Here is a 230,686-nt window from a genome sequence, read left to right as displayed (position 1 = left end):
GTCCTTGGCCACCTGAAGCGCTGCCGCGTTGTTGCGCGCTACCACCTCGCTCTGCTGGTGGGCACGTAGCGCCAGATAGCCGCCGGCCCCGATACCGCCGGCGACGAGCACCAACGCCGCGCTGATACCTACCAGCCACCCACGACCCAAACGCGACGGGCGCCGCTCGACGGCCGGCGCCGCGGTTTGGTCCTCACCCGTGGTGTCGGAGATGTCCGGACCTGCTTCGTCCTCGGATTCTGCCGAGTCCTCGTCCATTGCCTCGGCGCTGTCCTCACCGGCTTCCGATTCCGCAGTCAGCTCACCCTCCGTGTCGGGGGTGTCTGAGCCGGTGTGAGCCTCGGATTCGGCCGAGTCCTCGTCCGTTGGCTCGGGGCTCGACGAATTATCCGCGTCGATGGGGTTCAGCCGGCTGGCGCCAGCATCTCCTTCCATCCGTCGTCTCCTGTTTTGGTCGAGTTTTCGACGGAGTATCTGACTCCGTCGGGCCCTACCAGTTCACCGCTCTGAGGGCTGTAGACCGCCGTTGGCGGCCCGCCCGGAGTGTAGACACAGGGGTTGGGCTGCTGTCCGTTGCACTGCACAGTACCCGAACCGGGCCGCTGCAGCGGGTCACTGACCGGCGGCGGCGTCCCGCCCGGAGGCAGTCTATCGGCCGGTGCCGGGTTCATCCCGTTATTGACCGATGGCGCCGGGATCACCAAGCCGGGCTTGACCGGCTGATCGCAGCGCGCCGCCGGCGCCGGGCAGGTCAACAGCTGGTTGGGGTCGCCGTACCACGGATTGGTACCCGCCGGCACGTATGGTTTCGGGTCGCGGCACTCCCGCGGCGTCGCCGCTCGCTTGCCCGGGACGTCAACGCACGGAATGTTGCGTGACCCGCGCACGCTGTTGGCCGGGGTATCCATCGGAATCTTGCAGTACGTGCCTGTCGGCAACGGCTGCAGGCTGGTGTCGGCAAAAGATCGCCACTCCGAGGCAGGGATGAACCCGGTCAGACACGGCGGCGGCTGGTTGATCGCCAACGCCAGGTCCAGGGCGGCCATGTTGGGGAACGGCGCGGCCACTGTCTGCGCGATCGAAGCACCCTGCGGCAAGAACACCAACACCTGCTCGACGCCCTTGTGGTAGCGCTTGAGCAAGTCGAACACCACTTCGAGGTTCGCCAGCGTCTGCGGCAGCGAATCACGCACGTCGGTGAAGACCTCGTTCAGCTGGTCAGCGGTCGGAGCTGATTGGGACAGAATGCTCTTCACGTTCTGGTCCCGTTTCGCGGTCTGAGCGGCCAGCGTGTTGAGGTTGCGCGCCCAGCGTTCGATCGCGTCGCCCGAGGTGACTTGGCTTTGCAGGATCGGGCCGGAGTGGTCGATGATGTCGTTGACGTCGTTGATCTGGGTGCGGAAGTCACCGACGATCGCCTGCGTGGCGTCGACCAGCCGTTGCAGGGCGGGGCCCAAACCACCTACGGCTTGCGCCGTTTCGTCGAGCAGCACGGGGATCTTGTCCGCCGGCAACACCTGAAGGCCGCGGTTAGCGGTGTCCAGGGCCGGCCCGATCTCACTGGGCACCGTCCCCTTGGTGATCGTCTGTCCGGGCGAAAAGACCTTGCCCGGGTTGCCTGTCGACACCAAGTCCAGGTACTGCTCACCGACCGCCGATACCGAATGCACGTTCGCCGACGCATCGACCGGAATCTTGTAGCGGCTGTCAATGCTCATCGTCGCCTCGGCGCCGGTGGGCGTCGGCTCCACGTCGGTGACCTTGCCGATGGTGACGCCGCGATAAGTCACGTTGGCCGTCGGGTAAAGGCCACCCGATGCCGGCAGCTCCGCCTTGAGCGTGTAGCGGCCGATGCCCGCCAGCGATGGAATCCGCAGGTAGTAAACCCCCAGGACCAACAGTGAGACCACGGTCAGGACCGCGAACACGATCAACTGGCGTTTGATGAAGGGAGTCAGCATTGCCGGTCGCCCCTTTCCACCAGCGGTCCGCCGGGCGCGTCGTTCGGGTTCGGCGTGTAGCGGACGTCGGGGATCATCGTCTCGGGATCGCGACCGAAGGACTGCTCGAGCGCGCGCAAGGCTCCGGAAAAGCCGGTGCCGGTGAGCAAGGCGTTGTCCATGGCGCTGAAGGTCACGTCAATCGTGGCCGACACGTTCTGGTAGTCGCCGCGGAACAGCTTCGGCACGGTATCGATGTCGTACGGCTGAGTGAGAATCAGCTTCAGCGCGCCGATCAGATACTGCGACCCGCGGCCGAGTTCCTTGAGCGGGCATTGCAGCGCCTGCAAGTCGGTATGCAGCGGGCCACGCGCCTCCGACAGGTATTGGTCGGTGACCTGGGTGAGCTGTCCCAACGCGTCGACGGCGTTGATGAGCAGGTCACGTGTGTCGGCGAAGTGCTTGATCAGCGGCGGGATGTCGGTCAGTACCCGGTCCAGCACATCGGATCGGCGACCCACGTACACCAGCAAACGGTTGGTGGAGTCGATAGCGTGGGTGATGTCATCGCGTTGCTGGTTGAGCTGGTCGGTAAAGGTGTCCAGCTTGGTCAGGAAGGCCCGAATCTGGTCGGCCCGCCCGTGGAAGATGTTGTAGACCTCGTTCTGGAGCACCTCGAGATTCGGGATGCCGCCACCGCGCAAAATCATCGAGATGCTGGCCAATGTTTGCTCGGTGTTGGGATATGCGGAGGAGTTCTTCAACGAAATGGTGCAATCCTGCTTGCGGTGCGGCGGCGGGCACAGCGGCTGCGGCGACGGATCCGGCGGCGCCGCGAGCTCCACATGCTGAGAACCCAGCAAACTGGTCTGGCCAATCTTCGCGGTGGCGTTCCTCGGTAGCTTGACACCTTTGTCGATCCCCAGCTTGAGGGTCGCTATCCAGTTCTCCAATCTGATGTCACGTATCGAGCCGACCGTGACGTCGGCGACCATCACCTTGCTGTTGCCGTTGATCGCCAGCGTGTCGGGCACCTGCACATAGAGGACGTACGACCCGTCCCCGGTGCCCGGACCACCCGGAATCGACACATTGGAGATCCCGCGCCAGCCGCACGAACTCAGCATCAGCGCGACCATCAGCAACGCCAACGCCTGCCAGGCGCGGTGACGGACGCGTCCCACGGCTCGCCGCGGTGTCCACTGGCTCGGCTTGCTCTTCGCGCGTACCGCGCTCATCGCGCCCCTCACTGGCCTGCTCCTGCCTCAGCGGGAAGTGGAGCGCCTACCGGCGCGGGCGCCGCGCCTGGACCGGGCGTCGGGGCAACCGGTCCCGGGATCACCCCCGGGCCAGGCGGCGGCGGCTGGATCGGCACCGGTGCCTGCAAACCGATCGGCGGCAACACCGGGTACTCGTCATAGGCGTTCGGCGGTCCGGGTGGCGTCTGCAAGGTGGACTGAACGGGCGGGATGTCCGGGCCTCCCATGAGTTCGGCCAGCGACTCGGGGGTCATCAGACCCGCGGTGATCGGCCCTACCTGCTGCCCCTGCATGCCGGGGGCGACAATCCAGCCCGGCTGGGTGTTGCGGTGCGACAACGGAGTATCCGGCACCCAGATCCCCGGGACGGTGGTGTCCTTGTACCCGTTTGGCGGCTGCAACCGCGGCTCGGAGTAGGCGACCTGCTTGGGCAGCACTTCGGCGGTGCTGAAGAAGTTCACCCCGAACGGGAAGTAGTTGAACTTGATCGCATCCAGGATCGGCGCCAGGTACTGCGCACACAACTCAGCGGACTCCTGATATCCAAGTCGGCTGGCGGCCTGAATAGAGCTGCAGACGAACTGCATCGGGTTGGCAAAGGATGTGATCTCCGGGATGGCCACGACGGACCCGTGCGACGGATGGTAGATCTGGTTGACGTTCGACGCCGCCGTCGGCAGCACGTGCAAGGCGGTCTCCAAGCCGTTCAACGGCTCGGGTTGCAGCAGCGTGTTGGTCGCCTCGGCCAGGTTGTTGACATCGTGAGTCAACACCTCGCGGTTCTTGTCGAGGAACGGCCGGATCGTCGTCAGCAAGCTGTCGAACTGCTGTAACGCATTGGAAAGGGCTTGGTCGGAGCTGACCAGCCGGCCGGTGAGGTCGGCCAGGTTCTGGTTCAACGCCACGAACTGCTGGTCGTCCTGGTGCAGCGCGTTGACGAACAGCGCCAGGCTGCGGACCACCGCGAAGAAGTCGCCACGGCCTTCGTTGAGCGCGGTCAGCGCGCGCGACAGGCTGTCCAGCGTGGTGTTGAATTGCTTGCCCTTGCCTTCCAGCCCGTAGGCGAAGGATTCGAGTACCTCACCGAACGGTCCCTTGGGCTGCTGCGGGGTGGGGCCGAGCTTGTCGATGATGTTGGTGATGCTGTTGCGCAGCTCGTCCCACTCCACCGGCACCTGGGTGCGCTCGATCGGAATGACCGCGTTGTCGGCCAGCACCGGGCCGCCTTTGTAAGGCGGCTCCAGCTGGATCGAACGCGACGCCACCAGGGTCGGGTTGAGGATCACCGCCGAGGCGTTGGCCGGCACCTTGTACTGGTTCTGATAGTGGAAGGTGACCTTCATCTTGTCGCCGGCCGCTTCGATGCTGTCGATCTTGCCCACCTGCAGGCCCATGATCTGGACCTTGTCACCGGGGTACAGCGCATTTGCGGCAGGGAAATACGCAACCACGGTGTTGTTGGTCAGCTTCTGGTAGAGCCGCCAGCCGACAAACGCCGCCACCAGGGCCAAGATCACGATCAGCGTTCCGATGATCACCGTCGCCCGCGTCATCCTCGGAAGCCGCAGGTTGCGGATGTCAAAGACGGTGCTCAATTCTGGCTCCCTCCAGTCACACCGCTACCGCCGGTGCCTCCTGGGTTGATATAGGGGTCGGGCAGCTGCGGCCCCGGCCCGGGCGGCGCGGGCGGACCCGGCGGTAGCCCTGGCGCGAACGTCGACGGCGGAGGTGTCGGGCCGGCCGGCGCCAGTTGCTCGGTGCGCGCCCCCGGCGGAGCGTTCGGTGGCAGCGGCACCGGGGTACCCGGAACGTCCGGCGGCGGGTCGCCCGGACGCCCCGCGATCGGGATGCCCGGTGTCGGCGGCAGGCCGTTCGGGTTCGGTGGGGACGCCTCGACATCCAGCGGCGCCGGGAAGTTCGGCCCCCCGAACGGGCCGAGGAGTGCGCCAGCGCAGGGCAGCGGGTTCCATGGCCGCGGCAACCCCTCGTCGCCGACCGTGACATTGCCGCCGGGATTGGCCGGCGTGTACGAGCAAGGTGAACCGGGCGGGACGGCCGGCCCCGGGTGCTCGGGCGTGCCCTCCAGCACACCCGGCGCCGGCGGCGGCGCGCCGTTGGGGAAGCGGGTGCCGTTGGGATCGGGCCAGCGGAATTCCGGCAAGCCGGCACTGCGCCAGAAATTCTCCGGGTCCAGGCCACGCTTCTTGAATGCGGCGTCGATGAACGGCTGCAGAATCTGCCCCGGAACCAGGTTGTGGATGACCACTTTGAAGAAGGGCCCGGACGCGATTGACTCGTTCAGCGACGGCAGGAATCCGCCGACCATCAGGAGCCCGTTTGCCAGGTCGTCTTTGCGCTCAACCAGGATGTCGCTGACCTGACGCAGCTGCTCGAGCACATGGTTGAGATTCGGGTTGTCGTTGATCAGCCCCTGCACCTGGGCCGAGAACGACGCGATGTTGGCCAGGAGTGCGTCGATGGCGCGCCCGCGTTCGTTGAACGCGGCGATCAACGTCTTGGCGTTGACCAACAGCCGGTCCACCTGCTGGCTGCGGTCCCCCAGGATGCTGGCCACCTGGTTGGCCTGCGCCAGCAGGTGCTGGATCTCCTCGTCGCGCTTGCCGATGGTGTCGGAGAACTTGGCCACGCCCTCGAGCGTGGCGCTCAGATGCGGGTAGGTCTGGTCGATGGTCTGCGACAACACATGCAGCGACTGCTTGACCGTGTCGATGTCCCAGCCGGTGGCCGCCTTGGTGACATCGAAGAAGGCGTCATAAATCTGGTACGGAGTGGTGCTCTGGCCCAATGGCAACGTGCCCCCCGGGCGCAGCGGCTGGTTGCCGCGCGCCTCGATCTCGAGGACCTTCTTGCCGAGGATGGTGTCGGTTCGGATCGCCAGCCGGCTTTCGGTACCGATGACATTGGTGCCGACCGAGAATTTGATCTTGATGTGGTCACCGTCGATCGACAGGGCCTCGACCTTTCCGACATCCATGCCGGCGATGCGCACCTTGTCACCCTTGTTGAGACCGCCGGAGTCGGTGAACTGCCCGTAGTAGCTAGGTCGTGCGAACAACATGGGGACGCTAGTGAAGCTTTGACCGACGGCGACGACGATGATCATCACCACGATGCCCATGAGGCCGATACGAAGCCGATTGGGAGGTTCCAGCGTTCTCATTGTGGCGTGCACCTACCCGTCGGCTGGGTGAAGAGCCGGACCGTACGCACCGGTCCGCCGGGCTGCAGCCCATTGATTCTGAGGCTGATATCGCAGGAGTAGAAGTTCACGAAGTCCCCGTAGGACCCGATGGTGCGCCCGATCATGTTCAGCGCGGTCGGGACCTTGTGCAGGAAATCGTTCAACTCCTGACGCTGGTCGATGAGCGGCTGCTGGACGGCGTCGAGGTAGTTGACGGTCTTGTGCAGCAGTGCGCGGTCCTCGGCCAGCAGATCGGCCACGGTCCCGGCGGCGTTGCTGATATGCACGACGCCGTCCGCCAACTGAGTACGGTGGTCCTTCAACCCGGTGATCAGCACCTCCAGGTTGTTGACGGTCTGATCGAAGTCCTTGCGATGGCGAACCGTGGTGTCCAGCACGGTGTTCAGGTTCTTCACCACCTCGCCGATGGCTTGGTCGCGTTCGGCGATCTGTGAGGTCAGCTGCGCGGTCTGGTCGAGAATGTCGTTGATGGTGCCGCCCTGACCCTGAAACACGGTGATCAGCGCCGAGGCGATGGTGTTGACCTTGTCCGGGTCCAGCGCCCGGAACACCGGCTTGAAACCGCCGATCAGTGCGTCGAGGTCGAGCGCCGGCGAGGTACGCGATAACGGAATGAACCCACCCGGTCGCATGACCCGGTCGCTGCCCTCGCCGTCACCACGCTTGAGCTCCAGGTATCGATTGCCGATCAGGTCGAGGTAGCGGATCTGCGCCGTGGTCGATTGGTAAAGAGGTATCGAGCGGTCGACGTCGAAATCCACCCGGACCCGTTTGCCGCCGTCTACCAGCGACACGTTTTTGACCTTGCCGATCTCCACCCCCGAGGCGCGGACGAATTGTCCGGCCCGCAGCCCGCTGACGTTGCTGAACTCAGCGGAGTAGCCGTAGGTGCGGTCGAAGCGGATCTGACCGAAAACGATGACGATCATCACGCTGAACAGCACCAGCACCAGTGCGAAGGCGCCGAGTTTTATTGCAGTACCGGTGATTTTCATGGGTTGATCGTGTTGTCCCCTACTTGACGGCCCCAGACGTATTCGATCGCGTAGGGCGAACCGGTCTCCAGGTGGTTATAGGGAGCGATGCTGTTGCCGGTGTCCATCACCAACTCGGGCGCCGGCCAGAAATCGTGGGTGATCTGCTGCCAGCAGCCCGGCGCACCACCGGGGCCGCCATGTGCGTTGACCCGCGGCAGGTTTTCCGGATACATGTAGGGATTCGGTGCGCCGCCGACCACTCCGGCGGCCAGCCCGCCGATCTGTGACAGCAGCAGCGGCACCAGCGACGTCGGATTCAGCATCAATCCCAACCCGGACAGCAGCTCGCTGTGCGTGGCCAGCGAATAGCCGTTGCCGCCGAGGAAAGTGGCGGCCTTGGGCTCGATGTCGTGATAGTTGCGCAATGTGCAATACAGCTCCGGGCTGTAAGTGTCCAGCAACTGAGCACTGGGCACCAGGTCGGCGGCGCCACGCGCCAGATACGGGCCACCCCGGCCGAAAACGTCCGCGCCGGTGTTGCCGAACCCGACCGCCGCCAGCAAAGCGGCATCCAATTCGCGCTGATGCTGGTTGATGGTGCGCGCCGTCGGCACCGAATTGTCAAGGAAGTCGAACAAATCCGGCGACGCGTTGGCGTAGACGTCGCCGAGCGCCGCCAACTGCTGAATGTCGCGGCGGGCCTGCGGCATCCGCGGGTTGACGTCATCGAGAATCGCGTTGGCGTTGACGATCGATTGCCCGAAGCGATCGCCCAATCCGGTCAGCGCCTGCGCGGCCGCGCTGAGCGTCAGATTGAGCTTGACCGGGTCCACCTTCTCGGCAATCGAGGTGATGGTCTGGAACAAGGTATTGATCTCGGTCGTCACGCCGACGGCATTGATGACGCTCTTGGGGGTGAGGTGACCCTTCGAGATGACATTGCCGCGGTCGTCTCGTGGCGTCGTCAGCGACACATACTTGCCGCCGAACACCGTCGTCGCCTTGATTTGCGCGTTGACGTTTTCCGGTACCAGCGACAGGTACTTCGGATTCACGTTCAAGACGAACTTGGCGGCGGGTTTGCCGTCGCGGGTGATCTCCGAGATGCTGTCGACCCGGCCGATCTGCACGCCGTTGTAGGTGACCTTCGAGCCGGGATCCATCACCAGGCCGGCTCGGTCGGAAAACATCGTCAGCTTGACCTTCGGGGTGAAATCCCCACGAAACTGCAGGTAGACCAACACGAATATGACGAGCGCGAGCACCAGAAAGACGACGCCCGCCGTCTTGTACGGCGGATCGCTGACCTTGTTGACCTTGGCCGGCATCGTCATGGCGCTACACCGTCAGTGCGAAGTTGGGGTCGACGCCGTAGAGCGCCAACGCGGCGGACAAGACGACCACGGGAATCGAAACCAGCGAGAAACGCATCGATCGGCCGACGGCCTCGCCGACACCGACGGGGCCGCCGCCGGCGCTGTACCCGTAGTAGCAGTGACTGACCATCACCACCGCGGTGATGATGATCGCCTCCAGAAACGACCAGAAGACGTCGTCGGGCCGCAGGAACGTGCGGAAGTAGTGCTCGTAGGTGCCGGTCGACTGGCCATAAAGCACCGTCGTGGTGATCTGCGGGGACAGGAACGCCATGATCATCGCCATCGCATAAAGCGGGATGATCACCGTCAGCCCTGCCAGGATCCGGGTGGTCGCCAGGAAGCAGACCGACTTGATGCCCATCACTTCCAGGGCGTCGATCTCTTCGCTGATTCGCATTGCGCCCAGCTCGGCGGTGGCACCGGCGCCGACCGTTGCCGCCATGGCCACACCGGTGACCACCGGCGCGGCGATGCGGACGTTGATCAGCGCGGCGAAAAAGCCGGTGAACGCCTCCACACCGATGTTCCCCAGCGACGCGAAACCCTGGATGGCGACCAGCGAACTGCCGGACAACGTCACAAAACCGACGATCGCGGCGGTGCCGCCGACCACTGCCATCGCACCGGTGCCCATTCCGATCTGAGCGATCAACCGAAGGGTTTCCTTGCGGTAGCGGCTCAGCGCAAACGGGACGTTCCCGAGACTGACCAGCGTGAACCAGGCCAGTCGGCCGGTCGTGTCCAGTCCGCGGATCGCGGCCCCGCCATATCGGTTCAGATTGGCGGTGGCCCTGGGGAATCGGGCGCGCAATACCGCAGAAGTCGCCATGTCAGTGCCCCGTCCCGAACCGGACGCCGACCGTGGTCAGCACCACGTTGACCGCGAAAAGTGCGACCACGCAGAGCACGACGGTCTCGTTGACGGCGGTGCCCAAACCCTTGGAGCCACCCCGGACGGTCAGCCCGCGGTAGCAGCCGACCAGCCCGGCGATAAGTCCGAACGTCGCCGCCTTGACCATTGCGATGACCACCTCCGGCAGGCCGGTAATGGTGGTGAGCGTGGCCAGGTAAGCCCCGCCCGACACGTTTTGCAGATAAACACCAAACAGATAACCGCCCACCAGCCCGACGGTGATCACCAGGGCGTTGAGCAACGTGGCGATGAGCGTCGCGGCTATGACCCGGGGAACGACGAGCCGGTGGATGGGGTCGATGCCCAGCACTTCCATCGCGTCGATCTCCTCACGGATGGTGCGGGCACCCAGATCGGCGCAGATGGCCGTCGACCCGGCGCCGGCCACCACCAGCACCGTGACCTGCGGGCCGAGCTGGGTGACGGCTCCGATCGCCGCGCCGGCACCGGAGAGGTCGGCGGCGCCGAACTGGGCCAGCAGCACGTTGAGCGTGAAGATCAGCAGGACGGTGAACGGCACCGAGACCAAGATGGCCGGCAGCAGCGCGACCCTCATGATGAACCAGCACTGCAGGATGAACTCGCGCCATTGGAATGGCCGGCGAAACAGCGCCTTTCCGGTCAACACACACATCCGGAAGAATCCGCCGACGAGTGTGAGGGGCGTTTCCAACTGGTCCCGCAGATAGCCCATCAGGTGCGGACGCGTCGAGGTCGTCGTCACTGTCGCCTCCTCACCGTGGGACCGCTCGGGTTGCGGCGTAACGGCCGATCATGTCGCACGCCTTCCTCCTTGCCCCATCCCTAGGTGTGTGACCGTCGGCTCCCTACCTGCAGGTAGTAACGGAGACCACAGGAATGTACCTGATGGCCGTCGGCGTGTGAACCGCATCCTCACAATTAACCCTCCGTCAACAGCGGGCAGCCCGCAAAGCTCCTGTCAGTCGTCCTCTCTAGTCGTTGAATGCATTGGCACAGAACGATTTTCGAAGCTCTTGCGAGCCCCGTAGCGCAACCGCAATTCGGTTTTGAGCACCTTCCCGGCAGGGTTGCGGGGCAGGGCCTCGACGATCTCGAGCGCCTTCGGGTGCTTGTAGCGCGCGAGCCGCTCGGTCAGGTACTCAGTTAGGTCTTCGATCCGCAGGGGCGCATCCGTTACAGCCGCGATCGCAACCGGCACCTCGCCCCACTTTTCGTCGGCCCGGCCGATCACCGCAACCTCGGCGATACCAGGGTGGCCGGCCAGAACGTTTTCCACCTCGGCGCAGTAGATGTTCTCGCCGCCGGAGATGATCATGTCCTTCTTACGGTCGACCACCCAGACGTAGCCGTCGGAGTCCATCCGAACGAGATCCCCGGAATGAAACCAGCCGCCGGCGAACGCTTCCGCGGTGGCCTCCGGGTTGTTCCAATAGCAGCTCATCAATGTTGGTGCGCGGTAGACGATTTCACCCACCTCACCGACGGGGACGTCGTTCATCTGGTCGTCGACCACGCGGGCGGTGACCGTGGGGATCACCTTGCCGACCGAGCCGCGCTTACGGATCGCGTCTTCGCCGAGCAGCATGCAGGTGACCGGCGACATCTCGGTCTGGCCGAACGCGGCCAGAATCTGCGTTCCAGGAAACACCTCCGACATCTGCCGCAACAACGCGTCCGGCGCCGGTGCGGCCCCCCATGACATCACCCGCAATTTCAGGTTGCGCGGCCTTGCCTGCTGCTCGGCGCACACCGCCTGCCATTGCGCAGGCACCAGAAAGATGCCGGTGACCCGCTCCGCGGCCAGCACGTCGAGCAGTTGACCGGGATCGAACGCGCCCAGCGGGTACAGCACGGTGGGGACACCGAGCAACATCCCGGTCAGCATGTTGCCGATCCCGGCGATGTGGAACAGCGGGACACCGATGAAACCGACGTCGCTGCCGATGTTGGCGCCGCTGGTGTACAGCGCGGTTATCGCCTGCCCGGTGAGATTGGCGTGCGTGAGCACCGCGCCCTTCGGCCGGCCGGTGGTCCCCGAGGTGTACATGATCAGCGCCGGCGAATCGTTGGGGATGTCGACGGGTGCGGGCGGGTCCCCCGTTTCGTCCACCAGATCGTCGTAACCCTGCACGGCGTCGTCGGATGCGCCGCCGGCCACCACGATCGTGTCCACCAGCGGTCGGATGGCACGGACAGCGGTGGCCACCGGTGCCAGCACCCCCTCGGTGATCAGCACCCGCGGTGCGCAGTCCGCCACCAGCAAGGCGATCTCTGTCGGGGTGAGCCGGAAATTCAGCGGCACCGCGATGGCCCCGAGCATGTTGGCCGCCAACACCGACTCGATGAACTCGGTGCGGTTGAGCATCAGGATCATCACCCGGTCGCCGAAGCCGACCCCTCGACGGCTCAACGCACCGGCCAGCGCGGTGACCCGGTAGCGCAGGTCAGACCACGTCACGGTGTGACCCAGAAACCGCAGTGCCGTCGCCTCGGGCTGCATCAGGGCATGCCGCTGCAGCTGGTTGACCCAGTTTTGCCGGCGGGCCAGATAGGGCTGCTCCAGGCCGGCTGCGGCCTGGTTCAGATCACTGACCAGTTGCGCGGTCAACTGTGCGATCCCTTCACTCCTGCACCGCTTGCGTCACGCTGATATTTGATAAAACATGGTGTTATCTGGGTCACATTAACGGGCCCAGTGGCCCTAAAACAAGACCCGCAAAGCCCCGCCACGCCCCCGAAAGTCCTGGCAGGCCACATGAACGCTCCGCTGTCCGCCCGTCCGCGAAGCCGGCGGCCACTGCGCCGGGCGCAGTTGTCCGACGAGGTGGCCGGCCATCTGCGGGCGGCGATCATGTCGGGGACGCTGCGTCCGGGCACGTTCATCCGCCTCGACGAGACCGCGGCCGAACTCGGGGTCAGCATCACCCCGGTTCGTGAGGCCCTGCTGAAGTTGCGTGGTGAGGGCATGGTGCAGCTGGAGCCGCACCGCGGTCACGTGGTATTGCCGCTGACCAGGCAGGACATCGACGACATCTTCTGGCTGCAGGCCACCATTGCCAGGGAGCTTGCCGCCGCGGCGACCGCCCGGATCACCGACGTCGAGATCGACGAACTGACCCGCATCAACGACGGGCTGGCCGCCGCCGTCGGGTCCGGTGACGCCGAGACCATCGCGACACTCGAGTTCTCGTTCCATCGCGTTTTCAACCAGGCCAGCCACCGGATCAAGCTGGCCTGGTTCCTCTTGAATGCCGCCCGCTACATGCCGGCGCAGGTGTTTGCCGCCGATCCGCGCTGGGGCGCGGCCACCGTGGACAATCACCGGCGGCTGATCGCGGCGCTGCGTCGCCGGGATGCGGCCGCGGTCACCGAGCACACCGTCTGGCAATTCACCGACGCCGCACGACGACTGACCGAAACGCTGGACCGTAACGGAATCTTCGGCCAAGCCGACCGGGTTGCCCCGTACCCCTAGCCGGTGGCCAGGTTCTCGGCCCGCTGTTTGAGGTTCTCGGCGAGCTGCTCGAGGACGTTGTTGAGCAGCATCTTCACCATGGGCGCGGGCACCGGCAGGCTGGGCTCGACGTCGATGTCCACCGTCAGCAAGCTGTTGGCGCCGGTCTCCACCACGCTGAACAGCTGTTCCTGCTTGAGAAACAGGTCGCCCTGCTGCATGACCGTTTGAATCTGATTCTCGCCCGGGTAATACACGGCGTGGATATAGATGCCCTCGAAGCCCTGGATCGCGGTGTCGAGCCGCACCTGGCTGGGACGCCCGTCGTCGTAGCGGTGCAGCACCCAGGCGCCCTTGATCCCTTCGTTCCATTCCGGGTACCGCTCGATATCGGCGACGATGCCCATGATCGCTACGGCGTCCGCGCTGACCTCGACGGTCTTGCTCAAAACTGGCATTGGCGAAGCATACCCGGGTAGCCGGCGGGCGCTGACCGTGCCGGTCCCGGCCTGATTTCGGGTGTGGCCCGGCCTATTTCACGCCGGCCTTACTCCGTCCTCACGCCGGGTTCGCGCGGGCCGCACGCAAGCTGTCGCCAGCAACGAGCGGATGGCCTCCGGGATCGGAACGGGTTTGCGGGTGGTCCGGTCGACGTAGACGTGGACCCAGTGGCCCAGCGCGGTGATCGGCTGCGCCCGGTCGCTGTCGGTTTGCTGGCCGGCTTTGAACACGCCGAGTCGGTAGGTGACGCTGCTGCGGCCCAGTCGGGTGACCGCCAGGCCCACGACCAGCTGTTGCGGGAAATGCAGTTCGGAGAAGTAACGACAGCCCGATTCGGCGACGATGCCCAGCGACGACGTGGAGAGCGGGTCGAGGTTGGTACCCGTGTTGATCCAGGCGTTGATCGCGGTGTCGAAGAGCTGGTAGTAGACGGCGTTGTTGAGGTGGCCGAACATGTCGTTGTCAGCCCAGCGGGTGAGCACCGGCCACAGCACCGGGAAGTCGTCGCTGGTGAGGTTCTGCGGCGCAGGCGTTTCGGGCACCGACGGGACCGATGGAACTTTCGATGTCGAAGCCATGGTTGTATTCCAGCATGTTTCACATCCGCGGCGCGGTGCTCGAGCGGATCGGGTCGCCTCGCCCGTACGTCGAGTCGCGGCCGATCGGTGTTGCCGACCTCGATCTGGAAGCGCCCGGCGGCGATGAGGTGCTGGTCCGCATCGAGGCCGCCGGCGTATGCCACTCCGACCTGTCGGTGGTCAACGGCAACCGGGAGCGGCCGGTGCCGATGTTGCTCGGCCATGAGGCCGCGGGAATCGTCGAGCAGGTCGGTGATCGGGTCGACGACGTAGTCGTCGGCCAGCGAGTCGTGCTGGTTTTCCTACCGCGGTGCGAACACTGCGCGGCATGCGCGACCGAGGGCATGACGCCGTGTCAGCCGGCCGGCGCGGCCAACGCGGCCGGAACATTACTGGGCGGAGCTATCAAACTCAGCCGGGACGGCCACCCGGTGTACCACCACCTCGGCGTCTCGGGATTTGCCACCCACGCCGTGGTCAATCGGGCCAGCGCCATCCCGGTACCCGACGATGTGCCGCCGCGGGTGGCGGCCCTGCTCGGCTGCGCGGTGCTGACCGGCGGAGGCGCCGTTCTCAACGTGGGTAACCCGCGACCGGGACAGTCGGTCGCCGTCGTCGGACTCGGGGGTGTCGGGATGGCGGCGGTTCTCACCGCCCTCACTTATCCCGACGTCCGCGTCATCGGTGTCGATCAGATTCCGGAAAAACTTTCCACTGCAACGACACTCGGCGTCCATGACACCTATACGCCGCAGCGGGCCATCGATGCCGGGGTCAAGGCGAACGTGGTCGTCGAGGCCGTCGGTCACCCCGGCGCGCTGGAGACCGCGATCGCACTGACCGCCCCGGGCGGCCGTACCGTTACCGTCGGGCTGCCGCCCCCCGACGCGCGGATCAACATCTCGCCGTTGGGGTTTGTCGCCGAAGGCCGGTCGCTGATCGGCAGCTACCTCGGTTCGGCGGTTCCCAGCCGCGACATTCCCCGGTTCGTGTCGCTGTGGCGGTCCGGCCGGCTGCCGGTGGAATCGCTGGTGTCGTCGACGATTCGGTTGGACGACATCAACGCGGCGATGGACCATCTGGCCGACGGCACGGCGATCCGCCAGCTCATCACGTTCTGACTCTGCGGGCTCAGGCCGGCACTAGCCCCACCACTGCGTATCGCTGAACAGCGTCTCGACCGACTCGACCGAACCGCAGGGGATTCCGGCCGCCTTCAGCGCCTGACCCTTGAACGCCCGCGCGGCCGCGCTAAGCACATGCTGCACCGGGCTGATCGTGCGATTCAGCCCCCAAGGCCACTCGTCACCCCACAGCGCCACCTCGCCCGACCGGTGCTCGAGCGCCTCGAGCATTAGGTTCCGGACGCGATCGTCCGACGCCAACGCAGCGGCGCTGACGGCCAGGCTCTGACCCCATGGCCCCCATGGGCGAGGCTCGGTCAGTCCGGTCTCCAGGTCCGCGGTCCGGGCCCCGAGGATCCGCAGCGGCCGGGTACCGTCGCCGCCCGGCAGCAGTACCGTCACCTCCCAACCGGCCATCACCCGGTCGTACAACCAGCCCCCGGCGGCATGCACCACATCGACAGCACTGGTGGCCACCACCTCGAGCCGGTAACGCAGACACTCCGTGTCGGTCCGCGGCCCCCGGTGCACATCTGTCGCCAGGTAATCGCTGATGCCGAAAGTGGGAGTGATCATCGGTTCATTCCTCGTGCGTGGACCACATGCGGACGGGTGGCTTGGCGCGGCTGTCAGGGTGTCCGCCGCACCGGAATGGCCCACCGGGACCGGCCCGGTTTCGGCGAATCGGGTGACACGGTTCACCCGACAGCGTGACACTTTCGCGCAAATTTGTAAAGCTTGTGGGACCGTCAAGACCCGCGGCGGGCCGCAAGTTCGGCCAGAACTTCCGCGGTGTGCTGGCCCAGTGCGGGAGCCGTCCAGCGGGGTGCCCAGGGCGTGCCGTGGAAATCCGCCGGCGTGGCCACCATCGGCACGCTCGATTCCCCGTCCGGCACCTCGACGATGCCCCCCGCGGTGTGGAATTGCTCGTCGGCGACGACGTCCTCGAGCGTGTTGACCGGGGACCAGAAGAAATCCGGTTCGGCGGCGAAGGCTTCCGCCCATTCCGCAAGCGACTTCGTCGCGAAGATCTCGTCCAGCGCGGCGATCAGCGGCACGGCGTTGGCGGCGCGGGCGCGGGCATCGCCATACCGCGGATCGGCCAGCCACTCCGGCCGCCCGACGACGCGACACAACGCCGGCCAGTGCCGATCCGCCTGAAGCCCGACGATCCAGAACCGTCTCCCGTCGCCGGCGGTGTAGTTGTTCATGCACGGGTTACCCATCGACTCGCGTTGTCCGACCGCGATCGGCTGGCCGGTGAGCAGATACGTGTTCAGGTCGAAGCTGACCGTGTAGGCGCCCTGGCGGTATAGCGAGGTGGTCACCAGTTGACCGGTTCCGGTGCGCTCACGCGCGAGCAGCGCCGCGCAAACGGCGGCCGCCAGGGTCATGCCCGCCGAGTGATCACCCATGCCGCCGCGCTGGAACGGCGGGGTGCCGCCCGGCGGGGTGAGCAGATCGGCCACACCGGCGCGCGCCCAAAACGCCGCCACGTCGTAGGCGGCCCGGTCGGCGTCGGGCCCGGTTTCGCCATATCCGGTGATCTGCCCGTAGACCAGACGGGGGTGGTGGCCGGATACCGCCTCGAAGTCGAGCCCCAGCCGTCGCAACGCGCCGGGGCGCACATTGGTCACGAAAACGTCTGCGTCGGTGAGCAATTCGAAGGCAGTGCGGCGACCGGCAGCGGTGGTGAGGTCCAGCACGATGCTGCGCTTGGAACGGTTGTCCATTTCGAAAGGCGGGTTGACCCCGAGGTCGCATCCCAGCATCCGGCCGAACATCCGGCCCGGATCGCCGGTCGGCGGTTCGATCTTGATGACGTCGGCGCCCCAGTCGGCCAGGATGGCGGCCGTGGCCGGTCCAGCGACCCAGACCCCGAGCTCGACGACTGTGATGCCTGCTACCGGTCCCGCCATGGCTCATTCATACTCCGGCTCATTTGCCCGAGCCTCTGCGGGACCGAAGCCCGGCCAAGACCCGTCGAGGCAGCACGCGCCGGCTGCGGTTGGGACATACGAAGTCCGACGAAACGTCACCTCCGCATCACGCACCCGCGACTACCTCGAAACGAGAAGCCGGCCGGAGCACACCGTCATAGCACACTCACATTTCGGGTAACGGCAATCCGTGCCGGATATCGGCGGGCCGCGACTTACGCTTACCTGATAGCACGACGTCGCCGGGTTTCGCGGTCCGCCAGCAGCGAGCCCGCACCCCGCACTTGGCAGACGCGGCTCGCGGCGACGCAATCACCATGGCCGCGGCGCTGGTGCCCCAGTTGGGAGGAGCCTCATGAGTCTGGTGGCCGGACATGGTCCGCTCAGCCGGAACCCGGCCGGACACTTCTGTCCGCCGATACCCGCAAACGTCGTCTACATCGAACCGCATCCGCGCCGGATTCAGGCCTTCCGGAACGGGCGGCTGGTCATCGACACCGAGCGGGCGCTGCTGGTGCACCGGCGCGATCACCCGCTCAGCTACGTTTTCCCGGACGACGAGGTCGGCGACCTACCGACCGAGCCCGAATCCCAAGCGCCCGGTTATGTTCACGTGCCGTGGGACGCCGTCGACACCTGGGTGGAGGAGGGCCGCAAACTCGTCCACTATCCCCCTAACCCGTACCACCGGGTCGACTGCCGCCCGACCACCCGTCACCTCAACGTCTCCCTCGCCGGGACGGCGCTGGTGGACACCCACGACACGGTGATCGTTTTCGAGACATCGCTGGAACCGCGGCTGTACGTGGAACCTTCGCAGGTGCGCACCGATCTACTGCAGAAGTCCGACACGTCGAGCTACTGCAACTACAAGGGCGTCGCGACATATTGGTCCGCCGTCCTGGATGACATCTTCGTCGAAGACGCCGCGTGGAGTTATACCGATCCGTTTCCGGAAAGCCTGCCGATCAAGGGATTCCTCAGCTTCGACGACACCCGCATCGATGTCATCGCCGAGCTGCCGGGCCGCGTTCTCGGGGCGACAAGGGTGCTCTGATCCGCGAGGAGGGGTCAGGCGGCATCGATCACCAGAGTCCGGAACCGCTCGATGGTCTCCAGCACATGAGCGAGGCTGTCGCCGGGCAGCCCTACCTGCACCCAGGTAACGCCAAGGGCCGCAAGCTTTTCCAACCCGGACAGGTAGGCGTCGGCGTTGAAGCCGTCGCTCGCCGGGCTGCCCCCGTCGGCGTTGGTGAAAGTGATGTCGATTGCCGACCAGTCGCGGCCGGCCGCGTCGCAGTTGCGCCGCAAGTCCTCGATACCGTCGGCAAGCCGGTCCATCGAGTCGATGGCCGCGGTACCCGCGGTCTGGGCCAGCCGCGCAGGGGCGGGAAACGGGCACCAGCCGTCACCGTAGCGGGCGACGCGACGGCACGCCGCCCGGGTGTTGCCGCCGATCCAGATCGGCGGCGGACGCGGCGGTCGGGGATGCGCGGCGATGCCACTCGCGGTGAAATGCCTTCCCGCAAACGATATGTCATCGCTGGTCCACACCACGCGGATGACCTGCAGCGCCTCCTCGAACAGCTCGGCACGCTCGTCGTAGTCGACACCCAGTGCCGCGAATTCCCGTTTCAGATACCCCACCCCGACCGCCAGGGTGAACCGGCCGCCGGACAGCAGGTCCAACGTCGCGCCGGACTTGGCCACCAGGAACGGGTTTCGATACGGCAGCACCACGATGTTGGGAATCAGGCGCAGCGTCGTCGTGCGGGCGGCCGCGAAACCCATGGCGACAAACGGATCCAACGCGTCATGGCCACCTGCCTGAAGCCAGCGCTGTGACGGGGCCGGGTGGTCGGTGAAGCCGAACCCGTGAAAACCGGCGCCTTCGGCCGCCGCGGCGATCGCCGCGATACCGGCCCCGGACAACAGCTCCGGATTGTAGGGATGACTGTGCATCGGGTGGGTGACGGCGAAGCGCATAGCGCTAGAACCGGGACCGGGCGTCGATCGCCGTGTCGGTGATGCGCAGCGGCCGGATCATCGCCTCCTGGACAAAGGAGGCGATGAGTGCGCCCTCCTCGGTGTGCACGGTGCCGCGGACGTACGACATTCCGGCGCCGACCTGGGTGCTCTCGTGGGTGTAGAGCAACCAGCCCTCCCAGCGCACCGGTTCGTGGAAGGCCACCGAGATCGTCATCGGCGCGGTGGACACCGTCAGATGCGCCTGGCTGGTACCAATGCCCGGGTGCGCCCGCATGGTGGTCGAAATGCCCAGGTGGCCAGTGAAATACGCGACCAGCGCCTTGGCCAGGTCGTCACGGGCCGGGATGGGGTCGTAGCGCAACCACGCGTACAACTCGGGTGGTCCCACCTCGTCGGGACTGTTGACGTCCACCACGTCGACGAGTCGCAACTCGCGCCCGATCATCGGCATCTGCGAGACGTTGGCGTGCGCGGGCGCCGCGACGACGGGCCGCGGCAGGTGATGGCGGATTACGTCGCCGGTGGGGACGTCGGCCAGGACCGTCATGGTGATGCAGCGCCGGCCGTCCTGCTGGGCCGAGACGACGGCGGTGGCGGTGGACCGGCCCTGGTGCACCACGTCGAGGAGCAACTCGACCGGCGGACCGACCGCGACGGCGCGGGAAAACACCGCGTGCGCCGACCGCACCGCCTTACCGTGGAATCGCTTGGCCACAGCGACGATTGCCTGTGCGAGCACCTGGGTGCCCTCCACCACCTGCCGGCCGTCCGTCCCGGCGATGCCGGTTTCGGCGCTGAACCGATCGGCGCCCTGGGCCCGCACCTCGAAGAGTTCGAGCAGCCGATCGACCGACCATTGGGCCTGTTCAGAATCTGTCGTCAACTGCGTTCACCTCTTGCTCACAACGCCAACTCACGGCCCAGCGTGACACTTTGAGCTAAGTTTGTAAAGGTTATCCGATTGCGTCGCGTCCCCGGGCCACCGGCGAAACCACGTGACACTTGCCCAATGCTTTGTAAAGTTTGAGGCATGAGCCAGGCGTTTGGGGCAACAGCTGCGACCGAGACCGACAATTCGACCCGTCAGCGGATCCTGGCGGCCACCGCGGAGGTGCTCGGCCGCAGCGGCAAGACCAAGCTCAGCCTCTCGGAGGTCGCGGCCCAGGCCGGGGTCTCGCGTCCGACCCTCTACCGCTGGTTCGCTTCCAAAGAGGAGTTGCTCTCCACATTTTCGCGCTACGAGCGCCAGAACTTCGAAAGCGGACTGGCCGACGCGACGGCCGGGCTCAAAGGCGTCGAAAGGCTGGATGCCGCACTGCGTTTCATCGTCGACTACCAGTACTCCTACTCGGGGGTCCGGATGGTCGATATCGAACCGGAGCTGGTCATCGCGCAGATGTCCCGCGTCATACCCGAGATGCGTGACGGCTTGCAGCGGCTGCTTCCCGGCCCCAATGCCGCGGTGAAGGCAGCGACGGCAATCCGGGTCGCGATCTCCCACTACATCGTTCGAAGCGACGACGCCGATCAGTTCCTGGCTCAGCTGCGTCACGCCGTCGGCATCAGGGGAGCCGAATGAGGGCCAACCGCGCCGCTATTCGAACAGCACCGCCGCGTTGAGATAGCCGGTCGGGTCCAGCGCCGCCTTGAGGGTTCGCATGACGGTGATATCGGTGGACTCCCGCGACATCCCCAGGTACCGGCGCTTGCGGCTGCCGACGCCGTGCTCGGAGCTGACGTTGCCACCGCACTCGGCGATCAGTCCCATCAGCTCCGGATACAGCGCAGGTTCGCGCTCCGGCGGCAACCGCAGCACGTTGAGGTGCAGATTGCCCTCCCCGATATGGCCGAACAGCACCGGCAGCGCGTCGGCGACATGGGCGTGGACCAGACTGACCGCGTCCCGGGCGAATCCGGCGATCGCCGGCAACGGCAGTGAAACGTCGAGCTTCAACGGTGGCCCATAGCCGCCCAGCACCTCGGCCAGCGCTTCCCGGGTGCGCCACAGTCGTTGCCGCGCAGCGCTATCCACGCCGACCGCCGGTTCGCCGCAGTGCGGCATCCCGGCGAGCAGCCCGGCGAGCCGATCGGTCTGATCGTGGTCGGCTGCCAGTTCCACCAGCAGCAGCCAGTCTCCCTCGACGGGAGCGGCCAGCCCCAGCTGCTCGCGGGTCAGCGCGGCGGCGCGGCCGTCGACCAATTCCAGTGCCGCGATTCCGTCCGCGTCGCGCAACACCCGTGCGGCGTCGACCAGCGCGTCGAGGTCGGCGAACCCACAGATCGCCGTCACCCGATGCGACGGAGCCGGATGCAGCCGCAGATCCAGCTGGGTGATGACGCCCAACGTGCCTTCGGCGCCGACGAACAGCGCCGGCAGGTCGTAGCCGGTGTTGTCGCGGCACACCCGGCTGTGCCGATGCAGCACGGAGCCGTCGGGCAGCGCCACGTCCAGACCCACCACCTGCTCGCTCATGTTGCCGTAGCGCACCGTGCGCAGGCCGCCGGCGTTGGTGGCGGCCATCCCGCCGACGGTCGCGGAATCGCGCGCCGACAGGTCGACACCGAACACCAGCCCCGCCGCCGTCGCGGCGTGTTGCACCGCCGCCAGTGTGGCACCGGCACCCGCCGCGACACGGCGTTCGAGGACGTCGACATCGCCTACCGCACAGAGCCGTTCGGTGGACAGCAGCACGTCGTCGTGTTGCGGAACGGTGCCGGCCACCAGGGAGGTGCGACCGCCTTGCACGGTGACGTAGGCCCCGGCGTCCCGGCATAACCGCAGCACCTCGGCGACCTGCTCGGCGCAGCCGGGCCGCACCAGCGCACTGGCCCGGCCCCGGTAGCGGCCGGTGTGGTCGACGCTGCGCGCGGCGAGCACGTCGGCGTCGGTGGTCACGTGGCTCGAACCGACGGCAGCGGAGAGGCCACCCAGGATGCTCATGACGCGCGCGAAGCCTCATCAAGCCGACCGACGTTTCCGGCGCCGACATGAGCGACGTGAATCGCCATGGGTGTCCTCCGTCAAGCCGCGATCCGGTAGCGTTTCCCGACCGTAGTCCATCATCCGGCGGGCTGACGAACACGTGCTGGAGGCGCTGTGGCCGAACGCGAAGACGTCTCTTTCACCTCCGGCGCCGACCGGATCGGCGCGTGGCTCTACCGCCCCACCGGCGGCGGCCCGTCGCCGCTGCTGGTCATGGCGCACGGTCTGGGTGCGGTACGCACCATGCGGTTGGACGCCTACGGCGAACGATTCAGTGCGGCCGGCTACGCCTGTCTGGTGTTCGATTACCGCAACTTCGGTGACAGCGAGGGCGAGCCCCGCCAGCTGCTCGACATCGGTATGCAGCTTGCGGACTGGACGGCGGCCGTGGCCTATGCGCGCACCATCGAGGGGATCGACCGGAGCCGAATCGGCTTGTGGGGCACTTCCTTTGGCGGCGGGCACGTCATCGCCACGGCGGCCCGGGTGCCGGGTATCGCCGCCGCCGTGGCGCAGTGCCCGTTCACCGACGGCGTCGCCTCCGTCCGGGCGATCAACCCGGCGACCGTTGCGCGCCTCACCGCACTGGCGCTGCGCGACGTCGTCGGCGCCCTGGCCGGACGGTCCCCGGTGCTCGTTCCCACAGTCGGCAAGCCCGGCGAGGTTGCGGTGATGACCGCCGCGGACGCCTACGAGGGCTATCTCAGGCTGGTGCCCGAGGGTGTGGAGTTGCGCAACGAGATCGCCGCCCGGATCGCGTTGCGGGTCCTCACCTATCGTCCGGGACGGCTGGCCGCCAAGGTCCGCTGCCCCATCCTGTTCTGCGTGTGCGAGACCGACTCGGTGGCGCCCGCCGGCCCGACCCTGCGTTACGCCGCCAAAGCTCCCCGCGGTGAGGTCAAGGTGTATCCCGAGGGGCATTTCGCCATCTATGTCGACGGTGCTTTCGAGCGCGCCGTCGCCGACCAGATCGCGTTCCTCGACAGGCACCTGAAAAGCGGTTAGTCCCCAGCCTGGCCGATACGGGCAAACGCCAGACTTCCCGGCAAGACCGCTCTACCCTCTGTAATTACCCAATACCCGCGGTTGCGGCTAGTTGCGGCGGGACAGGGCGGGACCCGTTGGCGGGAAGGACGGGGAGATGTCGCATGTGTTTACTGCCCCGGAGCTATTGGCGTCTGCCGCGGCCGAGGTCGACGGCATCGCCGCGGCGGTGGGCGCCGCCAACGCGGCGGCCGCCGGGCCGACGGCCAATCTGCTGGCAGCCGCCGGTGACGAGGTTTCGGCCGCTACGGCCGCGCTGTTCAATGCCTACGCGCAGGAGTACCAGGCGGTCGTCAGGCAGGCTGCCGCATTCCATCACGAGTTCACCCGGGCACTGGCCGCCGCGGCAGGTGCCTACGCGCAAGCGGAGGCCGCCAACGCGGCTTTGCTGAACGCGGCGCTGACCGGGGCGCTGTCGAATGCGCGCACCGCGGTCACCGCACCGATCCAGTCGTTGTTGACCAGCGCGGGCGTCGGCACCGGCGGATCCAGCGCGCTGACGGCGGTTCCGGCCGCGGCTTCCCAGGTTGCGCTGATCATGGGCGGCACCGGAAACCCCGACCCCGACCCCAAATACCTCAATCGAATCAACGTCAAATACATTCAGCACCTCTTCCCCGGGGCCATTCCGAAGGCGCTCTTCACCCCCGAGCAGTTCTGGCCGGTTACCCCGCAACTGGGCAACATGACGTTCAACCAGTCCGTCGCTCAAGGCGTAGTGGACCTGAACAACGCCATCAACGCCCAAATTGCACTGGGAAACAAGGTCGTCGCGTTCGGCTATTCGCAGAGCGCCACCATCGTCAACAATCAAATCAACGCGCTCATCGGGGCGGGCTCCCCCCATGCGAGCGACATCTCGTTCGCCATGATCGGCAATCCCAATACGCCCGACGGCGGGCTGCTGTCCCGCTTCCCCGGCTTCTACATCCCGTTCCTGGATGTGCCGTTCAATGGTGCGACCCCGCCGAACAGTCCCTATGCGACCACCATTTACACCGCGCAGTACGACGGCATCGCCAACGCTCCCCGTTATCCGCTCAACATCTTGGCGGACATCAACGCCTTCATGGGCTACTTCTATGTGCACAACACATATCCGACGCTCTCGGCCAGCGAGATCGCTAATGCGGTGCCGTTGCCGACCTCTCCCGGCTACGCCGGCAACACCCAGTACTTCATGCTGCTGACTCAGGACCTGCCGCTGGTCCAGCCGATTCGCGACATTCCCTATGCCGGACCGCCGATCGCCGACCTGTTCCAGCCGCAGTTGCGGGTGCTCGTCGACCTGGGCTACGCCGACTACGGACCGAATTATGCGAACGTTCCGACCCCGGCCGGGCTGCTCTCGATTCCCAACCCGTTCGCCGTCGGCTACTACCTGGCCCTGGGAAGTCTGCAGGCGCCCTACGCCGCCGCGGTGGAAATCGGTGTGGAAGCTGGATTCTGGGGCCCGGAGTGGTTCCCCCAGGCCTATCCGTGGATTCCGTCCATCAATCCGGGCCTGCATTTCTATATCGGCCAGCCTGAGGTGACGTTGCTGTCCCTGGCGAGCGGGGGCCTGGGGTCGCTGCTGCATCTGATTCCGCCGCCGGTCTTCCCGTGAGACGACGACGCGCGGCTTGGTCGCCACGAGTTCCGGAAGTTCAGGTCCGTCGGAAACGTGGAATCGCCGGACTTCCCGGCGGGACCGCTTTAGTCTCAGCTCATACCTGATACCCCCGCGGTTTGGGCCCTTTCCGTTTTCCGGCCGGAAGGGACCCAGTTTGCAAAGGACGTGGCGATGTCGTATTTGCTCACTGCGCCAGAAATGGTGGCGACGGCCGCCACTGATCTGGACGGGATCGCGGCGGCGCTATACGCCGCGAACGCGGCCGCGGCCGGACCCACGACCGGATTGCTGGCGGCGGCCGAAGACGAAGTGTCGAGGGCTATCGCGACGCTGTTCGGCGCATTCGGTCAGGAGTACCAGGCTGTCGTCACCCATGCTGCCGAGTTTCACACCGAGTTCACCCAGGCACTGGCCGCGGCGGCGAACGCCTACGCACAAGCCGAGGCCACGACGTGCAGCGCGCTGAACACATTCGAGACGCAACTCCAGGCCCTGTTGGCCCCGCTGCTTCCCAATGCCGGCGCCGGTGCCATCAACCCGCCGTCGATAACCAGCATCGGCGCGCAGGTCGCCTTCATCATGGGCGGCACCGGTATCCCGGACCCCGATCCGATGTATGTGACAGGCGCCCAGACACTGTTCATCCAGCCCCGTTTCCCGGGTTTTCTCTCGGATGCCCTGCACACGCCCGAGCAGTTCTGGCCCACCACTCCGAATCTGGGCAACCTGACGTTCGGCCGTTCAGTGGCCGAGGGTGTGGCTACTTTGAGCAACGCGCTCACTACCCAATTCAGCACCCTGGGCAACAGCGCCGTCGTTTACGGCTACTCGCAGAGCGCGGTGATTGCCACCATCGAAATACGCCATTTGATGGCCCAGGTCACCCCGCCGAGCCCCAGCGATCTGGGCTTCGTGCTGACCGGCAACCCGAACAATCCCAACGGCGGTGTCCTCCAACGCTTCACCGGCCTGTACGTGCCGGTCCTGGATGTGCTGTTCAACGGCGCGACGCCGCCGGATTCGCCCTACCCAACTGTCATCTACACCAACCAGTACGACGGCACCGGCAACTTCCCGCAATACCCGCTCAATCTCCTGGCGGATCTCAACGCCGTGATCGGAATAGTCGACGGTACCCATTTCTACGTCGGCTTGCCGCCGGACCAGGTTGCCAACGCTGTGCACCTGCCGACTTCCCCGGGCTACACCGGCAACACCGACTACTTCCTGGGTCTCACTCAGAAGCTACCACTGACCAGCCTTATTCGTCCGATTCCCTATGTGGGGACGCCACTTGCCGAGCTGGTCCAGCCGGACCTGCGGGTGCTCGTCGATTTGGGCTACTCCGACTACGGGCCGGGTCTGAGCTATGCGGACATTCCCACCCCGGCCTCGTTCCTGTCGGTTCCCAACCCGTTCGCCGTCAGCTACTACCTGGCCAAGGGCGCGGCGCAGGGAGTCCAAGCCAGCCTGGTGAATCTCGGGTGGTTGCCGCCCTCCTACATACCGACTGGGTATCCGTACGCTCCGTCCGTGGCCCCGGGTCTGAACTTCTTTGTTGGTCAGCCGAGCGTGACCGGCCTGTCCCTGCTAACCGGGGCACTGGGCACCGCGGCCAGAGATCTGGGATGGATTCCGCCGTGGTGGGATTGATTCCGCCCATACCGGGGCTTGCGCCTTGCTAATATCACGTATTCGCTGACCGGCAGAAACCCCCGTTTTCCAGTGCAAGAACAGCTTGCTCATTCCCCCTGGAAAGCGCCAGATCGTCAGGGGAGGACGTGCAATGACGCACCTAATCGCTGCGCCCGAAATGATGGTGTCGGCGGCTACGAATGCGGTGGAGATTGGTTCGGCAATCACCGCCGCGGGCGCCACCGCCGCGGGGTCGACGACCAATGTGCTGGCGGCGGCTGCCGACGAGGTGTCGGCGGCGATCGCGAAGCTCTTCGGCACCTACGGTCAGCAGCTTCAGGCGGCACTCACCCAAGCCACCGCATTTCACGACCAGTTCGTCCAGACGCTGGCCGGCGCGGCAACCACCTATGCGCAGGCCGAGGCGGCCAATGCCGCCGCGGTGGTCAATGCTCTCGGCGGAATCAATGCGCAGGTCCAGAGTCTGCTTGCCCCGGCGGTGCCCAACGCCGCCGCCGGACCGACAGTGATGGCGGCCGCGGCACCCGCCGCCTCGACGGTGGCGCTGGTCATGGGCGGCACCTTCGACCCGGAACCCTTCCCCCTCTACGTATCGCTGATCAACAACGCCTACATCCAGCCCTTCTTCCCCGGGGCGAACCCGACGGGAGTGAGTTACCCCGCCCAGTTGTGGCCGCTCAGCATATTTCAAGGCAACCTGACGCTCAACGAGTCCGTCGCCCAGGGCATGACGGATCTGACTAATGCGATCAATTCTGAGATCGGCTCGGGAAATCCCGTCGTCAATTTCGGGTTCTCCCAAAGCGCTGTGGTTTCCACCAACGTCATCACCGAACTCATGGCGCTGCCCCCTGGCATCCGGCCCGACCCCAGCCAGCTGTCGTTCGTGCTGGCCGGCAATCCCGCGACACCCAATGGCGGCTTCTTCACCCGATTTCCAGGTATTACCATCCCCTGGTTGGACATAACATTCACCGAAGCGACCCCGCCGAATTCTCCCTACCCGACCACCATTTACGCCACCCAATACGACCCGGCCAGCGACTTCCCGCGCTACCCGCTCAATTTCTTGGCCGACCTCAACGCGCTAATGAGCACCGGACGGCACGAGTTGTATCCAATTCTCGCCGTTAACGATGCGGTGCCGTTGCCGACGTCTCCGGGGTATAACGGCAACACCCAGTACTACATGTTCATGACCAAGGATCTGCCATTACTTGACCCGCTTCGCGCCATCCCCATTGTGGGCGAGCCGCTCGCCGAGCTCATCCAGCCCAATCTGCGGGTACTTGTCGATTTGGGCTACTCCGACTGGGGAAACGGCCAGGACTACGCGAATGTCGTAACCCCGGCCAGCCTGTTTTCCATCCCCGACCCATTCGTCGTCGGGAGAGAACTGGCCGATGGCACCGTCAAGGGTATCCAAGCCTCGCTCGTGGAAATAGGAGCATTGCCACAATCCGCACTGCCGAATGAATACCCATATCTTCCGGCCTTGGACACCGACGTGAATTTCTACGTGGGCCAGCCAACCGCGACAGACATATCGTTGCTTACTCGGGCCGTCGGGCCGCTGCTGGACTTGGTTCCACCTATCCACCACATGCCGCTGCTGACTCCATTAGCACTTCCGTTGATTCCGCTAATCCTTCCGTTGCTCCAGTAGCGCAGCTGCGGTGTAAGCCGAAGGACTCCTGCTGGCGCCGGGCGCCAGCAGTCCCCACGGCGGAGGCGCGTCGCGCGCTGATCACGGCGGCTGCCGTAGCGCCCGTCGCGCTCGCAAGGACACCGGGCCCGACGGCAGAACAGATTTATGTTCGCTCATAGCTGGTAACGCCGGCCAAGCCATGCTCGGACGCGAACGACAGCAGACACGAGACGCGGTACGTCTTCATGGGAGTGAGTACCGTCGTCGCGAGGCCAGCGTCTTGCTATAATCTCCCCGCTGACCAGGCAAAACCCCATTTCCCGGCGCACCAGGAACACACTAGTTCCCGGTGAAAAGTGCGGGACTGTCAGGGGAGGACACAGGGTGACCGACCTCATCGCCGCCCCGGAGATGTTGTTCTCGGCGGCCACGAATACCGAGCAGATTGGTTCGGCAATCATCGCGGCCGCAGCGGCCGCGGCGGGATCGACGACCACTGTGTTGGCGGCGGCCCAAGACGAAGTGTCGGCAGCCATCGCGAAACTCTTCGGTACCTACGGCCAGCAGCTGCAAGCAGTTCTGCGGCGAGCCTCCGCATTTCACGACGAGTTCACCCAGACGCTGGCGACCGCGGCGAACGCCTATGCACAAGCCGAATCCGGCAACGCCAAAACGGTGGCCAACGCTCTCGGCGGACTCGGCACGTGTGTTCAAGACCTGCTGCGCCCAGTGGCCGCCAGGGCCACCACTGCACGGACATTGCTGGCCGCTCCGGCTGCCTCGGCGGACGCGCTCGTCATGGGCGGCACCTTTGACCCGGAACCCTTCCCTGTCTACGTATCGCTGATCAACAATGCGTACATTCAGCCCTTCTTCTCGGGGGCAATCGCGTCGGGGGTGAGCTACCCCGCAGAGTTGTGGCCGCTCACCATATTTCAAGGTGACCTGACGCTCGACCAGTCCGTCGCCCAAGGCGTAGCTAATCTGAACACTGCGATCACATCTCAGCTCAGTCTGGGTAACAAGGTCATCGATTTCGGCTTCTCGCAAAGCGCCGTGGTGGCCACCAATGAAATAGCTAACCTCATGGCCCTGCCCCCTGACGTGCGACCGAATCCCAGCCAACTGTCGTTCGTGCTGGCCGGCAATCCCGCAACTCCCAATGGGGGCTTCTTTACCCGATTTCCCGGCTTGCACATTCCGTTCCTGGACATAACATTCACCGAGGCCACGCCGCCGAATTCGCCCTACCCGACCTCAATTTATGCCACCCAATATGACCCGACCAGCGACTTCCCGCAATACCCACTCAACCTCCTGGCCGACCTCAACGCCTTGATGAGCACCGGCCAGCACGAGTTGTATCCAAACCTCGACATTGCCGACGCGGTTCCGTTGCCGACGTCTCCGGGCTATACCGGCAACACCCACTACTACATGTTCATGACCCAGAACCTGCCATTGCTCGACCCGCTGCGCGCCATTCCGTTCATCGGTAACCCGCTCGCCGACCTCGTCCAGCCGGATCTGCGGGTGCTGGTCGACCTTGGTTACACCGACTGGGGAAACGGCCAGGACTACGCGAATGTCCCCACCCCGGCCGGTCTGTTCGGTATCCCGAATCCCGTCGCCGTCGGCACAGACCTGGTCAGTGGCGCGGTCGAGGGAGTCCAGGCTTCGCTCGTCGATATTGGGGTGCTGCCGGCCTCCGCCGAGCCCAACGCCTATCCGTTCCTTCCGTCCTTGGACACCAACGTGAACTTCTTCGTGGGCCAGCCAACCGTGACCGGTATATCTCTGTTCACCCGCAATGTCGGGTCGATACTGAAATTGATTCCGCCCGTCGAACAGCTGTTTCCTTTTGCGTTTCCGCCATCCCCTTGAGCTATTTCTTTAGCGTGCGCACAGGCATAGGTCGCGAACCCCGCAAACCCGTGGCGCCGCCCGATGGCCGTCGGCGCCGTAAACCGCCCAGTTGTCGCTCGTGCGCCGGTATCAGGGCTACGGTCCCAGCGGAGAATTCCTGCGGATCGACTCGTCGCGAATCAACCCGCGCAGCAACGCGGTGCTGAATTCGGCCGCGATCTCCTTGGCGGTGCGGCGGCCGCTCGGCCGCAACCAGCGGTAGCTGCCCAGCGTCATCCCGATGTAGCCCAGCGCCACCACATGGGAGTCGCATTCGTAGAATTCGCCGCTGGCGATGCCGCGGTCGATGAGGCCGTGGACGTGCTCGTAGACCTGGGCTTCCTTCTCGCGAACCTCCGCCACCTGTTCGCTGGTGAACCATTCGGTGATGTAGGGCTGTTCCTGGAAGTACACCGCGGCCCGTTCCGGATTGCGCGCAATACCGCTGAGCAGCCGCACGGTGTATTGATAGAGTGCCTCGCGCGCCGTCCAGGACGGGTCGTCGTGCACGGCGGCCAGCGTGCCCTCGGCGGCTTGACGATAGATGTCGAACAGGATCAGCGCCTTACTGGCGTAGTAGTGGTACACCGTCGCCTTGTTCAGCCCGATCACGTCGGCGACGTCATCCATCCGGGTGCCGTGATAACCGCGGGCAGCAAACAGCTTCGTGGCAACGGCCAGCAACTCCTCACGGCGCGAAAGCCCATTCTCGGACGGCGTTTGTGGCATCGGTACTCGCTATCTCGCTGCCCGCGGAGCCCGGCGCCCCGAATCAAGGCTTGACCAATCAACTGGTTGGACAGTTTATGCAGGGCCGGCACCGCCTGTCGCACCGACGCGGATCCGACTAGACTTCTGGGGAACCAGTCGCGAGTCGATGGCGAGTCGAGAGGTGCAGTAATGGATCCAAGTCCTGACTACGACGTGAGCGACGAAATCGAGTTCTTCTTCAATTACCTGACCTGGGGCATCCGTGGGGTCGAGGACGGCAACGGCTATCCGCCGCCGGCCTACCCGCCCGTCTAGATATCCGGCGCCACCACCTGGTTAGCCACCAACGCAACCCGGCCAGATCCACCGAGGCTGTCAGCCCGATGTTGGCGGCGGGCCGTTTGTAACGATTGGCGATCCTTAACCGGCCGCGATCACGACATTTGGGCCCGGCCGAAGCTGGTTTGGCCAAAATGCCGGACGTCGCCGACAGGACTCTTTTAGGCTCTCTGGGCGCCCGCTGTTGGGCTGGCCGTGCTTGGCAGGGTCGGTCCCGTTTGACGGGTAATCGCCTCAGCGTCGGACAGGAGACGAGTTGCCCAGTGTGATCGCGGCCCCGGAGATGCTGGCTACGGCGGCCGCCGACGTGGAGGGGATCGGTTCGGCGATCAGCGCGGCCGGCGCCGCGGCTGCGGTCCCGACGGCCCAGGTGCTGGCGGCGGCCGGTGATGAGGTGTCCGCGGCCGCTGCGGCGCTGTTTCGCGCATACGCCCACGATTGTCAGCTAGTCCTGAGCCAGGCCACCACCTTCCACAGCGAATTCACTCAAGCGTTGGCTGCCGCTGGGGCCACCTACGCGCACGCCGAGGCCGCCAACGCCGCGGCCATGTCGGGCGCACTTGACGCGCTCGACGCGCCGGTCGAAGCGCTGCTGGGACTGGGCAACGCCGGACCAGGCGCCGCCGTGGGTACGTCGACGTCGTCGGTGATGCTGTCCGGCAACCCGGTCACGGCGTTGATCATGGGCGGCACCGGGTATCCGACCTTTCCTGCGCCCGTGTTGGCGGCCCTGGACAGCGCGTACATCCAGCCGATCTTCGGGCCCAACAACCCGGTCGCCCAGTACACGCCCGAGCAGTGGTGGCCGTTTATCGGGCACCTGTCACTCGACCAGTCCATCGCCCAGGGCGTCACGGCGCTGAACAACGGAATCAACGCGGAACTACAAAATGGGCATGACGTCGTCGTTTTTGGCTACTCGCAAAGCGCCGCGGTCGCCACCAATGAGATACGTGCGCTGATGGCACTACCAGTCGGCCAACAGCCAGATCCCAGCCGACTGGCTTTCATGATGATCGGTAATATCAATAACCCCAACGGCGGTATCCTGGAGCGTTACACCGGCCTTTATGTCCCGTTCATGGATGTGTCGTTCGACGGTGCAACGCCATCAAATTCCCCCTACCAGACGTACATCTACACCGGTCAATACGACGGCTATGCCCACAACCCGCAATACCCGCTCAATATCTTGTCCGACATCAACGCCTTTATGGGCATCAGATTTGTCCACAACGCGTATCCCGTCACGGCCGCCGATGTTGCGAATGCCGTGCCATTGCCGACATCCCCGGGCTACACCGGCAACACCCATTACTACATGTTTTTGACCCAGGACCTCCCGTTGCTGCAACCCCTTCGTGCCTTGCCCTTTGTCGGGCCCCCGCTTGCCGACCTGATCCAGCCGGATCTCCGGGTGTTGGTCGATTTGGGTTACGGCTACGGCTACGCCGATGTGCCCACCCCCGCCAGCCTGTTCGGCTTCGTCAACCCGATCACAGTGATCTCCCACCTGGCGACAGGGGCAGTGCAAGGCCCCCAAGCCGCCCTGGTAGATATCGGGGCGTTACCGCAGTCGTCGCTGCCTGACACCTACCCCTATGTCCCGTCGGCGAATCCCGGCATGGTATTCAACTTCGGCCAATCGAGTGTGACCGAGCTGTCGTTACTGAGCGGCGCCATTGGGTCTGTAGCGCGATTGATTCCGCCAGTCATTTGAGACAGCCTCGCGCCGGGTTCCACCTAACGACTTCAGCTGGCCTAGAGCGCTTTGAGTTCCTCGGTGACCTCGGACACCGATTTCTTTGCGTCCCCGAACAGCATCGTGGTGCCGTCGGCATAGAACAGCGGGTTGTCGATGCCGGCGAAACCCGAGTTCATCGACCGCTTGAGCACGATGACCGACCTGGCCTTGTCGACGTTGAGAATCGGCATGCCATAGATGGGGCTGGATGTTTCGTTGCGGGCCGCCGGATTGGTGACGTCGTTGGCGCCGATGACGATCGCAACGTCAGTGCGGGCGAACTCGTCGTTGATGTCGTCCATGTCCTTCATCGCGTCGTAGTCGACTTCGGCCTCGGCCAGCAGCACATTCATATGCCCGGGCATGCGGCCGGCCACCGGGTGGATCGCATATTTGACCGTCACACCCTTGTCCTCCAGCAATGACGCCATGTCCTTGACCGCATGCTGTGCCTGGGCCACGGCCAGCCCGTAACCGGGCACCACGATGACCTGGTTGGCGTACGCCATCTGAATCGCGGCGTCGGCCGCCGACGTGGCCTTGACGTGCTTGTCGCCGCCGCCATCGCCGCTGGGGGCCACCCCGCCGCCACCGAAACCGCCCGCGACGATGGCCGGGATCGAGCGGTTCATCGCCTTGGCCATCAGGTTGGTCAGGATGGAGCCGGATGCGCCGACGATCATGCCGGCCACGATCATTGCGGTGTTGTTCAGGGCCAGACCGGCCGCCGCGGCCGACAGCCCGGTCATGGCGTTGAGCATCGAGATGACCACCGGCATGTCGGCGCCGCCGATGGGTAGCACCACCATCAAGCCCAGCACCCCGGCCGCGGCCAGCAGACCGATCATCCACCACAGCGACACTCCGCCGCTGCCGGGATGTGCGCCCAGCCCGATCACCACAGCGGCCGCGACAGCGCCGGCCAGCAGCAGCAAGTTGACCGGCTGCTGCGCCTTGCCGAGACCGATCGGGCGGCCGGAGATGATCTCCTGCAGTTTGCCGAAGGCGATGATCGATCCCCAGAACGAGATCGATCCGATGATGGCGGCGAACAGCGACGCCACCACGATGTGCACGGTGGGCGACTCGCCGTGTCGGAACGCGGAAAAGCCGCTGGTCTGGATGAATTCCGAGAGCGCGATCAGGGCTACCGTCCCACCGCCGACGCCGTTGAAGAACGCCACCAGCTGCGGCATGGCCGTCATCTTGGTCAGCCGCGCCGGGGGCACCCCGAGCACGACGCCCACGACCAGGCCGGCGATGATCAACGGCCACTGGCTGGTGTGCCGGATCATGACCAGGGTGGCCGCCACCGCGATGGTCATGCCGACCGCGGCGATCAAGTTGCCGCGCACCGCCGTCTTGGGGCCGGTCAAGCCCATCAAACCGTAGATGAACAGCGAGAACGCGAAGATATAGAGGCCGATCACCAAGTACGTCATTTGGCTGCCGGCTCCTCAGTTTTGGCGGGTAGCGGCTTCTTGCCCTTGAACATGCCGAGCATCCGGTCGGTGACGATGAAGCCGCCGATCACGTTCAACGTGCCGAACACCACCGCGACGAACAGGATGATCTGCACCGCGATCGATGGGTGCTCGACCCGCCCGAACACCACCAGCGCACCCAGCACCACGATGCCGTGGATCGCGTTGGTTCCCGACATCAGCGGGGTGTGCAACGTATTGGGCACTTTGGAAATCACCGCGAATCCGACGAACCCGGACAGCACCAGGATCGCCAGGTTCTCCAACAGTTGGTCGTACATCGCTAGGAGGCCTTTCCGTCCTGGGTGCGGGTCACACACGATTCCGCGATGACCTCGTCGTCAAAGTCGGGGGCCAGCTGCCCGTCCTTGATCAGCAGGTCCAGCAGGGCCGTGATGTTCTTGCTGTAAAGCTCGCTGGCGTGCTCGGGCATGGTCGCCGGCAGATTCAGCGGCGAGGCGATGGTGACGCCATGCTTGACCACCGTCTTGCCCGGCTCGGTCAGTTCGCAGTTGCCGCCGGTCTCGCCGGCCAGGTCCACGACCACGCTGCCGGGCTTCATGGCTTCCACCGCGGCAGCGGTCACCAGCCGCGGCGCGGGTCGGCCCGGGACCAGCGCGGTGGTGATGACCACGTCGAAACCGCTGATCGCCGCTTCCAGGGCCTTCTGCTGCTGGGCGCGTTCCTCGTCGGTCAGCTCGCGGGCGTAGCCGCCTTCACCTGCGGCGGTGATTCCGACGTCGAGCCACTGCGCACCCACCGAGCGCACCTGGTCGGCGACTTCCGGCCGCACGTCGTAGCCGGTGGTGCGCGCCCCCAACCGCTTGGCGGTCGCCAGCGCCTGCAGACCTGCCACGCCGACACCGAGCACCAGCACGGTGGCCGGCTTCACCGTTCCCGCCGCGGTGGTCAGCATCGGGAAGAACCGGGTCGACTCCGATGCGGCAAGCAGCACCGCCTTGTAGCCGGCGACGTTGGCCTGCGACGACAGCGCATCCATGACCTGGGCCCGGGAGATGCGCGGAATGGCCTCGAGTGCGAATGCCTGCACGCCGGCTTGCTCGAGCGCACCGATGCAGTTGTCGGCGTTACGCGGGGCCAGGAAGCCGATCAGGGTTTGCCCGCTGCGCAGCCGGCCGATCTCCTCGGCGGTCGGCGGCGCGACCTTGACGACGACGTCGGCAGCCCATGCATCTCCAATGATGGCTCCGGCCTCGGTGTAGAGCTCGTCGGGTAGCAGCGCCCGCTGACCGGCACCGGACTCGACCACGACGGCGACACCACTGTTGACCAGTGAGGCCACCGCTTTGGGTACCAGCGCAACGCGCCGCTCGTCGGGCCGTGACTCGGCCACTACCCCTACCCTGACGGTGTGGGTCTGCGCATCTGTCATGGCGCGTACATCTACTTTCCTCGTACTTTCCTGCGCGATGGACATGCCGCTAGCTCGGCCGCGCGCCTGGCTACCATAACGCGTGCCGGGTTCACCACCGATTTGTGACCGTTCAGGTCGAGGCGCCGGCAACCCTCGGCACACTGGTTGATGGTTCGCCGTCCGACGCCAAGCCGGTAGCCGCCGGGCTGTTGTGGCGACACAAAGTGAGGTTGTGTGACGCGGCGGCGGGCCTCACCAGAGCGGGATGTCCCGCCCGTGCTCGGAGGCCGGTCGCGGACCGAACCAGCGCCGCTCGGATTCGGCGATTCGCAGGTCGTTGATGCTGGCCTCGCGACGCGCCATCAGCCCCGACGCGGTGAACTCCCACAGCTCGTTGCCGTAGCTGCGATACCACTGACCGGTGTGGTCGCGGGACTCGTACTGGAACCGCACCGCGATGCGGTTGTCGTGGAAGTCCCACAGGCTCTTGCGCAGCGTGTAGTCGAGCTCGCGCCGCCACTTGCGGGTCAGAAAGGCGACGATCTGGTCTCTGCCCACGATGTGCTCGTCGCGGTTTCGCCAGTGCGAGTCGACGGTGTAGGCCAGGCTGACGTGGTGAGGGTCGCGAGTATTCCAGGCGTCCTCTGCGGCCTGGACCTTCTGCGTTGCGGTGTCAGAGGTGAACGGCGGGAAGGGCGGGCGAGTCTCGTTCATGACCCCTATTGCATCGCGAGCAGTCGCAGAATCGCACTGACGTATGCGAATTCATGCGATTCCGCGTCTGCTCGCGGTGGCTTACTGCAGGCTCCCCATCGTGCCTTAGTGTGTGGGAATGGACTTCGCGATGTCGGCCAAGGCCATCGACTACCACCAGCGGTTGTCCGACTTCATGACGGAGCACGTCTTCCCGGCCGAGTCCGACTACGACCGATATCGCAATGAAGCCGGCCCGGACGACCACACCGTCCCGCCGATCATCGAGGAACTCAAAATCAAGGCCAAAGAACGCGGCCTGTGGAATCTGTTCCTGCCAGCCGAGTCGGGCTTGACCAACTTGGAGTACGCGCCGCTGGCGGAGCTGACCGGGTGGAGCCTGGAGATCGCGCCCGAGGCATTGAACTGCGCGGCGCCCGATACCGGCAACATGGAAATCCTGCACATGTTCGGCACCGACGAGCAGCGCCGGCAGTGGCTGCAACCGCTGCTGGACGGCGAGATCCGCAGCGCGTTCTCCATGACCGAGCCCGCGGTCGCCAGCAGCGACGCCCGCAACATCGAAACCACGATCGCCCGAGACGGCGATGACGGCAATAACTACGTCATCAACGGCCGGAAGTGGTGGACGTCGGGCGCCTCGGACCCGCGCTGCAAGATCTTGATCGTCATGGGGCGCACCAACCCCGACGCGGCGGCCCACCAACAGCAGTCGATGATCCTGGTGCCGATGGACACTCCCGGGGTGACAATCGTGCGTTCCACACCCGTATTCGGCTGGCAGGACCAGCACGGCCACTGCGAGGTGAGCTACGACGACGTTCGGGTGCCGGCCACCAACCTGCTCGGTGAAGAAGGCTCCGGCTTCGCGATCGCCCAGGCGCGGCTGGGACCGGGCCGAATCCACCACTGCATGCGCGCACTGGGCGGAGCCGAACGCGCGCTGGCGCTGATGGTGGACCGGGCGCGCAACCGGGTGGCGTTCGGCCGCCCGCTGGCCGAGCAGGGCGTGGTACAGCAGGCAATTGCCAAGTCCCGCAACGAAATCGACCAAGCCAGGCTGCTGTGCGAGAAGGCCGCGTGGACCATCGACCAGCACGGCAACAAGGAGGCTCGCCACCTGGTCGCGATGATCAAGGCCGTGGCACCGCAAGTCGCGTGTGACGTCATCGACCGCGCGATCCAGGTTCACGGCGCCGCCGGGGTCAGCGACGACACCCCGCTGGCCAGGCTCTACAGCTGGCATCGTGCGATGCGGATCTTCGACGGACCCGACGAAGTGCACCTGCGGTCCATCGCGCGCGCCGAGCTGGGGCGGGAGAAATCCGCGTTCGCCGCCGCGGTCACCCGACATGGCTGACCTGGAACTACCCGGAGCATGGAACTTTCGTGACGTTGCCGACAGCACCGCGCTGAGACCGGGACGGCTGTTTCGCTCCAGCGAGCTCAGTCGCCTCGACGACGCCGGCCGGGAAACACTGCGCCGGCTGGCCATCACCGATGTCGCCGACCTGCGCTCGTCACGGGAGGTCGTCCGGCGCGGTCCGGGGCGAGTGCCCGCCGGCGTCGACATCCACCTCCTGCCGTTCCCCGACCTGGCCGACGACGACGCCGGGACCGACGCCGATGCGCCGCACGAACACGCGTTTCGGCAGCTAATGACCAACAGTCCGGACGGCGAATCAATCGACCAGGCCGCCGTCCGCTATATGACCGACGAATATCGCCAATTCCCTACGCGCACCGGCGCCCAACGCGCGCTGCACCGCGTCGTCACCTTGTTGACCGGCGGGCGGGCAGTGCTCACCCATTGCTTCGCGGGCAAAGACCGTACGGGCTTCGTGGTTGCCACCGTGCTGGAAGCCGTTGGTGTCGACCGCGAGGCCATCCTCACCGACTTTCTGCGCAGCAATGACGCGGTGCCGCGGTTGCGGGAACAAATCTCGGAAATGATCCAACAGCGCTCCGAGGCCGAACTGACGCCGGAGGTGGTGACGTTCACCGAAGCGCGGCTGTCCGACGGCGTGCTCGGCGTGCGTCCGGAGTACCTGGAGGCATCGTGGCGGACCATCGATGAAACCTGGGGATCGGTCGGCGCCTACCTGCGCGACGCGGGTATTACTGCCACCGACGTCGACCGGTTGCGCAGCGCGCTCTTGGGCTGAACTCCAATCTTTGAGGTCGGCCCAAAGGCCAGACATGATCGCGGAATCGCCTTACGCTCAACGGGTACCCGACATGGCGGGTGAATCGTGCACCCCGTCACCAGGAGGATGGCCTCTTGTCATATGTTTTGACACAGCCGCCGGCCATGGTCGCGGCCGCCGCCGAGTTGGCCGGGATCGGCTCGGCGATCAATGAGGCCGCTGCGTCGGTGGCAGGTCCGACAACCACGATCGCCACGGCCGCCGCAGATGAAGTGTCCACCGCTATCGCGCAGCTATTTGGCGCGTTCGGGCAGGAATACCAAGCGATCAATGCGCAACTCGGGACGCTATACAGCCAATTCACCCAGAAGTTGACGGCGGCCGCGAACGCCTACTTCGGCGACGAGGCCATCAGCGCCGCCAGCCTGGTGAAAGGCGCCACCGCCGGGCTCTTTACGCCGACCTCTCCCACCCCGGTACCGCCGGTTTTCGGCCAGAACACCGCGATCGTCATGAGCGGCACCGGATCGCCGATACCCTCGATCCAGTACGTCACCAACATCACCAATCTATTCCTGCCGCCCGGCGTGGTCGTGAACCCGTTGAACACAATTGAGGAGCTCTATCCCATCACCGGCGTCAAATCGCTGCCCTTCCAAAACTCGGTGCAAACAGGGCTGCAGATTCTCGACGCCGCGATTTGGGAGCAGATTCACGCCGGAAATCACGTCACCGTTTTCGGCTATTCCCAAAGCGCCGTCATCTCGTCCCTGGAAATAGAGCAGCTTCTGTCTCTGGGCCCCAATAAGCCGGACCCGAGCCAGCTCAGCTTCATATTCATCGGCAACGAAATGAATCCCAACGGCGGCATCCTCTCACGGATACCCGGACTGAACATTTCGACCCTCGGCCTACCGTTCTACGGATCGACCCCGGACAATCCGTATCCGACGACGACCTACACCCTGGAATACGACGGCTTCGCCGACTTCCCGAGGTACCCACTCAATGTCCTGTCCGACATCAACGCGGTTTTCGGGATTATCACCGTGCACACCCAGTACCCGTATCTCACCTCGCAACAGGTAGCCAACGCCATACTCCTGCCGACCGAGGGCGTGACGTCCAATCAGTACTACATCATCGAAACCGCGGACCTGCCCCTGCTAGCCCCGATACGGGCAATCCCCGTCATCGGACCACCCCTGGCCGCGCTCGTACAACCCAATTTGGAAGTGATCGTCAATCTCGGCTACGGCGACCCGAGATTCGGCTACTCGACGAGCCCGGCCAACATACCCACCCCTTTCGGACTCTTCCCGGACATCCCGCCGGGCGTGGTCGTCGATGCGCTGGTCGCCGGAACCCAACAAGGCATCAACGACTTCGCTGCAGCGCTGCCGGCAGCGCTCAACCCTCCCGAATTGCCGGTGATCGGATTCCCACCGTTCATCCAGCAAATCCTGCCGCCGAGTCCAACGCCGGTGCCCGCGACGCCCGTCAATATCGCCAGCACTTTTGCCGCCGTTGTCGCGGACAGCTACTCACTGCTGCTTCCCACGGCCGATCTCGGCGTGGCTTTTGCCACGATTCTTCCGGCCTACGACCTCAGCCTGTTCCTGAACCAATTGCTGCACGGAAACTTCATCGCCGCGATCGAATTGCCGCTGGCCGCCACCGCGGGGTTGGCCGCGCTGGGCAGCATGATCGAATTCATCGCGATCGTGAGAACGATAGCGTCAATTATTCAGCAATTGCAGAGCCTGAGCTTCTAGCCGGGGTGCGGCTAGACGCTATGAAATGGCCAGGCACTAAAGCGGCGGACAGGTTTGCTTTGAGCGCCTGAGGTTGGTTGCTAAGGAGGATACGCCGATGCCGTACGTGCTCGTCGAGCCGCAGATGGTGGCGACGGCCGCGGCGGATCTCGAACACATTGGCGCGGCGGTGGGCTCGGCCAGTGCCGCGGCAGCCGGTCCGACGTCAAGCCTGGCCGCGGCCGCGTCCGACGAGGTGTCGGCGGCCATCGCGAATCTGTTCGGCGCATACGGTCGGGAGTACCAGGGCATCGTCACGGTTCTGGAGGCGTTCCGAGCCGAGTTCGCTCGATCACTGGCGGCCGCGGGTTTGGCATACGCGCAAAGCGAAGCCACCAATGCGGCAACGGTTTCGGCTGCCATCACGGCGTCGCCACTGACGGGACCGACCGTTTCCCTGATCATGGGAGGCAGCGGAAACCCAACGCCCGGAATCGATTACGTGGACGATCTGCTCAACTACATCAGTCCGCAATTCGGGGCCACCACTGCGCGGGCGCTGTTCACCCCGGAGCAGTTGTATCCGCTCACCGGCGAAAAGAGCTTGCCGCTGACCACTTCGGTGAGCCAGGGCATCGAGATCCTGCACAATGCGATCCTCAACGAGGTCGACACCCTGGGAAACAGCGTCGTTGTCGGCGGCTACTCGCAGAGCGCGATCATCGCCTCGTTGGAGATGCGCAATCTGGCGGCCATGCCGCCGGGCACCGCTCCGCCCGCCGACAAGCTCGGCTTCGTCCTGCTGGCCAACCCGATGAATCCCAACGGCGGCCTGCTGTCGCGCTTCGCCGGCCTCAGCCTGCCGAGCCTGGGTGTGGAGTTCTTCGGAGCGACGCCCGCCGACACCATCTACCCGACCTCGCTCTACACCCACGAGTACGACGGCTTCGCCGACTTCCCGCGCTATCCGCTCAACATCGTGTCGGACCTGAATGCCATCGCGGGCATCGCCTTCGTCCACACCGATACTCCGGATATCAATCCGCAGACGCTGCCCCCGGGCGATCTGATCAAGTTACCCACGGAGCCGACATACCAGGGAAGTACCTCCTACTACATCATCCGCACACACCATTTACCGCTGTTGACTCCGCTGAGATTCATTCCGGTGCTGGGTAACCCACTCGCCGATCTCGTCGAGCCGAATTTGACGACGATCGTCAATTTGGGCTACGGGGACCCCCGCTACGGCTATTCGACCGCGCCGGCGAACGTGCCCACGCCGTTCGGGCTCTTCCCTGAGGTGGACCCGGCCGTCGTCGCCGCACAATTGGTCACCGGAACGCAGCAGGGCTTCAGCGCCGCGGTCAACGATGTCCTCGGCCAAGGACCGCAGGGACCGCCGACCGTGCCCAGCCTGGGTTCGTCGCGCCTGGTGGATCTGCTGACGTCGATCGCGTCGCCGCCCGCAATAGTGGTTCCGCCGACGTCGATCGACGGCTTGATCACCGACCTGCAGGCCGCGAACACTTATCTCTCCAACACCGTTTCCGGGGGGCTCTCCCGCGCTTACGAGTCGCTGCTCCCGACGGCGGACATCCTCAACGCCGGCCTGACCGAAGTCCCGTCTTATAACGTCAACCTCTTCCTGGACGGCATCGAACAAGCGGTCAACGGCGACCCGGTCGGGCTGATCAATGCCATCGGTTATCCGATCGCCGCCGACGTGGGGTTGCTTGCGCTTGCCGGCGGGCTTGAGGGGTTGGTCCTGCTGGGCATCGTGGTCACCGATTTCTAACGCGATCCGGCGTCCAAGCCGCCGTCACGACCGTCCGCGACATTGGGTCCCAGATCGCCTGACGGCGGCGCGGTTCGGCCGTCGAGCAACCCGCGCGCGGCTGAGTTCGGCTGAGATAGCCAAACGCGCACTATGAACCAACGGACCGATCTAGGCTGACAGATGCCGGACCTCCCGATGGCCGGTGCCGCCCGGGCCATCGGTTTCGCCTCATCGGCGCTATCACAACGAAACACCCTGGGTTTGAAGGAAATTGATCGATGACCAGCATGATCGCGCAACCGCAACTGATGGCCGACGCCGCCGCGAACATCGAGGGAATTCGTTCGGCGATCGCCGCGGCCAATGCCGCCGCCGCCGGCCCAACCACCGGTCTTGCGGCGGCCGCCGCCGACGAGGTGTCGGCCGCGGCTGCGACGCTGTTCGGCGCATACGCACAGGAATACCAGGCGGTCATCAAGCAGGCCGCGGAGTTCCACGACACATTCGCCCAGGCCCTGGCCGCCGCCGCGACGGCCTACACAAAGGCCGAGGCAGCCAACGCGGCGATGGTTTCCGGGGCGCTTCGCGCGGTGACCTCGCCCATTCAGTCGTTACTCGGCGGCGCCGCGGCCCCGGCCGCCCCGGCGGGAGGCGCAATGCCGGCACCGGCGGCGCTGGCGTCGCCGTTCGACGCGCTGATCATGACCGGCAGCGGCACGCCGATCCCATCACTGGCCTACATGCAGTCCGTCGCGCCCTATATTTCGGGAACCCCCAGCCAGTTGATCCCCCTCAACACCCCTGAAGGCTTGTATCCGCTCACCCAGATCAAGGACTTGCCGCTCACCCAGTCGGTGACCACCGGTGTGCAGATCCTGGACAACGCGCTCTTCGGGCCGCAAGGGCTGATCACAGCCGGCGGCAACGTCGCGGTGTTGGGCTATTCGCAGAGCGCGATCCTCTCCTCGATGGAGATGCGCCAACTCATTCTGCAGGGAAGCCCGAACACGGCCAACCTCAGCTTCACGCTGCTGGGTAATCCGATGGCCCCCAACGGCGGCCTGCTGTCACGCTTCCCCGGGCTGTCGATGCCGGCGCTGGGTCTGGAGTTCTACGGGGCGACGCCGTCCAATTCGGGTTACCAACTCAGCCAGTACACCCTGCAATACGACGGATACGCCGACTTCCCGCGTTACCCGATCAATTTCCTGGCGGACCTCAACGCGTTCATGGGCATCCAGTTCGTGCACGGCGACTATCCATTACTGGATCCGAACAACCTTCCCCCGGGCTACAACATGGTGGAGCTGCCGGTGTCGCCGGCCAACAACGGCCTCGAGCACTACTACATGATCACCTATCCCGGGCTGCCGTTGCTGCAGCCGCTACGGGCGCTTCCGGTGATCGGCAACCCGCTGGCGGATCTGGTCGAACCGAACCTGACATATCTGGTCAACCTCGGCTACGGTGATCCCCACTTCGGCTATTCGACCGGATATGCGGATGTACCCACCCGATTCGGGCTGTTCCCGTCGATCGACCCGGTGACCTTTGCCGGCGATATGGTCGGCGCAGCCCAGCAGGGGGTGAACGCCTTCGCCGGCGATATCGGCGCCATGCTGCCGACGTCGCTGCCCGACTTCTCACTGCCGGCCGCCGCGCTGACCGGCGGCTCGCCGACGGCATGGGCGTTACCGACTCTGCCTGCGGCCACCGGTTCGCCCATCGACGGCATCATCGATGCCCTCAAGGCGGCCAACACCCATATCACCAACGCCATCAGCAGCGCGGCCGCCGACACCTACGCCATGGCGCTACCGACGGCTGACATCGTCAACACCCTGGCCACCAAGGTTCCGTCGTATAACGTCAACCTCTTCCTGGACGGGATCCGGGAGCTGGCCAACGGTGACCCGGCCGGCATAGTCAATGCATTCGGCTATCCGGTCGCTGCGGATGTGGCCCTGCTGACCCTCGCGGGCGGCTTCCAGACCATCGTCTTGCTGAACGGAGTCGAATCGGTTATCGGCGACCTCACCGGCGCGGCCTAGCCGTCGTCACGGTAACCAAAACCGCGGCGGCGCAGCTATTTTGACCACAGGCGATGTCGAGGATGTCCTCGGGTGCGGCGGCGAACTAGCCGGTGGAAAGAACAGCATCCTGACTAACCGTCCTTGTTGGCCGAAATCACCGGCGCCGCCGCAGCATGCGCGGCCGCCAACCGCGCACTCAACGCCGCCACTTGTGCGGCCGCGCCGGCCAGTCCCTCCGGAACCACCCACAACGCCACAACAGCACTCCCTTCCCAATAGTTAATGGAAATCCCGACTTTCGGTGATCGCGCAGCAAATACGGCACTCAGCGGCAAACCGATCACCACAGAGCGCCCCAATCCCAGCAAGAAGGCAGCCGATACCGATACTCAATCAGGCATTAAGCAGTGGTAATTAACGCAGTTCGATGTGGGTACCGAACACGATGGTCCGGCAACTCGACCCAACCGCCCGGACATGACCCCCGACAGACTTGCGGGCGAGACCACTCAGGCTAAGGCTCGAGAACCACCTTGCCAAGCACACCTCCGTCGGCCAGGCTCTGCAACGCGGCCTGGGCTTCGGACAGCGGATAGCGTTGCGGCGGAGGCGGTCTCAACCCCAGGGCGACCAGATAGTTCAAACCCCAGGAGAACAACGCCGCCGAACCGGGGACCTTGTTGAGATACTCGCCCCAGGCGACGCCGAGCACCCCGATGTTGCGCAACAGCAGCCGGTTGACGGTGAGCGTCGGGATGCTGCCCGCGGCAAAGCCGATGACCAGTAACTTGCCGTCGATGGCCAGCACCCGGATGGCGTCGTCGAAGCTCGGGCCGCCGATGGGATCGACGACGATATCCACACCGCGGCCGTGAGTGTGCTTGTGCACCTGGGCAACCCAGCCGTCCGTCAATCGCAGCACTACGTCGGCGCCGAGCGCGCCGACGTAGTCAACCGCCCCCTCGCGGTGCACCACGGCTATCACCTGGCGTGCGCCCATCGCCTTGGCAAGCTGGACGGCGGCCGTGCCCACCCCGCCGGCGGCACCGAGCACCAGCACCGTGTTGCCCGGCCGCATCGCGGCGCGCCGCGCCAGCGCGAAGTACATGGTGTTGTAGTTGACCAACAACGACACGGCTTCGGCGTCGTCGAGCTCGGCGGGGCTGCGCACCACGTTGGAAACCGGAACGGCCACCCGTTCGGCGTAGCAGCCGAGCACCCCGAATGCCGAGACCCGTTCTCCCACAAGGAAACCCGAGCCAGGCGGCGCATAGCGCACTATGCCCGCGGTTTCCAGCCCGGGCACGAACGGCGGCGGCAACTTCAGCTGGTACTCGCCCTTGCTCAGCAGCAGGTCGGGAAAGCACACGCCGGCAGCACGAACGTCGATGACGACCTTGTCGCCGTCATCGGGAATATCGTCGATATCGGTATAAACTATGCCGGACGGGCCGGAAAGCTCTTGTACGACACAGGCTTTCATGCAAACTACAGCTTGAAACCGGCTTTTTGCGCGCCGGACAGGTCGGTGATCTCACCCCAGTGTGCCGCCACCTCCTGCACCGAAGGCGGGGTGTCGAAGGTGGCTCCGGCGTTCTGGAACAACGCGGCCCGCTGCACCTTGCCGCCGCCGACGATGAACACCGACGCGTTGTCCGCGCACTCTTCGGTGCACAGGTAGGCCACCACCGGCGCGACGAAGTCGGGCGTGAGTTTCTCGAACACCTCGGGCGGCAGGATGTCCTGGGTCATCCGGGTGGCCGCGATCGGGGCGACCGCGTTGGCGTGAATGTTGTACTTGGCGCCCTCCAGCGCCAGCGTGTTGATCATGCCGACCAGACCGAGCTTGGCCGCGCCGTAGTTGGTCTGTCCGAAGTTGCCGAACAGCCCGCTGGTGGAGGTGGCGACGACGACCCGGCCGTAACTCTGCTCGCGGAAGTGCGGCCAGGCCGCGCGGATCACGTTGTAGCCGCCATAGAGGTGCACCTTGAGCACGGCGTCCCAGTTCTCGAACGGCATCTTGTGGAAGGTGCCGTCGCGCAGGATCCCGGCGTTGCTGACCACGCCATGCACCGCCCCAAACTCGTCGAGCGCCGTCTTGATGATGTTGGAAGCCCCCTCGGGCTCGGCAACGCTGTCATAGTTGGCCACCGCGCGGCCGCCGGCGTCCGTGATCTCGGCGACCACCTGGTCGGCCATGTTGTGGCCGGCGCCGGTGCCGTCACGGGCGCCGCCGAGGTCGTTGACGACCACGCTGGCCCCTTCCTTGGCAAGCGTCAGGGCGTATTCGCGGCCCAATCCCCCGCCGGCTCCGGTAACGACGACGACGCGATCCTGCACTCCGGGCATCAGGTTCCTCTCTGAATGTGCGTTGACATGGTCAAGGTCGGCCCGGCAGCCGACCGGGTCGTGCGGGCGTCTGCGTCAGGCTAGAACAGCTTGCGCGCCAGCTTGAAGGCGCGCTCGGTGTAGGGCGGATAGATGATCTTCGAGAAGTCGGGGCGGGTCGGCTTGGTCAGCACCGACTTGCGGTGGCTGAACTCGTCGAAGCCCCATTTGCCGTGGTAGGCGCCCATGCCGGAGGCGCCCACGCCGCCGAACGGCAGCTTGGCCGTCGATACCTGGAAGGCCAGGTGGTTGACCAGCATGCCGCCGGCCGGCACCTCCTTGATCACCCGCTCGCGGGTTTCGCGTGACTTGGTGAACAGGTATGCCGACAACGGCTTGGGCCGTGAGTTGACGAACTTGATCGCCTCGTCCAGGGACTTGACGGTGAGCACCGGCAGGATCGGACCGAAAATCTCGTTGGACATCAGCGGTCCGGCCGGATCGGGGTCGACGACGACGGTCGGCTGGATGCGCAGGCTCGACGCGTCGCACTTGCCGCCCACCGCGACCTTGGCCTTACCGTCGGCTTCGCCCTGGTTTTCAACAGCGGCGAGGTAACCGCTCAACCGGTCGAACTGGCGCTGGTTAACGATGCGCAAGCCGTCCGGGTTGTCCTGGGAGCGGAACCTGCCGATGGCGGCGCCGATCTTGGTGACGAGCTCGTCGCGAATGGTCGCGTCGGCCAGCACGTAGTCGGGGGCGACGCAGGTCTGGCCGCCGTTGAGTAGCTTGATCCAGGCGATGCGCTTGGCGGCCACGTCGATGTCCGCGTCGGCGGCGACGATCACCGGGCTCTTGCCGCCGAGTTCCAGCGTGACCGGGGTCAGATGCGGCGCCGCGCCTTCGTAGACCTTACGGCCGATCTCGGTGCCGCCGGTGAACATCACCCGATCGAGGCCCTGCGCGATCAGCGCCTGGCTTACCGAGCCGTCGCCTTCGACCACGGCGATCGCGTCGCGGTCGAGGTAGCGGGGCACCAGCTCGGCGATCAGTCGTGACGACGCCGCGGCGATCTCCGAGGGTTTGAGGATGACGGTGTTTCCGGCGGCGATCGCCCCGACCGCCGGGCCCAGCGTCAGATAGAACGGGTAATTCCAGGCGCCGATGATCAGCACGGTGCCGTAAGGCTCATACTCCACCCAGCCGCGGCCCGGTAGCTGGGGCGCCTCGAGAAGCAGGTATTTGCGACGCATCCACCTGCGCACCTTTTTGGCCGCGTACTTCGCTTCGGCAATGGTGACCGCGATGTCGGCGATATACGCCTCGACCGGGTTGCGGTCCAAATCCTCGGCGAGCGCCTTGGTGATCGCGTCCTCGTTGTCCTCCATCAGCCGTTGCAACTGCAGCAATTGGTTCCTGCGCCACTCGACACTGCGAGTGCGACCGGTGGCGAACGTCTTACGTAGCCGCGCCACGGTTTCGGCGACCGTTTCGGCGACATGGGTGGGCTTCGATGCGTTGGCTTCAGGGGCCGTGGGTTGGCCCGTGGCGAGGTCCTGAGCTTTTGGTGCAACCGATTCGGTGGTCATCGTTGTCCTTTCTTCGGAGTCCCATCCGGTTCCCGATCCGGGCCCGGTCCCGGTTTTTCAGGGCCGCCCGGGGTGCCCGCACCACGTCACGTGGTCGCACATCGGTGATATTGGCGATCCTAGTCATGCGGTTACGGCAGGAATAGGTAGGAAAGATCCTGCCGGATCAGCGCTACACCGGCGCGACGGGTGACACTGCGCTACCGCTCGGAGGTCGCTCGGCACGAAACAGCGGTATCGCGACCGCACCGGCGAGCAGCGAGAAACCCGCAAACCAGGCGAAGGCGCCGGAGAAGCCGAGCGGCAGCAGGACGGCCTGGAAGACAAGGCTGCCAATCCCCATACCAACCCACAGGACGCAGGAGTTGAGCCCGATCGCCTGCCCACGCTGCCCGGGAAGGTCGGTGACGATGACGACCAGGGCTGGTTGGGTCATGTCGTACCCGAGCGACAGCGAGACAACGGCGGCTTGGAGGAATACCAACGACGGCTCACTGGCGAACACCGCGGCACAGGCGGCGGTCAGGGTCAACCCGAGCGGGATGACGCGCGCCCGCCCGTAGCGATCGGCCAGTCGGCCGATGGCGGGGCTGAGCACCAGGCCCGGGATGCCGTAGCCGAGCAGCACCAGCCCGATCTGCTCCTCGTCAAGTTGAACGTGGTCATGCAGATAGACCCCCAGCCAGGTGTAGACCCCGGCGTGCAACACCGCGTTGACCAGCACGTAGCCGTAGGTCCGGCGACCGCGGGAGGTGCTCAGCAGCTCCGCGAATCCGGCCGCGACCTGGCGGATCGATGACGCGCGCGGGGCCGAGGCGGTGTCGGGAACCAACCACAAACCCAGCACCAACAGCACCAGTCCGCAGGCGGCGACCACACCGAACAACCCGTGCCAGCCGACCAGCGGTTCTCCCAGCGCGCCGCCGGCCGCGCCGAAGGCCATACCACCGGCCGCTCCACCGAAGACCCATCCCAGCACCCGGCCTCGGCGCCGGTACGGCACCAGGTCGCCGATCAATGCCACGCTGATCGGCACCACGCCGCCGGCGGCAACCCCGGTCACGAATCGAAGCGCGATGAATTCCCCGACATTGGTTGCCAGCGGGGTGGCTGCCGTCAGGACCACGAAGGCGCACAGCGACATGAGGATGACACGACGGCGTCCCCACCGGTCCGATACCGTGCCCCACACCAGGACCGTCCACCCGTAGGGCACCAGGAACGCGGGCACCCCGAGGCCGACCATGCCCTCGCCGCTGCCGAAGTCGCGTGCCAGCGCCGGCAGGATCGGGGCAACCATGAAGATCTGCGCGAAAAGCAGGAACGCCGTCGAGGTCAGCAGCGCCAGCGTCAGCGCGAACGAGTTTGAGTCGGCGTCCGGGGCGATCCGGCGCCCCGATACCTCGCCACGGCCAACAGGGCCCGGCGTGCCAGGCAGCAGACCGTGACCGTCGGCGCTCCGGGTCGACACGGCCACAACCCCGGCTTTGGCGGTTAGTCCGAGCCCGCCTGATGGGGTGGGTCACCCGCGGAAATGGAAGACAAGGGAAAGCGTCTGGTGGTTGCGGATACGAGGGCTACCGTGCTGACCGCGGCGTCGAGGTCCATGCGACACTTCCTTACCGGGTGACCGGGTGGGGCCTCAGACTAACCCAGCCGCCGTCGACCAGCCGTGGCTTTGAAAGCTTTGCTGCAACGGCCGCTCGGGCAGGATCCGACTGGCCCCACGCTGGTCGCAATGTCCCAGGAGTCGTCCGCGGTGCGCGGCATTACAACCGCTCCGCCGTCACGAACTCGGAGAACGCATCCTTGTCGTCGGCCATCGGGACGCCTTCGACCCAGCGGCCCACCCGGCGCATCTCGTCGCCGGCGTTGTGTGCGGTGGCGCGCCAACCGTGTTCGTTGAGCCACTCGGCGACTATGGCCCGGTCGGGGTCGTGGTAGATGAGCTCCTGCACATCGACGGTCTCCTCCAGGCCCAGCGTCTCGGCCACCTTCTTGAATCGCTCCCGCATCTGTGCGCGCCGTTCGTCGGCGTGGTTGCCGGCAGTTTCGGCGGCGATCAGGCTCCCCGGCGGGCTGAGCTCACCGATCTGGGTGAACAGCCGGTCCTGGGCGTCGGCGGGCAGGTACATCAACAGCCCCTCGGCCAGCCAGGCGGTCCGGGCCGTCGAGTCGAAACCGGCGGCGCGCAGCGCGGCAGGCCAATCCTGGCGCAGGTCGATCGGCACCTCGCGGCGAACGGCCGACGGCGTCACCCCGTTTCCCGCCAGCGTCGCGGACTTATAGGCAAGAACCTGGGGCTGATCGATCTCGTAGACCGTCGTCCCGGCGGGCCAATCCAGCCGGTAAGCGCGGGAATCCAGTCCCGAGGCCAGAATGACGACCTGACGGATCCCGTCGGCGACCGCGTCGGCGAAGTAGGTGTCGAAGAAGTTGGTCCGCACGGCCTGGTAGTTGCGCATGTGCTGGACGGTCGCCGCGGTCTCGGCGTCGAGAGCCGCCATCTTGGCAACCATCTGCTCGTCGAGCATCGCCTCCCACAGGACACCGGCGTTGGCGCTGGTGACCAGCAATTTGGCGTACGGGTCGCGGATCAGCGGGGCGGGCTGTTGGGTTTCGACGGCCCGCGCCGCGGCCACCATCACCGCGGTGGCGCCGACGCTGGTTCTGATGTCCCAGGTGTCGTCATGGGTACGCAGAGTGCTCATTCGCATGCTCCCGTTCTCTAGCGGATCTCTCGTTGGGCCGGCGAAAAGTGGTGCGAGACCATGGGATTCGTCCCAGCGGCGGGGCCGGAGGTAAACCGGGAAAGCAAACCAGGGAAACACCGGCCGGATCAGTCATACGCGGCCAATGCTACCTAATAAGTTAGGCAACCTATACACTTTGTGGCCCAGGTCACTGCCGCCGATCGGCGACTGGCGGTCAAGCCTCCGACGTCCAGAGCGTGCCGGCCATCAACTGCCGCAGCGCCGCGATGATGTCCGCCATCTCCCGGTAGCTGCCCACGAAGCCGGCATAGAAGCCGACTCCGCACAAGACGAGCAACAGCGCCTCGGCCAATGGAGCGACCTGGATACCGGCGATCAATTCGCCGCGCTCAACGGCATCATGGACCGCCCAGATCAGGAATTTTCGGGAGCTGGCGACCGGGTCGTTTTCGGATCGCCCCAAGTCCGGATGCCGCTGCGACTCGAGCACGGCGGTAGCCAAGAACGCAGCGGTGGACGGGTTTTTCTCGTCCGCCTCCATCGCCACGGTGATGAACGCGGCCAGCCGCCGCAGCAGCGTCGGCTCGCGCCGTGCCCGCTCGATACCGGCGATGACGACCAGCTCGCTGGTTTGGTCCACCACTTCCCGGTACAGCACCCGCTTGCTGGCGAAGTAATGGTTGATGGCCGGCCGGGTCAGGTCGGCGCGTACGGCGATCGCCTGGAAGGTCGCGCCGTCGTAACCACGTTCACTGAACACCTGCCGGGCGGCGCTGACGATACGCCGTCGCGTCTCGTCCGATTTTGCGGCAGGCGGACGTCCGGGGCCGCGACGTGCGGCGGTGGGCGGCATGCCTAGAGTGTGCCACCGCCACGGTGCGGCATCAGCGCGTTCTGCGGGATGCTACGAAACTTGCCAGCCTGGTAGTCCTCCAGCGCCTCGATCACTTCTGCCCGGGTGTTCATCACGAAGGGCCCGTAGTGGAATACCGGCTCGCGGATTGGTCGCCCGCCCAGCAGCAGCACGTCAAGAGCGGTTGTCCGGTGGGCATCCGGCGTCGGGCCGGCGGTCACGGTGATCCGGTCACCGGGGCCCATCACCGCCAACTGACCCCGGTGAATCGGGTGTCCGGCCACGCCGACCGAGCCGCGTCCGGACAGCACATAGACCAGCGAATTGAAATCCCGTCGCCAACCGATGTTCAGCCGGGCGCCGGGTGCGATCGTGGCGTGCGCCAGCGTGATCGGCGTGTGGGTGCTCCCGGGTCCACGGTGGCCGTCGATCTCCCCGGCGATAATGCGGACCAGGGCTCCGCCGTCGCCCGAGGCGATCAGCGTGACGTCGCCGCCCTCGATAGCCTGGTAGCGAGGCTGGGCGAACTTGTCCTTCTTCGGCAGGTTCACCCACAACTGGACGCCGTGGAAGATTCCGCCGCGCTTCACGGTGTCGACGGGCGGGGTCTCGATATGCAAGATGCCCGATCCCGCCGTCATCCACTGCGTCGCGCCGTCGGTGATCAGGCCGCCGCCTCCGTAGGAATCCTGGTGCGCGAGCTTTCCGTCGATCATGTAGGTGACGGTTTCGAAGCCCCGGTGCGGATGCCAGTCGGTGCCCCGGGGCTCGCCCGGCTGGTAGTCCACCTCACCGATCTGGTCCATATGCACAAACGGGTCCAGCGCGGCGGTGCCGATGCCGGCGAACGCCCGGACAACGGGAAACCCCTCGCCCTCGTAGCCTCGCGGGCCGGACGTGATGGAGCGGACCGGCCGCTCGGTCGCGTCGGCACCGGGGCCAGCCACCCGCGGCAGGGTCAACGTATCGGCGGTTACAGCGGGCATTCCTACCTCCTCTTCGGGAACTCCGATCAAGAACTACCCGGAATAACCGGACCAGAGTCCACTTATTCCCGGTTGTCATAGGATGACCTGATGCTTGCGAGGCTCGCGCGGTGAACGACCCGACACCGGACGCCCCGGAACCCCGAGAGGCGCCGCCCGCTGCCGCCGGCGGGCGATTCGGCGCATCGATCAGAAGTGCCGGCTATTTGCGCAAGTGGTTGTTGCTGGGCATCACGATCGGCGTCATCGCGGGCCTGGGCGCTGTGGTGTTTTATCTGGCGCTGAAGTACACCGGCGAGTTCCTGCTCGGCTATCTCGCCGACTACCACATTCCGACTCCGCTGGGCGAGGGCGGTAGCCGCGGGTCCAGCGGTTTCGCCCGCCCATGGGCCATTCCGCTGGTGACGACGGGCGGGGCGCTGCTCTCGGCCTTCATCGTGGCCAAGTTCGCACCGGAAGCCACCGGTCACGGCACCGACGAGGCCATCGAGGCGGTCCACACCGATCCGCGAGCCATCCGCGGGCGGGCGGTGCTGGTGAAGATGGTGGCCAGCGCGCTGACCATCGGGTCGGGGGGTTCCGGCGGGCGTGAGGGGCCGACGGCGCAGATCTCGGCCGGTTTCTGCTCGTTGCTGACGCGGCGGCTGGGCCTGGCCGACGAGGATGGCCGGATTGCGGTGGCGCTAGGTATCGGCGCGGGCATCGGCGCCATCTTCGCCGCCCCACTGGGCGGAGCGGTGCTGGCGGCGTCGATCAGCTACCGCGACGATTTCGACTATCGCAGCCTGCTGCCCGGCTTCATCACCTCCGGGACCGCGTATGCGGTGCTCGGCGCCTTCCTGGGATTCGACCCGCTGTTCGGCTACATCGACGCCGAATACCGCTTCGAGCGGGCATGGCCGCTGTTGTGGTTCGTCGTGATCGGGCTGATCGCCGCGGCCGTCGGCTACCTCTATGCCCGCACCTTCCACGCCTCCGTGGCGCTCACCCGCCGGCTTCCCGGCGGGCCGGTGATCAAGCCGGCCGTCGGCGGGCTGCTGGTCGGGTTGCTGGGGCTGCTGATCCCGCAAATCCTGAGCAGCGGCTACGGCTGGGCGCAGCTGGCCGCCGACCGCGGATCGCTGATGAGCATCCCGTTGTGGATCATCGTCGTGCTGCCGATCGCCAAGATCATCGCCACCTCGCTATCGATCGGCACCGGCGGTTCGGGCGGGCTGTTCGGGCCCGGCATCGTCATCGGCGCGTTCGTCGGCGCCGCGATCTGGCGGCTGGGGGAGCTCTCCGGGATACCGGGCGTGCCCGATGCCCCGGGAATCTTCGTGGTGGTCGGCATGATGGCGTGTTTCGGCAGCGTGGCGCGGGCACCGCTGGCGATCATGATCATGGTCGCGGAGATGACCGGCTCGTTCTCGGTGGTGCCCGGGGCGATCCTGGCCGTCGGGATCGCCGCATTGCTGATGTCGCGCACCAACGTCACCATCTACGAAGCGCAGCGGTTGAACCGCGAAGCCGCCCAGGCGGAACGAGCGGAACGAGCCGAACGCGCGCGCAAGGCGCCGCCCGGTTAGGACCGCCGCCGTGCGGTGCTGGCGGCGTCACGTTCGGTCGCCGAGCCGTCGTGGGTCAGTTTGCCGCCGGCGTTCTCCAGGTGCGCCCGGACGAACCACTGGAACTTCTCCAGATCCGCGGCGTGCGCGATCAGCATGTCCTGGGTGACGCGGTCGAGTTCCTCGGTCTCGTCGATGGCCTGGCGGATGTCTTCGATCACGCCGGTGTAGACCAGGTCCAGCGCGGCCAGATGTGCCTGCACGCAGTCGCGGCCAACCGAGTAGTCGTCCCAGCTGCGATCCTTGATGATCGCTCCCGGGGTGCCCTGCGGCGACGCGCCCAGGGCGGCGATTCGTTCGGCCACCTCGTCGGCGTAGCCGCGCACCGACTCGACCTGCGGGTCGATCATCTCGTGCACGCCGATGAAGTTGGGCCCCACCACGTTCCAGTGGATGTGCTTGAGCGTCAGATGTAGGTCGTTGTAGGTGCTCAGCTGCTTCTGCAGGAGTTCGGCGAGTCGCGTGCCCTGCTTGTCGGTCAATCCCGGAATGGTGAACTGTGTCATCGATCAGCCCCCTGAAGTTCGCCTACGGTCATGTCCTGGCAGGGATACCCGACGGCGGCGGCCCTCACACGGGGTCTGCGGGCGCTACAGCGAGTGGATTTGCTGCACCGGCAGTCGCGGCCCGCGGCGTGGCTCGTAGGCCAGGCCGCTGGCTTCGAGCAGCCGGACCACCCGATGCCGGTGCGGCCGCATCGGCTCCAGCAGCTCGAGCATGCCGGCGTCGTCGACCGGATAGCCCAGCAGCGTCCAGCCGATCATTTTCGGCATGTGGTAGTCGCCCACCGACACCGCGTCGGGGTCGCCGAAGGCCCGCTGCGCCGTCTCGGCCGCGGTCCACACGCCGACTCCGGGCAGCGACGTCAGGGCCGCGCGCGCCTGCGCGGCGGGCACCGCGGTCAACCGCTCCAGCGACGCCGCCCGCCGTGCGCAGCTCACGACCGTCCGGGCCCGACCCGGGTCGACGTTGGCGCGGTGGAACTCCCAGGACGGGATGTGCCGCCAGGCCTGCGCCGACGGCGGCACCCGCATGCCCTCGGGCGCCGGCCCGGGGGCCGGTGTGCCGTATTTGGTCACCAGCACACGCCACGACCGGAAGGCGTCGGCGCCGGGGACCCGCTGCTCGATGACCGCCGGAATCAACGCCTCCAGCACCTGCCCGGTGCGGCCCAGACGCAGGTGCGGCAGCCGCCGGTGCGCGGCCGCGACCGTCGGCTCACTCGGCAGGAAATCCGCGGCGTCGTCGTCGGCGCCCAGCATCGCCGGCAGCAACTCGAGGAACTGTTCGGCGCCGGGGCCCCACGCCACGCAGTGGGCCGAGTCGGCGGCCGCCCGGCTGATCCGCGCCGTAACCGGCCCGCTGGCCAGCAGGCTGGTGCGCCAGATCGTGCCGTCACCGGGGATGCGAAAGCAGGGATCGCCGCGGCCGCGGCGCAATGGCGCCAGGGTGTGGCCGAAGCCCGCCGCGCCGGGGAAGGTGACTGTGCGTGCGCTGATCACCTGAGCCTGCCACGACTCCGGCGTGCGAACCGCGAGCGGGGCCTCGATTGACCGCTATCGCCCTGCCGGGACAGGATGGCGATGTGATGACGCCGTTCGACGACCCACAGGCCGAACTGGCATGGATGTTCATGCAGAGCATGTCCGAGGGCGGAGACCTCGACGAGGGCTTCGCCTTGCTCAGCGACGACTTCAGCTACTGGAGCATCGCCACGCGTTCGGCGATCGATAAGGCGACGCTGCGCCGCGCGGTGGAGCGCCGCAAAAAGAAGTTCGAGGTCAACATCGAACTGGTGCGATGCGTCAACGAAGGCGAGACGGTTGTCATCGAGGGCGAGGTCGACGGCGTCACCGCCGACGGCACCCGCTACGACAGCCCGTTCGTTTGCATCTTCGAATGCCACGACGGCCAGATCGTGTCGCTGCGCGAATATAGCGATACCCAGTCGTTGGCAAAGGTGTTTCCCTGAGCGGGTGCTACGCCGGCTCGACGCTGATGTCGGCCTTGTCGGGATAGAACGCGACGTGCCCGGCTATCGCGGCCACCGCGGGATAGGGCTGTTCGTAGGTCCAGATCGCATCCGCCACGGTGTCGCCGGCCGAGGTGGCCACGCTGTAATAGCTGGCCTGTCCCTTGAACGGGCAGTAGCTGTGCGTGTCGGTGCGGGTCAGCCTTTCCTGGGCGACGTCAGCCAGCGGAATATAGTGCACCGCAGGCAAAGTGGCCTCCCGCAATTCCAGCGCCGCGGTCGTGTCCGCGATGAGTTCACCGTGGATGCGGACCTGTACCCGGCCGGTGGCCGGTTCGATGGTGATGGGATGCCCTGCGCTGGGTTCTGAGACTTTCGGGTGGCTCATGAGGTTTTCAACGCCGGCCGGCGATCAACATTCCCGACCGAACGCGTAGCGGTGATACTGCGACATGTTGGCCAGTGCCGGAACCCGCGACATCAGCCGGCCCAGCACCCGGTAGGCGCGCGGCAGCCGCGCGAAGGTGTCCGATTCGAACCAGCGAACCCAGGCCAGCAGCCGGGTGCCGGGCACCGCCCGCAGGATGTCGTCGGGCCCGTCGATACCCCAGCGCAGCGTCGATCCGGATCGGCGCACCACGGTGTTCATCCACTGCGACTTGATGCCCAGCCGGTTGAACGCGTCGAACTGCAACTCACCGGAGGGAAACCGGTCGACCACGCGTCGCAGTAACCCAACCCCGTCCGGTTCGCTCAGATACATGGTCAGTCCCTCGCCGATCATCAGCGCGGGCCAGTCGTTCGGAATGTCGGCGAGCCAGGCCGGATCGGTGACCGACGCGGCGACGACGTGGTGGCGGGCCGCCGTGGGGTACAGCTGGGTGAACAGCGCGGCGACCTCGGGGTGGTCGACGTCGTACCACTGCACCGCCGGGCCCGGCTGCAGCCGGAAATATCGACCGTCCAGCCCGCACCCGAGGTGCAGCACGACGGCTGCGGGATGCAGGGCCAGGAATTGCCGGACCCAGCTGTCCAAGTGCGCCGTCCGCGTCGTCACCGCCGCGCAGTTGCGTGCGGTGATGGAGGTTTGTGACCAGTCGTAGTCGATACGCTCGACGACCTCCTTGGCATAGCGATCGCCCAGGATCGGATGCGGCCGGTCGGCGTCGAGCGCCTTGGCGTACAGGGTCGCCAGCATGGTCTGCGGCGGCCCGGTGAGGTCAACGGCGACTTTGCCCATCTGTCTGGGGCTTTGAGGAGTCTGGCTATTCGGATGACGCGGTCTTGGTGTTCGGCCCGACCGCGCGCATCGCGGCCCAGAATCGGGCGGCCTGGCGAATCGATTCCTCGACCGGGCGCGGCTGCCAGCCCAACTCGCGAACCGCCTTGCCGTGATCGAGTTCTGCCTCGGCGCGCATCATCCGCACCGACTGCAGGCTCAGTTCGGCATCTTTGCCGGTGAGCCGTGCCCGCAGGCTGCCCAGCGCACCCAGCGCATAGAGCACCGGCGCCGAGATCGAGCGTCGCGGCGGCGATACGCCGGCTTCCGCCGCCGCTATCCGCACCACCTCGGTCAACGCGATCATCTTCTCCGAGACCAGGTAGCGCTCGCCGTTGCGGCCGCGCTCGGCCGCCAGGATCATCGCTGCGGCGGCATCGTCGACACCCACGGCTTCCAGGTCGATCCCGGTCATCAGGAACGGCAACTTGCCGAAAACCGCGCCGGCAATGAAGGCGCCATGGGGTGTGCGGCCCCAGTCTCCGCTGCCGTAGGTCGTCGAGACGCACAGTGCGACCGCCGGCAGCCCCGCCTGCGACACGTACCGCATCACCAGGTTTTCGGCCGCAACCCGTGATTGGACGTAGGGACTCACCCGCCGCACGTCGACGACGTCGGCCTCGGTCGCCACGTGCCCATGGCGGCGGCCCACCGTGGCATAGGTGCTGGTGAAGACGAACCTGTGCAGGCCCGCGGCGATCGGCTTTTCGACGGCCACATCCAAGACGTTGCGCAGGCCTTCGACGTTGGTGCGAAACAGCGGTGACGGATCGCGCAACCAGGCGCGGGTGTCGACCACGCAGTAGTAGACGTCGTCGCAGCCGCCCATCGCCTCGCGCAGCACCGCGGTGTCGAAGACGTCGCCGTGAAATCGGGTGACCTCCAGGTCGTCGATCGACCGGGTAGTGGCGGTGGGGCGCACCATCGCCCGCACCTGCTCGCCGGCCTCGACGAGTCGGCGGGTCACATGTGACCCCAGGAAGCCGTTGGCTCCGATAACCAGCTTGGGCTTGGGCTTGGTGCTCATTGGGGTCCCCCGTACCGTTGCATCCACTGCGCCGCGTCCTCGTCCAGGGTTCCCAGCGCTTGCGCCTTGCGGCACCACGTCAGTCCCGCCTTCAAGAAGCGCAGCGGGTTGTAGATGTCTTCCTGGCGGCACCATTGGCCGTCGCCGGCGTAGGTGATGATCGAGATGTTCGTCGCGCTGACCACGCTGCCGTCACCGGGGTCGCGCATCGGGTTGTCCAGCTCCATGATGATGCGGCCGGTGGACTCGTCGATCACCGACCACAACGACGGAAACGCCACCATGTGACTGCCGGGGAAGGTCGACATCGTTTCCTGAATCCAGGCGCGCACCTGCTCGCGGCCGTGCATTGTGCCCGCGGCATGCTCGATGTATTCGACGTCCGGCGTGTACTGGGCGACCCAGCCGTCCCAGTCGCGGGTCTGCGCCGCGCGGGCGACGGTCTGCTCGAATTCGCCGAATGCCGCGGCCAATTCGTCGCGGCTGAACACCGGGCCGGTCACGTTAGCTCCTCAGGACGGCCCGGCGGCTGCCGTCCGTGTGTTTCGGTCGATAAGGCGAGATGGGGCGAGATGAGGCGAATCGTACGACGTCCGAGGTCGGCGAACTCGACGCGCACCGCGGGTGCGGCCGTCAGCCGCGGCTGACCATCCGCAGCCGCCAGCTCAGGGCACCCGTCCACAGCGCGCCGAAGACGAGCAGTATGCCCATGGCCGAGAGCCACCAGCTCGGCGAATGCGTCCAAAGCTCGTGCGGAGTGCCCGGCAGACCGATCGCGCCCAGGTCCATGGTGGACGCCGAAGCGGCAAAGCCCCATCGCGATGGCACCAGCCAGGAGAGCTGGTTGAGGCCGACGCGGTGGGCTAGCGGGAACATGCCGCCCGCGAACACGACCGCCACCAGGCTCGCCAGCAGGAACAGCGCCGGGAGCTCCCGCCGGTGCTCGGCCAGCGCGGATAGCGTCAGGCCGGCGACGGCCGAGACGACGGCCGTCGCCGCCAACGTCAGGTACAGCTCGACGAAGGGGTGATCGGGCAACACGGTTCCCCGGGCGGGGGCGGTCTTCCCCACCGCGACGATGGCTGTCAACGCAGCGGTCTGGACGACCGCGACGAGGCCGAAAACGAGGAGCTTAGCGGCCACATACGCGGGCACCGCTAACCCGACGGAGTGCTCGCGGCGGAAGATACCCCGCTCGACAACCAGGTCGCGAATGGTCGACGCGACGCCCATCACGACCGCACCGCTGTTGAGCACCACCAGGAGCTGCCCAACTTCATACGGGTCGTCCCGGTGCGGTACCGACAGCGACAGCGCCCCGAAGACCACCGGCAAGACCGCCATCGCGACGAGGTAGCCGCGGTCGGCGGCGATCAGCCGCACCTGACGGCGGATCAGCATGGAGGTTTGGCGCCACAGGCTGGTGCGGCTGCCGCGTTCGGGCGCCTCGCCGGGAGTTTCCGGCGGCTGTTCGGGTGTGTCGCCTTGCTGGTCGGTCGGGGCGGCGTCGCCTCCGCCGTCGGCGCCTCCCGGCGGAAAGGCGTGCGACCAGCGGGCTTTGCTCACCGCCTGCTCGATGTCCGCCGGTGGCCCGGCGAAGGCGACCTCGCCGGAGGCGAGCAGCAACACCTGGTCGCACAGGTTCAGTGCGGCCAGCGAGTGGGTCGCCACCACGACGACGCGGCCGGCATCGGCGAGTCGGCGCGCCGTCGTCATCACCTGACGGTCCAACCCGCGATCCGGCTTGCCGCTCGGCTCCTCGAATACCACCAGCGACGGCCCGGTGAGCAATTCGATCGCCACCGACACGCGCTTGCGCTCGCCGGCGGAAAGGTTGCCGGCCTTGACCGCACGCTGGGCGCCGAGGTTGGCCTCGTCGATGACCCGGTTGACCGCCGCACGGCGTTCCGCGGCCGAGGTGTCCGGCGGCAACCGCAGCTCGGCGGCGTAGCCCAAAATCTGCTCGACAGCGAGCTGATGGTGCATGACGTCGTGGTGCGGCACCACCGCGATGCGTGACCGCATCGAGGGGTCGTCGGCATGCAGATTGTGGCCGTCGCAGGTCACCAGGCCGGACGTGGGCCGGGCCGCCCCGCTCAGCAGCGCGATCAAGCTTGATTTGCCGGCGCCCGGCGGGCCGATGACCGCGGTCAGCGTGCCCGGACGAGCGGTGAAGCAGACATCGGTCAGCAGCTGATGGCCGTCAACGACGAGGCCGAGCCCGTCAGCCGTCACATCGCCGCCCGCCGCAGTCGGGCGGCGCACCAACGTGGTGTCGCTACCGCTGCCTTTGTCCCGAATCTCCCAACCGAGGGTTCGCTCCGGCTCGTCGACGTCGGCCGGCCGCTCGGCGTCCTGCTGATTCGCCGGTTTCGGTCGGGCCGGCGTGTGCGGGTCGCGTAACCAGGTGCGCAGCCTGCCGATGAGCCGTCGGGCCGGGTTGTGGTCGCTTTCCGGTGACTTTGCCGGCGTCGGTGCTAATTGCCGCAGATGTTCGGTGGATTCGTCGGAGCCCGGCTCGGCGGGAGGCTCGACGGTCGCCGCGTCGCGTTCGGCCAGTTCGCCAGTCGGATTCACCATCGGGGCATCGACCGCCGGGGCTGGGTCGGCGGGCGGCGGCTCACAGGACTCCGGCTGGGGGCGCTGAAGCCGGATCGCCGGAAACCCGGGCAGCGTCGGTGCTTGAGTCGGCGGCGGATTCGGCGGGACCGGCGGCGGCTCGGGCTGCCGACCCGGCGCTGCGGACGACGGCAGAGCCGGGCCGACCCAGGCGCCCGGTACCGCCGCGCCGGGCGGGACGCCGACCTGGAAGACCAGCCGTGGCCCCCGCTGCGGATCACCGGCGGTGATGTGCTGACCACTACGGATGATCGCCGCGGACACCCGCACGCCGTCCAGATAGGTGCCGTTTCGGCTGCGGTCGATCACCGCCCAGTGGCCGCCGTCGAACCGCAGCACGAAGTGCTCGCGGGAGACCCAGGTACTGTCCGGCCCGTCGAGGCAGATGTCCGACCGGATGTCGCGACCGACAATGATGTCGCGGCCGGGGGCAAAGGTGTACATCGTCGTGCCGACCCACACGGTCAACGGCACCGCGCACGTCGTGGTTCGCATGACTGCCACCTTCCGTCGTCTTCCGTCGCCGAACATGCTGCCTTGATGCAAGGATCGCCCGTTATCTACCCGCCGACCGGCCGTCACAACCGCATCCAGCGCCATGAGGCGCTGCCGGTTCGGACCGGGCCGCCACGTTAATGACCGCGCATTTGCGGGTAGCCCAGACCGAGCAGCCACCCTGTGTCCATCAACCGACGAACAGTCAGGAGAGACTCATCGTGCTTTGCCCTAGCATGACGTCCCGGGTGTCGCGCCGCGTTGCCGACTCGGCGGCAGACGGGCGGATCTCATTGTTCCCGTGCGTGTTTGACGCCAAGGCATAGCCCGGACAAAGTCCGAAGTGCTGCGTCGCGACCCCAACCTCGGCTTGCCGACCGGCGGTATCTTCCCCGGATTGGCCCGCCTGGTGGTGCGCCGGCCGCTGATCGTCATCGGTTTCTGGGTCGCGCTGGCAGCCGCGCTGTCCCTGACGTTGCCGCCCCTGACGCAGGTGGTCCGCGAGCACACCGTGGAGATCCTGCCCGAGGACGCGCCCGTGATGGTCACCGCCAAGCAGATGGCCGAGGCGTTTCACGAACCGGGATCGCAAAACGTCGCCGTGGTGGTGCTCACCGACGAGCACGGGCTGAGCCAGGCCGACGAAGAGGTCTACCGCACACTGGTCGACCGGCTGCGCCACGACACTCGCGACGTCGTCGCGGTACAGGATTTCATCAGCGCACCTGCGCTGCGCGAAGTCGTGGAGAGCAAGGACCACAAAGCGTGGTTCATCCCGGTCAGCATCGCCGGCGAACTGGGCTCGCCGCAGTCCACCGCGGCCTACACCCGGGTGGCCGACATGGTCAAGCACACCGTGGCGGGGTCCTCGCTGACCGCGAACCTGACCGGGCTCCCGGCCACCATCGCCGACATGTCCGCGATCGGGCAGCGCGATCTGCAGGTGATCGAGACGGCGACCATCGTCATGGTGCTGTTGATCCTGCTGGTGGTCTACCGCAACCCCGTCACCATGTTGCTGCCGTTGCTGACGATCGGCTTGTCACTGGTGACGGCTCAACAAGTCGTCGCCGGCCTGGCCCGGGTCGGGTTGGGCATCTCGGATCAGACCGTGGTGTTCATGACCGCGATGATGATCGGCGCCGGCACCGATTACGCGGTGTTCCTGATCAGCCGCTACCACGAATGCCTGCGCCGCGGAATGGATTCCGACCGGGCCGTTGCCCGCGGCCTGACGTCCATCGGCAAGGTGATCGCGGCCTCCGCGGCGACCGTCGCGGTCACCTTCGTCTGCATGACGTTCACCCGCCTGGGGGTGTTCTCCACGGTCGGGCCCGCCTTGGCGGTGTCGATCGCGATCGCATTCCTGGCCGCGGTCACCCTGCTGCCGGCCGTCATGGTGCTCGCCGGGCGGCGCGGGTGGATCGCACCGAGACGAGACCTCACCAGCCGGTTGTGGCGGCGCTCGGGAGTGCACATCGTCCGGCGCCCGATCGCACACCTGACGGCCAGCCTGGTGGTGCTGATCGCGCTGGCCAGCTGCGCGTCCCTGGTGCGCTACACCTACGACGCACGCGCCGCGTTGCCGTCCGGCGTGGAAAGCAACGTCGGGTATGAAGCGATGAACCGCCACTTCTCGCCGAGTTCGACCATCCCGCAATACATTTACGTCCACTCACCGCACGATCTGCGCAATCCGCAGGCCCTGGCCGACCTCGAGCAAATGGCCCAGCGGGTCAGCCAGCTGCCCGACATCGCCATGGTCCGCGGTATCACGCGGCCCAAGGGTGCACCACTCGAGGAAGCCAAGCTCAGCTATCAGGCCGGCGAGGTCGGCGGGAAGCTGTCGGATGCGTCGAAACAGATCGCCGGCGCCAACGGCGACCTGGACGCGCTGACCACCGGCTCCCGCAAGCTCGCCGACGCCCTGGCCGCGATCACCGGCCAGGTCAACCAGGCGATCGCGGTGATCAACGGTCTGGTCGGCGAGGTGTCGCGGGTGCAGAACCAAGTCAACGCCAGCGAGACACTTCAGCAGATCCAGCAACTGGCCGCGAGCCTGCGCAGCAACGCCGGCAGCCTCGAGGAGGTGTTCAACATGGCTGGCCCGGTGCTGGCCGGGCTCAACGCCAGCCCGGTCTGCACCACCGATCCCGCCTGCGCCACTGCCCGGGACCAACTACAACTGCTCGTCAATGCCCGCAATGCCGGCGCGTTCGACCAGATCGCCGACGTCGCCCGGCAGCTGCAGGCCACCCCGGATGTGCAGAATCTGATCGGCACGCTGCAGGCCATGCGAGCGTCGCTGAACCAGGCGGTCCAGACGATTCGGTCCCTGGGCCTGGGCAACCCCGGTGGGTTGCAGCAGAAACTGGCCGAAATGCAGCAAGGCGCCAACGCGTTGGCCGACGGAAGCCAGCGGGTGGCCGACGGCGTGCAGCAACTGACCGAGCAGACCAGACAGATGGGCCGCGGCCTCTCCGACGCCGCCGCATTGCTGCTGTCGATGAAGCTCAACGCCTCGAAACCCGGCATGTCCGGCTTCTACATCCCGCCGGAAGCGATGAACGACGCCCGATTCAAAGACCTGGCATCGATCTTCGTGTCCCCGGACGGGCACGCGGTGCGCTACCTGGTCCAGTCGAAACTGGATCCGTTCAGCACCGCGGCCTTCGACCAGGACAAGGCGATCGTCGACGCCGCTCGCAGCGCCCAGCCCAATACGTCACTGGCCGATGCGTCGATCGCGATGTCCGGCACCACCCCGACGTATGCCCAGATGCGCGACTACTACAACCACGACATCCGGTTCATCATCGTGGTGACCATCGCCGTGGTGCTGTTCATCTTGATCATGCTGCTACGGGCGGTCATTGCGCCGCTGTATTTGGTTGCCTCCGTGGTTGTTTCGTATCTGTCGGCGCTGGGCGTCGGGGTGATCGCATTCCAGCTCATCGGTGGCCAGCCTCTGGGGTGGAGCGTCCCGGGGATGGCGTTCATCGTGTTGGTCGCCGTCGGCGCGGATTACAACATGCTGTTGGTGTCGCGGATCCGCGACGAGTCCCCTAACGGCATCCGCTCCGGGGTCATCCGCACCGTCGGCACGACGGGAGGCGTGATCACCTCCGCCGGGATCATCTTCGCCGCGTCGATGTTCGGCATGCTGTTCGCCAGCATCAGCACCATGGTCCAGGCAGGCTTCATCATCGGCGTCGGCTTGCTGCTGGACACCTTCCTGGTCCGCACGATCACCGTGCCCTCGCTTGCGGTGTTGGTCGGTAACGCCAACTGGTGGCCCTCCAGGCGGTTGGCAACCAGGCGACCGGTACGGGCGCCGCAGCCTGCCCGTGTCCCGGCGGAGCTGTCGCGTCCGAGCAGTGAACCCGATATCCAACCGTCCGAACGGGCCGCCGCGGCCGAACTGGAGCCGGTCCATGCCGGGCCATCCGGCAGCGGCGATCATGGAGCCGGCGGCATCGACCCCGACTGCGTGGTCTGGCTCTGGGCGATGTCGGCCAGCCGCAACTAACCTCGGATCGAGGGCCCTTGACGACCCCACCGAAGGAGAGACTGCAATGACGACAAACACGGCAATCCTGGCCGGCGGATGCTTCTGGGGCATGCAGGACCTGATCCGCCGCCAGCCCGGTGTCACCTCGACCCGCGTCGGCTACAGCGGCGGCGAGACCCCCAACGCCACCTATCGCAACCACGGCAACCACGCCGAGGCCGTCGAAATCGTCTACGATCCGGCGGTCACCGACTATCGCACCCTGCTGGAATTCTTCTTCCAGATCCACGATCCGACCACCAGGAACCGGCAGGGTAACGACGTCGGGACCAGCTACCGGTCGGCCATCTTCTACCTGGACGACGAGCAGCGGCGAATCGCGTTGGACACCATTGCCGATGTCGAGGCCTCGGGCCTGTGGCCGGGCAAAGTGGTGACCGAAGTCAGCCCGGCCGGAGCATTCTGGGAAGCCGAACCCGAGCACCAGGATTACCTGCAGCGCTACCCCTACGGATACACCTGCCACTACATCCGCCCGGGCTGGAAACTGCCGCGCCGGGCGTCAGCAAACCCATAAGCGCCAGCCGCTAGCGGGTACGCACCACGATTCGTCCGCCGTCCTTGGGAATGTAAGCGACGCCGCGGCAGCGCCACTTCTCGTCGGGCGCCGTCGTCGTCTCGATGACGAAGTGGCGCAACACCGTTCGCAGCACCACATCCATCTCCATGTTGGCGAACGCCGCGCCCACACAGCGGCGGGTGCCGCCGCCGAACGGGATCCAGGCGAACGCCGACGGCTTGCTTGCGATGTAGCGCTGCGGGTCGAAGCGCTGCGGGTCGGGGAATACGTCGGAGTTGTCGTGAATTTGGCCGATGTTGATGATGATCGAATCGCCGCGCGGGATCGACCACTCGCCCAGGCGATAAACGTCGGAATAAACGTGCCGGGCCGCGAAATCGATGACGGTCCTGGCCCGCTGGACTTCCAGGATGGTCGCCTGGCGCAGCTCGTCACCGCCCGCGTCGGCCTCCGCCACCAAGGCGGCCAGGAGCTGCGGGTGCCGGGTCAGCCGCTCGAACGCCCAGGCCAGCGTGGCCGCGGTGGTCTCGTGTCCGGCGGCCAGCAGGGTGAGCAGCTCATCACCAATGTCCTTGCGGGACATGACAGAACCGTCGTCATAGGTGCTGCGTAACATCAATGCCAGCACGTCGGTCCGATCGGCGAAGTCCGGGTCGGACCGCTCGCGGTCGATCAGCTTGTCGACGACGGCGTCGTACTGCCGCCGGTACTCGGCCAGCCGGCCCCACGGGCTGTACCGGCCATAGTTGCGTTTCGGTTTGGGCATCGCGGCCAGCCGCGAGCCCAGCGTGACCCACGGCGGAATCAGCCGGCGCAGCTCGTCGAGTTCGGCCCCGTCGGCCCCGAACACCGCACGCAGGATGGCGTTGAGGGTGATGTGCATCATCGACGGCAGGGTCGCGAACGGCTCGCCCTGCGGCCATCGAGCCGTCTCGCGCAGCGTCTCTTCCTCGATGATGGCCTCGTATTTCTTGATGCTCTTGCCGTGAAACGGTGGCGCCAACAGGCGTCGCCGCCGGCGATGGTCGTCGCCTTCGAGCGCGAACACCGAACCGGAGCCGAACAGTCGGCTCAGATTGGGCTGGATGTTGCCCAATTCGTCGGGGCTGGTGGTGAACACCTGCCTTGCCAGCTGCGGATCACCGACCACCACGACCCGCCCGTAGATGGGGATGTTCAGGGTGAAGACATTGCCGAAGCGGCGCGCCAACCGTCGCATCATGCCGCGGCGCGTGATCGCAAAGACCAGGCCTTGGGCCAGGCTTGGAATCCGCGGCGCCGGCGGCAACGTGATTTCGGGTGGTGCCGCCGCATCGGCGATTGCGTGGCTCATCGACATGGGCTCCCAACATCTGCCCCGGCTGCTCGGTCGTGAACACGGGGATGGTACCGCGGTGTACCGCAGGCTTATCCTAGGCACGGTACTCTTTGGTACCAAGGCTGACAAGGTCCGCACCGATCCGGGTAAGGAGGCGCGTTGGTGACCGCAGTGGCCGGCAATACCGCGCCGGCCGACATCGACCCCTTTCGGCTTCGCCTGTTCGACGGCCTGGCCGCAGCGATCGGTGAACGCGGCTACCGGGCGACCACCGTCGCCGACGTCGTGCGCCACGCGCGGACCTCGAAACGCACCTTCTACGACCAGTTCGCCAGCAAGGAGCAGTGCTTCCTGGAGCTGCTGCGGGCCGACGTCGAGAAGCTCGGCGAGAAGATCTCGGCCGCGGTCAACCCCGACGCCGACTGGCATCAGCAGATTCGCCAGGCGGTCGAGGCCTACGTCGGGCACATCGAATCCCGGCCGGCCATCACCTTGAGCTGGATCCGCGAGCTCCCGTCGCTGGGCGCCATCGCGCGGCCCGTCCAACGCCGCGGATTACAGCTGCTGTCCACCCTGCTGATCGACCTCAGTGCCAGCCCGGGGTTTCGGCGCGCGGGCCTACCCCCGCTGACCGTGCCGTTGTCGGTCATCCTGCTGGGCGGACTGCGCGAGCTGACCGCACTTGCCGTGGAGGACGGGCGGCCGGTCCGCGACGTCGTCGAACCAGCGGTCGATGCGTCGATAGCACTCCTGGGCCCTCGTTCCTGAGCGGGCCGACTACGCTCGTCGCACACCCGGTGATTTGTGGAAAGGACTGCGATGCGGCTATCGACCCGGAACCAGCTCAAGGGCACCATCACCGAGGTCGACCTCGGCAGCGTGATGGCGATCGTCAAGGTCAAACTCGACGGCGGCGACCAGATCGTCACCTCGTCGGTCACCAAGGACGCGGCAGTGGAACTCGGCCTGAAGGCCGGCCAGCCCGCGACGGTGTTCATCAAGTCGACCGAGGTCACGATCGGCGTCGAGTGACCGTGGCCACCATGCGCGCGGAACGCTTCTATGCCAACACTAAAAAGGTTGTGCTGGAAGACGTTCCGATACCCGAGCCCGGTGCGGGCGAGGTCTTGGTCAAGGTTGCCTTCTGTGGGATCTGCCATTCGGACCTGAGCCTGATCAACGGAACGTTCCCGACCCAGAAACCGGTGGTGACCCAGGGCCACGAGGCCTCGGGCACCATCGCGAAGCTGGGCCCCGACGTGACCGGCTGGGCAGCGGGGGACCGGGTGGTGGTCGCCGCCGGCCGGCCCTGCCAAAGCTGCCCCAACTGCCGCCGCGGCGATGTCGTCAACTGCCTGAGCATCCAGTTGATGGCTTTCGCCTACGACGGCGCGTGGGCCGAATACACCGTGGCGCAGGCCGCCGGCCTGACCCGGGTACCGGACAACGTTGCGCTGGAGCAGGCCGCGATCCTGGCCGACGCGGTGTCGACGCCGTTCGGCGCCGTCGTCCGAACTGGAAAGGTGGGGGTCGGCGAATCGGTCGGGGTCTGGGGTGTCGGCGGGGGGGGCACCCACATCGTCCAGCTCGCACGGTTGGTCGGCGCGGCACCGGTGATCGCCCTCGACATCAACCCGGCCGTTCTGGAACGCGCGCTGGAACTCGGCGCCGACTACGCGTTCGACACCCGTGACGACGGGTTGACCGACAAGCTCGCCGAGGTCACCGGCGGGCGGTTATTGGACGTGGCGTTCGACGCCGTCGGCCTGAAGGTGACGTTCGAACAGGCCCTGGGTGCGCTGACACCCGGCGGGCGGCTGGTCGGGGGGGGAATGAGCGCGGAGTCGCCGACCATCGGGCCGACCGTGATGTTCGGGGTGACCCGCAAGCAGGTGCTGGGGCACCTCGGTTACCAGAACGCCGACATCGAGACCCTGGCGAAGCTAGTTTCGCTTGGGCGCCTTGATATTTCGCGGTCGATCAGCGAGGTCGTCGCACTTGAAGACCTCCCGGCGGGCATCGAGAAACTGGAGCGGCAGCAGGGCAACCCGATCCGTATCCTGGTCAAGCCGTAAGGAACGCGCGCAGCCGGTCCAGGACCAGGTCGGGCCGCTGCTCGACGATCCAATGGCCGACGCCGTCGACCAGCTCGACCTCGAAATCGGTTGCGCGATCTTCGTATCCGCGCAGCAGGTTGGGCGTGATCACCGGGTCGCCGGTGCCGTGCAACCAGCGCACCGGCACGTCAACCCGCGTGTCGTCGTATTCACCGCGCAGCCAGCGCAGCATCTCCGTCGTCTGGAAGCTGCGGTACCACCGTGAGCCGGCTTCGGCGTGCCCGGGCTGGCGCATGCAGTCGACGTACATCCGGACGTCCTCCTCGGGCACGCGGAATCCGCCACCGACCCACGAGGTCAGCATCCGGAAGTAGCGGGCCTTGGGGTCGGCGATCAGCCGGGGCCCGATGACCGGCAGCGAGATCGGGATCTGGTACCAGAACCGCCACATGTGCCGCAGCATTCCGAGGTCGCGGCGCACCCACGGTGCCGAGGTGTTCAGCCCGAAGAAGCCGGTCACCTTGGCGGGGTGGCGCAGCATCATGATGAAGGCGGCCGGCCCGCCCCAGTCATGGGCGACCAGTTTGACCTTCTCGACACCCAGCCGGTCCAGCACCGTGGCCAGATCGTCGGCCATCTCGCTCTTGAGGTACCGGGAGCGCGGCGCCGAGCTCCAGCCCGCGCCGCGCAGGTCCGGGCACAGCACCCGGTAGCCGTCGGCGGCCAGCGGGCCGATCAGCTCGTGCCACTCCCACCAGTTCTCCGGAAAGCCGTGCACCAGCATGACCGCCGGCCCGTCGGCCGGCCCGGCGTCGGCCACGTGGATGGTGACGTCGTCGCCTACGTCGACAAACCTGTGTTCGACACCGTCCAGGGCGGGCATGGTGGTCATGTGTTGAGAAGGTAGCGCTTCCCCGACTCAGCCGGCCACCGAGCCTGTAATTTTGCAGGCCGCTACTCGAACTTCTGCTGCGGATTTACAGGCTCGGCGCTAAGTGAGAAACCGCTCGACATAGGGCGCGAAGCGGGCGCGCAAATCCTCCTCGGCAAGCCCGAACATCTCGCAGGTCGTTGCCACGTTGCCCAGTCGGCCGCGTCGGTGGCCGTCCAGGTAGCCGGTGATCGGCGTCCGTGCCGGTTCGTCGAACGGCTCGCCGGCCAGGGCGTACACCCGCTCGGCGACACCGAGCTCGTCGGCCATGAAGTCGTCGAATCGGATGTCGATCGAGCGCCGCGGACCGATGGTGTCGCGGTCGCGCACCAGCGCGGTGAGCATCCGGTCGAGCCGGTCCACCCAATATGCCGCAATCTCTGCCACCGGCACCGGCGAGCGGTGCATCCGAGCGGAATAGGTGATCATCGCCATCATCGACAGCGCCACCGGCACCGGGTCACGGTGAGTGAACACCACGATGCTGCCCGGAAAGACCCGATCCAGCACCGGCACCTGCTCGAGGTGCTGGGGCGACTTGAGCAGCCACCGCCGCCCGCCCCGCAGGAACTGCATCGCCTTGAGCTGCCTGGCCAGGTATCGGTAGTGCGGCGTTTGGTCGTGAGCCTGGTAGTAGTCGCGCCAGGCGGGCACGTGGGCCAGCGTCTCGAAGAGCATGGTCGAGAAGTCGTTGGCCAGCAGCTGAATCTCTTCGTGCACGTGATCGGTGGTCATCTCGTGCATCAGTGGGAAGTAGGGCATCACGGTGTTGATCACCGCCACCGCGACGTCCATGCGTGCCCGCCGCGGATCCGGCTCGACGCCGGCCTCGTGCGGCAGTGGAAAGGGCTCGACGCTTTCCCAGTACGGCATGGTGCGGAAGGTGGGCGCCGCCGCCAGCATGTTGTGCAAATGCGTGGTGCCGGTACGGGGCAGACCGGCGATGAACACCGGTGATTGCAGTTCGATGTCGTCGATCTCGGGATGCCTGGTGAGCAGGTCGGTGAACAGCAGCCGGTTCTTGAGCAACTGCAGCAGTTGCCCGTAGAAGTTCACCACCCCGGCCGCGTGTAGCCCGTCGATGTCACGCAGTGCGGCCAGGAAGACGTCGAGCCGTTCCCGGTAGTCGTCGTCGCCGAAATCATGCAGGCCGGTGTCGGCGCTGGCGCGCGCGTGCAACGCGTCGGCATCCAACGGGCATTGCGGGGCCATTGTGGCCATCATGTCGCGGATCTGCTGGGCCGCCGCGCTGAACCGGGGCTGAGCCAGGTCGTCGAGACCAACGACATCACTCACGCGACTTATGTTACTCTGAGTTTCGTAATGGTAGTCGATTTCGGCCGACCCCGTGATCCGCGGATCGATGCGGCGGTGCTTCGCGCGACGGTTGAACTGCTCGCCGAAACGGGCTATGCCGGGCTGCTGGTATCTGCCATCGCCGAACGGGCCGGCACCAGCAAGCCCGCGATCTATCGGCGCTGGCCCAGCAAGGCGCATCTGGTGCACGAGGCGGTGTTTCCGATCGGCGCCGCGACCGAAATTCCGGACACCGGATCGCTGGCGACGGATCTGCGAGACATGGTGCGACGCACGATGGCGGTCTTGGCGACGCCGGCCGCCCGCGCGGCGCTGCCCGGCCTGGTCGGCGAGATGGCGGCCGACCCGACCCTGCATGCCGCACTGTTGGAACGGTTTGCCGGCATCATTTCCGGCGGCCTTGCCTCTCGGCTCGAGAACGCCGCTGCCGCAGGCGAAATCCGGGCCGACGTCACCGCCGATGAACTGGTCGAGGCCATTGCCGGCAGCACCCTGCTAGGCCTGCTGACCCGCGGCGCCGAACTCGACGACGCCTGGGCGGACCGCACCACCACATTGCTCCTGAGCGGAATCCTGAAAGGAAAGCCTGAATGACGCACGAGTCGGCTACGGCATGGCGGGAATTGCTCGACACCTTGGGCGCCCTGGACCGCGGCTTCCTCGAGGGCGAGCGTGCGGTCACCGACGACCGGCACCTCGCCGACGGTTACCGGATGCTCGCCGCCACCCTGGGTGTCGCGTTCGACGCCTATCTCTTCCCCGAGCCGGGCCGGCCGCAGTTCGTCGCGGTCAACACGCCGTTTCGTCGCGACCGCCGCTGGGGCGGCGACAACACCGACGCCTATTACTTCATGTGCCCGGTCGATCCGACACGGCGCTACCGGATCGGCGGCAACAAGGGTGACAGCGCGTATTTCTCGGTGACCGCCTACAACGAGCCCTTCCCCGGCGCGTGGTCGGACCGGGTCGTCGCGATTGTCCGCGACAGTGACCTCGATATCGACGCCGACGGCAACTTCTCCTTCGAGCTGGGTCCCACACCCGATGCCGCCGTGCTGATGACCCGTGACTACCAGGCCGACCCGCTGACCGGTCGCCCGGTCACCTGGACTATCGAGGCGCTCGACGCGCCGGACCCGATACGCCACGGCGACGCCGAGACCGCCGCAAGGCTGCGGGCGGCGGCCACCTGGATGCGCACCATGTTCGCCATCGTGCCGCTGGCCGTCGGGGACAGGGCCCGTGACGCGCATCGGCTTGGACACGAGACCGCCCACGTCGCAAACCAATTCGCGGCTCCCTACCAGGTGCCCGACGCCAACTTCGGCTGGTCGGCGCGCGATGCCTGCTACTCCTACGGCAGTTTCGTGCTCGACGACGACGAAGCGCTGGTCATCACCCACCGGCCGCCGCAATGCCGGTTCTGGAATTTGGTGGTGTGGAACCAGTTCATGGCCACCTACGGTCCCGCCGAGGGCCCCGATGCCCGCTGCTCCGTCAACGGTCACAGCGCGATGGCCAATAGCGACGGCTCGGTGACGATCGTCTTGTCCCGCGGGACGACGGCCCATCCGAATTCGCTGACCACGCTGGGCTATCCGCAAGGCAACCTCGCCTTCCGGTGGTTTCTGGCCGACGAGCTGCCGACCCGGCCCGAGGTGAAACTGGTGCCGGTCGCCGACGCGCCGACCGGCGTGGGCTGAAGCTAAGCCTGGATCCGTGGATGCAGGCTAAGCTGCAGCAGATGATCCTCGGTGGTGATCCAGCTAATTTGACCGGCCAGGGTCTTGTAGACAATGTGCAACGGTTCGTGCAGTCGCTTCCCGAAAACGACCCGAGGACCGCGTGGTTGCGCGGCCAGGTTGCGGATCTGCAGGCGCATGTGAAAGACATCGACTACGCCCGTACCCATTGCAGCACCGGCGAGGTAGAACTAAACCTCCCGGACCAGCTCGATGGCCCGGCCGAGCGTCGAAAGCTTGGCATCGAGTGTGCCGCCCGCGGGATAGAGCCGCACCGTGTTCACACCGGCGTGCCGCCACACCCCAAGGCGGGCCCGGACCATGTCCTCGGTCCCGATCAGCGTGGTGGCCAGCACCATCTCGTCGGTGATCGACGCGACGGCGCGGTCGCGGTCACCGCGCTGCCAGTGCTCGCGCACCGCGGCGGCAACGTCAGCCCAGCCTTGCCGGCTGTAGGCCCGGTTGTAGTAGTTGGTGCTGGCGGACCCCATGCCGCCCAGGCTGAATGCCAGCTCCTTCTTGCGGCCGGCAACCATGCCGCGCAGCTGGTCCTGGTCCTTGGCGAATGCGACCTCGGCGCCCTGACAGATGTCGATGTCGGCCCGGGTGCGACCGGCGGCAGCCAGCCCGCTATCCAGGTGCGCGAAGTAGGCGCCGGCGGCGCCTTCCGGCACAAAACTGGTGCCCAGCCAGCCGTCGGCGATCTGTCCCGTCAACCGCAGCATCGCCGGGGACAACGCGGCCAGATAGATCGGGATGGCGTGCTCGGGCCGCGTCGACAATCGCATCGGCACCGCCTCGCCTCCGGGGCGCGGAATCTGAAACTCGTTGCCGGAGTACGAGATTTTGCCGCCAGCGAACGCTTGCCGCACGATGTCGACGGTTTCGCGCATCCGCGCCAGCGGCCGGGCGAACGACACCCCGTGCAGGCCCTCGATCACCTGCGGCCCCGAGGCGCCCAGGCCTAGCAGGAACCGCCCGCACGACAGGTTGGACAGCGTGATCGCGATCTGGGCCACCGCAACGGGCGATCGGATGCCGAGTTGCAGTACCCCCGAGCCCAGCAGCATCCGTTCGGTGCGCGCGGCAAGGTATCCCAGCGCCGACGGCCCGTCCGCACCCCAGGCCTCGGCGACCCAGCAGACGTCCAGTCCCAGCTTTTCGGCCTCGACGACGAACTCGACGGTGTCTCGGCCAGCCGTGGACAGCTCGACCGTGGTGGCGGTGCGCATTAGCGGACCCCGTGTTCGGCCAACCTCTTGATCGCGGCCAGCGTCTTGTCGATCGCGGTCTCGAACTCCCGCAACCGCACGAAGACGATCTTCTGTTCCTTGTCGGGCATCGCGTCGATGGCGCGCGACAACCCCGAGCGGCCCGGCCCCATCTGCGTCCAGTAGGTCAGCAGGGTGCCTCCGTCCCGGGGTGTCAGCCGGAACCGCCAGATGGCCGAGGGATTGTCGGATTCGCCTACTGCCCAGGCGAATTCGTGTGGCTCATCGCAGCTGACAATTTGTGAAGTGGTGCTCCATTCACCGAAGGCATCGTGCCGGTTGTGACCGACGAACCGGGCGCCGATCCGGGGCCCGGTGGCCTCGTCGACCCATTCCACCGCTTGCAACTCGTTGCTGAGGGTCGGCATCAGCTCGACATCGCAGACCAGACTCCAGACGCGCTCGGGATCGGCGTCGATCCACGTCGAGGCTTCCACGGTTGGCTTGTCTGCATAGCGCGCGCCGGTCCACTCCACGGGCCCATTGTCCTCCAGTTGGGCTGTTGTGGCCCCCGCGCTGACCACTTTGTTTCGCATCGAGCCTGCGCCCAGCGCTTCGCGCTGCGCGCAGGCTCGGCGGCGTCACCGCAGGCTCGGCGGCGTCATGCCGCTGACAGCGCGACCGCTTCCCGCGCGGTGGCCTTGCGCCGCGCCGGCCAAGACCCCAGGAAGGCGAGCTTCACGATCTTGCGCACCACGGTGGCGAACTGCTTGGGCAGCGGGCCGCTGTTGTAGGGGATGCCGTAACGCTCACAGATCTCCCGCACCTCCGGGGCGATCTCGGCGTACCGCCGGGCCGGCATGTCGGGGAACAGATGGTGCTCGATCTGATGCGACAAGTTGCCGGACAACAGATGAAACAGCTTGCCGCCGCTTAGATTTGCCGAACCGAGGACCTGGCGGAAGTACCACTGACCACGGGACTCGTTCTTGGTTTCCTCGGCGGTGAACTCCTGAGTGCCGTCGGGGAAGTGGCCGCAGAAGATGATCATGTACGACCACACGTTGCGCATCAGGTTGGCCGTGAGGTTGCCCGTGAAGACGAACGGCGCGAACGGTCCGGCCAATAGCGGGAAGGCGACATAGTCCTTGAGGGTTTGCCGGCGCGTCTTCTTCCAGATCTCCCGCAAGACGTCGCGCTTGTCGGCCAGCCGGATCTCACCGGCCCGGATGCGCTCGGACTCCAGTTCGTGCAGTGCGACGCCGTACTGGAACAGCACCATCAACAGGAATGCGTAGACCGGGTTGCCCAGGAAGTAGGGCTCCCAGGGCTGGTCGTCGCTCATCCGCAGGATGCCGTAGCCGATGTCGCGGTCCATTCCCACGATGTTGGTGTGGGTGTGGTGCAGGTAGTTGTGCGAATGCCGCCATTGGTCGGCCGGGCAGGCCGTGTCCCACTCGAAGGAACGCCCCGAGATGGCCGGGTCACGCATCCAGTCGTACTGACCATGCATGACGTTGTGGCCGATCTCCATGTTGTCCAGGATCTTCGACACCCCGAGCATGGCGGTTCCCAGCAGCCACGCCGGCGGCAGGAACAGCAACACTCGTCCGCCGACCTCTAGGGCGCGCTGCGTCTTGATGACCCGGCGGATATAGTCGGCGTCTTCTTCACCGAGATCCGCCATGACGCGCTCCTTGATGGCGTCGAGTTCGCGGCCGAACGCGTCGGCCTGTTCGGGGGTGAGGGTGATCTTGTTGAGTGTCATGTCAGAACTCCTTGAGATGTTTGGGGGTTATAGCGCGAGGTCGACGTCGCCGACGGGAACCGAGACACAGATCTGCACGTCCTCGTCGGGACCCGTGGAAACGGCCCCGGTGACCAGGTTTCGCACCGTGCCCGAGGTCTTGCGCCGGGTGCAGGTGTGGCAGATGCCCATCCGGCAGCCGCTCTCGGGTGTCAAGCCGGCCGACTCCGCCTGCTCGAGCAGCGAGCGGCCGTCGTCGACGACGTCGATACCGCTGTCGGCGAAGGACACTCGGCCGCCCGAGGGGTTCGCCGGCGCCTCGAACACCGGAGGCACGAAGCTCTCGGTGACGACGTTGTCACAGTGCTCGCGCACCGCCTCGACCAATGATGTTGGGCCGCAGACGAACACCGCATCCGGCGTCGGCATGGCCATGGCCAGGTGGTCGGCGCCGAAGCGGCCCACCAGATCACCAGCGCCGGAGCGGGTGTAGCCGTGCAGCACTCGCACACCCGGCAGTTCTTTGTGGGCGGCCAACTCCTCGCGATAGCACGCCTCCGCAGGCGTGCGCGCGTAGTGCACAAAGGCGACTTCGCCCTGATGACCCTCGGCAACCAGCGTGCGCAGCATCGCCATGACGGGGGTGATGCCACTGCCGCCGGAGACGAGCAGCACCCGGCGCGGCCGCTGCGCCGGCAACACGAAGTCGCCGCCGACCCCGGCCAGGCCGACCACCATGCCGCGGCGGGCACGCTGGTACAGGTAGGTCGAGACCAGCCCGCCGTCGTGGTGGCCGATCGTCAGCTCGAGGGTCGGGCCGCCTTCGGCGTTGGCCGGTGAATAGCAGCGGGTGTGCCGGCGACCGTCGATGTCGACGGTGAGGTTGACGTACTGGCCGGCCTTGACGGTGTTGGCGTCGGTGAAGGTGCCGTTGGGAGCGAGGGTGAGGGTGACGCTGCGCGGCGTCTCGCGCCGCACCTCGATGACCTTGGCGCGGGCCTCACCCAACGTCCACGTCGGCGCCACCAGCTCGGTGTAGCGGTCGACGCCGTGCGGACCGGTGAGCAGGTCGACCAGGTCGGAACCCAGGACTCGCTTCGCAACGGCTTGGCTGAGCGTTTGAGTGAACATATGTACACGGTGCGCCGGGATCTAGCTGTTCGTCAAGGGTTTCCGCAGGTCTGTGGTAGGGTTCACACAGTGAACGACCGTACTCCTAGCTCACGCTCACATCGGTCCGGCCAAGGCCGGGCCCGCGCCACCGTGTCGCGGGAGGAACGCAAGGAAGCCACCCGGCGCGCCATCGTCGCCGCCGCGCTCAAACTGCTGCAGGACCGCAGCTTCAGCGGCCTGAGCCTGCGCGAGGTGACCCGGGAGGCCGGGATCGTGCCGGCGGCGTTCTACCGGCACTTCGAGTCAATGGAGGCCCTGGGGCTGGTCCTGATCGACGAGTCGTTTCGCACCCTGCGTGACACGTTGCGCGGAGCGCGCGCCGGCAAGCTGGACCCGAACCGGGTGATCGAGTCGTCCGTGGAGATCTTGGTGGGCAGCGTCGCCGACAGGCGCGAACACTGGCGTTTCATCGTCCGGGAGCGCTCCACCGGACTATCGGTGCTGCGCTACGCCATCCGCACCGAGATCCGGCTGATCACCTCCGAGCTGGCCACCGACCTGGCCCGCTTCCCGGGGCTCAACGAATGGAGCACCGAGGACCTCAACATCTTGGCGACACTGTTCGTCAACGCGATGATCGTCATCGCCGAGGCGATCGAGGACGCCCAGAGCGCCGAAGCGCTGCAGGAGATTCATCGAATCGCCGTCAAGCAGCTGCGGATGATCGCGATCGGTGTCGCCGGCTGGCAGAGCAAGTCCTGATCAGGCGGGCACCGAGTCGGTCTCGCGTTCCCACACACGGTGCTTGGCAAGGACTTTGGTGAATGCCTCGACGAAGTCGTCGGACAGGTCGTCGGCCGCCGCCTTGGTCGTGACCACCCCGTTGGAGACGAAGGCGTCGGTGCTCGCGGCGGTTTTCTCGGTTATCCCGGCCTTAGGCAGCAACTTGACGCCCGCACCGAAGGCCCCCACCGCCTTGAGGTGCTTGTAGGCCTCCGTCACGAAATGCATCGCGTAGCCGTCCTCCGACAGGGTCTTGACGGCGTCGGGCCCGCACGGCACCACGACCGCGTCGTAGAGGACCGACGACATGGTGGTGATCGCCCGGTCAACCGGGAGTTCGCCGCCGGATCCGCCGGCTAGCGTGCCACCTGCCTTGGGCGCCAGCACTTCTGCGACGGCGCCGCGGTTGCGGATCGCGTCTATGAAGCGCTGGGTTCCCACCACGTCGACGCCGTCGGCGGCCAGCACGGCGATCTTGCGGGTCTCGATACTGTCGGTGACGGTGTTGAGTTGCGAAAGCGCTGGGGAGGCAGGCATTTTATCGCCCGCCCTGTCCAAGAACGGCTGTTCTTCGGGCGCGGGCAGCCCTAGTTGTCCGGCGACCCGTACCGCCAGGTCGTGGTCGACGAGGTTCAGCTGATCCACCACGCGCACACGGATGTCCGGTGTTTCCACCTTGCCTAGCTCGAAGGCGTACGCGGCGACAATGTGTTTGGCCTCGACGGCAGACATGCTCTTCCAGAACATCCGGGCCTGGCTGTAGTGATCCTGGAAGCTTTCGGCCCGCTGGCGGATCTTATTGCCGTCGACTTTCTGGGTGTAGTGGCGGAATACGTTGTGGTCAGCCAGCGCCGGACAGCCGCCACCCAGGCTGTTCTTGTAGTAGCTGGACCTGCCCTGCGGAATCGTGTGCTGGCCATAGCCGTCGCGCTGGTTGTTGCGGACGTCGGCGACCGGCCGATTGACCGGCAGTTGCGCGAAATTGGGGCCGCCCAGCCTGATCAGTTGGGTGTCGAGGTAGGAGAAGTTACGGAACTGCAGCAGTGGATCGTTGGTGAAGTCGATTCCGGGTACCACGTTGGCGGTGTGGAAGGCCACCTGCTCGGTTTCGGCGAAGAAGTTGTCCGGGTTGCGATTAAGCACCATCTTGCCCACGCGGCGCACCGGAACCTGTTCCTCGGGAATGATTTTGGTGGCGTCGAGCAAATCGAACTCGAAGTTGAACTCGTCACTTTCGGCGACCAGCTGCACTCCCAGCTCCCACTCCGGGTACTGGCCGGCCTCGATGGCTTCCCACAGGTCGCGCCGGTTGAAGTCGGGGTCCTTGCCGGCGACTTTCTGGCACTCGTCCCAGATCAGCGAGTGCACACCCAGGCGCGGCTTCCAATGGAATTTCACAAACGTGCCTTCGCCTTGGGCGTTGACCAACCGGAAGGTATGCACGCCAAAGCCTTCCATCATCCGGTAACTGCGCGGCAGCGCCCGGTCCGACATCAGCCACATGATCGTGTGCAGCGTCTCCGGCTGCAGCGACACGAAATCCCACAACGTGTCGTGCGCCGACTGCGCCTGCGGAATCTCGTTGTGCGGCTCCGGCTTGACGGCGTGCACAAAATCCGGGAACTTGATGCCGTCCTGGATGAAGAACACCGGGAAGTTGTTGCCGACCAGGTCGTAGTTGCCTTGATCGGTGTAGAACTTGGTGGCGAATCCGCGGACATCGCGCACCGTGTCCGCCGATCCGCGTGACCCGGCCACCGTGGAGAACCGCACGAAGACCGGCGTCTGCTTACCCGGTGTGGTGAGGAACTGCGCCGCGGTGTAGTCGGCAAGCCAGTCGTCATAGGGCTCGAAGTACCCGTAGGCTCCGGCGCCTCGGGCATGCACCACCCGTTCGGGGATCCGTTCATGGTCGAAGTGAGTGATCTTTTCCCGGGCGTGGAAATCCTCGAGCAGGGTGGGCCCACGTTCCCCCGCGGTGAGCGCGTCGTCGGTGTGGTCGACTCGCACGCCCTGCTGAGTGGTCAGATATCCGGTGCTCCCGGCTACCCGGCAGTCGTCAAGCTGCCGCTGCTTCGGGTTACCGTCGTTGGCTGCCATTCGTCCCTCCAGCGTTAGGAATTCCAGACTTGGGTACCCGGCCGCGGCCGTGGCAAACGACGGGTCCGCACTGCCGCGGAGCCGTCACTGGTCATCCACGACCTCGAACAACGAGCCGCCGTCCTCGGGCGTGCCGTCGATTTGGCCTCGATGGGCGCGCCCGGGGCCGTCCTCTTCCCACCCGCCGTCCAGCCGGTCCGGCTCTTCGGCGGCGAGTCGGTCGTCGAGGGATTGCCCTTCGCGCTGCTCGCGCGCCGTCATCCCGAACCGGTCGGCCTCGCTCCAGTGCTCGGGTGGGTCCACCACGATGTCGCCGTCGTCGTTGCGGAGCTCGTCGGAGTCGGTGGATTCGTTCGGGTTGAGCGTGTCGCCGGGGCCGCCTTCCTCGGGGAAGTCCGCGGGATCGCTCAGCTCGCCGGTAGCCATTGGCAACGGTTGCCCGCAGCGTCCACCCGCTAAACCGGCCCGCCGAACCTGCTCGGGCCGGGCGGGATGCTCAGCGGGGTTCGCGCCACATCGGCCAGATCGGCGGCCCGCCGTGCGGCAGCATGATCTCGCCGGTGACGGTGAATCCGAAACGTTGGTAATAAGGGATGTTTTCGGGTTTCGAGGACTCGAGATAGGCCGGGCAGAACTCGGCGTCACAGCGGTCCAGCCGCGACCGCATCAAGGCCTGACCAAAGCCGCGTCCACGCACGCCCGGGTCACTGCCGATGACGGCCAAGTACCAGTGCGGTTCTTCGGGATGCGCGCGCTTCATCGCCTCCTGGACGGCGCGTGCGGTCGCTCCACGAAAGCCGAACACCCGCAAGAATGCCGGGGTCATGGCCAGCTCCGCCCGGCGGGTCTCCCGCCATTGATTCGGCGGATCCCACAGGGCGGCGGCGCCGACGCCGGCGCCCTCGCACGCCACCTCGACGCCGCCGCGGGGCAGATGGTGGTGGCGGGTCATCGTCGCGAACACCCGATGCAGGTGCGCGAGCCGGGACTTGTCGTGGGGAAGCAACCACCTCATCACCGGGTCGTCATAGAAGGCGCGGGCCAGGGTTCGGGACAGAACGCGGATGTCGGCCTTGTGCGCTGGACGCGCCTGGGGGGTCACCAGCCCAAACTAGTGGTAGCGCCGACGGATCGGCCAATCCACCTCCTTGCGTGCCCGATCGGCCATGCCAGTTCGGACCAGCCCCGTGCGCAGCGGTGCGCCGACGACTGTCGCAGCCCGGCCGGCGTGAGGCAAGCTCGATGGTGTGACAGGTCGCGTGACGGGTAGTCGGAGCCGATGACCGGCATCTCGCGACGGACGTTCGCCCGACTGGCCGCCGGAACCGGCGTGCTGGGGACCGGCGCGATATCCGCCGGATGCGGCACCCGGGGCGAGTCGACCGGCCCCACGCCGTCGCCGGCCAGGGGCATTGGAGTCGTGTTGTCCCACGAACAATTCCGCACCGATCAGCTGGTGGCGCAAGCCCGGGCCGCCGAAAATGCCGGGTTTGGGTACGCGTGGACCAGTGACCACCTTCAGCCGTGGCAGGACAATCAGGGTCACTCGATGTTTCCCTGGCTGACCCTGGCGTTAGTGGGTCAAAGCACCACCCGTATCTCGTTCGGCAGCGGGGTGACCTGCCCTACCTACCGCTACCATCCGACCACGGTGGCCCAGGCATTCGCCTCGTTGGCAATGCTGAGTCCGGGCCGGGTGTTCTTGGGGCTCGGCACTGGTGAGCGACTCAACGAACAGGCCGCCACCAACACGTTCGGCTCCTACCGGGAGCGCCACGACCGGCTGGTCGAGGCCATCAGGCTGATCCGCCAGCTGTGGAGCGGTGAGCGAATTTCGTTTGACGGACGTTATTTTCAGACGAACGCTCTAAAACTCTACGACCTGCCCGCCACGCCACCGCCGATCTTCGTGGCCGCCAGCGGTCCCAACAGCGCGGAGCTGGCCGGCCGGCACGGGGACGGTTGGATTACCCAAGCCGGCGACCTCAAGAATCCGCGGCTGCTCGCCGCGTTCGCCGCGGGCGCACAGGCCGCCGGGCGTGACCCCGCGAATCTCGGCAAGCGTGCCGAGCTGTTCGCTGTCGTCGGTGACCACACGGCGGCCACCCGGGCCGCCGGCCTGTGGCGATTTACCGCCGGGGCCGTCGATCAGCCGAACCCGGTGGAGATCCAGCGTGCCGCCGAGTCGAACCCGATCGAAAAGGTGCTCGCCAACTGGGCCGTCGGCACCGACCCGTCGACCCATATCGGTGCGGTACAGGCGGTGATCGATGCCGGTGCCATACCGTTTCTGCACTTTCCGCAGGACGACCCCACCGTCGCCATCGAGTTCTACGGCGCAAACGTCTTGCCCAAGTTGCGCTAGCGAATCGGACGGGTGCGCACCGCCCCCGCAGGGATCCGAATGCTCTCGTGCCCGCCTATGCGCGACAATTCTGTTGCGAGCCTGGGCTTGTCGCTACTAGGCGGGCACAACCAGTAGCGCCTTCCCCGCAGACTCCTGTGGTACCCGGAGACTCCTGTGGTAGATGTGACTTCCGCCCCGGCGCGCGGTCACCGGCCCAGCCGGCTCCCCTCGGCCGATCCGAGGCCCACGCCCAAATACTGCGGCGTTGCTTAGCCAGCCTAAGCCGAAGTGCCTACCCGACAACGCAAATCGGCTCCATCGGAGCCGTTTGAACATCGCGCGGGTGGGTAGCTCAATGGGTGTCGCTACTGATACCGACGGAGGGAGGACCACCGGTGAGCATCGAAACAGGTCATGTGACCGGCACCCGCGACAAGACTTACAACCTGATCTGGTACACCGAACAGTGCCTGGACAACGCGCTCCGGCTGGAGACCTACATCGAAGACGCCGAGCGTGACGGCGACCGCGAGACGGCCGACTTGTTCCGCAAGGCGCAGGCCGACAGCCGCAAGGGTGCCGAACTGGCGAAACAGCTTCTCGCACAAAGACTCTGATTGCTTGGCGACTTTCGAACGGTCCGGGTCGCGACACGAAAACTGTGGCCGCGATCCGGGTCCGCGGCATAGCATCCTTGCCTGACCCACCACCGCCCTTACGATGGGGTAGCTCCATCAACGATGCCGGTGCGACACTGCGCCGGGGAACGGTTGGCGACGGTGTGGGATTTCGAAACAGAGCCGCAGTACCAGGCGAAACTCGACTGGGTTGAGAAATTCATGGCCGACGAGGTCGAGCCGCTGGATCTGGTCGCACTCGACCCGTATGACAAAAAGAATCCCGAGACGATGGCGGTCCTGCGGCCGTTGCAGCACCAGGTAAAGGACCAGGGGCTGTGGGCCGCACACCTGCGGCCGGAACTCGGCGGCCAAGGCTTCGGCCAGGTCAAGCTGGCACTGCTCAACGAGATCCTCGGGCGCTCGCGGTGGGCGCCGTCGGTGTTCGGCTGCCAGGCGCCGGACTCCGGCAACGCCGAGATCCTCGCGCTCTTCGGCACCGAGGAACAGCAGGCGCGCTACCTGCAGCCGCTGCTGGACGGCGAGATCACGTCGTGCTACTCGATGACCGAACCGCAGGGCGGCTCGGATCCCGGCTTGTTCGTCACCGCCGCGACCCGTGACAGCTCAGGTGACTGGATCATCAACGGCGAGAAGTGGTTTTCCACCAACGCCAAGCACGCGTCGTTCTTCATTGTCATGGCCGTCACCAACCCCGAGGCCCATACCCACGAGAAGATGTCGCTGTTTATCGTTCCTGGCGAGACACCCGGCATCGAGATCGTGCGCAATGTCGGTGTGGGCTCGGAGTCTTCCAGGCATGCCAGCCACGGCTACGTCCGCTACAACGACGTGCGGGTGCCGGCAGATCATGTGCTGGGCGGGGAAGGCCAGGCGTTCATGATCGCGCAAACCCGACTCGGCGGTGGCCGCATCCATCATGCAATGCGAACAATTGCGTTGGCGCGCCGGGCCTTCGACATGATGTGTGAGCGCGCGGTATCACGTAAAACCAGACATGGGCGATTGGCCGACTTCCAGATGACCCAAGAGAAGATCGCCGACAGCTGGATTCAGATCGAACAGTTCCGGTTGCTGGTGCTGAGAACTGCGTGGCTGATCGATAAACACCACGACTACCAGAAGGTCCGCCGCGACATCGCGGCGGTGAAAGTCGCGATGCCGCAGGTGCTGCATGATGTGGCGCAGCGCGCCATGCACCTGCATGGCGCGCTGGGGGTCTCCGACGAGATGCCGTTCGTCAAGATGTTGGTCGGCGCCGAATCACTGGGCATCGCCGATGGCGCCACCGAGCTGCACAAGATGACGGTGGCGCGGCGCACCCTGCGCGAATACGAGCCGGTGACAACACCTTTCCCGTCACAGCACATCCCGACCCGCCGGGCGGCGGCCGAGGCGCGACTGGCCGAGCGCCTCGAACATGCGATCGCCGAATTCTGACGGCGAGCGCTCAGGAGATGTAACGAACGACGCTTTCGGCCACGCATGCGGGCTTGGGCGAACCCGCTATCTCGATCGTGGTAGCCACCGTGGCCTGTACGGCGCCGTTACCGAGGTCTTCGACGCCGACCAACGAACTCTGCGCCCGTACCCTGGAGCCGACGGGCACCGGCGCGGGAAAGCGAACCTTGTTGAGTCCGTAGTTGATTGCCAGTTTGATCCCTTTGACCGTGTACATGTCATGCTGCAGCCGCGGCAGCAGTGACAGCGTCATGAAGCCGTGGGCGATGGTCGTGCCGAACGGGCCTTTGGCCGCTCGTTCCGGATCTACGTGGATCCATTGGTGATCACCAGTGGCATCGGCAAACAGATTGACGTCTTCTTGAGTGATGGTCACCCAGCCGCTCTGCCCGATGGTCTCACCCGCGGCAGCGGCCAGGTCGGCAACGGACTCGAAGGTGCGCATGAATGTCTCCTCTGGTCGGGAGTAAGCATAGATCGGGTCGGGCTGCCGCCCATTCACAGCAGGCTAGGCTAGGAACCGCGCCTTGCTGACACCACAAACAGGGTCATTTCCCATGACCTCACGAGAACGCTCCTCGGCCGCCGGTGCGCGGCAATCGTCAACTCGACGAGCCGATTCCGGGCCGACGCCCAATCGTTAGCCAACCGCGATGTCGCGCTTCGGCGGTGACAGACCCGTCACGGCGCCCTGCTGTGTTTCACTCGCCCAAGACAGGTTCGACCGCGACACGCGGCAGACGAGAGTTGGGATGGGTTACAAGCCATGAAGTTCGTTGAAAAGCTGCGTGGCGCAGCGAAAACCATGCCCCGCCGGCTGGGTATCGCGGCAGTGGGGGCCGCCCTGCTATCCGGTGTGGTCGGCGCCGTCGGCGGCTCGGTGCCCGCGGCCGCGTTCTCCAGGCCGGGCCTTCCAGTCGAGTATCTGCAGATCCCGTCGCCGTCGATGGGCCGCAACATCAAGGTCCAATTCCAAGGCGGCGGAGCGCATTCCGTCTACCTGCTGGATGGTCTTCGCGCACAGGACGACTACAGCGGTTGGGATATCAACACCCCCGCGTTCGAGGAGTTCTACCAATCCGGCCTGTCGGTGGTCATGCCCGTCGGCGGCCAGTCCAGTTTCTACAGCGACTGGTACCAGCCTTCGCAGGGCAACGGTCAGAGTTACACCTACAAGTGGGAGAGCTTCCTCACCAGGGAAATGCCCGCCTGGCTGCAGGCCAACAAGGGCGTTTCACCGGTTGGCAATGCGGCGGTGGGCCTTTCGATGTCGGGCGGTTCGGCGCTGATCATGGCCGCGTACTACCCGCAACAATTCCCGTACGCGGCGTCGTTGTCGGGGTTCCTCAACCCGTCCGAGGGCTGGTGGCCGACGCTGATCGGGCTGGCCATGAACGACTCCGGCGGTTACAACGCCAACAGCATGTGGGGCCCGTCCACCGACCCGGCGTGGAAGCGTAATGACCCGATGATTCAAATTCCGCGACTGGTAGCCAACAACACTCGAGTCTGGGTGTACTGCGGCAACGGCACCCCCAGCGACCTCGGTGGCGACAACATGCCGGCCAAGTTCCTTGAGGGCCTGACGCTGCGCACCAACCAAACCTTCAGGGACACCTACCTGGCCTCGGGCGGTCGCAACGGCGTGTTCAACTTCCCGACGAACGGAACGCATTCATGGCCCTACTGGAATCAGCAACTGGTCGCCATGAAGCCGGACATGCTGCAGGTGCTCAACGGCCCCGCCGCCCCTGCCACGTGAGACCCGGCTAATACCCGAGCCAGCATCGGCAGCAGCGCACACGGCCAGCGCTGCTGCCGATGTTCGTTACGCTCACCCGCCGATCCGGGTGATCCGGCTGATCCGGGTCAGGATTCCTTCACCAACGTCCGCCGGTCGGAGTGGAAATACGTGTAGCCCGTGGTGACCGCGCAGACTATCGTCGCCACCGCCAGCATCTGGGATCCGCCGACCACCAAGCTGATAACGCCTCCGGCCGCAGCACCGAGGCTGAAGCTGGCGTACAGCAAGAAGTAGCCGAGCCAGTCCTCCACCTTCCCGCCGGCCAGGTGACGTTCGATGCCCTGACCCATCTTGACCAGGGTGCCCGTCACGTAACTCAACGGCACCGACACCTCGCCATCCTTGACGAACGATGTGTTCAACGCGCCAATCCCAAACACCACGAACAGAATCGGGACGAAATCAAGCAGGGTCTGTTCCCATCCACCCAGGAGAATGTCAAGCGCGGTGGCCGCCACCAGACTGAAAGTGGTCAGCACGGTGGGGCCGTACGGATGATCGACCCAGAAATGGCGGCGGCATATCGAGGCAACCACCACACCGGCGACAAAGCACACGATCAACAACGACGCTGTTATCGTCAGCCACACATCGTCGCGGAAGACTCCCAGCACAGCTCGCTGCGCATTGCCGGTCATGAAAGTCACGAAGTAGCCGGCGGAGTGGGTGAACGCCGTGGCCCCCAGCACCCCGGCCAGCCCGGCCAGCACCCAGGACAACCTCGCTTCGCTGTCGTAAGTCTCTTTCCGCACACGAGCATGCTTCCAGAGACTCGCGGGGTCCGCAGATATCAGCCGGTCACCCCAGCTCGCAGACCACGCCGGGCAACCGCGGAAAAGCCTGCTCAGGCGGTCAGCCGGGCGATCGAACGCAACGGAATCGGCAGCCATCCGGGCCGATGCCGCGCCTCGTAGCCCACTTCGTAGACCGCCTTGTCCAGTTCGTAGGCGGCCAACAGCTGCGCCGAATCCCGGGGGTCGGTCCCCGATGCCGCCGCATAGCCCTCGCAGAACGCGGTCCGATTGCGCTCGACCCATTCCCGGGCGCGGGCCGCCAACTGCTTGTCGGTGGCCTGGTCCACCAACGGCCCATAGGCGGCGTACTCGAAGGAGCGCAACACACCGGCCACATCACGCAGCGCCGAATCAGGTGCTCGCCGCTCATCCAGCGGCTGACCCGGCTCGCCTTCGAAATCGATCAACAGCCAGCTCTCCGGGGTCCGCAACACCTGTCCTAGGTGCAGGTCGCCGTGGATCCGCTGAACGGTGACGGTCTCGCCGGCCAGCTTCTGGAATCGCTCTTCGATCGTCGCCGCGTACGCCTCCAGCTCCCCAACCGCCGCCACGGTCGACGACAGCCGCGCCAACACGGTGTCCACCGGGAACGGCGCCTGGGCCGTTCCCAGGCACTCGGCCAGGGTGGCGTGCACCGACGCCACCGCCTCGCCGAGCCGGTAAGACTCGCCGGCGAAGTCTCCGCCGACTTCGTGGGCATACAGGTCGCCTTCGGCGAACAGATCACGGACGCTGGCGGTGGCCATCGCCCAGCCCTCGGCGGCGTTGGAGGCGAATTCGGTCACCATGCCCAGCGGACACGCCTGCTCATTTGCCGCCGAACTGCCGGCGTCCGGCCCGGCCATCTCGTATGTTCCCAGCAACCGTGCTGCGTGCGGGTTACCGGCACGGCCGAGCACCCGGTTCAATTCGATATCGGGGTTGATGCCGCTGGAGACGCGCCGAAACACCTTGAAGATCGCACGCCGATCGAAGATGACGCTCGTGTTGCTCTGCTCGGCATCGGAGACGTGCGGCGCCGCGTTCAACGGCAATTCGATGTCTGGTTCTTTGGCGAATGTCACTTCCACCCCGGATGCAACGCGGATGGCTGACGAGTCGATCAACGACAGCAGAAACGGCGGCGCATCGGTGTCGTAGAGGGCGTCGAAGCCCGTCCGGTCTTCCGCGGCACCGATCGTTGCCACGGTGCTGTACTCGGACACCGGCGCCGCGTCCCATCCGACGATCACCTGGTAGCGCTCCGCCGAACCGTCGGCGTAGTCGGCGTCGACGAGCACCAGGTCGAGATCGTTCTTCAGGGGGACGACCACGCTGACCTCTGCGCGGGACAGTTGGCGGTTGCGTCCGGCGTACCACCGTTGCTGTGGCAGCCACTCAGACCAGGGCAGCTTGGCTGGCAGGCTCATGCGCGCCGCTCCTCTTCGCTTCGCTTCGCATCGTCACCGGCGCGGATCATGCGTTCTCCTCGGTTCTGGACAACTGGAACCAGTAGAAGCCGTGGCCCGGCAGGGTCAGCAGGTAGGGCAGGTGGCCGATACGGGGAAACTCCACATGCCCGGTGAGCTCGATCGGTGTGTAGTTGTTCCATTGCTGCAGGTTCAGTTCGATGGGCTGCGGGAACCGCGAGAGGTTGTTCACGCACAGCACCACATCACCGTCTCTGCCGTCACCGCCGCCTCTGCCGTCCCGGCCCGGTGTTTCCCGGACGAAAGCCAGGACCGACGGGTTGGACCCGCCCAGTTCCTGGAAGGATCCGACGGCGAACGCCTGGTGGCGCCGCCGCACCGCAAGCATGGTCCGGGTCCAGTTCAGCAGTGATGTCGAGGTGTCGCGCTGCGCCTCGACGTTGACCGCCTGGTAGCCGTAGACCGGATCCTGGCTCGGCGGCAGGTAGAGCCGGCCGGGGTTGGCTGTGGAGAATCCGGCATTACGGTCCGGTGTCCACTGCATCGGGGTCCGCACGCCGTCGCGGTCCCCCAACCAGATCACGTCGCCCATGCCGATTTCGTCGCCGTAGTAGAGCACCGGTGAGCCCGGCAACGAGAGCAGCAGCGCGTTGAACAATTGGATCTGGTTGCGGTCGTTGTCCAGCAGCGGCGCCAGCCGGCGGCGGATGCCGACATTCGCCTTCATCCGCGGATCCTTGGCGTACTCGGCGTACATATAATCGCGCTCTTCGTCGGTGACCATTTCCAGCGTCAACTCGTCATGGTTGCGCAGGAAGATCCCCCATTGCGCCATATCGGGTATCGGCGGCGTCTGCGCCAGGATCTCTGAAATCGGGAACCGCGACTCGCGGCGGACGGCCATGAAGATACGCGGCATCAGCGGGAAGTGAAAGGCCATGTGGCATTCGTCGCCGCCGGTGGTGGCGTCGCCGAAGTATTCGACGACATCGGCCGGCCACTGGTTGGCCTCGGCCAGCAGCACCCGGCCGGGAAATTCGTCGTCGACCACCTTGCGGACCCGCTTGAGGAAGGCGTGCGTCTCGGGCAGGTTCTCGCAGTTGGTGCCCTCGCGCTCGAAAAGGTAGGGGACCGCGTCCAGCCGGAACCCGTCGATGCCCAGGCCCAGCCAGAAGCGCATGACGTCGATCATCGCCTCTTGAACGGCCGGATTGTCGTAATTGAGGTCCGGCTGGTGGGAGAAGAAGCGGTGCCAGTAGAACTGGCGGCGGACCGGGTCGAACGTCCAGTTCGACTCTTCGGTGTCGACGAAGATGATCCGGGCGTCGGTGTACTTCTGGCTGGTGTCGCTCCACACGTAGTAGTCGCCGTAGGGCCCGTCGGTGTCGCGGCGGGATTCCTGGAACCACGGGTGGGATTCCGAGGTGTGGTTCATCACCAGGTCGGTGATGACCCGGATTCCGCGGCGGTGGGCGGCATCGACGAGGGCGACGAAGTCGTCGACGGTCCCGAACTCGGGTAGCACCTTGTAGAAGTCGCGGATGTCGTAGCCGCCGTCACGCAACGGTGAGTCATAGAACGGGGGCAGCCAGATGCAGTCGATGCCGAGCCATTGCAGGTAGTCCAGCCGGTCCAGGAGTCCACGCAGATCACCCGAGCCGTCAGCGCTGGAATCGTAGAACGCCCGGACCAGTACCTCGTAGAAGACGGCGTGCTTGAACCAGGTCGGGTCGGCGGGAAGCGCGGCGGCATTGCCGAAATCCTTGGCATCGGGGTGCTCGACCACACCTCCTTCGACATGGCTGCCCTCGGCGGGATGGTGCGCAGCATCGTGCCGGGAGGCTTCTCTCGCGTCGTTCATCAACTCCACGATGCCACGGGTACCCGAGGTGGAACTTCGGGAACCATGCGGGCAAACACTGCCGGCGCCAACCGAATTCGCCGGCCGGCAGTGATCATCCCCGCATAGCTCAGGCCGGCGGCCCTTCCGCCAGCGTCACGTTCTCGGTGCGCGCGACCCCTGATTTGGACAGCCAGCTGATCGAGACGACGTCGCCGGGATGATGCCCGTTGAGCACATCCGACAAGGCGGTAGCCGAACTGATCGCGATGCCGTCGACCGCGGTAACCACGTCGCCGTTGGAAATCCCGATCGACGCGGCGGGCGCGGTCCCCACCACTCGCTGCACCCTGGCGCCGTTGCCGTTGTTGTCGACGACGCCGAGGCCGAGGAACGCGGTCGGTCCGACGTGCACCGTGGGCGACCCGCCTCCGGAGCGGATCTGGTTGGCGATCGCCATCGCCTGGCCGATCGGAATGGCAAAGCCCTGCCCGCCCTGAGACAGCTGGAAGTTGTCGGACGCGGCCGTGTTGATGCCGACAACCTGCCCCTGGTTGTTGACGATCGGCCCGCCCGAATCGCCGGGCCGGATCGCGGCGTCGACCTGGATCAGCCCGTTCAGCGTTTCTTCGGCGCCGGTGAGCGCGTCCGAGGCCTGGACGGTCTGGTTGAGGGCGACCACCCGTCCGGGCACCGCGCGCGGCGTTCCGCCCTGCCCGCCGGTGTTGCCCAGCGCGACGATGGGCTCACCGATCGACACCCCGCCGCCGATCGCGGCGGTGGGCAAACCGCCCGCACCCCGCAGCTGCAGCACCGCGATGTCCTGGGTGCGGTCATAGCCAACCACGTCGACGCCGTAGGTTTGGCCGTTGCCGACGTCGAACGCGCTGATGTCGGTGGCGCCCGAAATCACGTGGTTGTTGGTCAGCACGACACCGTTGGGATCGATGACGATGCCGGTGCCGGCTCCTACCGCGTTGTTGTAGCCCAGCTTGGTGTTGATGTTGACGATCTGCGGCCCCACCTGGCCGACCAACGCCGACGGGTCGAGCGGCAGCGACGGGTAGTCAGCGAACCGGTCCAGCGCGAATGTGGACGGCGCCGCCGATGCCGGCGCCGGCGGTGTGGCCAGACCCAATCCGAGCACGGCCAATATGGCGACCAGCCATGGCCACCTCACCGGATGGTGGCGAACGTTGCTCATCCCGTAACCTCCTGCGTCGGGGGAGAAGCTGAATTGTCCCAGCCTTAAGGTCCGGGCAGCACAACTTTGTCTACATCTACCGTAGTCCAAATACCCACCTCGGCAGGCCGCAAGACTTCGAGCGGCCAAAATTGTCGATATCGCCTATACCTGTTCTAGGCCTGCTTAATGCCATAACTCAGATGGTGACTGATATCACCGACCATGTCGATGAGAGTCAGGTCGCGGTAGGAAAAGCGCCAGCTGCCCTCGACGCATTCGAAGCGGTCGTGATAGCGGCCCGTAACAATGGCCTGCAGCGGAAAGTCCTCGGTCTGCTGCAGCACCGTGTAGTAACTGCGGCATTGCGCGGTTCTGGCGTGCCCGTCGATCTCGATGATCGGATTGGTGACCACATGCTTGGTTCGGGGTGTTCCGTCGGGATACAAGACGATCAGCGACTTCCAGATCCTCAGCAGCCCTGCCGCATCGATGGTGTCGTGGCCGGCAGCGTCGATCCGGATGCGAGCGTGCTCGAACAGCGCGGCCGCCTCGTCCAATTCGCCGGCGTCGACGCACTCCGCATAGCGGTAGAGGAGATTGGCGATCTGCGTCTGCGCCGGCATGGGGTAACGGTAGCCCGCACACCGGGATTTCCGTGGCAGCCGGCCCGAGCCGAGCGGCAGCCCGGCCTTTAGGCTGAGCCGGTGGGCGAATTCGACCCGAAGGCCGCCTTCTCGCAATCCCCGGTGGCGCGGTTGGCCACGATCACGCCCGCGGGCACGCCACACCTGGTGCCGGTGGTTTTCGCGGTGGACCGGGACCGCATCTTCACCGCCGTCGACGCGAAGCCGAAAACTACCCGGCGGCTGCAGCGCCTCACCAATATCAATAGCAATCCGCACGTCAGCCTGCTCGTCGATCATTACGACGACGACTGGACGCAGTTGTGGTGGGCCCGGGCCGACGGAGTCGCCGCGATCTATCACGACGGTGCGGCCATGCACACCGGATACCGGCTGCTGCGCACGAAATACCCTCAGTACCAGTCGATTCCGTTGGACGGGCCGGTGGTCACCGTGTCAGTACGGCGTTGGTCCGGCTGGCACAGCTGACCCGGCTGCCCGTCGGCCACACCCGTCACACTGGTACCAGGGCAGCATAGCCTGGCTTGGAGAAGCACTAGCGCATTTCCCGCGGAGGTGGCAGTCGGCGGGCACCGGACCGGCCGACCCCCGAGCCGACGCCACAGCACCTCCGTCGCACCGCATCGGCCGGGCCTTGTGCTGGGCGGCGGTTGGGGGAAAAGTTGCTACTGCGTCCTGTGGGCTGGAGCACACCGCTTACGGGAGTGGGCGGGCTTGGATTCCTGACACCCGGAAGAACTGGAGGAAAATCATGGCCGACAGAGCGAGTGCCTCCCAGGGGGCGGGAGCCGCACCCACCGCGGACGGCCCGGACGCGGTTCGCAACGTGGTGCTGGTGGGCCCATCAGGCGGCGGCAAGACCACCCTCGTCGAGGCCTTACTGGTCGCGGCCGGAGTGCTGTCCCGGCCCGGATCGGTCACCGACGGCACCACGGTCTGCGACTACGACGACGCGGAGATCCGCCAGCAGCGCTCGGTCGGGCTCGCGGTGGCCTCGCTGTCACACGACGGCATCAAGGTGAACCTCGTCGACACCCCTGGATATGCCGATTTCGTGGGTGAGCTGCGCGCCGGGTTGCGAGCCGCGGACTGCGCGCTGTTCGTGATCGCGGCCAACGAGGGCGTCGACGAGCCCACCAAGTCGCTCTGGCAGGAATGCAGCCAGGTCGGCATGCCACGCGCAGTGGTGATCACCAAGCTGGACCACGCCCGGGCGAACTATCCCGAGGCACTGGCCGCCGCCCAGGACGCGTTCGGCGACAAAGTCTTACCGCTGTACCTTCCCGCCGGACCCGCCGGTGACGGCCTGATCGGATTGCTGTCACAAATCCACTACGAGTACGCCGGCGGCAAGCGCGCCGCGCGCCCCCCGGACCCATCGGACGCCGATCGGATCGAGGAGGCCCGCGGCAGTCTGATCGAAGGGATCATCGAGGAGTCCGAGGACGAGTCGTTGATGGAGCGCTACCTCGGCGGCGAGGATATCGACGAATCCATCCTGATCCAGGACCTGGAGAAGGCCGTTGCCCGCGGCTCGTTCTTCCCGGTGATCCCGGTGTGCAGCGGCACCGGCGTCGGCACCCTGGAACTGCTGGAGGTCGCCACCCGCGGCTTCCCGTCTCCGATGGAGCACCCGCTACCGGAGGTGTTCACCCCGCAGGGCGCCGCACACGCCGAGTTGGCCTGCGACGTGAGCGCGCCCTTGCTCGCCGAGGTGGTGAAGACGACGTCCGACCCCTATGTCGGCCGGGTCAGCCTGGTGCGGGTGTTCTCCGGAACCATCAAGCCCGACGCCACGGTTCATGTGTCCGGCCATTTCTCGTCGTTTTTCGGCGACCAGAACGGGTCGGCGAACACCCATCCCGACCACGACGAAGACGAACGCATCGGTCCGCTGTCTTTCCCGCTGGGCAAGCAGCAACGCCCCGCGACCGCCGTGGTCGCCGGCGACATCTGCGCCATCGGCAGGCTGAGCCGCGCGGAAACCGGCGACACCCTGTCGGACAAGTCCGAGCCCTTGGTGCTGAAACCCTGGACGATGCCGGAACCCTTGTTGCCCATCGCGATTCAGGCGCACGCCAAGACCGACGAGGACAAGTTGTCGGTCGGCTTGGGCCGTCTTGCCGCCGAAGACCCGACATTGCGGATCGAGCAGAACCAGGAGACCCACCAGATCGTGCTGTGGTGCATGGGTGAGGCCCATGCCGGCGTGGTGCTCGACGGGCTGGCCAATCGGTACGGCGTCACCGTGGACACCGTGGAGCTGCGGGTACCGCTGCGGGAAACGTTCGCCGGCAAGGCCAAAGGCCACGGCCGTCACGTCAAGCAATCCGGTGGCCACGGCCAGTACGGGGTGTGCGACATCGAGGTGGAGCCGTTGCCGGAGGGCTCCGGGTTCGAGTTCGTCGACAAGGTGGTCGGCGGCGCGGTGCCACGCCAATTCATTCCGAGCGTGGAGAAGGGTGTCCGCGCGCAGATGGAAAAGGGGGTGCTCGCCGGTTACCCGGTGGTGGACTTGCGGGTCACCCTGCTCGACGGTAAGGCCCACAGCGTCGACTCCTCCGATTTCGCCTTCCAGATGGCCGGTGGACTGGCATTGCGAGATGCGGCCGCGGCGACCAAGGTGATCCTGCTCGAGCCGATCGACGAGATCTCGGTGCTGGTGCCCGACGATTTCGTGGGCGCGGTGATGGGCGATCTGTCCGGGCGCCGCGGCCGCGTGCTGGGTACCGAGACCGCCGCCAACGAACGCACGGTGGTCAAAGCCGAAGTGCCTCAGGTCGAGTTGACCCGGTATGCCATTGACTTGCGCTCACTCGCCCATGGCGCCGCATCGTTCACCCGCACGTTCGCCCGATACGAACCGATGCCGGAATCCGCTGCGGCCCGGGTGAAGTCAACCGCGTAGCCGGCCTCATGTCGACGGTTGACGGACTACCGGCCCACATATTGCTCAACCATCTGGTCGTCGTGCTGGGTCCGTTGGCGGCGATCCTGGCGATCATGTGCGCGCTATGGCCGGCCGCCCGCCAACGACTGGTCTGGCTGACGCTGGCCCTGGCCGTCATTACGCTCGTCGTGACCCCGTTGACCGCGGACTCGGGCGAGTGGTTGGCCGGCAAGATCGGCCAGTCGCCGGCGATCGACAGCCACGCGAACCTCGGCCAAACCCTGTCCTACTTCGCGGTTGCACTGGCGGCGACGATGGTCGCGCTGGCGGTCGTCCACCTTCGCCGGGCCCGCGGACGCGCGGTGAAACCCGTAGTGCAGCTGGTGGTCATGCTGTTGGTGGTGGCCGCCGCTGCCGCCACGCTGGTCCAGACGTATCGCGTCGGCGACTCCGGCGCGCGAGCGGCGTGGGGTTCGGTCACGTCGTCGCGGTGACTCCGGGTTACGCCGGCGGACCGAACCGTTGGGCCACGGCGCGACGGTCGAGCGAACCTTTCGCGGTGTGCGGCAGCTCGCTCGCCAGCTCGAAGGTTGCCGGAATCTCGAAGGCCGCCAAGCGTTCCCGGCAGAACTCGGTGAGTTCTTCGGGAGTCGGCGCGGGCTGGCGAGGCACGATCACCGCCGCGACGGCCTCACCGTAGAGCGGGTGGGGAACGCCGAAGACGGCCGGTTCCAACACGTTCGGATGGGTGGCCAGCACGTGCTCGACGCGCTCCGGCGATATTTTCTCGCCGCCGCGGTTGATCAGCTCTTTGATCCGGCCACGGATGCTCAGGTCGCCGTCGGCCGACAATGTCCCCAAATCGCCGGTGCGCAGCCAACCGTCGGTGAAGTTGGCTTCGGTGATCTTCGGGTCGCCGAGGTAGCCACGCACCACGGTGGGGCCGCGCAGCCAGACCTCGCCGACCTCGCCGGGGCCGACGGGCGCTCCGCCGGACCCGACGATCCGGATCTCGGGCCCGGTCGAGTTGCCCACCAGACCGGTTGACACTGCCGGGTTTTCCTCGTCGTCGGGGCTGGTGGTGGCCACCTGGTGGGTGGCCTCGGTCATCCCGAACGCGCACACCACCGGCGCGCTGAACTCAGCGTGCAGCGCCTGCGCCGTCTCCGGGGTGAGCGGGGCGCTGCAGCTGCGGATGAAGCGCAGGGCGGCTTTGGTGCCGGACGGTTCAGTTTTGGCACGCTCCAACAGGATCTGGTGAATGGTCGGCACCGCCGTGTACCAGGTGGCGTGCACCGCGTCGATGTCGTCCCAGAAACTGTGCGCCGAGAACTTCCCGCGCGCCGGCAGCAACACCGCGCCCCCGGACGCCAGCGTCGACAGCAACGCGGCCATCAAGCCGTGACCGTGGTACAGCGGCATCACCGCGACCGTCGCGTCCTGCGGACCCAGCCGATACCCGGCGATGATCGCCCGGATCGAACTGGCGATGTTTCCGTGGGTCCACGGGACCATCTTCGGCAGGCCCGTCGTCCCGCCGGTGAACATGATCATGGCGTCGTCGGGCCGCAGCCCCTCGGGTGCGGCCGTGACCGGCTTCGGTTCCCCGGCAGCCTCCAAACGGACCGATAGGGCCCCGTCATCGCGGCCCACGCTCACCGCCACCGGCCACCACCGGATCGCCGAATCTTCCCCGCTGTCGGGACCGTTGCCGTCCACCAGCACCACACGTGCTCCAGCAGCCTCGGCGCGGGCGCGCTGGTCGCCGACGGGTAACGCCGGGTCCAACGGAACCACGACAAGATCGGCTCGAGACGCGGCCAGCAGCGCGACGACGAATTCGGCGTTGCTGCCGGAACGCAGCGCCACCCGGTCGCCCGGCAAGAGACCGGCCCTGGTCAACTGCCCGGCCAGGTCGTCGGCCAGCCGGATCACGTCACGGTAGCTGATCGCGACGCGGTCGGCGGTCACGACAAGTGCGACGGCCTCCGGCCGCCGGGTTGCCGCCACCATCACCAGATCGGCAATCCGCGGACTCGACGATTCGGTGGGACCATCGGCCGCGAACTGTTGCGCCACCGTCTTGGCGATCGATGACATCGCACGCTCCTCTCGGGTGTTGCCGGTGCCGGATCGGCTCTTGTATGGCCACCCTGCCGGTGACAATGCTTCTTGTCCAATACCGATCCGCTACCGCTCGATAGCCGGAACCTATCGAATGCACCCGGTCGGTGGCCAGGGTCAATAGACAACGTAAATCACTGAATAGCGCCCCGGTCTTGGACACAGCCCCGGCACTGGAACAAAGTGATGACCGAGCCATTCGCGGCCCGGAGCACTCCGGTCCCCCTCAGACACGAGGAGTCGCCACCATGACCATGCAAGCGGCATCTCCCGGCGCAGCGCCGGATGGACCGGCCAGTGTTCGCCTGACCGATGGCTTTCACCTCATGGTGGAGGCCCTCAAGGCCAACGACGTCGACACCATCTACGGGATCGTCGGCATCCCCATCACCGACCTCGCCCGCACCGCCCAGGCCGCTGGGATCCGTTACATCGGCTTCCGTCATGAGGGCTCGGCCGGCAATGCGGCCGCGGCCGCCGGTTTCCTCACGGCGCGTCCCGGCATCTGCCTGACGACGTCGGGCCCCGGCTTTCTCAACGGCCTGCCCGCGCTGGCCAACGCCACCGCAAACTGCTTCCCGATGATCCAGATCTCGGGTTCGAGCCGGCGGTCCATCGTGGACCTGCAGCGCGGCGACTACCAGGAGATCGACCAGCTCAACGCCGCCCGGCCATTCGTCAAGGCGGCCTACCGGATCAACCGGGTGGAGGACATCGGGCTCGGGGTCGCGCGCGCTGTTCGCACCGCGATTTCGGGCCGGCCGGGCGGTGTCTACCTCGACATCCCCGGCGAGGTGCTCGGTCAGGCACTGGAGGTCTCCGTTGCCGCCGACAGCATCTGGCGGCTGGTCGACCCGGCACCGCGACAACTTCCCGCGGCCGAGGCGGTCGACCGCGCCCTGCAGCTACTCGCCGCGGCCCGGCGGCCGCTGATCGTGCTCGGCAAGGGCGCGGCATATGCCCGGGCCGACAACGTGATTCGCGAGTTCGTCGAGACCACCGGAATTCCGTTCCTGCCCATGTCGATGGCCAAGGGGCTACTGCCCGACTCGCATCCGCAGTCCGCTGGCGCGGCCCGCTCGCTGGCCATCGCACGGGCCGATACCGTCGTGCTGGTCGGTGCCCGGCTGAATTGGCTTCTGGGCCATGGCGAGTCGCCGCAGTGGGCGGCCGACGCCAAGTTCATCCAGGTCGATATCGCGGCGTCGGAGTTCGACAGCAACCGGCCGGTGGCGGCACCGCTGACCGGTGACATCGGCTCGGTGATGTCGGCGCTGCTGGACGGCCTGGCCGGACGTCCCATCGCGGCGCCGGCGGAATGGACCGGCGAGCTGTCGGATCGCAAGGCGCGCAACGACGCCAAGATGCGCGAGCGGCTGGCCGAAGACCCGCACCCGATGCGGTTCTACAACGCGCTCGGCGCCATTCGCGCCGTGCTGCAACGCAATCCCGATGTGTATGTGGTCAACGAAGGCGCCAACGCGCTGGATCTGGCCCGCAACGTCATCGACATGCAGTTGCCGCGACACCGGCTCGACACCGGTACCTGGGGGGTGATGGGCATCGGCCTGGGCTACGCGATCGCTGCCGCGGTGGAGACCGGCCGCCCGGTCGTCGCGATCGAAGGGGACAGCGCATTCGGCTTTTCGGGCATGGAAGTCGAGACCATCTGCCGGTATCGACTTCCGGTGACCGTGGTCATCCTCAACAACGGCGGCGTCTACCGCGGTGACGAAACGGCGGTGGCCGGCAGCGATCCGGCGCCTACCGTGCTGAACGCTCGCGCGCGTCACGAGCTGATCGCAGAGGCTTTCAGCGGCAAGGGATATCACGTCACCACCCCATCGGAGCTGACCGCGGCACTGGCCGACGCGCTGGCGTCGGGGGGACCGTCGATCATCGACTGCGAGCTCAGCCCGGCCGCCGGTGTGGAGAGCGGACACCTGGCGAGCCTGAACCCCACCAGCGCGGCCACCGCCCCGCCGGCGCCGGTCAGCGCCGGCGGCTGATTCCCGACATCCGCGCGTCGAAGAACTCGCCCAGGTCCAACTCCTGCGCAGCTGCGACGAGCGCGCGGGCGACGGGTGATCCCGGGCCGGCGGAGTTGGTGGCCAAACCGATCTGGGCTTTGCGAATGGGATCGACCAACGGGACCGGACGAATCTCGCCGCCGGTCGGCGTGGTCCATAGCCAGGTGTGCGGAACGATGGACGCCCAGTTGCCGGTGGCCACCTGAGCGATAAGCGAAGCGACAGAGTCCGTCTCGACCTGGGGGCTGACCGTGATGGCATGCTCGGCGAAGGCGGCGTTGATGATCTGGCGATCCCGCATGTCCGGCGAGAGCAGCGCCAGCGGCAGTTGCGCGGCGTCCGGCCAGCGCAGCGTCGACGCGCCCGCGGGCACCATGTCGGGCGGCACCAGCAGCACATAGCGCTCCTCGTAGAGCGGCACCACATCGATGTCGCGGCTGTCTGCTGTTGTCGGATGCACAATGATCGCGTCGAGTTCGAAGTCACGTAGCCGGCGGTACAGCTCGGTTGCGGCCAGCCGGGAGCAGATTTGGGCCTTGACCAACGGGTGCGCCGAGCAGAAACCGGACAGCACCAGCGACGCCGTCGTCGACGCGGACGGGACCGTGCCCAACCGCAGCGTCCCGGTGATACCGGAGCGCACCGCGTCCACCTCGGCCTTGAACGCGTCGTGCTCGGCCAGAATCCGCTTGGCCCACACCACCAACCGCTCCCCCTCGGGAGTCAGGCCCTCGAAGCTATGGCCGCGGTTGATCAGGGTGACGTTGAGTTCACGTTCGAGCTTGGCGATCGCCGACGACAGCGCGGGTTGTGAGACGTAGCACTTCTCGGCCGCCCGGGCGAAGTGACGCTCCTGGGCGACCGCCACGAAATACTCCAGCTGACGAAAGAGCACTTACACCTCCTCGGCGGTGGAGCACGATTTCGCTGAGGCTAACGTGTCGTCGGCCAGTCAGCCAATCTCAGCGGGCTGGGGGCCGGCTACAGCGCAGGTGCCGGCTGCGCCGCAGACTCAGGCAAGGCTGGCGACGGACCGCTACCATGACGACCGGAGCAAAGCCGGACCGGCGGTCCGAGATGTTTGCTGCAGCACGTAGCGGGTACACAGCCCTAGAATGCGGTTGTGTTGATTGCACCGTCCCGAAGGGTGACCGTCATGCGCCACGCAGTTCGTTATCTGTTCGTTATGGTCGCAATCACGACGATGGCCCTGACCGGGTCGGGCGCTCTGGCGAGCGCCGCGGTACCCCTGCCGCAGCCCGTTCCCGGAGTCGCCGCAGTGTTGCCGGCCAACGGTGCAGTGGTGGGCGTGGCACACCCGGTGGTGGTGACCTTCAACGCCCCGGTCCTCGATCGCCGCGCGGCCGAACGGACCATTCGTGTCACCTCCCCCAGTAACATGACCGGACATTTCGAGTGGGTCGACAGCTTCGTCGTGCAGTGGATTCCCGATCACTACTGGCCGACCCATAGCCACATTTCGGTGGGTGTGCAGGAGCTGACCGACGGCTTCGAAACCGGAGACGAGCTGCTCGGGGTGGCCAGCATCTCCGCGCACACGTTCACCGTCAGCCGAAACGGAGAGGTGCTGCGCACCATGCCGGCGTCGATGGGCAAGCCCAGCCGTCCGACTCCGATCGGCAACTTCAGTGCGCTGTCGAAAGAGCGCACTGTGGTGATGGATTCACGCACCATCGGTATTCCGCTGAACTCTTCCGACGGGTATCTGATCACCGCGTCCTACGCGGTTCGGGTCACCTGGAGCGGCGTATACGTGCACTCGGCGCCGTGGTCGGTCAACTCACAGGGATACGCCAACGTCAGCCATGGCTGCATCAACCTCAGCCCGGACAATGCCGCCTGGTACTTCAACACCGTCAACGTCGGTGACCCGATCGAAGTGGTCGCCTAAGCCTAAGACGCATAGCTTGGCGTCTGTTTTCGCCACGTTGAGTCCTGCCCGTGTTGGTCAAAACTCTTGTATGGCCGGTGTTCGGGGGATGTCGCGTGCTCACCGGATCGACTGTCATGCCGCCGCATCGAGTGAGCGCTGCCGGCTTTGAGAGTGGATGTAGAGGGGGGAGCATCCGCGATCGCCCTCCCTGGCGGCACCCTCGGCGCCAGCAACACACACTGGAAACGGACATCGGAGCGAACATGGCGGGGTCGCCGAAACACCTTTTCAGCCTCAACCCAGACCACGCCGAGCGCAACCACGCGACCAACCGCACCAGCACCCGATTTCCCTCTCCCCACACCGCGGCGCGTGTGCTGGTACCGCATCAGCCCAGGCCGGCCTCGACGACCTTGACAATGACCAGCACGACCGCCACCACCAGGTAGCCGCGCAGGGTAAACAGACCCGCACGACGGGCCGGTGACATGGTCGGGCGGGTGATGGTGGCCAGATCGGGGGTACGCCAGTTCGCCCGGTCCTGCCGGCGAACAGCACGCCGCTCGGCGCGGGTCAGCAGTGAGGTGTCGTCGAGTTCGTCGACGTCTTGCGGATCCAGGCCGCCACCGAATGCCTGCGAAATCGTCTCCGCTTTGCGGCGAGCGCCCCTGCGCCGGCTGGCGATCAGCACGGCGGCGCCGCCGACGATGCCGGTCGCCGCTCCGGCCCCGAGGCCGGCCACCAGGGTGGTGGTGGATAGGTGCGGGAAGAACGTCGCCGCGGTCAACGCGAGCGACAGCAACACCAGACACCACACCGTCGACCAGGCAACGATGTTCTGCCGCAACGTGTTTGTCCATGGCCCCAGAACCGCGCGGTCATTGCACAGCAGGACCAGGAACACGGTCGCCGAGGGCAACAGGATGCCGGCGAGCGCCTGCACGCCCTGGGTCACCAGGCCCAGGACCTGATCGGGACTAAAAGCAATTGCGGCCGACACCGCAAGGAGGACGGCGTAGCCGCCGTAGAACAGTGGCGCTTCACTGACTTTCCAGTGCAGTGAGTGCCGCTTGCCCATCGAGTCACCGACGGCATACGTGGTGGCCAGGCCGATCGCGTTCGCTCCGATCAACGACGCGTCGAGCAGGATGATCGCGAACAGCATGCCCACCGTGCCGCTGAAGTGGTTGGCCAGGCCCGTCGCCACCGCTCCCGCGTCGGTGAAGTGCCCGGCATCCGCGGAGCCGGACAATCCGAACGCGGTCACCGCCATCAGCGCTGTCGCGCCGACCATCACGACGACGATGCCGAGCACCAAATCGGCTCGCGCATAAGAAATCCACTGTGTGGTGATGCGCTTGTCGACCACGTTGGACTGCTGGAAGAACAACTGCCATGGTGCGACGGTGGTGCCGACGATCGCGACAATCAGCAACAGCACGGTGGCGTCGAGTCCGCCTGGGAACTGCGGCCGCAATCCCTCGACGGTCCCGGTGAGGGTCGGGTGCACCAGCAGCGCCATCGGAATGATCACCACGTTCACCGCGATTAGCAGGAACATCATCGCTTCCCAGCGGCGGAACGACCCGCCGGCCACGACGGCGAACAACAGCACCGCGGCGGCCGGAACAGCAATGACCTTGGGACAACCCAGGAAGCCGAGTGCCATTGATACGCCGATGAATTCGGTGACGATCGTCAGCGCGTTGAGAATCAGCAGATCACCGACGCTGAATGCCCCCCAGAATTTGCCGAAGCGTTCGAATATCAACCGCGCGTGCCCAACCCGCGCGACGGCACCGAGCCGCAGCACCATCTCCTGGTTTACATACAGCACCGGGATCAGCAACGTCAGCGTCCACAACAGTTTCATCCCGTAGTCTTGCCCGGCCTGTGCGTAGGTCGCGACACCGCCGGCGTCGTTGTCGCCAACCATCACGATCAGGCCCGGACCACTGATGATCATCAACGTCCGCAGGCGCGCCCAGCGTCCGCGGGTTGCGCCATCGCCGTCGCGAGGTATCCGCCCGAAGGCACCGACGATGTCACCACTGTGTGCCGTGTCCGCCACCGCGGTGTCGGCTACGACGGGAGTCGGCGGGGTTTGGGCGGGCGAGCGACCGGGCGGGCCACCGTGGCGCCGGGTGGTGATCGAAGTCATCGGATTACTCGCTATCTGAGTGAGGTTGGCATGGCGGGCGGGCCGATTCGGCGGGCGGGCGCCCGATCGACGCCTGCCCGCTGAATCGGTTAGTGACACGTTGTGTCGCTTAGCGCGGGTCGGTGATCACCGCAATGGGCATCCGCGCCAGATATGCGTCGGCTCGCTGCTGTGGGGTCATGGTGAAGGACGCGCTCAGCTTGCCCGACAGCCTGCGGCCGGTACGCAGCACCGACCGGCGGCCTTTGGCTGTGCGGGTAAACTGTTGTGAGGCAATAAAGTTCGTGGTGGTGGCGGTCATTGTTTTCTCCTGCCGGCAGCCCGATCGACTGGCGTCATCGCCGGCGCTGCGAGCGCCCGGTCAAGCGCCGCGTGAAAACGCCTACGCGGAAACGGAAGTCCGGGAAAGCTCAGGCGGCAGGAATGCCGGAGCCGGATCGGGACAAGACGGATTTCGGATACGGACTATCGCCCGGACTACTCATCTCGCCCTCACCTCCTCACGGCCAGGACACACGCGGGTGTAATCACGGTCACCTGTACGAGGCAAGAACGCCCGGCGCCAATCGCTGGGCGCACCCCTCTCGTCGGAGCTTTGGCACTGCACAGCGTATCCGGACTACGCCCGGAAGCCACTTGGGCTCAACCCTTAGGCCGGGAAGAGCTGTCCTGACCCGGGGCGTCTTTCGACGTTCGGGGTCAGTGGCCTGTATCCATGCAGACGCCTCACCTACCGAGGTGCTTGCGGGTTAATGCTTACACCGGTATCGGCGGCTCGTCAAACGGGATGTCGCCGAGGCCGTGGCCGTCGATCACCTCGTGTTGACAGTCCCGGCGGGGTTCTTGATTGACGCGGGTGTGACGTGTCGGCCGGGTCAGGGGGCGTCGTGGCGGTGTCATTAAGGAGCCAGTGCGTCAACGGAGGGCCGGTTGGCTCCCGTGACGGGTACTAGTGTGCGTTTACAAGCTTTGGTCGGGCCAGTCCTGGGTCGGACAAGGTGCGTCCGTGTGGCGTGGTGCGGCTTCGCTTAACTGTCACTCGACGCAATGGAAGGAGGCGGCAGGCCTGGTGAGTTATGAGCTGACGATGAAGTTGGAAGCTATGGCGTCGGCTGCGCATGTCCTGGCAAACCAGGCCGATGAGCTACAAGAGGAATTGGACAGCATCACCTGCGACTGGCGCGAGCTGTCGTCCAGGTGGACCGGTGTTGCGGCCTCGGCTTTCGAACCACCTTGGGAAGAATGGCATGCCGGTGCTGTGAAGTCGGCGGAAATTTTGTCCGAACACTCGCGGCTACTGATGCAGTCGCTGGACCTGATGCTTGACCATGAAAGCACCGCGGTGAAGGCTTTCGAGGCCCTGCATCGGAAGGGGCCGGCGGTTTGAGTCGGCGCTACACGGTCGATTTGGATGCTCCCTCGGCCTTTGCCGATCGGCTGGCAAAGTTCACTGCGCGTGCTGAACAGATCGCTACCGCCGTGGATCAATGTGTGGCCGAGCTGCATGGCAGCTGGCTTGGCCAGGGCGCGGACGCCGAACTGGAATACCACCAAAGGTGGACGGCTGCCGACAAGCAGATGCGTGAAGGTCTCGATGACCTACGAAGAAACGCTGAAGTGGCCCACCGCAATTACACCGGGGTGGCGCAGCTCAACACCACGATGTGGCCATGACTCAAGACGTCGATCCTGCGATCGTCGCCGAGGCCGGGCGTGTCTACGGCAAGGTCTACGACGCCGCCGCAGCTGCGGTGCATCACCTATCGGGGGTGCTAAAGGGGTCTGCCGGCATGGGCGGCACCGACAATGCCGGCCACTCCTGGAGTCTGAAATACGACGCGCTAGTTGGCGGACGTGCTGGTGGAGCCGGACTCATGGAAGCGGCCACCGCCACGATCATGGGGTGCAGCCCAATGTTCGGATCTATTGGCCACAACGGCGGTGAACCACCAAAACGCCGATCAGCAGTCAGCGATGAATAACGCTGGTGCACCAGCGTTTCCGCCCACCGCTAAGCCGATGTTCTTGGTGCCGGCGATCCCTTCGGCGGTGGGCGGACACGATGATGTTCCCGGGTGGTGGCACACCATTCAGGCATACGTGCAGGGTGAAATGTGGCCAAATGGCCACCAGGACAAGCTGCGTGCGGCCGCTGACGCCTGGCATACGGCCGCACGTGAACTGCGCTCGGCGGCCGATATTGCCAACGACGGTGTTATCGAGTCAGTGCGGGCGCAAAAGTCACCCGAGTTCCCGGTAGCGGCCACCCCAACTGCACCATGGCGCGCGATTCGCTCAAAGCCGTCGCCGAGGGGTTTGATGCCGCGGGCAAGGCGTGTTCGGACTACGCGCAAGCAATCGATGACGCGCACTCGAAGATCCTGCACGAGATGGCGGTGCTCGGGGCGACTGTCGCAGTTACCGAGGTCGTTGCGGCGGTCTTGATTCCGTTTACCGCGACCATAAGCGAGGGTGTCGAAGGTCGTCGATGTCGCACGTTTGACGGCCACCGGAGCACGGATCGCGACGATCATTCGAGAGTTTCGGGTAGCGGCCGAAGCCTCTAGCCTGCCGACCGTTAGCGCCCTCGGCACCGCCGCGCGGGCTGTGGGTGAACTCTCCCCACTGCTGGCCGCCCGCGCGCAGCTCTTCTTGGCCGAGGGAACGGTCCCCGGACTGTTGGGCACCGAGGGACTGGATCCGCTATCGCGCCCCTACATCAGGTCGGAACGCGACAAGCTGTCGAGGCAGCAGCCAGGAAGACACCTGACGGCAAGTATTACGTCAGTGCCACCGATGAGAACGTGTTAATCCCGGTTTCCAAACAGTACGAGGATGCGATCTTGAACCTACCGAAGAGCGCGGACGGCAAGTATTACCTCGGCGCCGACGGCGCCCGTTATCCGGTCGATCCCACCTACCACCTTGGCCACGTCGGCGGTCAGGAGTGGTGGCGCATTCGCGACACGGCGATCCAGCAGCACTGGACACGCCAGCAGCTCATCGAATATTGCAACCGTCCCGAGCTTTATCAACTCGAAGACGCACCAGGAAACCTCAGCCACGCATTCGAACTACCAAGAGAGGCAGGATGAACACAAACGATCGTGACCGGGCGGGCCGAACGCCGCTACACTACGCCGTCATTGACGCGCCGGTGGGCCTGGACCATACGACGGCACTCAAGGATCCCGCGTTGAAAACCGAAAACCACCGCAAGATAGTGGAATTCATCCTGGCCAACTTTCGCAGGCTGTTAGACGCCGGCGCCGACGTCAACGCCATCGACGAGCAGGGTTGCACACCGCTGCATTTTGCAGCTAAAGGAGAAAGCGACGAAGTAGTGCGGCTCCTGCTGGATGCCGGCGCCGACGTTAACGCCAGGAGCAATAGGGGTGAAACGCCTCTACTCAACGCCGTGACGAACACAACGCCGGCAAAGCTTCCCATAGTTCGGTTACTTCGCGAACATGGCGCCGATCCGACGGTGATCGCACACGATGGCTTCAGCGCCCTCAAATATGTTCAGCGGTACGGGAAACCCGAACTACGCGAAATATTCACCGATCTGCTCTAAGCCAATCCGCGGCCGGCCCCCATTTACAGATTGCCGGCCCGACGACATGGAACCTCCGCCCCAGCTGCCGCGCACCTGACTACCGCAGCGACTCCTCGAGCCAGGGCAACAGCCACTTGACGCCTTCCGGGGTGAGGTGGACGCCGTCGCTGCGCACCTGGATGCCGTCGACCTTGGCGGTGTAAACGCCGTCGGGACACAGCTTCTTGTTCAGGTCGATGATCCCGACGTTCGGGTGGTCACGAACCGTGTTGCGCAACATGGTGTTCCATTGGTTGACCCGGTCGGGCTGGTCCTCCGGGTACAGGCGGCCGTCGGGTTTCTCACCGCCCCGGCTGTAGGGGACGGTGGCCACCATCACCCGGACTCCGCTGGAGCCGACAATATTGAGAGCCCGCCGCAGCTCGAAATTGAGGTATTCGTCGAAGGTCGGGTCACCGATGTGGGTCCACTTTCCTTCGTTGACCCGGTCTACGGTCTCCCACCGGCCGATGATCAGCAGCGCGACATCGGGTTGGTCCTGACTGATCTGGGTGGACCACCTGCTCGGCCAGCCGTCGCATTCCGGTCTTTGCTCCAGGGTCTGGCCGATGTACCGATACGGCGTACCGCGCACCAGGCTGCACCCGATGACCGTGTGGTCGAGGAATCGGAATCCGGGTGCGGGCGGCAGGTAATGCATCATGGTCCAGCCGATCGAATCACCGAACACCGAAACGGTGAACGGCCGGTTGGGATCTCGCGGGCCGGGATTCGGACCCGAATGGCCCGCGCCCGGCGGCGACGGGGATACCGCCGCGACCGCCGAAACCCCCGGGGGCAGACCAACTTCGCGCAGACCGGGTCCGGTAGCGACGGGCACGACCAGCATCGTCGCCGCAGCCGCGGTCGCCACAGTCGCCGCGGCCAGCGGCAGCAGCGGTACACCTGAGGGGCGCCAGCGGCGGATGGGTTGTTCGATCAACCACCATGATGCGGCGGCCACGGCCACGGTGGCGGCGCAGCGCACGCCGAACAGTTGGAATCCGGTCCATCCGGTGCGTTCACCGTTGAGCGTCAAGAAGATCGGCCAGTGCCACAGATAGACGCCGTACGAAATGGCGCCCAGCCAGACCAACGGCCGCCAGGCCAGCACCCTCGCCACCGCTCCGCGCTGCTCGAGCGCCACCGGGGCGACCACGAAGACGGCGGCCACGGCCACGACGAGCAGCAGACCGTGCCGGAATTCCGCGACGCTGCCGGTCGCGAAGTGTGTCAGCGCCGCCAACCCGGCCACGCCGACGATCGGCAGCAGGCGGGCCATTCGCCGCCCCCACCGGCTGCGGACCAGACACCAGCCGCGGTTCAGCGCGGCCCAATCCCGAACCAGCAGAGCCGATGCCGCGGCGCCGATTAACAACGCCTGGGCGCGCGTGTCGGTGCCGAAATAGATCCGGTCACGCGTTGCCGCGGAGACGCAGACGATGGCCGCCGCCGCCGAGCCCAGAGCGCCCAGGGTCGCGATCACGAAGGCGGCGAACCGGACGTGGCCCACCGTGGTCTTGGCGAAGTAGCGTTTGGCCCGGGCCGCCAACAGCAAGGTCACCGCGATCAGCAGCAGCGGCCAGGCGATGTAGAATTGCTCCTCCACCCCGAGTGACCAGGTGTGCTGCAGCGGTGATGGCGGGGCGCCCTGAGTGAAGTAGTCGGTCTTCTGCGCCACGAACCGCCAGTTGGCCATCCACAGGAACGCGGCGATCGCGTCGCTGCGCAGACCGGTTAGCGCTTGGTAAGGAAGGAATTCGCGTGCCGCGGTGACGGTGAGCACCATCAACACCAGAGCCGGCAGCAGCCGCCGAGCACGGCGAATCCAGAACCCGGTCAAGCTGATGCGCCCGGTGTGCCGCAGCTCGTCGAGCAGCAGCGAGGTGATCAGGAATCCGCTGAGGACGAAGAAGATGTCGACACCGATGAACCCGCCGCCCATGCCGGGAATGCCGCCGTGCCCGGCGAGGACCAAGGCAACCGCGATCGCGCGCAGCCCGTCCAGCGCGGGGATGCCGCGGTGTCGCTCGGGTCGATCCGGGACGGTTCGCCGTCCGGCACGGCCCACCGGGGCCACCCAACGGCGTCGTGGTGCCGAACGTGCCGGTACGGAATGTTTTCCGTCCGGCTCAGTGCTCGCTGTTAGCGCGCCCTGACCGTATTGCCGCCCGGCGCCGTCGTTGCTGCCGATACGTCGCTGCCCCTCCTCGTGATCCCAGCCAGCTTAGCTAGGGCGGCGCCGAGATCCTTCGAAGACACGCGCGGACGGGCTCATTCGACGATGTCGGCCTCCACGCCCAGGCCCAGTTCGTCGAGCACCTCGGCGTTATGTGCGCCCAATTCGGGGGCCGGGCCGGCGACCCGGCCGGGCGTTCGGGAAAACCAGGTCGGCACACCGGGAAAGCGCACCGGGCCATGGACAGTGTCCACCGTCTCGAAGAAGCCCACGGCGTTGAGGTGCGGGTCGTCGAATAATGCCGCGGGACTGGACAACGGCGACGCCGGTATCTCCAGCTTTCGGAACAACTCGAGCCATTCCGCGGTGGAGCGCTGGGCAATCGTCTCGGCCAGTAGCGCATACACCGTGTCGATCTCGCGCGCCCGTCCCTCCAGCGTGGCGTAACAGCCGTTGGCCCAGTCCGGTCGCACCGCGTCGACGAAGGCCGCCCAGTGCTTGTCGTTGTAGATCAGCGCGGCGATGTAGCCGTCACTGGTTCGATATGGCCGGCGATTGGGAGCCACCGTGCGGGGATAGACCGCCGGACCCAACGGCGGATCGAACATGGCGCCGTTGGCGTGCTCCACCAGCATGAAAGCGGCCATCGTTTCGAACATGCCGACCTCCACTTCTTGCCCTTCGCCGGTGCGTTCCCGGTGGAACAGGGCCATCATCGTGGCGTAGAGCGCGGTCAGACCGGCGACCTTGTCGGCCATAATCGTTCCGACATAATTGGCCTCACCTGTCAGCTGCTCCTGGACGAACGGCAAACCGCAGGCCGCCTGGATGGTGTCGTCGTAGGCCGGCAGATCCCGGTTGGGTCCGCGCCGCCCGTATCCGTAGCAGTTCGTGTAGACGATGCCGGGATTGATGGCGGCCACCTCGGGATAGCCGAAGCCGAGCCGGTTGATGGCTTTGGACCGCATCGAGTGGATGAAGACGTCGGCTTGTTCGACGAGCGCGCGCAGTGCCGACTTGCCACACTCGGAACGCAAGTCCACGGTGATGGCGCGCTTGCCCCGGTTGACGTTGACGAAGACCCCGCTCATGCCGCGGGCTGGCCCGACCGAAACGTAGCGGGTGTCATCACCGTCCGGCGGTTCCACCTTGATCACGTCGGCGCCCATGTCGGCCATGATCTGGGTGCAGTAGGGCCCCATCACCATTGCGGTCAGATCGACGACCCGCACCCCGAGCAGTGGGCCCGCGCTGTTGCTAGGCATCTGGCAGACCTGTGCCGCGCGTGGCGATTTCGAAGCTGTACCGGAGGTGTTCGCCGTGACCGTCGGGCACCACCGGAAACACCAGCGGGTCGGCGAGGTCGCGGATGTCATCGAGGCATTCGGTCACGTCCTCGATCGACCACGACCGCCGGTGCACGCCACGGGATTCGGCGATCACCGCTCTGGCGATCCGGCCGGCGACGGCGATCAGCATCTCGCCGGTGACCGGGCACGATTCGTGAGTCAGCAGCCCGACGGCGGGCGCCACCAGGTCCGCGCCCATCGGCGGGTACACCGACATATCCAGTCCATCAGCCATTCTCGTGACGGCCGCGGGAACGATCACGTTGCAGAGCACTCCTTCCGGGGCGCCTTCGAGAGCCACCGCATTGCACAAGCCGACCAGGCCCGCTTTGGCGGCAGCATAGTTGGCCACGCCGTGATTGCCGTACAGACCGCCGATCGACGACGTCAGCACGATGCGACCGTAGCGCGCCGCGCACATCAGCGGAAACGCCGGCCGCACCACATGGAACGCCCCGCGCAAGTGCACGTCGATGACGGAATCGAAGTCCCGGTAGCTCATCTCCTTCAGCGAGGCTCGTCGCACCGTGCCGGCGTTGTGGATCAGGACGTCGATCCGCCCGTAGCGGTCCAGCGCCGTCTGGACGATCGCCTGGCCACCCGCGGCGGTGGCCACCGAGTCGACGGATGCGACGGCGTCGCCACCGGCCGCCCGGATTTCAGCCACCACCTGGTGCGCCGGGCCGGGGTCCATTCCATCGCCGCTCAGACTGGAACCGGTGTCGTTGACGACGACATTGGCGCCCCGGGAAGCCAGCAGCAGGGCATAGGCGCGGCCCAGGCCGCGGCCGCCCCCCGTGATCACGGCCACCCGGTCGTCGAATCTGAGCTGACTCATCAGGACTCCAGGGCGAGGCCGTCCAGGCCGCCTCGGTCGCGCCAGGCCGCCAACAGGTCGCTGAACGCGTAAAAGCCCGGCCCATATGGCTCGCCCAGATGCGATCGGATACCTTCGGTGCCGCCACCTTCGTTGTTGTAGTAGCCCGGCGTGCATTCCAGGTCGAACGCGCTGTTGTCGATCGCCGTCTCGCTTATGGTCCGGCACCAATCATCTTGCGCCTCTTGGGTCGGCTCGACCGTCGTCGCACCACGCGCCAGGGCCTGCGAGATGATGTAGGCGATGTGCTCGCCCTGCAGCTCGTAGTTGGCGGCGATATTCGCCGAAATGCCGACCTGGGTGAACCCGGTGAAGAACTGGTTGGGGAAGCCACGGCTGATGAACCCGTGGAAGGTCCGGTAGCCGTTGCGCCAGTGGTCGAACAGTGACAGCCCGTCGCGGCCTTCGATCGCCTCGATCGAATATCGGCGGCTGATCTCGGTGGTGATCTCGAAGCCGCTGGCGTAGATGATGCAGTCGACCTCGTACTCAATTTCGTTGGCCACCAGCCCATTCTCGGTGGCCCGCTGTACGCCTTTGGTCGCCGACACGTCGACCAGTGTCACATTGGGTCGGTTGAAGGTCTGCAGGTATTCGTCGTTGGTGCAGGGTCGCTTGCACAGGAACCGGTAGTAGGGCTTGAGCGCCTCGGCGGTTTCGGGCTCTTCGACGATGGTGGAGACCCGGTGCCGCAGCCGCTCCATGACTTTGTAGTCCTCTTCCTCCCGGATTGCCATGAACCGCTCCGGGGTCATCGCCGCAGGGTCCGGTAGCGCGAGCACCCGTGCGGCGGTGTTGCGGCCGAGCTCGGTCCAGAAGTCGCAGACGTAGTCGGGTTGGCCGAGGGCCATGCCCTCGAATGTCCAGGCGTGGAAGTTGCGCTGCCGTTCCTTCTGCCAGCCGGGCTGAAGCGACTTCACCCACTCCGGATCGGTGGCCGTGTTGTTGCGCGGGCCCACCGACGACGGTGTGCGCTGAAAGACATAGAGCTGCTTGGCATACCGGCCCAGGTAGGGGATGATCTGGACGGCGGTTGCCCCGGTGCCCACCACCGCGACCCGCTTGTCGCTGAGCTTGACCAGGCCGCCGTTGCTGTCTCCCCCGGTGTAGTCATAATCCCACCGCGAACTATGAAAGCTATGCCCCTTGAAATCCTTGATGCCGGGAATCCCTGGGAGCTTGGGCCGGTGGAACGGTCCGGAGGCCATCACCACGAAACGGGCCCGCAGGTCGTCGTCACGGTTGGTGCCGACCCGCCAGCGCTTGATCGACTTGTCCCACCGCAAGGCCCGCACCTGGGTAGAGAAGATCGCCGAATCGTAGAGCCCGTAGTGCTTTCCGATGCGCCGGCAATGCTCGTAGATCTCGGTGCCGTCGGCGAACTTCTTGCTCGGCATGTAGTTGAGTTCTTCGAGCAGCGGTATGTAGCAGTAGGATTCGTTGTCGCACTGCAGCCCGGGGTAGCGGTTCCAATACCAGACACCGCCGAAGTCGCCGCCCAACTCGATGATCCGGACGTCGTCGACACCGGCCTTCTTCAGATACGCACCGCACAGCAGCCCGCCGAAGCCCCCGCCCAGCACGACCACGTCGATGTCCGCCGAGATCGGATCGCGAACCAGCGGCGGCGAATGCGGGTCGGTTTCGTAATACCCCGCGAAGTCGTCGACGAGTTCGATGTACTGCTGGGAACCCTCCGGCCGCAACCGTTTTTCGCGCTCGCGTCGGTACTTTTCTCGCAGCGCCGGGAGGTCGATATCCTGCGGCGTCTGTGTCGGCGGGCAGTCAGGGGCCGTCATGCCAGGGCGTTTTCGGGCAGCGCCGCCGGATGCAGCGGCGCCTCCATCTCATGCGCCGCGGGCAGCACCTCCGCGGCGAACAGCCGGGTGCTCGCCATCGCCTCCTCGTAGGGCATGGTGCCGAACTGCGGGACGATGGTCAGCTCGGAGAACGAACACGCCTGCTGCGCGGCGCGCAGCCGCGTGAAGATTTCCTCCGGTGTCCCGATCAGCAGGTTGGAGGCGTGATAGCCCGGCGTCTTGGGAGCGCTCTTGGGGTCACCTGTCACCGACGAGGCCAGAACGGCGGTGGCGCTGGCCTCGCGGGCCGCATAGGCTTCGTAGCCTTTGACACCCTTGAAGTTCGACGCATCGGCGAATCCGTAGTGCACCGTGACATCCCGGTTCGCCGTCCAGATCCACTCCTCGGACTTGGCGGCGTCTTCGGGTTTGGCGGTGCAGTACATGAACATGACGTTTTTGGGCTGGCAGGGCGGCAGGCCCTCTTCTTTGCGGAAGATGTTGACCTGCTGGACCTCCCGGCCGGCGTCCTCGATCGGTTTGTTGCCCACGAACAGCGGCACCATGCCGCGGCGGGCGAGGATCTCCAGCGACTCGGCCGTCGACGACGAACTGTAGATCCGGGAGAACAGATCACGGGTTTGCGGCTCGGGGCGCAGCGACATCTCCGGGACCGTGAAGATCTCGCCTTCGTAGCCGAACCGTTCGCATGACAACGCCAACTGCAGGATGTCGAGGGTTTCGTTGAAACGCTGGCGGCTTTCTTCCCGCGGGACGCCGACGGCGGCGAACTCCCCTTTCGACACCCCGCGCCCGATCCCGATCGTGGTGTAGCGCCCGTTGGACAGGATGTCGAGATAGGCGATCTGGTGTGCCAGCCGGACCGGATGCCACCAGGGCGCGACGACCACGAAGGTGCCCAGTCCGACGCGCTCGGTGCGTCCGGCGAAGTAGCTGAGCGCCTGAATCGGGTTGGGTGTCATGCCGTACGGCGTCCCACAGTGCTCCGGAAGCCAGATACCGTCGAACCCCAGCGGTTCGGCCAGATCACCGAGCGCGAGCGTGGCCTGGACGCATCGCCAGTCCGGGGTGGCGGGTGGCTGGCTGAAATCTCCGGCCAGCACGCGGTCCCAATCGTGGGCGTTGTGCGCGCCCAGCCCGATATTGACCTTCATCGCGTCATCTCCGTTGTCAATTGGCGTGGCGCACCGGTGCCCATATACATGGCCAGATTGCGGTGCAGGTTGGCGGTGCTGCGTTCCATGTAGGGGTTGGGCTTGGGGCCGGGGAAGCCCAGCGATTTCATGCCCTGCTGAACCGCGGCCATGTTGGAGAAGTCCTGCGGCAGCACACTGCGCCAGCCCGGGTCGTCGGGCGGCGCATACACCCATTCGGTTTGCGGCTCTTCGCCTTTCGGGAACAGCTCGTAGCAGGAGGCTTCGAAGATGCACTGGTCGGGTTGGTAGCCGTGCGGTCGGGCGCTGTAGCACAGCGCGGTGGTAAGGCCCTGCCCGATCTGGAAATTCGGAAAGATCTGCCAGGCCGTGCCGCTGTCGGCCAGGTGTTCGGGATCGATGGCCGGCCAGATCACGCCGCGGGCGGCGTCGTCACGGCGCGCCGCGGTCAGCCAATGCTCGAGCACCTGACCGGCGGGGGTGTCCTCGGGCAGCTCGTCGACCAGCCGAAGTGCCGCGTCCACCAACGTCTTGGTGGGGGTCGCGTTGGTCTCCTCCAGCGTGTAACGCTGCATTTCGGCCGTGGACATCCGCGCGTCGGCGCCGGTGCCGAGCCGGATCTTGGATTTGGTTTCTTCCAGGCCTTCCGGCGCGTCGTAGCCGATGTTGCTGTGTTTTCCGTGCGCCCTGGCCCAGCCGCGGAAGTTGCCGAACCGGTTGAACTGCGGATGGGTGGTCGCGACGTGGTAGGTCTCGTTAAAGGCTTCCATCGCGACCTTCCAATTGCACCGGAAATGCAGCCACTTTCGCCACTTGCAGCGCATGTCCTGCAGGTTGAACGGGTCGAGCATGGTGGCGGCGGGCTCGAGATAGTCGCGTAACGGCTCGGCGGCGGGATCCATGTTGATCCAGATCCAACCGCCCCAGGTGTCGACGCGCACGGGCGCCAGATGGGTGTTCTCTCGAGTCAGTGCGCCCTGCCAGTCCTGTTGTTCGGGAATGTGGATGCAGTTGCCGTCCCGGTCGTAGGTCCAGCCGTGAACCCCGCAGACGAACGACTTCTTCTGGCCGCATGCGCTTTTGGCGCCCGCCGGGATATCCACCAACCGGCGGCCGCGGTGCATGCAGACGTTGTGGTGCGCTTTGAGGGTGCCGGATGCGGTGCGCACCACCACGATCGAATCGTCGAGAATGTCGTAGGTCAGGTAGCTGCCCACCTTCGGCAGGTCTTCGACGCGCCCGACCTGCTGCCATACCCTGCGCCACAGCTTGTCCCGTTCGGCGCGGACGTAGTCTTCGGAAATGTAGGCTTCGACGCCGATAGTGACCGGCGCGCTCAGCTCGGCATCGGTTTCGGCCAGATCCGTCGAATTTGTCATCCAGCTCAATCCTCCCAGCGCTTGATCGCCGCGCGAAACGAATCGTCCTTGAGAAACAGCGAGGTGTTGTCGGCGCCCAGATGCCCCCACTTGAGGCTCAGGCCACCATCGACCAGCAGGGTTTGTCCGGTGATATAGCTCGAAAGATCGGACAGCAGAAACAGAATGACGCCGGCCACCTCATCCGGCCGTCCGCGCCGTCCCATCGCGATCGCACGGCGGTCGCGGTCGGGGTCCTCGTCGGTGTAGGTGCGCGAAGCCGGTGTCTCGGTGACCCCGGGTGCCACCGCGTTGACCCGGACGGTGGTTCCGGTTGCGCCGCAAGCGAGTTCGAGAGCCATCGTGCGAGTCGCCGCCACAATCGCGGCTTTGGCGGTGCCATAGGCGATATGGAACGGCGCGGTATTCATTCCGCTGATCGAGGACAGCGAAACGATTGAGCCCGGCCGCTTTTGGCGGTGCAATTCGGCGGCCACCGCCTGGGTCATGAAGAACATCGTCTCCAGATTCCTAGTGAATAGCTCGCGCCAGTCGCTGCGGGTGATCCGCGTTGACGGCGTCCAGGTCGACGGGTCGGCGCCGCCGGCGACATTGACCAGCCCGTGCAGATCGCCGTCGGCGAGCCGTACCGCCGCCATGGTGGTGTCGACGCCGTCGTCGGTGGAGATATCGGCCGCCACCTTCAGCACGGGCAGTCCCGCGGCGATCAACGGGTCCAGGTGCTGGTCGAGATTGTCCTGCCCGCGGCTCACCGCGACCACCGTCGCCCCCGCCTGGGCAACCAGGCGCGTCACGGTGGTGCCGATACCGCCGCCCGCCGCACCGGCGACCACCACGACCCGTCCGGCCAAACTCAACAGATCGTCAGTCATCTAATTGTCTGGACAAGATAACGGCGTGCATCCACGAAAGAACATGATTCTCGTAGGCGGCGCGGCGCGTCAAGGCGGTCTCGAAACGCAGTCGCCATATTGTCTGGACCACTGTTCGATTGCTATGGTCCGAACAGTGATAGCCGGAACCGGACCGAGACACCACACGGCCCACTCGCAAGGCCGCTACCAGGCCGCGCGGCCGCCACATGTCGCCGACGGCTGGAGTCTGACCCGGCTCACCGCGCCCAGCCGGCTGTTCGGCGCCAACGGTCTGCGCACCGGTCCGGACGGCCGGGTGTACATCGCGCAGGTGACCGGCAGCCAGATCAGCGCGCTCGACCTGGCGACCCGCCGACTCGACACCATCAGCCCCAAGGGAGGCGAGATCGTCGCACCCGACGACATCGCCTTCCACCCGGACGGCAACCTATACGTGACCGAGGTGATGGACGGGCGGGTCAGCCTGCGGGACAAGGCCGGCCGCACCCGGGTGCTTCGGGACGACGTGCCGTCCGCGAACGGGATCACCTTTCATCGGGGCCGGTTGTTCGCCGGCGAATGCCGCGAAGCCGGACGCCTGCTCGAACTCGACCTCGACGGTGGTGAGCCGCGGGTCCTGCTGGAAAACGTGCCGTTACCCAACGCCATGGAGGTCGGGCCGGACGGGTTGTTGTACTTCCCGGTCATGGGCGCCAACGAGATCTGGCGCATCGATCCCGACGGCGGCGTCCCGGAATGCGTGGCCGGTGACCTCGGCGTTCCCGACGCGGTGAAATTCGATTCCGACGGCTGCCTCGTCTCCACCCAGGCGCGCACCGGGCAGGTGCTGCGAATCGATCCCCGCAGCGGCGACCGCGCGGTGTTGGCGACGCTGAATCCCGGTCTGGACAACCTGACTTTCGCCGGTGAGCGGCTGTTCGTCTCGAATTTCACCGGCGAGATCACCGAAATCCTTCCCGACGGAACCACCCACGCAACGCTGGAAGGTGGGTTGAACTGGCCGCTGGATCTGTCGGTCGGCGCCGGCGGCAATCTCTACATCGCCGACGGAACCCACTTCTACTGCTTGTCCGAGAACGGCGCACTACGAGCCTCCGGAATGCTGTTCACCGCAGGATATCCCGGCTTCCTGCGAGGTGTGACGGCCGTGGGCCCACAGGAATTCGTGGTCACCACGTCCAACGGCGAGGTGGCCCGGTACCGGCCGGATGACGGTGAAAGCGATGTTCTGGCAACTGGTTTCGACCAACTCTATGGCGTGGCGGTGGCTCCGTCCGGCGCCGTGGTGGCGGCCGAGCTGGGAACCGGACGGGTGCTGTCGATCGGCCGCGACCGGGTCGACGTGCTGGCCTCGGGTCTGAGCGAGCCGATTGGGGTGACGATCGCCGCCGACGGAACCTGCCTGGTTTCCGAGGCCGGAGCCGGTCGGGTGCGTGGTATCGGTGGCACCGGCATAGTCCTGGACGGGCTGCAGCGTCCCCAGGGCATCCTGGCGCTCGACCGGCACATCTATGTCGTCGACGCCGGTGCGCAGGAAGTCGTCCGATTCGACCTCGACGGCGGCGCCCGGCACACCATCGCGTCGGATCTGCCGGTCGGTGCTCCACCGGGGGTCATACCCAAGCCGCTGCGCGGGATGCCGCCGTTCTCCGGACCACAGGGTCCGTTCGCCGGCATCGCCGCCGGGCCCGACGGCGCCCTGTATGTGTCCGCGGACGCCGACGGCAGCGTACTGGCCTTGCGCCGGGAATCCTGAAGGACGCCAACGTTGTCCGAACCCAAGGTCATCGACCACCGCTATCTGCAGGTGGCGCGCACGTTACGCAAAGAGATCGTCGACGGTGTGTATCCGGTGGGGTCGCAGTTACCGACCGAACACGAGTTGTGCGAGCGGTTCGCGGTGAGCCGCTACACCGTTCGCGAGGCACTGCGACGCCTGCGCGACGACAACCTGGTGGCGTCGCGGCCACGCACCGGAACGCTTGTCATGCCGCGGCCGTCGGCCGATTCTTATGTGCAGCACGTCATGTCGATCAACGACCTGCTCGCGTTCGCCACCGGTACTCGGTTCGCGATCGAATCCATCGCCATGGTCACCGTCGACGACGAGTTGGCGGACCGCACCGGGCTGGCCGGCGGTGAGCAGTGGCTGGCCGTCCGCGGCTTCCGGCTTACTGAAGGTGCCGAGGCCGCCGGTATTGCGCTGTGCCGCACCGAGTACTACATCAACCGGGCGTTCGCCGCGGTCGGCAGGCTGCTGCAGCGCCACCACGGTCCCATTTTCCCGCTGATCGAAGATCTTTTCGGGCTCAGTATCGTCGAGGTTCATCAAGAGATCGCGGCGGTCCTCATTTCACCGGCGCTGGCAGACGGCCTCGACGTCGAACCGAGTACGCCCGCCCTGCAAGTGCGGCGCACCTACACCGCGTCCGACGGGCGGGTCGCCCAGGTCACACTCAACACCCACCCCGCGTCGCGGTTTCGTCACTCGATGACGATGCGGCGGATGCGCGGCTGACCGTGGCCGCACACCGGAAGCTGATCGACGGCCGATGGATCCGTTGGGACGACGAACGCGCCGCCGAGGCGTACGCACGCGGTTGGTGGGTGGGAGAAACGCTGGCCGATGCGCTGCGCCGGGCCGCGCGGAACACTCCGCACCGGGTGGCGCTGGTCGACGGCGATCAGCGGCTGGATTGCGAAACCCTGCACCACCAGGCGACTACGCTGGCACACGCGCTCAACGCGCGGTTGCCTCCGCACAGTGTCGTGTCGTTCATGCTGCCCAACTGGCACGAGGCCGCGGTGATCTACCTGGCCGCAACGCTGGCGGGGATGGTGGCCAACCCGATCCTGCCGTCCTTGCGCGATCGTGAGCTGCGTTTCATCCTCGATGACTCCGACAGCCGAATGGTCTTTGTTCCTTGGCTTTTCGGCAACCAGGACTACCCGTCGATGGTGCGCCGGGTGATCGCCGAGCTGGCGTCGCCGCCCTCTGTCGTCGTGCTGCGCGGGGATTGCGATACCACTCAGATTGCCTTCCAGTCGCTGTTCACCGATCCGACGCCGGAAACTCGGCTGCCCGAACTGGATTCTGATGCCGTCCGGATGATCCTGTACACGTCTGGAACCACCGGACGCGCGAAAGGCGTACTGCACACTCATAACTCGATTCATGCGTTGATCCGTCAAATCGGTGAACACTGGCTGATCGAGCCGGGCGACGCGTTCCTGGTTGCGTCACCGATCGCCCACATCGGCGGCTCCATCTATGCGTTCGAAGGCCCGCTGCTGCTGGGTACGACCGCGGTACTGATGGACCGGTGGAACGCCGAGGATGCGCTGCGGCTCATGCGGGCCGAGCGCTGCAGCCATATGGCCGGCGCCACTCCATTTTTGGAGCAACTGCTCGCCGCCGCGCAACGAGCCGATGTCAGGCTGCCCGACCTGAAGCTGTTCGTGTGCGGCGGCGCATCCGTATCGCCGTCGCTGATTCGCAGCGCCGCAGAGTATTTCGACCCTGCCGTCGTCACCCGGGTGTACGGCTCGACAGAGGTGCCGGTCAGCACCGTAGGCTCACCGGATGACTCCGACCACGCCGCCGAGACCGACGGCCGGGTCGGCCTCGCCGACGTCAAGCTGGTGTCCGGCGAGATCCTGGTACGCGGCCCGCAGATGCTGGCCGGCTACCAGCACCCCGACGACGAGGACGGATCCTTCGACGCCGACGGCTATTTCCGAACCGGAGACCTCGGGCGCTGGGCCGACGACGACTACCTGGTGATCACCGGGCGCGCCAAGGACGTCATCATCCGCAACGGTGAAAACATCTCACCGAAGGAAGTCGAGGACATCCTGGTCAACCATCCAGGCATCGCCGAGATCGCGATGGTCGGACTGCCCGACGAGCGCACCGGGGAACGGGCCTGTGCCGTCGTCGTACCCACCCACCCGCCGGGCCCGGACGTCGCCGGATTGCGCAGCTTCCTCGAGGCCGCCGGCGTGGCGCGGTTCAAAGTCCCCGAACAGGTGGTGATCTGGGATGTCCTGCCGAAGAACGACGCGGGCAAGGTCCTCAAGCACCAGATCAAGGCGGCACTGATGAAAAGCGAGCAGTGAGATGCAGGTGGCTATCGTCACGGGGGCAACCGGCGGGATCGGGTTCGGTTGCGCGACAAGGCTTGCCGAGATGGGCATGGCGGTCATGGTTACGGGACGCAATGCCGACAAGCTGGCCGCGCTGGCACGTGCCATTGGCGATCCGGACCGGGTGACCACCCACGCCGTCGACCTGACCGATGACGACGCCCCCAGGCAGATCACCGACGTCGCGGTCACCCGTTGGGGTCATATCGATTTCCTGGTCAACGCCGCCGGGGTGGGCAGCCCGAAGCCGCTGCACGAGACGGACGACGAGGCGCTGGACTACTTCCTGAACTTGATGTTGCGGGCGCCTTTTCGCCTCACCCGCGAAGTGTTGCCGCACATGCCCGCCGGCTCCGGGATCGTCAACATCACCTCGACGTTCGCCGTCGTCGGCGGAATGCGCGGCGGGGCCTATTCGGCGGCCAAGGGTGGCCTCACCGCGCTGACCACCCACATCGCCTGCCAATACGGGGCGCAGGGAATACGGTGCAACGCAGTGGCTCCCGGGGTCATTCAGACACCCATGACCGAGGATCGGCTGCGGGACGAGCGGTTTCGACGGATCAACGTCGAGATGACGCCGCATACCCGGCTGGGGAGCGTCGACGACGTCGCCAGCACCGTGGCGTTCCTGTGCTCCCCCGGCGGGTCCTTCATCAACGGTCAGACGATCGTCGTCGACGGCGGCTGGAGCTCCACGAAGTATCTCTCCGAATCGGCGCTGACCGCGCAGTGGAAGTCCGAATAGAACCATCCGGCGTTGCGCCGTCGGCGATGGCAACCGCCAGATCGATCAGCGCCAGACCTCCGAAATGCGGACTAGCAGTTAGCTCGTGGCTGACTTAGGGCAGTTGTACTCTCGTGCGGCTATCCGCCGAGATCAGCTGGTCGTAACGCGCCGTGCTCTGACATCGGGAAGGTGTCGCTGTGCCAGTTCGTAGTCGGCGTCGTCATGAAGGACCACCAGTCCGCTCGCTGCGGCGGTGCCGCAGATGAGCAAATCGACCACTGACAAAGCACGTACCGCTCCTGCGCCCGCCAGTCGGTACTGCGCCGAATCTATCCACCGCCACACGGATTTCGGCACCGGCACGTCAGGAAAAATGTCACCAAACGTCCGGTTCATCTGATCGAGCTCGTCGGTGTTGCGTGCTGATCGACGGAACTCGGCTCGTTGTGGTTCACACGACCCAACGGCCCCGCTCAGTAGCGGCGCGGTCCACGCCGTGGCGAGGTCGGGCTGTCGCAGCAGCCGCCAGACCGCGGAGGAATCCGCGAGGAAGCCGATCAAGCCCCGGCCGCCTTCTCATCAGCTCGAGCGTTCAGCCAACCCTCATAATCCCAGCTCTGTGCCTGCTCGCGGGACCTGGCCAGCGCATCGATCCGCCGAAAGCGAGCGACGTAGTCGCGCATGGCGAGGTTTACGGCCTCTTTCTTGGTGTGTACGCCCGCAATCCGCATCACCTCGGCCAGCGCGTCGTCGTCGAGGTCGATCTGAGTCACCGACATGACAGACCTCCTATGTTTGATATGTACATGGTATAGATACATTGCCAACGTTGACGTGAACTAACGCAACGTTGTCGACGTAGGCAGCGCGTTGCGTAGGTGACAACCGTTTCCCAAGGAGCGCGCAGCCTCTCAATTCAGCGCGAACCTGCCAACGGGTACTCGCCTATCCCGCCGAGCGGCATTCGAAGTGGCGGCGGATGCCGGACAGCATCGCCCGATGTGCCTTGACCGCCTCGCGGATGGTGAACGCCGCCAGCGGCCGGGGCGCGGTTATCCGAATTCGCTCGGTGAGCCGGGTGCCCGCGTCAATCGCCTCGAAACTCACCGCCGCGCGTACGTGGACCCCCGGCGACTGGTCGGCCTCAGTCCTGACATCGCCGTCGTCGGGAACGTGCAGCCGCGCCCGGTAGCTGATCTGAATAGCGAATGGCCCCAACGTGATTCGATCCACAATTCGATAGCTCTGCAGATAACCCTGCGCGGTTTCGTGGCGGCCTGTCGGCTGAACGGACACGATCAGTGGGTGCGCGCGCTTGATGTTGTCCAGGTTCACGTAGAAATCGCGGACCCGATCCGGCGGCGCCGGTACCGATTCGGACAACGTCCGCTCGGCGCACGCCACCCACCAGCTCATGCCGAAAACGCCGCGAGCAGACTAGCGGTGCGCCACCAGGTCAGCCCGGCCAACACAATCAGAACAACGATCGTCGCAGCGACTTGGACCCTGTTCCGGCGTTCCCGCGGCGGGTAGACGTAGGCCGCCGCGACCAGCCCACCGGTGACCAGTCCGCCCACGTGTCCCTGCCAGCTGATCAGTTGTGAGCTGACCGCCGGAACGACGAAGGTGAAGGCCAAATTGATCGCAATGATCGCGACGACCCAGCGCACGTCGAGGGCCAGCCGTTTTCCTACCACGAAGGTGGCACCGAACAGGCCGAAGATTGCTCCCGATGCGCCCGCGGTCGCCGTGCTCAGCGGCGACAGCAGGTAGACCAGCACCGACCCGCCCAGCCCGCTCAGGGCGTACAGCGCGCCGAAACGTGTTCGTCCCAGCCATATTTCGAGCGGTGGGCCTACGACATACAGCGCCCACATGTTCAGCAGCAGATGCGTCGCGCCGTAATGCAGGAACGCCGAGGTCGCCAGGCGGTACAGCTGGCCTTCGGCCACCGCGGGTGACCACAGGGCCAGCTGCTTTTCCAACGTCCCCGACGACATCTGCACGACGAAAGCCAGCACGTTGATCACGATCAGCGTGTAGGTGACCACCGGCGTGGCCGACCGCTGCCGACCGCCGAAGTGGGTCCGCGGCTGTCGAACGGTCCGGGCACCCGCTTCGACGCACTGCACACATTGGTGTCCGACGGCGGCGTCGCGCATGCAGTCCGCGCAGATGTGCCGCTCGCAACGGTTGCAGCGCACATACGCCGGGCGGCCCGGATGCCGGTAACAGGTCGGCGCTTCGGCCGGCGACTCCGGTCCGCTGGGGCTACTCATCGCACCATTCTTGCCCGGGTCGCCGCCGCGGGGGTGGCGGGTTGGGCGAACGCACATTTCTCGGCTTTCTAGCCCCAGCGCGTTGCCTTACTGTTTTTTCGTGGAGCCAACGGCATGACCGAGACCGGCGCAGGAGTCGTCGAGCGTTACCTGGCCTGCCTGGCCGCTCATGATTGGGATGGCCTGGCCGCCACCATCGCCGACGACGGCCTGACGCGGGAGGGCCCGTTTTGCGACGTCATCGAGGGCAAACAGCACTATGTCACCTATCTGCGCAAGGTGCTCACCAATCTCAAAGGCCACCGGCTGCGGGTGCAGCGGGTCTCGAGGGTGCATGCGCGGCTGTCCTACGTCGAGTTGACCGAGGCCTTCAAGATCGACGGCGCTCCGGCCGAATGGCCCGAATGCATCCTTTTCGAGCAGAACGACGACGGGCTGATCTCCCGCGTCAGCGTGTTCTTCAAGCAACGCCGCACTGACGCCGACTAGCTTGCCCCTGCGGCACCGTCGGAGCCGTAGACGGTGCCGCCCTTGCCGCCGGCGCCTCCCGGCCCGCCGAAAATGCCGCCCCCGCCGTCGCCGCCGTCGCCGATCCACCGGGCGTTGCCGCCGTTGCCGCCGGCGGCGGGCTGTCCGATGCTCGTGCCGGCATTGCCACCGGCGCCGCCCCAGCCGATGAACCCCGCGGTGCCCCCATCACCACCGCCGCCACCGCTGATGCCGCCGAGGCCCATCCCCCCGGCGCCGCCGGCTCCGCCCTGGCCGACCAAACCGATCGCGTTGCCACCGTTACCGCCTTTGCCGCCCGGGTCGCCCATTCCGCCCGCGCCGCCGTTGCCGCCGTTGCCGATGACGATGCCGCCGTTACCGCCGACACCACCGGCCGACGAGGTGCCGGCAGTCCCGTACTGCCCGTCGCCGCCGGTGCCGCCGTTACCGAAGAATCCGGCGTCGCCACCGTTGCCGGCAGGCCCCGCGTTGGAGCCGAGGCCGGCGTCCCCGCCGGCGCCGCCATCGCCGAGCATCCCACCGCCCCTGCCGCCGGTGCCGCCGGCACCGCCGTCTCCGTTGACGCCCGCAACGCCGCCAGCTCCGCCGGCGCCGCCGGTACCTATCAGGCCGCCGTTGCCACCGTTGCCGCCGCCACCGCCGTTGTCGTTGCTGCCGAAGCCGCCAGCCCCGCCAACACCGCCGTCACCCACCAGCCCGCCTATTCCACCGGCACCGCCACGGCCTCCGTTGTCGGCGCCGATACCGCCGTCACCGCCGGCCCCGCCGTCCCCTAACAGGCCCGCCTGGCCCCCGTCGCCGCCATTCCCCCCGTTGCCGCTGTTAGCTCCTGGCCCGCTGACCCCGCCCGCCCCGCCGGGCCCACCGTTGCCGAACAACCCGACGGCATTGCCGCCGTCACCACCTGACCCGCCATTGGCGCCCACGGCGATCGCACCCACGCCGCCCGGCCCCCCGGCGCCTCCGTTGCCGAATAGCCATCCGCCGCTGCCGCCTGCCCCGCCCGCCTTTCCGACCACCGAGGCGACCGTGCCCGGACCGCCGGCCCCTCCCGCCCCGCCGTTGCCGATCAGTCCGGCCGACCCGCCATTGCCGCCAAGCTGACCCGGCCCGCCGGAGCCGCCGTTGCCGCCGTTGCCGTAAAGCAGGCCACCCGGCCCGCCGTCCTGCCCGGTGTTGGGTAGACCGTTGGTGCCATTGCCGATCAGCGGGCGGCCCAGCATGGCCTGAGCGGGCGCATTGACCGCGTTGAGCACGTTCTGCTCCAGGGTCTGCAAAGCCTGGAGCGGCGACGCGTTGGCTGCTTCGGCGCCCGCGTAGGACGTCGCACCCGCGCCGAGCGCCCGCACGAATTGGTCGTGGAAATCGACCGCCTGGGCACTCACCGCCTGATACGCCTGCGCGTGCGAATCGAACAGCGCGGCGATGACTGCCGACACCTCGTCGGCCCCGGCGGCCAACACACCCGTGGTCGGGATGGCGGCGGCGGCGTTGGCCGAGCTGATCGCCGCGCGGATGCCCGCGAGATCCGTCGCGGCCGCCGCAACCATTTCCGGTGACGCGATCACAAATGCCATCGCTACCTCTCCCGTCGGAGCGCCACCGAGAAAGTCGGCGAGAATTCAGCGTAACGGGGACTCGACAGCCCCCGGGTAGGAATGTTCCGGTCCCATCGTTATGAATCTGCACCGGACTACCAAACTGGACGCCTTGTCCCGCCATGAGCTGGAACGCAACAGCTCAAGCTCGACTGCCCACCGGCACCCGAAGTCGCGCCAACACTGCGGGTGTTCCCTGGTGCACTGAATTGGCTTACTGTGTGTTGCGTGGAGTCACACGGAACCCCTGAATTGGTGGCCGTCGAAAATTTGCACTCTGGTGACCCGATCACCGATATCAACGGTGGGGGTCAAAGGTACATAGTTCTCGAATCCAAGGCCGTCGGTGATGGCTGCGTGGTTCTTGAACTCGAGTCCAGGGTCGACCATCGACTGCAGGTCATCGAAAAGTCATTCCCCACCGGCTATCACGTTGGCCGGGCGAACCACCGCATTCTGTAGCGGCGAATTTCGTCGCTCGAATATCCGACCCGCGTGGTCCTTTCGGCGGCGACCGGTCGACTCAGCTATTCCGCGACCGGCGACCTCGCCATGGTCCCGACGGCCGCCAACGGACAACCCGCGGCTGCTGAGTACCACCGCGCTGACGATAACCTGATGCGGGCTCATTCCGTGCATATCCTGACCCTGGGTGCCACCGGGATCGCCGCGATGACCGTGTTTCTCGATCCGAGCCTGTTTAGCTCGTTCGGTTTGCCGTCAACTCGGTAGCCGGGTCCACCCGCACGCCGTGTGGACAGGTCGTTGACACGCCGCGAGTATTAGGGCGCGGTAGGCCCGGGCAAGGCACGGTAGGCCGCGGTAAGCACTGAGAGGTGGCGGAATGAAGGTTCCGGGTGTGGCCGACGTCGTCGGCGGGATCACCGGAGGGGCAGCACAGGCCTTGCGGGCCGGGGTGAGTGGTGTGGCCAGCGCTGCGGGCACGGTGGAGATGCTGGCCAGCCCGGTGCTGGAGCTGATCGTTCCGGTGGTGGAGGCCGCGGCTCACTCGACCGGACATGCGCTCGGGATGACGAGTTCGGCTACCGAACGGGCCGGGCGCCTCGCGCCGCCGATGCGTTGGCACAGCGGGCGGCGGGTTCACCTGGACCTCGATCCATTGCTGCCGTTTCCCCGATGGCATGAGCATGCGGCGGTGCTCGAGGAGCCGGTTCGCCGGATTCCGGGAGTCGCCGAGGCCCATGTGGAGGGCGCGTTGGGCCGTCTGGTGCTCGAAATCGCGGCCGATGCCGACAGCGACGCCGTCGTGGACGAGGTGCGCGACACGGTGTGTGCCGTCGCCGCCGACCTGACCTCCACGGTGTCGGCACCGCGGACCGCGCCCTTCGCCGACCCGGGCAACCCGCTGGCCATTCTGGTGCCGTTGACCGCGGCGGCGATGGACGTGGTAGCCCTCGGGGCGTCGGTCACCGGCTGGTTCACCCGGCTGCCCGTCGCGCCGCGAAGTGCGCGCGCGGCGGCCGCGCTGCTGAACAACCAACCGCGGGTGGTGGCGGTGCTGGAGTCGCGGCTGGGCAGGGTCGGCACCGACCTTGCGCTGAGCGCCTCGACAGCCGTGGCGTCCGGATTGAGCCAATCGGTCGGCACCCCGCTGCTCAACCTGGCCCAGCGGGGCCTGCAGCTGTCCGAGGCGGCAGCGCATCGGCAACGATGGCGTGTCCGCGAGCCCGAGCTCGCCTCACCCGGCCGGCCCCAGGCGCCGGTGGTCCCGGTCATCTCGTCGGCGGGTCCCGAGTCGCACGTGCCCCGGCACAACTGGGCGGCCACGGCCGCGGGCGACGCCTCGCACATCGTCGTCGACGGGGCCATCGATGCCGCCATCGACACCGCCAAGGGCTCGATGGCCGGGCCGGTCGAAACCTACGTGGACCAAGCCGCCAACGGCTCGGCGGTGGCAGCGGTGGGCGCGCTGCTGGCCGGCGGCGGACCCGCCGAGGCCGGCGAGGCCATCCTGGCGGGAGTGCCGAAGGCGGCCCACCTGGGTCGGCAGGCGTTCGCCGCGATCCTGGGTCGCGGCCTGGCCAACTCCGGGCAATTGATCCTCGACCCGGGAGCACTGCGGCGGCTCGATCGGGTGAAAGTGGTTGTCATCGACGGCGCCGCGCTGCGCGGTGATCACCGAGCCGTCTTGCGGGCGCGCGGCGACGAGCCGGGCTGGGATGACGACCGCGTCTACGAGGTTGCCGACGCGCTGCTGCACGGCGAGGAGGCACCCGAACCCGACCCCGACGAATTGCCCGCGACCGGCGCGCGGTTGAAATGGGTTCGGGCACAAGGGCCGTCGGCGGCTCCGGCGCAGGGTCTGGAACGTGCCGACCTGATTGTCGACGGCGAGACCGTAGGCAGCGTGGACGTCGGATGGGAGGTCGACCCGTACGCGATCGCGTTGCTGCAGACCGCCCACCGGACCGGAGCACGGGTGATTTTGCGCCACGTCGCCGGCACCGAGGATCTGGCCGCCAGCGTCGGCGCGACGCATCCGCCCGGCACGCCGCTGCTGAGGTTGGTGCGCGAACTGCGGGCGGATCGCGGCCCGGTGCTGCTGATCACCGCGTTGCACCGCGATTTCGCCTCCACCGATACGTTGGCCGCGCTGGCCATCGCCGACGTCGGGGTGGCCCTCGATGATCCCCGCGCGGCGACGCCGTGGACGGCGGACATCATCACCGGCACCGATCTCGCCGCCGCGGTGCGAATTCTGTCGGCGCTGCCGGTGGCGCGGTCGGCCAGCGAATCCGCGGTGCGCCTCGCTCAGGGCGGCACCACCCTGGCCGGCCTGCTGCTGGTCACCGGTGATCCGCGGCGCACCACCAATCCGCTCTCGTTGCGACGCTGGTTCAACCCCGTCAATGCCGCTGCCGCAACCGCTTTGGTGTCGGGAGCGTTCTCGGCCGGCAAGGTGCTGCGGCTGCCCGATCCCACCCCGCAACCGTTGACGGCCTGGCACGCCCTGGACCCCGAGATCGTCTATTCGCGCCTGGCCGGGGGGTCCCGGCCGTTGGCGGACGAGCCTGGCACCCCGGAATGGCGGCGCCGCCTGGACGACCTCTCCTACACCCCGGTTCTGGCGCCGCTGCGCAAACCGGCGAGGAACCTGGTGAAGCTGGCGGCCGCCACCCGGCACGAGCTCGCCGATCCGCTGACTCCGATCCTGGCTGTCGGGGCGGCGGCCTCGGCGATCGTCGGCAGCAACGTCGATGCGCTGCTGGTCGCGGGCGTGATGACGATCAACGCGATCACCGGTGGAGCGCAACGGCTGCGGGCCGAGGCCGCGGCGGCCGAGTTGTTCGCCGAGCAGGCCCAGTTGGTGCGCCGCGTGGTGGTCCCGGCGGTCGCGACCACCCGGCGCCGGCTGGAGGCGGCCCGTACCGCGACCCGGACGGTCACCGTGTCGGCGAAATCGCTACGCACCGGCGATGTCATCGACCTGGCCGCACCAGAGGTGGTACCGGCGGACGCCCGGGTGTTGGTGGCCGAGGACCTCGAGGTCGACGAATCCCTGCTCACCGGTGAGTCGTTGCCGGTCGGTAAGCAGGTGGACCCCGTCGCCGTCAACGACGACGACCGGGCCAGCATGCTGTTCGAGGGCAGCACCATCGTGGCCGGGCACGCCCGGGCCATCGTGGTGGCCACCGGCGTCGGTACCGCGGCGCACCGGGCCATCACCGCGGTCGCCGACGTCGAGACCTCGGCCGGGGTGCAGGCCCGGCTACGGGAACTGACCAGCAAGGTCCTGCCGCTGACGCTCGCCGGCGGTGCCGCGGTGACCGGCCTGGCGCTACTGCGGCGAGCGTCGCTGCGTCAGGCGGTCGCCGACGGCGTCGCGATCGCGGTCGCCGCCGTGCCCGAGGGCCTGCCGTTGGTCGCCACCCTGTCTCAGCTGGCCGCCGCGCAGCGGCTGACCGCGCGCGGCGCGCTGGTGCGCGCCCCCCGCACCATCGAAGCGCTGGGCCGCGTCGACACCGTCTGCTTCGACAAGACCGGCACGCTGACCGAGAACCGGCTACGGGTGGTGTGCGCCATTCCGGGTTCGGCCACGCCGGAACAGTCGTTCCCCGACGCCGCCGACCCGCGCTCGGCGGCGGTGCTGCGGGCCGCCGCGCGCGCGTCCACCCAGCCCCACGACGGACAAGGACACGCCCACGCCACCGACGAGGCGATCCTGGTTGCGGCGAATTCCCTTGACAGCCAAGGTGATTCGGAGTGGACTTTGGTGGCCGAGGTGCCCTTTGAATCCAGTCGCGGCTTCGCGGCGGCCATCGGCAGGACAGCTGACGACGCCCAGCCGGTGCTCATGCTCAAGGGCGCCCCGGAGACGATTTTGCCGCGCTGCCGTTTCGCCGACCCTTCAAAGGAGCAGGCCGACCTCCAACATGCCGAGTCGCTGGTGCACAGTCTCGCCGAGCAGGGCTTGCGGGTGCTCGCGGTCGCCCGGCGCCCCTGGGAGCACGACACCGCCGACGATGACGACACCGACGCCGACGCCGTCGACGCCGCCGCCCACGATCTGGAACTGCTGGGCTATGTCGGCCTGGCCGACACCGCGCGCCCCTCGGCGCGGCCGTTGATCGAGGCGCTGCTGGACGCCGAGCGCCACGTGGTGCTGATCACCGGCGACCATCCGGTCACCGCGCGGGCGATCGCCCGCCAGCTGGGCCTGCCGGCAGACGTGCGAGTGGTGACCGGAGCCGAACTGGCCAACCTCGACGAGGACGGCTGCGCCAAAATCGCCGCCGACGTACCGGTATTCGCCCGGGTCAGCCCGGAGCAAAAGGTCCAGATCGTCGCCGCTCTGCAGCGTTGCGGCCGGGTGACCGCGATGGTGGGCGACGGCGCCAATGATGCCGCCGCCATCCGGATGGCCGATGTGGGTATCGGGGTGAGCGGTCGCGGTTCGTCGGCCGCCCGCGGTGCGGCCGACATCGTCTTGACCGACGACGATCTGAGCGCGCTGCTCGACGCGCTGGTCGAGGGCCGCAGCATGTGGGCGGGGGTGCGCGACGCGGTCACCATCCTGGTCGGCGGCAACGTGGGCGAGGTGCTGTTCACCATTATCGGGACTGCGTTCGGGGCCGGCCGCGCGCCGGTGGGGACCCGCCAACTGCTGCTGGTCAACCTGCTCACCGACATGTTCCCGGCCCTTGCCGTGGCCGTCACGTCGCAATACGCCGCACCCGACGAGGCCGAATACGAGTCCGAGGAAGAGGCCGAAGAGGCCCGTCGCGCCCACCGGCGGGCGGTGCTGACCGGCCCGACGCCCTCCCTCGACGCGCCGCTGATGCGCCAGATCGTCACCCGCGGCGCGGTCACGGCAGCCGGTGCGACGGCGGCCTGGGCCATCGGCCGCTGGACACCGGGAACCGAACGCCGCACCTCGACAATGGGATTGACCGCGCTGGTGACCACCCAGTTGGCGCAGACCCTACTGACCCGGCGGCACAGCCCCCTGGTCGTGGCGACCGCGCTCGGCAGCGCGGCCGTCTTGGTGGGCATCATCCAAACCCCGGTTGTCAGCCACTTTTTCGGATGCACACCGCTGGGCCCAGTCGCCTGGACGGGCGTGTTCGGCGCCACCGCCGGAGCCACCGTGGTCTCGGTGATCGCGCCGAAGTGGTTGGCTAACACCATCGGCGTCGCGCAGGACGACGATCAGGAGTGAGATTCGGGGCCGGCGATGCTCATCAGCTCCTTGCGCAGCACCTTGCCGGTCGTATTGCGCGGGATGCGGCTGACGACGTGAATGTCTCTGGGCTGCTCGAATCGAGAAACCCTGCCCTTCACGTACTCCCGGATCTCTTCCGGGTCGATGTCGCGGTCCGCCCGGGGGACGATGAACGCGGCCAACCGATGACCGAACCGTTCGTCGGGAACACCGATGACCGCGTTCTCGGCGATGTCGGGATGTTGGGCGAGAGCGTTTTCCAGGGCACGCGGATAGACATTCTCGCCACCCGAGAGGATCATGTCGTCTTCTCGCCCAACGATGTACAGCCGGCCGGACTCGTCGAGGTAGCCCATGTCGCCGGTACTGGCCATGCCGTCGATGACGACTTTGCCGCCCCCGCCGGTATAGCCGTCGGATTTCAGTTCACCGCCGACGAAGATGCGTCCGGTGACCCGGGGCCCGACCGGGCGACCGCTTCGATCGAAGATGCGGACCGGGCAACCCGCCACGGGCCTGCCCACCGTTTCCGGAGCGGCCCGCAACTCGGCTGGTGTGGCCAAGGATCCGATGCCGACCTCGGTGGAGCCGTACAGGTTGTAGAGGATGTCACCGTAGGTCTCCATGAACCGTTGCGCCAGCCCCGGATCGAGCCGGTCCCCGCTGGAGATCACCACCCGCAGGCACGGAACCGGGTTTCGCGCCCGTACCCGCTGGGGCAGATCCAGAATGCGGGAAAGCATGACCGGGACCGCGCTCAGCGCGTCGGCCCGATGTAGCGATGCCTGGGCAAGAGCGGCTTCGGCATCGAAGCGTCGCCGGGTCAGCACCGTGCCGCCGAGGCCGATGGTCAGTGCGAGCATGCCGAAGCCCAACCCGTGAAACATCGGCGTGGCCAAGGCCATCCGCGAGCCGACCCGCAGCCGGGTGCGCTCCAGAACTGTCACGCCGACGCCCACGCCCGAACTCACCTTGGGGGTGCGTGGCACCCCCTTGGGCACGCCCGTCGTACCCGAAGTCAACAGGATGATCCGACCCGACGCGACAACCTCGGGCCGCGCACCACCGCGCATGGTGGTGACCGTCTGCGGATCGATTACCGTTGCCGGCTTGCCGGTTTCGGCGACTTGGTCGATGAATTCCTTGTCGCACAGCATTATTCGGATTTGGTGGGAATTCAGCGCGGCCGCCAACGCAGTGCTGCGGAATTCGGTGTTCACCAACACCACGTCGGCGCCCACCAGGCTCGCCGCGAACACCGACGTGACGAAATTGCGGCCGTTGCGGCACATCACGCCCATCGCCTGCCCGGCCCCGGCGCCGGTATCCGAGAGCTCGTGGGCAATCGATTCGGTCATCGACTGCAGCTCGCGGTAACTCAGCGCGCCGTCGTCGTCGATGATCGCGGTCCGGTCCGGCCATCGCGCCGCGGCAACCGCAAGCAGGGTGTACAGATTCATGCCGCCGCGATACAGCTCGCGGGCCAGGCGCAACAGCGCGACCGGGGCAGGCGGACTGAGCAGTCCGGAGAACAGCACCGCCCGAGCCGCCGTGCCGACCACGCTGCTGACCATCGTCACCTTTCCGTCCGGGCCGAGCCGGCGAAGAACCGACGATGCCACAATCCTGCGGCGCGTTCGGCCGGTCCGGCCAGCAACACCGAGGCAAGTTCGGCGGGCCAGAGCCAGGGTGGCTCGTTGGTTCGGGGCCGCTCGATGATCGCCTTGGCGATGGCGTCGGCGGCCTCATCGGGATACAGGCCGGGAAGTCGCCCGAGGATGGGTGTGGGCTCGATCATCCGGGTGCGCACCAGCGCAAAGTAGACCGTAGTCACATCCACACCGTCGACATGCAACTCCGGTGAAACGCTGCGCAGCCAGCGATCGAAGGCTCCCTTGGAGGCCTGGTAGGCCCCCCATTGCGGGCCGGGCACCACGCGTACTCCGACGCTGGAGACGTTGACGATGTGCCCGCGGCCCGCCTCACGCATCGCCGGCAGCAGTCCCAGCAACAGCCAGATCGGCCCCAGGTAATTGATGTCGATGGTGCGCTGGAAGTCGTGCGGCCGGTCGTACTGGTCGTGCAGCGACCGACGCAGCGACTTGCCCGCGTTGCTCACCACGATGTCCAGCGGACCGTGGTTCTCGTTGATGTGCTTGGTCAGTACGCTGACGGCGGCCTCGTCGGTGAGATCGGCCGGATAGGCGATCGCCGCGCCGCCGCCGGCGTTGATGGCCGCGGCGACGTCGTCGAGCCGGTCGGCCGATCGGGCCACGATCAGCACGGTCGCTCCCGCCGCGGCCAGTTTGCGGGCGGTCGCTTCGCCGATACCGTAGGACGCGCCGGTCACCAACACCGTCTTGCCGGAGACGGCGCCGCGCAGTTTGTCGGGATCCGATAGGCGCGCCGGGTTGGCCAGTCTGGTGCCGGCCTGTTCGAAGGCCTGTTCAAAGACCTTCGTAACCGCCTGCGTTGCCCGACTCATCCGACCAGATCTCCCAGTTGCGTTTTCACTATCTTGCCTATCTTGGCAATCTTGGCTCACGACCGCCATCGCGGTGCAACGGGCTCCCGTCTGCGGGGTTCTACCCTGTCGCGCGGCGGTTGTGCAGCGTGCGCGGGTCGACGCCGCAACGGGCCCACGCATCGGCTGCCCAAGGCGCGTAGACCCACCTCAGCGGTAGCCGGTTGATCAGCGGATTCACCGCCCGGACCAGCGCCGCGAACCGCTGGTATCGCTTCTCCTTCCTGGCATCCCAGTCCAGGTCGCAGACGTCGCGCATTTGCGGCGGCAACGTTCCCACGATGACCACCCGGGTGTAGGCGTTCAGTGGCGCAGACAAGACCTTCCAGATCGGGCCGGGAACCTTGCGTGGACCGGGTATCCCTTTGCGCAGGTAACCGGTGCCGTACCGGACCGTCTGGTGCGGGACGAACCGCTCGAGCATGCCCTCCCAGTAGGCGCAGAACTCGTCGTAGGTCTGGGGCTGGCCGCGATCGCTGACGCCGTAAAGGCGATACCAGGTCTTGCTTTCCTCGAAGATCTGCTCCTTCTCGGCGCGGGTCAGCCGCCGGATGAACATGTCCGCCGTGTACAGGATCTGGTCGACGAAGGTGGCATGGGCCCAGTAGAACAACTCCGGGTTAAGCGCGTGATACCTCGAGCCGTCGCTGATGGTGCCTTTGATCGACTTGTGGAAGTCACGCACCGTGCCGCCCCAGGCGGCGGGATCCTCGGAGTACACCGTTTTCATCAGTGGCGGCGCCGTCCGCCGGGCCCTGCCCACGGTGTCGCTGAAGATCACCGAATGATCGAAGACCCCCTGAGCGAGCTGCTCGATGCAGTTTTCGGTGCCCGCGACGCGCTGGAAGCCGAAGATTTGGGTGCGGTAGTCGCCGTAGAACTTCCAGATCAGCGAATCCGGGCCCAGCCGCGGCGACGCGGTGTGGTCAGCGGGTTGCTCGACGAGCACCGGCACCGCTTCCCGCACACCGGTGTCGAATCTCGCGCCGGCGGTCAATTCAGCCGTCATCGGTCCTCCGCGCCGCAACCTGACGAAGCAGTGACACAATTCTGTTTCTTTGTATCAAAGTAGCGGGCTAGATGGACGTCGGCAACGCGGTATCGAAATTGCCGCGACGGTCGTTGATCTGGGCGTGCCACAGCCGCCACGGCAATCTCGAAGGCAGGGCCGAACTATCATGCAGTCCAGGATGGGCGCCGAAACGAGCACCGACACGGCCGAGTCGATCACCGACCTGGACCGAACCATCCTGGACACCGCCCGCACGGTGTTCGAAACCTACGGCCTGCGCCGGGCCAACATCGAAGACGTCGCGGCGCGCGCCGGAGTGAGCCGCAGCACCATCTATCGACGCTTCCCCACCAAGGACGAACTCTTCGAACGCGTCGTGCGCCGCGAAGCCGAACGGTTCTTCACCACGCTCGACAACGCCACCGACGGCCTCGATCCACAGCAGGCGGTGATCGAGGCGTTCACCCTCGGGGTGCGACTGATCAAAGACTCGCCGCTGTATGCGCGCATCGCCGAGAGCGAACCCGAGCTGTTCGGCAGGTTCTCCCGATCGCATGTGTTCCCGATCGGCCAATTCGCCGACGGGATCGCCCGCACGCTGCGGCGCTGCGGTGCCGGCATGCCCGACTCCGACCTCGCTAACATCGCCGACATCCTGCTGCGGGTCGCGGTCGGCATCATCATGTTCCCCACCGACCGCCTCGACACCTCCGACGACGCGGCCGTCCGCGACTACGCCGCCCGCTATCTCGTCCCGATCGTCAGCGGGTAGCCGTGTCCGAGGTGTCCCCCACTCCCAGGACCCGCTACGCCAAGTGCGGCGAACTGGACATCGCCTACCAGGTGCTCGGCGATGGTCCGATCGACCTGCTCGTCGTGCCGGGGCCGACCATTCCGGTCGACACGATCGACGCCGAGCCGTCGATGTACCGCTTTCACCGGCGGCTGGCCTCGTTCAGCCGGCTGATCCGATTCGACCATCGAGGGGTCGGCCTGTCGTCTCGCGTTCCGTCGGCGGAGCTGCTCGGCCCCAAGTTCTGGGCCGAGGACGCGGTCGCGGTCATGGATGCCGTGGGATGCGAGCGAGCCACGGTCTTCGGGTCCGGCTTCACCGCGACGACGGCGCTGCTTTTCGCCGCCCGCTATCCCGAACGGGTGCAGAGCCTGGTGATCGTCGACGGCTCAGCACGCACGATGCGGGCGCCCGACTATGAGATCGGAATCGACTCGAAGACAGCCGACCCATTCCTCACCGTCGCGGTGGAGCCGGATGCCGTCGAGCAGGGCTTTGACGTGCTGCGCATCCTGGCTCCCAGCGTGGCCCGGGACATCGCTTTCCGCTCATGGTGGGATCTGGCGGGCAACCGGGCGGCATCGCCGAGCGCGGCTCGGGCCTTCAACAACGCCGTGCGCGACTCCGACGCGCGCGACTGCCTGCCACACATCACCGCGCCCACGCTGATCCTGCATCGTGCGCGTTCGAGATACGTGCCGGTCGAACACGGCCGTTACCTTGCTGCGCACATCGCCGGATCACGCTTCGTCGAGCTACCCGGCTCCGATTCGCTGTACTGGGTCGGCGACACCGCGGCGCTGCTCGACGAGGTCGAGGAGTTCATCACCGGGGTGCGCGGCTCGCTCACCGAGCGGGTGCTCACCACGATCATGTTCACCGACATCGTCGGCTCGACCCAACGTGCGGCCACCCTCGGTGACGATCGATGGCGCGACCTGCTCGACAACCACGACACTCTGGTCCGTCACGAAATCCAGCGCTTCGGCGGGCAAGAGGTGAACACCGCGGGCGACGGTTTCGTCGCGACGTTCAACAGCCCCAGCGCGGCGATCGCCTGCGCCGCCGACGTCGTTGGCGCGGTCCGGGTACTCGGCATCGAGGTCAGAGTCGGCATCCACGCCGGTGAAGTCGAGGTACGCGGCGCCCGGAAAGGCCACCACGGCGACGTCGCCGGCATGGCCGTGCACATCGGCGCGCGGGTCATGGCGCTCGCCGAACCCGGTGAAGTGCTGGTGTCCTCGACGGTGCGCGACATCGTCACCGGCTCCAAGCACAGCTTCGCCGAGCGCGGTGACCACGATCTCAAAGGTGTGCCGGGCCGGTGGCGGCTGTACGCACTGGTCAACGAGCCTTCCCGATAGCGGGAACCGATTGCCGCCGGTGTCCGACTTGTAGGCTGACAAGGGCACAAACACCAACCCAAGCCAATCCAAGCCAATCCGAGGAGGGCCGTGGCGGCTCCAGTTGTGGGGGACTCCGACCTCGGCTCCGCCCGGCCGTCGCCGACATATATCCAGCTCGATATCGCCGGAATGTCCTGCGCCGCCTGCGCGAGCCGGGTCGAAACGAAGCTGAACAAGGTTCCCGGGGTGCGGGCATCGGTCAACTTCGCCACCCGCGTCGCCACGATCGATGCCGTCGGCCACGCGGTCGACGAGCTGTGCCAGGTGGTCGAGAGCGCCGGATACCACGCGGTCCCGCATGCGGAGTCGGCCACCGACGAGCGCGATCCCGACGCCGAGCATGCCCGCAAACTGTTGTGGCGGCTGCTGGTGGCGGCGGTGCTCTTCGTGCCGCTGGCCGATCTGTCGACCATGTGCGCGCTCGTGCCCAGCGCCAGGTTCCCCGGCTGGGGGTTTGTGCTGACCGCGCTGGCCGCCCCCATCGTGACGTGGGCCGCCTGGCCCTTCCACTCGGTGGCGCTGCGAAACGCGCGGCACCGGACCGCGTCGATGGAAACGCTCATCTCGGTGGGCATCACGGCGGCCACCGCCTGGTCGCTGTCGACGGTGTTCGTCGACAAGCATCCGCGGGAAAGCAGCGGAATCTGGCAGGCGATCCTCAACAGCGACTCCATCTATCTCGAGGTCGCCGCCGGAGTCACGGTCTTCGTCCTGGCCGGCCGGTACTTCGAAGCCCGCGCCAAATCCAAGGCCGGCAGCGCGTTGCGCGCGCTGGCCGCGCTGGGCGCCAAGGATGTGACGGTGCTGCTGCCCGACGGAGCCGAACTGGTGATCCCGGCCGGCGAACTCAAAAGGCAACAGCGCTTCGTGACCCGTCCCGGCGAAACCATCGCCGCCGACGGGGTCGTCCTCGACGGCGCCGCGGCAATCGACATGAGCGCGATGACCGGCGAGGCCAAGCCGGTCCGGTCGGCTCCGGACTCCCCGGTCCTGGGCGGCACCGTCGTGCTGGACGGCCGCCTGGTCATCGAGGCCACCGCCGTGGGCGCGGACACCCAGTTCGCCGCGATGGTTCGCCTCGTCGAGGAAGCACAGGCGCAGAAGGCCGGCGCGCAACGCCTGGCCGACCGGATCTCCGCGGTGTTCGTGCCGGTGGTCTTTGCCATCGCGATCGTGGCCGGTGGGTGCTGGCTGCTCAGCGGGGCCGGCGCGGACCGGGCATTCTCGGTGACGCTCGGGGTGCTGGTAATCGCCTGCCCGTGCGCGCTGGGGCTGGCCACCCCGACGGCGATGATGGTGGCCTCCGGGCGGGGTGCGCAGCTGGGAATCTTCATCAAGGGTTACCGGGCGCTGGAAACCATCCATGGCATCGACACGGTGGTGTTCGACAAGACCGGCACCTTGACCGTCGGCCAGTTGCGGGTAAGCACGGTGACGACGGCCGCCGGGCGCGATTCCGCGGAGGTCCTGGCGCTGGCCGCCGCCGTGGAAGCGGCCTCCGAGCATGCCGTGGCAACCGCCATCGTCGCGGCGTCGCCGGCCCCGGCTCCGGTCGCCGATTTCGCCTCGGTGGCCGGATGCGGCGTGTCGGGACGTGTCGGCGGCCACCACGTCGAAGTCGGCAAGCCCTCCTGGATCACCCGCGACACACCGTCCGACGCCGCGTTGGACGACGCCCGCCGCGAAGGCGAGTCACGCGGCGAGACAGTCGTTTTCGTGTCCGTGGACGGCGTGGCCTGCGCCGCCGTCACGATTGCCGACGCGGTCAAGGAGTCGGCGGCAGACGCGGTCCGGGCGCTACGCAGCCGTGGGCTGCAGACCATGCTGCTCACCGGCGACAATCCGGCCGTGGCCGATGCGGTCGCTTCCCGGGTCGGTATCGACACCGCCATCGCCGATGTGCTGCCCGAAGGCAAAGTCAGCGTGATCCAGCGCCTGCGCGACCAGGGACATACCGTCGCCATGGTCGGCGACGGTATCAACGACGGTCCTGCCCTGGCAGGTGCCGACCTGGGGCTGGCGATCGGACGTGGCACCGACGTCGCGATCGGTGCGGCCGACATCATCCTGGTTCGCGACGACCTGCACATCGTCCCGCAGGCACTGGATCTGGCGCGCGCCACCTTGCGGACCATCCGGATGAACATGATCTGGGCGTTCGGTTACAACGTCGCCGCCATCCCGATCGCGGCCGCCGGCCTGCTCAACCCACTGATCGCCGGCGCCGCGATGGCGTTCTCGTCGTTCTTCGTGGTGTCAAACAGCCTGCGGTTACGTAACTTTGGGAGTCAATGATGGCCGAACAAACCTTCTCCGTCGACGGACTGCGCTGTGCGGGGTGCGTCGACACCGTCACCCACGCGCTGACGGCCCTGGAGCCCGTCAGCTCCGTCGCCGTCGATCTGGACGCCGACGGCCCGTCGACAGTGCGGATTTCGGCCGATGTGGAACTCACCCGCGAACAGGTCCAGGCGGCACTGTCGGGGAGTGGCGACTTTTCCGTCGTCGGCCAGGGGTAGCGCCCATGCTGATCTAGTCACCGCGCTGCGCGGAGTCCCGGACCAGGCGACCACATCATTCACATGGAACCCCAGCCGGTGCGCATTTTGCTCGCCTCACTCGGAATTCATGGGGACCACGAATGCTGCGGTGAGCGATGTCCTGTGGCGCAGCCTTGGATATCTGGCTCTGTTTTCGGCATACCTTGGCTCTGTTTTCGGCACGCCGATACCGCACCTTCGCTCAAACCTCTTGTGATGGGAGGCGTTCGGGGGAAGTCGCGCGCGCTCACCGTTATCGGCTGGTATGCCGCCGTATCGAGTGTGCGGTGACGGCTTTGACTGTGTATGTAAGGCGGGAACATCCACGATCGGCCCGCCCTGACGGCACAGTCGGCGCCATCAGCGCGCACTCGGCGCCATCACCGCGCACTCGGCGCCCCCAGCCGCCGACCCAGCAGCACCAGCACGCGATTTCCTTCTCCTCATGCCGGGGCGCAGTCCCACGACCGCCATTAGCGACAAGCCAAGGGGCGCAACGAATTTGTCGCGGGCAGGCGGGCAGAACGAGACATCCCGAACCCGTGAGACTGATGTGGCTGATGGGAAAGCCGCAGTTGTGTCCTATCACGAGGGCACTAGATCCGCGCCGTCCTAGGCCCAGAACAGCTTTGGGCCAGTAACCATCAAGTAGCGCCGGCCACCGCAACCGCGCTCATCCAGGAAGATGTGCGGGTTCCGCGCTGATCTCCAAAGCATCAGCGGCGGAACGAATTTTGGGTAATCGAGCGGGATCGGCCAGCAACGCGACCAAGGTGAACTCCACGATCTCAACGGGATCGACCGCGAGATCCGGGAACGTCACTGCGTCGAACATCGCCTCGATCAGCCTGGCTACCGAAACCGGATTCAGTTCGCGCACATCGCCTTCGTCCTGTCCCGCCCGAATGAGATCCACGATCACCGGCTCGATCTTCGAAACCAGCGCCTGTTCGGCCGCGAAAGCGTCGTCATGCTGCAGTTCCGGGGTGATGATGATGGCGGCCAGTACGTTGGGCGAGCGATTCACATACTCGTAGGTCTCCAGGAGCCAGCGGTGCAGCTTGACCACCGCCGGGGCGCGCACCGCCGCGAGCTCGTCGGCCACCGCCAGGGGACGCTCCAGAGCGAGCCGCACCAATGCCGCGAGAATGTCTTTCTTCGAGGAGAAGTGCTTGTAGAGGGCCGGCTGCTCGACGCCGACGGCGGCGGCGATCTCCCGGGTCGAGGTGGCGGAGTAGCCCCGCAGCGAGATGAGCTCGGCGGCCGCGCGCAAGATGCGGTCCGCCGTTGGGCTGCGTCGTGCGGCTTCCCCGGACATGCACCTAAGGTAAGCCATCAGCCACCAGCGCAGCTGTGCGGTTCCGGTACGACACGAGCAGCATCGCGGCCCGGCCTCTCAGGCTTCTGCCGCGAGCCGTTGCGCCGGATGCGACCGTGACCGCGGCGCGGTCGCGGGATGTTGGTTACGCGGCGCAACACCGGCACACTGACCGCGGTGGGCCTTGGCAGGCCTGTCGGTCCTGACCGGGTGAAATACCCCTACGTGGTAGGAGCTGCTGGCATATTCCTTGGCGCCCACCAGTTGCGACAGCGGCGTGCGGACCGGTTCGCCGTCGGCCACCCGGGCTGCGACGGCATTCAGATCGAAGCGTGGATTCCATCCCAGTTCCTGGCGGGCCCGGGTGTTGACGTCCACGCGGTCCAGCCGGTCGGGAAACCGCCAGCCACGTTCGGCCCACACCGCCGCGGCATCCGGCACCCGACGCGCCAGCACCGCGGCTGCGTCAGTTCGCAACTCGGCCATGTCCTCCTGAGCGAACGGTGTGGTGGCGGAGATGATGTACCGGGCGAATCCCAGGCTCGGTGCGAGCTGCGCCGCCCTCAGATGCGCGTCGACCGCGTCCTCGAGGGCGACGCGCCGGCATGCATACTCGTTGGCCTTGATGTTGTCGTCGCTGCGACCGTCGTAATCGTCGGGCATATCGTCGAACTCGGCGAAGAACCGCGCCACCCGCAGCACCACACAGGCCAGGCCGTCGTTACGATGCGCCAGCTGGCACAGGTCCTCGGCGGCGGCCTTGGTCACCCCGTAGATGTTTTTCGGTATCGGCACCACCGATTCGTTGATCCAGGCCGCGGGCTCGCCCGGCGGCGGCACCAGCGCGTCCCCGAAAACCGTTGTCGAGGACGTCATCACAAAGGAGCGGACGTTCGCCGCGACCGCGGCGTCGAGCAGATGATGAGTGCCGCTGATATTCGTCTCCACAAATTCATGACTCGGCACGAAGGCCAGCTGCGGCTTGTGCAGGGTAGCCGTGTGAAATACCACCTCTACGCCGGCCATCACCTCGCGCAACAAAGCCGGGTCAGTCACCGATCCGACAACATCGGTCCACTTCGACGGCCGGCTGTCCAGACCGATGACGTCGGCTCCCCGCTGCCGCAGGGTTCGCACCAGTGCCTCGCCCAGGTGGCCGGAGCTGCCGGTCACCAGGGTCCGCATGTTGAGTTCCGGCGTCCGGGTCCACGAGCTCGCCGCGATTGCGGCTTGGCGTTGTTGGTTATCAGTGGATAACATGGGTTTATGGTATCGGCTGATAACCGGATGTCAAGACCTTTTGACGTGGCTTCACGCGGTAGCGGCCGACCCCATAACGCCGATTTTTCGCCGGCGCCCACCCCTTGACCGCCCGGGATATCAGATGATAACTTTTGTTATCAGTCGATAGCCGATGTCAACTGCACCGCCCTCACTGGCAGCGCCGGGCAGTTAGCCCGGCACTCCAAGGAGGGTCCAAAAGCGAATGTCTATGTCCATGGTGAAGCCCAAACCGCCCACCCGGCCGGTAGCGGGCCCCAAATGATCTCGGTGCCAGCGATGTTGATGCGGGGCGGCACCTCCAAAGGGGTCTACCTGCTCAAGTCGGATCTCGATCGCGTCAGTGCAGACCGGAATGTGCTGCTGCCTGCCGTCATGGGCTCACCAGATCACCGGCAGATCGACGGACTTGGCGGCGGCAGCTCAACAACCAGCAAGGTCGCGATAGTCGGGCCGGCGACCCGTCAAGGCAGTGACATCGACTATCTGTTCGCACAGGTGGATGTCGAATCCATGCGGGTGGATTGGACACCGACGTGCGGGAACATCCTCGCCGGGGTGGGACCGTTCGCGATCGAGCGCGGACTTGTCGCACCGGTTGACGGTCACACCTCGATCCGGGTCCATCTGGTTAACACCGGTGCTACCGTGGCGGTTTCGGTGCCCACCCCGGGCGGGCAGGTCGAGTATGCCGGCGAATTCGAAATCAGCGGTGTGCCCGGACGCGCCGCGGCGATCGACATGGTGTTCAGCGAGTTCTGCGGCGGGAGCACCGGGGCATTGTTCCCGACGGGAAATCCCGTCGACGATGTCGACGGAGTCGCGGTCACCGCGATTGACGCCGGGGTGTGCGCCATCATCGCCCACGCGGAAGCGTTCGGGATCGCGGGCGACGAATCGCCGCAGCAGCTTACCGGCGATCGCGAATTGCTGTGCGATATCGAATTGGTCCGGCTGCGTGCTGCGGTCGCGATGGGCCTCGGCGACGCCACCGGACGCGTTCTGCCGAAGGTCATGCTGATCTCCAAGTCGCACCGTGGTGATCTCCGGTCGCGCTACTTCGTGCCGAGCAGCTGCCATCCAACCCACGCGGTTTCCGGGGCGCTATGTCTGGCGACGGCAGCAACCTTCGCCGACACGGTTGTCGGAAGACTTCTCCCGCAACGCTTCACCGCCGGGCCGTTGGTGATCGAACATCCGGTCGGCGCAATGGACGTGGAGGTCGTCGACGGCGGCGGGGCCGACAGGATTTCCGCGGTGCTGCGCAGCACAGCGCGAAAGCTGTTCGACGGCTATGTGTTTGCCGACCTGGGCAAAATGGTCGCCTGAACGATGGATATCCGACAAAAGCTGCGAACCGGCGGTTACTGGTCGTGCTGTCTGCTACTCACGATCACACTTGGGCTGCTGCTCTCGGCATTTCACATGCCGATCGGATGGCTGATCGCCGCGCTGGCCAGTGCCGGATGCATGGCGGTGTTGGCGGGCGGGGAGTTCGTGCCGCACAAGCTTCTGCTTCGGCCGGCGCAGGGATGCATCGGCATGGCGGTCGCCGTGCCGCTGAGCGGCCTGGCCAGTACCACGATCGCCGGATACCTCGGAATCTCTGCGGTGTGCTCCGCAGCGACGCTGATCTTATGCCTGGTCTGCGGCCTTGCCTTGACCCGCGCCGCGAAAACGCTGTCGCCGGCAACCGCGTTGCTGTCGACATTGGCGGGCGGGGCCAGCGGAATATGCACCATGGCACCGGAATTGCGCGTCGATCATCGTTACGTGGCGCTGTCGCAATACCTTCGGGTGGTCGCGGTCGCGCTGACGGTTCCGCTGGTCCTGCAATGTGTCGGCGCTCCAGCGGGCCGGTCGCATCCAGCCGGGAGTCACGCCACGCTGGTCTCCAGTGTGGCCGCGATCGTGGTCATCGTCGCAGCCGGTTACGCCGGATTGAAGTGGAAATGGCCGGCGCCGTTTCTGATCGCTCCCATGCTGGTCGCACTGGTGACTCAACTCCCCGGCCCCGGGCAATTCGTGCTGGCCCTGCCGCCCACGCTCAATGCCGTCGCATACGTCGTGATCGGGTGGCAGGCCGGAGGCGCCCTCACCCTCGGCGCACTCCGTCAATGCCTGCGACTACTGCCTTTGACATGCGCCTTCATCGGAGTCGCCATCGCTGGGTGCTTGGCGTTGACGTTCGTGGTGTCGGCCTGGACCGGTGTGTCCTTTACCCAGGCATATCTGGCGACCACACCGGGCGGAATCTATGTGGCGCTGGCAGCCAGCGACTCGGCGGCCGAGCCGCTGGTGGCGACCATGCAGGTGGTGCGTCTGCTGGTGATGAACATCGCCGCCATCATCGGCAGTAAACTGCTTACCACCCAAAAGGATTCGCGCCCCGACGAACCGCGAGAAGAGCCGCGGCTGCCGGCCGGCGTGCTCGTCGGGGTCGGTCGGACATGGCGACTGGTCCGCGCCGGCCGGTCGACGAGCCCTGCTTTCGACGACCGGCAACGACGGTTGGTTTCCGCCTGCGCCACCGCGTCATCGTCGGAAGCAGCGCCGGCCCCCGGCACGGCATGGAGCTCGGCCCGGGTGCTGTGATGATGGGAATTGTTGCTCAGTTCCGCAGCTTCAATCATCCCAGCCGCGTGCTGATGGTCAACCAGTTCGCGATCAATGTGGGCTTCTACATGCTGATGCCGTACTTGGCCGGCTATCTGGCGGGCCCGCTCGGGCTGGCGGCGTGGGCGGTGGGCCTGGTGCTGGGTGTGCGCAACTTCGCCCCCAGCAGGGCATGTTTTTCGTGGGAGGGACGCTGGCCGACCGGTTCGGCTACAAGCCGCTGATCGTGGCCGGATGTCTGGTGCGTACCGGCGGATTCGTGCTGCTGATGCTCGCACAGTCCTTGCCTATTGTGATAATCGCCTCGGCGGCAATGGGTTTCGCTGGTGCGCTGTTTAATCCGGCAGCGCGCGCCTACCTGGCGGCCGACGCCGAGGACCGCAGGATCGAGGCGTTTGCGATGTTCAACGTCTTCTACCAATCGGGGATTCTGCTCGGCCCGCTGGTTGGACTGGCTTTGGTGGCAATGGACTTCCGGGTATCGGTGATGGCCGCTGCGGTCGTTTTCGCGGCCCTCAGTGTCGCGCAGCTGTTGGCGTTACCCCCGGACAAAGCCGGCCGGGCCGCGGGCAGGGCACGGTATGCGGAGAGGAGCTCGGTCATCGAGGACTGGCGCGCCGTGTTGGGCAACCGATCGGTATTGTGGTTCGCCGCAGCCATGATCGGCGCATATGTGCTGGAATTCCAGATCAACCTCGCCCTTCCGCTGCATGCGTCGCGGCTGGCGCCGCACTCCCAAACCTCCTTGGTGGCAGTGCTATTCCTGATTTCCAGTTTTGTCACGGTGGCCGGCCAGCGCCACCTCACCCGCTGGTTCGGGGCGCGGTGGGAACCCGGGCGGAGCCTGCCCATCGGAGTCATGGCGCTGACGGGATCTTTCGTGCCCCTTGCGGTCGTTCCCAACGAGCAACGGTTCGGTACTGCCGCCGCGGTGCTGGCGCTGTTGCTGTCGGCGAGTCTGCTCGCGCTTGCCGCGGCGGTGGTGTTCCCCTTCGAACTGGACAGGGTGGTCTCGTTATCCGGAGACCGGCTGGTGGCCACCCACTACGGCTTTTACAAGACCGTTGTCGGAATCGGTCTGCTCATCGGCAACCTGGTGATCGGGGTGCTGCTGAGCGCGGCACACCGCTTTAACGTCGACGAATTTGCCTGGGGGGCATTGATTCTCGTGGGGTTAGTTGCGGTGGCGGGCCTGTCTCGGCATGGCAGGCACACCGCACCAGCGAGCGGGCCGGGGCGGGCCGTGGGAGTCGCGGCCGGGTGATCGCCCGCGGCCTTCGTGTCAGCGCTTTGGGCGAGTATCCAGACCGCTCCAGGCGATCTTGACACCAAGTTATCAGCTGATAACCTCAGGTGGAGGTTATCGGCTGATAACTCTCCACCGCCTTCTGTGCTGACTCAAGGAGCAACCTCCATGTCCTCGATGAATCTTGACGCCGAAAAGCCCTGTACTGATTGGCCATTGGCTATGCGGGTGCGGCTGAATGGAATCCGACCGGTGACGGCGCCACGGCGCCTTGTCGAAGCTGTTGGCGGTTAGCCATGCTGGATTTCGCAGCATTGCCGCCGGAGATCAATTCGGGTCGGATGTACGCCGGCGGCGGCTCGGGGTCGTTGCGGGCCGCGGCCGCGGCGTGGGAGGTGCTGGCCGCCGACTTGTACGCGACGGCGGTCGAGTACCTGTCGGTGGTGTCGGGACTGACCGAGGGACCGTGGCGGGGGTCCGTATCGGCGTCCATGGCTGCGGCGGCGGCGCCGTATGTGTCCTGGCTTGCCACCAGCGCGTCCCAGGCACAGCACGCGGCGAGCCAGGCCAGGGCGGCCGCGCACGCCTATGAAATGGCGTTTCAGATGACCGTTCCGCCGGCGGAGGTGGCGGCCAACAGGACGGTGTTGTCCTCGCTCGTCGCGACCAATGCGCTGGGTCAAAACACCACGGCGATCGCGACCACCGAGGCGCAGTACGCCGAAATGTGGGCTCAGGACGCTGCCGCGATGTACGCGTATGCGGCCGCCTCCGCGGCCGCATCCCGGGTGGCGCCCTTCGCCGACCCGCCGCCGACCACCAACGAAGCGGGATTGACCGCCCAGGCCGCTGCGGTGGCCAGGGCCGCCGAGTCGGACGCGCAGCTGACCATGCTGTCGCAACTGCTGTCCCGGGTGCCCCAGGCCCTGCAGGAACTCGCATCACCGATGTTGTCCATGGACCCACCGGATTGGCTGGACTTCATATTTGTCACCGCTGCGCCGCTGATCCTGAGCTCGGTCAGTTCATGTTTGGGGCTGACCCAGTCGCTGGCGTCGCTCTCGCTGGTGGCGGGGTCGGCGGCGCAGGTCGCCACCGGCGACGCGGCGTCGTTGGGTTCGGCGCTGGCGGGTGGGATTGGTTCGGTGGCCGGTATGTCGTCGGCCGGTGCGGCGATGCCGGCGAGTTTGGGCGGAGCGGGATCGATCGGCGGGTTGTCGGTGCCGGCAAGCTGGGCCGCGCTTCCCGCGGCCGGCTCTGCCGCCGCGGCGCTCCCGACCAGCTGGGGCGTGGTGCCCGAAAGCGCGCCAGGCGCGCCGGGGATGCCCGGTGTTCCGATTGCCGGGACATCCGGGCAGAGCATAGGCGGTGCGGTACCGCGATACGGCTTTCGTCCCATGGTCGTGCCACGTCCGCCGGCGGCCGGATAGCGCACTTCACGCGGACGAGCGCCCAGGCGGGCAGGCGCTGTTGCCGTTTGGGTGATCGGCGGGGTACGCGTGGATCAGCGCCGTGGTGAGTTTGGGGACGGCGTGGACGAGATCGTGTTCGGCGTCGTGGGCAATGCGGTGTGCCGCAGCCAGGCTCAGGGTTGGCTCGATGTCGAGTTCGGCGTCGACGTGCAAGCGGTGGCCGATCCAGCGCATCCGTAGGCTGCGAACTGCTCGAACCCCGGGCAGTGCGGCCAGGGCGGTTTCGGCAGTGTCGATGAGGGCCGGGTCCACGCCGTCCAGCAGGCGGTGGAAAACGTCGCGCACCGCGGTGCGCAGCACAGCCAGAATGACCACGGTGATCACCAGACCGATGATCGGGTCGGCCAGCGGGAAGCCCAGGGCGGCAGCGCCGGCGGCAAAAAGCACGGCCAGGGAAGTGAATCCGTCGGTACGGGCGTGCAGGCCGTCGGCAACCAAGGCGGCTGAGCCGATGCGTCGGCCGACGCCGATCCGGTACAGCGCGACCCATTCGTTGCCGACGAATCCCATTAGACCGGCCAGGGCAAGCCAGCCGACGTTTTCGACGGGCCGGGGGTGGATGAGCCGCACGACGGCCTCGTAGCCGGCGATGACCGCCGACATCGTGATCATCGCTACCACGAATAGGCCAGCCAGATCCTCGACACGGCCGAAGCCGTAGGTGTAGCGGCGGGTGGCAGCCTTGGTGCTCAACGCGAATGCGATCCATAGGGGCACCGCGGTGAGCGCGTCGGAGAAGTTGTGGACGGTGTCGGCTGCCAGGGCAATCGACCCGGAGATGAGCACGACGGCAACCTGGGCGAGCGCGGTGATTCCCAGCACCAACAGGCTGATCTTGACCGCACGGATCCCGGCCGCACTGGCTTCCAGCGCATTGTCGATGCTGTCGGCGGCGTCGTGAGAGTGCGGGGCGAAGATCTCTCTGACCACGGCTCGCCACCCTTTGCGATGGTCGTGGCCGTGGTGGTTGTCCGAGTGATTGTGACCATAAGTGGCCGCGCCGCTGAAGGTTTCGGTGTGATGGTCGCTCATTTCCGACGTGCCTTTCGCTGCGGAAGGTCGGCGGTGATGCCCCGACCGGCGCGGGCCGGCCCGCCCGCTCGGCGAACTGGTTGACCAACGACTCGTCGTCGCCCACACTCCGGAACCTCACGCGACACGCGTGAAGCCCACATACCTGCGTTCATGCGCAGATACTAAACCATGGCACCAGGTGGTGCCATCGCTTATCTCGTCATGCCAGCGTTCAGACTGCCGCCCAGACCCGCCGAGCCCGCAGCCCAGCGGCGATGGTGAACCGGCCGCGCAGCCTTGAAAACGTGAACCGATTGTTCTCGGCGTCATAAAAGAACCGCAGTGTTCGGACCGGGAAATATCCGAGCATGAGAACGGTAATCGTGATACGCGCCGAGCGGCTCTTGACACCGTGCGCCTTTGTGGTCCTGGTATAGCGCGTGGCATATCGGAAAAAGTCGAGCGGTGAGCATTCCACCCGGCGGCCAGACGCGCCCGCCACCATCGTGGATTCGTACGCGATCTCGAAATTGTTCTTGAAAAGCGTCAGCGCAAGATCGATGTCTTCGTGCAGTCGGTCTTCCAGGTCCAGCCGCGTGAGATGACGCACCGCCTGCCACGCCGAGGTCCGGATTGCCATGTTGGCGCCCAAGAGGAACCGTTGATCGGTTGCCGTGCGATGCAGCTTGCGGCGGACCAGGTGGTCGATCCTGAATATCAGCCAACGCAGTGGAATGTCGTAGTAATGGACCGGGCCGGTGGCCGCATCGACGGCGGAGTCTTGAAAACACCGGCGAATCGTCTCGACCCAGTCTCTGTCGACGATGGAATCGGCGTCAATCCGGCCGATGATCTGACTGCGCGCATGGTCGAACCCACAGTTTCGCGTCGGCGCGATACCTAGATGCTCAGTTTGGTTGACCAGCTGTATATCGATATGGGGGTTCGCTTCTTGATACCGGCGCACGATCGATACGGTGTTGTCACTCGACTTGTTGTTGACAACGATTATCTCGTCCGGTGCCGATGTTTGGTCCAGGCATGCCTCAAGACATTTGCCGATAAAGCGTTCTTCATTATGCGCGGGGACAACGATTGCCACGGACGGCCGCTCAGACATCGCCATGACCTCGCTAGATCGCAATGTCGCGCCGAGCCGGTCTGATGCCAAAAGCAGCAGCGGTACAACAAACCTCGGCTAATGAATTGGCGTTCGACATACGCCTGTCCCGCGGGTCGTCAAAAAGGACTTTGAGCCCACATCGGTTATCGGCCGATAGCAACACCAGTCGATGATATCAGTTGATAACTGGCCGCCAAAGGCCGGTTTGCCAACCGGCCCGCAACCTCGCCTGGATGGCAGCCTCTGGCCACCCGCGAGCACCGAGCGAGGGCCACGGTCGCCAATATCCGATCAACAACCCTTGACGCACCAGGTATCGCCCGATAACCTCGGTATCAGTCGATAACCGATGGCCGGCGCCGGCGTCGGAACATCAACCACGACACGTCGCAGCGGTTATCGGCATGCTCCGTCACGCCAACGCAGCCGGCGACGGAGCTCCCGCGGGCTTTCAGACCACTTGATTGGCAACAACTTTGATCACCCGTGCGATTGTTCGGGCTTCGCGGAACTGAGGAGGAAGCGGATGTTCGTTGCGGCGCAACCGGCAATGCCGCCGACGTCGACGAAGCGTTCACGCGGTGGGCCCGGCGCGGCGCGATATCGGGTGGTCAGTGCTTTGGCCGCCTTCGGGACCGGCTCCGGTTCGTACGCCGCCGCTGCGGCCGCCGGCGCGATGACAGCCCGCTAAATCAGCCGAGCTGGGACGAGGGCACACACATGATGGATTTCGGAGCACTACCACCGGAGATCAACTCCGCCAGAATGTACGTCGGTCCGGGTGCCGGCTCGCTGCTGGCCGCGGCGGCGGCGTGGGAGTGTCTGGCGGCTGATCTGTACTCGCTGGCCGCGTCATACGAGTCGGTGATCTCGGGGCTGACGGTGGGTTCCTGGCTGGGTCCGGCGTCGGTGTTGATGGCGGCCGCGGCGGCGCCGTATGTCGCGTGGATGAGCGCTACCGCGACCCAGGCCGAGCAGGCCGGCATCCAAGCCATGGCGGCGGTGACCGCGTTCAATGCCGTGTTTTCGATGACGGTGCCGCCACCGGTTGTCGCGGAGAACCGGGCCATGCTCATGACACTGGTCGCCACCGATATCTTCGGGCAGAACGCCGCGGCGATCGCGGCGACCGAAGCGCAGTACGCGGAAATGTGGGCCCGCGACGCCGCCGCGATGTATGGCTATGCGGCTGCCTCGGCGGCCGCATCGACGTTGACGCCGTTCGAGGAGGCCCCGGAAACCACCCGCACCGATGGGCTGGCCCGGCAGCTCGCACTGGTCGGGCAGGTCGAAGCCGCCGCCATCAGGCAGCTGATGTCCGTGGTGCCGCGGGCGCTACGAATGCTCAGCGAGCCGGCACCGTGGAACTGGCTGGTGGAACTGTGGAGGGAGATCTCGCCGCACCTGGGCACCTTCAGAGACATCGTGTCAATTGGGCAGAACTGCGTTTCGGTGACCAACAACACGCTTGCCATGACCCAGATGGGCGCCGCGATGTCCAGGGTGGTGCCCGCCGCGATCAGCGAGGCTGCCGGCGCCGCGGCCAAGGCGATTGCGGGCGGGACGACAGCGGTGGGGTCGGCTTCCGGCGGGCTGGCCGGTTCGGGGTTGGCGGCCGGGTTGGGCCGGGCCGCTTCGGTGGGCTCGTTATCGGTACCGCAAAGCTGGGCCGCGACCAATCATGCGATCAACCCGGCTGTGCGGGCGCTGCCCGCCACCAGCCTGGGCAGCGCTGCGCAAGGCGCGCCGGGACACATGCTGGGCGGGCTACCGCTCGGGCCGACACCCTCCGGCGGTGGCAGCGGTGTCAACAGCGCGTTGCGGATCCCGCCGCGCGCCTATGTCATGCCCCGAATCCCAGCGGCGGGCTAGCACTGCGGGTTCGGGGTGCCGATTTCTGCCCACCCGTTACCGACACATTCGTTGCGCCCCTTGGCTCGTCGCTGATAGGCGGGCATATTGTCAACCGGCTAAGCCTGGGTCCGCGTGATTGCTTGGACCAGGACTCTGGGTAGCGCGGTGGCTAGATGCGAAGTCGCACCATCGACATCTTTCATACCGATGTCAGGCCGAGCAGGTAACCGGTTTGCCCGCCAACCAGCCACACGCTTAGGCGCACAACAGATCCGTCACTGAAAGCGGTTGTGGGACTGCGGCCCCGATATGGGGAACTGATCACGCCGAGTGTGCGCTCACGGCGCCGACAGTGCCGTCAAGGCGGTCGATCATAGATTTTCCCGCCCTACGCACACAGCCAAAGCCGTCATTGCACACCCGATACAGCGGCATGACGCCAAATTCGGTGAGGACGCGATATCCCCCGAACGCCCGCCATCACAAGCGATTTGAGCGAAGGAGCGGTATCGGCGTGCCAATCACACAGCCAACGTGGGCATGGGCATCATCGAAGGCTGGGCGCGAATCATCGCTGACCAGCCGCATGAGACGGGCAAACCCAACACCGCAAACCCGCGGATACCGGGGTGGCCGATGCGACGAGTCCGAAATGAATCCGACTGCTGCTCAGCAGCTCCGGCCCCAGGATCCGGCCCGCATCATCGACGCATCCGGGAAAGTTCGCGAAGCATCGCGTTGTAGGCATCCAGGTCGTCGTCGGCGTAGTTGCTGTCCGCATGCCGGTCCTCACGGGTGGCGACACGCCGGTCCTGGCGCGCCCACTGCGCCACTAGCGCCACGATCACGATGACAATGGGCAGTTCGGTTGCACCCCAGGCAATTCCGCCGCCAAGATGCTGATCGGCGACAATACTCGGCAGCCAGGGAAGCGCAACCGACTGGTAAAATCCGCTGCCAATCGCCGATGACATGGTCATCAACGCGATGCCGAAGAAGGCGTGAAATGGCATGACCGCGAACAGCAACCCGATCCGACCCGGATAGGGAAGCCGGCGTGGTCCCGGGTCGATACCGATGATCGCCCAGTAAAAGAGGTACCCGACGATCAGGAAGTGGACGGCCATGAACTCGTGGCCCCAGTGATAGCGCACCAAAATGTCGAACAGCGGTGTGAAATAAACGATGTACGGCGAGGCCACAAAGAGGATGAACGCGGTGATCGGATGCGACAAGAACGCTGTCACCCGCGAATGCAGCAGCCAGGTCAGCCACTCGCGGGGGCCGGGCGGCTGTCCGTCACCGGCTGCGGGCAATACCCGCAGCGCCAAGGTGACCGGGCCGCCCAACACCAGCAGCACCGGGACGAACATGTTCAGCGTCATGTGCTCGGCCATGTGGACGCTGAACATCGCCGACCCGTAGGCGCGCATGCCCGAGCTGCTGGTGAAAACCAGGACGATACAACCGATCAGCCATGCCATCAATCTGCCGACGGGCCAGGCATTGCCGTTCATCCGCAGGCGCACGTAACCGACCACATAGCCGACGGCGAGCACCACGCCAAGTGTCCCGACCAGGCTGTCGAACCGCCACTCGGTGAGCAACGTGGCGACGTTCGGCGGCTCCGGCAGTTCGTACCCGAGAAAGACGTCCCACGCCGAGAACTGGTGGGTGACATACCGCGGCGCGGTCTGAACCGCCATCGCGGCCACCGCAGCCATCACGGCCATCATGGCCACGGCGCCGGCGATACGGGCACCGCCGGAATCCCCGGGCCGGACGAATAAGCGCCAACAGTCCGATAACCACACCAGCGCTACCACCAGGCCCGCCGCCAGACCGAGGCGAGCAAAGTCCGAATCCAACGACCATCCCGGGATCAGCAGATACAGCAGCACCGCTCCGTAGGACAGGGTCAACGCTCCGCAGGCCACCTGCATCACCCGCACAGCCCGACCCGGCGGCGCGGTGGCCACCGCAGTGGCCGTCTTCAGCCCGGTCAGCGCGGCAAGGGCCAACGTGAAGACAATCGCGGCGCTGGTGGTGTAGTCATGGTCCGGCCCCTGCCCCGCGTTACCGGTGACCGCCGTCGCAACCGCGGCGATCACGGTGGGGATGAGCAACACGAAATGGCCGACCCATCGAGTGGTGAGCCGCAGCGTGACGGTGACCACCAACGCGCCGATCGCCGCCACGATCCATGCCCGTGCGACCTCAGAGGCGCCGACGGCGTCGAGCAGCGCTCCACCGCCCAACAGCTGCGACGGCGCCACACCGGCATCGTGGGCGGCCTGAATGACCACCATCACCACCGCAAGCCCCAGCCAGGCAACGGATAAACGCTCTGCCACAAGGTGAATCCGGAATGCCGCCGCATCGATCAAGCCGTCGTGCTCCGGGCGCGACCCGATGACGACGTACAACAAGGCACCCAGGCACACTGCGGTCGCCAACGACGCCAGAAAGTATCCGAGCGGCTCCGCGACGCAAAGCAACGCACCCGGATAGGGGTTACCCGCCGTGGCATAGCGGCGCGCTCCCGACGCCAGCCCGTAGCCAGCCAACACCCCCGAGATTCCGATCAGACCAAGAAGCAGCCCGGCCAATGCCCACGAGATCGACCGCGGGGCCGGCGCCGCCGACGGCGAACGGTCAGCGGTCGCGTCGGTCTGCACCCCACGAGCTTACGACCCGATGTCGCACCGGGCGCCCGTTGCCCAGCCTTGGATTCGCCGGCCTCACCGACCGATGGCGGACCGCATATTCTTCGGAGGCTGTCGATACCGAGCCTGAAAGGACGTCATGACCTCCCCGCACCCCGGCGATCGAGCTCCACATGGTCGATGAACTGCTGCTTCGTTGGCTGGTGACCGGACTTTTCATGCTGGGCGGCGCCAGCTACGTCGTCGCCGCGATCGGCCCGCGGCGACGGTGGGTCTACCTCGTCAGCAATGGGCTGCATCTGGTGATGGCGATTGCGATGGTGGTGATGATTTGGCCCTGGGGTCTCCATGCGCCGACGACCGGACCCGCGGCCTTTTTTCTGCTGGCGGCCGGGTGGTTTATCGCGCTGACCGCCGTCTCGGCCAAGACGATCGCACAGTGGACGGCCGGCGGCTACCACGCATTGATGATGCTCGCTATGACATGGATGTACGTCGTGATGAACGGTCATCTGCTGCCCGGCAACCCGGTCACCCCCCACCAGGCATCGACGGCCAACTCGATGCCTGGCATGCAGATGTCTGCGATGCCCATGCCGGCGGACAGCATCCAGCCGGGATGGGTGGCCTCCGTCAACTGGTTGTGGTTCTTGGTCTTCACGGTCGCGGCGATCGTGTGGGCCGCCATCTCCATGGCCGGATGGCGGCGCGGTGGGACCGGCTGCACGCGCGACGTCCTGGCGCAGACCGGCCGGATATCGATGGCTCTGGCGATGGCTATCGTTTTCGCCGTCCTGCTCTTTGGTGGTTGACCGGACTACACCGGCACTCGTGGCGCATCCGACAACTCCCATGGAACTTCTTGCGGCTCGCCGGCGACTACCTGCTTTGTGGATTGGGTTACCAGGTTCGCGTGTGAGCAAGGGCTTGTAGCTGGGTGATCGTCGCCGTCAAGAATCTCGTCGCTGAACGTGCCCGGTTGGTGTTCTCGGTGTTGGGAGTGGGGATCGCGGTCCTGTTGGTATTGGTGATCTCGGGCATCTTCGTGGGCACCACTAATCGGGTCACGACCTACATCGACCACTCCAGGGGAGCCGTGTGGGTGGTACAACCCGGGGTATCGCAGATGTTCAAAGCGGTGTCGTGGTTACCCGGCGACGGCAGAAACCGCCTGCTGACCGTCCCCGGGGTGCAATCGGCGGATCCGCTGCTGGGATCACCGTCCGATTTTGTGCACAACGGCACCCACACCGCCTACTTCGTGCTGGGCTATGACATCCGGACCGGCGCGGGTGGCCCGTGGTCGCTGGCGCAGGGCCGCAACGTCGCGCGCTCCGGTGAGGTGGTGCTGGACCGGGTGCTGGCTACCAAGAACGGAATCCGCCTTGGCGACAAGGTTCGAATCGTCGACGAGAATTTCACCGTCGTCGGGCTGTCCAACCAGACCGCCGCGGTGACGAACTACTACGCGTTCATCTCGCTGCCGGACGCGGCGCGGCTGCTGCGGGCCGGAAATCGGGTGTCCTACTTCCTGGTTCGGCCCCGGGACGGTTACACCGCGGAGCAGGTCGCCGCCGCGATCCACCGGGACGTGGCGGGCATGGATGCGTTGCCCGCCGCGGCCTTTGCCGAAAAGAGCCGCGACATTGTCGTTTCCATGATCGGACGGCCGTTGAAGACGATGATCGCGATCGCGGTGTTGGTGGGTGTCGCGCTGGTGGGTTTGACCGTGCTGGCGGTGACCAATGAGCAGCTGCGCGATTTCGGGGTGCTGCGCGCCCTGGGGGTGCGCCCAATCCAGTTGTGCCGCACAGTTCTTGCCCAGGCGGCGGTGATCGCCGGGCTGGGCTATCTGGCCGGCGCCGCCGTCGCCTACGGCGCGCAGTTCCTGATCGCCGACCGCCTGGGCGACGTCACCGTCGAGATCACCCCCACCATGCTGGCCGCGATGGCCGCCGCCACCGCCGTCATGGCCCTCCTCGGATCACTGATCCCGGTGCGCCGTGTCGTGCGGATCGATCCCGTCACCGCCTTTAGACGCTGACCCGAAGTGAGGATGCCCATGCGCTGCCCGGTGTGCCATCACAACGCCTCGGCCCCCCGATGTGCTCAGTGCCGCAGGCCGATTCCGGAAGACACGTCGGGTCCGGTGCTGCGACTGAGTGATATCACCGTTGACTACGGCGACGGCGCGACGGCGGTGCACGCTCTGCAGGGCGTCGACCTATCCGTCCAACGTGGCGAAGTGGTCCTGGTGGTCGGGCCCTCCGGGGGCGGCAAGACCACCGCGCTGCTGGTGATGGGCCTGCTGCTGACCCCCGACGGCGGCTCGGTGCACATCTGTGGCCACGACGCCGGCCGGTTGTCCGAGCGCCGGCGTGCCGAGCTGCGGCTGGCCCGGCTGGGCTATCTGTTTCAGGACTACAACCTGTTGCAGTCACTGACCAGCGTCGAAAACATCGCGCTACCACTGCGTTACGCGGGTGTACGCAAAACCGTGGCGATCGCGCGGGCCCAGCAACTGCTCGACGAGCTGGATCTGGGGCATCGCGCGCAGCACCGCCCCGCGGCATTGTCCGGAGGCGAGAAACAGCGGGTGGCCGCGGCTCGTGCGCTGGCCATGGGCCCGGACGTGATTCTGGCCGACGAACCCACCGCCAACCTCGACTCGGCTACCGGAAAGAAGGTCAGCGCGCAACTGGCCGGCGCGGCCAAAGCCCAGGACTCCGCGGTGGTCATCGTGACCCACGACGCCCGCCTCGAAGACATCGCCGATCGAGTCCTGCACCTCGAAGACGGTCGACTACTGGCCGCCGCGACCTAGGAGCCGAACTCACAGCCCCCCAATGTTTCCCGAGACACCCGAAGCGAAAGGCAGCGGCCGCGCCGCTGATGGCAACACTCGACCGGATTGGAGCGACTTCATGACACTGACGATCGGCAGCACCGCCCCGGATTTCGAAGCGACGACTACCGAGGGACCGATCAAGTTCCACGAGTGGATCGGCGATAGCTGGGCAGTGCTGTTCTCCCATCCCCGCGACTTCACCCCGGTATGCACCACCGAACTCGGCTATCTGGCCACCATCAAGCCGGAATTCGACCGTCGCAATGTGAAGATCATCGGGCTGTCCACCGACCCGCTCGACAGCCACGCCGCATGGTCGAAAGACATCGCATGCACCAGTGGTACGGCGCCCAATTACCCGCTGATCGCCGACACCGACTACGCCGTATCCAAGGCATACGGGATGTTGCCCGCCAACATCGCGGGCGACCCCAGCGAACACCCGCCCGCCGAACTTGCCACCCTACGAAACATATTCGTCATCGACCCGAACAAGACGATCATGCTGGTGATGATCTACCCCATGACGACCGGCCGAAACTTCGACGAGGTGCTGCGGGCGATCGACTCACTTCGGCTGTTGAACAACGGGTTGGCTACCCCGGCCCAGTGGCGGCAGGGCGACGACGTGATCATCGCTCCCTGGATCTCCGACGAGCAGGCTCGCCACACCTATCCCGACGGCTGGCAGGGCCCGCTTCCTTACCTGCGTTACGTTCCAAGCCCCCAAGGGCTTTAGGTCTGGCTGGGGGGCTGAAGGAGAAGGTCGTGGATTTAGTCACCATGCTGGGCATGCCTGGTGATGCGTTGCGCGCACCGGCCGCCGAGACGCGCACGTCGCTCACCGACGTGCTGCGCAAGGCATTTGAATATCACTTTCAGCGCAACGGCTTCTATCGCGCGCAGTGCGACGCCGCGGGGGTGACGCCGGCCGACATCCGCGACTACGACGACCTACACCGGATCCCGCTGCTGCCGGTCGGCATGTTCAAACAAACCGGTGCCCACGTTCTGCTGACGTCGGGCCTACAAGACATCGAGATGGAGATCCGGTCTACGGGCACCGGCGGAGTGCCGTCGGTCGCTCGCCGGGATACGTTGACCGTGACCCGGGCATCGGTGGGGCTTTTGGGCTGTTATCGCGACTTCTTCGGCATTTCCCATGGCGCGGGACTGTTCCTCTGCCCGTCGACGGCCGAGGTGCCCGAAATGGGCATGGTCAAGGTGTTCAATCTGCTCACCGGGCTGCTGGACGATCACAGCTACCTCGTCCGCGACTACTCGTTTCGCCCCGATGAGGCGTTGGCCCGGCTGCGCCACTGGGACGGCAAGATGACCAGGCACATCGTCGGCCCCCCGTTCATCGTCGCCCGCTTCATGAGATACCTGGAATTGGAGGCGATTTCACTGACCCTGGACCCCGAATCGCTGATCATCATGCTCGGCGGCTGGAAGCAATACACCGGACGCTCGATCAGCCGTGCGGAGTTCAACGACAAGGCCGAACGGTTGCTGGGTATCGACCGGACCCGGATCCGCGACATGTACGGAATGATCGAATCCAACATGCTGGCCATCGAGTGCGAGCACCAACGCAAACACGTCCCACCGTGGTGCTATCTGTCCATCCGCGACATCACCGACCCCACAACCGAACTCGGGACCGGAAAGACCGGTGGTATCGCGATCCTGGACGCACTCAACACGGCCTATCCCGGCTTTCTGCTATCCGACGACGTCGGCGAGGTCGACGAAGGCACCTGCCCCTGCGGCCGAACCGGCCAAACCGTGCAATTCCGCCGCCGCCGGCATGGGGCCGAATTGGGTTGCTGCGCCGTCAGTATCGAGAAGTACCTGGATTCCCGCGAGGTGGTCGCCGAATGCGAACTCGCCCAGACAAGCCGGGGGGGATAAACGATGCCGCGATACAGCCCCACGGTGGTCGATCACTTCACCAACCCCCGCAACTGCGGGCGGCTCGCGAACCCTGACGTCTGCGCCTTCGTCGGCAACCCAGTGTGCGGCGACCAGATTTTGCTCACCGTACGCGTCGAGGCGGACGCTGTCAGTGAGGTTGCGTTCGAGGCGTATGGCTGTTCTGCTTCGCTTGCTGTCGGATCCATCCTGACCGAGCGCCTCGGCGGCATGACGATCTCTGACATTGCCGCCCTGGACGCCGCACGAATTCTGCAATGGTCGGGCGGGCTCGGACCTGACCAACAACACGTCGCAGTGCTGGGTGCCGACGTGGCCCACCGGCTCGCCGACAACTACCGCAAGGGAATTCACGACGATGGCACCTGTTTCGCCGGTTGACGGCCGGGCGGTCGTGTCCGCATTGCCGATCCACCCGGGTACCGATGGGGTTGACGGCCTCTACTTGGACTATGCGGCCACGGCGCCATTACATCCGGCTGCGGCCCGGGCTGTCCACGCCGGCCAACAGCTGCTGGGCAATCCGTCGAGCGGCCACGCGGCGGGGCGCGCGGCCGCCGACGCGCTGCGCGACGCGCGCCACTCGATTGCCCGGCTCCTGGGGGCGACTCCCCACGAGGTGGTGCTGACTTCCGGTGGTAGCGAAGCGAATGCGCTCGCATTATGGGGAACGTTCGCCGCCCACGGGTTCACCGGTCACCTGGTGACCACCTCGATCGAACACTCGTCCGTCCTCGAAAACGCCCGCACACTCGAAGAATTGGGCGTCGCGGTGACGATCGTCGATCCCGGGCCCGGTGGTCATGTCGAGGCGGCGGCGGTCGCGGCCGCGATGCGCCCCGACACGGCGCTGGTATCGGTGATGCACGCCAACAACGAAACCGGCGCCATCCAGCCGGTGCGCGAGATCGCGGCGCTGGCCGCCCACGCCGGTGCGGCTTTTCACATGGATGCCGTGCACACCGCCGGCAAGCTCAGCCTCGACGCGGTAGACGCGTCGCTGATCTCGGTGTCGGCGCACAAGTTCGGTGGCCCGCGCGGGGTGGGTGCACTGGCCGTCCGCAACGGGCACCGACTGGTGCCGATGGTGCGCGGCGGGCCGCAGGAGAACCGGTTGCGCGCCGGGACCGAGAATGTCGCCGGGGCCATGGGAATGGCTGCCGCCGTTGAGGTCTGCCTGCGGCGCAGGTCGTTGGGCCACCGGTTGGGCATGCGCGAGCGTCGTGAGCAATTGATCCTGGGCCTGGCCGACGCCGGGGGTGTGCATGTCAACAGCACCGAACCGGTGCTGGAGGAGACGATCAGTGTGCGATTCGACGGCGTCCGCGCCGACACCCTGGCCGATGCGCTGGATATGCAGGGCATCTACGTTTCGACCGGGTCGGCCTGCCACGCCGGACACGACGCCGTGTCGTACGTGCTGACCGCGATGGGATTGACCGAACCGACCGCACGATCCACCGTACGGTTCTCCCTGGGTCCCGAGGTGACGCCCGACGACATCGACCGTGTGGTGTCGGTCACGACGCACGCGGTCCAGCGGTTGCGCGGCATCGCCGGTAAGACAGGAGATCGTCAGTGATCATCGCCGTCAAAAACCTCGTCGTCGAGCGTGCCCGGTTGGTGTTTTCGGTGTTGGGCGTGGGGATCGCGGTGCTGTTGGTGTTGGTGATCTCGGGCATCTTCGTAGGCACCACCAATCAGGTCACCACCTACATCGACCATTCCAAGGGCGCCGTGTGGGTGGTACAGCCCGGCGTCGAACAATTGTTCCGCGCCGTGTCGTGGTTGCCCGCCGAGGACAGAAATCGCCTGCTGACGGTTCCCGGCGTCCAGTCGGCCGATCCGATCCTGGGCCAACCGTCCGACTTCGTCCACAACGGCACGCAGACTGCGTACTTCGTGGTCGGTTACGACACCCTGACCGGTGTGGGCGGCCCGTGGTCGCTGGCGCAGGGCCGCAACGTCGCCCGCTCCGGCGAGGTGGTGCTGGACCGGGTGCTGGCCACCAAGAACGGAATCAAACTCGGCGACAAAGTCCAGATTGTCGACGAAGATTTCACGGTTGTGGGGCTGTCCAACCAGACCGCCGCACTGGGCAACTTCTACGCGTTCATCTCGCTACCCGATGCAGCGCGGCTGCTGCGGGCCGGAAATCGGGTGTCCTACTTCCTGGTCCAACCACGGGACGGCTACACCGCTACCCAGCTCGCCGCCGCGATCCACCGCGACCTGCCCGACATGGACGCTCTGGCCGCTGCCACGTTCACCGACAACAGCCGAGCCATCATCATTTCGATGATCGGGCGACCGTTGAAGACGATGATCGCGATCGCGGTGTTGGTGGGTGTCGCGCTGGTGGGTTTGACCGTGCTGGCGGTGACCAATGAGCAGCTGCGCGATTTCGGGGTGCTGCGCGCCCTGGGGGTGCGCCCAATCCAGTTGTGCCGCACAGTTCTTGCCCAGGCAGCGGTGATCGCCGGGCTGGGCTATCTGGCCGGCGCCGCCGTCGCCTACGGCGCGCAATTCTTGATCGCCGACCGTTTGGGCGACGTCACCGTCGAGATCACCCCCACCTTGCTGGCCGTGATGGCCGCCGCCACCGCCGTCATGGCCGTTCTCGGATCGCTGATCCCGGTGCGCCGTGTCGTGCGGATCGATCCCGTCACCGCCTTTAGACGCTGACCCGAAGTGAGGATCATGACCGAAAACCGTTCCGCGCTGATACTTCCCGAGGCCGGCGAAGTCATCGCCGCATTCCGCCACGCCCTCGAGAAGGTGCTGGCGCCCGAGGATCTCGCGCAGGTCGACCTCGACCGGGTCGACTCCGGAACACCGCTGCTCAGCCTGCCCATCGACTCGGCGGTACTGATGTCGTTGATGACCGAGCTCGAGGACAGGTTCGCGGTGTTCATCGACGAAGAGGCGGCGTTTGCGTTCCACACCGTTGCCGATGTCGCGGACTATGTGCGGCGACGGCTGACCGACAAGGCCGGCCGGCTGGCCGGCGCGTGAGCGTTTTCTCGCCCGATGTGCTCGCGCACGTGCGGGCCAACGCACCCGCAATGTCCAGTGGCGCAATCGATTACACTCGCCTGCTGCAGCAGGGCCTACAGCAGATCGATTTCTACGGCACCCGCGAACATCTCGCGACGCTCCCCGGGGACGCCCTGGTGCACCGGGTGCTCGTCCACGCCGGCGCACTCGCCGCCAGCGGGCTGAGCCGGGGCGACCGGATCGTGATGGTGTCGGCCAATACCGAGCAGTACCTGGCGACGCTGCTGGCGGCCCTGCTGATCGGCGCGCTGCCGTGCGCCGTCGCACCGCCACCCACACCGTCGCACGACGAGTCGGCGGGCGTTCAACACCTGCGTGCCGCGATCCGCGTCGTCGATCCCAAGCTGGTGGTAGCTCAATCCCGGGTTACAGCGGCGATACCGGATGCGCCCGTACTCGCTTATGAAGAACTCCACCACGCCCAACCACTTTCCTGGCCGACCGGCCGGCCACCCGAGCCGAGCGACCTCCATCATGTCCAGCTCACGTCGGGTTCGACGTCCGCCCCCAAGGCGGTGCTGCTGACGCACGGCAATGTCGCGCACAATGTCGGCGCCATCGGTTATGCGACGGCCATTGCGCGGGGCCACGACCGGGCTTTCAGCTGGTTGCCGATGTATCACGATATGGGCTTCATCCAGGTGCTCGGCGGGCTGCTCTACGGCTTACCGGTGGGCATCATGACACCCCTGGCATTCCTCCGCGACCCGCTGTCGTGGGTGCGGCACATGACGCACCATCGTTCGACCCATACCGCGGGTCCGCCATTCGCATACCGCGCCACTGCCGACGCTTTCCAACGTGCCAGCGGGACAACCGAAATCGATCTGTCCCCGCTGGCGTACGCGTACGTCGGCGCCGAGCCGATCGCCCACTCCACGGTGCGCTACTTCACCGACACCTTCGCTCGACTCGGATTGCGGCGCGACGCCCTGGTTCCGTGCTACGGCATGGCCGAGTCGGTGCTGGCCACGACTTTGGCGCTGCGACCCGCGGCCACGGCCGCAACGAATTTCGGGCGCGTCCGGGTGTGGGAATCGCGACCACGCCAGGTTGTTTCGTGCGGTAAGCCGGTGGACGGCCTGCGGATTCGTATCGTGGACGCCGACGGTGTGGAGCTGCCGGCGGGCATCGAGGGCCAGATCCAGGTGAGCGGTCCGTCGATCATGCTCGGCTATCGCAATGACGACGGCTCGGTCACCTGCCCGCCCGACGGCTGGCACGACACCGGAGATCGCGGATTCGTCTCCGAGGACGAACTTTTCGTGGTAGGTCGCAGCAAAGAGATGTTGATCGTCCGTGGCCGGAACTTCCCGCCCTACGACGTTGAGCGGACAATCGACGCCATGCCCGACATTGGCGCCGGGCATGCGATCGTCTTCTCGGTCCCAGATGCACGACGTGGCAGAGAATCCGTCATCGCCGTAATAGGCACGAATGCCACGGAAACCGAGCATCATCGAATCCGCGCCGACGTCGCGATGGCGGTACGAACCGCATTCGGGTTCTCCCTCGACGACATCGTGCTGGTTCCCACCTCAGAGATTCCCCGCACCACGAGCGGGAAACTGCAGCGGCTCCAGGCCCGTCAGCGATACCTGGGCCGCCACCTACACGTCGCGGCAACCTGACGGGCGCGCAAGCTCAACTGCGATTCAGCGCAGGGTGGTTGCGCGCCAGGAACGGCAGCATCCACTCGGGCGGCGCGATCCGGAAAAGACCGGCGGCGACGCGGTTCACCAGACCCGGGACGACGACGGCCCGGCCGGCGGCCAAACCCTCGATTCCGGCCTGAGCCACCTGGGCGGCGGGTTTCCACATGATGCGCGGCAAACTGTTTTCGGCTTCCTCCTTGGTGAATCCCGCGGCATCACCGAAGCCGGTGTCGACCGGTCCGGGACACAGTGCGGTCACCCCGACCCCGGTACCACGCAGCTCGCCGCGCAGGCTGTGGGTATAAGACAGCACGAACGCCTTCGCCGCGCCATATGCGGCTTGTCCGGGCAACGGACCGAATGCGGCCACCGACGCCACGTTGAGCACCGCTCCCCGACGACGTTCGACCATGCCCGGCAGGAACCTGCTGCACAGGTCGACGACCGCGGCCACATCGACTTCCACCAGGTTGAGTTCTTGGGCCGGAACGGATTTGGCCACGACGCCGAGCGTCGAGAGACCGGCGTTGTTGACCAGGATGTCCGGTACTAGGCCGAGCGCGACGACCCGATCCAGCAGGCTCGCCCGGTCGCTTCGCTCCGACAGATCGGCGGGCAACGGATGCGCATCCGGTCCCAACCGACCGGCGAGCGCTTCCAAACGATCGGCGCTGCGCGCCACCAGGACGACCTGGTAGCCACGCTGGGCGAGAATCCGCGCAAGTTCCTCGCCGATGCCCGAGGACGCCCCGGTGACGATGGCGGCGCGGTCATTTCCTGGTGGAGGAAGAGGCATACGGCGACCTTACCCGCCAACCCGTTGGGTTCTTGCCGCGTTGCCCGATCCACGCCCGATCCGGGACTGCCACACAGCGACCACGAGGCCTGAATGGGCCTGCTTGACCCACCGTCAGAAGACGGGGATCTGCCCTCGGGCCGCGGCAATCACTCTCGTGGACCTCGGGCTCATGCCGCCGTGTGTGCGATGACGGCTTTGAGTGTGCGTGTAGGGCGGGGACATCCCGCGGCGGCCCGCCCTGATGCCGCACTCGGCGCCATCACCGCACGCTCGGCGCCATCACCGCAGTCTCGGCGCCGTCAACACACGCTCGGTGCCGTCGGCACCGACGCAGGCAGACACCCAGATCGACGTGATCATCGTCGGCGGGCCGGCGCGCCCGAATGACGGATAGCGAATGCGACGGGATGGCCGAAACCTCCTAAGCGTCAACCCTGACCGCACCAGCCCCGATTCTCATCTCACCACACCGAGGCGCAGCCCCCTAATGCTTCCAGCGACAAACGAAGTCCTGCAACGGACTTGCCGTTAAAAGATGCCATAACCCCCCCCCCCCCCGGAGACCGGTGGGACTGATGTGACCGTTGCAGCTACATCCTGCAGGGCGGTGTGCTGGATCAGCATCATCCAAGGACAATTAGATCGTGGATTGGCGGGTGAGCACCGGGAGCAATCGCAGCAGGATCCGGGCCGAGCCGTCGGCGGTCTCGTGGACGAACCGGTTGAAATCCAGGCCGGAATCGCTGCCGGCAAGGTCGGAGAGCGCACGGATGACCAGCCACGGGATACCGAAGGATTCGCAGACCTGAGCCAACGCGCCACCCTCCATTTCGATTGCGTGGCCGCCGAATTCGTGGTGCAGCCGGCTGCGGGTGCGCTCACAGTGCAGGTATTGATCACCGGTCAGAACGGTGCCGAAGGTGATTCGCGGCGGCCGGCCGTGGCCACCCGCTCCGATCGACAGAGACGGCAGGGTGAACCCGTCCAGACGGGCCCGCACGCGCTCGATCAGCCCGGGGTCGGCCCGATAGCCAAGCTGCTCGGTCGGTTTGATGAACGGTATGTGTCCGGGCTGGTAGGGCTGCAGCTGCTCGTCCTCCACCAGGCCGAAATCGTGCTGGACCACCCTTTCGGCGATGACGACGTCGCCGATCTGCAGCTGCGCATCCAGCCCGCCGGCGACACCGGTGAAAACGATCGTGCGGCAACGGAATCGGTCGGCGAGCAACGTCGCGACCAGACTTGTGTTGACTTTGCCCATGCCGGCTGCGGCCAAGACCACCGGGTGGTCGTCGAGCGCGCCCACGTCGAAGCTGGCCTGGGCGATCTGGTGGCGTTCGGGCCCCGACATCAAACCCAGCAGGTAGGACAACTCCTGCGGGATCGCGCAGATAATCCCGATCGTCACGGCGAGCCGCTCGACCGCAACCCGGTCACCGATCACCCGAGGTCATCATGCGGGAACCGCGACGGAACCGCACGAGGTACCCGGGCAGTCGGCGCACCGGCACCGGCTTGGGCCAGTCGTCGGCCCGGAAGTATGCGTCGGAGCCGCCATCGACGAACACCACACTGCCGCAAAGGAAGTCGGCGGAGTCCGACAGCAGGAAGCAAATCCAGTCGGCCATGTGCGCGACGTCGCCGAATCCACCGATGGGAATAGGGAACGACCGAACGGCTTTGGCTTGCGTCGGGTCCGACAGCTGCTCCTGCAGTAACGGTGTCATGATGGCCCCGGGCGCAAGGGCATTCAGCCGTATACCCGAACCGGCCCAGTCCGGCAGCACGGCATGGCGCCGAACCCAGCGACTCACCGCGATTTTCGACGCCGCGTACATGATCGAAGGCGCCCCTCTGCCGAACAACCTCACTGACCGCAGCGCCCCGTCGGCGTCATTCTCCAGCAGTGCTCGCACGGTTCGCCGGGGAACCGCTGGAACCGTCGTCGTTGAGTTGCTTCCGATCACGACCACCTTCGCACGGTCGACGGCGGCCAATGCGGGCCGCCACGCGTGCAACAACTCGACCACGCCCAGGTAGTTGACCTGCGCGATCCGCCGCAGCCGGTCCCGCCCCGGGCCTGGCCCCAAGCCCGCAGCCAGCACGGCACCGTCGAGCCTGCCGCCCGATGTCACCCAGACTCCGTCGGCGGCCTGCGCGCGTCCCTGTGGTGTCGACAAGTCGGCGACGACGTCGGCGTCTTTGAGGTCGACGCCGATCACCGTGTGGCCGTGATCCCGGAGCCGCGCCGCGGCCGCGCGGCCCATCCCGGATGCCGCTCCGGTGATTGCGTAGGTGCCCATTGCGATCTCCGATCCTGCTCGGGCGGCGCCGTCAGGCCGTCATGGCTGCGCGTTCCAGGTCGAGCAACTGCTCGCCGTGCCGTTCTTCCTCATATGCCTGGCGGCCGCCGCGCAGCCCGAACAACCGCTTCGAGATCAACAGGTACAGCACCGCAGCCATATTGATGGTGAAGGTCACCAACCGGGTCATGGTGATGCCCTTGGTCAGGTCATGGATCTCCAACGGCAGGAACAGCGAAGTGGCCACCACCGCAAAATATTCGCCCCAGCGCTTCAGCAGCCATAGGCCCACGCCCTCGACCACCTGCAAGACCGCGTAGGCGGCCAGCATGAACGTGATCAGCGCCAGCGTGGATGGTTTTGCGGCCAGCGCCTTCTCCAGTTCATGTATCGCCGACATTTGATCGACCTTGAACCCGGCCGCGCGAAAGACCGGCAGATCACGATCGAGGGTGGCTTGAATGGCTCCGCGTGCCCCGCGAAACTCCCACACCGCCCACGCGGCCAGACCGAGCACCATGGCCCGGAACAGCCGTTCGACCGCGAGCACCCGGATGATGATGGCCTGACGTAACGCCTTGCCCCGCATGATCAGTGGTGCATCTTCGGGATGTCCTCGTCCATGCGGCTCACCGAGGGTGAAGTCGCCGCAGCGAAGACAGCGCCATACGTCACCGAGCTTGGTCGTGGCGCTCAGCCGGTCCGCCAGTGCCTCGTCGTCGGGTGCATAGGTGGCGTGCCCGCTGACCGCACACGCAATGAGCTCCCACCGGTTCACGCCACGATTTTCACGCTTGGCCACGAGCCGATCATTCAGTGCGGGTGGCGAGCCGCGCAAGACGGCACGCACACCTGCGCCAGTTCCGGTCAGAACCGCGACGAGCTGCGCGGACGCTGGGCGTCCGGACTCACCGCGCCGAGGAGTCCGGCCAGTTCGCCGACACCGATCTCGTCGAGACGCCCGACGGCAGCGATGATGTCGGCGCGCAACCCCTGGTGGCAAAACGGTTCGGTGAGCCAGTGGAATTTGTCCACGACCCGGTCCCATGACAGCGGCCGTGTCGGTGACCCCTCGTAATCGGTTTGCCTACAGGTCAATTCGCGCCCATCCCGGGTTGTCACCTGCACACGGACCGCGGTTCGTCGCGGATACTCAGCAGTCAGTTCAGCTGCGGGCCTGACGTCGACGCGGGCCACCAATTCCTGAACGTCGGCGCACCGAACGCGCTCGGTCTCGAGCTGTCGAGGACCCACTGCCCCGTCGAGCATGGCCACCGCACTCAGGTACTTGAGGTTGTAGTCAGCCTGTTCTTTGGTCCATGGATGATCCTTGTCTCCGTAGGTCCCCCCGCCGGCAATGTCATAGGCACCCTGAAAGACCTCGAGTGTGATTGCGGCGACCTCCGCGCCGTACAGGTTGTGCTGATCGCGCAGCGCCAATACCGCGTCGATGACGGCCTGGCCGTGGATGAGCGAACAGTACTGCTTGAGGTAGGTCTGTTCGACGGAATTCAAGCCGCGATCCTCGGTCCGGAAATCGATTGGCTGGCCGAAAAGTTGTGCCAAGCCGTTAGGTCCTTCGAACAATGACTTGGGCCCGGTGATCCCGCGAGCCGCCAGCATGGTCGCATATACCGCACGCATGCCGGTGATGGCGGGCGAGATGCCTTTCCAGTTCGACACCGGCTCGGCGTGAACAGCGGCCAGCGAGACGTTGTCGGCCGACGATGCGGCGATTGCGTCCGCCGTCCCACCAACGTCCAGCCCGAGCAGCTTGGCCGAGCCGGCCGCGACTGATATCGCCAGTTGCAGCGCGTGGTTGAGGCCGCGCGCCATGACGGGAACCTGGGCACTGAACCGGCATTGGACCTCATACGCGACAGCCAAGGCCAGCAGGAAGTCGGCACCGCTCGCATTGACGTGCTCAGCGACGGCGAGGATCGCGCCGAGGTTGTCGGCGGGGTGGCATAGTCCCCCAACCGTCAGGTAGGTGTCCAGCAGATCTAGGTATCGCACCAGCACCGCATTGAAGAACGCGGCCTGGTCGACTGGGGCTCGTCCACCACCGACGAGTGTCGCTGTCGGACGGCCACTGAAGGCTTCGGTGTGAGCGCGGATCGCGGGGATGATTTCGCCGTCCAGCGCACCCACCGCGCAAGCGATGCTGTCGAGTACGTTGCGCTTGAGCATCAACCGTGAACTGCCGGTCAGGTCGGCCAATTCAGCGTCGACGACGAATCCGGCGAGTTGGTCCACAACGTAGTTGTCTGCCATCGGCTTTCCTTGCGCGGGGACTCGGCGCTGGCGAAGTGGGCGCAACCCGGCCTCACCTCGGGTCGGGGGCGGGGCCAGCTTCAGGCCAGCTTCACGTGGAAAAGCTTGGCATAGAAGTCCGGCACCGAGTTGTGTGCCCTGCGATGTGCGCGACCAGTCCGGCAAGGTGTATAGCAGTATCGCATTGGGTGGCCGCGGCCCAAGCGCGGCCTTCTCGTACAGATGGGCGCTGGTGGGCGTTGTTCGCTGTGGGTGAACATGTGAAATCGGTTGGTGGGCGGGCACTTTCTGACGGGGTTTTGTCGGAGGCCGCCGATAGGTTGAGTGCTATGGAGTGGCAGGCGATCACGGCGGCGTTCGACGGGTTGGATGCGGCGCTGGATGTGGTGGCGGGGCTGAACTTCGATGCGCTGAGCACCGCGCGGTGGTTGGCGCTGCTGCAGCGCTGCGAGCAGGTGCGCCGACGCATCCCGGTGCCCGAGCATCAGCTGATCAACCACCTGGCCCGCCAACCTAGCATCGCAGGGCCGGGCGGCAAGCTCACGCATGCGATCGCCGAGTGGACGTTGACCAGCCGGGCCGCGGCCAGCCGGCGCATTAATGTGGCCGCCGATCTGGGGCCGCGGCGCGGATTGACCGGTGAGCCGATCGCCCCGGCGCTGGCCGCCACCGCCGGCACTCAACGCGACGCCAAACTCGGTGTCGAACACATCGCGGTGATCCGCCGGTTCTGCCGGCAACCGCGAGCGCCAGCCGACCCGGCGGGTATGCGCCAATCCACATCGCCATATCCAGACGCCGACTTATCCAGACGTAGGGCGCAACCTGGTGCTAAACAGGGTTCGTGCATCGTTTTGCTCGGCATCCACTTCGCGCTCAGCGCGCATTCTTCGATGTCGGACAGCGAGCGGTAGCGGCGGACGACATCGGCGTGGGGAAGCCGTCGTGACCTACGGAATGGTGCTCGGCAGGTTCTTGCCGCCCCATGCCGGCCACGTTTATCTCTGCGAGTTCGCGCACCGATGGGTGGAGGATCTGACGATCGTCATCTCGGTACGGGCCCGAGATCCGATATCGGACAGCCGACGCTTGGCGTGGATGCGTGAGCTGTTCCCCTTCGATCGCGTGATTCGTCTTTCCATGGAGAACATGCAGCATCAGTCGGAGCAGCCGCCGTCCTGGGCAATGTGGAAGGAGGGGCTGGAGGAAGTCCTTCCGGCGCGTCCCGACTTCGTCTTTGCGTCCGAGCCCTACGGCGCGGACTTCGCCCGAATTCTCGGAGCACGTTTCGTGTCAGTCGATCAGGCGCGCGCAGTCGTCCCGGTCAGTGGCACGCGCATCCGCGCGGACCCGTTTGCGCACTGGCAGCACATCCCACGCTGCGTGCGGCCCGACTTCGTGAAACGGGTCAGCATCCTCAGCGCCGATCCCCGCGAGGCGAGCGCCCTCGCCAGGGCGCTCGCGGAAAAGCTCGGGACGAAATGGGTTCCCGAATGGTCGAGCGCGCCAAGGGATTTGAACGAAGACTCGGCAGCGGGATCGGATTGGACCGACCTCGTTCGCGGACAGATCGCTTCGGAGGAAGCCTTGGCGCGCGACGCCGACCGAGTGCTGATCTGTGCCACCGATCCGCTGGCGACCACCGTGTGGGCCGAGTTGGCGTTGCGAAACTGCCCCCGGAACGTCCGCGAATTGGCCGGTCGCCCTTATGATCTCACCCTCCTCATGACGCCCGATTCGTGCCCGGAGACGGCCGGCGTGGCGTATCCGCTCGAGGCGGGCGTCGACTTCGTCGACCGCTGCGAGCGTGCGCTGCGCGCGGCGGGACGACCATTCCTCGTCATCAACGGCGGCTGGGAAGAGCGAACTGCCACGGCCCTACGTGCCGTCGAGAAACTGACACCTTCCCACCGCGCGTGGGAATTACGGTGATACGGCGCCCGGGCGGGCGGCAGCCCGGTCTGTCCTCGCACCCCGCGAGCCGAGCCCAACGCAGCAATGCGGACAAGCTCGACGCCAGGCTGTGGTGGATAGCAGGAGTGTGCGTCCTGGGCTCATTCATGAACTTCTTGGACACCACCGTTGTCACCGTCGCACAACGCACGTTCGTCAGCACCTTCGGCTCGACCCAAGCCGTCGCTTCCTGGACGATCACCGGTTACACGCTCGCGTTGGCCGCCGTGATCCCGCTAACTGGTTGGGCAGCCGACCGATTCGGCACAAAACGAATCTTCATCGGTTCGGTTGTCGCCTTCACACTGGGCTCACTGCTGTGCGCGGTAGCGCCAAACATCACCTTGCTGATCGTCTCTCGAGTGCTGCAGGGCTTCGGCGGTGGCATCCTCACGACGCTGACCCTCACGATCGTGAACCGCGAGGCGGGTCCCAACCGGGTAGGCCGCGTGATGGCCGTGTTGGGAATCCCGATTGTGCTCGCGCCGGCATTTGGGCCTGTCCTGGGTGGTTGGCTTATCGACAGCTACAGCTGGCAGTGGATCTTCTGGATCAACCTACCGGTCGGTGTGGCCGCAATCGGCCTCGCCGCAATCGTGCTGCCCAACGACGACCCTGCTCCGTCGCAGACCCTCGACGTCATCGGGATGCTGCTGCTGTCACCGGGCCTGCCGGTGCTGCTGTACGGCATGTCCGGAATCCCAAGCCGCGGCACGGTGACCGACAGGCACGTGTGGATACCCCTGGCCGCCGGTACGGCGTTGATCGTCGGGTTCGTGTTTCATGCCCTCTACCGGTCGGAGAAGCCCCTGATCGATCTGCGCCTATTGACCAACCGAGCGTTCACGCTCACCAACGTCGCCATGTTCTTCTACATCGTCTCCACGTTCGGCGCCGGGGTACTGTTTCCCAGCTACTTCCAGCAGCTGCTGAACCAGACACCGTTGCAAGCCGGGATGAGCGTGGTCCCCCGAGGAATCGGTGCCGCGGTGAGTATGCCGTTGGCGGGAACGTTGATGGACCGACGCGGCGCTCGCGGGGTGCTTCTCATCGGGATCACGCTGAACGTCGCGGGCATGGGTGTCTTCGCTTACGGCGTTGCCCACCAACGCGAGTCCATGCCGCTGCTTCTAGCCGGTCTGACAATGTTGGGGCTCGGCATGGGCTCCACCCGGATGCCGCTGGTCGCGGTGACAATGCAGACGCTGGCCCCAGATCAGATGGCCAGGGGTTCCACGATGGTCAAGGTCAATCAGCAAGTGGCAGCCGCAGTGGGGACCGCGCTCCTATCGGTGATCCTGACCAGCCAGCTCCACCAACCGGTGATGTCGCAACAGCCTTCCCCGCGCGAACTTTCGCAGGCCTACAGCTCAGCACTGGTGGTGGCGGTAGTACTGGTGGGATTGACTTTCATACCGCTGGCATTCCTGTACCAGAAGCCGAAAGCCATGGAGCCGAGGCACCCTGAACGACGCGAGCCCGGTTGCGCCGCGCAGCACCGCGGGCAGTCAGCTACCGGTATTCACTGAGTACTCACCCTGAGGCGACTGGTACAACTCGCCCGATCTGCCGACGCACCCTCGAGATCACGGCGCGTCGAAATTGTGCAGGGTCTGATTCGTCCCCTCGCTCACCGTGACATAGCCGTCCCCGTCCGGGTGGAAGGCGATCGCCTCACCCTGGGATTCGTTCGGAACCGCCGGGCCCATAACCGGCTGCCGGCTGAACGGTGACCAGGCGCTGCTGTTCGGGTCCCGATTCCACAGCAGCACATCGCGATAGGTGCGGACGGCCAATTCCGAACCGTCGGGTGAAAAGTCGGCGCTGGTGACCAGTTTCGAGTTGGTGTGCGACAAGTCCAAAGTTGCGACTTGTTGCAGTGTCGTATCACCGGAACTTCCCCACGCAGTTGCCGGCGCCGAATACACACGTGAAACGTTGGCACTGCTCTTCTCGATGACCATCAGGTTGCCCGAACGCGGATCGACGGCCAGTGACTCGGAGTTGACCTTTTCGCCATTGGGATAGACAAGTCGAAGTTGGTCGACCCCCGTCAACGTGGTGTTGGTGGGATTGGTCGCCGTGCCGGTCACCGTCGGCTCGGGGACGCGGTAGATGACGACGTCGCTGCGCGACAATCCGTTGTCGCCGATGTCGCCGGCATAGATATAGGACTTGCCGTCGGCCGCGGTGGCGACCTCGATGTCTTCCCAGTCGACAGCTTTCGCACCACCAAGTGTGTAGCTGCCCAAGGTTTGGCCGGTCTTTGTGTCAACGGCGAAGATTCGCGCCGAGTCTCCCGAATCATTGTGCACCCAAACGACATTCGTATTCTTGATGCCGGCGTCGACGCCCGATATCTCCGCGAGGGCACTGTCGGTGATGGTTCCCCCGTTCGACGAGACGAGGTCGCCGGAACGGGCCGCGTCGACCACGTTCTGTCCGGGATCAACCGGCCTCCCGGGATCCGACGGGCCGCCCGGATTGCCGGGCGTATTGACCTGGGTACCGGGTAGCCCGGTGGAACCGGCATGGCCGGCAAGTCGTCCGCCGGCGCCGCCGGCTCCGCCCGGACCCGGGTCGACACCCGAACCGCCCATGCCGCCGTTGCCGCCGTCGCCGATCAGCTGCGCGGGGCCACCGACACCACCGGCGCCGGCCGTGCCGCCCGGCACACCGGCCCCGCCGGTGCCGCCGGCGCCGCCATTGCCGATCAAACCGGCGCTACCGCCGTTGCCTCCGGCCTCACCGGGCCCGCCCGATCCGCCGTCGCCGCCATTGCCGTACAGCAACCCGCCAGGCCCGCCGTCGTGCCCGGTGCCGGGCGCCCCGTTGGCGCCGTCACCGATCAGTGGACGGCCCAACAGGTTCTGCGCGGACGAGTTGATCAAGTTGAACGCCGCCTGCGCCAGCGGATTGGCATTGGCCGATTCGGCGGCCGCATACGATGCCGCAGTCGAGGTCAACGACTCGACGAACTGCTGATGGAATGCGCTGACCTGCGCGCTCAGCGCCTGATATTCCCGGGCATACCCGGCGAACAGCGACGCCACCGCAGCCGAGACCTCATCCGCTGCGGCTGCCGGTATTGCGGTGGTTGGCAGCGCTACCGCCGTGCTCGCGGAATTCAGCGCCGCGCCCATGGTTGCCAATTCGGTTGCCGCGGACGACAACAGCTGTGGAACCGCCACCACGTACGACATCGCCGTTCCTCCACCAAGCTATATAATCAATCGCTTGATAGTATCGCTATCCAGTCGTTTGCGGTGTCGCTATCAACCAGATAATCAATCGGTTGATAGTATGTCGCCCCGCCGTTCCCGGGGAGCCATGATGGATGCGAGGGATCCATGAGAAGCCGCGCCGCCATTCTCTACGAGTACGGCCGCCCGTGGACGGTCGAAGAGTTCGACCTGGATCCGCCCCATTCCGGCGAAGTCCTAGTGCGTCTCGCGGCCACCGGGTTGTGCCACTCCGACGAGCACATCCGCCAGGGCAGGCTGGCTCCCCCGGCAGAAACGCTGCGTTCCCTGGGACTTCCGGCGATGTCGCCGACCATCGGCGGACACGAAGGCTCGGGCGTCGTGGTCGAAGTCGGCGAGGGAGTCCGGCGCTTCGCGCCCGGCGACCATGTGGTGACGTCGTTCGTCGCCGTGTGCGGTCAGTGCCGATGGTGTGCCTGCGGCATGGAATACCTGTGTGACACCGGAGCCGGGACGCTCGCACCCGGCATGCCGACCGACGGCACATTTCGGCACCACACCATCGACGGGCGAAACCTCGGACACATCTCCAAGATCGGGGCGTTTGCCCAACACACCGTTGTGTCGGCTGATTCTCTGGTCAAGATCGATCCCGGCTTTCCGTTGGTGCCCGCCGCGCTGCTGGCATGCGCGGTTCCGACCGGATACGGTTCGGCGGCCCGTCGCGCCGGGGTGCGCGGTGGGGACACCGTGGTGGTGATCGGCGCCGGCGGAATCGGCACCGCGGCCATCCAGGGCGCGCGGATCAGCGGCGCCGCCCGCATCGTTGCCGTCGATCCCGTCGAATTCAAGCGCACTTCCGCGCCGACATTCGGGGCCACCCACGCGGTGGCGACCGCGCCCGAAGCACTGGAGTTGGTGCGCGAACTAACCCGCGGCGTGATGGCCGACGCCGTCGTCGTCTCCCCCGCGATGATAGAAGCGGCCGACGTCGACGCGGCGCTGAAGCTCACCCGAAAGGGCGGCACCTGCGTGCTCACCGGCCTGCCAGCACCGAAGACATCCTCGGTCGACGTCGCGTTGCAGGAATTTATCTTGATGAATAAGACGTTGTGCGGCACGGTATTCGGCTCGTGCAATCCCAAGAGCGACATTCCCCTGCTGGCCACGTTGTACGAGTCCGGGCGACTGCTCCTCGATGAAATGATCACCAAGCGCTACGCGCTAGCCGAAATCAACGACGCCTACGCCGATCTCGCCGCCGGTGAGCTGATCCGCGGAGTCATCGACTTCGACCTGGGCTGAGTCGGGCTCGGTCCCGCGTTGCCCAACGGGCAGGGGGTGGTTCAATCAAGAGTGCCCGCCTGTCGGCTCGAGTCGGGCGACGGCCGTCATCTATCGACTCACATGCTCACCGGGTCGGATGCTGCCGTGCTGTCGTATCGAGCGTGCTGGCGAATCGAGCGTGCGGTGACGGCTTTCAGCGTGCACGCAGGGCGGGGATTTTGCGGCGCTCGGGCCGCCACGCGACACGCTCGGCGCCCACAGCTCACACTCGCCGCCATGGCGGCACACTCGACGCCAGCGAGACGGCATCTCCGGCAATCACGATGACGGGCCACGTCTGTCCAGGCCACGTCGGTACGAAGCGGCTACGAGCGGTCGAACAGCGCGCCTCTGACCAATACCTTGGCCGAGCTCAGCGCCGCCTGGTACTCCTTAGGCGGCAGGGTGGCGGCCAACTCGGTCAACCCGTAGATGAGGGCATAGATCGCCTCCACCGTGGCCCGCGCATCGGGATCGGCGAGTTCGCCGCGCTGATGGGCGTCTGCGACGATGCCCTCGATGATCTCGCGGAACGTCGTGAATCCGCGATCACCCACTTCGGCGGCCGTGGGCCAATCGGACCTCACGATGTTTCCCGCCCGGATCGCCCACTCGAAGGCGGCCAAATCCGGGTATTCACGCATCAATTGGCCGCATTCGTCGAGCACTGCTTCGATCCGCTCGATGACGTCGCCCGGGCCTTGCGCCGCCTTTCGCAGCCGCGGCATAGCGGCCTCGGCCCTGGCCGCGATCGTCGCCTTGATCAGGTCCGACTTGTTCGGAAAGTAGTTGTACAAGCTGGCACTGGTCATATCGGCCGCTCGGGCGATCTCGCGGATGGTCGTCTGGGAGTAGCCGACCTCGGCCACGCACCGCATCGTCGCGACGATGATGCGCTGGCGGGTCTCCTCGCCGCTGGCGCCGACGGGGCGGCCAAGATGTGCCCGGGTCATGGTCGGCGTCTTCCTCATTGGCAGGTTTGCCCGCCGTGGCGGGCGGCGTGGTTCGACACGGTCGAATATATTCGACTGATCAATTAGTTCCGGCGTCCGCGCTGGCGGACGCCGGGTGACCGACAGACCAACGGAGGACGCCGCGCTGCATGACCGTTAGCTCTTCTGCGTCGCGGTCTCAATTGGGCCGTCCGGTGGGCGCACACGGTGAGCAGACTCGGCAACGGATCATCGCCGCGACCATGCGCTGCGTGGCCGAGGTCGGCTACTCCCAGACGACCATCCGCGAGATCGCCCGAGCGGCCGACATGACCAGCGGCAGCTTGTATCACTATTTCCCCAGCAAGTCCGAGCTGCTCAACGCGACCGGCGAGGAGATCGAGCAGATCGTGTTACCTAGGCTGCGCGCGGCCGCAGCCCAGTCCGACGACGCCGTCGACCGACTCGATGCGGTGCTGGATGAGTCGACACGGCTGATTCACGACTACCCACACCTGGCGGCGTTCCTGCGGGCCGTCCGCATCGAAAGCAATGCCCGGTCGTCGCGCGAAGGTCCGAAGTATCCGGGATCCAAGGCGCTGCGCGATGTCGTCACCGATATCGTCGCGGACGCGCACCGGCACGGTGTGCTGTCCCCGGACACGGGCCCGACCGGAGCCGTGGAAGCCATCTGCGCGTTGACGCGCGGCCTGTCCGAGCAGGCAGCCACCTTGGCGCCGGAGGCATACAAGGCCACGCTGGGGTCGGCAAAGAGACTGATCCGGGGCACGTTGTTCGCGGCGGCCGGCCGCCCGGTCGGCGGGCAGTGATGAGTCTGCTCACCGCACTACGGCTGAACATGACCAATATCGCCGATCCCGCGGGCCGGCACACCGGTCGCTATCAGGCCGCGCTGGAGATGGCCGAGTTCGCCGATACCCACGGCTTCACCGCGGTCAGCGGCGAGGAACATCATCTGTCCAGGACCGGTTGGCTTCCGTCGCCGCTGATCCTGGCCGCTGCGGTCGCCGGGCGCACCCGCAGCGTGCGGATCAGCATCAATGCCCTCATCGTCCCGCTCTACGATCCGATTCGGCTCGCCGAGGATATCGCCGTGCTGGACAACCTGGCCCGAGGTCGCTTCAGCTTTGTGGCCGGAATGGGTTACCGGCCTGAGGAATACCACGCCGCCGGCAAGGACTGGTCACGGCGCGGCGCATTGATGGATCGCTGTCTGTCGGTGATGCTCCAGGCGTGGAGCGACGAGCCCTTCGAATATCAGGGCGCACTCATCAACGTCACGCCAAAGCCGCATACCCGCCCCCATCCGATCGTCTTCGTCGGCGGTATGACGGGTGCGGCGGCCAGGAGAGCCGCGCGCTTCGGGCTGCCGTTCTCGCCGCCGATGGCGATGCCCGAACTTGCGGCGGTGTATCAGCGGGAGCTGCGCAACCAGGGCAAACAGGGCTTTGTCTATCACCCCGAAAACGGCAGTACCGTCACCCTGCTGCACCCCGACCCGGACGAGGCGTGGTCCCGTTATGGCAGTTACATCATGTGTGAGACCGCCGAATACAGCGCCTGGAAGCGGTCGGGCGTGCCCCGGCCCAATGAGCAGCCGGCCGGCTCGGTCGAGGAGCTGCGCGGCCTGAACAACGTCGAGATTCTTACTCCTGACCAGTTGATCGGCCAGATTCGCAGCGGCCGAAAGGAAGTCGTGATGAACCCACTCGTCGGCGGACTTCCGCTCGATGCCGGCTGGGCCAGCCTGCAGCTGCTGACTGATGAGGTCTTGCCCCAGGTCTGACGGGGCGCGATGGCGTGCTCCAGATAACAGAATGCCGACCCTGCCGCGTTCAACACGACATATCGATGCTGGTAATGGTACGGTTCGCTGCTGTGGTGGCTCCGTTCTTGCTTATCGGCTTCCCCATCGGCATCCCCGATGTGGGCATGCCCGGTTCGCCACCTGCCCGGTTGCGCGGGCGTTCGATTGCGACCGTCACATGTCAGAGCTGAATCGTCGCCACTTCCTGGGGTCGCTCGCCGCCGCAACGGTCGTCGGCGTGGGCGCGGCCCGGTGCATGGTCGCGCCGCAGCCGCGCACCTTCGCGCAGACCCCGGTGGCCGCCACGCCGACTTCCGGCCCGACCGTCGCGGGTTTGTTGCCACCGCCACCGCCGAGTGCGCGCATCCGGTTGCCCGGCGGCGGCGTATTGAGCCAGCTTCCCGGTGACGGCGACTTGCTTGCGCTGACGGTCGACGACGGCGTCAATACCGAGGTGGTGCGCGCCTACACGCAGTTCGCCAAGGACACCGGCGTGCGGTTGACGTTCTTCGTCAACGGAACATACGACTCCTGGACCGACAACATGGCGCTGCTGCGGCCGCTCGTCGAATCCGGGCAGATCCAGCTCGGTAATCACACCTGGTCGCACCCGGATCTGACGACGCTGCCGAAAAGCGAGATCGCTCAACAGCTCACCCGTAACGACGAATTCCTGAAGAAGACGTACGGCATTGGCGCGAAACCGTATTGGCGCCCGCCGTATGCAAAGCACAATGCCGCTGTTGACGCGGTGGCGGCCGAGCTGGGCTATACGGTCCCGGTGCTGTGGTCGGGCTCGCTGTCGGATTCGACGTTGATCACCGAGGAATACATCGTCAAAATGGCCGATCAGTATTTCATCCCACAGGCCATCGTTATCGGCCACCTCAACCATCTACCGGTGACCCACGTCTATCCGCAGCTCGTCGAGATCATCCGCGCCCGCGATCTTCGTACCGTCACCTTCAACGACGTATTCCTAAGAACCCCGTAGTCGTCCCGCGCGTAATGCGTTGCCACCGAAAGTGTTTCAGCTAGCCGGGTAACCGGCCGCGCCGACACCCGGCACATCCCAGGTGGCCGGCAGCATCGGAGCCCGAGCGCCGAACCCGTCATCGACCGCGTGCGAGGCATAGTGAGTCAACCCTGCGGGCGACGAAGAAGCGACCGTGCCGTGAGTCCCGGCAAATCCCGACGTTCCGGTGCCGGGGACTACCACCGAGACCGATGCACCAGACGCGCCCGGTGCCAATCCGGCCAGCGCGCCGAGTTGGGGTATCGCCGCGGCCGGTGTGGCAACCGCCCCGACCGCCGGGAAGGCGCCCAGGCCCGCCGCGGAACCGATAGCCGGGAGCATGCCGGCCGACAGGCCGAACGGAAGCGCAATCGACCCGCCGGTTGCGCCGGCGATGACCGTGCCCAACATCGGCCACGTCTGAAAAGCCTGGTAGGCCAACGAGTAAAGCATCGGGGCCCATTTCAGGAAGACGGCGAACGGATCGACGAGCAAGTCATTGATCTTGTTCACCACCGGGTGCACCATCAACATGACCGCCTCGTGAAAACCCCAGGTGTCGGCAGAGGTGCACACCTGGCACAGTTCCCACACCCGCGTCAGGTCCATGATTACTGCCTCGAGCAGGTGCCAAGGGACCCCCAGCGCCGCGGACGCGGCAGCTTCGGCGCCCGAAACGACATCGGGTTTGACCACCGCCGGGGCGGGGGTGGAGGACGGTACCGAGGCCAACGCCGTACCAGCGACTGCCTCATAGACGCACATCGTGGTCGCGGCTTGGATCCACATGCGCACATAGTCGGCTTCGTTGAGCGCAATCGGGATCGTGTTGATGCCAAAGAAGTTCGTCGCCACCAGCACCGCGTGCATGGCGTGGTTGCCGGCCAACTCGGTCGGTGTCGGCATCGCATCCAGGGCGCTGGCGTAGGCCGCCGCCGCCACCTCGTGCTGAGCAGCCCGCCGCGCACTGTCCGCGCTCGTCTCGGCCAACCAGGCAAGGTAGGGCAGATGAGCGTCCGCGGCCCGCTGGCCGCTGCGGCCCTGCCACGCGCCGGCTTCGACCATCTCCAACACCGCAGCGAGTTCCTCTGCAACCGACGCATATTCGTCGCTCAACGCTGTCCACGCCGCGGCGGCCTCGTGCAGCGGACCGGGACCGGCCCCGCCGCTGAGCAACGCCGAATGCACCTCTGGCGGCGTCGCCATCCAGACCTGCGCAGCACAAACCACTCCCGATGTCACCGCGCAGACTCTCCGATCCCGTGTCGACGGCAGGCACCCGGTCAACGACCGGAGCAACCGATTACCTCCGCGGGACTTTAAATCCGACCGAACATAACTGTTGCGGAATCCCGGGTTACGAAAGTGTGTCTACACGCCGTGAGTAGTCTGTGAGTCAGTTGTCCGGTAGCTGAGTTGCAGGTGATCACGCGGTCTTGCGTCGTTGCCTCAGGCGGGCCACCCAGGCACGGATGTCATTGCTGTGTTCGCCGAGGCGCGGCGCCCTGGTTCGGTAGGTCACCGGTGTGGCGGATAACGTGATCGGGCTGGCCACCTGGCGACCGAGTGCGTCGCCGTCCTCGGTAGTGCGGATCGGGTGCAGGCCCAGCCGCTCGGCCAGGGCAACGGCTTCGGCGATGTTGTTGACGGCGCCGGCGGGAATTCCCCGTGCCGAGAGCGTTTTCGTCCAATGCTCGGCCGATTCGGTTGCCAACGCGCGTTCCAGGTGCGCGCGCAACAGTGCGCGGTTGCGCACCCGCGATTCGTTGGTGGCCAATCGCGGGTCTCGGGCCAGGCCGGAGATACCCAGCGCTTCGCAGAGCCGGCCGAATTGCCTGTCGTTGCCGACGGCGAGCACGATCGTCCGGTCGCCGGTCGGGTAGCTGTCGTAGGGCGCGATGCTGGCGTGTCCGTTGCCCATTGCCCGCGGAATCTGTTCGGCCAGAACAAAACCCGCCGACTGGTTGGCCAGCGCAGCCAACAGTGCCGACATCAGATTGATCTCGACGTGTTGGCCACACCCGGACCGGTCCCGCTCGCGCAACGCCGCCAGGATGCCGACCGTCGCAAACAGGCCCGCCAGGACGTCCACCAGAGCGGCGCCGACCTTGGTCGGGCTGTCGGCGTCGGCCCCGGTGATGCTCATCAACCCGCCGAGCGCCTGGACCAGCAGGTCGTAGCCGGCCAGTTCGCGTCCCCCCGCGGTCCCGAACGCCGAGATGCTGCAGTACACCAGAGCCGGGTTCGCCGCCCGAACCTCGGGCTCGTCCAGGCCGAAGCGCGCCATGGTGCCCGGGCGAAAGTTCTCCACCAGCACGTCGGCGCGTTCGGCTAAGGCCCTGGCTACCCGCAGGTCCTCGGCCTCGCGCAGGTCGAGCACGATGCTGCGTTTGTTGCGGTTGACGCTCAAGTAGTAGGCGCTTTGGTCCGCGACGAACGGCGGACCCCAGGCCCTGGTGTCGTCGCCGCCGGGTGGTTCGATCTTGACGATCTCGGCACCCAGGTCGCCGAGGGTCATCGTGCAGAACGGTCCGGCCAGCACCCGGGAGAAGTCGGCCACCAGCAGTGATGAAAGCGGCTGTGTTGCAGTGCCATTCATCATGTTCCGACCGGCCCGAACACCGCCGTCACCGTGCCGTTACGGCGCGGAACCGGAGTGACACCGAACCAGATCCGCAGGGCTTGCGGAGCGACCTCGGCGGCGCGATTCTCGAGTTGGTCGAGGGTCAGGCTGCTGATCGGATGGGTGGCGACCGCAGGCTCCAGGCCCGCCATGCCGCGCGATTCACGCTGCAACTGGGCCTCGCGCTCGAACTCGGTTGTCACGATGACCACTGTCGGCACCCCCGCCTGTTCCAGCCGCACGGCATCGTTGACGCACGCCGAGCAGCATGAGCCGCAGTCGCCGATCGCGGTGAGCGCGATGTCGTTTTCCGCCGCGATCCGCCGGATCAATTCAGGGTCGGCATCCGAGGAGAAATGGCGTTTGTCGTAGTAGGTGACCGAGGCGAACGTCAGCCCGGCGCTTGTCAATTCGCGCACGGTGGCCCGCAAGAGTTTGGCGGCGTTCCATTTGGTGTTGCTCAGCACTCCCAGGCGCAGCCCGACGACCCGGTTGGGTCGAGGGGCCATGGGGATGGCTGACACCTCGATCATGCCGCAGGGGTCATAGGCAAAGTCAGTCATCGGGGTTCTCCTTCGTCGAGTTCGTCGAGGTCGTCGGGAGTTTCACAGGCGGCACGAGCCGTCGGAGCACTCGAGGTCGCGTCCGCTTGCGGTGGAGCCAACGACGTCGTCCTCGACGGCGCGCAGCACCGGGGTGGTCGCGGTGCTCCAGCCGGGCAGGAAGGCCGAAAACCGGCCCGCGGATCCGCCCGCGACCAACAGGTGAATGTCGTCGGGGGTGAACACGATCGGCACCCGCCGGCCCGACTCGCGCGGATACCACTTCGGCAGGTTGCGGTTGTAGGTGCGCGCGCCCGAGGTTGCGTAGCGGTTGCCGTAACTCACGTCGTCCCAGTCGTTGGTGCCGTTGAGCCACAGGTAGCGACGGACGTCGTCGCGGGTCCAGCCGAACGAGGCGATGGTGTGCGCGTGCTCCACTCCGATGACCACGGTGCAGGAGCCGCCGAGCACCGCGTTGTTGTGTGCGATGGTGCTCATCGCCGAGGCGATGGAGTCCAGAATCCCTTGCGGGTCATCGGAGATGTGATTGGTGACGCTGTGCGGGGCTTCGGCCCCGATCACCAGAACGGTGCTGTCATTCGGGGCATAACCGTGCTCGACGTGATAGGGAGCCCACGGGCTGGCCGCTTCGTTTTCGGCGATGCAGAACGTGTACTTGCCGGGGTGGCCGAGGGTGCTCTTGTCCAGCTCACCGGGAATGCCGCCGCCGACCGTGAGCATGACCAGGCGGATCGCGCGGCCGATGGTGGCGTTGGCGCGGTTACCCGAACCGAATACGTTTCCGCCGGAGTTCATTCCGATTCGGCGGGCGATCGGTCCGTTGACCACGATTAGCGGCGAGACGACGTGCGTGGTGGCCTGAATGCCGTTGAGGTTGAACCGTGCATCGGTCAGCGCCAGCACGGCGGCGCGGACGACGGGGGCGTACTCGGGTTTGCATCCGGCCATCACCATGTTGACGGCCAGCAGTTCCCGGGTCAGGCTGCCCCATCGCGGCGGGATGCGCGCCACCAGTTCCTCGGGCGGCCCGCCCAATACGTCCAGCACCGCGGTGACGCGCTCGGGTGTCGGCGGAACCACCGGCAGCCCGTCGCTCCAGGGCTGGTTGAAGTAGTACTCGACGAGATCGCGTTCGTCGGTGAGCACGGCGGTCATGCGGTTGCCTTCCTGGTCTGGGCCTGGTCTGGGGCGCTTTCGAGACCACGCTAAGACCGCCGCATCTTCATCGTCCAAGACATGTTGAGACAGGCAATATATCCTCAACATATGGCAGACCCGGAGTTGCGCTTGCTGCGTTACTTCGCGACGGTCGCCGAGGAACGACACTTCGGCCGGGCCGCCGAGCGACTTCACATCGCCCAGCCGCCACTGAGTCAGCAGATCCAAAAGCTGGAACGCCAACTGGGAGTGGCGCTCATCGATCGCTCCCGCCGCCCGATCGAGCTCACCGACGCCGGCCACGCCCTGCTCGCGGAAGCCACGCTGGCGCTCACCCACGCCGAGCGCGCCTTTGCCGCGGCGCGCCGGGCCGGCACCGGCCAGCTCGGCCACCTTCATGTCGGCGCGCTGCAGGCAGCGGTGGACGGCGTGTTGGCGTACGTGATGCGCGCACATCGCCGCCGCTATCCCGACGTCAAACTCGAAGTCGCCGAACTCGACACCGCTGAGCAGACGGCGCGGCTGCTGGCACACCGTATCGACGTCGGCTTTGTGCGCGGACCGGTTGACGAGCCGTCGTTGACCATCCAGACCCTGCTCGACGACCCGCTGGCCGCGGTCGTCTGCGAGGACCACCCACTCGCCGGACACCGGCGTCTTGCCCCGTCACTGCTGGCGGACCAGCCGATGATCCTGTGGACCAGAGGTGCGGCGGCCACCACCTACGCCGACGTCATCGAGCTGTTCCGGATGCACCACATCGAGCCGCCGATCGCCGACGAAGTCGCGCGGATTCAGACGATCCTCGCACTGGTGGCATCCGGTGCCGGAAGCGCCTTATTGCCAACGTCTTTCATCAACCTCAGCCGTAAGGGGGTGCGGTTCATCCCGCTGCACGGCCCGCTGCCGTATCGCCCGCTGGCCCTGGCATGGCGTACCGCCAACCAATCACCCAGTGTGCGTTGCTTTCTCGACGTCGCCGTGGCGGAGACGCCGCGATACCTCGAAGACCTCGGCTGGCACTATCCACAACTCGCCACCGAATCGGCGCAAACCTAGTCCTGCAGCAGCCCGTCGATGAGCCGTCGCAGCACCTGCCCGATCTCGTGGCGGGCGCGTTGTTGATCCTCGGCGGTGGCGATCGCCATGGCCGCCTCGTCGAGGGCACCGATCATCACCGTTGCCAGCGGTCGCACCGGTAGCGCAGCCAACTGGCCGGCCCGGATGGCCTCGGTGAGCAACTGTTCGGTCATCCCCAGGCTGTACCGCTGGGCGACGTCACGGAAGGCGCTCCACCCCAGCACGGCGGGGGCATCCAGCAAGATCAGCTGTCGCACCTCGGGGGCGCCGGACACGTCGAGCCAGGCCTCGACCGCGGCGCGGATCCCATCGGCGGGCGTGCTCGCTCCCCACGCCGCGACCAGGGGGGCCATCCGGGCCCTCACATCCTGTTCGACCGCCTCCACTACGTCGCGGAATAGCGCTGCCTTGTCGGCGAATTGGTGATACATCGCACCGCGGGTGACTCCCGCCTGGGTGGCGATCTCCGGCGTTCCCACCTCCGCGTAACCCCGCGCGCCCCACAGCGTGCGGGCGGCCGAGATCAGCGCCTCGCGGGTGGCCGCGGAACGCTCTTCCTGAGTCCGCCTCTTGATTTCCATACAACCTGTCGGTAACTTACGAACAGACAGCCCGTTTGTAAGTATGTCGGTGTGAGGAGTCAACCATGTCGACGATCGACATTAGTGCCGGGACCATCCATTACGAAGCAACCGGACCCGCCAACGGCCGGCCCGTCGTGTTCGTGCACGGCTACATGATGGGCGGGCAGCTATGGCGGCAAGTCGCCGAACGGCTTGCCGGTCGGGGTCTGCGCTGCTTGGCGCCGACCTGGCCGCTCGGGGCGCATCCGGAACCACTGCGCGCCGGCGCGGACCGATCCATCAGCGGTGTCGCCGGGATCGTCGCCGAATTCCTTGCCGCCCTCGACCTAGAGGATGTGGTGCTGGTTGGCAACGACACCGGCGGGGGGGTCACCCAACTCGCCGCGGTGCACCATCGCGAGCGAGTCGGCGCTCTGGTGCTCACCAGTTGCGATGCGTTCGAACACTTTCCGCCACCCATCCTCAAGCCGGTGATCCTCGCGGCCAAGTCCAAGCCGCTGTTCCGGGCCGCTATCCAGACCATGCGGGCACCGGCGGCACGCCGGCGCGCCTACGACGACCTGGCGTACGCCGACATCGACGAACTGACCCGGGCCTGGGTGCGGCCGGCGTTATCCAATCCGCGGGTTGCCGAAGACCTGCGCCACTTCTCGCTGTCGCTGCGCACAGAGGTCACCACCGGCGTCGCCGCCCGGTTGCCCGAGTTCGACAAGCCGGCGCTGATCGCCTGGTCGGCCGACGATACATTCTTTGCCCGCGAGGACGGTGAACGCCTGGCCGCGACCATTCCGAACGCCCGCTTCGAGTTGATCGAGGGGGCGCGGACATTCTCGATGGTGGACCGGCCAGATCGGCTCGCCGATCTGCTGTCCACGGTGGCCGTACGCACCTAGCGCGCACCCGGGCCCACTCGTCACCGCCCACCGAACGATCCGGACGAGCTTCGCCGAAAAAGTTGGCGCGGCAGCCCCGATACAGCACTAAGGCGGCATAGAATTCCGCCTTGTGACGACCCCGTCGAACCCCTGGGGCGACGAACGACGGAGACTCTCGCATCAGCTTCCGATGCGCGATCACTTTTTCGGCCGTCACCAGGCACGTCGGCTCAGCCGCCGCTTCGCCCGGGTGGGCGTCGAAATTCCACCGGGACGGCTACGGGAAATGCTGGCCGGCATGCCGGTCTCAGACGACGAAATGACAAGTGTCAGTTTCGCATTGATCGCCATCCGGTTAAACCACGAAAACCGAGTCGCCAAGATGCGACGCCTGCAGCGCTGTTGCCGGCGGGCGTTGATCTCGGTCGGCTTGGCCATCGTCGCGTTGAACTTCCTGCTCTGCATCGGCTACCTCTTCCTGACGTTGACCCAGCACGCGTCGTCGTGGTGAATCACCGCCGCAGCCGTCGCCCGTCGAGCCACCCTGCGTTGCGGCAAGCGAGGCGATAGCCGGGCTCCCGGTAGCCGTACCCAGCCGGAACGGGTAGAACTACGCAGGCCTGGCGGTGCGTCGATCCGCGATGCTGCCCGACATGACAACGCTCATCCGCTTTCCCAGCCCCACCGAACTGGCCGCCCGCACCCCGGCCGACCGCGACCGCGCCATCGACGTCATCCGCATCACGGCCCTGCTTGGAGTCGTCGTCGGCCACACGGTGATGGCGATCAGTGTCATCCGCGGCGGCGTGCTCATCTGGGACAACCTGCTGACCACCTCGGCGGTGTTCCAGGCGCTGACGTGGATCTTCCAGATCATGCCGCTGTTCTTCTTCGCGGGCGCGGCGGCCTGCCTGACGTCGTGGCGACCCGACACCAATTGGGGCGACTGGCTGCTGAAGCGCTGCAGCAGGCTGTTCCGCCCGGTGTTCTACTACCTCGGGTTCTGGGCGATCACCCTGGTATTGCTGTATCCGATACTGCCCCAGCATGTTTACCAGCCCGTCGCCGGGATCAGCATTCAACTGCTGTGGTTCCTCGGCGCCTATGTGCTGGTGCTGGCGGCGATGCCGCTGCTGTCTCGGATCACCACGACCGCGCGCCTGGCCGCCGGTGTGACCGCGGTCTATGCGGTCATCGCGGTCATCGACGCGGTCCGGCTGCACTGGCCCGCCGCCGCGGCGCTCGGCTATCTCAACCTCGCGGTCTGGCTCATTCCCGGCATGTTCGGCGTTGCCTACCGACGCCGCTTGCTTTCCGGGCGCGTCGCGCTGGGCACCGCCGCGGCACTGTTCGCCGTCGACATCGCGCTGCTTCGGTGGGGACCGTACGAGCTGAGCCTGGTCGGCATCGAAGGGCAGCGGCTGCCCAACATGAGCCCCCCGTCGCTGCTGCTGGCCGGTCACGCAATCACATTGAGCGCGTTGGCCATTGCGGCAGCACCCGAAATCGCCCGCTGGGCCCGCCGGCCGCGGGTGTGGTGGTTGACCGCAATCGGCAATACCGGCGCCATGACGCTGTACCTGTGGCACATGCCGGTACTGCTGGGGGTACAGCTGCTCTTCGACATCGCCGGCCACCCCCGCTACCCTGGACAGCCCGGTTTCCTCGCGATCAGCGTGCAGCAGCTGTTGCTCATGGCCGGCGCGATGGCGGTGCTCTTCGTCGTGCTGCGGCCGCTGGAGAACAATCCGCTGCCCGGCTGGGATGGCGCACCCGCCAGCACGTCGCGCCGGCAGGGCACGGTAGTGGGCATGCTGCTCTGCGTGGCCGGGGCAGCGATTTTGGCCGCGGTGAAGTGGGGCCTCAAGGACGACGGGCTTGCCTGCGTGGCCGTCATGCTCGGCGCACTCGTGGCTGCTCGGACCGTGGCCGCAGGACGGTGGGCCGGTCTTGCCGACGACAGTCGTCGCCGAAACATTCCCCAGCTGGTCACGGTTCAGAAGGATTGAGCGCTCGGCCGCGACGCCGCGTCGGGCCCCTCGGCGTCCGACGCGGCGAGCAGCATCTGCAAGCTCTGCCGAAGCTCGGCCAGGCGGCGCTGCCCCAGGATCTGTGTCCAGCGCTCTTCCACATCGATTGCGTTGGAGCGCATAACACCAAGCGCCTGACGACCGCGGGGCGTCAGCTGGACCAGGCGGGCCCGCGAGTCCGCCGGGTCAGGTGCCCGGCTGACATAGTCGTGGCGTTCCAGTGCCGCAACGGCCTGGGCCACCGCCTGCCGGCTAACGGCAAGGTACTCAGCCAGAGCCGAGGCATGCAGGCTCCCGGCGGCCAAGGGCACCAGCAGCACTGCCTGCGCCGGGCGCAACCCGTCGAGGCCGGCTGCGGCGAATGCCGCTCTCAACCTCGGCGCACCGGTTGCGGCCAGTAGTTGCACCAGGGCCGGCACCGTCGGCTCCCACCGGGCATCCAGAAGACGTCGCATAACCGAACAGTGTCGCACTCACTCCCATATTGACAAGCAGCTTGTCATTCTGCGGGCTTGGTGCCACCATTGGACTCATGGCCTCCGGACAGGTGTGGATGCGCGTGACAGCGCTGCTGGGCGTGCTGGTGACGTCGGTGGGCGGGTGCTTGGGCTTAGTAGGCCCCGGGCACGCGACCGGAGCCCCCGAGCCGAGGACGATTCCCACCGGCCAGTCCAGCCAGAGCATCCCATGGGGCAGCGAAAACCGGACTTTCAATCTGTACCGGCCGCCGGAACTTCCCGATGCGGTGCCGCTGGTGGTGATGCTGCACGGCGGCTACGGCAACGGCGCACAGGCGGAACGGGCCTATCACTGGGATGCCGAAGCCGACCGCGGACATTTCCTGGTCGCCTATCCCGATGGCCTCAACCGCGCCTGGAATGCCGGGTCGTGCTGCGGCCTGCCGCAACAGGCCGACGTCGACGACGTCGGTTTCATCACCGCCATGGTCGCCGCCATCGGGCGGCAGATACCTCTCGACACCACCCGTGTCTATGCCACCGGCATGTCAAACGGAGCCATGCTGGCGCTTCGGTTGGGTTGTCAGACGGACATTTTCGCCGCTGTTGCGCCGGTGGCAGGCACGCTGTTGACCGATTGCGCACGCGCACAACCGACGTCGGTTCTGCAAATCCACGGCACCGCCGACGAAAGTGTTCCCTACGCCGGCGGACCTGGTAAAGCTTTGACAGCCAACGGAACTCCTCGCGTCGACGGCCCGTCAGTGCCAGCGGTGAACGCCATCTGGCGCGGCATCGACGGCTGCGGACCGTCGTCCTCGACCACTGCCGGCGCCGTGACAACCGCAACCGCCGATTGCCCGGGCGGACGCACCGTCGAATTGATCTCGGTGGCCGGGGCCGGGCATCAATGGCCCGGGGGTACCAAGAGCCCGCTTCTCGAACGACTCGGCCTCCCCGAACCGTCGACAGCGCTCGACGCGACTGACTCCATCTGGCAGTTCTTCAGCGGCCACCACCGCTAGGGCGCAATTGGTGTCGGTGACGGCGGGCGACCAGGGTGCCGGGTCAATGGGGGTTCGCGGGTACCGTCCAACAGGGAGCTGGGGTGCAGGCCGGCGGATTGGCCACCGTACGAGATGTCGCCTTCGGCAACGGCGCACCGGTGCCGATGTTGCCTCCACTTGGCATGCGCAACCAGTCGAGACAGTTGGGGTGTAGCGGGTTGGTCTTCGGCTTTTCGGGTCGGTTGATCAATACCTAAGGTCCGCCTTCTCAGCTGGATTTTTGTTAGGCCAGACCGCCATTGGGTCGATGAGTCGATCGCGCAGCACCACGGCGCGAAAGAGCACTGCGCACACGTGGGCGGTGAACGTCAGGAACAAGAGGAAGTACCGCGTAGATCTCGATATTGTGCGGTGCGATGCGGGGCAGCTGAAACGGCCCCAGCGAGATGAGCGTGAGTCCGGCCGCCGACAGCATGGCCCACCCGGTCAGCGGCTGGATAAGCTGCACGGCGTACAGCGAGTATTCGGACCATGACGCGATACGGCGTTCGACACGCCCGATGGAGGGCCGGAACGGCGGCAGTGCAGGATTTACTCGCCGGCCAGCTCGCGGTGCTCGATCAGGTCGCGCAGTCCCCCCGTACCGAGGCGCTCCCGGAAGGCCAGCGCCGTATAGCCCACGGCCGTCGCGTCGGTGCGGGCTCGCACGGTCGCCGAACGTGGCAGGTGAAACAGCACACCCATTTCGCCGAAGTAGTCGCCAGGTCCGGCGACTTTCACCAATTCCTCGCCGCCGTCGGCCAATTCGTGCACGATCTCGAACTCGCCCTGGGACACCACGTAGATCTGGTCACCCATCGTGCTTTGCTCGAACAGCACCTCACCGGCCTTCAGTTGCACCGTTTCGGGCGGCCGGTTGGTGTCGGTGAAGTCCGGCGTCAGTTCGACGACGCGATCGGCCATCGGCAGCATCCGGCTGTCATGGGTCGCGACCATCACGACGCGATCCCCGTCTGCGAGTTCACGGATCAGCCGCAGCACCTCCTCCACCTGGATGAAGTCGAGGTGCGCGGTCGGTTCGTCGGCCAGGATCAACGGCGGATCCAGCGCGATCGCACGGGCAACCGCGACCCGCTGCTGCTGTCCGCCACTGAGATCGCCGGGGCGATGCTTCATTCGTTCGGCGAGATTGACCCGCGTCAGCAATTCCTCGGCACGTTTCCGCGAAGCGGCGCGCGACATCCCGGCCGCGCGCATCGGAACCATCACGTTTTCCAGGGCGGTGAGGCTCGGCACCAGATTGAAGGCCTGGAAGACGATGCCCACCTTGTCACGCCGGTACTTCGCCAGCGCGGTGCCCTCCAGCGTGGTGATGTCGACGTCTTCGAACTTGATCGCACCGGACTTCGGTCGCAGGATACCGCCGAGGCAGGACAGCAATGTCGTCTTCCCGCAGCCACTGGGCCCGAGCAGGATCACCAGCGAACCGGCCTCCACGTCGAGGTTCAACCCGTTGATCGGCCGCAGCGCGTAGCCGCCGCTGTAGTACTCGACGACGAGGTTCTGAATGCTGAGATCGCCCACCGCTCAAGGACCTCCGAACGCGAGCGCTGGATCGACGGTCGCGACGCGCTTCAAACCGGCGAGGCTGGCCAACAGGCCGATGACGATCGCCACCACCGGCAGCGCCAGGTAGGCCCAAGCGGGCACGGCGACGATCATCGGAAACAGCGGCGCCAGGAGTTTCGACAGGATGACGCCCACCACCGCGGCCAGCAGCGAGACGACCAGTGCCTGCAGTGCCAGCCCCGCCATGATCGAACGTGTCGGCGTGCCTATGGCTTTGAACACCGCGAAATCGCGCATGCGCTCCAGCGCCGAGAGGTACACCACCGATCCGACGATCAGCGCTGCCACGATCCATAGCAAGACCGCCACGATGGAGATCGAATTCACCGCGACGCGCAGCGGGCGTACCAGGTCGTGGACCGCACCCGCGCGGTCGTATGTCTGATAGCCGTCCGGGAGCCCCCGGGGTGAGCCGTCGACCCCGATGGAGGTGACCATCGGCTGCCCGTTATAGGCCAGCTGCTGTAACCCGTCGGTGGTCAGGAAGATGTTGGGGATCTTGGCCAATGCTGTCGAGTTGGGCACGATGCCAACGATCCGTAAGGTATGCGCACCGACCTGCAGGGTGTCGCCGAGGTGGCGGCCCAGTGTGCTCGAAACCGCCACCTCGTCCGGCTTGGCCGGGGCGCGGCCCTCGGAGACCTGCGGCATGCCGGGCCCATGCTCGGGCGCGCCGAAGGCGGTGACGTTTCGCGTCGAGGTGCCCTCTTTCATGATCGTCCCGACACAGCCCAGCGGTGCGGCGGCCGTGACGCCGGGCTCGGCGGCCACGCGCGCCAGGTCAACATCGGGAAACGGCGTCGAACCCAGGAACGGCCCGGCCGCGCCGGTCTTGACCACGAATTGGTCCACGCCCATCGAGTCGACGGTGTGCTGGGCCTCGACCCGGAAGCCGTTCGCAAGTCCGGTGAGAACCAGCGTCATCCCGAAGATCAGCCCGGTACTGACGACCGCGATGACAAGGCGCCGCTTTCTCCACTGCATGTCACGCAGGGCCGCGAAGAGCATTCCCAGAACCTACCAACGTCCCCGCCGTCCCGGTCCAGGTTTGTCCGGGCCGGCCGCGCACCGGGCCGGCAACGGCGCCGAACGCCACAGGTAACATGGGCGTTCGGTTGCCAGTGGCATCCATGGGCGCCATCGTCATGACGTCGCGCCGCGGCTTGGCTGCGCAGGATCGACGATCGACAGGGTTGAGACAACAGCCCCAGGCTTAGTAGTGGTTGTCTGGGAACTAGCGGTGTCCCACCAGCAACGGATGTGAGATACGAGCATGACCGAACAATCTGGCGATCCGGTAACTCCGACGGCTTTCGGCATCGAGAAATCCCAGACAGATCAGGCGGTCGTGCTGGCCGTTTCGGGAGAAGTGGACATGCTTGCCGCGCCGCGGCTCGCCGAGGCGATACAGACCGCGCTGGCCGCCGGCCCCCCGGCAGTCATCGTCGACCTGTCGAAAGTGGACTTCCTGGCCTCCGCCGGGATGACCGTCCTGGTCACCGCCAACTCTCAGGTGGCGCCACCGACCCGTTTCGCGGTGGTGGCGGACGGCCCGGCCACCAGCCGCCCGATCAAACTCATGGGCATCGATTCGGTGTTCCCCCTCTACCGGACACTCGATAGCGCACTGAGCAGTTTTGCCGGCGAGTGAGGCTTTCGCGGCACCAAGTGTTACCCGGGCCAGGCGTACCGCCTGAGTGAACCGACCGCTTTCGTCCGGCGATCGGTTTTCATTGACTCAACCGATTGCGACGCCTACCGTCGACATATACGCTACGCACCGTCGCGTAATGATGGTTGGGAACCGGGTTCGCCGCCCTGTTCGCGTCGCAGCCGGGCGACCAGGAAGAGACCCAGAGGGACGCATGTTCGATCTGAAGATCGTCGGCGGCGCCGTCGTCGACGGCACCGGCGCGCAGCGGTATCCCGCGGATATCGGAATCAAAGACGGCGCGATCGTCGACGTTGTCCGCCGCGGTTCCAACGACCCCGCGATGGATGGCTTACAGATGGCCGTTGCCTCCGAAACCATCGATGCGACAGGCCAATTGGTGGCCCCCGGCTTCGTCGACATCCACACCCACTACGACGGACAGATGAGCTGGGACGGCTTGCTCGAGCCGTCGAGCGGGCACGGGGTCACCACGGTGGTCACCGGCAACTGCGGGGTGGGATTCGCTCCGGTCCGCCCCGGCCGCGAGGACTGGCTGATCAGGCTGATGGAAGGTGTCGAAGACATTCCCGGCACCGCCCTGACCGAGGGCATTACCTGGGGCTGGGAGAGTTACCCGCAGTACCTCGACGCGATCGGCGCCCGCACGTTCGCGATCGACGTGGGCAGCCAGATCCCGCACGGGGCGGTGCGCGCGTACACCATGGGTAAGCGCGGAGCCCACAACGAGCCGGCAACCGCTGACGACATCGCGGCGATGAGCCGGCTGGTCACCGAGGCGGTCGAAGCCGGCGCGCTCGGCTTTTCGACATCACGCACGCTGGCGCACCGCGCGATGGACGGCGAGCCGGTGCCCGGCACCTTCGCCGCCGAGGACGAGTTGTTCGGTCTCGGCCGCGCCATGGCAGCAGGCGGCCGGGCCGTCTTCGAGCTCGCCCCGCAAGGGGCGGCGGGCGAGGACATCGTCGGGCCCAAGAAGGAATTGGAATGGATGCGGCGGCTGAGCGCCGAAATCGACCGGCCGGTGTCGTTCGCGCTCATCCAGGTCGACGCAGACCCGAACCTGTGGCGCGAGCAGCTGGACCTGTCCGCGGCCGCGCATGAGTCGGGCAGCCGGCTGTATCCGCAGATCGCGGCGCGCCCATTCGGCATGATGATCGGGTTCCGCGGACACCATGCTTTCGGCCATCGGCCCACCTACCGCCGGCTGATGGCCGAATGCGGCCGCGACGAACTGGCACACCGTCTCGCCGACCCGGCGGTGAAGGCCGCGATTCTCGCCGAAGCGGATCTGCCCATCGACCCGACGGTCCTTTTCGACGGCATGTCCGCCTTCGTTCAGCACGCACTGGGACGTCTGTACGCACTCGGCGATCCGCCCGACTATGAGCCCACACCCGACCGTACGGTCGCCGCGATCGCGGAGGCGCGCGGCGAGGACCCGCTGGCGACCCTCTACGACCTCATGCTCGAGGCGGACGCGACCGCCATGCTGATGTTGCCGTTGTTCAACTACGCCGACGGCAATTGCGATGCCATCCGGGAGATGATGTTGCATCCCGCCGGGGTGCTGGGGCTTTCCGACGGCGGTGCCCACTGCGGGATGATCTGTGACGCTTCATATCCCACGTTTCTGCTGACACACTGGGCCCGCGACCGTCGCCGCGGCGAGCAATTGCCGCTGGAATACGTGATTCGCAAGCAGTCCCGCGACACCGCGTATCTGTTCGGCCTCACCGACCGCGGCACCATCGAGCCCGGGAAGAAGGCCGACCTCAATGTCATCGACATGAACGCGCTGACACTGCATCCCGCGGCGATGGCCTACGACCTGCCAGCCGGTGGCCACCGAATCTTGCAGGCCGCAAGCGGATACACCGCCACGATCGTCAGCGGTACGGTCACCCGTCGCAACGGTGTAGACACCGGGGCCCGGCCCGGTCGTCTGGTGCGCGGCGCGCGCTGACACGCTGGCGAGCCTGGTCGTCGGGGCGGCAGAGCCGTGGGTACGGCCGACGGCGGCTCACTGGCAATTCGTCGCGAAAAGAGGTGTTCCGGTCGAGCGATGCGCGACATCATTGGTATCAGTCACATGGGTCACGCCAGCACCGTCTACGACAGGTGATCTCGCACATGGCATCTCGCACTACCCGCGGGCGACTTCCAACAACGTCGCGACGATCAGATCCTTCGAATCGGTCAGTTGGTCGCCGAGCGTCGCCGCAACACCTTGCATGTCCCGTAGTCACCTAGCTTCGGGTGTGAGCGAGCTGAGCGGCCCGGGTAGCCCTCCGGGTGGCCTCGATTTAGACTCGCCCGCGTGGGATCGGATGAATTGCAGGTCGTCCTTGGTCAGCTAGGGGTTACGGCCAGTCAATCGCAGGGCCTCGGTGCCCAACTCGCCGCTGGAACAACGCCGCCGTCACCGGGCCAGCCATTCCAAGCAACGACGGCGGCGGTGCGTGGTATCAACGCAGCAATTGGCGGTGCTGCGGCGGAATTCGGCACCCGAACTCAGGCTACGGGTGCCGCGGTGACTGCCGCGGCGGCAGGTTACGCCCATCAAGAGACGACGGCGGCCGCCGAGATGGCCGCGGTGACGCAGGTGACGGTGGTTTAGATGCCGGCCACCCTGTCGCAAATCCGGGCATGGAGCATCGAGCATCTAATCGATGCAGCCGGCTACTGGACCAAGACCGCGGATCAGTGGGAAGACACGTTCCTGCAGATGCGAAACCAGTCCTATGCCATCGCCTGGCATGGCGCTGGTGGTGACGGGCTGCGGCAACGAACCAGCGCCGACCTGCCGATTGTCAGCGCCAAAGCCGAGCTGTTGCGTCAGGCAGCCGGGATTGCGCGCGATGGCGCCAGCGAGATCGGTGCAGCCCAGCGAAGAGTCCTGTATGCCGTTGAGGACGCCCAGAATGCGGGATTCACTGTCGGCGAGGACTTATCGGTCACTGGCGCACACACGAGCAGGACGGCCGCAGAGCAGGCCGCCCGACAGGCTCAGGCGCAAGCTTTCGCCGGAGACATCCGCTTGCGCGCAGAACAGCTCGACGGGGCAGAGGCCAAGGTTGCAGGCCAACTTACCGCCACCACCGCGGGTCTCAGCGGCGTCAGCTTTGCGGAAAACCCGATCTCCACCCCTGTCCCGCAAGCTCCCGCCACCCAGCGCAATGGAATCCGGTTGGTCGACTTCAAACAAGACGGCGGCACTAGCCCCCCGCCCCCATTCGCGCCGTGGGACACCCCTGACGGAACACCGACCCCCCCTCAGCCCGCGTTCTTTCCCCAGTACGAGCAGGCCATCACGGCACCGCCAGCGCCTGCGCAGCCGGGTCCGCCGATGCCCGCAACCCCACCGCCGCCGCCCCTCCCCGCCACCGGTCCGGGCGGCGCCGCGGCCGCCAAACCTCGATGCAGCCCATATGACGCAACCAAAGCCCTCCTCGAGCCCGCAGGCGGCATGATTGCGATCTTGACCGCAGTTCCTGAAGGTGGAACCGGCGTGGGGATCCCCGCCGCGGTCGGTCAAATCGCTCTCGGTACGGCGGCGGTCGCGGACGGCTTGGATGCCGCCGGCAAATGCCTGGATTAAGGCCGCCGACAGCACTGGACGATGGCCGGCATGCTTAACTCAGACCCGCCCACGACAGGCAGCCCTGCCAGGGGAGAATCGCATGCAGCACTGCGTCACCGCGACGTTCCCTGGCTGTTGTGGGTCCGGGCGGGAGGGCTGCACGTGTGAAGATGAACCCTCTGTACGGCCCAGCGTTCTACACAGTGATGACTGTGCTGTTCCTGGCCCTGTTCGTACTGAATGTATTGAGCCACGGCACGGCGCTGGGCCTGATCAGTAGCGGGGGCCTCGCCGTGTTGATGGGCTGCACCGCCTACCGGGTGTGGTCCGCCAAGCGCCTCATGAACCGGCAATAGCGACGGTCGGCGGGTTCGCAGTGTTCGTCGGCGAGAATCCCCGGGACTCCCGAAGCTCACCCTCCGAAATACCAATTGGCACCCTTGAGTCACGGCGTACATTACGGATTCCTTCGATGGTCGTCAGCGGAGGATTGCTCGGTAAACCTGGCGAGGTTGGTTTTGAAGTCGCAGAAGGGCGCACGGCGCTCCTCACGGGATGGCGTAATCGTCGCAGTATCTGCCTATAGCAATGTTCGCAAGTGCCCACCTGCGTCCGACTGTCACACCATGACAGGGGGTTGACAACGATTGACCTCACAGTCTCTTGTAGGCCAATACCGCGCTGCGCGACGCGCCGATCCTCTCGGCCGCCAGCGACACCATTGATCGGCTTATTGCGCTCAGCGAAAACAACCCGCTCAGTCTGCCGCCATCCGCCACGACGCCCGCACGGGCGACACCGTGGCCGCGGAGATCTCGTCGAGCACCCCCAGATTCGACCCGCTCAACCCAACGGGACAAAATTAGAACCTGTTACAGTTCACCCCACAACGCGCAACCCGAGTGGGAGTACTGGCATGGCTGGTGACAAGTCGGCGCGCATCTGCGAATCCGCCGATGTCGTGGTGATCGGGTTCGGCGCCGCAGGTGAGTGCGCAGCCATCGCCGCCCGCGAGCGCGGCGCCGACGTCATCGCATTGGACCGTGCCAATGGTGGTGGTGCCACGGCGATATCGGGCGGGATCATCTACGCCGGCGGCGGCACCACGGTTCAACGGCAGGCCGGGGTCAACGACACCCCCGAGCAAATGCTGGCCTACCTTCGCCTCGAAGTCGGCGACGCCGTCAGCCCGGAAACCCTGGAATCATTCGTGCGCTCGAGCCCCGACATGATCGACTGGCTGAGCAGCTACGGGGTGCCGTTCAGCCCCGCATTGTGCCCGTACAAGACCTCGTTTCCGAACAACCGCTACTACCTGTACCACTCGGGCAGTGAAAACGCCGGTGCGTTCCGCAGCCACACCCCGCCCGTCCAGCGCGGGCACCGCGTCAAGGGCAGCGGCACCTCGGGCCGCAAACTGTATGCCCCGTTAGCCAAAGCCGCTGTGGCCCTTGGTGTTCGGTTCTGGCCCCATACCACGGTGACGAACCTGATCCAGGATTCGTCCGGTCGGGTGACCGGGGTGGAAGCACTGACGATGCACAATGCGCCACCGCGGATCCGGCGGCTTTATGCGGCGATGGCCGAGCTGTCAGCCAAACCGGGCATCTACTACCCGCCGCTGCGCCGCCTGCTGGAAGGGCGGCTGCGCAGGCTGGAGCGGCGCTACGCCCAGCCGCTGCGGATCGACGCAGGCCGCGCGGTGATCATCTGCGCCGGCGGCTTCATCGCCAACACCGACTGGGTGCGACGGTTCGCTCCGCAATATCTCGGTGGTCTGCAGCTGGGCACCAGCGGCGACGACGGCAGCGGCATCGCCCTGGCGCAGCGCGCCGGAGCGGTCACCGACCGGATGGACAATGTCTCGGCTTGGCGTTTCATCACCCCCCCGAGCGCGTTCATCGGCGCGATCATCGTCGACAAGCGAGGGGATCGCTTCATCGACGAAAGTCGCTATGGAGCGGCGGTCGGACAAGCCATGATTCGACAGCACCAGGGTGCCGGCTGGCTTCTCGCCGACGCCGCGTTGATGCGGGAAGCCCGCCGCCAAATGATCAAGCAGCCGTTGTGGTTTCAGCGCGCCCAGGTCGCGGCGCTGATGCTGGCCGACGCGGCCACCGCGCCGTCGCTGCGTGAGGTCGCGAAGGCAGCCGGTGTCGATCCCGACGGACTGGTGGCGACCGTCGAGGCGCACAACAACGCCATCGACACCGGCGCAGCAGATCCGGTCGGAAAGCCCGCGGAATTTGTGCGCCGGATCAGCCAACCGCCGTTCACCCTGCTCAATATTTCGGTGCGGCCAAGCCTGCTCAACCCCACACCGATGCTCACCCTGGGGGGTATCCGAATCGATGAACGCAGCGGAGCGGTCGTCGACCAATCGGGTAAGCCCATCCCCGGGTTGTTCAGTGCAGGACGCACCGCAGCCGGAATCTGTTCCAATTCCTACGTCAGCGGGCTGTCGCTGGCCGACTGCATATTCTCCGGCCGCCGCGCCGGAACGCACGCCGTCATGGCGTCGGCCGAGGAGATCCCGCATTGAGCCACCCCCGAGGAGCCTGGTCCGCCGCGTGCGGTTGCTGATAGCCGACGCAGTGAACACTTCCCGGATGATTTTCGGCACAATGGAGCCGCGATACTGGTTAGGCGCCGATCCAACGCTGAGCCCTCGAAATCCGATCAATAGCGACGCCGGGAGAAACACAGATGAGCGACGAGCAGCCGACCATCATCTACACCCTGACCGACGAGGCGCCGCTGCTGGCGACCTACGCCTTTCTGCCAATACTTCGCACCTTCGCCGAGCCGGCGGGTATCAAGATCAAGAGCAGTGACATCTCCCTGGCGAGCCGGATTCTCGCCGAGTTCCCCGACTACCTGACCGAGGAGCAGCGGGTCCCGGACGACCTGGGCGAGCTGGGACGGCTGACGCAACTACCGGAGACCAACATCATCAAGCTGCCGAACATCAGCGCTTCAGTACCGCAGTTGGTGTCGGCGATCAAGGAACTGCAGGGCAAGGGCTACAAGCTTCCGGACTACCCGGCAGATCCCAAGACCGACGAGGAAAAGGACATCCGCAACCGCTATGCCAAATGCCTGGGCAGCGCGGTGAATCCGGTGCTGCGGGAGGGCAACTCCGACCGTCGCGCACCCAAGGCGGTCAAGGAATATGCCCGCAAGCACCCGCACAGCATGGGCGAGTGGTCGATGGCCTCGCGCACCCATGTCGCGACCATGAAGCACGGCGACTTCTACCACGGCGAGAAGTCGATGACCCTGGACCGGGCGCGTGACGTGAAGATGGAGCTGGTGACCAAGCAGGGCGAGACGCTGGTGCTCAAGCCCAAGGTGTCGTTGGGCGCAGGCGACATCATCGACAGCATGTTCATGAGCAAGAAGGCCTTGGTCGAGTTCTACGAGGAGCAGATGGAGGACGCGCGTAAGACCGGCGTGATGTTCTCCTTGCACGTCAAGGCGACGATGATGAAAATTTCGCACCCCATCGTCTTCGGCCACGCGGTGCGGACCTTCTACAAGGACGCCTTCGCCAAGCACCAGGAGTTGTTCGATGAGCTGGGAGTCAACGTCAACAACGGATTGGTCGACCTTTACAACAAGATCGAGTCACTGCCGGCGTCGCTGCACGACGAGATCATCCGGGACCTGCACGCCTGCCACGAACACCGCCCCGAGCTGGCCATGGTGGATTCGGCCAAAGGTATCTCGAACTTCCATTCGCCCAGCGACGTGATCGTCGACGCGTCGATGCCCGCGATGATCCGCGCCGGCGGCAAGATGTGGGGCGCCGACGGGCGGCCCAAGGACACCAAGGCCGTGATGCCGGAGTCCACCTTCTCCCGCATCTACCAGGAACTGATCAACTTCTGTAAGACCAACGGCGCCTTCGATCCGCGAACCATGGGCACCGTGCCCAACGTCGGGCTGATGGCGCAAAAGGCCGAGGAATACGGCTCGCACGACAAGACTTTCGAGATTCCCGCGGACGGCGTCGCCAACATCGTGGACCTCGACACCGGCGAAGTGTTGCTGACCCAAAATGTGGAAACCGGCGACATCTGGCGCATGTGCACCGTCACCGACGCGGCGATCCGCGACTGGGTCAAGCTGGCGGTCACCCGGGCCCGCAACTCCGGAATGCCGGTGTTGTTCTGGCTGGACCCGTACCGCCCGCACGAGAACGAGCTGATCAAGAAGGTCAAGCTCTATCTGCAGGACCACTACACCAACGGACTCGACATCCAGATCATGTCGCAGGTGCGCGCCATGCGGTACACGCTGGAGCGGCTGATCCGCGGGCTGGACACCATCGCCGCTACCGGCAACATCCTGCGCGACTACCTCACCGACCTGTTCCCGATCCTGGAGCTGGGCACCAGCGCCAAGATGTTGTCCATCGTTCCGCTGATGGCCGGCGGCGGCATGTACGAGACGGGGGCCGGCGGTTCGGCGCCCAAGCACGTCCACCAACTCGTGGAGGAGAATCACCTGCGCTGGGATTCGCTCGGCGAGTTCCTGGCAATCGGCGCCAGCCTGGACGACATGGGCGCCAAGACGGGCAACAAGAAGGCCAAGATCCTGGGCAAGACGCTGGATGCCGCGATCGGCAAGCTGCTGGACAACAACAAGAGCCCGTCGCGCAAGACCGGTGAGCTGGACAACCGGGGAAGTCAGTTCTACCTCGCCATGTATTGGGCGCAAGAACTTGCCGCGCAGAACGAGGACCAGCAGCTACGGGAACACTTCGCACCCCTGGCCGATGCGTTGGCCAAGAACGAGGAAACCATCATCGCCGAACTCGCTGCGGTTCAGGGCGAAGAGGCGGACATCGGCGGCTACTACGCGCCGGACCGGGAGAAGACCACGGCGGTGATGCGACCGAGCAAGACCTTCAACGACGCGTTGGCGGCCGCGCACGGCTGACATACGCCCGTTCACCTCGTTGGCCGCGCAGCCACGCAGGCTCGGCTGGCCGGGCGTCATCGGCGAAACAGGTGCAGCAAGATTGTCAGCACCACGCTGCCGACAATCGAGATCACCAGCATCGAGACCACCGGGATGTAGATGCGCACGTTTCCGCGCTCGATTCTGATGTCGCCAGGAAGCCGTCCGACCCACCAGAGGCCGCCGACCCACGTCAAGACACCCAACACCGCGATGATGATTCCGGCCACCACGATGAACGGACCTACGTTGCGGCCCATTGGACCTCCCACCCGATAAGTCGGTCGGCACCGATCATAACCGTCCTCCTCATTGACTAGGCACCCACTCACGTTGCGCGGCATGGGACCAAAGGCCCTAGGACCTCTGCGCCAGCAGACCTACCATGGGCAGATCTGAAGGGCCTACTGCGCGAGGATATTTCGTTCGCCGGTAATCGCTCCTCCACCGAGAAAGAAGGTTGGTCATGGCGGTCCTTGATACCGTGCGAGTGTTCAACAAGCACGTGCTGAATCCGGCCATGATGCTGGTGGCCGGCCGAAAGTACTGGTACGCCAGCGTTATTGAACACACCGGTCGATACACTGGCAAGAAGTACGCCACCCCCGTGGTGGCCGAACGGGTAGATCAGGGTCTCGTCATTCCGTTGCCCTACGGCACAGACACCGACTGGCTGCGAAATGTCTTGGCTGCGGGGCACGCCACTGTTCACGTGCACGGAGAAACGTATGAGGCAATTGATCCGCAGATCCTTGATGCCGCGGCTGTAGCCGGGCAGCTGGCCCCTGGCCGGAAACGTACTTTCGATCGGTTCAACGTCAGGAGCTATCTGAAGTTGGCGGCCGGGGCCACGCCGCCCGCGCCGAACTGATTCGGGTCCGCGAGATCTGCGCCAACATCGCCGGCCATCCCGAAGGGCCCGGTGACGAGCGCTGAGTCGATAAGGCGCTTCACCGACCGGTATGGCAACCAGGTTCTGGTACAAGTCGTCCAGAACCACACGACGCGTGTCCGGGCGCCGGTGAAGGCCGTTATCCCCAATCGGCCGACCAAAGTCGCTTCACCCGAGCCACTCGCGCTAATGTCGAGGGCACCAGCCATGATGGCCTGGTGGGCATCGAGATCCGTGTTCTCGACGGCGAAGACGACCTCGTCGCGGCTGCTGGAATTTTCCGCGCCGCCATGGTCGGGTTGCCACCCCCGCCGGACCTGCCGCCAGGCGAGCTCACCACGCTGTTCGAGCCAGGCCGTACGGTGGGCGCTTTCGTTGGACGACAGCTGGTCGGCACTGCTGATGCCGTGACCTGCGGACTGACACTTCCCGGCGGAGCGGTGGTGCCGCACGCCGCCGTGACGCACATCGGGGTGCTGCCGTCGTACACCCGTCGAGGTATCGCCACCGAGCTGGTCCGTCATCAGCTAGACGACATCGCCGCCCGGGGAGAGGTGGTCGCGACACTGCGCGCCTCCGAGGCGACGATCTATGAGCGGTTTGGCTACGGCGTGGCGAGTTCATCGCAGAGCGTGGAGGTGGATACGCGACGGGCCGCGCTACGTCCAGGCGTCGGAGCCGGCGGGCCGGTTCGGCTGCTCGACACCGCGCAAGCATGGGACGTGCTGCCCCGAATCTACGCCGGAAACCGGTCTCCCCGGCCGGGAACCGTTGAGCGCGCACCGGTTTGGTGGCGGGGTCTGCGGTTGCGCGCCAAAGCATACTCTGGGCCTTGGTATGTCGCGGTGCACGGTGAGCCCGGGGCGGAATCCGGTTTCGTCCGCTACCGCCCCCTCGATACTGAGACCTGGTTCGTCAGCGAACAACGCACCATCGCGGTCGAGGACTTCTTCGCCCCATCAACGGATGCCTATTTGGGCCTGCTGCGATTTCTGCTGGGGCTGGATCTCATTGACCGCGTGGTGTTCTGGATGCTCCCGGTTGACGATCCGTTGCCGTGGTTGCTTGTCGACCGGCGGGCCGCGAAGGTCACCCGGATATACGACGAGACATGGCTGCGCGTCGTCGACGCGCACCAGGTGCTTTCCGCACGCCGATATGCGGGCGACGGCTCCGTCACCGTTGCCGTCAACGACCCTGCCTTGCCGAGTAATTCGGTCAGCTTCACAATCACCGGCGACGGCGCCGAACCCACTCAGCAGCGTCCGCAGCTACACATCGGCGTCCACGGGCTTGCCGCCGTTTTGCTCGGGGGCGCCACCTGGCGCAGCCTCGCGGTGGCCGGGCTGGTACGCGCCGACGATGCAGCCGCACTCGCCACGGCGGATCGGCTGTTCGCGGTGCCGGAGACACCGCATGCCGGATTCTTTTTCTGAGGCGCTGAGGTTCTGCGGTTCCGAAGGGGACATCGTTGTCGTCGCGTCTGGCATCGTGCGCCCTAGCACGCTTGCCACACCGCAGGTGAGTGAGTACTCTCTCACTATGCCCGCCTCGGGACGCGACCGTTTGCTGTCGGCAGCACTGAAGCTTTTTGCCGCCAAGGGGTACGCGGCCACGTCAGTTGCCGATATCCAGCGGGCGTCCGGGCTGGCGCCCGGATCGGGCGCGCTCTACAAGCACTTCGGCTCCAAGCGTGAACTGCTCGAGGCCGCGGTAGCGCACCGTATCGACAGCATCGTGGCCGCGCGGAAGCAGTACGACGCGGGGCAACCAGACACCGTCGAGCAGGCGGTGCGGACCGCAGGGCGGCTGATCTGGAACAACCTGAAACACAGCGAAGACCTACTCAAAGTCATGCTGCGCGAGCCCGATGCGCTCGGTGATCTCGACGAAAAGACCTGGCAAGTCATCACTGACAATGCCTATCAGCGGTTCGCCGACGAACTGGCCGCGTCCAACCGTTCCGGTCGCACCCGGATCCCCGACCCGGAAGCGGCCGCCGCCGTCGCAATCGCGTCCCTGTCCCACGCCGCCACGCTGCAAGCATTGACCGGCCGAACCCCCGGAAACATCGATGACGAGCGATATTTCGAGGCGTGGGTCAACCAGACGGTAAGCGTCCTCGCGCAGTACGCCGCGACCCGTTGAGCACCAAACTATTTCAGGAGTAGAGCCATGACATTCTCACTGCAACTGAGCGACGACGTGATACAGGTGCGCGACTGGGTGCACGAGTTCGCGACCGAAGTGATCCGCCCGGCCGCCTCCGAGTGGGACGAACGGGAAGAGACTCCGTGGCCGGTCATCCAGGAGGCGGCCAAGGTCGGCCTGTACTCCCCCGACTTCTTCGGGCAGCAGGCAGCGGAGCCGACGGGACTGGGCATGCTGACCGCCTTCGAGGAGATGTTCTGGGGCGACGCCGGCATCGCGCTGTCGATCATGGGCACCGGCCTGGCCGCGGCGGCCTTGGCCGGCAACGGAACTCCGGAGCAACTGGGTCGCTGGCTGCCCGAGATGTTCGGCACCGCCGACGATCCCAAGCTGGGCGCGTTCTGCTCTTCGGAACCCGACGCGGGTTCTGACGTCGGCGCCATCCGCACCCGCGCACGCTATGACGAGGCGGCCGGTGAGTGGGTGCTCAACGGCACCAAGACCTGGGCCACCAACGGCGGCATCGCCAACGTGCACATCGTGGTGGCGTCGGTCTATCCGGAGCTCGGCACCCGCGGCCAGGCCACGTTCATCATCCCGCCGAACACCAAAGGCTTTGCCCAGGGACAGAAGTTCAAGAAGCACGGCATCCGCGCTTCGCACACCGCCGAGGTGATGCTCGACGACGTGCGACTGCCCGCAGACTTGATTCTCGGCGGCCGGGAAAAATTCGAGGCGCGGATCGCCCGGGCGAAATCCGGCGCCTCGGTGGGCGGTCAGGCGGCGATGAAGACCTTCGAACGCACCCGGCCCACGGTGGGAGCGATGGCGGTGGGCGTGGCCCGCGCCGCCTACGAATATGCTCTCGAATACGCCTGCCAGCGTGAGCAATTCGGTCGAAAGATCGGCGAATTCCAAGCTGTGGCATTCAAGTTGGCGGACATGAAGAGCCGGATCGACGCGGCCCGGCTGCTGGTGTGGCGGGCCGGCTGGATGGCGCGTAACAACCAGAGCTTCGATTCGGCGGAGGGCTCGATGGCCAAGCTGGTAGCCAGTGAGACGGCCGTGTACGTCACCGATGAGGCCATCCAGATCCTGGGCGGCAACGGGTATACCCGTGACTACCCGGTGGAGCGGATGCACCGTGACGCCAAAATTTTCACTATCTTCGAAGGGACCAGCGAGATTCAGCGCCTGGTGATCTCGCGCGCGCTGACCGGGTTGCCCATCCGATGACCGCCGCACGGTAGGTATCCGTGATGAAGGTCGTGGTGGCATGCTATGGCAGCCGCGGCGATATCGAGCCCTGCACAGCCGTCGCTCGCGAACTGCTGCGGCGCGGTCACGACGTCTGTATGGCGGTGCCGCCCAACATGGTCAGCTTTGTCGAATCAGCAGGACTCGTTGGCGTGGCCTACGGGCCGGACTCGCGCGAACAGATGAACCCCGCCATGGATCTCGTCCGCGACTTGGTGGCCCAGACCCGCAATCCGATCGGCCTGCTGTCTCACGTGATCGAGCATGTCACCCGGGTCAACGCGGACAAGAGTGCGGTTCTGACGTCACTGGCGGCCGGGGCCGATCTGCTGTTGGCCAGCTTCAACGAACAACGTCTGGCCGCCAATGTCGCTGAATACCACGGTATTCCAGCGGCAGCGCTGCACCTCTTCCCAGCACGTCTGTGGGCCTCCGGCGGGATGTCGCCGCTGATCATCGCGGCGGTCGATGAAGCCCAACGGCAGGCATTGGGGTTACCCGAGGCCGACGAACCACCGTCGATGCTGGAAATCCAGGCCTACGACGAACTCTGCCTGCCCGGACCGGCAGCCGATTGGCTAGCACCGCATGGGCGGCAGCCCTTCGTCGGCGCGCTGACGCTGCAGCTACCGACGAGCGCCGACGACGAGGTCTTGTCCTGGATGGCCGCGGGGACGCCACCCATCTATTTCGGCTTCGGCAGCACACCGATCGACAGCCCGGTCGACACGGTTGCCATGATCAGTGCTGCTTGTGCCGAATTAGGTGAGCGGGCACTTATTTGCGGCGGCGTCAACGACTTCCGCGGCATCGCCCATGCCGGCCACCTGAAGATCGTAGACGCGGTGAATCATACGGCCGTCTATCCGGGCTGCCGCGCGGTCGTTCACCATGGCGGTGCCGGCACCACGGCCGCGGGGATGCGGGCCGGAATCCCCACGTTGATCCTGTGGTTCTGGCTCGACCAGCCGGTCTGGGCAGCCGGGGTCGATCAGCTGGGAGTCGGCGCGGGACGGGCGTTTTCGACCACCACCCAAGACACTCTGGTCGCAGATCTGCGTTCGGTCCTCACTCCGCGACGCGTCGCTCGGGCGCGGGAGGTCGCCGCGCAACTGATCGCACCGGCGAAAAGCGTTGCCCTGGCCGCTGATCTGCTCGAAGATGCCGCCCGGCTGGGACGCGTCGGGTGATCACTGGTGCGTTCGACTCGCCGATCTTGCGGACCGGCTGCCTGTCCAGGCCGTGACGTGCCCGCGCTGACGGGAAGCGGTAGCGTCACGGCCGTGGAAACAGATCGCGTCGATGAGACGGCTGCGCCAGGGCCGTTAGGGTTTTCGGCACCGGTTTCCGATTCGGCACCTCGCTGGGGTCTGGGCGCCTTCTTGCTGGTGGGGCTGGTCTACTTGCTGTCCTCGGCCGCATTCGTCGTCGTCCTCGCCGGTAGGGGCCCGTTGTCTGCGGGAATGCTTGCACTGGCGGTGGGAGCCCCCACCGTGATCGCGGCCGGGCTGGCCGTGCTCATCACGACGCTGCGCGGCAATGGTCCCCGCACCGACCTGAAGCTGCACTGGTCGTGGCACGGTGTGAGGCTGGGATTGCTGTTCGGTTTCGGCGGGCTGTTCGTCACGGTGCCCGCCTCGGTGCTCTACGCCAAGGTCACCGGTCCGGGCGCGAAATCCGCTGTCGCCAGCGTCTTCAGTGGCGTCCAGGCTTCCTGGCCATGGGCGGTGGCCGTGTTTGCGCTTGTGGTGTTCGTCGGGCCGCTGGGCGAGGAGGTCATCTTTCGGGGGCTGCTCTGGGGAGCGGTGGATCGGCGCTGGGGGCGGTGGGCTGCGCTGGTGATAACCACCGTGGTGTTCGCGCTGGCTCATCTCGAGTTCACCCGAGCTCCGCTATTGGTGGTGGTGGCGATCCCGATCGCACTGGCGCGGTTGTATTCCGGTGGCCTGTTGGCCAGCATCGTCGCGCACCAGGTGACCAACCTGTTGCCGGGCATCATCTTGATGCTTGGTGTGGCTGGGGTCATTCCGATGCAGTGAGGCAAACCCCGGGCTCGCAATCCTCAGGGCGACCACGGATTTCAGGCGATCGCCGGCGTGCCTCCTACTTCCAGGCGAATACCGGTTGCTCGAACTCGTCGACCGGATCGGGGCGGCCTTCCAGGCCAAGCCACCGCAGTTGCAGCAGCACCGCACCCGTGGGCGCGTGGATCAGGTGGTTGCCCAACGGGATTTGCACGACCGGCCGCGGGCTCTCCGGGATCGTGATGAATCGCGGCGAGTCGTCGCGCTGCAGTTGGTGAAGCCCCACCCGGTACACCGCCATCACCTCGTCGGGCGCGGGGCGGGGCTGCAGCCGCCCGCCACCCCAGATCACCACCGGGGTGATGACGTATCCGGACCGCGTCGGGTAGTCGTCGAGCAGGCCGAGCACCGTCGAGTCGGACAATCGGATGCCGACCTCTTCGTCGAGTTCCCGCAGTGCGGCATCGACCGCGCTTTCCCCCCGATCCACCCGGCCTCCGGGCAGCGCCCACTGCGCGGCATGCGAAGTGAGGCGAGATGCTCTGCGGCACAAGAGAAAAGCGGCGCCGCCAGACGCGTCTACCATCCGGGCGTCAAGGCCGTACTCGGGCGGTGGCCAGCCGGCGATCCGCTCGTCCGCCGGCACCGGATCCACCCCGTCCTCACCGACCTCGGAGTCGACCAGCAGCACCGCGACGGCAGCGTGGCGCTTGGTCGGGTCGGTCACCGCGCGGCGGTCGTGGCCGGCCAGGTGTACCCGGATCTGCTCCCGTAACGCGTCGTCGTAGCTGATCGTCACGGCTCGACGATAGGACGAGGACGCCGGATGTCACCAGCTTCTGCCTGCGGCGGGCGACGAAATTCTTAGCGGGCCGTAGTCTCGGACTGTGTCAGTCCGGGAGCTGATTGTGCTCGGCACCTCGAGTCAGGTGCCTACCCGGCACCGCAATCACAACGGCTATCTGCTGCGCTGGGACGAGGAGCGGCTGCTGTTCGACCCCGGCGAGGGGACTCAACGGCAAATGCTGCTCGCCGGTGTGCCCCTCACCGCCGTGACGCGGCTATGTCTTACGCACTTTCACGGCGACCACTGCCTGGGCGTGCCCGGCGTGGTGCAACGGCTCTCGCTCGACGACGCACAACACCGGGTGCACGCCTACTTCCCGGCCTCGGGGCGACAGTTCTTCGCGCGGCTGCACCACGCCTGCATTTTCCACGACCGCGCCAACGTGCATGCAGAGCCGGTTGCCGCAGACGGCCCGGTGGCGACGGGAGCGTTCGGAGTCTTGGAAGCACGAAAGCTCGATCATTCCGTCGACGCGATCGGCTACCGACTGATCGAGCCCGACGGTCGACGGTTCGTGCCCGAACTGCTGGCGCGCTTTGGCATCGCCGGGCCCGCGGTGGGCGAGTTGCACCGGGCCGGGTCGGTCCACATCGACGGGCGCACCGTCGATTTGTCAGAAGTCAGTGAGGCACGCCGTGGCCAGCGATTCGCCTTCGTGATGGATACCCGGTTGTGCGACGCGGTCTACGCTCTGGCTGAGGGCGTGGACCTATTGGTGATCGAGGCGACCTTCCTGAGCGAGGACTCGGACTTGGCCGCACATTACGGGCATCTGACCGCGCGGCAGGCGGCGCGGGTGGCAGCAGAGTGCGGGGTACGGCGGCTGGTGCTGACGCACTTCTCCCAGCGCTACCCCGACGCCCGGTGTTACCGCGACGAGGCGGCTGAGGTTTTCGATGGCGACCTGGTCATCGCGGAGGACCTGGCTCGGATACCGGTCCCCCAGCGGCGGTAGGTGCGGCGGGATCGGGAACACGCGCTGCTGCTTAACGCGGTGGTAGGGCTGCGGTTGTGTGCTAGCGAAGAACCCGGAGCCTGCCTCTCCCCGTCGATCGCTGCGGTCACGCTACGGTCGGCTTCAGCCACCTCGCCAGTCCAACGTCACGCGTGTGCAGGGGTCGAAGGTCCCGAGCGGCACCGCAGCGGGAAGGTAACTGCGAAGATGGGCGCATGGTAATTCCCTGGGACTCGGCGGTCACCGCCGACACTGACACCATCGTCGGTTCGCTGGCCAGTAGCGACAGTGTGGCCGTCGCGGGCTCCATCGCGACCGCCGGGAGCGCCGCCGTCGCCGGGTCGGGGGCAACCGCGGGCAGTGTCGCAGTGGCGGGGTCGGTCGCCACCGCGGGTGGTGTCGCGGTCGCCGGGTCGGCGGCTATCGCGGGCAGTGTCGCGGTGATTGCCAGCGCGCTGAGTGTGCTGTGCATAGCCGTCCGGGAATGCGTGGCATGCTTGGCATGCGTCGCCTGCGCCCGGTGCGTGGCCTGTGTCGGATGTGTGCGTTGTACCGACTGTGTCGGCTGCGTCGGCTGCGTGAACTGCTCCGGCCTGCGCAACGCCAAGGGCGCCAGGAACATTCACGTGCAGGCCGGTGGTAGCAACCGAGGCTAGCTCTAGCGGTAGCGCGGCGGCCAATGCCATGGCGGTTGGTCGAGCAGACGCTGGCCGGCAATGCGGGTCTCGCCGAGTTCTTTGGTCAGACGGACGGTGTGCACGTCCGCGGCCTGTTGCAGGGTCGCGACAAGCGGCTCGGAGTGGGTGACGACGACAATTTGGCTGTGCTCGGACGCGGTGGCGATCAACGATGCCAAGGCGGGCAACAACTCGGGGTGCAAGCTGGTCTCGGGTTCGTTGAGCACCAGCAGCTGAGGTGGACGTGGCGTCAGCAGGGCTGCGGCCCAAAGCAGATATCGCAGTGTGCCGTCGGACAACTCGGCAGCGCCCAGTGGCCGCAGCATCCCGGGCTGGTGCAGCACGAGTTCGAAGCGGCCCTCGGCATTGCGGATATCGACACTGCTGCCCGGAAACGCGCGTTCGACGGCATCACTGAGCGCCTCATCGTCGCCGATCTCTCGAATCGTTTGCAAGGCTGCGGCCAAATCCGCACCGTCGTTACCCAATACCGGTGTGCGCGTGCCGATTCGGGGTTGCCGCGCGGGCGCGTCGGTGTCGGTGCGCAGCTGGTCGTAAAACCGCCAGTTGCGCATCCGCTCCCGCAGCTGCATCAACTCCGGCGCCCGCACCGGGTCAGCCAGCTCACTGAGCATCGAGTCGAAAGGCCGCAGCACGTCGGCGATCACATGCCAGCCACCGTCACCGTCTCGCACCCGTGCGGTCGGGCCACCGCGCTGAGCAATCACCGTGGCGGGGCGCCACACCGGACCGACCCACAGCGCCTCGACTTTGACCTCCGGATCGAGCCCGAACTCCGTGCGCGTGGCAGTGGGCAGTCCGAGGTCCAGTGCATAGCCGAATTCGTCACCGGCAAAGCCCAGCTTCAGGCTGACCGACTCCGTTCGCACCGTGCCCTGAACCCGATGACGCCCTTGGCGCACCGACTTACCGATCACCGCCGGCCCGGCCCATATCGTTGAGCGCAACCCGCCTTCGCGGGCCAGCGCAGCCACCGCGCCGTTGCGGGCCGAGTCCGCCAGCAGGCGCAACGCTCGATACAGGTTGGACTTGCCGGTGCCGTTGGCACCGGTTACGACGTTGAGCTGGCGTAACGGAACGACCAGCTGGCGCAGCGAGCGGTAATTCTCCACCGCGACCGTACCCAGCACCTGGCCACGCTAATCCAATGTCCACGCCGTCCCACGGATAGGTCCCCGAAACGCTTGTTGCGACCCTCGGCCAACCGCCGCTTGCTGAACGGCCGCCTTCTTCGACGTTTCCCGGTCGACGCTGACTCGGCCGTATCGTCGCGCCTGACCACCCACGGGTACAGTGACCGCGCGCTACCCGGGTGGTCCTATTGGCCCGCGTTTTGGGCGAGATCGATGGCGTACTGGCTCACGAAGTGACCCGCCGAAGGGCCCCCGTTGCATGATCCGTCGGATTCGCCGGGACGTTTGACCCACAGATAGGCGTCGGCGTGCGCGCCCGCAGTCGCCGTGGTGGGCGGGGTGCCGAGAGCACGCCCGCCGGGGTTGCACCAGCTCAGTGCGGAGTCGGGCGCAGGTCCGGCGCCGTTGCGCGAGGTGTCGATCACGTAGTGTGCACCGTTCGTCATCCCCGAAATCGCCTCGCCGTAACCGATTTCCTCGTCGGTGCTGAAAAAGTTCGAGACGTTGAGACTGAACCCTCGAGCATGGCCGACACCGGCCTGGTTGAGCCTGGCGGCGATTTCCTCGGCACTCAACCACCGCGAATGTCCGCCGTCGACATATACGGCCGCGGCCGGATCGCGGGTCAGGGTGTCCACCGCGTAGCGGATCAGATCGAAGCGTTCCTGGCGCTGGTCAGCCGACAGGCAGTCGGCCATGTCGAGTGCATCGGGTTCGACGATGATCGCCGCCGGCGAGCCGCCCAGGCCGGACGAAATGCTGTCGATCCACTGGCGGTAGTCCGCCCCCGACGCGAACCCGCCGGACGCGTAACTACCGCAGTCGCGATGCGGAATTCCGTAGAGCGCGAAAATCGGCACGCTGCCGGCAGCCTGTGCCGCGCCGGTGTATCCGGCGACCCTCGCGCCTACCGAACCGGCTGGAAATGCCTGGTCAAGCCAGTACGCCTGCGGGGTATTGGCGACGGCGGTCAGCTGCGGACTCGGCGGATTGGCGTTGCGCGCGGCGGCCATGGCCGCCGACGCCGGGTCCACGTAGAAAGGCTGTCCAGCCAGCGGGTTTCCCGCATCGACCAGACGCACCTCAGGGGCGGCACCGACATGCACGGCACCGGCAGAAACCAGGCCGGCAACGGCCGCAACCGCCACAAAAGGGGTGATCCACCGAGCGACAGCACCTGCAGCTATTGACATCACGCCAGTAAAATAGTGCCGCGACGTAAGAAACGCCAATCCTCGACGACGGCTGCGGGCGCCCATCTATCTCGTAACGGGTCACCCGAGCTTTTCTCACCCGTCGCCGCGTCTTCCGCGACTGGCACGTCGCCGGCGGAGGGGGATCTGGCTTTCTCGCGATTCGAAATTCGAGACGACCGGCATTCACGGTCTTAGTTCGACGAATCCGGCTGCGCTGAAATCATCGTCGAATGCATATGCATTACGGATGCCTTTCCTGCGCATCAGTGCGAAACTCGTCGCGTCCACGAACGAGTACTCTCGCTCGTCATGCCGGGCCAGCCAGTCCCAAGCCTGTTCCTCGAGATCGGCGGTGATGTGCTCGACGCGAACGACCGCGCTGAAGCGGATCGCGGCGGCGCCGACGGCGGCCCGATGACCTCTGCGGCGGTTCAGCAGTGTCCAGGTCTCGCCCAAGACGTGGTTAGAGGTCAGAACAACTGGTGGCTTGCTGGCACACAGATTCTTCGCGATCTCGTGCCGGGCATCTTTGGCGTTGCCCAGCGCCGCCCAAAAGGATGTGTCAGCGAAGATCATTCGCGCTTTCCGTACAGCACATCGTCAACGGATGCAGACAAGTCGGCTCCCCCGTCGAACGATCCGATGAAGGCATCGACCGGATCTGGACCAGGTTGTCGGAGGCGTTCGGCCACGTACTCTCGGATAAGCGCCGCTTTCGACTTCCGCGTACGTCGTGCCTCGACTCCTAGCGCTCGGTCCATCTCCTCCTCGATGTAGATCTGGAGTCGCTTCATGCTCCGAACATACGTCAGTTCGCGAGATGCTGTATACAGCAGGATTTCGCTGCCGGCACCGTTCCGGGCAGCACCGCAGCCGCCAACCCGGATGGAGCGCAGATTGGGGGGACCGTTGATCCGGGGCAGCGCGGTTCCGACCCCGTTCCCCGGACACCAGACGGACCTTGTCCGGCGACAGCGTTGCGCATAGTCTCGCGGGCGCATGACGTCCGTGCCACCATTACCCACTACCCGGCAGGTTCGCGTCCATTCGCCGGGGAGCATATCGCTCGATCGCGTGGACTTGGCGCCCTGCGGTCCGCGGGACGCTCTCGTGGAGGTCCACGCCTGCGGCATCTGTGGTAGCGACCTCACCTACATCCGCCTCGGCGGACTCGCCGGACCGGGCGGGGCGCCGATGCCACTCGGGCATGAGTTTGCCGGGGTGGTGCGGCAGGTCGGGGCCGAGGTCGCCGGGCTGGCACCGGGCCAGCGGGTTGTGGTCCATCCCGGCAACGATGTATTGGGCCGGATCGGCGGGGCAGCGCCGTCGGCGGCCTGGCCGATGTGGTGCTGGTCCGGGAGGCCGCGGCCGGAGGACGGCTCATCGGGATTCCCGACGGCATGGCGATGGATGTCGCGGCCCTGACGGAACCGGTCGCGGTGGGAATGCACGCCGCCGAGCAGGCCGATGTCTCTCCCGCTGACACTGCCGCGGTGTTCGGTTGCGGCCCAATCGGTTGGCTGCGATCACCACCCTGGCGGACCGTGGACTGAGCGGGATCGTCGGGGTGGATCCGTCGGCCAAGCGACGGCGGCTCGCCGAGCTCCTCGGCGCGTCGGCGGCAATTGATCCGAACCAGACGAAGGTGTGGCGCGAACGGGGACGCCTGCACGGAACCCGATCGCTGCCCTACGGACGCGCACCGGCCACCGACGCCTTCATCGAGGCGTCCGGGTCGGACCCGGTGCTCACCGACATCATCGACCGGGCCGGGCCCGGTGCGCGGATCAGCGTGGTGGCGTTGCACTATCAGGCGGTACCGGTCAACTTCCTCAGTGTGCTGATGAAGGAGTTGACCATCCGCGGCTCCATGGAATATCCGACTCGGTTCGAGGATGCGGTCGACCTGCTGGCCCGGCGGGACCTCTCGGCACTGATCACCCACCGCTTCCCACTCGACCGGGCCGAGGCGGCATTCGAGCTGCTCACCCAGAGCCGCGAGTGCGGGAAAGTCATGGTTACCGGTTCCTGAGGCTCGACGCCGGCGGGACGCGCCCCGCCGACGTCAGCCGAGGGTCAACCGCAGGAACTCCCGCCGGCGCGCCAGCACGCTGGGTAGCCACGGGCCGACGTCGGCGGCCTCGAACCACTCGGTGCGGTCCAGCAGCATCCGCAGCACGGTCGCCGCCTCGAGCCGCGCCAGCGGCGCCCCCAGGCAGAAGTGGATGCCTTTGCCGAAGCTCATGTGCCCCTTGCTAATCGGACGGTCCAGCCGGAATTTGTCCGGCGCCTCGAAATGGGCGGGATCGCGGTTCGCCGCGCCCCACAGCAGCAGCACCCGGGAGTTCCTCGGCAGCGCGGCACCCGCGAGTTCGGTGTCGCCCAGGACATGGCGGTAGTGCGCGCGGAACGGCGGCTCCAGCCGCAGGGTCTCCTCGATGAAGACACCGAGCAGATCCGGCTGGTCGCGGAGCCGCCGCTGCAGCGCCGCATCGGTGGACAGAATGGCCACCGCGGTGCCCAGCAGCGATGCCGTCGACTCCCCGCCAGCGCTGAACAGCGAGACCAGGATCAGCTGTGCGGTGAAGGCGTCGAGTTCGCCGGCCGCGCACGCCTTCGCCAGCACAGCCATCAGGTCATCACGCGGGCTGGTCGCGGCCAGCCGCAGACGTGTCGTAATGTAGGCGCTCAACTCGCCAATCGCGGCCATCGACGCGGCCAGCTCGTCGACCGACATCAGCCCGTCGAGCAGCTGGGTGCTGGCATAACCCCACCGCGCCAGCTGGTCGGCATCGGCCTCGGGGACACCGATCAGGTCGGCGACAACGCTCATCGGCAACCGGTTGGCGACGGCGTCCATCCACTCGATGGTGCCGTCGTAAGCTGCTGTGGCCCAGAGCGTTTCGAATACCCGAGTGATCAGCGGCTGCAACGCCTGCACCCGTTTGGCGGTGAACTGGCCGACCATCAACTTGCGGTGCGAGGCGTGCACGGGGTCGTCGGCGGTGACCAGGATGTGGGTCCGGCCGCCCACGCCGTCCATCGGGAACGGGACGACCCCACCCGCAGGGGTGAATGTCATGGTCGCGGTCAGATTCGACGAGAAGACCTCGGGCCGGCTGACCACATCGGTGATCGCCGCCCAGCTGCTGACCACATAGAACTCGGAATCGCCGACGCGATGAACGCCGCCGTCACTCCGCAGCCGGGCATACAGCGGGTAAGGGTCCTGGATGGCCGCGTCGCCGAAGAACTCGGCCGGGTCGATGGTGGCAGTCATTGTCAGTATCGGGACTCTACCCGTCTGCTGCTCTGCTCGTTCGTCAAGCGTGCCGCCTTCCATGAAGCTCAGAAATCCCGCCAAAGCCACGCGAAGCGCGTCTGGCCCAGGGTGCCCGGGGCTAACTCCGCAAATGCCGCTGCCGCGTCTGAGCGGGGTGGCGGGCCGGCCGCCATACTTTAGCGGTGGTGAGTCCGTGAGCCGCTCGGCTCACTGATCGATGGCATCCTGGTCCATATTGCGCTTCGAGCGCGCCGTCGGCCGCGTCGACCGCCGCCGCGGAATGCGATCTGTGATGCCACTCAGCGAGTTGACCATCCTGTTGAGGGTATCGACTGCCGACTCGAGGGTGTCGGCGGTGGGCGTCAACCTCTCCACGGCGGGCTGTAGCCGACTCAGGATTTCAGCGGCTTCGGTGAATTGTTCGAGCGGTCCATTCTTAGCCAGCAGCTTGTCGATGACGCCGTCCTCGGCGAACATCCGCTCGATAATGCCGTCCTCGGCGAACATCCGCTCTAACGGTCCCTCCTCGGCGAGCAGCCGATCAGCGAGCCCACCGGGCGCCAGGATCCGCTCTAGCGCGGTTCCTTCAACGGACACCCGATCGAGTAAACCGCCGGGCGCGGTCAACAGGTCGACAACCCCACCCGGGCGCATCAGCTTGTCCGCCGGCCCGCCGCGGACCAGAGCGCGCCCCATCGCCCGGTCGTTTTCGGTTAATTCGGCAACTCGGTTGGCACCAACGAGCGCCCCGCGCAACGGAAATAGGTCGGTAATCGGATCCACGGTCTTCGGGCCTTCCTCCCCCAAGGACTGCTTCACAGCCCCGAGCGCCATGGCCGCAACGGCGAGTCCGGCGTCGGCCACCGCGACACCGGCCCGGACAGGGGCCATCGCTGCACCGACAATGGCTTTGCTGATGTTCACGCGGCAAGTGTATGGCTCGGCGTCGTCTCCGGTGGGCGACAGCGCCAATGGGATGGCAGACAATCCAGGCGATGAGCTACGTCGCCAGACAGGGTTTCGAATCGGGGCCACCGTCGCCCGCGCGCAGCAGCGCCAACCCCAGGTCCGTCGGCTGCAACCGTGCCCTGGACGCCGGTTGCCCAAGAACAAGCGCGCGAGTTTGTGTGCGTTCACCCCAAGGGAATGAAATCCCTTGTCTCAGAAGGTTTCGTCGCAGACTGCACGGCGGGTGACGATCGGCTTGACTCCGAGTTTGCAGATTAACTGGTCGATCTGCTGCTGACGTTCGGCGGTTGGTTGGCTGTGCGGGTTGCAGAAGTAGGCCGGGAGTCGGGTCTCGACGCACCGTTGGGCATGATGGGCCATCGCGCCACTCTGGTTTCAGGTCCACGGCCGGCACAGCGGTTCGGCAGCGTGAAGGGCCGAGGCGATGGCGTTGCGGACGGTTTCGGCGCCGTGCCCGGCCCAAGCGGCCCGTTCTTGACTCGGAGTCGTGAGCGTTTGGGCATTCGTGGCGGGATCAGCAGCGCTGGTGAAACGCGGGTTAGCTTGCCGGCTAAGGATTTTCGGCGCGCCGTCTCAGCGCAAACACCCTGAGCTCGCGGTCGGTGCGCGATTGATACCTGCGGTAGATCGACAGCGCAAGGAAGAGCGCCAGGGCGTGCTCGCGTTGGTCGCCGGTCAGCAGGGTCGCGGTTATTGGTATCACCGATCCGGCGATCGTCACTGTTGCCTCTGGGTGCGCGAGGAGATTTGACGACCATGCCGGGTGGTGGGGTTGCCCGAAATTGCTGCCCAGGACGAACAACCGATCGTTGTCACGAATGTAGGTCAAGGCGTTGTCACGGCGTCGTCCGGATTTGCGTCCGGTCGTGGTGAGCACCAGTACTCGCATCGCGGCGGACCCAACGATTGTGGCGCGGCCCCCGGAGTTGCGTAGCAGCCAGTCATCGATGGGTGCGATGACCCGTTGGACCAAGCGCGACCCGAGTGTGGTCCCGGCGAATCCGTAATACGGCTTGAGCAACAGCGGCATGTCGTTTCGGGTCCACCGCGCTTCGGGTAAAACATCCCGGACCATAGCCGTCACCTTTCTGTCAGATCGGTTCGAAGCAGGATTGCAGCTTCAACGCTCGCCACGGGCGGCGTCCACCGACAGTGCGCAAGCCTTTGCGAGCGGCGGTCAGTGGTCCGATCCGTTGGTAGAGCAGCAGCGCCAACGTCGAGGCTGGCGCCCGCAAGACCGCATCGGGGCGATCGCCGGGACGGCGCACGCGGAATTCGGCGGTACCAGCGTGGACGTGAATCACGTAGGGCCGCGCCTCAGGAACGTCGATCGCAGCGCAGATGTCGGTGTGCGGCGATAGCCCGGCGCGCAAATAGGCGGAACCGGAACCGAATTGCATCAGCCCGCGCAACACCAGCAGCATGTCGCGTTCGGGGAGTTCCCATGGGGCCGTGACGGCGCGGGCGACGTCGCCTCCATGCACCAGCAGCTCACCGAGCCAGTTCGTCTGCGAACTGATGCCATCGCCGAGCAAACCACAATGAAACGGCAGCACCGGCCCTTGGTTCGCTACAGCATCGAAGTAGCTGTCCATCTCCGGCTCGAGCCGCGGCGACCGCCGACCCGCAGTTGGGGTTGGGCGCCTTGATCGAAATCGGTGGATACATGACGGGACTTACCGCGCAGCGCAAGGCGAATCCCGGCGACGACCTGGTGTCCAGGTTGATCGCCGCGGAAGTTGACGGCGAGCGCCTCAGCGAGGCCGAGGCGACCTTCTTCTTCGGCATCTTGATGTTCGCCGGCAACGACACCACCCGAAACACCGCGTCCGGGGGCATGCGGGCCCTGATCGAAAACGAAAGCGAGCGCTTAAAGCTCGTCGACAACCCGGACGCCATCCCGAACGCCGTGGAGGAGATGTTGTGCTGGGTCACACCGATCGTCTACTTCACTCGAACGACACAGTGCGACACCGAAGTGGGTGGGCACCGTCTGCGGGAGGGCGAACGGGTCGCGATGTGGTATCCGGCCGGGTCTCGTGACCCGGAGGCAATCGACAACCCCGACCGCTTCGACGTGTCTCGGCACAAACCTCCCCATCAGGCTTTCGGCGGCGGCGCGCACTTCTGCCTGGGTAACGCACTGGCGCGGCTCGAACTGCGGGTGCTGTTCGAAGAGCTGATGCGACGGGTGCCCGACATGCAATTCGCCGGCCCGATTACCCGCTTGACGTCAAACTTCTCCAACGAGCTGACATCGATGCCGGTCACCTTCACGCCGGGTAAGCGCGAAGGCGGCGCGTGACAAGAAGTTGCTGCGACGTGTGAATGGGGTCGAGGATGCTCACCGAGCCATGTTGGCGAACCGTGACAGGTGCAGCTGGTGTGCGACGGTCACCGTCTTGGTCGGACCGTTACGGTGCTTGGCGAGAATGAAATCCGCTTCTCCCCCGCGAGGATCGTCACGGTCGAAGGCGTCCGGCCGGTGCAGCAGAATGACGACGTCAGCATCTTGTTCGAGGCTTCCCGACTCGCGCAGATCAGACAACATCGGCTTCTTGTCGGTGCGCTGCTCGGGGCCGCGGTTGAGCTGGCTGATCGCGACCACCGGAACCTCGAGTTCCTTGGCGAGCAGCTTGAGCTGCCGCGAGAATTCCGACACCTCGACCTGCCGCGACTCGTGCTTCTTGCCCGAGGTCATCAGCTGCATGTAGTCGACGACGACCAGACGCAAGCTGGCCTTCTGCCGCAGCCGGCGCGCCTTGGCGCGGATCTCCATCATCGTCATGTTCGGCGAGTCGTCGATATACAGTGGCGCCTCGCTGATTTCGCTCATCCGCCGGGCCAGGCGCGTCCAATCATCGTCGGTCATGCGGCCCGAACGCATGTCGGAGAGCTTGATTTTGGCCTCCGCCGATAACAGCCGCATCACGATCTCGGACTTGCTCATCTCCAATGAGAAGATGATGCTGGCCTGGCGGTGTTTGATCGAGCACGAACGCAGGAAATCCAACCCGAGGGTGGAGTTGTGGGTCGGCACCATCCCGCGGCCGGCCAAATAAAGGTGCGCGGCGTTGTCCACCTCAACGCAGCGCACCGCGACACTGGGCACCCGGCGTACCGAGACGACCCGCAAAACCGGTGCCAGCGTGGCGGTGGGCCGGTATCCGGCGCACCGCACCATGGAGCCGGCCGGCGCGATCGTGTCCAGCCCACCCCGCAATTGAGCTGAGGTTCGGATCCCTTGGCCGGTCGGCCACTGATGTTCGGCATCAGCGACAATCGTTGTGCCGTCGGAGAACTCGATCTGATAGCATGGGCGTCCCAACATGACGTCGGTCGCGCCGACCACCCGCGTCGGCAAGCCGTCGGCATCGAGCAATTCCTCGCCGACGGCGACGTCGCCCATCGTGGTCCAACCGGCCGGTGTGGGCAGCGGCGTGTCCAGCGCCAGCGCCTTGCCCACTCCCGGGCGCGCCGCGACAATGATCATCTGCCCCGGGTGCAGGCCGTTGGTCACCTCGTCCAGTTCGCTAAAGCCCGTCAGCACACCGCGCGAGACACCGCCATTGGACGCGATGGCGTCGATCTCGTCCATCGTCGGCTGCAGCAGATCCTCAAGCGGCACAAAGTCTTCCGACAGCCGCCTGTTGGCGACGTCGTAGATTTCCGCTTGGGCGCGGTCGACCACCTCGGCCACATCGGCGCCCTCGGCACCGGCATAGCCGTACTGCACCACCCGGGTGCCCGCCTCGACCAACCGGCGCAGTACCGCCTTTTCCGCGACGATGCTGGCGTAATAGCCCGCATTGGCGGCGGTCGGCACCGTCGAGATGAGGGTATGCAGATACGGCGCGCCGCCGATGCGGCGCAGTAGCCCGCGACGGTCCAGTTCGGCAGCGACGGTCACCGCGTCGGCCGGCTCGCCGCGCCCATACAGGTCGAGGATGGCGTCGTAGACGTTCTGGTGGGCAGGACGATAGAAATCACCGGGCCGTAGCCGTTCCAGCACATCGGCGATGGCGTCCTTGCTCAACAGCATCCCGCCCAGCACGGACTGTTCGGCGGCAAGGTCCTGCGGGGGTTGGCGGCCGAAGTCCTCACTGGGAGGCGGGGCATCCATTCCGGGGTGTGCAAGATCGTCGACGACCGCCATGGGCCCTCACCTCCTCCGACATGAGCATCCGAACACACATTCGACCGCCGATAATCAGAGCGTAAATCAAGGCTCCGACAACAATCCCCGCTCCCACCTCAAATGGCCGACCATCAAGTGGCCGCTACGTCACGCCGATACCGTCGCCGCCGCAGCTCAATTGACCGCCCGCGAGCACCCACATCCCAATGCGCCGGGACGACGGTAAACGTTGCTGGCCGGTCCTCCAAGGGGCCGTTGTTCATGAAGCTGTGCATGGTGTGTGCATATCCGTTGACCCCAGTGTTGAACGGGGTGTGCAAAACCTGTGGATCAATGCGGGTTGTTCCGACATCACTGCAGATAACCGCCATACAACGGCACACGTATTGTGTGGACAACAATCTCCTCGGCGTGTCGGTCCAGGTTACCGCCTCGGGCGTGTTGGTTTTCGCCGAGATTTTCAGCGAGTTAAGCCTTGGTAACGGCGACCGCGCCAAGGCACCATCGGAAAAGTTCGCCAGCGGCAACCTTTTCGGTGCCGTGCAGGGCGGGCCGGCGGCCGGTTACGAGCAACCGACAACCCAGTCGGGGCATCGATGGGCTACGCCGGGGTGGACAGCTCCGGCGGGCTTGGACGGCCCCGGTGTGCACCGGGGCCGCCAGCGACCCATGTGAAGAATGTGATTGCCGGCCCAGGACTCCTGGCGCCGAGGGCCGCTAGGATTCCGCGACGACGTCGACTGAGATCTCGACGTCGACTTCCGGGTGCAGGTGCACCAAAACCGGATGCGTGCCCACCGCCTTGATGTGGGCCTTGGGTAGCCGGACGATCCGCTTGTCGAGGTTCGGGCCGCCCGCCTTCTTGATGGCCGAGACGACGTCGCCCGCGGTCACCGAACCGAACAGCTTGCCGGAATCGCCCGCCGTTTTGACGGGCAGTGCGACCGGGCCCAGCGCTTCGATGGCCGCCTTGATTTCGTCGGCATGCTCGCGGTCACGCACCGCTTTGGATTCGCGGGCACGGCGAATGTCGTCGGCCTGGCGTTGGGCACCGCGTGAGGCCATGATCGCCAGGCCGCGGGGCAGCAGGAAATTGCGGCCGTAACCGTCCTTGACCTCGACTGTGTCGCCGACGGAACCGAGGTGGTCAACGTCAGCCGTCAGAATCAGCTTCATCGTTTGCGTACTTTCGTTGGGCCTGCGGCGCTTACGGTCGGCTACCGCGCCGACGAGGTAAAGGGCAGCAGCGCGACTTCACGGGCATTCTTCACCGCGGTTGCGATGTCTCGTTGGTGCTGAACACAGTTGCCGGTGACCCGGCGCGCCCGGATCTTGCCGCGCTCGCTGATATAGGTGCGCAGCAGCGCGGTGTCCTTGTAGTCGATCTTCTGACCCTTCTTCGCGCAGAAGACGCATTTGCGCGCCTTGACCGGCTTTTCCGGAGCCGGGCGTCGCTTGCTGGACTTGGCCATGAGTGTCTTTCTTTCCGTTGCTCAGTGATGGGACGTGTTGTCGATCAGAAGGGCGGCTCGTCATCGCCGCCGAATGAGCCCGAGGCAGGGGCGCTGCCCCACGGGTCGTCACCGGAACCGGGTGCGCCGCCGGCCGGCGGGGTCGCCGGCCGGGAACCGCCACCGCCGCCAAAGCCGCCGCCACCGCCGCTTCGGCTGGCCTTGTTGACTTTGGCGGTGGCGTACCGAAGTGACGGACCGATCTCGTCTACCTCGACCTCGACGACGGTGCGCTTCTCGCCTTCACGGGTTTCGAACGAACGTTGCTTGAGCCGGCCGGTGACGATGACCCGCGCACCCCTGGTCAGGCTTTCCGCTACGTTTTCGGCGGCCTCCCGCCAAATGTTGCAGCGCAGGAAAAGCGCCTCGCCGTCCTTCCATTCACCGGTCTGCCGATCGTAGATCCGGGGCGTTGACGCGACAGTGAAATTCGCGACGGCGGCACCCGACGGCGTGAACCGTAGCTCGGGATCAGCGGTCAGGTTTCCGACGACGGTGATGGTGGTGTCACCAGCCACAATAGTTCTCCTTGTTCCGCCCGATCCTCGCCTGGCGGGTAGTCATGAGCGTCTTTGACTCGAGCCTATGCAACGGGGCTGACAGCGACGGGCTGGTGCTTGATTGCCCGGCTCCTCCGCCCCCGCTACGCGGCCGCATCGTCGCCGGGCTAGTGCTTGATTGCCCGGCTCCTCCGCCCCCGCTACGCGGCCGCATCGTCGCCGGGCTAGTGCTTGTCGGCGCGCATCACCTTGGTGCGCAGTACCGACTCGTTGAGGCTCAGCTGGCGGTCCAGTTCGGATACCGTCGCCGGGGCAGCCTTCAGGTCGACGACGACGTAGATGCCCTCGGAGTGCTTGGCGATCTCGTAGGCCAACCGCCGCCGCCCCCAGATGTCGACCTTTTCGACTTTTCCGCCGTCCTTCCGGACGACGTTCAGGAACGTCTCCAGGGACGGGGCGACGGTGCGTTCGTCGAGAGTGGGATCGAGGATGATCATGATTTCGTATGGACGCATAGGGACCTCATCACCTCCTCTGGTCGTAGCGGCCACGGTCGGTCCGTGGCAGGAGGGTCGCCTGCGTCGGCAACCGTCCCAGGCTACCGGATAGCGCGCCGACCAGAAAATCGCCGAACAATGCCGCGGTCTGCGCCCAGATTGCACTGGTGGTCGTGGTCTGGTGCCGGACCACAGCCCTCACGGCAATCTCGCGGCCAGAAAGCCGGTCACTTCCGGCTGCGCAGGAATTCAGCGGCCCGGCTCCTCGTTGCCTCGTCGGCAGTGGCCAGCGATCCCGAGGCGAACGGCGGCCGCGGGTCGTATTCGATGAGCAGCTGGGCGGCCTGGGCGGCTTCCCGGTCAACGAGCAACTCGACCAACCGCAAAGCCATGTCGATGCCGCTGGAGACCCCGGCGGCGGTGATGATGCGCTGCGGCAGGTGTTCGACGACGCGGTCGGGCACATACCGCGCGCCCAGCTCGTTGAGCTGTGCTGCGGCGCGCCAATGCGTCGTGGCGGTCAGCCCGTCAAGCAGCCCGGCGGCGGCGAGCAACAACGCTCCGGTGCACACCGAGGTGGTGAATCTGGTGTGCGGATGGACCGATTGCAGCCAACCGCGAATGATCTCGTCGTCCAGCAGCACCCGGGTTCCGATGCCACCGGGAAACACCACGACATCGGGTGTGCCGACCTCGTCGAAGGTGGCATCGCAGACCAGGCCGAGCATGCCGTTTTCGGTGCGCAGCTCGCCGCGCCGGTGCCCGACGAAAACCACTTCGATCGACGGAATACGCTGCAGGACTTCATAGGGACCGACCGCGTCCAACGCGGTGAACCTCGGGAAAAGCGGGATCGCGACCTGCATCAGGGCTCCCGCGCCGCAATAGCGGCAGGCGCTGTCAGCTCCGGCCGCGATGCGACTGGGCGCAGCCAGTTCGGCAGCCAGCCGGGTGCGGCGTCGGGGGCACGGTCGTAAACACCGCCCGCGGGATCGTCGACTCGCCCACTCCAGCGCACCAGATCCTCCTCAGGCCGGTAGATTTGCCGAATTATCAATGCACACAGCACGATAACAGCAATATCTCGCAACAACACCGTGGTGGTGAACCACTGCTGGGGCAGTGAGCGGTTCGGGTTGCCGTAGAGGTAATACATTCGCGGAACCCACACCAGCGCGTCAATTGTCATCCACGCCAGCAGAATCCGGCGGTGCGGCAGGGCAAGCACGGCCAGCGGTACCAACCACAGCGAAAACTGCGGGCTCCACACCTTGTTGGTCAGCAGGAAGAACACCACCACCAGAAACATCAGCTGCGCCACCCGCGGCCGCTGCGGCGCAGTGAACGCGATGTAAGCGACTGCGGCACAAAACAATACAAACAGCACCGTCACGACCGTGTTCAGCACCATCGGCGGTTCCCAGAAGCCGCGTATGGGATCGAAGCCGCGCCAGCCGGTGTAGGACTTCACCACGTTGTACAGCGAATCCATGTCGTCGCCGCGCCGGGTGTTGAGCCGGAAGAACTCCGACCAGCCCCGCGGATAGAGCACCATGATGGGCAGATTGACCGCCAGCCAGGTCACCGCCGCGGCCAGCGCCGTGCGGCCCACGGCGCCCAGCCGCCCGGTCCGAATACCCAGCACCACCAGCGGGCCCAGGAACAACAGCGGATACAACTTGGCCGCAGCACCCAAACCGATCAGCAGTCCGGCCAGCCACGGTCTGCGGCGCGCCCAGGCCAGCAGCCCACCCATTGCGAAAGCCGTTGCCAGTGCGTCGAAGTTGGTGAATATCTGGAAGATCAGCAGCGGCGATGCCGCCACCAGTGCCGCATCCCAGATCCGGCGGCCGGCCAGGCCCGAGGTTGCCCACACGGTAGCCAACCAGGCGATCGCCAGCCCGAACGCCGCGGCGTTGAAAAACATCACCACTTCGGCGATCACCGGGAGCGGCGTGACGTTGCTCAACGCGGTGTAGGTCTTGGCAATCGCCATCGACACGTACTGGTATATCCCGGTCAACACCGGATATTCCATGTAGCGCACCGCCAACCGCCCGTTGTATTGGATCTGCGGTGCGCCGGTGCTGTCCGTTTCGACCCAGCTGGATTTGTACGGGAACTTGCCCTGGCTCAACAGCTCTGCGCCGTAGAGCGGCACGGTGTCGGAGTAGCACAATTCGTAATAGGCGCGCTGGTTGTCCCAGTTGGCCACCCTCTTGTCGCCCGGCCCGGTCCCGGTGGTTTGCAGGCAGGCGGCCTTCGTCGACCAGCCGAGCGCCAGAAACACCAGCGCGATCACAAACATCACCCGCAACGGCGTCATGAACCGGGCACGTCCGATCAAGGCGTGCCGGCCCACCGGCCCACCGATGACGTCGGCCAAAGCAGAACCCAAAACGTCGGTGCGGCTGGGACAATCGCGGGTATCTGCACTACGTAGGTCGCGGGCCAACGGCGCGGGCGAGGTGAGTGAGCCGGTTGCTAGATGGGTCCGGATATCCGTCACGGTGGCGGTGTGGGATTGTCAGTCGGCGGTGGTGCGGACGGCGGCCCGGGCGCGAGCGTCACGGTGGTGGGCGGACCGACGGGAATGGTGATCCCCGGCGCCACTTCGACGGTGGGTTGAATGACGGTCTCCGAGGGCGGCGCCGCAGACGGCGGAGGCGGCGGCGGCGCCGGCACACCGGCGTAGCCGCCAATCTCCGTGGGCTTGGGGAACGTCTCGTTCTGGGAGCCCTTCAGGGCCCCGTCCATGGTCGCCTTCCAGATATCCGATGGCAGACCCGAGCCGTAAACCGCTGCGCCCGAGGCGGTCTCCAGCGGCTCGTCGCCCTTGACCGTCCCGACCCACACGGCGGTGGACAGCGACGGCGTGTAGCCGACCATCCAGGCGTCCTTGTTGGCGGTGGTATCACCCAATTGCACCGTGCCGGTCTTGGCGGCCGAGGGCCTGCCGCCGGCCAGGTTGTGGCCGCGTGAATAGCCCGCGATCGGCATCATGGCCGCGGTGACGTTGTCGGCCACGGCCTTGGGGATGCGCTGCTCACCGGAGTCGTCCTGGGTGGCGGCGTCGAAAAGGACCTGACCTTCCGCATTGACGACCTTCTGGACGAAGTGCGGCCGGTGATAGATGCCCGACGCGGCCAGCGTGGCGTACGCCGTCGCCATATCGATCACCCGGGTTTGATACTGGCCCAACACAATCCCGTTGTTCGGCGGCCCGCCCTTGCCATCCTCGGACAGCGTGTGCGGCACGCCCGGGAAACTCTCGGCCACACCGGCTTGGTGCGCGGCGTCGGCCACGGCCTGGGGGCCGCCCTTCAGTTTGAGCATCAGCCGGTAATAGGAGGTGTTCAGCGACATCTTGAGCGCCTCGGCGATGTTGCACGTCCCGCAACCCTCGCCGTCGACATTGGTGATCTTGATGCCGTCGACCGTGAGCGGTGAACTGTCGACCTGATAGCCCAACCCGATCCCCTGCTCGAGGGCCGCCACCAACGCGAAGACCTTGAACGAGGATCCGGTCTGCAATCCGGCTTGGGCGAAGTCGTAGCCGTTGGCGTTGTCGCCGCCGTAGTAGGCGCGCACCCCGCCGTTGTGCGGGTCGATGGACACCACCGCCGCGCGCATATCGGGATCCTGCCCGTCGAGGTATTTGGCCACCGCCTTTTCGGCGGACCGTTGGGCTTGCGGATCGATGGTGGTGGTGACCTGCAACCCCTGGGTGTTCAGGGTCTGCTCATCGATGTTGAACAGCTCCAATAATTCCTTGGTCACCTGTCGTTCGATCAGCCCGTTGGGGCCGGTGGTCTGGTTTTCCGCGCGGGCCTGCTCCGGCGGGACGGTCTTGGGAAACTGCTGTTCGGCGCGGTCCTGGGCGGACAGCGCCTTGGTCTCGACCATGCCGTCGAGCACCCAGTTCCACCGCGCGACTGCGCCTTCCGGGTCGACTGCCGGGTCCAGCGTGGACGGTCGCCTGATCAGCGCCGCCAGCAACGCCCCCTCGGATACGGTGAGCTGCTCGACCGGCTTGTCGAAATAAGCCTTCGAAGCCGCCGAGATCCCGTAAGCACCCCGCCCGAAGTAGATGATGTTCAAATACGCCTGCAGCACGTCGTCTTTGGACCACTCCCCGGACATCTTGGTCGCGATCACCAACTCCTTGGACTTGCGCATCAGGCCGCTCCACCCGTGCTGCGCCGAACCGACCAACGCGTTCTTGACGTACTGCTGGGTGATCGTGGAACCACCCTGCAAGTCGCCGCCGAACAGGTTGTTCTTCACCGCCCGGGCAAAACCGCTGAACGAGAAGCCGGGGTTGGAGTAAAAACCGCGGTCCTCAGCCGCGATGACCGCCTGACGTACGTGCACCGGGACCTGGCTGAGGTTGACGTCGACGCGATTGCCTTCCGGCGGAACGATTTTGGCAATTTCGGAGCCGTCGCTGGCCAGAATCGTGGAGACCTGGTTCGTGCGGATGTCCCCCGGCCTCGGCACGTCGACAATGAAGTAGGCCATGGTGAAGGTGACGATCGGCAGCAAGATCATCGCCGCCGCCGCCAGGCCAACCGATCGCCGCACCCACTTCCAGTTGATCCGCTGGATCCACTCGGGCCTCGGCCTAGCCGTCCGAGCGCCCCTCGGGCCGCCCGGGCCGGGTGGCCCCGGTGGACCTGCTGCGCCGCTCAGCCGCTCGTGTCGAGGGCGCGGCTCGGGACTGTTCAACGCAGCCTTGACCTGCTCCAGCGGGTCGCGATGCAGGGGTGTCGTCGGCGGATTGTCCAGGGCAGCCCTGACTTCCTCGATCGGGTCCGCGTGCCGAGACGATCGGTCATCGGTCACCGGCGGGATGATCGTGGTCATTCGATCGTCGGGCGGAACCTGGCGGCGCGGCCCCGCCGACGGACGCGCCCCTTCTGCGCCACCTGGGTTCCCGCGAGATTGGTCCACACCCTCAGTCGCCGGCCCGCCTGCAGCGTCACTCGACGACTGGTGGTGGCGCCCTTCGCTATTCACTGGCCGTGCGGGCGCCATCGCGCGCCGTCCGCGTTCGACCAGCCCCCCTCGGGGCCCTTGGAGGTCGCGCCGGACGTGCCGGACGTGCCGCGCCCAGGACATAGGACTTGACGAGGTGATTCCAACTGCAAGTCCGGCACACCTCCACAACGTGCACCGCAAACTCCGTGAACCGGGTGGCGAGCATGACCAGCTCTTCGGCGGTCCGCGCTGAGCCCGAGATCGCGCCCAGATGCTCGCCGAACACCCAAGACACGATTGTCAGCTGCTCCTTGCGGCAGATCGGGCAGACCACCCGGCTTGGTTTCCCGTGAAACTTCGCGGCGCGCAACAGATAGGGATTTGCGTCGCAGACCTCGGAGACGCCGGTGCGTCCCGAGTACACCTCGGCCAGCAGTGAACGCCGGCGAAGCGCATAGTCCACCACCTGTCGCTGCAGTTGCACGCTGACCAGAGTACGTCGCTTTCGCGTCGTGACGATGCAGCCCGGCACGGCCTGGGCACATCCCGGGCAGCAGCGGCGGCACCTCGACCTGCGCCACCGAAGCTGCATCGCGCGCCCAGGGTCGGGACTTCTACGATCATCCCCGTGGCGAAATGGCTGGGCGCACCACTTGCTCGTGGAGGATCGACGACGACCCGGGCCAAGGACAGCGACCGGCAAGACGCCTGCCAGATTCTTGACGCCGCCCTCAACGACGGCCAGCTTTCGATGGAAGAGCACCGCGATCGGGTGAGCACCGCCACCAAGGCCGTGACGCTGGGCGACCTCCAAAACCTGATCGCCGATCTGCAGTCCGAGAGTGCCCCCGCTGAGGTTCCCGCGCTCAAGTCGCGGGCACGACGCAACGGGTGGGGTCTGCTGGCGGCCGCATTCGGGGTGTCGGTGCTGTTGGGTGTCGGCATCGGCTGGGGTTTGTACGGCAATACCAGCTCACCGCTGGATTTCACGACGGATCCGGGAGCCAAGCCCGACGGCGTCGCGGCCGTGGTGCTGACGCCGCCGAAGCAGCTGCACTCCCTAGGCGGGCTCACCGGTCTGCTGGAGCAGACGCGCAAGAGGTTCGGCGACACCATGGGGTACCGCTTGGTGATCTACCCGACGTACGCCGTGCTCGACCGCAAGGACCCCGCCGACGACCGCAGGGTGCTGAGTTACACCTACCGCGGCGGCTGGGGCGATCCGACCAGCTCCGCCAAGAGCGGCACCGACGGGTCCCTGGTCGACCTGGGCAAGTTCGATGTGAAGGCGACGGTGGGGATTATGCGGGGCGCCGCGGAGACGCTGGGCATGAAGCAATCCGACGTCACCAACATGTACCTGGTCATCGATCCGGCCGAAGACCCCACCACGCCCGGGGCGCTGTCGTTGTCGGTGTATGTTTCCAGCGACTACGGCGGCGGCTATATCGCCTTTGCTGGTGACGGCACCGTCAAACAGGTGAGTTACCCGTCGTAGCGGAGCCGGGGGCAGGCCGCTCACACGTGACGAACAACTCACCAACGCCGCGTGGTGTTGTGGCAAATATATCGAAACGATACGATGACGCGAGGCGTCGAAACGCTAAGTAGTTCACGCAACAGCGGCCATACAGCAGCCATACAAAGGGGGTGACTCGATGCTGGAACTTGCCATCCTGGGCCTCCTGATCGAGTCGCCCATGCACGGCTACGAGTTGCGTAAACGGCTGACCGGGTTGCTCGGCGCATTCCGGGCATTCTCCTACGGCTCGCTGTATCCGGCCCTGCGGCGGATGCAGGCCGAGGGGCTGATCGCGGAGAATGCCGCTCCCGCGGGCACGCCGGTGCGCCGCGCACGCCGGGTCTACCAGCTGACCGATGAGGGCCGGCGACGCTTTGCCGAACTGGTCGCCGACACCGGCCCGCACAACTACACCGACGACGGCTTCGGGGTGCACCTCGCGTTCTT

At 66.1% G+C, this 230,686-nt stretch carries 206 protein-coding genes, 8 pseudogenes and 1 riboswitch (2 of these 215 only partly in view); of the genes and pseudogenes, 101 read left to right on the top strand and 113 right to left on the bottom strand.

What is annotated here, in order from left to right; all coding sequences use genetic code 11:
* The 10 genes from B4U45_RS15540 to fadD5 all read right to left on the bottom strand — a co-directional run.
* On the bottom strand, positions 1–435 hold the 5' portion of the coding sequence (locus B4U45_RS15540) for an Mce protein (protein WP_075545133.1). 342 nt of this gene lie to the left of the window's left edge; the window shows 435 of its 777 coding nt (coding positions 1–435); the start codon lies at positions 433–435; its stop codon lies off the left edge, out of view.
* Positions 405–1,961: a virulence factor Mce family protein gene (locus B4U45_RS15535; RefSeq protein WP_075545132.1), complete on the bottom strand. Its 1,557-nt coding sequence runs from the start codon at positions 1,959–1,961 to the stop codon at positions 405–407. The genes B4U45_RS15540 and B4U45_RS15535 overlap by 31 nt, the downstream gene beginning before the upstream one ends.
* Complete coding sequence (locus tag B4U45_RS15530; protein ID WP_241780114.1) at positions 1,955–3,079, bottom strand: virulence factor Mce family protein; 1,125 nt, start codon at positions 3,077–3,079, stop codon at positions 1,955–1,957. The genes B4U45_RS15535 and B4U45_RS15530 overlap by 7 nt, the downstream gene beginning before the upstream one ends.
* Before the next feature lie 107 nt (positions 3,080–3,186).
* A complete protein-coding gene (locus tag B4U45_RS15525) occupies positions 3,187–4,794 on the bottom strand; it encodes a virulence factor Mce family protein (protein ID WP_075545130.1) in 1,608 nt (535 codons plus the stop codon).
* A complete protein-coding gene (locus tag B4U45_RS15520) occupies positions 4,791–6,380 on the bottom strand; it encodes a virulence factor Mce family protein (RefSeq protein ID WP_075545129.1) in 1,590 nt (529 codons plus the stop codon). Before B4U45_RS15520 ends, B4U45_RS15525 begins: the two co-directional genes overlap by 4 nt.
* Positions 6,377–7,417, bottom strand: a complete 1,041-nt coding sequence (locus tag B4U45_RS15515) for a virulence factor Mce family protein (RefSeq protein ID WP_075545128.1) — start codon at positions 7,415–7,417, stop codon at positions 6,377–6,379. Before B4U45_RS15515 ends, B4U45_RS15520 begins: the two co-directional genes overlap by 4 nt.
* The gene (locus B4U45_RS15510) at positions 7,414–8,733 is read right to left on the bottom strand and encodes an MCE family protein (protein ID WP_075545127.1); all 1,320 of its coding nucleotides are present in this window, start codon (positions 8,731–8,733) and stop codon (positions 7,414–7,416) included. Before B4U45_RS15510 ends, B4U45_RS15515 begins: the two co-directional genes overlap by 4 nt.
* A 4-nt stretch (positions 8,734–8,737) precedes the next feature.
* On the bottom strand, positions 8,738–9,607 hold the full coding sequence (locus B4U45_RS15505; RefSeq protein WP_075545126.1) for an MlaE family ABC transporter permease: 870 nt from the start codon (positions 9,605–9,607) through the stop codon (positions 8,738–8,740).
* Between the two features lies 1 nt (position 9,608).
* Positions 9,609–10,385, bottom strand: coding sequence for an MlaE family ABC transporter permease (locus B4U45_RS15500; RefSeq protein ID WP_036395893.1), 777 nt, complete (start codon positions 10,383–10,385; stop codon positions 9,609–9,611).
* Between the two features lie 246 nt (positions 10,386–10,631).
* On the bottom strand, positions 10,632–12,281 hold the full coding sequence (gene fadD5, locus B4U45_RS15495) for a fatty-acid--CoA ligase FadD5 (RefSeq protein WP_075545125.1): 1,650 nt from the start codon (positions 12,279–12,281) through the stop codon (positions 10,632–10,634).
* Between the two features lie 147 nt (positions 12,282–12,428).
* Here fadD5 and B4U45_RS15490 point away from each other — a divergent pair, with 147 nt between their 5' ends.
* Positions 12,429–13,148 carry a GntR family transcriptional regulator gene (locus B4U45_RS15490; RefSeq protein WP_075545124.1) on the top strand — a complete coding sequence of 240 codons (720 nt, stop codon included), beginning with the start codon at positions 12,429–12,431 and terminating at the stop codon, positions 13,146–13,148.
* Here the strand turns inward: B4U45_RS15490 and B4U45_RS15485 are convergent.
* Both B4U45_RS15485 and B4U45_RS15480 read right to left on the bottom strand, forming a co-directional pair.
* Positions 13,145–13,585, bottom strand: coding sequence for an SRPBCC family protein (locus B4U45_RS15485; protein ID WP_036399218.1), 441 nt, complete (start codon positions 13,583–13,585; stop codon positions 13,145–13,147). The two genes, B4U45_RS15490 and B4U45_RS15485, sit on opposite strands and share 4 nt — an antisense overlap.
* Positions 13,586–13,663: 78 nt before the next feature.
* A complete protein-coding gene (locus B4U45_RS15480; RefSeq protein ID WP_075545123.1) occupies positions 13,664–14,206 on the bottom strand; it encodes an acyl-CoA thioesterase in 543 nt (180 codons plus the stop codon).
* A 14-nt stretch (positions 14,207–14,220) separates the two neighbouring features.
* Here B4U45_RS15480 and B4U45_RS15475 point away from each other — a divergent pair, with 14 nt between their 5' ends.
* Entirely contained in the window at positions 14,221–15,327 is a 1,107-nt protein-coding gene (locus tag B4U45_RS15475) for an alcohol dehydrogenase catalytic domain-containing protein (RefSeq protein WP_075545180.1), read from the top strand.
* A gap of 21 nt (positions 15,328–15,348) precedes the next feature.
* Here B4U45_RS15475 and B4U45_RS15470 read toward each other — a convergent pair whose 3' ends face one another.
* Positions 15,349–15,906 carry a hypothetical protein gene (locus B4U45_RS15470; protein WP_075545179.1) on the bottom strand — a complete coding sequence of 186 codons (558 nt, stop codon included), beginning with the start codon at positions 15,904–15,906 and terminating at the stop codon, positions 15,349–15,351.
* Positions 15,907–16,079: 173 nt separating this feature from the next.
* Complete coding sequence (locus tag B4U45_RS15465; protein ID WP_099223761.1) at positions 16,080–17,249, bottom strand: CaiB/BaiF CoA transferase family protein; 1,170 nt, start codon at positions 17,247–17,249, stop codon at positions 16,080–16,082.
* Between the two features lie 376 nt (positions 17,250–17,625).
* Here B4U45_RS15465 and B4U45_RS15460 point away from each other — a divergent pair, with 376 nt between their 5' ends.
* Entirely contained in the window at positions 17,626–18,327 is a 702-nt protein-coding gene (locus B4U45_RS15460) for a DUF427 domain-containing protein (protein ID WP_075545121.1), read from the top strand.
* Positions 18,328–18,341: 14 nt separating this feature from the next.
* Here the strand turns inward: B4U45_RS15460 and B4U45_RS15455 are convergent, their stop codons facing one another.
* Together B4U45_RS15455 and B4U45_RS15450 are read right to left on the bottom strand one after the other, a co-directional pair.
* Positions 18,342–19,256 (bottom strand): LLM class F420-dependent oxidoreductase, encoded by a 915-nt coding sequence (locus B4U45_RS15455; RefSeq protein WP_075545120.1) that lies wholly within the window; start codon positions 19,254–19,256, stop codon positions 18,342–18,344.
* Positions 19,257–19,260: 4 nt separating this feature from the next.
* On the bottom strand, positions 19,261–20,142 hold the full coding sequence (locus B4U45_RS15450) for an acyl-CoA thioesterase (RefSeq protein WP_219859433.1): 882 nt from the start codon (positions 20,140–20,142) through the stop codon (positions 19,261–19,263).
* Positions 20,143–20,289: 147 nt separating this feature from the next.
* Between B4U45_RS15450 and B4U45_RS15445 the strand changes: the two genes are divergently transcribed.
* Positions 20,290–20,838 (top strand): TetR/AcrR family transcriptional regulator, encoded by a 549-nt coding sequence (locus B4U45_RS15445; protein WP_075545118.1) that lies wholly within the window; start codon positions 20,290–20,292, stop codon positions 20,836–20,838.
* 15 nt (positions 20,839–20,853) lie between these two features.
* Here B4U45_RS15445 and B4U45_RS15440 read toward each other — a convergent pair whose 3' ends face one another.
* Complete coding sequence (locus tag B4U45_RS15440; protein WP_371686707.1) at positions 20,854–22,200, bottom strand: FAD-binding oxidoreductase; 1,347 nt, start codon at positions 22,198–22,200, stop codon at positions 20,854–20,856.
* Positions 22,201–22,356: 156 nt separating this feature from the next.
* On the opposite strand from B4U45_RS15440, the gene B4U45_RS15435 reads away from it, so the two are divergent.
* The 5 genes from B4U45_RS15435 to B4U45_RS15415 all read left to right on the top strand — a co-directional run bounded on the left by B4U45_RS15435 (position 22,357) and on the right by B4U45_RS15415 (position 30,086).
* On the top strand, positions 22,357–23,247 hold the full coding sequence (locus B4U45_RS15435) for an alpha/beta hydrolase (protein ID WP_075545117.1): 891 nt from the start codon (positions 22,357–22,359) through the stop codon (positions 23,245–23,247).
* 136 nt (positions 23,248–23,383) lie between these two features.
* A complete protein-coding gene (locus tag B4U45_RS15430) occupies positions 23,384–24,892 on the top strand; it encodes a PE family protein (protein ID WP_075545116.1) in 1,509 nt (502 codons plus the stop codon).
* Between the two features lie 177 nt (positions 24,893–25,069).
* Complete coding sequence (locus B4U45_RS15425) at positions 25,070–26,551, top strand: PE family protein (RefSeq protein ID WP_075545115.1); 1,482 nt, start codon at positions 25,070–25,072, stop codon at positions 26,549–26,551.
* A gap of 133 nt (positions 26,552–26,684) precedes the next feature.
* Positions 26,685–28,220, top strand: coding sequence for a PE family protein (locus B4U45_RS15420; protein WP_083154444.1), 1,536 nt, complete (start codon positions 26,685–26,687; stop codon positions 28,218–28,220).
* A 366-nt stretch (positions 28,221–28,586) separates the two neighbouring features.
* Entirely contained in the window at positions 28,587–30,086 is a 1,500-nt protein-coding gene (locus B4U45_RS15415) for a PE family protein (protein ID WP_099223767.1), read from the top strand.
* A 117-nt stretch (positions 30,087–30,203) separates the two neighbouring features.
* On the opposite strand, the gene B4U45_RS15410 is transcribed toward B4U45_RS15415, so the two are convergent.
* Positions 30,204–30,836, bottom strand: coding sequence for a TetR/AcrR family transcriptional regulator (locus B4U45_RS15410; protein ID WP_075545112.1), 633 nt, complete (start codon positions 30,834–30,836; stop codon positions 30,204–30,206).
* Between the two features lie 171 nt (positions 30,837–31,007).
* Between B4U45_RS15410 and B4U45_RS15405 the strand changes: the two genes are divergently transcribed.
* Entirely contained in the window at positions 31,008–31,133 is a 126-nt protein-coding gene (locus tag B4U45_RS15405) for a hypothetical protein (RefSeq protein ID WP_023369539.1), read from the top strand.
* A gap of 280 nt (positions 31,134–31,413) precedes the next feature.
* Complete coding sequence (locus B4U45_RS15400; protein ID WP_089025122.1) at positions 31,414–32,877, top strand: PE family protein; 1,464 nt, start codon at positions 31,414–31,416, stop codon at positions 32,875–32,877.
* Positions 32,878–32,918: 41 nt separating this feature from the next.
* Here B4U45_RS15400 and B4U45_RS15395 read toward each other — a convergent pair whose 3' ends face one another.
* The 4 genes from B4U45_RS15395 to B4U45_RS15380 all read right to left on the bottom strand — a co-directional run bounded on the left by B4U45_RS15395 (position 32,919) and on the right by B4U45_RS15380 (position 36,474).
* Positions 32,919–34,343 (bottom strand): NAD(P)(+) transhydrogenase (Re/Si-specific) subunit beta, encoded by a 1,425-nt coding sequence (locus B4U45_RS15395; RefSeq protein WP_075545111.1) that lies wholly within the window; start codon positions 34,341–34,343, stop codon positions 32,919–32,921.
* Positions 34,340–34,666 (bottom strand): NAD(P) transhydrogenase subunit alpha part 2, encoded by a 327-nt coding sequence (locus B4U45_RS15390; RefSeq protein WP_075545110.1) that lies wholly within the window; start codon positions 34,664–34,666, stop codon positions 34,340–34,342. The genes B4U45_RS15395 and B4U45_RS15390 overlap by 4 nt, the downstream gene beginning before the upstream one ends.
* 2 nt (positions 34,667–34,668) lie before the next feature.
* Complete coding sequence (locus B4U45_RS15385; protein ID WP_075545109.1) at positions 34,669–35,778, bottom strand: Re/Si-specific NAD(P)(+) transhydrogenase subunit alpha; 1,110 nt, start codon at positions 35,776–35,778, stop codon at positions 34,669–34,671.
* Positions 35,779–36,012: 234 nt separating this feature from the next.
* Positions 36,013–36,474 (bottom strand): nuclear transport factor 2 family protein, encoded by a 462-nt coding sequence (locus B4U45_RS15380; RefSeq protein WP_075545108.1) that lies wholly within the window; start codon positions 36,472–36,474, stop codon positions 36,013–36,015.
* A gap of 130 nt (positions 36,475–36,604) precedes the next feature.
* On the opposite strand from B4U45_RS15380, the gene B4U45_RS15375 reads away from it, so the two are divergent.
* The 5 genes from B4U45_RS15375 to B4U45_RS15355 all read left to right on the top strand — a co-directional run bounded on the left by B4U45_RS15375 (position 36,605) and on the right by B4U45_RS15355 (position 44,206).
* Positions 36,605–37,834: an acyl-CoA dehydrogenase family protein gene (locus B4U45_RS15375; RefSeq protein WP_089025124.1), complete on the top strand. Its 1,230-nt coding sequence runs from the start codon at positions 36,605–36,607 to the stop codon at positions 37,832–37,834.
* Entirely contained in the window at positions 37,827–38,639 is an 813-nt protein-coding gene (locus tag B4U45_RS15370) for a tyrosine-protein phosphatase (RefSeq protein ID WP_075545106.1), read from the top strand. Before B4U45_RS15375 ends, B4U45_RS15370 begins: the two co-directional genes overlap by 8 nt.
* A gap of 116 nt (positions 38,640–38,755) precedes the next feature.
* Complete coding sequence (locus B4U45_RS15365; RefSeq protein WP_075545176.1) at positions 38,756–40,396, top strand: PE family protein; 1,641 nt, start codon at positions 38,756–38,758, stop codon at positions 40,394–40,396.
* Positions 40,397–40,493: 97 nt separating this feature from the next.
* Positions 40,494–42,173 (top strand): PE family protein, encoded by a 1,680-nt coding sequence (locus tag B4U45_RS15360; RefSeq protein WP_219859431.1) that lies wholly within the window; start codon positions 40,494–40,496, stop codon positions 42,171–42,173.
* Between the two features lie 260 nt (positions 42,174–42,433).
* Positions 42,434–44,206: a PE-PPE domain-containing protein gene (locus tag B4U45_RS15355; RefSeq protein WP_075545104.1), complete on the top strand. Its 1,773-nt coding sequence runs from the start codon at positions 42,434–42,436 to the stop codon at positions 44,204–44,206.
* Positions 44,207–44,334: 128 nt separating this feature from the next.
* Here the strand turns inward: B4U45_RS15355 and B4U45_RS15350 are convergent.
* The 8 genes and pseudogenes from B4U45_RS15350 to B4U45_RS15315 form a co-directional block, all read right to left on the bottom strand.
* Positions 44,335–44,445 (bottom strand): annotated as a pseudogene (locus B4U45_RS15350) (PE domain-containing protein); the annotation flags it as partial.
* Between the two features lie 257 nt (positions 44,446–44,702).
* Entirely contained in the window at positions 44,703–45,671 is a 969-nt protein-coding gene (locus B4U45_RS15345; RefSeq protein WP_099223777.1) for an NADPH:quinone oxidoreductase family protein, read from the bottom strand.
* Between the two features lie 5 nt (positions 45,672–45,676).
* Entirely contained in the window at positions 45,677–46,537 is an 861-nt protein-coding gene (locus B4U45_RS15340; protein WP_099223779.1) for an SDR family NAD(P)-dependent oxidoreductase, read from the bottom strand.
* An 80-nt stretch (positions 46,538–46,617) separates the two neighbouring features.
* A complete protein-coding gene (locus tag B4U45_RS15335) occupies positions 46,618–48,105 on the bottom strand; it encodes an aldehyde dehydrogenase family protein (protein ID WP_075545101.1) in 1,488 nt (495 codons plus the stop codon).
* 172 nt (positions 48,106–48,277) lie between these two features.
* On the bottom strand, positions 48,278–49,576 hold the full coding sequence (locus tag B4U45_RS15330; RefSeq protein WP_240316550.1) for an MFS transporter: 1,299 nt from the start codon (positions 49,574–49,576) through the stop codon (positions 48,278–48,280).
* Positions 49,577–49,874: 298 nt separating this feature from the next.
* The gene (locus B4U45_RS15325) at positions 49,875–50,807 is read right to left on the bottom strand and encodes a class I SAM-dependent methyltransferase (protein ID WP_099225658.1); all 933 of its coding nucleotides are present in this window, start codon (positions 50,805–50,807) and stop codon (positions 49,875–49,877) included.
* 226 nt (positions 50,808–51,033) lie between these two features.
* Positions 51,034–51,672, bottom strand: coding sequence for a TetR/AcrR family transcriptional regulator (locus B4U45_RS15320; RefSeq protein ID WP_099223780.1), 639 nt, complete (start codon positions 51,670–51,672; stop codon positions 51,034–51,036).
* A 2-nt stretch (positions 51,673–51,674) separates the two neighbouring features.
* Positions 51,675–52,658 (bottom strand): pirin family protein, encoded by a 984-nt coding sequence (locus B4U45_RS15315; protein ID WP_075545098.1) that lies wholly within the window; start codon positions 52,656–52,658, stop codon positions 51,675–51,677.
* A 110-nt stretch (positions 52,659–52,768) separates the two neighbouring features.
* On the opposite strand from B4U45_RS15315, the gene B4U45_RS15310 reads away from it, so the two are divergent.
* A complete protein-coding gene (locus B4U45_RS15310; protein ID WP_075545097.1) occupies positions 52,769–54,226 on the top strand; it encodes a chloride channel protein in 1,458 nt (485 codons plus the stop codon).
* On the opposite strand, the gene dps is transcribed toward B4U45_RS15310, so the two are convergent.
* Together dps and B4U45_RS15300 are read right to left on the bottom strand one after the other, a co-directional pair.
* The gene (dps, locus tag B4U45_RS15305) at positions 54,223–54,771 is read right to left on the bottom strand and encodes a DNA starvation/stationary phase protection protein Dps (RefSeq protein ID WP_075545096.1); all 549 of its coding nucleotides are present in this window, start codon (positions 54,769–54,771) and stop codon (positions 54,223–54,225) included. The genes B4U45_RS15310 and dps overlap by 4 nt on opposite strands.
* Before the next feature lie 84 nt (positions 54,772–54,855).
* Entirely contained in the window at positions 54,856–55,767 is a 912-nt protein-coding gene (locus B4U45_RS15300; RefSeq protein WP_083155316.1) for a DNA-3-methyladenine glycosylase family protein, read from the bottom strand.
* An 86-nt stretch (positions 55,768–55,853) separates the two neighbouring features.
* On the opposite strand from B4U45_RS15300, the gene B4U45_RS15295 reads away from it, so the two are divergent.
* Positions 55,854–56,237 (top strand): nuclear transport factor 2 family protein, encoded by a 384-nt coding sequence (locus tag B4U45_RS15295; RefSeq protein ID WP_075545094.1) that lies wholly within the window; start codon positions 55,854–55,856, stop codon positions 56,235–56,237.
* Positions 56,238–56,244: 7 nt separating this feature from the next.
* Here the strand turns inward: B4U45_RS15295 and B4U45_RS15290 are convergent, their stop codons facing one another.
* From B4U45_RS15290 to B4U45_RS15270, 5 genes are all read right to left on the bottom strand, one after another.
* On the bottom strand, positions 56,245–56,625 hold the full coding sequence (locus B4U45_RS15290) for a DUF427 domain-containing protein (RefSeq protein WP_075545093.1): 381 nt from the start codon (positions 56,623–56,625) through the stop codon (positions 56,245–56,247).
* Between the two features lie 24 nt (positions 56,626–56,649).
* Positions 56,650–57,477, bottom strand: a complete 828-nt coding sequence (locus B4U45_RS15285) for a class I SAM-dependent methyltransferase (RefSeq protein WP_075545092.1) — start codon at positions 57,475–57,477, stop codon at positions 56,650–56,652.
* A 25-nt stretch (positions 57,478–57,502) separates the two neighbouring features.
* The gene (locus B4U45_RS15280) at positions 57,503–58,543 is read right to left on the bottom strand and encodes an NAD-dependent epimerase/dehydratase family protein (protein WP_219859430.1); all 1,041 of its coding nucleotides are present in this window, start codon (positions 58,541–58,543) and stop codon (positions 57,503–57,505) included.
* Positions 58,540–59,046: a nuclear transport factor 2 family protein gene (locus B4U45_RS15275; protein WP_075545090.1), complete on the bottom strand. Its 507-nt coding sequence runs from the start codon at positions 59,044–59,046 to the stop codon at positions 58,540–58,542. The genes B4U45_RS15280 and B4U45_RS15275 overlap by 4 nt, the downstream gene beginning before the upstream one ends.
* Positions 59,047–59,176: 130 nt before the next feature.
* Complete coding sequence (locus B4U45_RS15270) at positions 59,177–61,657, bottom strand: ATP-binding cassette domain-containing protein (protein ID WP_075545174.1); 2,481 nt, start codon at positions 61,655–61,657, stop codon at positions 59,177–59,179.
* 343 nt (positions 61,658–62,000) lie between these two features.
* On the opposite strand from B4U45_RS15270, the gene B4U45_RS15265 reads away from it, so the two are divergent.
* Positions 62,001–65,186 carry an MMPL/RND family transporter gene (locus B4U45_RS15265; RefSeq protein WP_075545089.1) on the top strand — a complete coding sequence of 1,062 codons (3,186 nt, stop codon included), beginning with the start codon at positions 62,001–62,003 and terminating at the stop codon, positions 65,184–65,186.
* Between the two features lie 46 nt (positions 65,187–65,232).
* Positions 65,233–65,745 carry a peptide-methionine (S)-S-oxide reductase MsrA gene (gene msrA, locus B4U45_RS15260; RefSeq protein ID WP_075545088.1) on the top strand — a complete coding sequence of 171 codons (513 nt, stop codon included), beginning with the start codon at positions 65,233–65,235 and terminating at the stop codon, positions 65,743–65,745.
* A gap of 10 nt (positions 65,746–65,755) precedes the next feature.
* Here the strand turns inward: msrA and B4U45_RS15255 are convergent, their stop codons facing one another.
* Positions 65,756–67,081 (bottom strand): cytochrome P450, encoded by a 1,326-nt coding sequence (locus B4U45_RS15255; protein ID WP_075545173.1) that lies wholly within the window; start codon positions 67,079–67,081, stop codon positions 65,756–65,758.
* A gap of 147 nt (positions 67,082–67,228) precedes the next feature.
* Here B4U45_RS15255 and B4U45_RS15250 point away from each other — a divergent pair, with 147 nt between their 5' ends.
* From B4U45_RS15250 to B4U45_RS15240, 3 genes are read left to right on the top strand one after another with little or no spacing between them, the layout of a single operon-like run.
* Positions 67,229–67,834 (top strand): TetR/AcrR family transcriptional regulator, encoded by a 606-nt coding sequence (locus B4U45_RS15250; RefSeq protein WP_075545087.1) that lies wholly within the window; start codon positions 67,229–67,231, stop codon positions 67,832–67,834.
* 51 nt (positions 67,835–67,885) lie between these two features.
* Positions 67,886–68,098, top strand: coding sequence for a TOBE domain-containing protein (locus B4U45_RS15245; RefSeq protein ID WP_075512558.1), 213 nt, complete (start codon positions 67,886–67,888; stop codon positions 68,096–68,098).
* Positions 68,099–68,109: 11 nt separating this feature from the next.
* A complete protein-coding gene (locus tag B4U45_RS15240; RefSeq protein ID WP_219859429.1) occupies positions 68,110–69,141 on the top strand; it encodes a zinc-binding dehydrogenase in 1,032 nt (343 codons plus the stop codon).
* Here B4U45_RS15240 and B4U45_RS15235 read toward each other — a convergent pair.
* Positions 69,131–70,015, bottom strand: coding sequence for an alpha/beta fold hydrolase (locus tag B4U45_RS15235; RefSeq protein ID WP_075547947.1), 885 nt, complete (start codon positions 70,013–70,015; stop codon positions 69,131–69,133). The two genes, B4U45_RS15240 and B4U45_RS15235, sit on opposite strands and share 11 nt — an antisense overlap.
* Positions 70,016–70,114: 99 nt before the next feature.
* Positions 70,115–71,278: a sulfotransferase family protein gene (locus B4U45_RS15230; protein ID WP_089025210.1), complete on the bottom strand. Its 1,164-nt coding sequence runs from the start codon at positions 71,276–71,278 to the stop codon at positions 70,115–70,117.
* Between the two features lie 99 nt (positions 71,279–71,377).
* Here B4U45_RS15230 and B4U45_RS15225 point away from each other — a divergent pair, with 99 nt between their 5' ends.
* The 3 genes and pseudogenes from B4U45_RS15225 to B4U45_RS15215 form a co-directional block, all read left to right on the top strand.
* Positions 71,378–71,965, top strand: coding sequence for a TetR/AcrR family transcriptional regulator (locus tag B4U45_RS15225; protein ID WP_075547949.1), 588 nt, complete (start codon positions 71,378–71,380; stop codon positions 71,963–71,965).
* Positions 71,962–73,074: a DUF1214 domain-containing protein gene (locus tag B4U45_RS15220; protein WP_075547950.1), complete on the top strand. Its 1,113-nt coding sequence runs from the start codon at positions 71,962–71,964 to the stop codon at positions 73,072–73,074. Before B4U45_RS15225 ends, B4U45_RS15220 begins: the two co-directional genes overlap by 4 nt.
* Before the next feature lie 32 nt (positions 73,075–73,106).
* Positions 73,107–73,298: pseudogene (locus B4U45_RS15215) on the top strand (hypothetical protein); the annotation flags it as partial.
* A 6-nt stretch (positions 73,299–73,304) separates the two neighbouring features.
* Here the strand turns inward: B4U45_RS15215 and B4U45_RS15210 are convergent.
* The 4 genes from B4U45_RS15210 to B4U45_RS15195 all read right to left on the bottom strand — a co-directional run bounded on the left by B4U45_RS15210 (position 73,305) and on the right by B4U45_RS15195 (position 77,202).
* The gene (locus B4U45_RS15210) at positions 73,305–74,345 is read right to left on the bottom strand and encodes an LLM class flavin-dependent oxidoreductase (protein ID WP_075547951.1); all 1,041 of its coding nucleotides are present in this window, start codon (positions 74,343–74,345) and stop codon (positions 73,305–73,307) included.
* Complete coding sequence (locus tag B4U45_RS15205) at positions 74,345–74,860, bottom strand: SRPBCC family protein (protein WP_075547993.1); 516 nt, start codon at positions 74,858–74,860, stop codon at positions 74,345–74,347. The genes B4U45_RS15210 and B4U45_RS15205 overlap by 1 nt, the downstream gene beginning before the upstream one ends.
* 125 nt (positions 74,861–74,985) lie before the next feature.
* Positions 74,986–76,092 (bottom strand): fatty acid desaturase family protein, encoded by a 1,107-nt coding sequence (locus B4U45_RS15200; protein ID WP_075547952.1) that lies wholly within the window; start codon positions 76,090–76,092, stop codon positions 74,986–74,988.
* Between the two features lie 27 nt (positions 76,093–76,119).
* A complete protein-coding gene (locus B4U45_RS15195; RefSeq protein WP_075547953.1) occupies positions 76,120–77,202 on the bottom strand; it encodes a ferredoxin reductase in 1,083 nt (360 codons plus the stop codon).
* 69 nt (positions 77,203–77,271) lie between these two features.
* Between B4U45_RS15195 and B4U45_RS15190 the strand changes: the two genes are divergently transcribed.
* Positions 77,272–77,946 carry a TetR family transcriptional regulator gene (locus tag B4U45_RS15190; RefSeq protein WP_075547954.1) on the top strand — a complete coding sequence of 225 codons (675 nt, stop codon included), beginning with the start codon at positions 77,272–77,274 and terminating at the stop codon, positions 77,944–77,946.
* Here the strand turns inward: B4U45_RS15190 and B4U45_RS15185 are convergent, their stop codons facing one another.
* The 3 genes from B4U45_RS15185 to B4U45_RS15175 form a co-directional block, all read right to left on the bottom strand.
* Positions 77,947–80,067: a catalase gene (locus B4U45_RS15185; RefSeq protein ID WP_075547955.1), complete on the bottom strand. Its 2,121-nt coding sequence runs from the start codon at positions 80,065–80,067 to the stop codon at positions 77,947–77,949.
* Positions 80,068–80,151: 84 nt separating this feature from the next.
* On the bottom strand, positions 80,152–80,493 hold the full coding sequence (locus B4U45_RS15180; protein WP_075547956.1) for a hypothetical protein: 342 nt from the start codon (positions 80,491–80,493) through the stop codon (positions 80,152–80,154).
* A 70-nt stretch (positions 80,494–80,563) separates the two neighbouring features.
* The gene (locus B4U45_RS15175; protein WP_075547957.1) at positions 80,564–81,169 is read right to left on the bottom strand and encodes a GNAT family N-acetyltransferase; all 606 of its coding nucleotides are present in this window, start codon (positions 81,167–81,169) and stop codon (positions 80,564–80,566) included.
* Between the two features lie 177 nt (positions 81,170–81,346).
* Here B4U45_RS15175 and B4U45_RS15170 point away from each other — a divergent pair, with 177 nt between their 5' ends.
* The 3 genes from B4U45_RS15170 (at position 81,347) to B4U45_RS15160 (ending at position 84,492) form a co-directional block, all read left to right on the top strand.
* Complete coding sequence (locus tag B4U45_RS15170; RefSeq protein ID WP_075547958.1) at positions 81,347–82,432, top strand: F420-dependent hydroxymycolic acid dehydrogenase; 1,086 nt, start codon at positions 81,347–81,349, stop codon at positions 82,430–82,432.
* Between the two features lie 377 nt (positions 82,433–82,809).
* Positions 82,810–83,031: a hypothetical protein gene (locus B4U45_RS15165; RefSeq protein WP_075547959.1), complete on the top strand. Its 222-nt coding sequence runs from the start codon at positions 82,810–82,812 to the stop codon at positions 83,029–83,031.
* Between the two features lie 162 nt (positions 83,032–83,193).
* A complete protein-coding gene (locus B4U45_RS15160) occupies positions 83,194–84,492 on the top strand; it encodes an acyl-CoA dehydrogenase family protein (RefSeq protein WP_183154949.1) in 1,299 nt (432 codons plus the stop codon).
* Positions 84,493–84,502: 10 nt separating this feature from the next.
* Here the strand turns inward: B4U45_RS15160 and B4U45_RS15155 are convergent, their stop codons facing one another.
* Positions 84,503–84,958 carry a MaoC family dehydratase gene (locus tag B4U45_RS15155; RefSeq protein ID WP_075547961.1) on the bottom strand — a complete coding sequence of 152 codons (456 nt, stop codon included), beginning with the start codon at positions 84,956–84,958 and terminating at the stop codon, positions 84,503–84,505.
* A gap of 321 nt (positions 84,959–85,279) precedes the next feature.
* Here B4U45_RS15155 and ag85C point away from each other — a divergent pair, with 321 nt between their 5' ends.
* Positions 85,280–86,275, top strand: a complete 996-nt coding sequence (gene ag85C, locus B4U45_RS15150) for a diacylglycerol acyltransferase/mycolyltransferase Ag85C (RefSeq protein ID WP_075547962.1) — start codon at positions 85,280–85,282, stop codon at positions 86,273–86,275.
* Positions 86,276–86,382: 107 nt separating this feature from the next.
* Here ag85C and B4U45_RS15145 read toward each other — a convergent pair whose 3' ends face one another.
* The 5 genes from B4U45_RS15145 to B4U45_RS15125 form a co-directional block, all read right to left on the bottom strand.
* On the bottom strand, positions 86,383–87,069 hold the full coding sequence (locus B4U45_RS15145) for a YoaK family protein (protein ID WP_075547963.1): 687 nt from the start codon (positions 87,067–87,069) through the stop codon (positions 86,383–86,385).
* 92 nt (positions 87,070–87,161) lie between these two features.
* Positions 87,162–88,520, bottom strand: a complete 1,359-nt coding sequence (locus B4U45_RS15140; RefSeq protein ID WP_083155045.1) for a maltokinase N-terminal cap-like domain-containing protein — start codon at positions 88,518–88,520, stop codon at positions 87,162–87,164.
* Positions 88,521–88,566: 46 nt separating this feature from the next.
* Complete coding sequence (gene treS, locus B4U45_RS15135; RefSeq protein ID WP_075547994.1) at positions 88,567–90,381, bottom strand: maltose alpha-D-glucosyltransferase; 1,815 nt, start codon at positions 90,379–90,381, stop codon at positions 88,567–88,569.
* A gap of 109 nt (positions 90,382–90,490) precedes the next feature.
* A complete protein-coding gene (locus B4U45_RS15130) occupies positions 90,491–91,564 on the bottom strand; it encodes a S1C family serine protease (protein WP_075547965.1) in 1,074 nt (357 codons plus the stop codon).
* Between the two features lie 155 nt (positions 91,565–91,719).
* Positions 91,720–92,169 carry a nuclear transport factor 2 family protein gene (locus tag B4U45_RS15125; RefSeq protein ID WP_075547966.1) on the bottom strand — a complete coding sequence of 150 codons (450 nt, stop codon included), beginning with the start codon at positions 92,167–92,169 and terminating at the stop codon, positions 91,720–91,722.
* An 81-nt stretch (positions 92,170–92,250) separates the two neighbouring features.
* Here B4U45_RS15125 and B4U45_RS15120 point away from each other — a divergent pair, with 81 nt between their 5' ends.
* The 3 genes from B4U45_RS15120 to B4U45_RS15110 all read left to right on the top strand — a co-directional run bounded on the left by B4U45_RS15120 (position 92,251) and on the right by B4U45_RS15110 (position 95,574).
* Positions 92,251–92,658, top strand: a complete 408-nt coding sequence (locus tag B4U45_RS15120) for a TIGR03668 family PPOX class F420-dependent oxidoreductase (protein WP_075547967.1) — start codon at positions 92,251–92,253, stop codon at positions 92,656–92,658.
* Between the two features lie 283 nt (positions 92,659–92,941).
* Positions 92,942–95,098 carry an elongation factor G-like protein EF-G2 gene (locus tag B4U45_RS15115; RefSeq protein WP_075547968.1) on the top strand — a complete coding sequence of 719 codons (2,157 nt, stop codon included), beginning with the start codon at positions 92,942–92,944 and terminating at the stop codon, positions 95,096–95,098.
* 8 nt (positions 95,099–95,106) lie between these two features.
* Positions 95,107–95,574 (top strand): DUF2231 domain-containing protein, encoded by a 468-nt coding sequence (locus B4U45_RS15110; protein ID WP_075547969.1) that lies wholly within the window; start codon positions 95,107–95,109, stop codon positions 95,572–95,574.
* Between the two features lie 7 nt (positions 95,575–95,581).
* Here B4U45_RS15110 and B4U45_RS15105 read toward each other — a convergent pair whose 3' ends face one another.
* Positions 95,582–97,180, bottom strand: a complete 1,599-nt coding sequence (locus B4U45_RS15105) for a FadD7 family fatty acid--CoA ligase (RefSeq protein WP_075547970.1) — start codon at positions 97,178–97,180, stop codon at positions 95,582–95,584.
* 272 nt (positions 97,181–97,452) lie between these two features.
* Here B4U45_RS15105 and oxc point away from each other — a divergent pair, with 272 nt between their 5' ends.
* Positions 97,453–99,213 (top strand): oxalyl-CoA decarboxylase, encoded by a 1,761-nt coding sequence (gene oxc / locus B4U45_RS15100; RefSeq protein ID WP_075547971.1) that lies wholly within the window; start codon positions 97,453–97,455, stop codon positions 99,211–99,213.
* Here oxc and B4U45_RS15095 read toward each other — a convergent pair.
* Positions 99,197–100,129 (bottom strand): LysR family transcriptional regulator, encoded by a 933-nt coding sequence (locus B4U45_RS15095; protein WP_075547972.1) that lies wholly within the window; start codon positions 100,127–100,129, stop codon positions 99,197–99,199. The genes oxc and B4U45_RS15095 overlap by 17 nt on opposite strands.
* A gap of 261 nt (positions 100,130–100,390) precedes the next feature.
* Between B4U45_RS15095 and B4U45_RS15090 the strand changes: the two genes are divergently transcribed.
* Entirely contained in the window at positions 100,391–101,146 is a 756-nt protein-coding gene (locus tag B4U45_RS15090; RefSeq protein WP_075547973.1) for a L,D-transpeptidase, read from the top strand.
* A 370-nt stretch (positions 101,147–101,516) separates the two neighbouring features.
* Here B4U45_RS15090 and B4U45_RS15085 read toward each other — a convergent pair whose 3' ends face one another.
* On the bottom strand, positions 101,517–103,289 hold the full coding sequence (locus tag B4U45_RS15085; protein WP_075547974.1) for an NRAMP family divalent metal transporter: 1,773 nt from the start codon (positions 103,287–103,289) through the stop codon (positions 101,517–101,519).
* Between the two features lie 109 nt (positions 103,290–103,398).
* Entirely contained in the window at positions 103,399–103,590 is a 192-nt protein-coding gene (locus tag B4U45_RS15080) for a hypothetical protein (RefSeq protein ID WP_075547975.1), read from the bottom strand.
* Between the two features lie 271 nt (positions 103,591–103,861).
* Positions 103,862–104,034: riboswitch (M-box (ykoK) riboswitch) on the bottom strand.
* A gap of 261 nt (positions 104,035–104,295) precedes the next feature.
* Here B4U45_RS15080 and B4U45_RS15075 point away from each other — a divergent pair.
* The 5 genes from B4U45_RS15075 to B4U45_RS15055 all read left to right on the top strand — a co-directional run bounded on the left by B4U45_RS15075 (position 104,296) and on the right by B4U45_RS15055 (position 106,866).
* Complete coding sequence (locus tag B4U45_RS15075) at positions 104,296–104,676, top strand: WXG100 family type VII secretion target (protein WP_241780283.1); 381 nt, start codon at positions 104,296–104,298, stop codon at positions 104,674–104,676.
* Complete coding sequence (locus B4U45_RS15070; RefSeq protein ID WP_075547977.1) at positions 104,673–104,963, top strand: WXG100 family type VII secretion target; 291 nt, start codon at positions 104,673–104,675, stop codon at positions 104,961–104,963. The genes B4U45_RS15075 and B4U45_RS15070 overlap by 4 nt, the downstream gene beginning before the upstream one ends.
* Complete coding sequence (locus tag B4U45_RS15065; RefSeq protein WP_131808321.1) at positions 104,960–105,271, top strand: hypothetical protein; 312 nt, start codon at positions 104,960–104,962, stop codon at positions 105,269–105,271. Before B4U45_RS15070 ends, B4U45_RS15065 begins: the two co-directional genes overlap by 4 nt.
* 822 nt (positions 105,272–106,093) lie before the next feature.
* Positions 106,094–106,384, top strand: coding sequence for a GH-E family nuclease (locus tag B4U45_RS15060; protein WP_219859428.1), 291 nt, complete (start codon positions 106,094–106,096; stop codon positions 106,382–106,384).
* Positions 106,381–106,866 carry an ankyrin repeat domain-containing protein gene (locus B4U45_RS15055; RefSeq protein ID WP_075547978.1) on the top strand — a complete coding sequence of 162 codons (486 nt, stop codon included), beginning with the start codon at positions 106,381–106,383 and terminating at the stop codon, positions 106,864–106,866. The genes B4U45_RS15060 and B4U45_RS15055 overlap by 4 nt, the downstream gene beginning before the upstream one ends.
* A 79-nt stretch (positions 106,867–106,945) precedes the next feature.
* Here the strand turns inward: B4U45_RS15055 and B4U45_RS15050 are convergent, their stop codons facing one another.
* From B4U45_RS15050 to B4U45_RS15020, 7 genes are all read right to left on the bottom strand, one after another.
* Positions 106,946–108,967: an acyltransferase family protein gene (locus B4U45_RS15050; RefSeq protein WP_371686691.1), complete on the bottom strand. Its 2,022-nt coding sequence runs from the start codon at positions 108,965–108,967 to the stop codon at positions 106,946–106,948.
* A gap of 194 nt (positions 108,968–109,161) precedes the next feature.
* A complete protein-coding gene (locus tag B4U45_RS15045) occupies positions 109,162–110,331 on the bottom strand; it encodes a CaiB/BaiF CoA transferase family protein (RefSeq protein ID WP_075547979.1) in 1,170 nt (389 codons plus the stop codon).
* Positions 110,324–111,253, bottom strand: a complete 930-nt coding sequence (locus B4U45_RS15040) for an SDR family NAD(P)-dependent oxidoreductase (RefSeq protein ID WP_075547980.1) — start codon at positions 111,251–111,253, stop codon at positions 110,324–110,326. Before B4U45_RS15040 ends, B4U45_RS15045 begins: the two co-directional genes overlap by 8 nt.
* Entirely contained in the window at positions 111,253–113,091 is a 1,839-nt protein-coding gene (locus B4U45_RS15035; RefSeq protein ID WP_075547981.1) for a flavin-containing monooxygenase, read from the bottom strand. Before B4U45_RS15035 ends, B4U45_RS15040 begins: the two co-directional genes overlap by 1 nt.
* The gene (locus B4U45_RS15030) at positions 113,088–114,266 is read right to left on the bottom strand and encodes an LLM class flavin-dependent oxidoreductase (protein ID WP_075547982.1); all 1,179 of its coding nucleotides are present in this window, start codon (positions 114,264–114,266) and stop codon (positions 113,088–113,090) included. Before B4U45_RS15030 ends, B4U45_RS15035 begins: the two co-directional genes overlap by 4 nt.
* A complete protein-coding gene (locus tag B4U45_RS15025) occupies positions 114,263–115,645 on the bottom strand; it encodes an aromatic ring-hydroxylating oxygenase subunit alpha (protein ID WP_219859427.1) in 1,383 nt (460 codons plus the stop codon). Before B4U45_RS15025 ends, B4U45_RS15030 begins: the two co-directional genes overlap by 4 nt.
* 5 nt (positions 115,646–115,650) lie before the next feature.
* Entirely contained in the window at positions 115,651–116,517 is an 867-nt protein-coding gene (locus B4U45_RS15020) for an SDR family NAD(P)-dependent oxidoreductase (RefSeq protein ID WP_075547984.1), read from the bottom strand.
* Positions 116,518–116,641: 124 nt separating this feature from the next.
* Here B4U45_RS15020 and B4U45_RS15015 point away from each other — a divergent pair, with 124 nt between their 5' ends.
* Genes B4U45_RS15015 through B4U45_RS15000 form a run of 4 tightly spaced genes read left to right on the top strand, consistent with a single transcriptional unit; the run spans position 116,642 to position 121,414 of the window.
* Positions 116,642–118,276: an SMP-30/gluconolactonase/LRE family protein gene (locus B4U45_RS15015; RefSeq protein WP_075547985.1), complete on the top strand. Its 1,635-nt coding sequence runs from the start codon at positions 116,642–116,644 to the stop codon at positions 118,274–118,276.
* A gap of 12 nt (positions 118,277–118,288) precedes the next feature.
* Entirely contained in the window at positions 118,289–119,038 is a 750-nt protein-coding gene (locus B4U45_RS15010) for a GntR family transcriptional regulator (protein ID WP_075547986.1), read from the top strand.
* A gap of 38 nt (positions 119,039–119,076) precedes the next feature.
* Positions 119,077–120,639 carry an AMP-binding protein gene (locus tag B4U45_RS15005; RefSeq protein WP_075547996.1) on the top strand — a complete coding sequence of 521 codons (1,563 nt, stop codon included), beginning with the start codon at positions 119,077–119,079 and terminating at the stop codon, positions 120,637–120,639.
* A gap of 1 nt (position 120,640) precedes the next feature.
* Entirely contained in the window at positions 120,641–121,414 is a 774-nt protein-coding gene (locus B4U45_RS15000) for an SDR family NAD(P)-dependent oxidoreductase (protein WP_075547987.1), read from the top strand.
* Positions 121,415–121,546: 132 nt separating this feature from the next.
* Here B4U45_RS15000 and B4U45_RS14995 read toward each other — a convergent pair.
* The 4 genes and pseudogenes from B4U45_RS14995 to B4U45_RS14980 form a co-directional block, all read right to left on the bottom strand.
* Positions 121,547–121,925 (bottom strand): annotated as a pseudogene (locus B4U45_RS14995) (PIN domain-containing protein).
* A 97-nt stretch (positions 121,926–122,022) separates the two neighbouring features.
* Positions 122,023–122,175, bottom strand: a pseudogene (locus B4U45_RS14990) (type II toxin-antitoxin system VapB family antitoxin); the annotation flags it as partial.
* Between the two features lie 166 nt (positions 122,176–122,341).
* Positions 122,342–122,812 (bottom strand): SRPBCC family protein, encoded by a 471-nt coding sequence (locus tag B4U45_RS14985; RefSeq protein WP_075547989.1) that lies wholly within the window; start codon positions 122,810–122,812, stop codon positions 122,342–122,344.
* Positions 122,809–123,675: a rhomboid family intramembrane serine protease gene (locus B4U45_RS14980; RefSeq protein ID WP_122526356.1), complete on the bottom strand. Its 867-nt coding sequence runs from the start codon at positions 123,673–123,675 to the stop codon at positions 122,809–122,811. Before B4U45_RS14980 ends, B4U45_RS14985 begins: the two co-directional genes overlap by 4 nt.
* 114 nt (positions 123,676–123,789) lie before the next feature.
* On the opposite strand from B4U45_RS14980, the gene B4U45_RS14975 reads away from it, so the two are divergent.
* Positions 123,790–124,164 carry a nuclear transport factor 2 family protein gene (locus tag B4U45_RS14975; protein ID WP_075547991.1) on the top strand — a complete coding sequence of 125 codons (375 nt, stop codon included), beginning with the start codon at positions 123,790–123,792 and terminating at the stop codon, positions 124,162–124,164.
* Here B4U45_RS14975 and B4U45_RS14970 read toward each other — a convergent pair.
* The gene (locus B4U45_RS14970) at positions 124,161–125,762 is read right to left on the bottom strand and encodes a PE family protein (RefSeq protein ID WP_219859424.1); all 1,602 of its coding nucleotides are present in this window, start codon (positions 125,760–125,762) and stop codon (positions 124,161–124,163) included. The two genes, B4U45_RS14975 and B4U45_RS14970, sit on opposite strands and share 4 nt — an antisense overlap.
* 249 nt (positions 125,763–126,011) lie before the next feature.
* Between B4U45_RS14970 and B4U45_RS14965 the strand changes: the two genes are divergently transcribed.
* Together B4U45_RS14965 and B4U45_RS14960 are read left to right on the top strand one after the other, a co-directional pair.
* On the top strand, positions 126,012–126,245 hold the full coding sequence (locus tag B4U45_RS14965) for a hypothetical protein (protein ID WP_063470774.1): 234 nt from the start codon (positions 126,012–126,014) through the stop codon (positions 126,243–126,245).
* Between the two features lie 607 nt (positions 126,246–126,852).
* Positions 126,853–131,463 (top strand): annotated as a pseudogene (locus B4U45_RS14960) (HAD-IC family P-type ATPase); the annotation flags it as partial.
* On the opposite strand, the gene B4U45_RS14955 reads toward B4U45_RS14960, so the two are convergent.
* The 3 genes from B4U45_RS14955 to B4U45_RS14945 all read right to left on the bottom strand — a co-directional run bounded on the left by B4U45_RS14955 (position 131,454) and on the right by B4U45_RS14945 (position 134,999).
* Positions 131,454–133,040 carry an AMP-binding protein gene (locus B4U45_RS14955; RefSeq protein ID WP_075548645.1) on the bottom strand — a complete coding sequence of 529 codons (1,587 nt, stop codon included), beginning with the start codon at positions 133,038–133,040 and terminating at the stop codon, positions 131,454–131,456. The pseudogene B4U45_RS14960 and the gene B4U45_RS14955 sit on opposite strands and share 10 nt — an antisense overlap.
* Positions 133,041–133,042: 2 nt before the next feature.
* Positions 133,043–133,951, bottom strand: a complete 909-nt coding sequence (locus B4U45_RS14950) for an SDR family NAD(P)-dependent oxidoreductase (protein WP_075548644.1) — start codon at positions 133,949–133,951, stop codon at positions 133,043–133,045.
* Between the two features lie 100 nt (positions 133,952–134,051).
* Complete coding sequence (locus B4U45_RS14945) at positions 134,052–134,999, bottom strand: oxygenase MpaB family protein (protein WP_075548643.1); 948 nt, start codon at positions 134,997–134,999, stop codon at positions 134,052–134,054.
* A 169-nt stretch (positions 135,000–135,168) separates the two neighbouring features.
* Here B4U45_RS14945 and B4U45_RS14940 point away from each other — a divergent pair, with 169 nt between their 5' ends.
* The 4 genes from B4U45_RS14940 to B4U45_RS14925 all read left to right on the top strand — a co-directional run bounded on the left by B4U45_RS14940 (position 135,169) and on the right by B4U45_RS14925 (position 139,720).
* Positions 135,169–135,774 (top strand): TetR/AcrR family transcriptional regulator, encoded by a 606-nt coding sequence (locus B4U45_RS14940; RefSeq protein WP_075548642.1) that lies wholly within the window; start codon positions 135,169–135,171, stop codon positions 135,772–135,774.
* A gap of 2 nt (positions 135,775–135,776) precedes the next feature.
* Positions 135,777–137,159 carry an adenylate/guanylate cyclase domain-containing protein gene (locus tag B4U45_RS14935; RefSeq protein WP_075548641.1) on the top strand — a complete coding sequence of 461 codons (1,383 nt, stop codon included), beginning with the start codon at positions 135,777–135,779 and terminating at the stop codon, positions 137,157–137,159.
* 90 nt (positions 137,160–137,249) lie between these two features.
* Positions 137,250–139,496 carry a heavy metal translocating P-type ATPase gene (locus B4U45_RS14930; RefSeq protein WP_075548640.1) on the top strand — a complete coding sequence of 749 codons (2,247 nt, stop codon included), beginning with the start codon at positions 137,250–137,252 and terminating at the stop codon, positions 139,494–139,496.
* Positions 139,496–139,720 (top strand): heavy-metal-associated domain-containing protein, encoded by a 225-nt coding sequence (locus tag B4U45_RS14925; protein ID WP_075548639.1) that lies wholly within the window; start codon positions 139,496–139,498, stop codon positions 139,718–139,720. The genes B4U45_RS14930 and B4U45_RS14925 overlap by 1 nt, the downstream gene beginning before the upstream one ends.
* A gap of 694 nt (positions 139,721–140,414) precedes the next feature.
* Here B4U45_RS14925 and B4U45_RS14920 read toward each other — a convergent pair.
* Both B4U45_RS14920 and B4U45_RS14915 read right to left on the bottom strand, forming a co-directional pair.
* Positions 140,415–141,059 (bottom strand): TetR/AcrR family transcriptional regulator, encoded by a 645-nt coding sequence (locus B4U45_RS14920; RefSeq protein WP_075548638.1) that lies wholly within the window; start codon positions 141,057–141,059, stop codon positions 140,415–140,417.
* A gap of 78 nt (positions 141,060–141,137) precedes the next feature.
* Positions 141,138–142,244 (bottom strand): NAD-dependent epimerase/dehydratase family protein, encoded by a 1,107-nt coding sequence (locus B4U45_RS14915; protein ID WP_219859571.1) that lies wholly within the window; start codon positions 142,242–142,244, stop codon positions 141,138–141,140.
* 357 nt (positions 142,245–142,601) lie between these two features.
* Here B4U45_RS14915 and B4U45_RS14910 point away from each other — a divergent pair, with 357 nt between their 5' ends.
* The 4 genes and pseudogenes from B4U45_RS14910 to B4U45_RS14895 all read left to right on the top strand — a co-directional run bounded on the left by B4U45_RS14910 (position 142,602) and on the right by B4U45_RS14895 (position 147,632).
* A complete protein-coding gene (locus B4U45_RS14910; protein WP_075548637.1) occupies positions 142,602–143,669 on the top strand; it encodes a PrpF domain-containing protein in 1,068 nt (355 codons plus the stop codon).
* Between the two features lie 3 nt (positions 143,670–143,672).
* Entirely contained in the window at positions 143,673–144,935 is a 1,263-nt protein-coding gene (locus B4U45_RS14905; RefSeq protein ID WP_075548636.1) for an AbrB family transcriptional regulator, read from the top strand.
* A 2-nt stretch (positions 144,936–144,937) separates the two neighbouring features.
* A pseudogene (locus B4U45_RS14900) lies at positions 144,938–146,220 on the top strand (MFS transporter).
* 278 nt (positions 146,221–146,498) lie between these two features.
* A complete protein-coding gene (locus B4U45_RS14895; protein WP_075548635.1) occupies positions 146,499–147,632 on the top strand; it encodes a PPE family protein in 1,134 nt (377 codons plus the stop codon).
* A gap of 6 nt (positions 147,633–147,638) precedes the next feature.
* On the opposite strand, the gene B4U45_RS14890 is transcribed toward B4U45_RS14895, so the two are convergent.
* Positions 147,639–148,706 carry a cation diffusion facilitator family transporter gene (locus B4U45_RS14890; protein ID WP_082275561.1) on the bottom strand — a complete coding sequence of 356 codons (1,068 nt, stop codon included), beginning with the start codon at positions 148,704–148,706 and terminating at the stop codon, positions 147,639–147,641.
* A 214-nt stretch (positions 148,707–148,920) separates the two neighbouring features.
* Positions 148,921–149,814, bottom strand: coding sequence for a glycosyltransferase family 2 protein (locus B4U45_RS14885; protein WP_082275560.1), 894 nt, complete (start codon positions 149,812–149,814; stop codon positions 148,921–148,923).
* A 717-nt stretch (positions 149,815–150,531) separates the two neighbouring features.
* Between B4U45_RS14885 and B4U45_RS14880 the strand changes: the two genes are divergently transcribed.
* Entirely contained in the window at positions 150,532–151,683 is a 1,152-nt protein-coding gene (locus B4U45_RS14880) for a PPE family protein (RefSeq protein WP_083154731.1), read from the top strand.
* Positions 151,684–152,366: 683 nt separating this feature from the next.
* Here B4U45_RS14880 and B4U45_RS14875 read toward each other — a convergent pair.
* Entirely contained in the window at positions 152,367–154,343 is a 1,977-nt protein-coding gene (locus tag B4U45_RS14875) for a cytochrome c oxidase assembly protein (RefSeq protein ID WP_075548634.1), read from the bottom strand.
* Between the two features lie 161 nt (positions 154,344–154,504).
* Between B4U45_RS14875 and B4U45_RS14870 the strand changes: the two genes are divergently transcribed.
* From B4U45_RS14870 to B4U45_RS14825, 10 genes are all read left to right on the top strand, one after another.
* Positions 154,505–155,143 carry a DUF5134 domain-containing protein gene (locus B4U45_RS14870; protein WP_083154726.1) on the top strand — a complete coding sequence of 213 codons (639 nt, stop codon included), beginning with the start codon at positions 154,505–154,507 and terminating at the stop codon, positions 155,141–155,143.
* 125 nt (positions 155,144–155,268) lie between these two features.
* Complete coding sequence (locus tag B4U45_RS14865) at positions 155,269–156,375, top strand: ABC transporter permease (RefSeq protein WP_075548633.1); 1,107 nt, start codon at positions 155,269–155,271, stop codon at positions 156,373–156,375.
* Positions 156,376–156,456: 81 nt separating this feature from the next.
* A complete protein-coding gene (locus B4U45_RS14860; protein ID WP_075548652.1) occupies positions 156,457–157,155 on the top strand; it encodes an ABC transporter ATP-binding protein in 699 nt (232 codons plus the stop codon).
* Positions 157,156–157,255: 100 nt separating this feature from the next.
* Positions 157,256–157,918, top strand: coding sequence for a peroxiredoxin (locus B4U45_RS14855; protein WP_075548651.1), 663 nt, complete (start codon positions 157,256–157,258; stop codon positions 157,916–157,918).
* A gap of 29 nt (positions 157,919–157,947) precedes the next feature.
* Complete coding sequence (locus B4U45_RS14850; protein WP_075548632.1) at positions 157,948–159,093, top strand: LuxE/PaaK family acyltransferase; 1,146 nt, start codon at positions 157,948–157,950, stop codon at positions 159,091–159,093.
* A gap of 3 nt (positions 159,094–159,096) precedes the next feature.
* Entirely contained in the window at positions 159,097–159,495 is a 399-nt protein-coding gene (locus B4U45_RS14845; RefSeq protein ID WP_075548631.1) for an iron-sulfur cluster assembly scaffold protein, read from the top strand.
* A gap of 64 nt (positions 159,496–159,559) precedes the next feature.
* Positions 159,560–160,696 (top strand): cysteine desulfurase family protein, encoded by a 1,137-nt coding sequence (locus tag B4U45_RS14840; protein WP_244174393.1) that lies wholly within the window; start codon positions 159,560–159,562, stop codon positions 160,694–160,696.
* Entirely contained in the window at positions 160,693–161,799 is a 1,107-nt protein-coding gene (locus B4U45_RS14835; protein ID WP_075548630.1) for an ABC transporter permease, read from the top strand. Before B4U45_RS14840 ends, B4U45_RS14835 begins: the two co-directional genes overlap by 4 nt.
* A 15-nt stretch (positions 161,800–161,814) precedes the next feature.
* Positions 161,815–162,129, top strand: coding sequence for an acyl carrier protein (locus B4U45_RS14830; RefSeq protein WP_075548649.1), 315 nt, complete (start codon positions 161,815–161,817; stop codon positions 162,127–162,129).
* 29 nt (positions 162,130–162,158) lie between these two features.
* Entirely contained in the window at positions 162,159–163,802 is a 1,644-nt protein-coding gene (locus tag B4U45_RS14825; RefSeq protein ID WP_167381694.1) for an AMP-binding protein, read from the top strand.
* A gap of 13 nt (positions 163,803–163,815) precedes the next feature.
* Here the strand turns inward: B4U45_RS14825 and B4U45_RS14820 are convergent, their stop codons facing one another.
* The 5 genes from B4U45_RS14820 to B4U45_RS14800 all read right to left on the bottom strand — a co-directional run bounded on the left by B4U45_RS14820 (position 163,816) and on the right by B4U45_RS14800 (position 169,184).
* The gene (locus tag B4U45_RS14820) at positions 163,816–164,622 is read right to left on the bottom strand and encodes an SDR family NAD(P)-dependent oxidoreductase (RefSeq protein ID WP_075548629.1); all 807 of its coding nucleotides are present in this window, start codon (positions 164,620–164,622) and stop codon (positions 163,816–163,818) included.
* A 640-nt stretch (positions 164,623–165,262) separates the two neighbouring features.
* Positions 165,263–166,033, bottom strand: coding sequence for a 5'-methylthioadenosine/adenosylhomocysteine nucleosidase (locus tag B4U45_RS14815; protein WP_075546008.1), 771 nt, complete (start codon positions 166,031–166,033; stop codon positions 165,263–165,265).
* 25 nt (positions 166,034–166,058) lie between these two features.
* Positions 166,059–166,928 carry an SDR family oxidoreductase gene (locus B4U45_RS14810; protein WP_075545995.1) on the bottom strand — a complete coding sequence of 290 codons (870 nt, stop codon included), beginning with the start codon at positions 166,926–166,928 and terminating at the stop codon, positions 166,059–166,061.
* Positions 166,929–166,959: 31 nt separating this feature from the next.
* Positions 166,960–167,730 carry a DUF2127 domain-containing protein gene (locus B4U45_RS14805; RefSeq protein WP_075546007.1) on the bottom strand — a complete coding sequence of 257 codons (771 nt, stop codon included), beginning with the start codon at positions 167,728–167,730 and terminating at the stop codon, positions 166,960–166,962.
* Between the two features lie 65 nt (positions 167,731–167,795).
* Entirely contained in the window at positions 167,796–169,184 is a 1,389-nt protein-coding gene (locus B4U45_RS14800) for an MmgE/PrpD family protein (RefSeq protein WP_082275292.1), read from the bottom strand.
* A 347-nt stretch (positions 169,185–169,531) separates the two neighbouring features.
* Here B4U45_RS14800 and B4U45_RS14795 point away from each other — a divergent pair, with 347 nt between their 5' ends.
* The 3 genes from B4U45_RS14795 to B4U45_RS14785 are packed head-to-tail and all read left to right on the top strand — an operon-like array spanning position 169,532 to position 172,684.
* Complete coding sequence (locus B4U45_RS14795; protein WP_075545993.1) at positions 169,532–170,116, top strand: DUF222 domain-containing protein; 585 nt, start codon at positions 169,532–169,534, stop codon at positions 170,114–170,116.
* Positions 170,117–170,147: 31 nt separating this feature from the next.
* Positions 170,148–171,134, top strand: a complete 987-nt coding sequence (locus tag B4U45_RS14790) for an AAA family ATPase (RefSeq protein ID WP_075545992.1) — start codon at positions 170,148–170,150, stop codon at positions 171,132–171,134.
* The gene (locus tag B4U45_RS14785) at positions 171,134–172,684 is read left to right on the top strand and encodes a DHA2 family efflux MFS transporter permease subunit (RefSeq protein ID WP_183154947.1); all 1,551 of its coding nucleotides are present in this window, start codon (positions 171,134–171,136) and stop codon (positions 172,682–172,684) included. Before B4U45_RS14790 ends, B4U45_RS14785 begins: the two co-directional genes overlap by 1 nt.
* A gap of 57 nt (positions 172,685–172,741) precedes the next feature.
* On the opposite strand, the gene B4U45_RS14780 is transcribed toward B4U45_RS14785, so the two are convergent.
* Positions 172,742–174,358: a PE family protein gene (locus tag B4U45_RS14780; RefSeq protein WP_075545991.1), complete on the bottom strand. Its 1,617-nt coding sequence runs from the start codon at positions 174,356–174,358 to the stop codon at positions 172,742–172,744.
* 147 nt (positions 174,359–174,505) lie between these two features.
* Here B4U45_RS14780 and B4U45_RS14775 point away from each other — a divergent pair, with 147 nt between their 5' ends.
* Positions 174,506–175,663 carry a Zn-dependent alcohol dehydrogenase gene (locus B4U45_RS14775; RefSeq protein WP_075545990.1) on the top strand — a complete coding sequence of 386 codons (1,158 nt, stop codon included), beginning with the start codon at positions 174,506–174,508 and terminating at the stop codon, positions 175,661–175,663.
* Positions 175,664–176,010: 347 nt separating this feature from the next.
* Here B4U45_RS14775 and B4U45_RS14770 read toward each other — a convergent pair whose 3' ends face one another.
* Positions 176,011–176,637: a TetR/AcrR family transcriptional regulator gene (locus B4U45_RS14770; RefSeq protein ID WP_075546006.1), complete on the bottom strand. Its 627-nt coding sequence runs from the start codon at positions 176,635–176,637 to the stop codon at positions 176,011–176,013.
* A gap of 149 nt (positions 176,638–176,786) precedes the next feature.
* Between B4U45_RS14770 and B4U45_RS14765 the strand changes: the two genes are divergently transcribed.
* From B4U45_RS14765 to B4U45_RS14755, 3 genes are all read left to right on the top strand, one after another.
* The gene (locus B4U45_RS14765) at positions 176,787–177,446 is read left to right on the top strand and encodes a TetR/AcrR family transcriptional regulator (protein ID WP_075545989.1); all 660 of its coding nucleotides are present in this window, start codon (positions 176,787–176,789) and stop codon (positions 177,444–177,446) included.
* Positions 177,446–178,423, top strand: coding sequence for an LLM class flavin-dependent oxidoreductase (locus tag B4U45_RS14760; protein ID WP_075545988.1), 978 nt, complete (start codon positions 177,446–177,448; stop codon positions 178,421–178,423). Before B4U45_RS14765 ends, B4U45_RS14760 begins: the two co-directional genes overlap by 1 nt.
* Before the next feature lie 208 nt (positions 178,424–178,631).
* Entirely contained in the window at positions 178,632–179,438 is an 807-nt protein-coding gene (locus B4U45_RS14755) for a polysaccharide deacetylase family protein (protein ID WP_075546005.1), read from the top strand.
* A gap of 36 nt (positions 179,439–179,474) precedes the next feature.
* Here the strand turns inward: B4U45_RS14755 and B4U45_RS14750 are convergent, their stop codons facing one another.
* The 4 genes from B4U45_RS14750 to B4U45_RS14735 all read right to left on the bottom strand — a co-directional run bounded on the left by B4U45_RS14750 (position 179,475) and on the right by B4U45_RS14735 (position 183,800).
* Positions 179,475–180,665, bottom strand: coding sequence for a PPE family protein (locus B4U45_RS14750; protein WP_083155217.1), 1,191 nt, complete (start codon positions 180,663–180,665; stop codon positions 179,475–179,477).
* 220 nt (positions 180,666–180,885) lie between these two features.
* The gene (locus tag B4U45_RS14745; protein WP_075546003.1) at positions 180,886–182,058 is read right to left on the bottom strand and encodes a CaiB/BaiF CoA transferase family protein; all 1,173 of its coding nucleotides are present in this window, start codon (positions 182,056–182,058) and stop codon (positions 180,886–180,888) included.
* Positions 182,058–182,645 carry a UGSC family (seleno)protein gene (locus B4U45_RS14740; RefSeq protein WP_075545987.1) on the bottom strand — a complete coding sequence of 196 codons (588 nt, stop codon included), beginning with the start codon at positions 182,643–182,645 and terminating at the stop codon, positions 182,058–182,060. The genes B4U45_RS14745 and B4U45_RS14740 overlap by 1 nt, the downstream gene beginning before the upstream one ends.
* A 42-nt stretch (positions 182,646–182,687) precedes the next feature.
* Positions 182,688–183,800 (bottom strand): hypothetical protein, encoded by a 1,113-nt coding sequence (locus B4U45_RS14735; protein WP_075545986.1) that lies wholly within the window; start codon positions 183,798–183,800, stop codon positions 182,688–182,690.
* Positions 183,801–183,911: 111 nt separating this feature from the next.
* Between B4U45_RS14735 and B4U45_RS14730 the strand changes: the two genes are divergently transcribed.
* Complete coding sequence (locus tag B4U45_RS14730; RefSeq protein ID WP_075545985.1) at positions 183,912–184,862, top strand: LysR family transcriptional regulator; 951 nt, start codon at positions 183,912–183,914, stop codon at positions 184,860–184,862.
* Here the strand turns inward: B4U45_RS14730 and B4U45_RS14725 are convergent.
* A complete protein-coding gene (locus B4U45_RS14725) occupies positions 184,859–185,464 on the bottom strand; it encodes a TetR/AcrR family transcriptional regulator (RefSeq protein WP_219859423.1) in 606 nt (201 codons plus the stop codon). The two genes, B4U45_RS14730 and B4U45_RS14725, sit on opposite strands and share 4 nt — an antisense overlap.
* Positions 185,465–185,529: 65 nt before the next feature.
* Here B4U45_RS14725 and B4U45_RS14720 point away from each other — a divergent pair, with 65 nt between their 5' ends.
* The 3 genes from B4U45_RS14720 to B4U45_RS14710 all read left to right on the top strand — a co-directional run bounded on the left by B4U45_RS14720 (position 185,530) and on the right by B4U45_RS14710 (position 188,351).
* Complete coding sequence (locus B4U45_RS14720) at positions 185,530–186,360, top strand: alpha/beta fold hydrolase (RefSeq protein ID WP_219859422.1); 831 nt, start codon at positions 185,530–185,532, stop codon at positions 186,358–186,360.
* Positions 186,361–186,472: 112 nt separating this feature from the next.
* A complete protein-coding gene (locus B4U45_RS14715) occupies positions 186,473–186,853 on the top strand; it encodes a hypothetical protein (RefSeq protein WP_075545982.1) in 381 nt (126 codons plus the stop codon).
* 142 nt (positions 186,854–186,995) lie between these two features.
* Positions 186,996–188,351: an acyltransferase family protein gene (locus tag B4U45_RS14710; RefSeq protein WP_075546002.1), complete on the top strand. Its 1,356-nt coding sequence runs from the start codon at positions 186,996–186,998 to the stop codon at positions 188,349–188,351.
* Here the strand turns inward: B4U45_RS14710 and B4U45_RS14705 are convergent.
* Complete coding sequence (locus B4U45_RS14705; RefSeq protein ID WP_075545981.1) at positions 188,339–188,827, bottom strand: MarR family winged helix-turn-helix transcriptional regulator; 489 nt, start codon at positions 188,825–188,827, stop codon at positions 188,339–188,341. The genes B4U45_RS14710 and B4U45_RS14705 overlap by 13 nt on opposite strands.
* A gap of 77 nt (positions 188,828–188,904) precedes the next feature.
* Here B4U45_RS14705 and B4U45_RS14700 point away from each other — a divergent pair, with 77 nt between their 5' ends.
* Entirely contained in the window at positions 188,905–189,855 is a 951-nt protein-coding gene (locus B4U45_RS14700) for an extracellular catalytic domain type 1 short-chain-length polyhydroxyalkanoate depolymerase (RefSeq protein WP_075545980.1), read from the top strand.
* A 35-nt stretch (positions 189,856–189,890) separates the two neighbouring features.
* On the top strand, positions 189,891–190,094 hold the full coding sequence (locus tag B4U45_RS30425; RefSeq protein WP_219858729.1) for a PPW family C-terminal domain-containing PPE protein: 204 nt from the start codon (positions 189,891–189,893) through the stop codon (positions 190,092–190,094).
* Here B4U45_RS30425 and B4U45_RS30095 read toward each other — a convergent pair.
* The 3 genes and pseudogenes from B4U45_RS30095 to B4U45_RS14685 form a co-directional block, all read right to left on the bottom strand.
* Positions 190,084–190,447 (bottom strand): annotated as a pseudogene (locus tag B4U45_RS30095) (cytochrome b); the annotation flags it as partial. The gene B4U45_RS30425 and the pseudogene B4U45_RS30095 overlap by 11 nt on opposite strands.
* The gene (locus B4U45_RS14690) at positions 190,429–191,421 is read right to left on the bottom strand and encodes an ABC transporter ATP-binding protein (RefSeq protein ID WP_075545978.1); all 993 of its coding nucleotides are present in this window, start codon (positions 191,419–191,421) and stop codon (positions 190,429–190,431) included. The gene B4U45_RS14690 and the pseudogene B4U45_RS30095, both read right to left, overlap by 19 nt.
* 3 nt (positions 191,422–191,424) lie before the next feature.
* Positions 191,425–192,474 (bottom strand): ABC transporter permease, encoded by a 1,050-nt coding sequence (locus tag B4U45_RS14685; protein ID WP_075545977.1) that lies wholly within the window; start codon positions 192,472–192,474, stop codon positions 191,425–191,427.
* A gap of 265 nt (positions 192,475–192,739) precedes the next feature.
* Here B4U45_RS14685 and B4U45_RS14680 point away from each other — a divergent pair, with 265 nt between their 5' ends.
* From B4U45_RS14680 to B4U45_RS14650, 7 genes are all read left to right on the top strand, one after another.
* On the top strand, positions 192,740–193,117 hold the full coding sequence (locus B4U45_RS14680; protein WP_075545976.1) for an STAS domain-containing protein: 378 nt from the start codon (positions 192,740–192,742) through the stop codon (positions 193,115–193,117).
* 214 nt (positions 193,118–193,331) lie between these two features.
* A complete protein-coding gene (locus B4U45_RS14675) occupies positions 193,332–195,104 on the top strand; it encodes an N-acyl-D-amino-acid deacylase family protein (RefSeq protein ID WP_075545975.1) in 1,773 nt (590 codons plus the stop codon).
* 354 nt (positions 195,105–195,458) lie between these two features.
* Complete coding sequence (locus B4U45_RS14670) at positions 195,459–195,758, top strand: hypothetical protein (RefSeq protein WP_075545974.1); 300 nt, start codon at positions 195,459–195,461, stop codon at positions 195,756–195,758.
* Positions 195,759–196,739 (top strand): hypothetical protein, encoded by a 981-nt coding sequence (locus B4U45_RS14665; protein ID WP_075545973.1) that lies wholly within the window; start codon positions 195,759–195,761, stop codon positions 196,737–196,739.
* Positions 196,740–196,885: 146 nt separating this feature from the next.
* A complete protein-coding gene (locus tag B4U45_RS14660; protein ID WP_075545972.1) occupies positions 196,886–197,077 on the top strand; it encodes a hypothetical protein in 192 nt (63 codons plus the stop codon).
* A gap of 560 nt (positions 197,078–197,637) precedes the next feature.
* Positions 197,638–199,263 (top strand): FAD-binding protein, encoded by a 1,626-nt coding sequence (locus B4U45_RS14655; RefSeq protein ID WP_075545971.1) that lies wholly within the window; start codon positions 197,638–197,640, stop codon positions 199,261–199,263.
* Between the two features lie 164 nt (positions 199,264–199,427).
* Positions 199,428–201,665, top strand: coding sequence for an NADP-dependent isocitrate dehydrogenase (locus B4U45_RS14650; protein ID WP_075545970.1), 2,238 nt, complete (start codon positions 199,428–199,430; stop codon positions 201,663–201,665).
* Positions 201,666–201,721: 56 nt separating this feature from the next.
* Here the strand turns inward: B4U45_RS14650 and B4U45_RS14645 are convergent, their stop codons facing one another.
* Entirely contained in the window at positions 201,722–201,946 is a 225-nt protein-coding gene (locus B4U45_RS14645; protein WP_075545969.1) for a DUF2905 domain-containing protein, read from the bottom strand.
* Between the two features lie 206 nt (positions 201,947–202,152).
* Here B4U45_RS14645 and B4U45_RS14640 point away from each other — a divergent pair, with 206 nt between their 5' ends.
* From B4U45_RS14640 to B4U45_RS14615, 6 genes are all read left to right on the top strand, one after another.
* Entirely contained in the window at positions 202,153–202,557 is a 405-nt protein-coding gene (locus B4U45_RS14640) for a nitroreductase family deazaflavin-dependent oxidoreductase (protein WP_075545968.1), read from the top strand.
* A 239-nt stretch (positions 202,558–202,796) separates the two neighbouring features.
* The gene (locus tag B4U45_RS14635) at positions 202,797–204,014 is read left to right on the top strand and encodes a GNAT family N-acetyltransferase (RefSeq protein WP_075545966.1); all 1,218 of its coding nucleotides are present in this window, start codon (positions 202,797–202,799) and stop codon (positions 204,012–204,014) included.
* A 106-nt stretch (positions 204,015–204,120) separates the two neighbouring features.
* Positions 204,121–204,726, top strand: coding sequence for a TetR/AcrR family transcriptional regulator (locus tag B4U45_RS14630; RefSeq protein ID WP_075545965.1), 606 nt, complete (start codon positions 204,121–204,123; stop codon positions 204,724–204,726).
* Positions 204,727–204,753: 27 nt separating this feature from the next.
* Complete coding sequence (locus B4U45_RS14625; protein ID WP_075545964.1) at positions 204,754–205,965, top strand: acyl-CoA dehydrogenase family protein; 1,212 nt, start codon at positions 204,754–204,756, stop codon at positions 205,963–205,965.
* Between the two features lie 23 nt (positions 205,966–205,988).
* The gene (locus B4U45_RS14620) at positions 205,989–207,176 is read left to right on the top strand and encodes a glycosyltransferase (protein ID WP_075545963.1); all 1,188 of its coding nucleotides are present in this window, start codon (positions 205,989–205,991) and stop codon (positions 207,174–207,176) included.
* 180 nt (positions 207,177–207,356) lie between these two features.
* Positions 207,357–208,025 carry a CPBP family intramembrane glutamic endopeptidase gene (locus B4U45_RS14615; protein ID WP_244174297.1) on the top strand — a complete coding sequence of 223 codons (669 nt, stop codon included), beginning with the start codon at positions 207,357–207,359 and terminating at the stop codon, positions 208,023–208,025.
* 64 nt (positions 208,026–208,089) lie between these two features.
* Here B4U45_RS14615 and B4U45_RS14610 read toward each other — a convergent pair whose 3' ends face one another.
* Positions 208,090–208,809 carry an NUDIX hydrolase gene (locus tag B4U45_RS14610; protein ID WP_075545961.1) on the bottom strand — a complete coding sequence of 240 codons (720 nt, stop codon included), beginning with the start codon at positions 208,807–208,809 and terminating at the stop codon, positions 208,090–208,092.
* A gap of 88 nt (positions 208,810–208,897) precedes the next feature.
* On the opposite strand from B4U45_RS14610, the gene B4U45_RS14605 reads away from it, so the two are divergent.
* Positions 208,898–209,812, top strand: coding sequence for a ribonuclease Z (locus B4U45_RS14605; RefSeq protein ID WP_075545960.1), 915 nt, complete (start codon positions 208,898–208,900; stop codon positions 209,810–209,812).
* 215 nt (positions 209,813–210,027) lie between these two features.
* Complete coding sequence (locus B4U45_RS14600; RefSeq protein ID WP_219859421.1) at positions 210,028–210,468, top strand: hypothetical protein; 441 nt, start codon at positions 210,028–210,030, stop codon at positions 210,466–210,468.
* Positions 210,469–210,470: 2 nt separating this feature from the next.
* Here B4U45_RS14600 and B4U45_RS14595 read toward each other — a convergent pair whose 3' ends face one another.
* The 4 genes from B4U45_RS14595 to B4U45_RS14580 all read right to left on the bottom strand — a co-directional run bounded on the left by B4U45_RS14595 (position 210,471) and on the right by B4U45_RS14580 (position 213,633).
* Positions 210,471–211,640 carry an AAA family ATPase gene (locus tag B4U45_RS14595; RefSeq protein WP_075545958.1) on the bottom strand — a complete coding sequence of 390 codons (1,170 nt, stop codon included), beginning with the start codon at positions 211,638–211,640 and terminating at the stop codon, positions 210,471–210,473.
* Between the two features lie 188 nt (positions 211,641–211,828).
* Positions 211,829–212,902: a glycoside hydrolase family 6 protein gene (locus tag B4U45_RS14590; RefSeq protein ID WP_089025005.1), complete on the bottom strand. Its 1,074-nt coding sequence runs from the start codon at positions 212,900–212,902 to the stop codon at positions 211,829–211,831.
* 120 nt (positions 212,903–213,022) lie between these two features.
* Positions 213,023–213,415: a PIN domain-containing protein gene (locus tag B4U45_RS14585; protein WP_075545956.1), complete on the bottom strand. Its 393-nt coding sequence runs from the start codon at positions 213,413–213,415 to the stop codon at positions 213,023–213,025.
* Positions 213,412–213,633: a ribbon-helix-helix domain-containing protein gene (locus B4U45_RS14580; RefSeq protein ID WP_075545955.1), complete on the bottom strand. Its 222-nt coding sequence runs from the start codon at positions 213,631–213,633 to the stop codon at positions 213,412–213,414. The genes B4U45_RS14585 and B4U45_RS14580 overlap by 4 nt, the downstream gene beginning before the upstream one ends.
* A gap of 205 nt (positions 213,634–213,838) precedes the next feature.
* Here B4U45_RS14580 and B4U45_RS14575 point away from each other — a divergent pair, with 205 nt between their 5' ends.
* The gene (locus tag B4U45_RS14575) at positions 213,839–214,264 is read left to right on the top strand and encodes an alcohol dehydrogenase catalytic domain-containing protein (RefSeq protein ID WP_082275287.1); all 426 of its coding nucleotides are present in this window, start codon (positions 213,839–213,841) and stop codon (positions 214,262–214,264) included.
* Positions 214,265–214,340: 76 nt separating this feature from the next.
* Positions 214,341–214,871 (top strand): zinc-dependent alcohol dehydrogenase, encoded by a 531-nt coding sequence (locus B4U45_RS14570; protein ID WP_082275286.1) that lies wholly within the window; start codon positions 214,341–214,343, stop codon positions 214,869–214,871.
* A 33-nt stretch (positions 214,872–214,904) separates the two neighbouring features.
* Here the strand turns inward: B4U45_RS14570 and B4U45_RS14565 are convergent, their stop codons facing one another.
* The 5 genes from B4U45_RS14565 to B4U45_RS14545 all read right to left on the bottom strand — a co-directional run bounded on the left by B4U45_RS14565 (position 214,905) and on the right by B4U45_RS14545 (position 218,686).
* A complete protein-coding gene (locus tag B4U45_RS14565; RefSeq protein WP_075545954.1) occupies positions 214,905–216,119 on the bottom strand; it encodes a cytochrome P450 in 1,215 nt (404 codons plus the stop codon).
* A 210-nt stretch (positions 216,120–216,329) separates the two neighbouring features.
* Positions 216,330–217,046, bottom strand: coding sequence for a hypothetical protein (locus tag B4U45_RS14560; RefSeq protein ID WP_075546001.1), 717 nt, complete (start codon positions 217,044–217,046; stop codon positions 216,330–216,332).
* A gap of 237 nt (positions 217,047–217,283) precedes the next feature.
* Positions 217,284–217,451, bottom strand: coding sequence for a hypothetical protein (locus tag B4U45_RS14555; RefSeq protein WP_158006316.1), 168 nt, complete (start codon positions 217,449–217,451; stop codon positions 217,284–217,286).
* Between the two features lie 190 nt (positions 217,452–217,641).
* A complete protein-coding gene (locus tag B4U45_RS14550; protein WP_075545953.1) occupies positions 217,642–218,166 on the bottom strand; it encodes a nitroreductase family deazaflavin-dependent oxidoreductase in 525 nt (174 codons plus the stop codon).
* A 16-nt stretch (positions 218,167–218,182) separates the two neighbouring features.
* On the bottom strand, positions 218,183–218,686 hold the full coding sequence (locus tag B4U45_RS14545) for a hypothetical protein (RefSeq protein WP_183154948.1): 504 nt from the start codon (positions 218,684–218,686) through the stop codon (positions 218,183–218,185).
* 71 nt (positions 218,687–218,757) lie between these two features.
* On the opposite strand from B4U45_RS14545, the gene B4U45_RS14540 reads away from it, so the two are divergent.
* Positions 218,758–219,396, top strand: a complete 639-nt coding sequence (locus B4U45_RS14540; protein ID WP_241780188.1) for a cytochrome P450 — start codon at positions 218,758–218,760, stop codon at positions 219,394–219,396.
* 39 nt (positions 219,397–219,435) lie between these two features.
* Here B4U45_RS14540 and dnaB read toward each other — a convergent pair whose 3' ends face one another.
* Positions 219,436–221,247: a replicative DNA helicase gene (gene dnaB / locus B4U45_RS14535; RefSeq protein ID WP_075545951.1), complete on the bottom strand. Its 1,812-nt coding sequence runs from the start codon at positions 221,245–221,247 to the stop codon at positions 219,436–219,438.
* 372 nt (positions 221,248–221,619) lie between these two features.
* Here dnaB and B4U45_RS14530 point away from each other — a divergent pair, with 372 nt between their 5' ends.
* Positions 221,620–221,904, top strand: coding sequence for a hypothetical protein (locus B4U45_RS14530; RefSeq protein ID WP_075545950.1), 285 nt, complete (start codon positions 221,620–221,622; stop codon positions 221,902–221,904).
* A gap of 42 nt (positions 221,905–221,946) precedes the next feature.
* Here the strand turns inward: B4U45_RS14530 and rplI are convergent, their stop codons facing one another.
* From rplI to B4U45_RS14490, 8 genes and pseudogenes are all read right to left on the bottom strand, one after another.
* Entirely contained in the window at positions 221,947–222,405 is a 459-nt protein-coding gene (rplI, locus tag B4U45_RS14525) for a 50S ribosomal protein L9 (RefSeq protein WP_075545949.1), read from the bottom strand.
* Between the two features lie 41 nt (positions 222,406–222,446).
* Positions 222,447–222,701 (bottom strand): 30S ribosomal protein S18, encoded by a 255-nt coding sequence (rpsR, locus tag B4U45_RS14520; protein WP_075545948.1) that lies wholly within the window; start codon positions 222,699–222,701, stop codon positions 222,447–222,449.
* 44 nt (positions 222,702–222,745) lie between these two features.
* Entirely contained in the window at positions 222,746–223,258 is a 513-nt protein-coding gene (locus B4U45_RS14515; RefSeq protein ID WP_075545947.1) for a single-stranded DNA-binding protein, read from the bottom strand.
* Between the two features lie 206 nt (positions 223,259–223,464).
* Entirely contained in the window at positions 223,465–223,755 is a 291-nt protein-coding gene (gene rpsF, locus B4U45_RS14510; protein WP_023369150.1) for a 30S ribosomal protein S6, read from the bottom strand.
* A gap of 209 nt (positions 223,756–223,964) precedes the next feature.
* Positions 223,965–224,603: a DJ-1/PfpI family protein gene (locus tag B4U45_RS14505; RefSeq protein WP_075545946.1), complete on the bottom strand. Its 639-nt coding sequence runs from the start codon at positions 224,601–224,603 to the stop codon at positions 223,965–223,967.
* Positions 224,542–226,237, bottom strand: a pseudogene (locus tag B4U45_RS14500) (glycosyltransferase family 87 protein). Before B4U45_RS14500 ends, B4U45_RS14505 begins: the two are co-directional and overlap by 62 nt.
* A gap of 5 nt (positions 226,238–226,242) precedes the next feature.
* Positions 226,243–228,756 (bottom strand): transglycosylase domain-containing protein, encoded by a 2,514-nt coding sequence (locus B4U45_RS14495; RefSeq protein ID WP_075545945.1) that lies wholly within the window; start codon positions 228,754–228,756, stop codon positions 226,243–226,245.
* Complete coding sequence (locus B4U45_RS14490; protein WP_075545944.1) at positions 228,749–229,201, bottom strand: DUF5318 family protein; 453 nt, start codon at positions 229,199–229,201, stop codon at positions 228,749–228,751. The genes B4U45_RS14495 and B4U45_RS14490 overlap by 8 nt, the downstream gene beginning before the upstream one ends.
* A 144-nt stretch (positions 229,202–229,345) precedes the next feature.
* Here B4U45_RS14490 and B4U45_RS14485 point away from each other — a divergent pair, with 144 nt between their 5' ends.
* On the top strand, positions 229,346–230,215 hold the full coding sequence (locus B4U45_RS14485; RefSeq protein WP_075545943.1) for a DUF1707 SHOCT-like domain-containing protein: 870 nt from the start codon (positions 229,346–229,348) through the stop codon (positions 230,213–230,215).
* Between the two features lie 160 nt (positions 230,216–230,375).
* Positions 230,376–230,686, top strand: partial view of a PadR family transcriptional regulator gene (locus B4U45_RS14480; RefSeq protein WP_075545942.1) — the 5' portion only. The gene runs 232 nt beyond the window's last position; only the first 311 of its 543 coding nucleotides appear in the window; its start codon is at positions 230,376–230,378; the stop codon falls past the right edge of the window.

Origin of the sequence: Mycobacterium persicum (genome assembly GCF_002086915.1) — a bacterium.
Classification (GTDB): domain Bacteria; phylum Actinomycetota; class Actinomycetes; order Mycobacteriales; family Mycobacteriaceae; genus Mycobacterium; species Mycobacterium persicum.
The sequence above is the reverse complement of the archived record's forward strand: the minus strand, read 5'-3'. Positions and strand labels throughout refer to the sequence as shown.

Excerpts from the sequence above, each read along its gene's own strand:
- B4U45_RS15535 (WP_075545132.1), bottom strand. The coding sequence starts at position 1,961 with ATGCTGACTCCCTTCATCAAACGCCAGTTGATCGTGTTCGCGGTCCTG.
- B4U45_RS15530 (WP_241780114.1), bottom strand. The coding sequence starts at position 3,079 with ATGGTCGCGCTGATGCTGAGTTCGTGCGGCTGGCGCGGGATCTCCAAT.
- B4U45_RS15520 (WP_075545129.1), bottom strand. The coding sequence starts at position 6,380 with ATGAGAACGCTGGAACCTCCCAATCGGCTTCGTATCGGCCTCATGGGC.
- B4U45_RS15515 (WP_075545128.1), bottom strand. The coding sequence starts at position 7,417 with ATGAAAATCACCGGTACTGCAATAAAACTCGGCGCCTTCGCACTGGTG.
- B4U45_RS15510 (WP_075545127.1), bottom strand. The coding sequence starts at position 8,733 with ATGACGATGCCGGCCAAGGTCAACAAGGTCAGCGATCCGCCGTACAAG.
- B4U45_RS15505 (WP_075545126.1), bottom strand. The coding sequence starts at position 9,607 with ATGGCGACTTCTGCGGTATTGCGCGCCCGATTCCCCAGGGCCACCGCC.
- B4U45_RS15500 (WP_036395893.1), bottom strand. The coding sequence starts at position 10,385 with ATGGGCTATCTGCGGGACCAGTTGGAAACGCCCCTCACACTCGTCGGC.
- B4U45_RS15490 (WP_075545124.1), top strand. The coding sequence starts at position 12,429 with ATGAACGCTCCGCTGTCCGCCCGTCCGCGAAGCCGGCGGCCACTGCGC.
- B4U45_RS15485 (WP_036399218.1), bottom strand. The coding sequence starts at position 13,585 with ATGCCAGTTTTGAGCAAGACCGTCGAGGTCAGCGCGGACGCCGTAGCG.
- B4U45_RS15480 (WP_075545123.1), bottom strand. The coding sequence starts at position 14,206 with ATGGCTTCGACATCGAAAGTTCCATCGGTCCCGTCGGTGCCCGAAACG.
- B4U45_RS15475 (WP_075545180.1), top strand. The coding sequence starts at position 14,221 with ATGTTTCACATCCGCGGCGCGGTGCTCGAGCGGATCGGGTCGCCTCGC.
- B4U45_RS15470 (WP_075545179.1), bottom strand. The coding sequence starts at position 15,906 with ATGATCACTCCCACTTTCGGCATCAGCGATTACCTGGCGACAGATGTG.
- B4U45_RS15465 (WP_099223761.1), bottom strand. The coding sequence starts at position 17,249 with ATGGCGGGACCGGTAGCAGGCATCACAGTCGTCGAGCTCGGGGTCTGG.
- B4U45_RS15460 (WP_075545121.1), top strand. The coding sequence starts at position 17,626 with ATGAGTCTGGTGGCCGGACATGGTCCGCTCAGCCGGAACCCGGCCGGA.
- B4U45_RS15455 (WP_075545120.1), bottom strand. The coding sequence starts at position 19,256 with ATGCGCTTCGCCGTCACCCACCCGATGCACAGTCATCCCTACAATCCG.
- B4U45_RS15445 (WP_075545118.1), top strand. The coding sequence starts at position 20,290 with ATGAGCCAGGCGTTTGGGGCAACAGCTGCGACCGAGACCGACAATTCG.
- B4U45_RS15440 (WP_371686707.1), bottom strand. The coding sequence starts at position 22,200 with ATGAGCATCCTGGGTGGCCTCTCCGCTGCCGTCGGTTCGAGCCACGTG.
- B4U45_RS15430 (WP_075545116.1), top strand. The coding sequence starts at position 23,384 with ATGTCGCATGTGTTTACTGCCCCGGAGCTATTGGCGTCTGCCGCGGCC.
- B4U45_RS15425 (WP_075545115.1), top strand. The coding sequence starts at position 25,070 with ATGTCGTATTTGCTCACTGCGCCAGAAATGGTGGCGACGGCCGCCACT.
- B4U45_RS15420 (WP_083154444.1), top strand. The coding sequence starts at position 26,685 with ATGACGCACCTAATCGCTGCGCCCGAAATGATGGTGTCGGCGGCTACG.
- B4U45_RS15410 (WP_075545112.1), bottom strand. The coding sequence starts at position 30,836 with ATGCCACAAACGCCGTCCGAGAATGGGCTTTCGCGCCGTGAGGAGTTG.
- B4U45_RS15405 (WP_023369539.1), top strand. The coding sequence starts at position 31,008 with ATGGATCCAAGTCCTGACTACGACGTGAGCGACGAAATCGAGTTCTTC.
- B4U45_RS15395 (WP_075545111.1), bottom strand. The coding sequence starts at position 34,343 with ATGACGTACTTGGTGATCGGCCTCTATATCTTCGCGTTCTCGCTGTTC.
- B4U45_RS15390 (WP_075545110.1), bottom strand. The coding sequence starts at position 34,666 with ATGTACGACCAACTGTTGGAGAACCTGGCGATCCTGGTGCTGTCCGGG.
- B4U45_RS15385 (WP_075545109.1), bottom strand. The coding sequence starts at position 35,778 with ATGACAGATGCGCAGACCCACACCGTCAGGGTAGGGGTAGTGGCCGAG.
- B4U45_RS15380 (WP_075545108.1), bottom strand. The coding sequence starts at position 36,474 with ATGAACGAGACTCGCCCGCCCTTCCCGCCGTTCACCTCTGACACCGCA.
- B4U45_RS15375 (WP_089025124.1), top strand. The coding sequence starts at position 36,605 with ATGTCGGCCAAGGCCATCGACTACCACCAGCGGTTGTCCGACTTCATG.
- B4U45_RS15370 (WP_075545106.1), top strand. The coding sequence starts at position 37,827 with ATGGCTGACCTGGAACTACCCGGAGCATGGAACTTTCGTGACGTTGCC.
- B4U45_RS15360 (WP_219859431.1), top strand. The coding sequence starts at position 40,494 with ATGCCGTACGTGCTCGTCGAGCCGCAGATGGTGGCGACGGCCGCGGCG.
- B4U45_RS15355 (WP_075545104.1), top strand. The coding sequence starts at position 42,434 with ATGACCAGCATGATCGCGCAACCGCAACTGATGGCCGACGCCGCCGCG.
- B4U45_RS15345 (WP_099223777.1), bottom strand. The coding sequence starts at position 45,671 with ATGAAAGCCTGTGTCGTACAAGAGCTTTCCGGCCCGTCCGGCATAGTT.
- B4U45_RS15340 (WP_099223779.1), bottom strand. The coding sequence starts at position 46,537 with ATGCCCGGAGTGCAGGATCGCGTCGTCGTCGTTACCGGAGCCGGCGGG.
- B4U45_RS15335 (WP_075545101.1), bottom strand. The coding sequence starts at position 48,105 with ATGACCACCGAATCGGTTGCACCAAAAGCTCAGGACCTCGCCACGGGC.
- B4U45_RS15320 (WP_099223780.1), bottom strand. The coding sequence starts at position 51,672 with ATGCCGCCCACCGCCGCACGTCGCGGCCCCGGACGTCCGCCTGCCGCA.
- B4U45_RS15315 (WP_075545098.1), bottom strand. The coding sequence starts at position 52,658 with ATGCCCGCTGTAACCGCCGATACGTTGACCCTGCCGCGGGTGGCTGGC.
- dps (WP_075545096.1), bottom strand. The coding sequence starts at position 54,771 with ATGACACAGTTCACCATTCCGGGATTGACCGACAAGCAGGGCACGCGA.
- B4U45_RS15295 (WP_075545094.1), top strand. The coding sequence starts at position 55,854 with ATGACGCCGTTCGACGACCCACAGGCCGAACTGGCATGGATGTTCATG.
- B4U45_RS15290 (WP_075545093.1), bottom strand. The coding sequence starts at position 56,625 with ATGAGCCACCCGAAAGTCTCAGAACCCAGCGCAGGGCATCCCATCACC.
- B4U45_RS15285 (WP_075545092.1), bottom strand. The coding sequence starts at position 57,477 with ATGGGCAAAGTCGCCGTTGACCTCACCGGGCCGCCGCAGACCATGCTG.
- B4U45_RS15280 (WP_219859430.1), bottom strand. The coding sequence starts at position 58,543 with ATGAGCACCAAGCCCAAGCCCAAGCTGGTTATCGGAGCCAACGGCTTC.
- B4U45_RS15270 (WP_075545174.1), bottom strand. The coding sequence starts at position 61,657 with ATGCGAACCACGACGTGCGCGGTGCCGTTGACCGTGTGGGTCGGCACG.
- msrA (WP_075545088.1), top strand. The coding sequence starts at position 65,233 with ATGACGACAAACACGGCAATCCTGGCCGGCGGATGCTTCTGGGGCATG.
- B4U45_RS15255 (WP_075545173.1), bottom strand. The coding sequence starts at position 67,081 with ATGAGCCACGCAATCGCCGATGCGGCGGCACCACCCGAAATCACGTTG.
- B4U45_RS15245 (WP_075512558.1), top strand. The coding sequence starts at position 67,886 with ATGCGGCTATCGACCCGGAACCAGCTCAAGGGCACCATCACCGAGGTC.
- B4U45_RS15240 (WP_219859429.1), top strand. The coding sequence starts at position 68,110 with ATGCGCGCGGAACGCTTCTATGCCAACACTAAAAAGGTTGTGCTGGAA.
- B4U45_RS15235 (WP_075547947.1), bottom strand. The coding sequence starts at position 70,015 with ATGACCACCATGCCCGCCCTGGACGGTGTCGAACACAGGTTTGTCGAC.
- B4U45_RS15230 (WP_089025210.1), bottom strand. The coding sequence starts at position 71,278 with ATGATGGCCACAATGGCCCCGCAATGCCCGTTGGATGCCGACGCGTTG.
- B4U45_RS15225 (WP_075547949.1), top strand. The coding sequence starts at position 71,378 with ATGGTAGTCGATTTCGGCCGACCCCGTGATCCGCGGATCGATGCGGCG.
- B4U45_RS15220 (WP_075547950.1), top strand. The coding sequence starts at position 71,962 with ATGACGCACGAGTCGGCTACGGCATGGCGGGAATTGCTCGACACCTTG.
- B4U45_RS15210 (WP_075547951.1), bottom strand. The coding sequence starts at position 74,345 with ATGCGCACCGCCACCACGGTCGAGCTGTCCACGGCTGGCCGAGACACC.
- B4U45_RS15200 (WP_075547952.1), bottom strand. The coding sequence starts at position 76,092 with ATGACACTCAACAAGATCACCCTCACCCCCGAACAGGCCGACGCGTTC.
- B4U45_RS15195 (WP_075547953.1), bottom strand. The coding sequence starts at position 77,202 with ATGTTCACTCAAACGCTCAGCCAAGCCGTTGCGAAGCGAGTCCTGGGT.
- B4U45_RS15185 (WP_075547955.1), bottom strand. The coding sequence starts at position 80,067 with ATGGCAGCCAACGACGGTAACCCGAAGCAGCGGCAGCTTGACGACTGC.
- B4U45_RS15180 (WP_075547956.1), bottom strand. The coding sequence starts at position 80,493 with ATGGCTACCGGCGAGCTGAGCGATCCCGCGGACTTCCCCGAGGAAGGC.
- B4U45_RS15170 (WP_075547958.1), top strand. The coding sequence starts at position 81,347 with ATGACCGGCATCTCGCGACGGACGTTCGCCCGACTGGCCGCCGGAACC.
- B4U45_RS15155 (WP_075547961.1), bottom strand. The coding sequence starts at position 84,958 with ATGCGCACCTTCGAGTCCGTTGCCGACCTGGCCGCTGCCGCGGGTGAG.
- ag85C (WP_075547962.1), top strand. The coding sequence starts at position 85,280 with ATGAAGTTCGTTGAAAAGCTGCGTGGCGCAGCGAAAACCATGCCCCGC.
- B4U45_RS15140 (WP_083155045.1), bottom strand. The coding sequence starts at position 88,520 with ATGAGCCTGCCAGCCAAGCTGCCCTGGTCTGAGTGGCTGCCACAGCAA.
- treS (WP_075547994.1), bottom strand. The coding sequence starts at position 90,381 with ATGAACGACGCGAGAGAAGCCTCCCGGCACGATGCTGCGCACCATCCC.
- B4U45_RS15130 (WP_075547965.1), bottom strand. The coding sequence starts at position 91,564 with ATGAGCAACGTTCGCCACCATCCGGTGAGGTGGCCATGGCTGGTCGCC.
- B4U45_RS15125 (WP_075547966.1), bottom strand. The coding sequence starts at position 92,169 with ATGCCGGCGCAGACGCAGATCGCCAATCTCCTCTACCGCTATGCGGAG.
- B4U45_RS15115 (WP_075547968.1), top strand. The coding sequence starts at position 92,942 with ATGGCCGACAGAGCGAGTGCCTCCCAGGGGGCGGGAGCCGCACCCACC.
- B4U45_RS15110 (WP_075547969.1), top strand. The coding sequence starts at position 95,107 with ATGTCGACGGTTGACGGACTACCGGCCCACATATTGCTCAACCATCTG.
- B4U45_RS15105 (WP_075547970.1), bottom strand. The coding sequence starts at position 97,180 with ATGTCATCGATCGCCAAGACGGTGGCGCAACAGTTCGCGGCCGATGGT.
- oxc (WP_075547971.1), top strand. The coding sequence starts at position 97,453 with ATGACCATGCAAGCGGCATCTCCCGGCGCAGCGCCGGATGGACCGGCC.
- B4U45_RS15090 (WP_075547973.1), top strand. The coding sequence starts at position 100,391 with ATGCGCCACGCAGTTCGTTATCTGTTCGTTATGGTCGCAATCACGACG.
- B4U45_RS15085 (WP_075547974.1), bottom strand. The coding sequence starts at position 103,289 with ATGACTTCGATCACCACCCGGCGCCACGGTGGCCCGCCCGGTCGCTCG.
- B4U45_RS15080 (WP_075547975.1), bottom strand. The coding sequence starts at position 103,590 with ATGACCGCCACCACCACGAACTTTATTGCCTCACAACAGTTTACCCGC.
- B4U45_RS15065 (WP_131808321.1), top strand. The coding sequence starts at position 104,960 with ATGACTCAAGACGTCGATCCTGCGATCGTCGCCGAGGCCGGGCGTGTC.
- B4U45_RS15055 (WP_075547978.1), top strand. The coding sequence starts at position 106,381 with ATGAACACAAACGATCGTGACCGGGCGGGCCGAACGCCGCTACACTAC.
- B4U45_RS15045 (WP_075547979.1), bottom strand. The coding sequence starts at position 110,331 with ATGCCTAGCAACAGCGCGGGCCCACTGCTCGGGGTGCGGGTCGTCGAT.
- B4U45_RS15040 (WP_075547980.1), bottom strand. The coding sequence starts at position 111,253 with ATGAGTCAGCTCAGATTCGACGACCGGGTGGCCGTGATCACGGGGGGC.
- B4U45_RS15035 (WP_075547981.1), bottom strand. The coding sequence starts at position 113,091 with ATGACGGCCCCTGACTGCCCGCCGACACAGACGCCGCAGGATATCGAC.
- B4U45_RS15030 (WP_075547982.1), bottom strand. The coding sequence starts at position 114,266 with ATGAAGGTCAATATCGGGCTGGGCGCGCACAACGCCCACGATTGGGAC.
- B4U45_RS15025 (WP_219859427.1), bottom strand. The coding sequence starts at position 115,645 with ATGACAAATTCGACGGATCTGGCCGAAACCGATGCCGAGCTGAGCGCG.
- B4U45_RS15020 (WP_075547984.1), bottom strand. The coding sequence starts at position 116,517 with ATGACTGACGATCTGTTGAGTTTGGCCGGACGGGTCGTGGTGGTCGCC.
- B4U45_RS15015 (WP_075547985.1), top strand. The coding sequence starts at position 116,642 with ATGGTCCGAACAGTGATAGCCGGAACCGGACCGAGACACCACACGGCC.
- B4U45_RS15000 (WP_075547987.1), top strand. The coding sequence starts at position 120,641 with ATGCAGGTGGCTATCGTCACGGGGGCAACCGGCGGGATCGGGTTCGGT.
- B4U45_RS14985 (WP_075547989.1), bottom strand. The coding sequence starts at position 122,812 with ATGAGCTGGTGGGTGGCGTGCGCCGAGCGGACGTTGTCCGAATCGGTA.
- B4U45_RS14980 (WP_122526356.1), bottom strand. The coding sequence starts at position 123,675 with ATGAGTAGCCCCAGCGGACCGGAGTCGCCGGCCGAAGCGCCGACCTGT.
- B4U45_RS14975 (WP_075547991.1), top strand. The coding sequence starts at position 123,790 with ATGACCGAGACCGGCGCAGGAGTCGTCGAGCGTTACCTGGCCTGCCTG.
- B4U45_RS14970 (WP_219859424.1), bottom strand. The coding sequence starts at position 125,762 with ATGGCATTTGTGATCGCGTCACCGGAAATGGTTGCGGCGGCCGCGACG.
- B4U45_RS14955 (WP_075548645.1), bottom strand. The coding sequence starts at position 133,040 with ATGGTCAGCAGCGTGGTCGGCACGGCGGCTCGGGCGGTGCTGTTCTCC.
- B4U45_RS14950 (WP_075548644.1), bottom strand. The coding sequence starts at position 133,951 with ATGAGTCGGGCAACGCAGGCGGTTACGAAGGTCTTTGAACAGGCCTTC.
- B4U45_RS14945 (WP_075548643.1), bottom strand. The coding sequence starts at position 134,999 with ATGACGGCTGAATTGACCGCCGGCGCGAGATTCGACACCGGTGTGCGG.
- B4U45_RS14940 (WP_075548642.1), top strand. The coding sequence starts at position 135,169 with ATGCAGTCCAGGATGGGCGCCGAAACGAGCACCGACACGGCCGAGTCG.
- B4U45_RS14925 (WP_075548639.1), top strand. The coding sequence starts at position 139,496 with ATGGCCGAACAAACCTTCTCCGTCGACGGACTGCGCTGTGCGGGGTGC.
- B4U45_RS14920 (WP_075548638.1), bottom strand. The coding sequence starts at position 141,059 with ATGTCCGGGGAAGCCGCACGACGCAGCCCAACGGCGGACCGCATCTTG.
- B4U45_RS14915 (WP_219859571.1), bottom strand. The coding sequence starts at position 142,244 with ATGCGGACCCTGGTGACCGGCAGCTCCGGCCACCTGGGCGAGGCACTG.
- B4U45_RS14910 (WP_075548637.1), top strand. The coding sequence starts at position 142,602 with ATGATCTCGGTGCCAGCGATGTTGATGCGGGGCGGCACCTCCAAAGGG.
- B4U45_RS14905 (WP_075548636.1), top strand. The coding sequence starts at position 143,673 with ATGGATATCCGACAAAAGCTGCGAACCGGCGGTTACTGGTCGTGCTGT.
- B4U45_RS14895 (WP_075548635.1), top strand. The coding sequence starts at position 146,499 with ATGCTGGATTTCGCAGCATTGCCGCCGGAGATCAATTCGGGTCGGATG.
- B4U45_RS14890 (WP_082275561.1), bottom strand. The coding sequence starts at position 148,706 with ATGAGCGACCATCACACCGAAACCTTCAGCGGCGCGGCCACTTATGGT.
- B4U45_RS14885 (WP_082275560.1), bottom strand. The coding sequence starts at position 149,814 with ATGGCGATGTCTGAGCGGCCGTCCGTGGCAATCGTTGTCCCCGCGCAT.
- B4U45_RS14880 (WP_083154731.1), top strand. The coding sequence starts at position 150,532 with ATGATGGATTTCGGAGCACTACCACCGGAGATCAACTCCGCCAGAATG.
- B4U45_RS14870 (WP_083154726.1), top strand. The coding sequence starts at position 154,505 with ATGGTCGATGAACTGCTGCTTCGTTGGCTGGTGACCGGACTTTTCATG.
- B4U45_RS14855 (WP_075548651.1), top strand. The coding sequence starts at position 157,256 with ATGACACTGACGATCGGCAGCACCGCCCCGGATTTCGAAGCGACGACT.
- B4U45_RS14845 (WP_075548631.1), top strand. The coding sequence starts at position 159,097 with ATGCCGCGATACAGCCCCACGGTGGTCGATCACTTCACCAACCCCCGC.
- B4U45_RS14830 (WP_075548649.1), top strand. The coding sequence starts at position 161,815 with ATGACCGAAAACCGTTCCGCGCTGATACTTCCCGAGGCCGGCGAAGTC.
- B4U45_RS14820 (WP_075548629.1), bottom strand. The coding sequence starts at position 164,622 with ATGCCTCTTCCTCCACCAGGAAATGACCGCGCCGCCATCGTCACCGGG.
- B4U45_RS14810 (WP_075545995.1), bottom strand. The coding sequence starts at position 166,928 with ATGGGCACCTACGCAATCACCGGAGCGGCATCCGGGATGGGCCGCGCG.
- B4U45_RS14795 (WP_075545993.1), top strand. The coding sequence starts at position 169,532 with ATGGAGTGGCAGGCGATCACGGCGGCGTTCGACGGGTTGGATGCGGCG.
- B4U45_RS14780 (WP_075545991.1), bottom strand. The coding sequence starts at position 174,358 with ATGTCGTACGTGGTGGCGGTTCCACAGCTGTTGTCGTCCGCGGCAACC.
- B4U45_RS14775 (WP_075545990.1), top strand. The coding sequence starts at position 174,506 with ATGAGAAGCCGCGCCGCCATTCTCTACGAGTACGGCCGCCCGTGGACG.
- B4U45_RS14770 (WP_075546006.1), bottom strand. The coding sequence starts at position 176,637 with ATGACCCGGGCACATCTTGGCCGCCCCGTCGGCGCCAGCGGCGAGGAG.
- B4U45_RS14765 (WP_075545989.1), top strand. The coding sequence starts at position 176,787 with ATGACCGTTAGCTCTTCTGCGTCGCGGTCTCAATTGGGCCGTCCGGTG.
- B4U45_RS14760 (WP_075545988.1), top strand. The coding sequence starts at position 177,446 with ATGAGTCTGCTCACCGCACTACGGCTGAACATGACCAATATCGCCGAT.
- B4U45_RS14750 (WP_083155217.1), bottom strand. The coding sequence starts at position 180,665 with ATGGCGACGCCGCCAGAGGTGCATTCGGCGTTGCTCAGCGGCGGGGCC.
- B4U45_RS14745 (WP_075546003.1), bottom strand. The coding sequence starts at position 182,058 with ATGAATGGCACTGCAACACAGCCGCTTTCATCACTGCTGGTGGCCGAC.
- B4U45_RS14740 (WP_075545987.1), bottom strand. The coding sequence starts at position 182,645 with ATGACTGACTTTGCCTATGACCCCTGCGGCATGATCGAGGTGTCAGCC.
- B4U45_RS14735 (WP_075545986.1), bottom strand. The coding sequence starts at position 183,800 with ATGACCGCCGTGCTCACCGACGAACGCGATCTCGTCGAGTACTACTTC.
- B4U45_RS14730 (WP_075545985.1), top strand. The coding sequence starts at position 183,912 with ATGGCAGACCCGGAGTTGCGCTTGCTGCGTTACTTCGCGACGGTCGCC.
- B4U45_RS14725 (WP_219859423.1), bottom strand. The coding sequence starts at position 185,464 with ATGGAAATCAAGAGGCGGACTCAGGAAGAGCGTTCCGCGGCCACCCGC.
- B4U45_RS14720 (WP_219859422.1), top strand. The coding sequence starts at position 185,530 with ATGTCGACGATCGACATTAGTGCCGGGACCATCCATTACGAAGCAACC.
- B4U45_RS14710 (WP_075546002.1), top strand. The coding sequence starts at position 186,996 with ATGACAACGCTCATCCGCTTTCCCAGCCCCACCGAACTGGCCGCCCGC.
- B4U45_RS14705 (WP_075545981.1), bottom strand. The coding sequence starts at position 188,827 with ATGCGACGTCTTCTGGATGCCCGGTGGGAGCCGACGGTGCCGGCCCTG.
- B4U45_RS14700 (WP_075545980.1), top strand. The coding sequence starts at position 188,905 with ATGGCCTCCGGACAGGTGTGGATGCGCGTGACAGCGCTGCTGGGCGTG.
- B4U45_RS14685 (WP_075545977.1), bottom strand. The coding sequence starts at position 192,474 with ATGCTCTTCGCGGCCCTGCGTGACATGCAGTGGAGAAAGCGGCGCCTT.
- B4U45_RS14680 (WP_075545976.1), top strand. The coding sequence starts at position 192,740 with ATGACCGAACAATCTGGCGATCCGGTAACTCCGACGGCTTTCGGCATC.
- B4U45_RS14675 (WP_075545975.1), top strand. The coding sequence starts at position 193,332 with ATGTTCGATCTGAAGATCGTCGGCGGCGCCGTCGTCGACGGCACCGGC.
- B4U45_RS14665 (WP_075545973.1), top strand. The coding sequence starts at position 195,759 with ATGCCGGCCACCCTGTCGCAAATCCGGGCATGGAGCATCGAGCATCTA.
- B4U45_RS14655 (WP_075545971.1), top strand. The coding sequence starts at position 197,638 with ATGGCTGGTGACAAGTCGGCGCGCATCTGCGAATCCGCCGATGTCGTG.
- B4U45_RS14650 (WP_075545970.1), top strand. The coding sequence starts at position 199,428 with ATGAGCGACGAGCAGCCGACCATCATCTACACCCTGACCGACGAGGCG.
- B4U45_RS14645 (WP_075545969.1), bottom strand. The coding sequence starts at position 201,946 with ATGGGCCGCAACGTAGGTCCGTTCATCGTGGTGGCCGGAATCATCATC.
- B4U45_RS14640 (WP_075545968.1), top strand. The coding sequence starts at position 202,153 with ATGGCGGTCCTTGATACCGTGCGAGTGTTCAACAAGCACGTGCTGAAT.
- B4U45_RS14630 (WP_075545965.1), top strand. The coding sequence starts at position 204,121 with ATGCCCGCCTCGGGACGCGACCGTTTGCTGTCGGCAGCACTGAAGCTT.
- B4U45_RS14625 (WP_075545964.1), top strand. The coding sequence starts at position 204,754 with ATGACATTCTCACTGCAACTGAGCGACGACGTGATACAGGTGCGCGAC.
- B4U45_RS14620 (WP_075545963.1), top strand. The coding sequence starts at position 205,989 with ATGAAGGTCGTGGTGGCATGCTATGGCAGCCGCGGCGATATCGAGCCC.
- B4U45_RS14600 (WP_219859421.1), top strand. The coding sequence starts at position 210,028 with ATGGTAATTCCCTGGGACTCGGCGGTCACCGCCGACACTGACACCATC.
- B4U45_RS14590 (WP_089025005.1), bottom strand. The coding sequence starts at position 212,902 with ATGGGCGCCCGCAGCCGTCGTCGAGGATTGGCGTTTCTTACGTCGCGG.
- B4U45_RS14585 (WP_075545956.1), bottom strand. The coding sequence starts at position 213,415 with ATGATCTTCGCTGACACATCCTTTTGGGCGGCGCTGGGCAACGCCAAA.
- B4U45_RS14580 (WP_075545955.1), bottom strand. The coding sequence starts at position 213,633 with ATGAAGCGACTCCAGATCTACATCGAGGAGGAGATGGACCGAGCGCTA.
- B4U45_RS14575 (WP_082275287.1), top strand. The coding sequence starts at position 213,839 with ATGACGTCCGTGCCACCATTACCCACTACCCGGCAGGTTCGCGTCCAT.
- B4U45_RS14565 (WP_075545954.1), bottom strand. The coding sequence starts at position 216,119 with ATGACTGCCACCATCGACCCGGCCGAGTTCTTCGGCGACGCGGCCATC.
- B4U45_RS14555 (WP_158006316.1), bottom strand. The coding sequence starts at position 217,451 with ATGGCCCATCATGCCCAACGGTGCGTCGAGACCCGACTCCCGGCCTAC.
- B4U45_RS14550 (WP_075545953.1), bottom strand. The coding sequence starts at position 218,166 with ATGGTCCGGGATGTTTTACCCGAAGCGCGGTGGACCCGAAACGACATG.
- B4U45_RS14545 (WP_183154948.1), bottom strand. The coding sequence starts at position 218,686 with ATGGACAGCTACTTCGATGCTGTAGCGAACCAAGGGCCGGTGCTGCCG.
- B4U45_RS14540 (WP_241780188.1), top strand. The coding sequence starts at position 218,758 with ATGACGGGACTTACCGCGCAGCGCAAGGCGAATCCCGGCGACGACCTG.
- dnaB (WP_075545951.1), bottom strand. The coding sequence starts at position 221,247 with ATGGCGGTCGTCGACGATCTTGCACACCCCGGAATGGATGCCCCGCCT.
- rplI (WP_075545949.1), bottom strand. The coding sequence starts at position 222,405 with ATGAAGCTGATTCTGACGGCTGACGTTGACCACCTCGGTTCCGTCGGC.
- rpsR (WP_075545948.1), bottom strand. The coding sequence starts at position 222,701 with ATGGCCAAGTCCAGCAAGCGACGCCCGGCTCCGGAAAAGCCGGTCAAG.
- rpsF (WP_023369150.1), bottom strand. The coding sequence starts at position 223,755 with ATGCGTCCATACGAAATCATGATCATCCTCGATCCCACTCTCGACGAA.
- B4U45_RS14505 (WP_075545946.1), bottom strand. The coding sequence starts at position 224,603 with ATGCAGGTCGCGATCCCGCTTTTCCCGAGGTTCACCGCGTTGGACGCG.